The following is a 230,686-nucleotide window of genomic DNA, read 5'->3' as shown; positions in this document are numbered from 1 at the left end:
CCGACCCACCGCGCCGCTACGGGCTGCGGCATTTGGCCGGCAAAGACGGCTTGCCTGCCGAGCTGCAACAGTTCATCCTCGCTGAGCGCGTGGAGCAGCGCACCTACTGGCTGGGTACCGACAAGGCTGGCCGCGACGAGCTAAGCCGCCTGCTGCTGGGCACGCGCATCTCCCTGGGCATTGGCCTGGTTGCCGTCCTAATTTCGCTGGCCCTGGGCATGCTCATCGGAGCCGTGGCGGGCTACGTGGGCGGCTGGGTCGATAGTGTGTTGCTGGGGCTGATGACGGTGGTGTGGAGCATCCCGGGTATTATGCTGGTGATTGCTATATCGCTGGCTCTCAATAGTAAAGGTGTGTGGGTGTCGTTTGTGGCGGTGGGCCTGACGATGTGGGTAGACGTAGCTCGTGTGGTGCGCGGCCAAATGCTGAGTCTGCGCTCTGCAACGTTTGTGGAGGCCGGACGCGTATTAGGCCTACCCCAGCGCCGGCTGATAGCCCGCCACTTGCTTCCTAATATGATTGGCCCGTTGATTGTGCTGGCGACCAGCAACTTCGCCGCAGCTATTCTGCTGGAGGCTGGACTAAGCTTTTTGGGCCTGGGCGTGCAGCCCCCAGCCCCGTCGTGGGGATTGATGGTGAACGAGGGCTTTCAGCTCCTGGGCACCGAGGCCGGCTTGTGGCTCACACTGCTGCCGGGCCTAGCCATCAGCCTACTGGTGCTGAGCTTCAACCTGCTCGGCAACGGCCTCCGCGACGCCTATGACCCTAAAACACCCGTAGCCAATGTCTAACTATATCTCTCCCGAAAAGCGTCTGTTTCTGAAAGAGCGTGAGCTGGGTGCCCTGCTGGAAATCACCCAGGCCATCACGCTCGACTCGCCGGAGGCCGCGCTGTACAAAATATTTCAGTTCACCCTGCTCGGTCAGCTCAACATCCGGCGCATGGTGCTCTATGTGAAAGAGGAAGGCCAGTGGCAGTGCGTGGTAAGCTTTGGCGGTGGCTTGGTCGATTTTCATCGGCTACCCCTGCCTGAGCATATCCTGGCGCACAGTCCTACCCAACCCGTACCCGTGGCCGACCTGGATCTGGGCGAAGAGTGGCACCAGCTGGAACTATTGATTCCGGTGCAGCACCGGGGCGAAACCCTGGCCTACGTGCTCATCGGCAACGTGCACGACGATTACGTGCCCGAGGAGGCCACCAAGTTTCTAGAAACGCTGAGCAACATCCTGATCGGGGCGGTTGAAAATCGCCGCCTGGGCCGGCAACGCGTAGCGGCGGCCGCCATGCGAAAGGAAATCGAGATTGCGCAGGAGGTGCAAACCATGCTGTTTCCACGCAGTCTACCCAACGACGAGGACGTGGCCGTGCACGCCAGCTACGTGCCGCACACCGCCATCGGGGGCGACTACTACGACGTAGTACCAATCAACAAAGAACGGTTCCTGTTCTGTGTGGCCGATGTGTCGGGCAAGGGCGTGCCGGCCTCGTTGTTGATGTCGAACTTCCAGGCGGGCTTGCGGACGCTGCTGCGCCAGCAGGCCGATCTGGCGACCATTGTGGCCGAGCTGAACAACCTGATCTACCGCAATGCCGTGTCTGAGAAGTTCATCACGGCTTTCTTCGGTATCTACAACCGCACCACGCGCGAGCTGGAGTACGTAAATGCGGGCCATAACTCGCCCATTCTACTCTGCGACGACCACCACCACGAGCTGCTGGCCGATGGCACCACCATGCTCGGTATTTTTGAGGAGCTACCCTTTCTAAAAGTGCAGCAAACCAAAGTCCCGCCCCGCTCCCTGCTACTCACCTATACCGACGGCCTTACGGAAGTGTTTGACCATGAGGTAGAAGAGTTTGGCGAAGAAGGTGTCCTCAACTTTCTGCGCCGTTCGCGCTACGTGCCGCTGCCTACTCTGCATCGCGAGCTGCTCCAAGAAATCGAAGTCTACAACAGCGAAGGCAGCCACTTCGCCGACGACATCACCATTCTCACGTGTCGGTTTAAGTAAGCTAGTGAAATAGTAAAAAGCGCGTAATGCCTTCCTATTTTTGAAGGCATTACACTGATAGCTCTACATCAGTAGACTTCTCCAGCCATGTCTGCATCCGAATCAGGATGGCTATATTGATGAAAAAGAAGGAGCCGACTTTATCGGTTTCTACTAATTCGTTCAGCAGTAGGTGGAAAACGATAATTACAAAGGACAAGCTGCTGGCCAGCACAATATAACGTTGCGCGGGTAACTGGCTGCGGTGATAAAGTCGCTCACAGAGTAGCAGCGTAGCACCAACCAGCAGCGTAAAAAGCAGAAATCCCGGCACACCTTGCTCCGCCATCAGCAACAAGAAGTAGTTGTGCGTAGTGGAGCGCTCAGGATTGCGGCTGACGTAGGTATGAAAGCTCCAGACGGTATAGCGCTTGTATTCAGGGTAGAACGTGCTGGGGCCACTACCCATCCATGGGCGGTCAGCGACCATGTGACCGGCTGCCACCCAGCGGTACACGCGCTCCATTCCCGACATATCTTCGAGCTTGTACGTTGCCTCCAAGTGCTTCTCAAAATCCTGTCCGTTGAAGACAGTACGCTCAAAGCTAGGGGCATACCGCAGGTACGTGTTATTATGCACCAAGTAGTAGGTTAGGCCGATGGTACTCACCCCTACCCCTATCAGCATCAGCCGTGTGAGGCGATAGCGGATGACGAAGTAGCACAATGCCGCGATGGGTATTGACAGAAGCGATGCCCGCGTAAAAGACCCTAGCAACCCAAGAAAAAGCAGTAGCGTGGCCACTCCCCAGAGCCAGCGCGTACGGCTGCGACCCGCCGCGCGCATACCATACAAGGCGTACGGTAACAGCAGTGCCAGCACCGTGGCGTAGATAACGTGGTTGAGGTAAAAGGGCTGAATGGCCCAGTTAATTGTATCGAACGAAAAGCCTCGCGTGGCGTGGCGTACCAACGTGTACACAACTGTGAAGCACACGCCGCCCAGATAGAGCGCACCAATGCGCCATACCCGGTTGGGACGGGTAAGCAGCAGCAGAGTACCGAACAAGAACGGCCCCACATACCACAGCTTCGCCAGCAGAAACTTCACTGACTTCACCATGTCAACCGACGAAAGCATCGTCAGGATAGCCCAGCCGTAGCCTAGCGCCAGCAGCAGCAGCAGCGGGTGGCGCCACTCCCGGCGGGGTAGGGCGCCGGGGTGTAGCAGCAGCGTTAGGCATACATTGCCCAGCAGCAGCAGCATAAGAGGCTCGGAGGGCATGTCGAGGCTGAGGCCGCCGGCCAGGCCGCTGATTTCATACGAGAAAGGTAGCGTGCACAGGAAGGCATAGTATAGCAGGCGCCACTCCACAGCAAAAGCCGCGCCCACTAGCGTGGCCAGCGCAGGTAGTAGCCATAGAGGCGAGCCAGCTAGTAGCGCCAATACGCCTCCTGGCAGTAGCAACAGCAAAAACAGCACAAATACGCGCTGAAGTTGGTCGGCGGGGCGCAATAGCTGCAACAGGCGACTCATGCGGGCGAGGCACTTGAAGCGGGTGCTTGATTGGCACGATACAGCTCCAGCAGCATAATCAGCAACAGCGACAACACAAACGTGACCACAACTGACCCGGCCACAATAAGGCCACGTTTAGGAGAGACTTTTTCGCCGGCAGGGTACGCCGGCTGTATGATATACAGTGAGAAGCTACGATCCTTAAGCACTAACGTGGCAGTATCGTACGCTTCTTGTAGCTTATTGAGGCGCTTCTGCACGCTGTCGAGGCGGATATACATACTGCGTAACGTATCGATGCCTTCTACGTAGCCTTCAAGGTTCAGGGTGTTGCCACCATCGATTTTAGTGAGGCCCCGCAGTGCCCGGCGCAGGCCCGCAATTTTAGCTGCTGAAGCACCGCTACCTTCTGCTTGCCGCAACTCGTTTTCAGTGCGGATAATTTCTCGTATCAGGTAGCGTGCCTCGTCCTCCATACCAAAAATGCCATAGTGGTAGCGTGCCTCTATTAGACGGTTGTGTAGCCTTATCTGCGTTTTTTTAAGCGCCGGATAAAGCTTGTATTGCTCTATCGCTTCGTAGTGTGTGTGCAGGGTAATACGTTGATTGGCTGTGTCAATGGCCGCCACCAATGCATTTGCTACCGTGGCCGCTAACTGTTTGTCTGCGTCTTTAAAGGAAGCTTCTATAACGTCGCGCTCGTTGTGCACGAGTGCCATATGCTGCTGAAACTGCTCAACGGCCGCCTCCTTGGCCGTTACGTCGCCGGGCTGTCCTATGCCATAGTGCTCTTGCAGGCGAAACCGCTGCACTAAGGCTTGTGCCACTGGCTGTGACTGTCCAATGGTAAGAATGCGGTCTAAATCTTCGCCGCGCGTACTGGGTTGGTTGTTATCCGGGTTGGCCGGGTAAAACAGTACTGTCGACTTGTAAATGTTTGGTAAGAAGAATGTAGCCAGTAGGCTGACGACAAAAGCCAATCCTACTGCAGCACCTAGCAACGTTTTCCAGCGGTTAATAACAGGCCACACATCGGGCAGTGAGTATGAGCGAACAGCCATAGAGGAGTTTAGGCAGAGAACAGAACGGGCGAGCTAACACGGTACACCGGCAGCAGGGTAAATATACTAGTAAACTTGGTGCCACCTAGTACCCTCATGGTAGGTGGCAGGCCCGATAATAGCACTGCGTAAACGGCTATGGAGTGTTCCTCTTACTTGATTAAAACTACTTTTTAAAGCGGCAGGTAGGATTACGAATAGCGGCTCTTAGGCAGGTAAAACAGGTTATTGTTTGCACTCGTATTAGCTTAGCAGCCATTTTCAGCTTCTGTTCTTCATACGTATCAAACGCTTTCTCGGAAATATCGGCTTTGTAGTGCTGCTCAATGTGCTAGTGAAACCCAGCTGGGTAGTAGTGGAGAATCTGGTGCAAGACCGAATTGGACACGTAGCGTTTGGTACCTACACAGCACTATCATCGCTCGCCATTATTTTAGCTACCTTCTCTGATATTGGCCTCACGCACTACACAGTGAAACGGATAGCTGGGGAGCCTGAGTACCTAGCTACCTACTTTCCGACTATTTTGCCGCTGCGCGGTGCACTGAATGTAGTGGCTCTGCTGGTGCTGCTGGGGGTAGGGTGGGTAGTTGGCTATCGGGGTTTGCAACTGGGAATGCTGGCCGTTATTGGCGGAGCGCTGTTGCTTACACAGTACGGTCAGTTTCTGCGTGGCACGTTGCAAGCGCATCAACGCTTCAATATCGACGCCTTGCTCTCGGTATTAGAGAAGGTGCTGCTGCTGGGGCTAGTGCTGCTGCTGCTGCCAATGGGGTTATCCCTACAAGGCTATATATGGGCACGGTTCGCCACGGCAGCTTTCGCGGCTGTGCTGCTCTATGGGCTGATGGTGCGCTTTTTTGGGCGGGTGCGCTACCGGTGGCAGTGGACGCACGCTCGTCAGACGTTGCTGGAAACGCTGCCTTTCGCCTTGATCACCCTGCTTTACGGAGCCAACGAGCGCGTAGATATGGTGATGCTGGAGCGATTGGCCTCGCCTACCGAAGCCAGCTACTACGCGGGGGCCTACCGTTGGGTGGATGCAGTGATGATGTATGTCTGGACCATCATGCCTCTATTTTTCGCGCGTTTCGCGGCCGCTTCACACAACCGTGCCGAACAGCGCAACCTTCTATGGTTTGGACAACGGGTAGTAACCCTGCCACTGTTGCTAGCATGTGCATTTGTGTTGTTTCGAGGCGAACTGCTGTTTTGGCAATTCACGCATAGTACCAGTGTCGAAATAGATCGTATGACGCTGTGCCTGAAGATTTTATTCTTAAATGTGCTGGTACAGGCGTTTTTTTCTGTCTACAGTTCACTGCTGAATAGTACGCATTACGTTCAGACAGTTAGTTGGCTAGTAGCTCTAAGCCTAGGGCTCAATGTTGTACTAAATGTGTTGTTACTACCTTCTTATGGCGCCGCAGCAGCAGCTTTCAACACTCTGCTGTGCGCTGCCCTAGTATCTGTAGGGTATGTATGGCTGGTGCATTACCGGGCTCAGGTAGCCGTACCCTGGAACCTGCTAGCCCGTTTGCTAACGGCATTTGTGCTCTTGTGCGCTGGTTGGTATGGGTTGCAACACCTATTCGTGCTTCCGTGGCTAGTAGAATGCGTTGCGGCTACCATAGGCTTTTGCGTTCTCAGCGTAGGGTTAGGGCTAATACCATTGGCTGAGGTAAAGCTTTTTTTACAGCGCTCAACAAATCTAAAGTCCTAACTAACATCGATTTCCACTCACCTCTTATTCTAGGCCGATGAATACAGATATGCTTTATTCTTTGCAGCGCGTCGAGCGGCTAGCTGCAGCATCCAAATTAGTGAGGATGGTACAAATGCCCGTGCGTTATGTATACGCTATCGGGTTCCGGATTCTGCGCTATCGATTTGGTAAAAGAGGGGTGGCTAAGCGAACGATGACCTTTTTTGGGGTGCCTATGACAGTTATACTACCTGCTAGTACCGATATCTATTTAACCGGTGGCAAATCGCACAATTCTGAAATTCGGTTAGCTAAGCTTCTAATCCGGCAACTGCAAGCAGGTGCGGTCTTTATTGATGTAGGAGCGCATTTTGGCTATTTTGCCTTGCTAGCCGCCCGTTTAGTTGGGGCCCAGGGGCGAGTCGTGGCGTTCGAGGCATCAGAAACTACACACGCAGTGCTCAGTGCCAACGTGGCGGCCATGCCTGTTGTGCAAGCGCATCATCTGGCTGTATCAAATCAGCAGGAAATGATTTCCTTTTATGAGTTTCCAGTGCTGTATAATGAATATAATTCATTGGATGTGGCACAGTTCATTAAGGAGAAATGGTTTCAAGAATCTAAACCCAAACGAATTGATGTACCTGCAGTGACTCTAGATAACTTTTTTGCCTCGTCTACTCTTGTGCCAGATATTATTAAAATAGATGTAGAAGGAGCAGAATTAAAAGTCATTCAAGGAGCGACAGAACTATTACGTCGTACAAAACCAATAGTAGTACTGGAATATTTGTCACCCGAACGCCATAATCAAGATCATCAGCAGGCGGTGACTCTATTACGTGAATTAGGATATCAGGCCAAGTCTATTGCTACAGATGGAGCTTTGGTTTCCTGCTCCGATCTAAATGCTTATTTGTATGCGCAACACGTTGACTCTGATAATTTTGCTTTTGTAAAAGAATAAATTGCTTTTTGATAACGCTTAAGTATTGCTCATTTGCACATTTCTGTCAACGTCCGCTTTCTGCTACCCGGCGACAAACTGGAAGGCATTGGTCGCTTCACTTACGAAGTGTTGAAGCGGATGGTAGTGGCACACCCCGAGCATACATTCCATTTTCTCTTTGACCGACCATATGATGAGCGGTATGTGTTTGCCAGCAATGTGGTGCCGCACGTATTGCTGCCGCCGGCTCGGCACCCCCTTCTGTTTGTGGCTTGGTTTGAAGGTGCTGTAGCCTTGTGGTTAAAATTGAACCGGCCTGCAGTCTTTCTAAGCCCCGATGGCTTCACTACCTTGGGCACACGCATACCACGCCTCACGGTGATGCACGATCTAGCCTTTGAGCACTTTCCGCAGGATGTAATGGGGCTGGTACGGCGCTATTATCAGTTTTTCTCGCCGCGCTTTGCGCGTGCTTCGGAGCGGCTGGTGGCCGTGTCGGAGGCTACGCGCCAGGATATTGTGCAGACATACGGCATTGCGCCCACCAAAATCAGTGTGGTCTATAATGCTGCCGATGCCTGCTTTCGACCCCAGCCCCAGGCTACGCAGCAGGATACCCGCGACCGATTTAGCGCGGGCAAGCCGTATTTTCTGTTTGTGGGCGCATTGCAGCCGCGCAAAAACCTAGTGAATCTGCTGCGCGCCTTCGACCAGTTTAAAACTGCTACTGGTTCTCCTATGAAGCTGCTCATTGTGGGGCGCACCGCCTGGAAAGCCGGGCTTATCTTCGAGGTGTACCAGCAACTGCAACACCGCCACGACGTGCACCTCACCGGCCGCGTGACCGATGCCGAGCTGGTGCAGCTGTATGCCGCCGCGCTGGCTACCACCTATGTGCCGTATTTTGAAGGCTTTGGTATCCCTATTGTGGAGGCGCAGGCCTGTGGTTGCCCGGTTATCACCTCCAACGTCAGCTCCCTACCCGAGGTGGCTGGCACCGCCGCCCGCCTTGCCGACCCATTTTCCGTGGATAGCCTAGCCACGGCGCTAATCGAGGTGGCAGGCAACGCCAACCTACGCGCTACGCTGGTGGCGCAGGGGCTGCAAAACGCCCGTCGCTTCTCCTGGGATGCTAGCGCCGCCGCGCTGTGGACCGCGCTCAGCGAAATGCTGAACGAATAAGGAGAGGTAAATAAGTTGATTGGCGCAGGAACACAAGATGTTATAGCTCGTCGATGCTGGCGCTGTTTGTTTCATCTTTGCTCAGTCAACGAGGAGACCTAACTATCATGTCTTGAGCGCATACACCGACAACGTACTACCTTTAGAATAACGACTATAGCCTATGCGTATATTCCGAATGCCTGCGTTGGTTCGTCGTCTGGTGCCGCAGGGACAGTGGCAAATGCCAGTAGCTGCCGGGGAAAAGACGCTCTACCTCACTTTCGACGACGGCCCTATCCCCGATGAAACGCCCTTTGTGCTGGAACAATTGGCCGGGGTAGGAGCGCAGGGTACCTTCTTCTGCGTAGGAGACAACGTAGCGCGCTACCCCGACGTGGCCCGGCAGGTGCTGGCTGGCGGCCATCGGCTCGGCAACCACACCTACCACCACCTCAACGGCTGGAAAACGCCTCCGGAAGAGTACCTCGCCAACGTAGCACGCTGCCAGCAAACGCTCGATAGTCTGGCCCCCCCTGTTGTTGCGGAGGGGCGGCCGCTACTGCGGCCGCCCTACGGGCGCATCACCCGGCCATTGGCCCACACCCTGGCTGCCACACATCAACTCATCATGTGGGATGTCTTAACCTACGATTTCGATGCCACTTATGCCCCCGAGCAGTGCCTACGCACTGCCTTGCGCTACTCTCGGACGGGTGCCATCGTCGTATTTCACGACAGCCTGAAAGCCAGCCGCAACCTGCGCTATGTGCTGCCGCGCTACCTGCAACATTTCGCCGAGCGAGGGTATCAGTTTAAAGCGTTGTAGATGAGGGTAGGGGTATGCGCTGGGTAAACATTCGTACCACACCCAATCAGTAAAAATCAGCTTATAGAGGAACTGCGTAGCAACCGACGGCGATACCAACCCAACTACCATCCTGCTACTGCTCCGCAACTTGGACTACAATATGATCTGGCTGATTTCCTATTTTGTCTTCTGGTTTTTGCTGATGGGGGTGTCTACGGGGGCGTTGGCGTGGCGGCGCGGAAGCCAGCCCCAGCCGTTGCCCAATGCGTTGCCTCGCGTAAGCATCCTGATTGCCGCCCGCAACGAGGAAGCATCGCTGGGTCGCTGCCTGCAGGCCATCCGGCAACTCCACTACCCCGCGCACCTAGTAGAAGTGCTGGTAGGTGATGACGGCAGCACCGACCGCACCCATGCTGTGGCCGAGGCTGCTATGCAAGGCTACACGGGCAGCTTCCAGTGCCTTCCTATTGTTGATACGCTGGGCACAGCCCGCGGCAAGGCCAACGTACTGGCCCACCTCACCCGCGCCGCTACCTCTGATTACTTCTTCATCACCGACGCCGACATTGCCGTGCCGCCTACCTGGCTCACAGGCCTGCTGGCCCATACCGCGCCGGGGGTAGGCACCATCACGGGCCTCACGCTGGTGCAAGGGCCGCGCCTGTTCGACCAGTTGCAGGGCTTGGACTGGCTGATGTCCCTGGGGCTGGTGCAGGTAGTGTCCGACTGGGGCGTGCCCGTGACGGCCATGGGCAACAACATGCTGGTGACCCGCGCCGCCTACCAGGCCACTGGCGGCTACGAAGCGCTACCCTTTTCCGTCACCGAAGACTATGCGCTGTTTAAGGCCACATTGCAGCATGACTTCGGGTACCGCATTCTGTTTCGGCCGGAGGTACTGGCCGAGTCGTTGCCGCAGCCCACGCTGCCGGCCTTGCTGCACCAGCGGCGGCGGTGGATGCGCGGAGTAGAGCAATTGCCGTGGTGGCTGCAAGCTAATCTATTGCTGTACAGTGGCTTTTATCCGGCGCTGGCAGTGCTGTTTTGGCTAGCTGGGCCGGCCGCCGGATGTAGCGTATGGGTAGTCAAACTACTGTTGCAGGGAACGTTGGCGCATGTATGCTACCGGCGGGCCGGGCGTCGGGCACCGCTGCTGCTGGTGCCAGCGTTCGAGCTATACACGCTGCTGGTGGCCGGCTGCTTGCTGGTGTTCCGGCTATTGCCCGTACCGTTTGTGTGGAAGGGTAGGAAATATTGAGTGCTGAGTAGATAAGTATTGAGCCTTGATTGGCGTCCAAAATACTCCTTGGCTGCGTTACGGCCAGGGCTACGCGCGCTGGGTTCCCTGTTGCTAAAGGTAAAGGCTGCACCCACCCCAAACTAGTCTCCTCTGGGCAGAACTGCCACTGCCATAATTAGCTCCAATGTGGGCTGCTTACCCAAGTACCCGTAATCGCTGATATTGGATTCTAACGGGCTTAAATTATGCAAACATCTCATTATCAATGTGCTAAATAAAATGCTAAAACACTATTTTTAACATTCCAAGATTATTACCTATCACAAAGCATTGCATTCATAACAATCCTGTTTCCAGCAAAATAAATTTTCGTTGTAGGTAAACGAAGTACTAATTTACTGCGCTTCTATCGTTGACTATGTTTAGTAAATGATTGAATAACAATGTTTTGTCATCAAAAATATACTGTTATGAATACCGTTCTGTACTGTTCTGCATACCGTGGTGGAGGCCTCATTTACAGCACCAGCCACAGGTGCCCGCTAGGTAGCCTCCGGGGATATGCTAAGTGTGCAGGTGAGCACCTAACCGATGCGTTATCGTCACAAAGTAGAGCGCTACCAGCATAGTAATCAGGCACCGGTGCGAGGGCAATGACCTGCATCGCAAACGAGACCACCCACTCCCCAAAAGAACATATCCGTTGCCTGATTCTCCGCAGTGAAATGCAGGTAGGCGCGGGTTGTGCCACGCCTGCCCAAGTCCCCTCTACGTCGTGTGTTTTCACCTGCGGCTGATAAGCACCTGAACCACGCCGCAGACTCCTGCAATCGATTTGAGTATGCCCAGTCGATATACTGTCTCCAAAAGCCTTCCCTATTGTTTGCTTTTTTCCATTCCCACTTCACCCCTTGCGCTTTATGAAAAAGCTACTACCCATTCCATTACCCTTTCGATACCCTATCCGAATGCTCTCCGTGCAAGCGTTGGTTACGTGCTTGCTAGCGGGCTCCGCAACAGCCCATGCCCATGACGCATACGAGACGAAACCTGCGGTAAAAACTTCTTCGGATTTTTACACAATCGATAACGCAAACGATTTCATCGTTTCTGTGCCTTTGCGTGCCGATGTGCCGGTGTCTGGTAAAGTACTTGACAGCAAAGGCGGTGTGCTGCCCGGCGTATCGGTGGTGGTGAAGGGCACCACCACGGGCACCAGCACCGATGGCAATGGGGCCTTTACCCTAGTAGTACCCGAGAACAGCGTACTGGTCTTCAGCTTTGTGGGCTACACACGCCAGGAAGTGCCAGTGAGCGGTGCGACGAGTAGCCTGAGCGTGACACTGAGCGAAAGCGCCCAGGAGATGGAAAACGTGGTCGTAATTGGTTACGGCACAGCACGTAAGAGCGACCTGACGGGTTCTGTGGCTTCGGTGAGCAGCGCGCAGCTGACCCAAGTAGCTACTTCCAACCCCGTGCAGGCCCTGCAAGGCCGCGTGGCGGGTGTGGAGGTAACCTCCAACAGCGGCCAACCCGGCTCAGGCACCCGCATCCGGGTGCGAGGGGTAGGCACCATCAACAACGCCGACCCGCTGTACGTGGTGGACGGCATCCAGACGTCCGACATCGGCTTTCTGCTGCCCGCTGATATTGAATCGACTGAGATTCTGAAGGATGCCTCGGCCACGGCCATCTACGGCTCGCGCGGGGCCAACGGCGTGGTGCTCATCACTACCAAGCATGGCAAGGCCGGGGCCACGCAGTTCAACCTGTCGGGCTACACGGGCTTTCAGGAGATTCGGCGCACCCTACCTCTTACCACTGCTGCCCAGTACGCAACGCTCGTGACGGAGGCCTACGCCAACGGCGGCATACCGCTACCCAACTACGGTCCGCAATTGCAAGAAGCCATTCAGACCAACGCCAAGGGGGTTGATTATCAGGACTTGGTGACGCAAAAAGGCTTGATTACCAACTACAGCCTGTCGGCCTCGGGCGGTTCTGAGCAAAACCGCTACCTGGTGAGCGGCAGCTACTTCCAGCAAAACGGTATTATCAAGAATTCGGGCTTCAAGAAGTACGTGATTCGGGTGAACGACGACGTGGTGCTCACCAAGCACATCAAGGCGGGTGTGGCGGCCACGTTCACCAACAACAACCAGACGGGTAGCGGCGATGGGCAGGGCGGCTCGCAGCCCTACCAAGTGCTGCAATACGCGCTGCAAGTGAACCCGATCATCAACCCATTTGGGCCCAACGGCAGCTACACGGAAGACGTCATCACGCGCAACGCGCTGAACGTGCCGCGCTACCTCGACGAGCAGCAGTTCAACAAGGTGCAGAACAACAACCTGTTTAGCAGCAGCTACTTAGATATTGAGTTATTCAAGGGCCTGTCGTTTCGTTCCACGTTCGGCATCAACTATTTCAACAACCACCCCAAGCAGTACCTGCCGCAATACTACATCGGCCCAGTAGACCAGCGCACCCCAAGCCAGCTCATTGAAACACGCACCGAGAACGTGTCGTGGGTATGGTCGAACTACGCCAACTACAACAAGACCTTCGCCGACAACAGCACCTTCTCGGCTACTTTGGGCCAAGAGGCGCAGCGCGGTTATGGCAATGGTATATCCATCACGGCCTACAACGTGCCGGCCACTGCCAGCCTGCAATACATATCGGCCTCGCGTAGCGCCGATAACGTGGTGCGCAGCACCCAGTACGACGGAAGCCTGTTCTCCTACTTTGGCCGGGCCAACTACAACTTCCGGGACCGGTACTTGGTGACGGGTACGTTGCGCTTCGACCAGACCTCGAAGTTCCTCGGACCAGTGCGCACGGGCATATTCCCGTCGGTAGGCGCCGCCTGGAACATCTCCAACGAGGAGTTTCTGAAGAACGTGAACTACCTATCGGTGCTGAAGCTGCGGGCCAGCTACGGCCAGGTAGGCAACCAGAACGCTGCTCCCAACTACGGCTATGCTTCGGTAGCGAACAACAACCAGACCTACATTTTCAACGGAACGCCCGCTCCTGGCTTGGCCATTACGCAGATCAACAACCCAGATTTGAAGTGGGAAACGGCCATTACAACGGATGTAGGACTTGATGCGGAGCTTTTCAATAGCCAGTTGACCTTGACGGCCGACTACTTTGACCGCCGCACCCGCGACATGATTGCCCTACTGCCGGTGCCCGACTACGTGGGTCAGGCTCCTGCGCCCGCCAACGTAGGCTCGCTGCGCAACCGCGGCCTGGAGTTGGCGCTGAACTATCGCAACGAGATAGGCAAGCTCCAGTACAACGTGGGCGTTAACTTCACCAAAATCAACAATGAAGTAACCAGCCTGGGTGGTGGCAACGCCATTGCCAGCGGCAACGTGCTCCCGCAAATCGGCAACGTAACCCTCACCGACGTGGGCCGCGAAATAGCCTACTTCTACGGCTTACAGGCCCAGGGCGTGTTTCACTCGCAGGGCGAGATTGATGCCTACCGCAATGCAGACGGCGCGTTGGTGCAGCCGGGCGCCAAACCCGGTGACGTGCGCTATGTGGACAAGAACGGCGACGGCACCATCACGGCCGCCGACAACACTTACCTGGGTAGTGGCACGCCCAACTTCACCTACGGTGCCTCGCTCAACCTGAGCTACTCGGGCTTCGATTTCAAAGTGCTGTTCTACGGGGTGCAAGGTGCCGAAGCCATCAATGGCGCGGGCTTTAATCTGAATAAATCGGCGGACTTTGTGGGCGTGTGGAGCAACTTCTACGCGAGCCGTATGGACCGCTGGACGCCCAGCAACCCCAACAGCAACCAGCCCCGCGTCACCTCGGCCGATACTAACGGCAACGACCGGTTCAGCAGCCGCTATGTGGAGGATGCCAGCTACCTGCGCGCCCGCAACATGGAGCTGGGCTACACGCTGCCTCAGTCCTTGCTGAACAAGGTACAGGTGCGGGGCGCCCGGGTGTTTGCCTCGGTTGACAACGTGTTTACCCTCACCAAATATACGGGCTATGACCCCGAGATTTCGACCTCGGCTTTCTATAACAACCCCTTGGCTTATGGTGTGGACTACGGCAACTATCCACAGGCGCGCACCTACCGCCTGGGCTTCAATGTGCAGTTTTAAGCAGTTTACTACCCTTACAATACGATGAAAATTTCCCATATACTCCCCGCCCTGACCATGGCCGCCCTCACGGTGCTGGTGTCAGGTTGCCAAGATTTCTTGGATAAAGAACCCCTGGGCACCACTACCCAGGACAATCTTTTCAAAGACCCAACCAATGCTGTGCAGGCCATCAATGCTGTGTACGATGTGACGGCCTGGGACCAGGGCCCTAAGTGGGGCGACCCAGCCGGCCAGTACGTGGCCCAGACTTACGAGTGGATGTTTGGGGACCTGATGACTGATGATGCCGCGAAAGGCGGTAGCTCGCCCAGCGACTTTCTCCCCCTCATCGAACTCAAAACCTGGAATATTTCGGCCTCCAACCAGACCGTGACCACACTCTGGGTGCATAGCTTCACGGGCATTGCCCGGGCCAACACGGTAATTAACAACGTTGACGCGGGCACCATCGATGACGCCCTAAAAGCGCGGTTGAAGGGCGAAGCGCTGTTTCTACGGGCATACTTCTATTTCAACTTGGTGAAGGGGGTAGGCGGGGTGCCGCTCTTTGAAAAGAGTGTCGCTCCTGCTGAAGCCGCCAACGTGCGCCGGGCTACCATTGCCGAGACGTACGCTTTCATTGAGAAAGACCTGAAAGCCGCCGCCGCCTTGCTGCCCGAAAAGAGTGCCTACCCAGCCGCCGATCTGGGCCGGGCCACCAAAGGTGCTGCCAATGGCTACCTGGCCCGCGCTATCATGTACCAGCTGGGCACTGTGAATGGCAACAACCACACTTGGCAGGAGGTGTACGACATCACCAGTACCATCATCTCATCGAACCAGTACAGCCTGCTGCCCAACTACGCCGCCATCCACCAGGATATTGGCGAGAACAGCAGCGAGTCGCTGTTTGAAATTCAGTTTGGTACCTCCAACTTCGGCTACGGCCCCATTTCGGTGGGCACCACCAGCAATATTTTCCAGAACAACCGCAACACGTTTGGCTATGGGTTCAACAACCCTACCCAAGATCTGGTCAATGAGTTTGAGGACAACGACCCGCGTCTTGAAGTAACCGTTATCAAGGACGGCGACATTGTGCTGGGCATCCTCAACAAGGTCGACCTCACGCAGAATGCCACTGGCTACTTCAACCGCAAGGCCGCCATCATTGCCCCCGCTGCCCCAGAGTCGGGACCCCAGAACATCCGCAAGCTGCGCTATTCCGACATCTTGCTGATGAAGGCGGAGGCTGCTGCCCAGCTCAACAAACCCGCCGAGGCCGTGGCCTTGGTCAACCAGGTGCGGCAGCGCGCCCGCATGTCGACACGCCCGCCGGGTACTACCCTGGGTACCCTCACCTACGCCCCCGCCAACACGCCCCCCGGCACCCTACCCGACCTATCGCCGGGCTTGTCGGGCCAGGCGCTGCTAACGGCTATTTGGCATGAGCGCCGGGTAGAGTTTGGCGAGGAATCGCTACGTTTCTGGGACCTGGTGCGCACGGGTCGCTACCTGGGTGTGCTGCCCGCCGACGTGCGGGCGCGGGCCGCGTCGCACGTCACCACGGAGGCGTCGGTAAACCCCACGCCTTTGTTGCCCATTCCCCTAACGGAAGTGCAGAGCTGGAATGTGCCCCAAAATCCTGGGTACTAAGCCGCCAACTTACGCAGAATGAAGCCGGCCCGCAGATAGCGGGCCGGCTTTTTTTAGTCGGTCCTAGCCTACGGCCAGCGCGGGATATGGTGCCGGTGCAATACGCGGCTGGCTACTACTACAATACTGCGGACTAGTGCCGGCAAATACCACGGCGCCTGCTAGTAAAAGCATCCGGATGGTGCTACGCGAAGATAATGTTTGATTGTATCCGGAAAACAGTTAAAAATCAATCGGATACAAATATCTTGTTACCAGGTAATTATATCATCACTATGCTAGCTATTTCTCCTTTCCTGATTCCGCCAGACGATGCTGCCCGCATTGCCACGCTCCGGCATTATGATATTCTTCATTCTCTGGATGAGAAGGCATTTGACGGATTGGTGGCGCTAACGGCACGTGTGTTCAGCCTCCCTATTTCCCTAATTGCCCTTGTTGATGAAACAGAGGTGCAGTACATCGCCAATTACGGTATGCCGGGCAACGATGTGCAGTCGCGGCAGGAAGCGCTGTGCTCTACAGTTATTTTACACGATAAGGCAGTAGTATACAAAGATTTATCGACTGAGAAAGAGCCGTTCATCACAGAGCAGGCGGCTCAGGCAGCCTATCATAGCCAGGTAGCCTTCTACGCGGCCGCTCCATTGCGAATGCCCGATCAGCGCAACATCGGCACGCTGTGCATCATCGACTCTCAGCCCCGTATGCTCAGCGAGGACGAGCAGCGTATGCTGGAACAACTAGCCGCCGTGGTGAGCCACACGATTGTAGTACGCCACCAATGCCGAACCCACGGCGCTGCGGGTGAGTTGCAGTGGCAGACCATCCAGACACACTTAATAGCAGAAATACAGGGACTTACGGCGCTGGTGCGCTACATGCTGACGCGCTACGGCGTGCAAGTGCCTCTCTCAAACGATATTCTGGCCCAGATAGAGCGGCGGCTGCCCGATTTGCACGAGGTACTGAAGCATGTATGTGAGTGAGTGAGTGAGTGAGTGAGTGAGTGAGTGAGTGAGGAGGGTAGGCAGGATGCCCTACCTTTGCACTTCGTTGCTTCCCATCTCACGCCTTTATTTCCTTCCATCGTGCACCTCACCGATTCTCACGCCCATGTTTACTCCGAGCAGTTCAAGCCCGACCGCGACGAGATGCTGCACCGGGCCTTCGAGGCCGGCGTAACTACCATCGTCATGCCCGCCATCGACCATACTACCCTCGATAGTATGCTTGAAACGGAAGCCCGGTTTCCGCAGCAGTGCTTTGCCATGATGGGGCTGCACCCTACTTCTGTAGATCAGCACTTCGAGCGTGAACTGTACGCCGTGGAAGAGTGGCTGAACAAACGGCCGTTTGCGGCGGTAGGAGAGTGCGGCCTCGATCTGCACTGGGACAAAACCTACTTTGCCCAGCAACAGGAAGCCCTGCGCGTGCAGATCGACTTGGCTAAAAAGCACAACCTGCCCTTGGTGCTGCACACCCGCGACGCCTTTCAGGAAACTGCCGACCTTATCGAAGCTGCTCAGGACGGTACGCTGCGCGGTGTGTTTCACTGCTTTTCGGGAAGCCCTGCTGAGGCCGACCGCGCCATTGCGCTGGGTTTCAAGCTGGGCATAGGTGGCGTAGCTACCTTCAAAAACGGGGGCGCCGACAAGGTGCTGCCCGGCCTGGATCTGGAGCACCTCTTGTTGGAAACTGACTGCCCCTACCTGGCACCAGTGCCGCACCGCGGCAAGCGCAACGAGCCAGCCTACCTACCGCTTATTGCGCGTCGGGTGGCCGAGTTGCTAGGCAAAGAGGTGGCAGAAGTAGCCGAGGCTACTACCCGAAATGCCCAGACACTGTTCAGCTTGTAGCGTCGAGCACTGTGTAAAGGGTATGTTGTTGCAGTTAGGGTAGACCAAAAGAATAGCAGACTAGGGAAAGTGCCGATTGCCTGCTAGCTTGCCGATTCGGCTGCACGATTGTGTGGCTGGTTCCGCGCTACTCTCTCTCGCCTTTGGACTCTTCTTACTTCAACATTGATACGGCTGCGCCGGCCACGCCCGAGGTTTCGGTACTTCTGATTTACACTGGTGGCACCGTGGGCATGGCCTACGACGACGATGGGTCGCTGGTGCCCATGAAGTTTGCCAGCATTATGGGCAATCTTCCGGAACTGCGCCAGTTTCGGATGCGCCTGACGGTGCACAGCCTCCCCACACCCATCGATTCGTCCAACGTGACCCCTACGGTGTGGGCCGATCTGGTACACATCATCACCCACAGCTACGACGAATACGATGGCTTTGTGATTCTGCATGGCACCGATACAATGGCCTACTCGGCCTCGGCGCTGAGCTTTATGCTGGAAAACCTAACCAAACCCGTCATCTTCACCGGGGCACAATTGCCCATCGGCCGCATCCGCACCGATGCCCGCAAAAACCTGCTTACGGCGTTGCAACTGGCCTCGGCCCGTCACAAAACCACTGAGGCGGCCCGTATTCCCGAAGTGTGTATCTATTTCCATAATGTACTGCTGCGCGGCAACCGTGCGAAGAAGGTAGAAAGCGGCCATTTCGATGCGTTTAAAAGCGAAAACCACCCGCCGCTGGTGCGCGCCGGCATCGACCTGGAGTTTAATGATGCCGCCATCCGACCCCTATCAGCGTTGCCTCGTAAGTTTCACCAGCACCTCGACGAGAGGGTGGTAATTCTAAAGCTGTTTCCGGGCATCAGCGAACAGGCCGTGCGCGGCATCTTGGCTATCGACAATCTACGCGGCTGTGTACTCGAAACCTTTGGCTCGGGCAATGCGCCCACCGCTTCGTGGTTTACTACTGCCCTACGCGAAGCTCTAGATCGGGGCCTGCATATTCTCAACGTAAGCCAGTGCGACGAAGGCCGCGTGCAGCAAGGCCGCTACGAAACCAGCGCCCACCTGCGCGACCTAGGCATCATTGGCGGCGATGATATCACCACCGAAGCGGCCGTAGCGAAGCTCATGTTTGTACTGGGCCTGAACCAGGATGCCCCTACCACGCGCCGCCTACTGGCCCGCGACCTGCGCGGCGAAATTTCCAACTGGGAGGAGTAGCCGCATGGCGTTCTACGGTGTGAATGTGGAATGAAAAGCAAGCCTTTTACTCCTTACATCGGGCAGCACGCAAAGCGCAACATGCCGAAAGGTTTGCGTTTCTGGTAAAAGCCGCGTTTCTTTGCGCCACCATTAGCCCTAGAGAGGTGTCCGAGTGGTCGAAGGAGCACGCCTGGAAAGTGTGTATAGCCCAAAAGGTTATCGTGGGTTCGAATCCCATCCTCTCTGCATAAAACCCCGTTTTCAGCTTGAAAACGGGGTTTTGCTTTTCAGGAGCGCCATCTATAAGCACAAGTGCGGATACTCGCTCAAGTTTCTAGCACAGAAACACACAGTACTATCCTGCTGTATTCTTTCTGCATAGGCTCTATAGCCACTATATAAGTCAGGCTATGTATCTGAGAAACCAATCTGAACCAAGTAGTAGCTTACTTTAAATAGATAAAAGGCCCGCACATCTACTGATTGTGCGGGCCTCTGTGCTTACGTTGAAAAAGTTATACGGCAGCGGGTACGCTTAGGCCTTCATAGGTCTGCGTGCGTTTGTGGATTTGCCAAACAATGAGCACGACTAGAAGAACACTTATTAATAAGGCCAGTCCAAATAGAAGATCTGTCCCAAAGATTTCCCGCATCGTTTCTCTCTTGCTGAGTTTGGCGTCTGTCATCGCAAGGAAGGCCAGTAAGTTATTAAACATATGCGCTACAATGCATAGACTTAGTGACCTGGTTCGGTAATACAACCAACCAAATAGCAATCCTATCAGGCCAGCTCCTACTATTTGCGCTGGATTCATATGCATTAGCCCAAACAACAAGGCCGACTGGCTAATAGCTACCCAAGGTCGATAATTACGCAGCAGACCCGTTAGCATAACGCCACGGAAGATAAGTTCCTCTAGTAGAGGCGCTGATACACAAAAAAGAAACAGGGCGAGCAGCGGTTGCTTCACTAAATCACGGAAGGTCGTTTCCATCCAATTAGGCAGATGAAATAGTTCGACCAGCGTCGAAGCCACTATACCATAGGTAATTACTAGGATGGGCAGGGCTGCATAAATCCATGGCTTCGCTTGGCCTTTCCATTGTATTCGTGCCCACTGCCTGCCTGCTTTACGGCGCAAGACAAGCATCAAAGCCACGTTTATTAGCACGGATAGAATTGCAGCGTTGGTCTGCTTGCCCACATGCAGCAGCTTATCTAGTACTAAGTAAGTGGGTATTCCTACAAGCAGGGATAAGAGCAGAAACCAGCCCAATACGCCCCAGCTTTGAGCAATGGTAGGGTAAGCCGAGCGAGTTACGGTCGGTGGGACCTTGGACAGGATAGGAGTAGAAGTAACGATAGTTTCCATTAAATAGAGTAGGAGGAACGATAGATGGTCATAATGATAGCAAAAAGCCTCAATGTCCAGGCCTTTTTTATGTTTAGAGAGAAATAGCTGGTTTTCCAGATGCAGCTAGTAGACCCGCACGATGCGCTTCCGGCTTGCTAAAGCACTGTGGGAAGATGTACTCTTTACTTGCAGCCGCAGTCCTTGCACTCTTGTAGCGTGTTGAAGGGTACTATCCCGCCGCAGCCGCCCCAAGTAAATGCCTTACACTTCTTTTCTCGCGGATCGAAGTAGTAGCGCACGAAGGCAGCATTACAGAGGCCCGCATCCGGCACGAGTAGACACAGAGGAGTGGGTTCAATAGCGGGTTCGGGCTCTGGATCATTGTCCTTTTGGCTGCAAGTAGCAGAAGAGAATAGGGCTGTGGCCGAGAACAATAGTAGCGTCTTTTTCATACCGCTAGGAGCCTACTTTGTAGGCGATAGTTGCAATGGTGTGTCTCGAAAAATGCCGTGTCGTATAATGTTCGAATAGATTGGGTTATTTCCAACCAACAAATAGTGTCACAAAAAAGGCCCTAGCTCTCAAAAGAGCTAGGGCCTTTTTTGTGCGAAATCGTCTTTTTATACAGAGAAGCTTTCGCCGCAGCCGCAGGTACGGCTGGCATTAGGGTTGTCAAAATAGAAGCCTTTGCCGTTTAGCCCATCCGAGAAATCAAGTTCAGTGCCGGCTAGGTAAAGGAAGCTTTTCATGTCTACTACTACCCGGACGCCTTTGTCTTCAAACTCCTGGTCCATGGGCTTCACCTCGTTGTCAAAGTCTAGCTTGTAGGACAGGCCCGAGCAGCCGCCGCCTGCCACCGACGCACGCAACCGGTAGGTAGCATCTAGTTCGGCATCACGCATGAGATGTTCGATTTTATCTTTTGCCTTGTCAGAAACAGTAATCATGGCAGTAAGGGTAGGGGTAAGCGAAGCTAGCCGATGTGGCCATTTCTATTACAAAAGTACACCCTGAAAGGTTTAGTTTATCTGATACGTTTCTAAATAATAAAAGGTAGGAAGCACCAACTATTTCAGCTGCTTCCTACCCTCTACAACGTTATGCACCCGGTAGGACCGGAGCTAACTTAGTGGTGCGACTTCTCCATCTCCAGAGCGGGCAAACCGTTCTTCACGCGGTAGTCCGAAATGGCCATTTTGATAGCGTCTTCTGCCAGTACCGAGCAGTGAATTTTTACGGGCGGCAGGGCCAACTCTTCCACAATCTCCATGTTGTCGATAGCCAAGGCCTCATCCACGGTTTTGCCTTTCAGCCATTCCGTTGCCAGCGACGAAGAAGCAATAGCCGAGCCGCAGCCAAACGTCTTGAATTTGGCGTCGGTGATGGTGTTGGTGGCTTCGTCTACCTCGATTTGCAGGCGCATTACGTCGCCGCACTCAGGAGCGCCTACCAGGCCAGTACCTACAGTTTTTTTGCTTTTGTCCAGCGTGCCCACGTTGCGGGGGTTGCTGTAGTGGTCAATTACTTTATCAGAGTAAGCCATGACGTTGTCAATTAAGAATTAAAAATTAAGAATTAGAAAATTGAGTTTCAAATCAAAAGAGGACTATAATAGCGAACCGTCTTTTAATTTTTAATTCTCAATTTTTAATTGATTCTAGTGTTCTGCCCACTCAATGGAGCTGAGGTCGATGCCTTCTTTGTGCATCTCCCACAGCGGCGACATTTCGCGGAGCTTGGTTACGGCTTCTTTTACGTGGCCGATAGCGTATTCAATTTGCTCGTCGGTGGTGAAGCGCGACAGACCAAAGCGTAGCGAGGAGTGTGCCAGGTCGTCGCTCAGGCCTAGGGCCTTCAGCACGTAGCTGGGCTCCAACGAGGCCGACGTACAAGCCGAACCCGACGATACCGCCAAGTCCTTCACGCCCATCATCAGGCCTTCGCCTTCTACATACTTGAAGCTAATGTTGGCTACGTGAGGTAGACGGCGTTCCACCGAACCGTTTACGTAGCTTTCTTCCAGCGTCAGCAGTTCTTTTTCGAGGTGGTCACGTAGCTTGCTTAAGCGCTCTGCGTCCTGTGCCATTTCGAGGCGGGCCAGTTCACAAGCCTTGCCAAAACCTACGATGCCGGGTACGTTCAACGTGCCGGAGCGCATGCCGCGCTCGTGGCCGCCGCCGTCCATCTGGGCCGTCACCTTCACGCGAGGCGACTTACGCCGCACGTACAATGCGCCTACCCCTTTGGGGCCATACATTTTGTGAGCCGTGAAAGCCATCAGGTCGATGCCATCGGCGATAACGTCTACGGGAATCTTGCCTACTGCCTGCGTACCGTCGGTCATGAACAGCGCGCCGTGCTTGTGGGCAATCTTGGCAATTTCCTGGATGGGCTGGATGGTGCCGGTTTCGTTGTTGCCGTACATGATAGTCACCAGAATCGTTTCAGGTGTCATGGCGGCTTCCAGGTCTTCTAGGCTAATCAGGCCTTGCTCGTTCACGGGCAAGTAGGTAACCCTGCCGCCTAGCTTTTCGATATGCTTGCAGGTGTCGAGCACGGCTTTGTGCTCGGTGGTAGCCGTGATAACGTGGTTGCCCTTCTGAGAATACATCTCGAACACACCCTTAATAGCCAGGTTGTCCGACTCTGTGGCGCCCGAAGTGAAAATAATTTCCTTGGGGTCACAGTGAATCAATTGCGCGATTTGCTCGCGGGCGTAGTCCACGCCTTCTTCCGCGGCCCAACCAAAGGGGTGATTGCGAGACGCCGCATTGCCGTATACTTCTGTGAAGAACGGTATCATGGCATCCAGCACCCGCGGGTCGAGAGGGGTAGTGGCGTTGTTGTCGAGGTAGATAGGTAGCTTGAGCATGGCTCGGAGTCAGTGAGTTCAGCGGAGAATCATTCGCATCTAGAACAGCAAAACTACTAAAGAGGTTTTACTTTGTCAGTAGAAATGTCTCTATAATCCTAATACTATTATAGAGGACTGTTATGGCTTCTTACTTACAACCACACATGTTCACAAATCTCGAACATTTGGGATTGGCCGTCCACGACCTGGAAGCGGCCACGGCCCTTTATACCACACTGCTCGGCGTGGCACCCTACAAGCAAGAGCACGTAGCCAGCGAAGCCGTAGATACCGTGTTTTTTAAAGTAGGCGGGTCCAAAATTGAGCTGCTAGCCGGTACTTCTGCTGATAGTGCCATCACCAAGTACCTGCTTAAAAAGCCCGAAGGCATTCACCATGTGGCGTTTGAAGTAGATGATATTCGGACCGAGATGGCGCGGCTGCGGGCCGAGGGGTTTGTACTACTCAATGAGGAGCCCAAGCGCGGCGCCGATAACAAGCTCGTTTGCTTTGTGCACCCGAAAAGCGCTGCCGGCGTGTTGGTAGAGCTGTGCCAAACGATAGGGAGTAGTGAAATTGCGGAACCGGAACTGTCATCCTGAGCATGTGGCGCATCAAGCAGCGACGAAAGACTTTCTGCCAGTTGAATGAGTCGTTGTTACACTTGTCGTGCCGGCGTGTGAAGGTCCTCTGCAAGCGGACGCCAGATAGAGGATGACAGTTCCGGTTTCACCACTCACAATTTCACAACCTCACCACTTTACTATTCCCATGAATCTATTCCAACAAGAAGTGGAAGCGGCCGTAGACGCGCTGCTGCTGCAACAAGTCATTCTCTACCCCACCGATACAGTGTGGGGCCTGGGCTGCGATGCCGAATCGACAAAGGCCGTGGAGAGGCTCTACAAGCTGAAAGGTAGGCCCGAGGGCAAGCCCAGCATTGTGCTGGTGGCTGATGAGACGATGTTTGCTCGCTACGCAGCTACCGTGCCCGACAATTTAGCCGAGCTGCTGGGGGCTCAAGAGCGACCCACTACCTATATAGTAGCTGCCAGCCGATATGTGGCGCCGCAGCTGGTAGGGCCAGATGGCACGGTGGGCCTGCGCATCCCGCGCGATGAGTTCTGCCACAAGCTGGTGCGTCGGTTGGGGCACGGGCTGGTGTCGACCTCGGCCAACCGCAGTGGGGAGCCGGCGCCGGCCATCTACAGCGAAGTAGACAAGCAAATTGACCGTGCCGTTGACTACGTAGTGAGTTGGCGACAGGACGACGACACGCGGGTAGCTCCTTCGCGAGTGGTACGAGTAAAGGAGGATGGCACGTTGGAAACGATACGTAGCTAACCAGAGCATAAAAAAAGTAAGCACGACAGCGGGTTACATTTGACAGGGTAGCGGTATGAAGTCTAAACAACTCCTTCACCTTTTCACTTTTGACCATGAAATTCTCGTTCAAATCACTGCTCGTTCTGGCTGCTTTCGCTCCTTTCGCTCTGGCCTCTTGCTCGGAGAAAACGCAGGAAAACGCTGAGGCTACCGCCGAAAGCGCTGCTACCGATGCTGCTAATGCAACTGAAAACGCTGGCGATGCCATCGAAAATAGCACCGACAAGGCTGCCGCTGAAATGGCTCCCGAAAATGGCGATACAGCTGTAGTGCGCGATGTACCGGCTGATAAAATGGTAGAAGAGACTCCTGCCAAGCAGTAATTGCCTGGTAGGCTACTGCCTACGAAAAGCGCCTTCGGAAATCCCGAGGGCGCTTTTTTTGTGATAGCACGTTGGTTTGGCGTGTCGGCAAATGCGTCATTCTAGGGGCGTTGCTACCTTTGCGGCATGAACAAGCCGCAGCTCCCCGACCTTCCCCTGTTTCATACCATTGCCGAAGCCGCCGGTGAGTTGGACTACCCCGCCTACGTGATTGGGGGCTACGTGCGCGATTTGGTGTTGGCCCGGCCCAGCAAAGATGTAGACGTGGTGTGCGTGGGCGACGGCATCCAGCTGGCGCAGGCCGTGGGCCGAAAGCTGCCCGGGCGGCCCCGCGTCACGGTATTCAAAAATTTCGGTACGGCCATGCTGCCTACCCCCGAGATTGAGGTGGAGTTTGTGGGCGCCCGCAAGGAAAGCTACCGTGCCGAGAGCCGCAAACCGGAGGTAGAAGCCGGCACGCTGGAAGAGGACCTGGCCCGCCGTGATTTCACCATTAATGCGTTGGGCATCAGTCTGAATCCGGCGGACTTTGGCGCGCTGGTGGACCGCTACGACGGCATGGGCGACATTCAGCGCAAGACCATCCGTACCCCCCTCGACCCGGATATTACCTTCTCCGATGACCCGCTGCGCATGTTGCGCGCCATTCGGTTTGCTACCCAGCTCGATTTCGATATTGAGCCCGATACCTACGATGCCATTGCGCGCAACAAGGACCGCATCAAGATTGTGTCGCAGGAGCGCATCACCACCGAGCTGAACAAGATTATCCTGGCCGAGAAGCCCAGCTATGGCTTCAAGCTACTGTTTCAGTGTGGGTTGCTGCAACTGATTTTTTCGAAGATGGCCCAATTGCAGGGCGTGGAAAGGGTAGGGCAACATGCGCACAAGGATAACTTCTACCACACCCTACAGGTGCTCGACAATGTGGTGGCCACCGGTGCCGACCTATGGCTGCGCTGGGCCGCCATTTTGCACGACATCGCCAAGCCCGCTACTAAGCGCTACGATAAGCGCGTAGGCTGGACTTTCCACGGCCACGAGGACAAAGGCGCCCGTTGGGTACCGCAGATTTTTGCTGATCTGAAACTGCCCTTGGGCGAGGAAATGCGTATGGTGCAGAAGCTGGTGCGCCTGCACCTGCGCCCCATTGCGCTGGTAAAGGAAATCGTAACCGACTCGGCCGTGCGCCGCCTACTGTTCGAGGCCGGCGACGACATCGACCGCCTCATGCAGCTGTGCCGCGCCGATATCACTAGTAAGGACCACCAGCGCGTGGCGCGCTACCTGCGCAACTTCGATGTAGTAGAAGAAAAGCTGAAGGAGGTAGAAGAAAAAGACCACCTGCGCAATTTCAAGCCCGTCATCACCGGCGAAATTATTATGGAAACCTTCGGCCTGAAGCCCAGCCGTGAGGTAGGCGAATTGAAGGAAGCCGTGCTGGAAGCCATCCTCGACGGCCGCGTACGCAACGAGTATGACGAAGCCTTCCCATTGCTGCTGGAGCTAGGAGAGAAGAAGGGGTTGGCAGTGGTGAAATAGTGAAGTTATGAATAGCAAGCCGTCTGTCATCCTGAGCTTGCGAAGGACCTTCTCACGCATGAACGACAAGCGTACTAACGACTCGTTCTACCGTGAGAAGGTCCTTCGCAAGCTCAGGATGACAGACGGCTTGCTATTCATAACTTCACTATTTCACCATTCAAAAAAGAGAAAGCCCTTTGCCCTTCCGTTGCAGCGGGGTAGGGAAAGGACTTTCTCGGGTCACGGGCTCACTCACCACAAACCAGCGACCCACTGACGGATTGTACTAGGGTAGATGGCGGTAGCCGCCAAAGCGTTGCCTGAACGATAGTTATTCGCGGATAGGAACCAGGGAGGAGCCACGGCTTACTTCCTTGGAGATGCGGCTGGGGTTGCCGGCATATTGCACCTCGCTGGCACCGCTGAGGTCTACTTTCAAGCGTTCCTGCACGCGGGTTTTAGCGTTGCTTGCCCCCGATAGGTCAAAGTCGGCAGTGCGCGCGGTCATGCCCAGCGCGTCTATCTCACAGGCGCCGGAGCCATCCACGACCAGGTCGTTGGTTTGGCCGCGCAGGTGGGTTTGGCAAGCGCCACTCAGGTCCAGCGACAGGCGCGTTGCGTTTACATCGAGGGTGGCGGCGCAGGCACCGTTTTGCTCCACGTTCAGATTGCGGGCGTCGCGGAAACCGGCTACATCGGCCTGGCAAGCGCCGTTCAGCTCCAGTTTATCTAGGGTAGGCATTGTCACGCGTACCAGCACGGGGTTGCGGTTGCCTTTCCAATTCGACCAAAACCCGCGCTGTTGGTGCCGAATCAAGAGTTCGTCGCCGCTGGTTGACACCTGCAAATCGCGCAGGTCGCGGTCTTCGCCGGCTGCTTCTATCTTAAACTCGCTACCCTGGCGCACCAATACCCGGTAGGCGCCGTTGGCTTGAATGGTGTGGAAATCGGTGAAGGAATACGTGCGGCGGCCGTCGCCGTAGGAACTGAAATCGGTTGGAAAATCTGCCTTCGGGATGTCAATGTTCACTTTCACATTGCCGTTTTCATCGGTATCAGTATTGATACGAACACCACCTTCGGATTCGTTGACGCGCACGTCTATGCCGTCATTCTCATCGGTGTCCTGCTCGTCATCATTGGTGAAATCAGAATCAGCACACTCAAGGCAGTGCAGTTGGGTGCCAATGAGTTCGTAGGTGTGTGTGTCCGCGTTTTCAGGCTTTTCGTTGTTCACGAAGTTTTCGCTGTCCAGACGGTTCGCAAACTCCTTGCTCAGGCGGTAGCGCTTGTTTTGGGGTAGGCGCAGCGTCACGTCCAGATCCTGGTCGCGGAAGCGGGCATCGGGTTGAAACGTGAAGAAATCATCGAGTACCAGTGTGGCGTTGTCGGTGGCGCGAGCGGTGTAGCGGATAGAGGTGCTGGCCGTACGAATGGCTTCCTGCTCCGTGGCGCCGCGCGCCGAAAGGTACTTCACCAGTTCCACCACTTGCCCGCTGTCGGCTTCTGTCAGGTTTAGATCCACCCATTTGTGGCCATCGTTGTGCGTGGTATGGTTGTCGAGCAGGATGGTGCCGGCCGTGAGGGTAGGGAACCGCTCGGTCTGCGTCACCTCGCCTTCCATCTGGAAGTCGCGGCTGATGCGCACACCGGCTGCGCTGGCCCCTACCACGCTCAGTAACCACAGCCCTAGTAGGGAAAGGCCTGCAATGCGGCTCAGAACAGGCCGGCGCAAAATCAGCCCCAAGCCCAGCAGGAACATGGCCAACACCGGAATGGCCCCGGCGGCATAGAAGGCCAGCAGCGCCCACGAAGGCACGCTATTGGTGAACAGGTAGGGAGGAAATGGACCGGTATGGATGAAGCCTTGCGACTCGGGCAACACGCCCAGACCCACGCCCAGTGCAATGGTGAAGGCCAGCAAAAAGCCAAACCCAGTTATTACTAGCAGTGCCCCAGCTACTACCCGAATCAAGGTGCCCACAAAGCCCACAGCAGGACGCAGATTGCGGCCGGCGCCTTCAATGAACGTACCGATAGGACGGCTACCGGGCGTAACAGCGCCTTCTTCCGAAGCACGCAGGTTGCTGTCTAAGGCAGAGAGCGTCACGGCATCGCCACGCATCCGAAGACGGTCGGAGGCCGTTTTGGCCTCCGGTACCAGAATCCACAGAATGATGTAGAGGATGAACGTGAATCCTCCCACGAAAAGGCCTGCTAGCAACAACACCCGAATCAAGACAACATCGGTACGGAAGTAGGCCGCCAAACCAGCCGACACGCCGCCGATTTTACCGCTGTCAACGTCGCGGTAGAGCTTGCGGAAGTTGGGGTCTTCATCGCTCAGCACATTATCGTAGCGCTTGGGCAGTGCAATCCAGAGCACTATGTAGGCAATTACAGAGAAAGCCGATAGTTTTTCGCCCAACTCATCCAGCCAGCTGATATCGTCGAGAACAGGACCAGCGAGCAACACCCCTACAAACGCCAGCCGGAACCACAGCGGGTTGACGGTGAAGTAGCGGCCCAGGCCGGCGGCTACCCCAGCCACCTTGCGGTTGGCCATGTCGCGGGAGAGGCGGCGGGGTTCGTCGGTAGCGGCGGTGGCATTGCCAGGGTCAGCGGCATTTTTTGTGCTGCCGGTGTAGGCCCGGCCGCTGGCGCTGTTTGTGCTGCTGCCTGTAGTGCCGGTGTAGAAGCCTTCGGCGGTGCCGCTGGCCACGGCCGAGGCCAGAATTTCTTCGTCTTCCTCGGCCTCATCGGCTGCCTGAAAATCGCGTACGCGGCCCATCTTCGCTACCATCTGCTCCACGTCTTCCAGCGAAATAATCTGCTTGCTGGGCGAAAGCCGCGATACAAACAGCTCGGCAATGCGGCTCTCAATGTCGGCCACGATTTCTTCGTGTCCGCGGTAGCCAGAGAAGTGGGCTTTCACCTCGGCCAGGTAGCGGCCAAGGACTTCGTATCCATCTTCCTCGATGTGGAAGATGATGCCCTGAAGGTTGATGCTGATGTTCTTTTTCATCTCAGTGCTGCAACTAGTTCAAGTGAAAGGGAGTGGGGAGAGGGAGGCGGACTAGGCCGCGTCGGAGGAGGGGGTAGGCGAGTGAGAGCGGATAATCCGAATGGACTCCTCTACTTCCTCCCAGGTCAGGCGTAGCTGGTGCAGAAACTCCTGCCCGGCCAGCGTGAGCGTGTAGTACTTGCGGGGCGGCCCGCTCGTCGATTCCTTCCAGGTATAATCCAGAAGGGCGGCATTCTTGAGGCGGGTGAGCAGCGGGTAGAGGGTGCCCTCCACCACAATCATGCGGGCTTGCGTGAGCTCCTCCAACATGTCGGAGGCATACACCTCGCCGCGGGCAATGATTTCCAGGATGCAGAATTCCAGAATGCCCTTCCGCATCTGCACTTGGGTGTTCTCTACTTTCATGGGCTGAGGACAGATATCGGTGAAGAATGAGACAAAGGTAACAGAAGGTACTATGTAACACAAGGTACTGTGTAAATATATTTTTGGTTGTTATTTCAGAAGAATTTTTTGTTTGGAAATGAGAAGCTATACCTAGTGTATTAATTGCCAAACGCTCTGACTATCAGTTAAGAAAGCACAACACTATGCATCGGCCCGATTTGTGCTAAACGCCAGTTGGTCGTTTTTGCCGAAAGCGCATAAGAATGAAGTAACTTGCGTTTCGGTCGTGGTCACGGCTTGCCATTTTACCCTAGTAGGTTACTATGATGCACTTCTCCCGTTTCGCTACTCTCGGGTTGTTATTATCTGGGTTAGCCTTGGGGCAAACTGTTAAGGCTCAGAGCACAACGCCAAAATACAGCAACGAATTTCTGAATCTTGGCGTGGGTGGCCGGGCGCTGGGTATGGGCAATGTGCAGGTGGCTCTAGCCTCCGATGCCACCGCTGGCTACTGGAACCCGGCTGGCCTCACGCAGCAAAAAAATAAGTACGACGCCGTGCTCATGCACTCCGAGCTGTTCTCGGGCATCATCAAAAACGACTACGCAGCTTTCTCCATGCCCCTCGACGAGCAGAGCGCCATCGGCGCTAGCCTCGTGCGGCTGGGGGTAGACGATATTGCCGACACGCGCAATCTGGTGAACGAGTACGGCCAGATCGACTATGGCCGCATCACCTACTTCTCCATCGCTGATTATGCCATGCTGCTGTCCTACGCCCGCAAAATCGGGAGCGTGGAGGGCTTGTCGGTAGGGGCGAATGCCAAGATCATCTACCGCAATGTGGGCGATTATGCCAATGCCTGGGGCTTTGGTATTGACGCAGGCGTGCAGTACAACCACGCCGGCTGGCAACTGGGCCTGATGGCCCGCGACATTACCACTACCTACAACGCCTGGTCCATCAATGCCGACAAGTTTCGGCAGACGCTGGTGCCCGGCGAGGCCATGCCTAAGGGCGGCCCCGAGGTAACGCTGCCCCGTTTCATCCTGGGCGCCGCCCGCCTGATTAAGCTGCCAGGTGAGTTCACAGCCCTACCGGCCCTAGACCTGGAAATGACCACAGATGGCCAGCGCAACACCCTAATTTCGTCCAGCGCCGTGAGCATCGACCCGCGCGCAGGTATTGAAATTGGGTACAGCAACTTGGTGTACCTACGCGGTGGGGTAGGAAATTTTCAGAAGATCAAGTCCTTCAAAAGTACCACGCAGGAAGATTGGCACGCCCAGCCCAGCCTGGGGGTAGGGGTGGCCCTCAGCGGCCTGCGCCTCGATCTGGCCCTCTCGCGCCTGGCCGTGGAAAACACGGGCGGCAGCGCTTCCCAGACCAACTCTGTTATCGTGTCGCTGGGCTACGGCTTCAAATAAACGCGACTTCGACTTTTAGCTACATGATAGATTATTTGGTTTCTATGAAACACGCATACGTTTGGAAGGTACGTGGGCTGTGGCAACGCTTGTTATTGGTGTTGGTGTTTCTGCTGGGCGCTCAGCAGCTGCTAGCCCAGTCCGGAGCCTACGGCAACGAATGGATTGTGCCCGGGCAGCAGTATTACAAGATACAGACCGTGCGCGACGGCCTCTACCGTCTCGACAATGCCTACCTCGCACAAGCTGGCATTAATGGAGTAAATCCCAGTCAGTTTCAGCTGTGGCGGCGCGGTCAGCAAGTGGCTATCTACGTGGGCGGCAACGCCACCACGCAAGATGCCAGCACCTATATTGAGTTCTTTGGGCAGGGCAACGACGCCAAGCTAGACCGCGGTATGTATAAGAGGGCGATTGATCAAGCACAACCCTATTACAGTCTCTTCACTGACACGGCTGCGTATTTTTTGACGTGGTCGGGCGTTACCCAAGGTAAGCGTATGACTCAGCCAACGCCTGCCGTGCCAGGTATGGCCGCACCGTATTGGCTTCGACCCGAGTTGCAGATACACGGCTATGATTATAACAACGTAGATGAGGTAAGCTCTGTATTTCAGCCTTGGGGTGAGCCTTCAGAGGGCTTCTTCTCAGGACAGATCAATACAGGCGGCTACACTTTTTCCGTAGGTACAGAGCAGCGAAAAGGTGGTAATGCACAACTGGAAGTGCGCCTAGCGGGTAGCTCTAGAGTTGGGCACGTTGTTGAAATGGCAATTGAGCAGCCAGGCGGTACTCGGCGTTTGTTAGGCACCGAGCGTTTCAATACGTATGAAAATAGAGTAGTAAAGTATGTCTTACAACCAGCAGATATACAACCCAATGGGACTGTACGTGTACAGATAAAGCCAACCGCAGCAGGGGATGTTGTTCGGATTGCATATATCAAAATTACATATCCACAAACTGCACGCTGGATAGCCAGCCGCGAGAGTCGTTATTTCACAAACGACTCTACGTTGAATGCGCCGGCTTACTATGTACTCGATAGCATTCCAGGCAGCGTATATGGATATGATGTAACGGATCCTTATAGCGTACAGCGCATTACAGGCACGGTCACTACTAGTACAAGACGAGGTTTCTACTTCCCAACTGCCAGTAGCAATAATACTAGGCAGTTGCTATTGGCAGATACTGAAAAACCTTTGAAGCCCACCCTACCGGCTCGACGCGTCAATTTCGTCTCGTTGCAGCCTGCAGCCGCTGATTTTATCATTATTACGAGTCCTGTAATGATGCAGGCGGCGGGAGGGACGCCTAATGCAGCCCAGGCATATGCCGACTACCGGGCCTCCACTATCGGCGGTAAACATGATGTGCTGATGGTAACCAGCCAGCAGTTGTTTGATCAGTTTCATTACGGAGAAAAATCGCCGCTGGCACTACGGCATTTCACTCTGTGGATGCTCACGGATAAAAGTCGGGAGAAATACTTGCTGCTATTAGGAAAAGGATACTCTGTTAGTCAGAGAGAAGGTGATTACGTACGTAACATACCCGGTGTTGATCATGTGCCGACTAGCACGCGCGCGGTGTCGGATTTGTTTTACTCTGCTGATTGGGAAAACAATAACTATGTGGGTGGTTTAGCCACCGGCCGTATTGTGGCTAGAAATGCCCAAGAGGTGATGAACTACCTCAATAAGCTGAAAGACCACGAAGCATTGGGCGTAGAAGGGTGGCGAAAAAATGCTGTGAATATGGTAGGCGGCCAAAATGTTGCCGACTATTCAGAATTCAACAGCTATATGGAGAAATATAAACAGCTAATAGAAGCGCCGTGCTTTGGTGGGAAAGTAATTAAGACCTATCGACGCTCGGAACTTGGCACAGTTGGCTCATTCCCGGTCGGTGTGAGCATTGCTGACGAACTGAACAAGGGCGTGTCGCTACTCACGTATTTTGGACACGGTTCGCCCTCCGTTCTTGATGTTGACTTTGGAAACATCAATGACGCCACGAAAAATTATCGGAACAAAGGGAAGTATCCAGTGATGTTCGTAAACGGTTGCTCTGCGGGCAACGTGTTCGTTTTCTATTATGCTTTTAGCTCAGAATGGGTGTTAGCACCCGACAAAGGTTTTGTGGGCTTCATGTGCGAATCGGGTTTTGGCTTCTCCAACGACTTGGACGAAAGCCAAACGCTGATGTACAAATTACTACTTAATGACCCGGCTTGGTATGGTAAGCCCGTAGCGCGGGTGTGGAACGAGGTGGCGCGGCGCTTGCAGCCTATTGCGCAGTACAGCCCCTCCACGGCATCTGGCCTAATGTGCACCATCTGGCAGGGCGACCCAGCCCTACGGCTATTCTCACCCGCCAAGCCCGATCTGGTCATCACCAATGACAGTCTGCACATCCCGGCTGCGGCCAATGGGCAGCCCGTGCTAGCTTCGGCAGAGTCGTTTAAGCTCGTTATTAATGCGGGCAACCTAGGGAATCTATGCGGTGCCGAGAAAGTGGACGTTTGCGTGACGCGCAAGTACCCCGCTGCCTCTGGCCGCAAAGACGACGCTTACAGCTTCTCCTTCACCTCTACCCAGCGCGACAACACCTACACGGTAGACATTCCGAATACGGGCGATGTATTTGGCGAAAATACATTTGTTGTGAAGCTCGATTGCAACAACCTGACTGATGAGCTGGATGAGACCAATAACGAAGCACAGCTGAAGTACAACTTCCTGCGGGGCGGCGTTACGGCTCTTACGCCCACAGAGTTTGCTGTTGTGCCCTCGGGGGCGGTGCGGCTGGTGGGGCAGAGCAATCTGCTGAGTGCTGAGCCACGGCTGTTTGATATGGAGCTGGATACGGTGCCTACCTTCAACAGCCCCTTGGTACAGCGCAACAACACGGTTTCGGGGCGGCAGCTGGCCAGTTGGGCAGCTACTGTGCCTACCATTGCCGGGCGCGACAGTGTGGTGTGGTACTGGCGCCTGCGCCTGCAAACGCCACAGTCTGAAGAAAGTAATGCCTGGGCTACCAGCTCGTTCCGGGTGATTCCGGGTAGTGCGGGTGGGTGGTCGCAGAGCCATTACGGGCAATTTGAGCGCAACACGCAGCAGCGCGTAACCGTGGCGGCGCCCAATGGCCGTTGGAGCTTCGCGGAGGCCGATGGCGGTAGTGGGGTAGTAACTTCTACCCTCATCGGGCCGGCGCAGCAGTGGACCACTCTGTTTCATACCGTACGCACGCAGGAAAACGACAGCTACACATTGCGTCTGCTGGGCGTAGATGCTACAGGTGCTACCACCGTACTGAATCCTGATGTCACTAGCCGCGCCCACTCGCTGGCCGATGTATCTGCTGCGCGCTATCCCTACCTGCAACTGCAAGTGATACTGCGCGATACCCTTAACCACACTGCACCGCAGCTCAAGCAGTTGTTGGTAACGTACCAGGACGTGCCCGAAGGCGTGATACGCCCTGATTTGGCTGCCACGGATGCCTACACAGCCGCCACGCTCACTAAACAGGCTACTAGCGGCACGCTTAGCTTCCCGGTATACTTCCAGAATATTTCTACCACGGATTTTGGTACACCGCTGAAGGCGGAGGTTACTCTGCGGGATGCTGCCAACCGTACCAGCACTACGCTGGTAGAATACAAAGGAGGCGTACTGAAAGCCGGAGAAACTGCTAAAATTGACGTGACAGCCAACGTAGTGAACCTGGCTACCGGCGTCGTGACGGGCTCCATGAACGTAAACCCCCGCCTGCTGCCCGAGCAGTACTACTTCAACAACCAACTCGTGCTGCCAAACTTCAACGTGAACAATAGCAGCACGCCGCCTACCCTCGATGTGGCCTTTGATGGGCAGCACATCTTGAATGGTGACATCGTATCGCCCTCACCGGTGGTAACGGTGCAGCTGCAAAACAACAACCTGCTACGGCCGGTGAAGGAAGCTAGCAACTTCAGCCTGTTTCTGGTGAAGCCGGGTGAAAGCAATGCCACGGAAATTAATATGAACTCATCGGCGGTGGCCTTTCTGGCCGATTCGGCGAAGGGACTGGCGCGCATTGAGTACCGCCCCAGCACAGCGCTAGCCGATGGTAAATACACGCTCATCGCGCAAGGCCGCGACGCCTCCGGTAGCGCGGCAGGCAGCCAGGAATACCGCGTGACGTTCGAGGTTATCAACGAATCGACCATCACCAACGTGTATCCCTACCCTAACCCCATGACCAGCAAGGCCAAGTTTGTCTTCACGCTGACTGGGGCGCAGGTGCCGCGCAATATGAAGATTCAGATTTTGAGTCTCACGGGCCGAGTAGTACGGGAAATCATGATGGCCGAGCTTGGTCCGTTGCGCATCGGTAACAACATCTCCGATTACGCCTGGGACGGTACCGACGAGTTCGGCGACCGGCTTGCCAACGGCACCTACCTCTACCGCGTGGTACTCGACGACCCCAACAAAGACTTCCAGCACCGCACCACCGCCGGCGACAAAGCTTTCAAGAAAGACTGGGGTAAAATCGTGCTGTTGCGGTAGCGAGTGACTGAATAACAGTAGCCTGTCATCCTGAGCTTGCGAAGGACCTTCTCACGGTAGAACGAGTCGTTAGTACGATAATCGTTCAACTGGCATAAGGTCCTTCGCAAGCTCAGGATGACAGGCTACTGTTATTCATTCAGCCACTCCCTACCTCCTCCGCAACGTCACAAAGCTGTAGGGGAAGGCGTGCTTGAGGTCGGGCTCGTGTCGCTCGCGGGTTTCTTCCTGCCATTCGGTGCGGTTGAGGTCGGGGAAAAGGGCATCGCCCTCTACGGTTTGGTGTACCTCCGTGAGGAAAATAGTGTCGGCGGCGGGTAGAGACTGCCGGTAGATTTCAGCTCCGCCAATGATGAAAATATCCTCGTCGAAAGTCTGGGCTAGTTCCACCGCGGCGGGTACGGAATTGGCCACCTCGCAGCCTGCGGGCTGCCAGTCCGCTTGCCGCGTCACCACGATGTTTTGCCGGTTGGGCAAGGGCTTGCCGATCGACTCAAACGTGCGACGGCCCATTACAATGGGGTGACCTGAAGTGAGTTGCTTGAAATGCTTGAGGTCGTTGGGCAGGTGCCAGGGTAAGGTATTGTCTTGGCCTATAACGCCGTTTTCGGCTACGGCTACGATGAGGGCTATCATGAGGTAAGGTGGTGAAGTGGTGAACAAAATACGCGTGTCATCCTAAGCTTGCGAAGGACCTTGTGCTTGCAGAACGAGGCATTCTTACGCCTGCTGTTCTTTCGTGAGAAGATCCTTCGCAAGCTCAGGATGACAGAACTTCACGACTTCAACAGTTCACTGTTAAACCCACGCAGAAAGTCCTGTATGGGCATGCGTTTTTTACCTTCCAGTTGCACGTCAAGTAGGTCGAGCATGCCAGCCGTAGTGGCAATGCGCAGGTAGGTGCGGCCATCGGTGGCCCAGGAACCGGGTACGGCGGGCTGGGGCGTGATGGCCTCCTCGGGCGTCACCACGCGGGCGCGGAAGATTTTTAGCGTGCGCCTATCGGGCAACTGCGTGAAAGCTGTGGGGAAGGGCGACAGGCCGCGAATGCGGTTCACCAACGCCAGCGCGGGCTGCTGGAAATCTAGTCGGCCGGTTTCCTTGCTGATTTTGGGAGCTGTGCGTAGGGTAGGGCTGTGTGATTGGGGCGTGGTGGGTACGTTGCCGGCTGCTACGGCCTGCACCGTACGTAGGGCCAGCGCCGCCCCGGCTACTTTCAGCTTTTCGTAGAGCGAGCCGAAGTCGTCCTCGGGCTTAATGTCGACCACATCCTGCAAAATCAGGTCGCCGGTGTCAATTTCGTGTTGCAGGAAAAAGGACGTGACGCCGGTTTGGGTTTCGCCCTCAATAAGTGCCCAGTTGATGGGCGCCGCGCCCCGGTACTGAGGTAGGAGCGAAGCATGAATGTTCAAAGAACCCAAACGAGGCATGGCCCACACGGCCTCGGGCAGCATCCGAAACGCTACGACCACCTGCAAATCGGCGGCGTAGCTGCGCAGCTCTTCTTGAAAATCCGGCGATTTCAGGTTAGTAGGTTGTAGCACCGGCACGCCGTGCGCCACCGCTGCCTGCTTCACCGCCGACTCCTGGAGCTGTCGGCCACGTCCGGCGGGTTTGTCGGGCGCCGTTATCACGGCTACCACTTCGCAGCCGGGCCAGGTAAGCAGTGTTTCTAATGTAGGCACCGCAAAATCGGGCGTGCCCATGAAAATAATTCGAAGCATACAGGGTAGGGGCGCGTTGCACGCACCCATCGTTGAACAAAAGGTTTGAAAGGGGCTATGATGCAGCGCGGACGACGGGCGCCTGCAAGGCGCCCCTACGATTCAGGATACAGCAAATACTTTTTGCGCAGTTGCTTGTACTGGCTTAGCCCCGGTTCCCACGACTTACGGATTTCTGCCTCCGACTTACCGGCAATAATTTGCGGACGCAGCTCCTTGGTGCCAGCCAACCGCTCGAAGCCTTTGTTGAAGAATTGGTCTTTGGCGGTGCTTTGCTGGTAGAAATCAAGTAGGTAGCGAAGCGTGAAGCCTTCTACCTTCGCATCGTGCAGGTTCACACCGCGGCAGGTCTGACCTTTTTGCGGTGGATCGGTGGAGCCAGGGTTGGGGGTAGGCACAAACGTGAAGGGTCGCGAGGCCGGTTGTTTGGGGCTACCCAACACCTCGAACGGCGTGCTGGTGCCGCGGCCTACGCTCACATCGGTGCCCTCAAACAGGCACAGCGAAGGGTAGAGGGCCACGCTCTGCGCAGTGGGCAGGTTGGGCGAAGGCCGCACCGGCAACTCGTAGCGCGTGGCGTGGGTGTAGCCGGCTACCGGCACCACCGTGAGCTTGCACTGTACGCCGCCGGCCAGCCACTTCTCGCCGTTCAGCATCTGCGCCAGCTCGCCTACCGTGAGGCCGTGCACGATGGGTAGCGGGTCGAGGCCGACGAAAGACTTGAGGGCCGGGTCCAGCACAGGGCCGTCTACGTACCAGCCGTTGGGGTTGGGGCGGTCCAGCACCACCACTTCCTTACCCTGCTCGGCGGCGGCTTCCATCACGTAGTGCAGCGTGCTGATAAAGGTGTAGAAGCGTGTGCCCACGTCCTGGATGTCGAAAATCAACACATCCAGGTCTTGCAGCATTTCGGGGGTAGGTTTTTTGGTGGCGCCGTAGAGGCTGCGCACCGGCAGGCCGCTGCGGGCATCTTTGCCATCCTTGATGGTGGCGCCGTCGGCCGCCTCGCCCCGGAAGCCGTGCTCAGGCGCGAAAATCGTTTTCACGCCTACCCCCTGTGCCAGCAGCGTATCCACGAGGTAAGCCTGGCCCACGCGCGAAGTTTGGTTGACCACCAAGCCCACGCGTTTACCTTTCAGCTGGGGCACGTAGCGCCCAAACTGCGTAGCGCCTACCTGCAACGCGGGAGCCACAGGGGCTGTGCTAGCAGGCGCCGGCGGGGTAGGCGGAGTGACCGTTGCGGGCGGGGCGGGGCGGCTGCAATCGGTGGCGAGTAGGGCGAGGCTCAGCAGGCCGGGAAGAAAGGAAACTGTCATCACAAGAAAAGGGGCTAGAAAACTGCCCGCAGACGCGTAGCTTTACGGCAGTGAACGTCTCGCAGTACATATCCCACAAGATTGATGGGGCCGACTCAGGTTCTTTTACCTCGTCGGTGACAAAAATAGCCATTATCAGCATTGCCATGGGCTTGGCCGTGATGATTGTGTCATTTGCCATCTTGGAAGGCTTCCGCAACGAAATTCAGAATAAGATTTTCTCGTTCGGGGCGCACCTGCAAATCACCAAGTACGACACCAACAACTCCCTGGAGGTGGCGCCCATCAACGGGCAGCGGCTGACGCAGGAGTTGCGTACGTTTCCGCAGGTGAAAACCGTGCAGCCGTTTGCCATCAAAACGGCCATCATCAAAACCCGCGATGAGGTGCTGGGCGTGGTGCTCAAGGGCATCGACGAGCCGCAGGCCGGCAGCTCGCCCATGCGCCAGAACCTGGTGGCGGGCAAGTTTTTGACCTTTCCCGATACGACGGCCAGCGACGACGTGCTGCTCTCGCGCAAAGTGGCCGACAAGCTGCGCTTGAAGGTAGGCGACGAGGCGCTGTTCTACTTCATCCAGAACCCGCCCCGCATCCGGCGTTTCAAGGTCAGCGGCATCTACCAGACCGGCCTCGACGAGTTCGACGAGGTGTACGTCATTGGCGATATTCGGCAAATCCGTGACCTGCGCGCCTGGCCCGATTCGCTGGTGGGCGGTATGGAAGTGGTGCTGCGCGATTTTCAGCAGCTCAACCCGGTGGCCGACAATATGTACGAGCAGCTGCCCTACGACCTAAAGCTCGACAAAATCACGGAGCAATATCAGCAACTCTTCGACTGGCTGAAGCTGCTCAACCGCAACGTGGTTATCTTTCTGGTACTCATTATTGTAGTGGCAACGTTCAACATGATTGCCACCATCTTCATCATGATTTTGGAGCGTACCAACATGATTGGGGTGCTGAAGGCCATTGGGGCCACCGACAACCAGATTCGGAGCATGTTTTTCTTCCGCGGCCTGAGCCTCACGGTGCGTGGCATGCTGTGGGGCAACGTGATTGGGCTGGGATTCTGCGCGGTGCAGTACTTTTTCCACGTCATCCCCCTCGACCCCGAGAACTACTACATGGACCGTGTGCCGATTCACTGGGACCTGTTCATCATTGTGGTGCTGAACGTGGCCACCTTCTTGGCCTCGCTGCTGGCCGTGCTGGTGCCTACCTACCTTATCTCGCGGATTCGGCCGGTTACAGCCATCAAATTTGATTAGTGTAAGTCTTTATTCTGACACAAAGAGCCAGCCGCTGATTGCATTCAGCGGCTGGCTCTTTGTAATAAAGGCAAAGAGCCAGCTTTAAATGGGTTAGGGGGCCGTCATCAATCCAGGAACTCAATCGACTTTCCTACCCCCTATCCAACCAAACTTACAGCCATTGGCTTTGCAAAACCAGGTTGGGATCGGGGCAAAGCGCAGCCCACTGGTCACGCTCTGCCGGCGCGGCCACGCCGGGAAAGTCGCCCTGGCGGCCTTGCATATCAGCAATAATCTGAAAGTGCAGATGCGGCGGCCAGTCGCCATTTTCGGGCGGAGGGCCTACCTCCGCGAAGGTGTCGCCCTGGGCAACGGTCATGCCGGGGCGCAGCAGGGCCGTTTCGCGGCGGGTGAGGTGACCGTAGAGCGTATAGAAAACGGTGTCTTCGAGCTGGTGTTGCAGAATGATGGTAGGGCCGTAGTCGCCAAAGTTTGCGTTGTCGGCCAGGCTGTGCACTACGGCGTCGAGCGGCGCCAATACGGGCGTACCGGCGCGCAGCCACACATCCACGCCCAGGTGCAGGGAGCGGGCCGGAGCGCTGTCGTCGGCGAAGAGGGTAGGGCTGCGGCGGTAAATCACGCGGTTTTCGAGGTAGCCGCCTACCCCGATATCGGCCTGTTGAGCAGCCAGCAAACGCGCTACCAAGTCCGAAAAGGCATCCGTATCGCGCAGGTCGGCATCAGTTAAAAGCGGATTGGCAGCGGTGAAATCGAGGCGTGCCACATCGGGTGCGCTCAGGTCGACGGGGAGTACCGGCCCAAACTCGTGTTGGTGACGCTCCAATAGCTCGGCAAGGGGAGAAGGCATAGGGTATGAAGTGAATGTTGAAAGCAGGTAAGAAGAAAGAAGCTGAACTTAAAGGACGAATACAGTACCAGCGGTCCGCAAAGCACGTAAATACCAACAGAAGCTACGCCATCCGCCGGGGAATCCCGTACTTTGTGCCCCCCAAACGGTTGGCCCACGCCACCAGTGCTATATCGAATTCCCAGTTTCTAAGTTTACCAGCATGTCTTACCTCACGCTGAACGTCGTTGACCTCACCCAGGAAGCGCCCGACGCCGTTACCATCTACCTCGAAAGCCCCGACCGCCAGCCCATTGCCAGTCAACCCGGCCAGTTCCTGACCCTGATTCTGCCCTGCGGCCCCGGCGGCAAGAAAGAGCGCCGGGCCTACTCGCTCAGCAGCACCCCCGGCGAGGCCCCGCGCCTAGCCGTTACGGTGAAGCGCGTGGCTGGTGGCCTGGTCAGCAACTACCTCCTAGACACGGTGCGAGTAGGGCAGCAAGTAGAGGCCATGGCGCCGCTGGGCAACTTCACTCTGCAACCCAACCCCGGCGTGGCTCGCTCGCTGGTACTCGTTGGGGCCGGCAGTGGCATCACCCCGCTGATGAGCATCCTGAAAGCCGTGCTACGCGAAGAACCCCAGAGCCGCGTGCTGCTCGTGTACGGCAACCGTACCGAAGAATCGGTGATTTTCCGGCAGCAGCTGGCCCAGCTAGAGGCGCAGTCGGGTGGGCGCTTGCAGGTGGAGCACGTGTATAGCCAGCCGCACGCGCCCGCCAGCGGCAAGCCGCACCAGTACACCGGCCGCCTCAACCGTACCATGTTGCTGCGTATTCTGGAGCAGCGCCACACCAGCGCCTCGGTGCAGTCGGCAGAATATTACATGTGCGGCCCGGAGGGCATGATGACCGAAGCTCGCGCCGCCCTGGATCTGCTGGGCGTGCCGGCCGCGCAGATTCACCGCGAGAGTTTCGTGGCGGCTGCCGACTCGGCCGAAACCGCCGCTGCTCAGCCCAACGGCCACGGCGACGTATCGACGGCCGACGATGACGACGCCTCGGCTACCCGCAAAGTGACCGTGCAGTACGAAGGCAGCGAGTACCAGTTCGATGTAGCGCCCGACCAAACCATTCTGGAAGCGGCCCTCGACCTGGATATCGACCTGCCCTACTCTTGCCAAGCGGGCTTGTGTACCGCCTGCCGCGGCAAGTGCCTGAGCGGCAAAGTCCACCTGGATGAGCGCGAAGGGCTATCAGACTCCGAAATGGAAAAAGGCTACGTGTTGGTGTGCGTGGCGCACCCGCTCACCAAGGATGTCGTCATCGAAATAGATTAGCAGTCGAGCTAGCATTTGCCTACCTTCCACTATGGATACAACCACGTGGCTGACCGTTGCCCAGCGCTTGCAGGCGCTGGCGCAAACGGGTCTGGAATATTCAAAAGGTAGCCCTTTCGACTTGGAGCGGTACGCCGAAATCAGGGCGCTGAGCGTGCAGATGGTGGCCGGGCTGACAGAGGAGCCGCTGGAAAAAGTAACCGCCTTTTTCACTTCCGAAACTGGCTACCAAACTCCCAAGGTAGACGTGCGAACAGTCGTATTCCGGGGTACCGACGAGGTGTTGATGGTGCAGGAAAAAATGGACCACAACCGTTGGACCCTACCCGGCGGCTGGGCTGACGTGGGCCTGACGCCCTTCGAAGTAGCCGAAAAAGAAGCCGAAGAGGAAACCGGCCTGCACGTGCGCGCCGTGCGCCTGTTGGCTTTGTTCGACAAGAAGCAGCACTCGCACCCGCCGCAACCTTGGTATGTCTATAAATGTTGTATCCTGTGTGAGGTGGTAGGCGGCGAACTGGGCAACGATAACGTGGAAACCATAGGGGCCCGTTGGGTACGCGAAGCTGAGCTGGACAACCTTGACCTATCTACTGACCGTATTACCAGGTCGCAGCTAGCTACGCTGTTTGAGTTTGCCCGCCAACCCGGTAAGCCCACGCTTTGCGACTAAACCTACAGCCCCTGCCCGCGGTTACGTAGTATTGGCCTCACACAACCTTGCCAGGCCGCTTCCCTCCCTAAAAACGATAGATGCCGAATTATATGAATCTTGCTCCCGTGTCGGCTACTGAGCTGGCTACTGATATGCAGCGTCCTGCGCGCCGCTACTTGCCCGAGTCGTTTGTGGTAACCGACTGGGCCTCTTTGCAGGCCTATTTTGAAGAGTTGCGTGACCGAACTATCGACTCGGCAACTGAGTTGGAAAACTGGCTGCTCGACCGCTCGGAGCTGGAATCGGTGCTGAGTGAGGACCTGGCGTGGCGCTACATCCGCATGACATCGGACACGCAGAGCCAGGAGCGGGCCGAGGCGTTTCAGTTTTTCGTGAATGAGGTGGAGCCGCAGGCCGCGCCCTACGACCACGCCCTCAACGAAAAGCTCATGTCCTCGCCCTACCTGCCGGAGCTGGACCAAGACCGCTACCGTGTATTCATCCGCTCGGTGCGGCAGGCGCTGGAGATCTACCGCGCCGAGAACATTCCGCTGAAAACGGAAATCAGCACCAAGCAGCAGCAGTACGCGGCCACGGTAGGGGCCATGACGGTAACGCTGGACGGCAAGGAAGTGACCCTACCCCGCGCCGCCGATAATCTCAAAAACACCGACCGTTCGGTGCGCGAAACCGCCTACCGCGCCATTCAAGAGCGACGCTTGCAGGATGCCCAGGCCCTCGACCAACTCTTCACGGAGCTGGTGACCCTGCGCGACCAGATGGCCCGCAACGCCGGTTTTGCCAACTTCCGCGATTACATGTTTGCCGCGCTGGGTCGCTTCGACTACACCGCCGAGGATTGCTTCGACTTCCACCGCGCCATCCGCGAAACCGTGGTGCCCTTCATCGACGACCTCGACCTGGAGCGCCGGCAAGACCTGGGCCTACCCGAGTTGAGCCCCTGGGACTTGGACGTGGATACTTCCGGCAAAGCGCCGCTGCGGCCGTTCGAAACGGGCGAAGAGCTGCTGGAAAAAACCATCACCGTGTTTCAGCGCCTCGACCCCTTCTTGGGCGAATGCCTGCGCACCATGCGCCAGATGGGCCACCTCGATTTGGAGTCGCGCAAGGGCAAGGCGCCGGGCGGCTACAACTACCCACTGGACGAAACCGGGGTGCCGTTCATCTTCATGAACGCCACCGCATCCCTGCGCGATGTGGTGACGCTCTTGCACGAGGGCGGCCACGCCGTGCACTCCTTCCTCACGCGCCGCCTACCCCTCTCCGCCGACAAGCACCCACCATCCGAAGTGGCCGAGCTGGCCTCGATGAGCATGGAGCTGATGAGCATGGACTATTGGGACGAGTTTTTCCCGAACCCCGACGAGCTACGGCGCGCCAAGCGCACCCACCTCGAAGGCGTGCTGGAAACCTTCCCCTGGGTAGCCACTATCGACAAGTTTCAACACTGGGTGTACGAGCACCCCCAGCACACCGTGACCGAGCGGCACCAGCGTTGGACGGAGATATTCGACGAGTTCAACCAGCGCACCGTGAGCTGGAAGGGCCTGGATGACTACAAGCCCTACCTCTGGCAGAAGCAGCTACACCTCTACGAAGTGCCGTTCTACTACATCGAGTACGCTATGGCCCAGTTGGGCGCCATTGCCGTATGGCGTAACTACCGCCAGGACGCGCAGCAGGGACTAGACGCGTATAAGCGCGCTCTGGCGCTCGGCTACACCGCGCCCATTGGAGAAATCTACGAGGCTGCCGGTATTCGTTTCGATTTCAGCACGGAATATCTGCGTAGTCTGGCTGACTTCGTGCGCGAGGAAATGGCGAAGCTGTAACCACTTACAAACTGCTGTTTGTGCCAACGCCCACCTTTCGCAGGTGGGCGTTGCGTGTTTTTAGGCGACTTGCTGGCCACTCTGCAAACCGGCGCAGCATCTGGCAGGTATTCCTGGGTAGATAAAGAGGTAGAAGGTAATAGTCGTGGAAGCCTTCGCCAAGCAACTGATAAACAACTGAAGAGTAACCCACGCCAACCGAAGCAGGTATAGCTAGTCAACTCTCACCTGTTCTCCTCCTGTATGCTGCCCCTACCTCACCCCACCAAATACCGTTTCCTGCTAGCTGGCCTGGGCCTGCTTCTACTTCTGCATTTCACTGGTTGTGGCATCTCCGAACAGGTGCAGCAAGCCAAAGCATTCGAGAATGCCCAGATTCGCCTAGCATCGGTGCAGCAAGCCACCGTGGCCGGCATCGACATCATGCAGATCCGGCAGCTCAGTGACCTGAGCACCGTGGACAAGGCCCGTCTGGCCGCTGCCTATGCCGCCGGCAACCTGCCCTTGCGCATGCTAGTGAATCTGGAAATCCGCAATCCGAATGCTGAGATGGCTGCCCTGAATGAGCTGGATTACATTGCCCTCATCGACGGTAAGCAGGTAGCCAAAGGCCGCTCTACGCAACGGATTGAGGTAGCGCCCAACGGTGGCACTACCCTGGCACCCATCACGGTGGAAAGTAATTTGCGCGAGGCCCTGAGGGAGGAGTCGGGTGAAGCTCTGGCCGACCTAGTGTTGGGCTTTGCAGACCGTGACCGTCAGCCCGTACGTCTGACCATGCGCGTGCGCCCTACTTTCGTTACCAACAATGGCCGCCGTATTACACCTGCAGGCTACATCAATCTGAGTAAGGAATTTACTGCCAGTCAATTGATTGACGCCATAGAAGAGCGTGATTCGTTAAACACACGCCCGTAGCCGTAGCACTCTTGTAGGCTACGCTGCACTACCTAGCCGGCTCGATCTTTCGGGCCGGCTTTTGTATGTGCTAGATACTTGTTTATTTAAATAAAATCTAAATAAGGCTTGCATGTGAAATTTTGAAGCATACTTTTGCACCACTGTTTAGAATATTTCTAAACAGTGGTTTGGTGACCATCGGGGCTATTCGCCGAAATAGTCCCGAGAATCCAACCCGCATTCGCAACTGCTTCTTTCTTTATGCCCTGCACTCGTCTCTGCCTGTTTTTGCTGATTACCCCGCTGGCCACGTTGGCCCAGCGGCCGGTAGCACCAACAGACACGGTCCGGCTCCGGGGGCGCACCTTGGATGAGGTAGTGGTGACAGCCACCCGCACCGAAAAGTCCCTGACCGAAGTGCCGATTCCGGTGACAGTGGTAGGCAAGGCCCAGATTCAGGCTATGGGCTCGTTGCGCCTCAACGATGTGCTGGGCGAGCAAACCGGCCTTACCCTAGTGGCCGACCACGGCCGGGGCGTGCAGCTGCAAGGCCTGAACCCCGAGTACACGCTGATTCTGGTAGACGGTGAGCCCTTGATTGGTCGCACGGCCGGCACGCTGGAGTTGTCGCGGCTGGCCGTGGGCAACATCGAGCGGATAGAGGTAGTGAAAGGGCCGGCCTCGGCGCTGTGGGGCTCGGAGGCGCTGGCGGGTGTGGTCAACATCATCACCCAAAAGCCCCAGCCCGGCACCCGCGGCGACGTGCGCCTACGCTACGGCTCCAACCAGACCGCCGATTTGAGCGGTACGTTCAATACCAAAGGCGAGCGGCTGGGCCTTACGGTTTTCGGCAACCGATACAGCTCCCAAGGCTATACCCTGCAACCTGCAAGCGGCACGGCCACGGTGCCGCCCTTTGCCAGCTACACAGGCCAGTCGCGCCTCACCTACAAGGTAGGGGATTGCACGAACCTGAGTGTGTCGGGAAGGTATTTTCTTGAAAATCAGCGAAGCACCATGCCCGTGACGGGCGAAGACGGTGCTACGGCCGACGTGCGTAGTGCGGGCCGGCAAACGGATTACAGCGTGAATCCGGTGCTAACCCACACATTCTCCGACAAGCTCTTTGGCACGGCGCGCTTCTACTACGCCGGCTACCGAACCCGCGAAGACTACACCTACACGGCCACCGGTGCGCCCTACGACGCCAGCTATTTCCACCAGACCTTCACCCGTCCCGAGGTGCAGCTCGACTGGCAATTGCACCCGCGCCACCTGCTTACGGTAGGCGGCGGCTTTCTCACAGAAACCGTGGAAGCCACCCGCTACGACCAGCGCCAACGGATGCGCTCGGGCTACGGCTTCGTGCAGGACGACTGGTCGCCGGTGCCGGGCCTGAACCTGGTGGCCGGTGCCCGCTACGATGGGCACAGCCAATACCAGGGGCAGCTCAGTCCCAAGCTTTCGGGACGCTACCAGGTGCGGCCGTGGCTGGCGGTACGCGGCTCGGCGGGTAGGGGCTTTCGGGCGCCGGATTTTCGGCAGCTCTACCTCAACTTTTCCAATCCGGTGGTAGGGTATAGCGTGTTTGGCACGCACCAGGTAGGGGAGAAGGTGGCGCAGCTGGCGCAGCAAAACCAGATTGCCCGCGACGCGGCTACAGGCGAACTGCTCATTAACCAAACGCTGCTCGACCAAGCCAGCGGCCTCACGGCCGAAAGCTCCCGCGCATACAATGTGGGCGTGCAGCTCACGCCGGGTAAGAAGCTGAACCTAACGGTAAACTTCTTTCACAACGACCTTGAAAACCTGATTGAAACGGCGGCCGTGGCGCAAAAAACCAACGGACAATCGGTGTTTTCTTACCGCAACGTGAGCCGGGCCTATACCCAGGGCGCGGAGGCGGAAGCCAGCTACCCACTGCTGCCGGGCCTCACGTTGAGCGGTGGTTATCAGTACCTGATTGCCAAGGACAAGGACGTGGTAGAACGTCTGAAAGCCGGCGAAGTCTACCGCCGCGACCCGGCTACCCTCGCCACCGAGCGGGTGCCTGTGGGCGACTACGGCGGCCTGTATAACCGCTCGCGCCACTCCGGCAACGTGAAGCTATTTTATCAGGACATGCGGCGCGGCTACTCGGCCAGCTTGCGCGGCATCTACCGGGGGCGCTACGGCTTGCAGGACCGCAACGGCAACCAACTACTGGACGCCGCCAACGAGTATGTGACCGGCTATTGGGTCTGGAACGTGGCTGCCAGCAAAACCCTGCGCCAGCGCTACACCGTGCAGGCCGGCCTCGACAACGTCCTCAACTTCACCGATCCGGCCAACATCAGCACGCTACCGGGCCGCCAGTACTATGCCAGCCTGGTGGTGGCTATCGGGGCGAAGTAACGGTATCTCAACGATTTCTCTTTCCTAATCACTATACCCTGCTTTCTGATGAATGCTCTGTTCTCCCGTTTTGCCCTGTTGACACTGACTACGGCCACCCTGAGCCTGGCCGCCTGCTCCGACGACTCAGACGATACCAATGCCGTGGCGCCTGCGCTGGAAGTGAAAACCGCCAGCAACCTAATGCCTGCCGCTGGTGGTACCACCAGCACCGGCCAGCCCGCCACGCCCAAGCACTACGCCTTCTACAGTCTGGCTACTGGCAAAGAAGTGTCCTACACCGACTCGGCTTCCACGAAGTGGGACATTGCCGTGCGCAGTACCACTATTCTGGTAAACGGCGGCACCAGTGGCCCTGGCAAGGGTAGCGCTCAGGTGGTGGATGGGCTGTTTACGGAAATCACCGAAGCGCCCGCCACGGGGTACAAGCAGGATACCAACACCGGCAAGGCCATTCCGACGGGCTCGGGCAATGGCTGGTACAGCTACAACTCTACCACGCACCTTATTACGCCCATTGCTGGCAAAGTCATCATGCTGCAAACTGCCGATGGCAAATATGCTAAGATGGAAGTGGTGAGCTACTACAAAGACGCGCCCGCCACGCCTACCGCTGCCAGCCCCAGCGGCTGCTACACCTTCCGCTATATGTACCAGCCCGACGGCTCGCGCAACCTGAAATAAAGTCCGGTCTGGGTGGGTAGGCGCGGCGATATGGAGCGCTAACCCTACCTGCCTGGTGCCGGCACAACTTAATCATCAACCAATCAGCCCTACCCTTTATGCCCAAGCAAATCTTGAAGCTGCTCTTCTTACTTCTGCTGCTGGCCGCTACCAAACCGGGGCAGGCCGCCGCGCCCGCCCGTATCGTGTCGCTGAGCGGCACCATCAGCGAAATGGTGTGCGACCTGGGCCACCAAGCCGATTTGGTGGGCGTGGACGTGACCAGCACCTACCCCGCCACGCTGGCTACATTGCCCAAGGTAGGGCACACGCGCAGCATCTCGGCCGAAGGTGTGCTGGCCTTGCGCCCTACCCTGGTACTGGGTACTACGGAGTCGATAAAGCCGGAAGTAGCCGCGCAATTGCGCTCGGCGGGGGTGTCGGTGCAGCTATTCAAGCAGGAGTATTCGGTGGCCGGCACGAAGAAGCTGGTGCAAGAGGTCGCCTCTCTATTAGGCGCCACGGCCCAAGTGCCGGCTCTCACCAAGAAGCTCGACGCCGACCTCACGAAGGTGCAAAAGCCCACGAAAGCGCCCAAAGTGCTGTTTGTGTACGCCCGCGGCACAGGCACCATGATGGTGGCCGGGCAGGGCACCTCGGTGGAAAAGGTGATTCAGTTGGCCGGTGGGCAAAATGCGGCCGTTGGCTTCTCTGACTTCAAGCCCCTCACTGCCGAAGCCCTGGTGGCCGCCAATCCCGACTACCTGCTGCTGTTCGATAGTGGCCTGGAGAGCCTGGGCGGCAAAGCGGGCCTGCTGCAAGTGCCCGGCGTGGCCCAAACCACCGCCGGCCGCACCGGTCACATCATCGAGATGGACGGCCAATTGCTCACGGGCTTCGGGCCGCGCCTGGGCCAGGCTGCCGCCGAACTGGCTCGTTTGACGAAATAGATGCCATTGTTCTGGTGTGGGCCTCACCCCCCGGCTCCTCTCCGAAAAGGGGGCCGGGGTGAGGCCCATACCAGAACAACTCCACTTACTACCCTTTCTTATGCCTACCCTCACTGCTCCGTCTGTATCTACCGTGCCTACCCGCACCAGCACGGCTACCCGCCGCCGATTGATGCTGCTAGCCGCGGCGGTGCTACTGGTAGCGGCTGTGGTAATAAGTGTAGGAGCCGGAGCCATGCGCATTGCCCCAACGGCGCTGCTCGGTATCTTCCTGGCGAAGCTGGGCATGTCGACAACGCTTGGTTTTGAGCCGCAACAAGAGGCTGTGCTGTGGGCTATCCGGCTGCCGCGAGCTTGTTTGGGTGTGCTGGTAGGCGCTAGCCTGGGATTGGCAGGAGCGGCTATGCAAGGCCTGTTCCGCAACCCCCTGGCCGATCCGGGGCTAATTGGCGTATCGGCGGGGGCGTCGTTGGCAGCGGTGGCTACCATTGTGCTGCAAGCCACACTGTTTCAGACAGCAGGCGAGTGGCTGGGGCTATATCTGCTGCCGGTAGCGGCGTTTGTGGGCGCGTGTGGCACCACGCTGGTTGTGTATCAGCTCTCGAAGGAAGGGGGTAGGGCCGTGGTCAGTACCATGCTGCTGGCGGGCATTGCCATCAACGCGTTGGCGGGCGCCGTCACCGGCCTGCTCACCTACGTGGCCACCGATGCTCAACTGCGCAGCATCACGTTTTGGGGGCTAGGCAGCTTGGGCGGCGCCTCGTGGCCGATTATCCTGAGTATCCTACCTTTTCTGGTGGTGCCGTTGCTGTGGCTGCCCCGCTTAGGCAAACAGCTGAACCTGCTGGCATTGGGCGAAGGCCCGGCCGCCCACTTGGGCCTGCCAGTAGCTTCGCTCAAGCGTCAGCTCATCGTGCTCAGCACCCTGGCCGTGGGTACGTCGGTGGCGGTGGCGGGTGCCATTGGTTTTCTGGGACTGGTGGTGCCGCACTTGGTCCGCTTGGTGGCCGGCCCCGACCACCGGGGCGTGCTGCTGGGCTCGGCGCTGGGCGGCGCGGCGGTACTCACGCTGGCCGATACGCTGGCGCGCACCGTAGCGGCTCCCACCGAGCTGCCCATCGGTATCCTAACGGCCCTGCTGGGCACGCCGGCTTTCATTGTGATTCTGCTTCGCGAAAAGCGCCGGCTGTTTTAGCATTGGTTGTTGCACGATGTAGAGACGCATACTTGCGTCTCGTCGTTGAACGATTTCGGCCATGCGGCGCGGACGACGAGACGCAAATATGCGTCTCTACATCGTGCACTAGTTAGTAAAAATAACGTCCTGTTACTGGTTGATAATCATTATAATATACAAGTGTTATAGACTTAGTTAACGTCAATTTTTGAAATTCCTACCCATGTTCGACGTACAACATATAAGCTATCAAATCGGGAGGAAGATCCTGCTGCAACAGGTTTCCTTCCGCGCCCGCCCCGGCGAATTGATGGTGATACTAGGAGCCAATGGGGCGGGCAAATCTACCCTGCTGCGCCTACTCAGCGGCGACTTGCTACCCAGCGGCGGCAGTGTCTCGTTTCGGGGACAGCCCTTGGCAAGTCAGCTGCCGGGCGAGCTGGCGCGGCACCGTGCGGTACTCACGCAGCAGCACACGCTGGCGCTGGCTTTCTCGGTGGAGGAACTGGTGATGATGGGCCGCTACCCACGTTTCCGGGGGCAGCCTAGCGCCCACGACCACTTTGTGGTGCGGGCGGCGCTGGCGATGGTAGGCCTAACCGACATGGCCCAGCGCAGCTACCCCACGCTCTCAGGTGGGGAGCAGCAGCGGGTGCAGTTGGCGCGGGTGCTGGCCCAGGTGTGGGAGGCCGACCCCGGCTACTTGCTCCTCGACGAGCCTCTCACCGGCCTCGACCTGCACCACCAGCACCGCACCCTGGCCGTTGCCCGCGAGCTGGTAGGCAAGGGCTTCGGGGTAGTAGCTGTGCTACACGACCTGAACCTAGCCGCGCAATTTGCCGACCAGGTATTGCTATTGCACCAAGGGCAGCCGCTAGCCTACGGTCCGCCTGCCGAAGTGCTAACGGCCGCCAACATCCTCGCCGGCTTCGACTTACCTGTGCAGCTCGTGCCGCACCCGCATCATAATTGCCCACTTATTGTGCCGTGCCCTACGGTGAATTGGTAAGGTAGGGATGAGCCCTGTCTTAGTCTGTCATCCTGCGCTTGCGAAGGAGCTTTTCATGTATGAACGAATCGTTAGTTCGCTTAGTCGTGCTGCCGTGAGAAGGTCCTTCGCTCCGCTCAGGATGACACACGAATCAGGAAAGGCCGATACTTCACAACTTCACAAACTCACAACTTCACCATTCCTTATGTCAACCGCCACTATACCAACCCAAACCCTCGCCCAACGCTGGGCCGAGTACCGCCATCAGAATCCCAAAAGCCGCATTCGCAATGCTGCCGACGACCTGGGCGTGAGCGAAATGGAGCTGCTGGCGACCCAGTGCACCGGCCAGCCCGACGCGCCCGTAACGCGCCTGCGCGCCGAGTTTTCGAACATTCTCCAGCAAGTGCCTACCCTAGGCCGCGTGATGGCCCTCACCCGCAACAACAGCGTGGTACACGAGCGCAAAGGTCCCTACCTCGACGTATCGATAAATGGCCCCATGGGTCTGGTGCTGGGCGAAGACATCGATCTGCGCCTGTTTCTGATGCACTGGCAGCATGGTTTCGCGGTGAGCGAGGACGGCCGCCGCAGCCTTCAGTTTTTTGCCAACGACGGCGAGGCCGTGCACAAAATCTACCTCCTCGAAGACAGTAATGGTGCTGCCTACGACGAGCTAGTGACCCAGTTTACAGCCGAAAACCAGTCGCCAGACGTGACGGTAGAGCCCGCGCCTACCCCCGCCGCCGAGGCCGCCGACGAGACCATCGACGTGGAAGGCTTTCGGGCGGCGTGGCGGGCGCTGCCCGATACGCACGCGTTTTTTGGGCTGCTGCGCAAATTCGGCGTGACGCGCACGCAGGCCCTGCGCCTGGGGCCGCCCGAGTTGGTGCGCCAGGTAGGCAACGATGCGGTGGATAAGGCCCTACGAACTGCTGCCGATCAACAACTGCCCATCATGCTATTCGTGGGTAGCCGCGGCTGCATTCAGATTCATACCGGCCCGGTGCACCGCATTGTGCCCATGGGGCCGTGGCTGAACGTGCTCGACCCCGATTTCAACCTGCACCTCAAAGCCGAGGATGTGGCCGAAAGCTGGGTGGTGCAAAAGCCTACCACCGACGGCATTGTGACCTCACTGGAGCTGTTTGATGCGCAGGGCAACAACCTGCTGCTGTTTTTCGGGAAGCGCAAGCCGGGTATTCCGGAGCAGGACGCGTGGCGCGAGTTGGTGGCCGGATTAGAATAGGGTAGGGCACGGGGCGCCACCGGTGCCGGCCATTGCGTAGAAGGAAACACACTGGCCAGGCCGCGTGTTGTGGCTACCTTTGCCGGCGCGCTGGCCGGTCGGGTAATAACTTGCCCGGCCGGCCGCGCCCTACCTTCCTAAGCCCCTGCTTCCTATGAGTTCTGTTACCCCCTTGAATGCCCTCGGCGAGTTCGGCCTGATCAACCGCCTCCAGCAAACCATTACCCTACGTCAGTCCAGCACTACGCTCGGCATCGGCGATGATGCGGCCATTCTGAGCCCTGCCGCCGGGCAGGATACTGTTATCAGCACCGATCTGCTGGTAGAAGGCGTGCATTTCGACCTCACGTTTTGCCCCTTGAAGCACGTGGGTTATAAGGCTGTGGCCGTGAACGTGTCGGACGTGGCAGCCATGAATGCCACGCCTACCCAGATTGTAGTAGGTATTGCCGTGGGCGCGCGCTACTCCGTGGAGGCCATTGAAGAACTGTACGAAGGTATGCGCCTAGCCTGCGAGGCCTACAACGTAGACCTAGTGGGCGGCGACACCACCGCCAGCCGCGGCGGCCTCACCATCAGCGTAACAGTGTTGGGCCAGGTAGCCCAGGGCCAGGCCGTGCGCCGCAGCGGTGCCCAGTCCAACGACCTGCTCTGCGTAACTGGCGACCTGGGCGGCGCCCTGCTAGGCCTGCAAGTACTAGAACGCGAAAAGCAAGCCTGGCAAGCCGACCCGGACTTCCAGCCGGAGCTGGAAAAATATAGCTACGTGGTGCAGCGCCAGCTCCGGCCCGAGGCCCGTATGGACGTCATCTACGAGCTGCGCGAGCTGGGCATCACGCCTACCAGCATGATTGATATTTCGGACGGGCTGGCCTCCGAAACGCTGCACCTGTGTCAGGCCAGCGGGGTAGGGGCGCGCATCTTCACCGAAAACTTACCCATTGCCAACCCTACCCTGGAAGTGGCTGAGGAGTTCAACCTCGACCCTATTATGTGCATGCTCAACGGCGGCGAAGACTACGAGCTACTCTTCACGGTGCCCCTCGCCGACCACGACAAAATCAAAAACCACCCCGATATCACCATCATCGGCCACATGGTGCCCCAGAGCGAAGGTGCAAACCTCATCACCAAAGCTGGCCAGGCAGTGCCCCTGCAAGCGCAAGGCTTCAAGCATTTCTAGCGGGTAGGGAAAGCGCCTGTCACCAGAACGGCGAAAAAAAAGAACGTCATGCTGAGCGTAGGCGCAGCCGTAGTCGAAGCATCTCTATCGCAATGGTAATCCTAATCGGCAGGAATTACTCACGGTAGAGATGCTTCGGCTACGGCTGCGCCCGCGCTCAGCATGACGTTCTGGTTATTAGCCCCTTTGCTACTGTTGTTGCTGTTGCTGTTGCTGTTGCTGTTGCTGTTGCTGCAAATCCAGATACTTGCGGTAGGAGTTGACGGGGGATATAGGCGCAGCTACCTCCTGCATGTAGATAGGCTCAACGGGGGTAGGGGCAGCCAGAGGCGTGCCGTTTTCGATGTGCACAGACACCTCCAGGCGGTGGGCGCTGGTGCCTTTGTAGGTGCCCTTCACAGGGGTGCAGTCCATGAAATTGCGGCCGATGGCCATGCGCACGTGGCCATCATTCACGATGCAGTTGTTGGTAGGGTCGAGGCCGAGCCAGCCGTAGAACGGAATGTAGGCCTCCACCCAGGCGTGGGTGGCGCCGGTGCCGCGCACGCCCTCGTCTTTGGGGCAGATGTAGCCGCTCACGTAGCGCGCCGGAATGTCGTAGAGGCGCAGCATAAACAACAAAATATGCGCAAAATCCTGACAGACACCAGCTTGTAGCCGCCAGATTTCTTCGGTGGGCGTTTCCACGTTGGTCACGCCCTGCTGATAGGCAAAGTGGTCGTAGACGTATTCCGACAGCACCAAGGCATTTTTCAGCGGCTTCTCCGTGCGGTTCACCACGGCGTCGAGGGTAGCGCGAATGGCTTCGGTAGCGGCTGAGGGCTCCCGGGTGAGGAAGTCGAAGAACTCGGCGTCGCCGCGTAGGGCGCGCAGGTGCTGCCACTGCTCAGCGGCCGGCTGCTCGTCCATCGGAAACTGGATGGGGTGCGTCACCACTTCCGCCAGCGAGTCAATCAGCAGCTCCGAGTGCGGGGCAATCACCGAAAACACACCGACCTGGTTGCCGAAGTAATCGGTGAACACCTCCACTTCCGGGGCGTGTGAGATAACCAACTCGTGCTTCTTTACCTCCAGCCGGTCGTCGGGTAGGGGGTACACCATCACTTGGTTGGCGCAGTCAATAACCGGTGCAGCGTAGGCGTAGCGGGTGCGGTGCTTGATGGTATAGGCGGGCATTGGGGTAGGGATAGGAGGGTAGGAAGTAGAAAGTCTGTCATCCTGAGTGGAGCGAAGGACCTTCTCACGTTGAACGGCAATCGAAACAACGACTCGTTCTCACGTGAGAAGGTCCTTCGCTCCGCTCAGGATGACAGACTTTTTCGAGTGGCTTAAGTAGATTTAGTTATACCCAAAGTACGACGTGTTCAGCGCGCTGGCTACGTCCAGCAGTTGCTGGCGGGTTTGCAGCAGGAAGCTGGTGAGCTGCTCGGGCTCTTGGGCCGAGAGGCGGCTGTAGCGCACGGCCGTGCGCACTTTGCCAATCAGAAACGCAACGTGCGCGTGGCTTTCGGGGAGGCTCTCGGGTTGCAGGCGGCCGAAGTAATACGCCAACTGATCGAGGCTGTAGAGCAGCGCGTGCGGAAACTGCGTGTTGTAGACAATGAATTGCAGCACGTTATCGGTATTAAACGTGCCCTTATACGTTTTGATATACTGCTCGTAGCCCACCAGCGAGTACAGCAGATAGCGCAGGGCCGGCGCATCGAGTGGGTGCACGGCGTGCTCCTTCACGGTGGCCCACCGCACGCGCAGAATATCGGTGGTCTGGATGGCACGTTCCAGGCACTTGCCGATGCCCAGGTAGGCATAGCCCTCGTCGCGGGGCATGGTGTGCTGCACGGTGCCGGCATAGAGCAGCGCCTGCCGCAGCAGCGTATCCAGGCCCGAAATGGGGTCTTCGTGGGTGATTTGCTGCCCTACCTCCGGGTCGCGGATAACGTGGTAAAAGTCGTTGAGCGACTGCCACACTTCCTTGGTGATGTGGTCCTGCACGGCGCGGGCATTCTCGCGGCCCTGCAAAATGTTGCGGTAAGCCGAGGCGCCGTTGTTGCGGTCCAACACCAGGTGCGTCAGAATGGGGGTAGAGTGGCCATCCAGCTGCGCCAGCTCGTCGGGCGTAAGGTCACCGTAGAGCTGCAAAAACGGCCGCCAATTGAAATCATAGATTTCGTTTTGAGAGGCAATGTAATTCGTGCGAATCACCTGAAGCATCGACTGCGTGCGCTCCATGTAGCGCGCCAGCCAGTAAATCGTATCCGCAACGCGACTAAGCATAATATTGTAAGCTGTTAGCTGCTAGCTCGTATTTGAAAAAGTAGTGTGGCAGGAGTTGAAGGAAAGCTAACAGCCAAATCCTACTCACCAAGCACCCACGTGTCTTTGCTGCCGCCGCCCTGGGAGGAGTTCACGACGAGAGAGCCTTCCTGCAACGCTACCCTAGTAAGGCCGCCGGGCACGATGTCGATGCCGGAAGGGCCGTAGAGGGCGAAGGGGCGCAGGTCGACGCGGCGGGGCTGGAGCACGCCGTTGAGGTAGCACGGCGTAGACGACAGGCTGATGATGGGCTGAGCGATGAAGCTGCGCGGGTCTTCCAGAATAGCCTTGCGGAAATCGTCCATCTGCTCCTGGGTGGCCGCGCTGCCAATCAGCATGCCGTACCCACCCGACTCGTTGGTACGCTTAATTACCATGCGGTCCATCTGGCTGAACACCAGCTGGCGCAGGTCGGGGTCGGCCATTTGGTAGGTAGGCACGGTCTTCAGAATCGGCTCCTCGTTGAGGTAGTACCGAATCATCTCAGGTACGTAGCTGTACACAGCCTTATCATCAGCCACGCCGTTGCCCATGGCATTCACGATGGCCACGTTGCCCTTGCGATACGCCCAGTACAGCCCCGACACGCCCAGGGCGCTATCGGGCCGGAACGCCAGCGGGTCCAGAAACTCGTCGTCTACGCGGCGGTAAATCACGTCCACGCGTTGCAGACCTTTGGTGGTTTTCATGTACACAAAGTGGTTGTGCACAATCAGGTCGCGGCCCTCTACCAGCCGGATGCCCATGAGGCGGGCCAGCGTGCTGTGCTCGAAGTAGGCCGAGTTGTAAATGCCCGGCGAGAGCAGCACCACCGTGGCGTCGCTGTCCTGGCGGCCGGCGAGGGCCAGCAGGTTGCGGTAGAGTAGGTCGGGGTAGTCCTTCACCGGCTGCACGTTGTTTTTGGGCAGCAGATCGGGGAAAATGCGGTAGGTGATGCTGCGGTTTTCCAACATATACGACACCCCCGAGGGCGTGCGCAGGTTGTCTTCCAACACGTAAAACTGCCCGTCGTTGTCCCGAATCAAATCCACGCCCGCAATGTGCGTGTAGATGTCGTGGGGCACGTCTACGTGCATCATCTCGCGCAAAAACTGCGGACACGAGTACACCAGCGAAGCCGGAATTAGCCCGTCTTTCAGGATAAACTGCTGGTGATAAATGTCCTTTAGGAAGATGTTAAGCGTCCGCAAGCGCTGCTTGATGCCGGCCTCAATATGCAGCCACTCCCGATGCTGAATGATGCGCGGGATAATATCAAACGGAAAAATCTTCTCGATGCCCTCGCCGCTGCTGTACACCGTGAAGGTGATGCCCTGGCTCATAAACAGCTTCTTGGCCAGCTCGTCCTTGCGGGTCATCTCGGAAGCGGGTAGGTTCTCGATGGCCGTCACAAAGTGGGTGTATTCTGGCCGGATGCCGTCGGCGCCGAACATTTCGTCCCACACCTGCGGCTGTTCCTGGTAGGCTTTGAGTAGCGAGTCTTCCTTCATACACAGAATAGGTAGGCGGTAGGAGCGGGGCGTCGCCAATCAGCTGAAAGGGCACCCACAGTTCAGGTAGTACGGCAAACTACTGAAAAACCGCTAACGAAGCGTACTAAAGGAAGATAGATTTATAAGAAAGAGTCAATAATTTCATGAATTTAGCAAATAGGAAGGCGCCTTAACTTATCGGATGATTCTCCGTTTGATAGGGCCAACCTGGTCCGCTGGTACCCGCAACCAACTCGCTTTAAGCTGCCTACCCTCCTCATGCGCCTCTTCCATTGTACCCACTGCGGGCACCTGCTGTACTTCGAAAATAACCACTGTGAAAAGTGTGGCTACGTGCTGGGTTTCGATGCGGCCCAGCTCCAACTGTTCCCACTGGTGGAGCAGCAGCCCGGCATTTTCGAGCTGTACGGCCAGCCTACCCTCGGCACCTTCCGCTACTGCGCCAACCACGTGCACGACGTGTGCAACTGGCTGGTGCCCACCACCAGCGACAATACGTTTTGCCAAGCCTGCGACCTGAACCACACCATTCCCAACCTCAGCAAGCCCGAGTACCTCACACGCTGGCGCACCATTGAAACAGCCAAGCACCGCCTGGTGTACACGTTGCTGCGCCTGGGCCTGCCCGTGGTCAGTAAGCGAGTAGAGCCAGAAACCGGCCTGCAATTCGACTTTAAAGCCGACGAAAACCCCGACGGCCAGCAGGGCGAAAAAGTAATGACCGGCCACGCCAACGGCCTTATCACCTTAAATATAGCCGAGGCCGACGACGTGGAGCGCGAAATGGCCCGGCAGTCGATGGGGGAGCTGTACCGCACCATGCTGGGCCACTTCCGCCACGAGGTAGGCCATTATTACTGGGACCGGCTGATTGCCAACTCATCCTACCTGCCCGAGTACCGCCGCCTGTTCGGCGACGAGCGCCAGGACTATGGCGAGGCCCTGCAACGCCACTACGACCAGGGTGCCCCCACCGACTGGCCCCAGCACTACATCAGCGCCTACGCCACCATGCACCCCTGGGAGGACTGGGCCGAAACCTGGGCGCACTACCTGCACATCACCGACACGCTGCAAACCGCCCACGCTTTCGGCCTGCGCATCAACCCGCAAGAAGCCGAAACCGAGGCCAACCTGCGCGCCACCATTCGAGACCCCTACCAGCTACAGAATTTCGACGAAATTCTGCGCCAGTGGCTACCCCTCACCTTCGCCATGAACAGCCTCAACCGCAGCATGGGCCAGCACGACCCCTACCCGTTTGTGATTGTGCCGGAAGTGGCTGAAAAGCTGAGCTTTATTCATAAAATGGTGAGGTTATGAAGTTGTGAAATTGTGAGTTTTCGTTCTGTCATCTTGAGCGCAGCGAAGGACCTTCTCACGCTGGAACGAGTCGTTGTTACGCCTGTTGTTCTATCGTGAGAAGGTCCTTCGCTGCGCTCAGGATGACAGCCGTTTTGCATTCACACCTTCACAATTCACTTCCCTGCCAGATACACCCGGAACGTAGTGCCCTCGCCTACTGTGCTTTCCACTACAATGCGGCCGCCGGCTTGTTCTACCAGTCGGTTTACCAGGTAGAGGCCCACGCCGGTGCCGTGCACGTGGTCGTGGAAGCGGCGGAACATCTGGAACAGGTCGGCGCCGTAGCGGGCCAGGTCCATGCCCAGGCCGTTGTCTTGCACCACCAATATGGGCATGCCTTCCGGCGTACGTTCCGTCGCTACCCGAATGAGAGGCGGCCGGTCGGGGTGGGCATATTTCAGGGCGTTGCTGAGCAGGTTATAGAGGATGCTTTGCAGGCTGAGCTGGGCAAAATCGAGGGTAGGTACCTCGTCGAACTCAAGGGCAAACACGGCGCCGGAGGCAGCTACCTGGTGGTGCATGCTCTGGATAATGGCCTGCGTGAGCGGTAGCAGCTGCACCGTGTCGGTGGAGAGCTGGCCGTGATAGCGCTCTACCTGCACAATTTCGGCCAAGCCTCCCACAGTATTATGAATCTGAGTGAGGGCACTCTCAAACATACCCAGCAGCAGCGGGGCATCGGGGTCGTGGAAGGTGGCCGTGCGCTTCAGCTCCTCAAAGATGCCCGCCATGTTATTAACCGGCTGCTTGAGGTCGTGCGAGGCCGTGTATACAAAGTTGTCGAGGTCTTGGTTGATGCGGGTGAGTTGCTGGTTGGTGGTGCTCAACTCGCGGTTAGCCTCGTCAATGTGGTTGCGGGCTACCACCTGTTCGGTTACCTCGTAGGCAAATGTCATAATGCCATCAATTGTCCCGTCGGCTCCGTAACGCGCCTGATACACGAAGTTGAAATAGATATCTTCCATTGGCCCATCATCCGTGCGCGCCGCCCGAATCAGCCATTCATTGCCTTCATACGGCTCCCCCGTCTGATACACGCGCTGCAAGATTTGCCAAACAGACTGCTGGGTCAACTCCGGAATGGCCTCCGAAATGGGTAGGCCCAACAGGCGGCGTCCCGGAAAAAACCGCTGATAGGCCGGGTTTACCAGCTCGTATACCAATTCGGGACCATTCAGGATACAGATGGCTCCGGGGGCCTGCATAAACAGCCGCTCCAGACGGGCGCGCTGCCGCTCGGCCTCGGCCTGGGCTGCCTGTAGTTCGCGGGTGCGGTGCTGCACCCGGCTTTCCAGCTCCTGGTTGAGGCGGCGCAATGCCAGCTGCGCGCTGAATAGTGCGTCGTTGTTGGATCTGATTTCTTCGTTGGCGGCCTGCAATTCTTCGTTGGCGGCCGCCAGTTCTTCGTTTAGAACGCGTTGCTGCTGCTCGCTGGCTTCGATGCGGAGGCGGGCCACTACCTGTGCCGTTACCTCGTAGGCAAATACCTGAATACCATCAATATCGCCCTTGTGGTTGTGCGTGGGCTGGTAGATGAAGTTGTAGTAGTTGTGCCCCAGCGTGCCGGAGTTGCCGTGGTCGAGCTGCACTAGCATCTCAGTGGCGTGAAACGGCTCACCGGTCTGGTACACTTTGTCGAGCAGATCAAAGATCGGCTGCCCCTGCAACTCCGGCATGGCATGGGCAATGGGCTTGCCCAGTAGGGCACGCGGTCCTACCAGTTGCTGGTATAAGGGGTTCACCAGTTTGAAAATATGGTTGGGGCCCTCCAAAATGGTAATCATGGCCGGGGCTTCCATAAACAGCCGCTCCAGGTGGCTGCGCTGGGTTTCAGCATCGGCCAGGGCGGCCCGCTCGCGGGCCTGGCTTGCACGCAGCGCCTCCTCAATGCTGGTGCTGCTATAGGCTACGCTATTGCTAAAGCTCACCAGTAGTCCCTCGCCGGCCCGGCGCGCCGAGAGGTAGAAGGGAGTAGTAGTATTAATTTGATAATCAAGGTGATGCTTTCCAGGTTGCTGCGTAAGAAAGGTACGGCAGTAAAAGTCGAACACGCCATTGAGGCGACTCTGTGGGTAGAGGCCTAGCTGCGTGCCCGTGGGCTGCGCCGGGAGCTGGAGCATCTGCTGGGCCATGGTATTGAGCAGCACAAACTCGAAGTCAACAAGGGTAGCATTTTCGGCCCACACTGGCTTCAACAGCAGAATGCAGGTATGCGAAACTTCCAGCAGGCCCACCAGCAAATCGTCGGCAGAGAAGGTCGGCTGCAGGTTGGCAGTAGAGAAGGCAGCGGAGTCAGGTGTCGGCATAGCAAGCAAATAAGAATCGATAGCAGCGGACAACCAAAGAGGATACGACTGGGTAGAAAGTAGAGGTGCTGCCAGCTATTGAACAAGCAAAATAACGCAAATCCGGCGCGTTGGTCGGTCCAAGACTTTATAAAAAGTCTAGTGGTGAGGCATCTCGCCACTCCTTATCTACATCCTACGCTATGAAAATCACAAAATACATCCACTCCTGTTTGCTGTTGGAGCAAGATGGCGAGCAGTTGCTCTTTGACCCTGGCACGTTCACGTTTGCCGACGGGGCAGTAACGCCCGATACGTTTAAGAATGTGTCTACCGTCGTCATCACCCACCAACACCCCGACCACCTCGACGTAAAAGCGCTCCAGGAAATCGTGCGCCTAAGTGGTGCCGCAGTGCTATCGACGCCGGAAGTAGCCGATCAGTTGAAGCCCTACGGCCTGAAGGTGCAAGTGGTGGTGGAAGGTTCTTTGCAGGTAGGCGCCTTTCAGCTGGAAGCCGTGAGTGTGCCCCACGAGCCTATTCTGGACAGCGAGTTGCCTCAGATGCTGGCCTTTTTCATCAACGGCAAAGTGCTGAACCCCGCCGATTCTTTCTCTCCTATTCTGCAAAAGTTCAAGCGGGTAGAGCTGCTGATCTTGCCTGTGATGGCGCCCTTCCTCACCGAGCTACGGGTAGCCGAGTTTGCCCGGCAGCTAGAGCCGCAGCAAATCCTACCCGTGCACGACGGCTACGCGAAAGACTTTTTTGTGGAGCAGCGCTACGACACCTACGAGCCGCATTTTGCGGAGCAAGGCATTCAGTTTCACCGCCTGAGCCAGCCAGGACAGTCGGTTACGGTGTAGTTTTTCAAGGAATATTGGGCGCCGTTGGAAACCTGCGTGCCGGCTGGGTGTTGAAGGTGTTTCAGTACCTATAGCCTGTTGCGCGTCATCTGGCATCCGTTTGTCGAAACCTGACAGGTCACTGATAACACCTCCTAACTGGTTCGCGCCTCTTTCTATATGTCTTATTCCACTGTTTCCGTCGATCAGGCTTCGTTTCGCAACTCTTTTGCCGAGGAGCTGCGCGGCGATACAGCCGGCGACCTGGGCCCGCGCCAGGTGCCCGGCTACCACTACTCGCATGCGGCGCCTACCCCCGTGCACGACCCGCACCTGCTGGCCTGGTCCGATGAATTGGCTGATTTTCTGGGCCTGACGCGCCCGACTGAGCGTGGCCCTGCCGTGGAAGCACTAGCCGGCAACTTGGTTACGCCCAGCATGCAACCGGTGGCCGCGCGCTACGGTGGGCATCAGTTTGGCAGCTGGGCCGGGCAGCTCGGCGACGGTCGCGCCATCTCCCTGGGCGAGCTGATGGCCCTGGACGGTACCAGCTGGGAAGTGCAATTGAAAGGGGCCGGCCCCACGCCCTACTCGCGCCGCGCCGATGGTCGGGCCGTGCTGCGTTCCTCGGTGCGGGAGTTTCTGTGCAGCGAAGCCATGTACCACCTGGGTGTGCCTACTACGCGGGCGCTCAGCCTGGTAGGTACCGGCGACGAGGTGGTGCGCGACATGTTCTACTCCGGCAACCCGCTGCCCGAGCCGGGCGCCATTGTGGCGCGGGTGGCGCCGTCGTTTGTGCGGTTCGGGAGCTTCCAGCTGCTCACGGCCACCGGCGAAATCGACAACCTGCGGGAGTTGGCCGACTACGTGATTCGGCACCACTACCCCGAGCTAGGCGCGCCCTCGCCTGAAGTGTACCTGAGCTGGTTTGCGGAAATATGCCGTCGCACGGCCGTGATGGTGGCGCACTGGCAAACCGTGGGCTTCGTGCACGGCGTGATGAACACCGATAATATGTCTATTCTGGGCCTCACCATCGACTATGGCCCCTACGGCTGGCTGGAACCCTACGACCCCGACTGGACCCCCAACACCACCGATTTCGGGCAACGTCGTTATGCCTTCGGGCAGCAGCCCCGCGTGGCCCTCTGGAACCTGATGATGCTGGCCCAGGCCCTGGTGCCCCTGGTAGGCAGCGCCGATGACCTAACGCCGGCGCTCAATAGCTACGCCGGCACATTCACCAAAACCTACCGGACCCTGCTGTTCCGCAAGCTCGGTCTCACGCCCCAGCCTACCGACTTAGAGCTCTTGTCGGCCCTACCCGACGCCCTAACCGCCGCTGAGGCCGATATGACGTTGTTTTTTCGTGGGCTCTCATACGTAGCCCCCATGCTGTTGGAAAACAGCGCCGCAGAGGAACAAGCCGTGCAGGATTTGCTGGAAGCTGCCACCTACACCGCCCCCGGTAGCCCCGCCCACGAGTCGCTACAACAATGGCTAGGTCAGTACCTGACGCGCCTACGCCAGGAAACGGCAGCACCCGCGGCCATCCGCGAGCAAATGCTGCAAGCCAACCCCAAGTACGTGCTGCGCAACTACCTCGCCCAGCAAGCCATCGAAGCCGCCGAAACCGGCGACCTGTCGTTGCTGAACACCTTGCAGCACGTCCTGCGCACGCCCTACGATGAACACCCCGAGCACGAGGCCCTAGCCGCCAAGCGCCCCGAGTGGGCCAGCACCAAACCCGGCAGTGCCACGCTCTCGTGCAGCTCGTAAGGGTAGGAGGGTAGCAGTCTTATGCTATATCCTGCTTGCGGGTTACCAAAGCGGTGTAGAGACGCATACTTGCGTCTCGTCGCTGAACGATTTCGAGCGGCCGGCTGCACCATCAAACATCAGTAAATGATGGCGCAGGGCTGTGCCCCGTGCCGATTATTGGCAGGTCTCTGGCCTGCTAGTAGTTCGCGCCGTTGGAGATGTTTAGGTAAGTCGTTCTAACGACGCAGGCCAGAGGCCTGCCAATAATTGACACGGGGCAAAGCCCCGCGCCATCGGTGCGCCCATAGCCTAGCAAAAAGCCCTGCGCTTGCGGGCATTGCCCAATAAATCCCGAACTATGCACCCATAATGGAAAGCAAACTCGAACTGCGCACCGTGGAGGTGACGCGCTACGTGACGCCGCTGCGCGAGGGCGGCTCCCTACCCGCGCTGGTAGAGGCCGACGACGGCTTCCTGTACGTGCTCAAGTTTAGGGGTGCGGGGCAGGGGCTAAAGGCCCTGATTGCTGAATTGATCGTAGGCGAGTTGGCCCGCACCCTGGGCCTGCGCGTGCCCGAGCTGGTGTTTTGCCAGCTTGATGAGGCCTTTGGCCGCACCGAGCCCGACGAGGAAATCCAGGACCTGCTGCGCTTCAGTACGGGCCAGAACCTAGGCCTGCACTATCTGTCCGGCGCCGTCACCTTCGACCCGTTGGTAAACCAGGTAGCGCCGCTGCTGGCCTCGCAAATCGTGTGGCTGGATGCCCTCACGCTGAACGTGGACCGCACCGCCCGCAACACTAATATGCTGATGTGGCACCAGGAACTGTGGCTAATCGACCACGGCGCGGCCCTCTACGTGCACCACACCGGCCCCGATTGGGCGCAGCCCGGCCGCCAGCGCACCTTTGCACAGGTGAAAGACCACGTGCTCCTACCCCAGGCCAGCGAGCTAGCCGCCGTGGATGCCGAGTACCGCGCCCGCCTCACACCCGAGCGCATCCGCCAGGTCGTAGACCTGGTGCCCGAAGAGTGGCTCCTAGCTGATGCCTCCACCACCGCCCCGCCCGCCGAGCAGCGCGAGAATTACGTCCGGTTCCTGACTGCCCGTCTGGCCGCATCCGAAACCTTTGTGCAGGAAGCCAACCATGCCCGACAAGCACTTATTTGAGTACGCCGTGCTGCGCGTGGTGCCCCGCGTGGAGCGCGAAGAGTTTCTGAACGTGGGCGTTATCCTGTATTGCGCCTCCCAAGGCTTCCTGCAAGTGCGCTTCACCGTACCCGAAACGCGCCTGCAAGCCTTTGCCGGCCCGAGTCTTGACTTGGCCGACCTGCACGCCCGGCTGCACGCCTTCGAGCGCATCTGCGCCGGCCGCCGCACGAGTGGCCCCATCGGGCAGCTGCCGGTGGCCTCGCGCTTCCGCTGGCTCACGGCCATGCGCAGCACCATCGTGCAAACCTCCGCCGTGCACCCCGGCCTCTGCACCGACCCCAATGCGACGCTGGATCGATTGTTTGGGGAACTGGTAGCTTGACAGTGCTTTCTTTCCAGTTTCCTACCCATGCACACCCTCGACCAACTCCGCGCCGGGCAGCTCGCCGGCATCCAACGCCTCGACCTCTCCTGCGGCCTCACCGAGTTTCCCCGCGAAATCTTCGACCTGGCTGACTCGTTGGAAATTCTGAATCTGTCGGGCAACCGGCTGTCGTCCCTACCCGATGATTTGGGTAGGCTGCACAAGTTGCGCGTGCTTTTTTGCTCCGACAACCAGTTTACCACCGTGCCGGAGGTGCTGGGCCAGCTGCCGCACCTGAGCATGATTGGCTTCAAAGCCAACCAGATCCAGACCTTACCCGCCGCTGCCCTGCCGCCCCGGCTGCGCTGGCTGATATTGACGGACAATCAGTTGCAAGAAGTGCCGCCAGAGCTAGGCAATTGCCGGGAGTTGCAGAAGCTGATGTTAGCCGGTAACCAGCTCACCGAGCTACCCGAAACCATGGCTGCCTGCACCAACCTGGAGCTGTTGCGCATTGCCGCCAACCGCTTCTCAGCCCTACCCACGTGGCTGCTGAGGCTACCCCGACTGAGCTGGCTGGCCTACGCCGGCAACCCCTTCTGTGACGAGATAGAAGCCCGCGTGGTGGCCCAACACCCCATCCGCAGCATTGAGTGGCAGGCGCTGACCATACAGCAACAGCTGGGCGAGGGTGCGTCGGGTGTGATTTACCGCGGCGAGTGGCAACAGGAGTTGGGCGCAGCGCAGCCAGTGGCCGTAAAGCTGTTCAAAGGCGCCGTCACCAGCGACGGGTTGCCGCACAGCGAAATGTCGGCGTGCATCAGCGCCGGCCGGCATCCCAATCTGATTGCCGTGGAAGGCAAGATCAGCCACCACCCCGCCCAGGTCGAGGGGCTGGTGCTGGAGCTGATTGACCCCGCGTTTGGTAACCTAGCTGGCCCGCCCAGCCTCGCTTCCTGCACCCGCGACGTGTACGCCCCCGGCACCACGTTCAGCCTACCCGCCGCCCTGCGCCTAGCTCACGGCATCGCCTCGGCCACCGCCCACTTGCACGCCCAGGGCATCCTGCATGGCGACCTGTACGCGCACAACATCCTGAATACCACTGCTGGCGAATGCCTGCTAGGCGACTTCGGCGCGGCTTGTTTCTTCAATTTGGGTACGGCCATGGCGCCTGCCTTGCAACGGCTGGAGGTACGGGCCTTCGGCTGCCTGCTGGAAGAACTACTAACCCACGCCGAGGCCACCGCCAAAACGGCGGCGACGGTAGAAGCCCTTACAATCTTGCAGCAGCGCTGCGTGCAGCCAGCGGTTTCGGCTCGACCGTTGTTCGTGGAGATAGAGCAGGTGCTGGCTGGGTTACAGGTATAGTTCGCTGACCAATGGTAGCTTGCTGAATTTTTGATAAAATGCTTATTAAAGGCATTCTGCTGAAGGTATTAAAGCAAGATGGATTTACTATTTGCTGAATCACCGCGCAGGTAGCCCATTACTATGGCACAGCCAGCACCTATTCCTACCTCCGATTCTCCTGAATTTTTGCGGCGGCACATGCCGCACAATCCGCCTCTGGAATACCTGCTGACGACCGGCTCGGAAGCATTTTTTGTGGTGCCAGTGGAGCAGATGTACCAGCACATTCCGCGGGCTGTGCCTCCTACGCGGGCCATAGCGCATTCCTGTTTGTTTCTCACCTCTGGTACGGCCACGATGCGTGTCGGCACCGATTCTTACACTATCCAGGCAGGTGAGCTGTTGATTGTGCGGGCTGAGCAGGTATTTTCTTTTTCGCCAGGCGACATCAATACTGGTTTTCTTTGCCACTTCCATCCCGATTTTCTGCTTGGGACTGCCGCTAGTGGCGTAGCCTATGACTTCCTGCAATTCTGGGGCAAGCCCTATCTGTCGCTCGATACTGCTACAGCTGGTTTTGTGCATCAGTTGCTGCACCGGTTGCTGATTGAGTATCAAGAACATCAGCTAGCGTACCCCGATGTGCTGCGCGCCTACCTCTTGGCCCTGCTCAGTGAGCTGAACCGTGCCTACGCGGCTAGCTCATCAGGTACCCCCACGGCGGCTACCCAGCTCACCAACCGCTTCAAGCAATTGCTGGCCACTTCGTTGCGCGAGCTGCACCAGGTAGGGGAGTACGCCGAGCGCTTGCACGTGACGCCCAATCACTTGGCCAAAGCAGTGCGAACAACCACAGGAAAGTCGCCCGCTCGCTGGATTGAGCAGACCATTGTGCTGGAGGCCAAGGTACTGCTGTATCAAAGCCAGCTAACCATCAGCGAGGTAGCGCAGGAGGTAGGCGTAGCCGATCCTTCGTATTTCAGCCGCTTATTCAGAAAGCACGAGGGCGTGACGCCGCTGGGCTTTCGCAAAAGGATGGCAACGTCCTAGTTTCGGCGTGGTTTGTCCTACTCTGTGGGCACCCTGGCGCCGACCTTTGCGGTCGTACGCAATGCAAGAAGATGTACTTGTTTTTTCTAACGCTGCACTCCTGGTTTCGCTGGGTGGTGCTGCTGAGTTTGGGGCTGGGCCTGTACCGGTCGTACCGGGGATGGCTGGGGCAGCACGCTTTCACGCCGCTCGATAATACAATCCGCCATACCACAGCAACAATAGCCCACGTGCAGCTGATGCTGGGCTACGTGCTCTATTTTCAAAGCCCAACGGTCAGTCAGTTTCTGGCCCACCGCCACGATGCTACCTACGAGCAGCAACCCTTGTTCTTCGGGCTGCTGCACGTGGTGCTGATGACGGTAGCTATTGTGGTCCTGACCATTGGCTCGTCGCTGGCCAAGCGTCGCCCTACCAGCCCAGCGAAGTTCCGCACCATGGCGCTGTGGTTTACGGCGGCGCTGCTACTGCTTTTTCTGGCTATTCCATGGCCTTTCTCGCCCCTGGCGAGCCGGCCCTATTTCCGCTTTTAAGTTTTTCTGCACATGAGTATTTCATTGAAAAGCCCTGTGGGCCGGTTGCGCTTGTTGGGCCTGTTAGAGGGTATTTCGCTGCTCGTGTTGGTAGGCGTGGCCGTACCGCTCAAGCATCTCTACAACAACCCGGCACTGGTGCGCACGCTGGGCCCCATACACGGCCTATTGTTTCTGCTCTTTGTGTTGAACACCTTGCGCGTAGGGGTGGAGTACCGCTGGAAGTTCAGCGAGACTACCTGGAAAGTATTGCTGGCCTGTGTCATTCCGTTCGGCACGTTTTATATCGACCGAACCATTCTGGCCGCGCTGCCACAGCACAGTCCAGAGTAGCGCTACTTGCTTTTTTGCTTTAGCGCTTTGGCCACGGCCTGGTTCAGCAGCGGTTCCATCACGCGGTAGCCGGCCAGGATAGGGTGCACGCCGTCGTTGGCATATTTAGCAGGCAGGCCCTGACGCTCGTCGGCAAGGGCCTTGTGGTAGTCGAGGTACACGAAGTTGTGCTGCTGAGCATAGGCTTTGATCTGCTCATTCAGGGCAATGATCTTAGGAGCGGGCGTGAGGCCTTTGCGCCACGGAAAATCATAGGCGGGTAGCACCGAGCACAAAATCACCCGCACCCCGTTGGCCTGCGCCAGTTCCGCCATCGACTTGATGTTGTTTAGAGTGGCCTGTTGGTCGTAGGGCCCAGTGTTTTCGGCCACGTCGTTGGCACCTGCGAGAATAGCTACCACAGTGGGGCGCAGATTTAGCACATCCTGCCGGAAACGTAGCAGCATTTGCGGGGAGGTCTGCCCACCAATGCCGCGCCCAACGTATTCGTAGGGCCGGCCGGCAAAAAAGGCTGAGTCGGTGCGGGGCCAGGCGTCGGTAATGGAGTTGCCCATCAGCACCACACGGGGCGTGCCCGTGCTGGGTGCCTTCAGCTGCTGGTTGGCGGGCGCATAGCGTTTCAGGTTGGCCCAGTCAGGGTTTTGCTGCGCGAGCAGGGGCGTAGTGAGTAGGCTAAACGCCAGCGCAAGCAAGGGTAGGGTTTTCATGAGGGGAGGGAAAAGAGTAGGATGAGGCCTGAAGGTAGCAAATGTGTAAAGGACGTGCCGCACGCGACTACCGTTGCCTGCACTTCGCACCAGCGCTTGCCCCACAACGCGAATAAGAGTCAGCGGCACCTAACCTGTGCCGAAGTCCGGTATAAGTGAGTACTTCGGCCCGAAAAGCACCTAACTCGCAAACCACTCCATAGCCCAGGGGCGCAACACTGGGCCGGCAGAATAACTACAAATGAGCTTACTGACTGTATCAGACATCCGACTGGAGGAGCAGGGCAACCTCGCGTTGCAAGACATCAGCTTCACGCAACAACGCTTCCAGAAGCTGGCCGTGGCCGGCGAAACGGGCTCTGGCAAAAGCACGCTGCTGCAAACCATTGCCGGGCTGGTGCAGCCCTCCGCGGGTACCGTGCTGTTTGAGGGAAGCCGAGTGCGCGGTCCGGCTGAAAAGTTGATTCCCGGCCAGGCCGGCATTGCCTACCTCTCGCAGCAGTTCGAGCTGCCGCAGTTTTTGCGGGTAGAGCAAGTGCTGCGCTACGCCAACAAGCTCCGGGGCAACGCCGCGGCCGATCTGTACGACGTCTGCCGCATCAACCACCTCATGCAGCGCCGCACCGACCACCTCTCCGGCGGCGAGCGGCAGCGCATTGCCCTGGCCCGTCTGCTGCTGGCCGCGCCGCGCTTGCTCCTCCTCGACGAGTCCTACTCCAACCTCGACCGCGTGCACAAGCAGATTCTGAAGGACGTAGTACGCGATCTGGGCGAGCAACTAAGCATCACCTGCACCCTCGTCTCGCACGACCCCTTGGACACGCTTTCTTGGGCCGATGAGCTGCTGGTGCTGCGAGCAGGGCAGCTGGTGCAGCAAGGCCCACCCGTGCAAGTGTATCAGCAACCCATCGACGAATACACCGCCTCCCTGTTCGGCGATTATCACCTACTGACTGGCCCGGCGGCCCGCGCCCTCACCAAAGCCGCCGGCCGCCGCCTACCGAAAGGCAAACAGCTACTGCTACGCCCCGAACAGGTGGAGCTGACCACCGCGGCTACCGAAGGAGCTACCGTGGCCACCGTGCAGGCCGTACGGTTTTTCGGTAGCTACTACGAAACGGAAGTGGAGTTGCTAGGCAGCCGCTTCACGGTCAAAAGTAGCACGCCCCCCGCTGCGCCGGGCGATGCGGTAGCGGTTTCCTATCCTGGCCCGCAGATGTGGTTTCTGTAGTTGATAGCGCCGCGCTGCACCTACCCCGGCAAATCGAACTATCTGCCGGGGTAGCTACGTATGGGAAGAATAGCTTGCCATCTTCCTTCTTCTTCTCGCATCGCGCATGAACCTTCCCGGCCTAAAGATGCGGCGCCGCACCGGCGGTGCCCCCCAAGAACCCGACAATTACAACAAATGGGGCTGGTATGCCATGGCTATCCTGGCACTAGCGTGGATTGTCTACAACCTGTTTTTTGACAAATAGCTACCGCCGAGCTTATGCTGCGCTGGCTTGATGTGGTCACCTTTGCCCGGTACGGCAACCCCGAGCCACCCCGCCGGGTAGAGAAATCGGCGGCGGAGTGGGCGCAGTTGCTGCCACCCGAGCAGTTTCGGGTGTTGCGGGAGCAGGCCACCGAGCCGCCCTACCGCAACGCCTATTGCCGAGCCTACGAGCCGGGTGAGTATGTGTGCGCCGGGTGCGGTAGTCTGCTGTTCAGCGCTGCCACCAAGTACCACGCTATTTCGGGTTGGCCCAGCTTCACCCAGCCCGCCCACAAAAACGCCATCTGGTACCGCTTCGACCACAGCCACCATATGCAGCGGGTAGAGGTGCGCTGCAACGTGTGCCAGGGGCACCTGGGCCATGTGTTTGCAGATGGCCCCGCGCCCGGCGGGCTGCGCTACTGCATCAACTCGGCCAGCCTGCGGCTCGTGGCGCCGGAGCAGGAAGATGCTAAGTCAGCGGTTTCTCTGGGGGTGGATTCTGTTCCTCCTCAAAGCGAATGATGCTGATACGCCCCGAAGGCTCCATGTAGGCTTCTTTGATGCTGGATATGTCTGTCAAGCCGTTGGTGCGCAGTTCGCTCATTAGCTCGCTGCGGGTTATCAGCTCCTTGCGCATGTTGTCTTTTTGCATTTGCCCGTTTCGAATCAGCAGGAGCTTGTCGGGCTTTATCAGTCGCTGAAAGACAGGGTAATGAAAACCCAGCCAGTTCAAGCAATAGCTCCAAAGAATAATAACGCCCACTAGGAGAATGCCTTCCGTAACGGAGCGGTACTCGCCGGCCATGCCATTCTGGGAGGCATCTGCAATCATCACCACAAACAGCATGTCGGTGATACCCAGCGTGCCGGACTCGCGCTTCAGCACCACGCGCAGCAACAAAAACAGCCCTAGGTAGATAAGCGTACCCCGCACGACAATTTCGAGCAAAGGTGTGTTGGGCACAAAGATGGCATGCCAGTCTACTTGGTCAAACATGGTGCGTTGGGTTGAAGTTTACCTACCCCATACGTGCGGTGCGTGCCAGCGGCTGTGCCTGTGCTTCAAGAAGAGTAGGGTAGTGTCAGGCCGTCTCTACTTCAGCAATTCCTGCTCGTACACCCAGCGCGCCTCTTCGTCGTAGGCCACAAATACCACGCTAGCCGGCAGCTCATTTTCTTTCAGGAAGGCCTGCACCTCGCGCACGGCAATGCGGGCCGCATCGGCCTTAGGGTAACCGTAGATGCCGGTGCTGATGCCCGGAAACGCCACGCTGGTAAGCTGGTTCTCGGCCGCCAGGCGCAGACTGTTGCGGTAGCAATTGGCCAATAGCTCGGCTTCGCCCTTGGTGCCGCCATTCCACACCGGCCCTACCGTGTGAATCACGTAGCTGGCCGGCAGCGCGCCACCCGTTGTAAGCACGGCCTCGCCGGTAGGGCAGCCACCCTGCCGCGCCCTAATCTGGCGGCACTCCTCCAGAATGGCCGGCCCGCCGGCCCGATGGATGGCTCCATCTACGCCGCCCCCACCCAGCAGGGAAGAGTTGGCGGCATTCACAATGGCGTCGGTATCCACCCGCGTGATGTCGCCCTGGTAGAGCAGGATGCGGCCGAAGGTTTGGGCGTCGGGGCGCCAGTTAGAAGCAGTAATAGCCATAGCAGGAAGCGTAAGTAGGATAGGATGGCAGCGCCATTCATCCCTGTTGTAAGACGGTTCGGCCCAAAAAGTTACTGGTTCGGTAGGAAAGAATTGTGCTCGGGTAGGTAATGGGCTACTTTTCATGCACTGTTTCACCCCGTTATCCTCTTTACTATAGAGCCCATCAACCGCGACCCCCAACTCTGGCGCCAGGCCAAAGTCCGCGCCCGCTTCAAGGCCAGCCTGTTTACTTATTTCTGGGTGAATGCCCTGCTCTGGACCATCTGGGCCCTCACAGGGCGCGGCTCCTATCCTGTTCCGTGGCCGCTTTGGGCTACCTTCTTCTGGGGTATTGGACTGGTAGCGCAGGGGGTAGGCGTGTATGGCTTGTGGGGTAGGGGCCAGCTAGTGGAGCGTGAATACGAGCGGCTACTACGGCAACAGAAGGAATTATGAAGTAAAAAGTGCGTCTGTCATCCTGAGCGGAGCGAAGGACCTTTTTACGTGTAAACGACGGGCGTACCGACGACTCGTTTAGCCGTGAGAAGGTCCTTCGCTCCGCTCAGGATGACAGACGCCTTTTTACTTCATAATCTCACAACTTCCCCTTCCACCCCTTACCTTCGCTTCAATGAAAAAGATGCGAATTCCGAAGCGGGTTATAGGGCGGCGGGAGCTGGTCGATTTTCCGGCGTTTGGGCTGCAAGGCATAGAGGCCAAGGTAGATACCGGCGCCTACACGGGCGCCATCCACTGCTCCGACATCCACGAGGAGCGCCGCGCCGATGGGCAAATTGTGCTGCGCGTGCTGCTTCTTGATCCGTCGCACCTTAACTTTGATGGCCGGCCGCTGGAATTTACCACGTTCTCGCGGCGCGACATCCGAAGCTCGAATGGCGATGTGCAGGAGCGTTACGTGGTAGCCATGGTAATCCGCCTGTTCGGGGAGGATTTTGCCACCGAATTTTCGCTTTCCGACCGTTCCGATATGAAGTATCCTGTTCTCATTGGCCGTGCGCTGCTGCGGCAGGGGCGCTTTGTGGTGGACGTAGGCCGGCGCAACGTTTCCTACAAAGCGGCTGCAACGCAAAACCCCTCCTGATACATTAGCTGAATTCGCACACCCGCCCCATTCGCTTTTTACAACCACCCGTCGACTGCCCCATCCTCTGTGTCATCAATGAAGTTAGCGATTCTATCGCGCGAGCCGAAACTATACTCTACCCAGCGTTTGGTAGAGGCCGCCCAGCAGCGTGGCCACGAGGTGCTGGTGCTAGACCATTTGCAGTGCAATCTGGTGCTGGAAAAGGGGACGCCGGGTATTATTTACAAGGGCGAGCGACTGCATGATATTCAGGCCATTATTCCGCGTATCGGAGCTTCTGTCACCTTCTACGGCACGGCCGTAGTGCGGCAATTCGAGATGATGAAAGTGGCTACCGCCGTGAGCAGCCAGGCCATTGTGCGCTCGCGCGACAAGCTGCGCTCAGTGCAAATCCTGAGCCGGGCGGGGGTAGGAATGCCCAAAACGGCCTTCACCAACTTCTCCGCCGACGTGCCTACCATGATTGAGCACGTGGGCGGTGCCCCCGTCATTATCAAGCTGTTGGAAGGCACGCAGGGGCTGGGCGTGGTACTGGCCGAGTCTGCCAAGGCGGCGCAGTCGGTGATTGAGGCGTTTCACAACCTGAAAGCGCGCATCATTGTGCAGGAGTTTATTGCTGAGAGCAAGGGCGCCGACCTGCGCGCCTTTGTGGTGAACGGCGAGGTAGTAGGCGCTATGAAGCGCCAAGGCAAGGAAGGCGAATTCCGCTCGAACCTGCACCGCGGCGGCACCGGCAAGCTGGTGAAGCTGAGCCGGGCCGAAAAGGCCGCTGCTCTGGCCGCTGCCAAAGCGCTGGGCCTGGGCATTGCGGGCGTGGATATGCTGCAAAGCAAGCGTGGCCCGCTGGTGCTGGAAGTCAACTCCTCGCCCGGTTTGGAAGGCATCGAAAAAGCCACTGGCCTCGACATCGCCGGTAAAATCATTGCCTACACCGAAGACCTGGTGAAAAAGCGCAAGAGGGCCGAAACCACCAAAAAGCGCAAAGCCACCGAAACCGACGAAGGGTAGGGGGTAGCGAAAGCTAAAATCAGGCTAGAGCTAAAAAGCTAGTTCCCCTCCTTTTCAAGGAGGGGAACTAGCTTTTTAGCTCTAGCCTGCTTCCAGTCATATAACAACTAGGTACCACGCATCATTTCAATTACTTGCAGCTAAACGGCCTCACTATCCAACCCGGCGAGCGGGTGATGACTCGTCTGGTTATCTCCCGCCTACCCTCGGGCACCATCATCGACGTGCCGGTGCACGTGTTCCGGTCGCGGGAGCCGGGGCCGACGGTGCTGCTGATGGCTGGTATGCACGGCGACGAGGTGAACGGCGTGGAAACCGTTCGTCGCCTGATTCAGCAGGATTTGCTGTGGCCGTTGCGGGGCACCATCATTGCCATTCCGCTGCTCAACATCTACGGGTTCCTGAACTTCTCGCGCGAAGTGCCCGATGGCAAGGACGTAAACCGTTCGTTTCCGGGCAACCCACGCGGCTCATTGGCCAGCCGGGTAGCGCACCGCTTCATGCGCGAAATTATGCCGCTGGTCGACTACGGTATTGATTTTCATACTGGTGGCGCCTCTCGCAGCAACCACCCGCAAGTGCGCTGCCTGCTCGACCACGAGCCCAGCGCCACGCTGGCCCGCACGTTTGCGGCTCCCTTCACGCTGCATGCCAAGCTGCGCCGCGGTTCCCTGCGCGAAGCGGCGTTTGGATTGGGCAAATCCATTATCGTGTACGAAACCGGCGAGTCGCTACGCTTCGATGAGGCGGGAATTGAACTGGCTGTGGCCGGTACCTACCGCGTGCTGCACCACCTGGGCATGGTAGCGGAGGCCACGCCGGCCACCCAGCCCAGCATCGTATGCTGGCGCGGGCGCTGGCTGCGGGCACGCTTTGCGGGCCTATTCCGCAGCCAAGTGCGCAAGGGCGACTACATCGAGCAGGGCCAAGTCTACGGCATCATCACCGACCCCTACGGCGAAATGGCCGTGCGCTTGGAGTCGCCGGTGAGCGGCTACGTGGTAGGGCTCAACCATATGCCCGTGGTCAACCAGGGCGACGCGCTCCTGCACATCGGCCTGACGGAGCCAGCACCCGGTCCCACCGAGGACGCAGGTGCCCCCGCCCCGGCTGTGTGAATGATGTTTAGTTGTTAACATCTGTTATCCTGAGCGCAGCGAAGGACCTTATCACGTGAGAACGACCATCATAACAACGACTCGTTTAACTGGCAGAAGGTCCTTCGCAAGCTCAGGATGACAGTCTTCTGCGACTGACAATTACCAACTACCAACTCACAGCTAAGATAACCCGAGGTTTTTCTGTTTCTTTGTTCCGCCCGTAACGGGCTGATCTACCTATTCTCTTTTTCTGCGAATGAATAAGTCCACTCAACTCATTGTCAACGCCGTTTTGGTTCTGGCCGTCGCCGTTCTGTTTTTCCTGCACTTCTCCTCCCGTCCCGCTGCTGCCCCGGCAGCCGCTACCCCTAAGGTGACCATGGCGGCTGATTCTACTGCTGATGTGGCCGTAGACGAGGTAGCCACCGTGGCTAGTGCTGATACCAACAAAGTGGCTTACGTGGAATCGAACAAGCTGCTGGAAGGCTACAAGGGAATGCAGGTAGCCCGCAAGAACTTCGAAGGCAAGGCCAAAGGCTGGCAGGCCCAAAACGATGCCTTAATACGCAACTTCCAGGCAGCCGTGCAGAAGTATCAGCAAACCGCCCAGACGCTCACCAACGAGCAGCGCGCCGCCACCGAGCAGAGCCTGCAACAGCAGGAAGCCCAGGCGGGTCAGAAGCAGCAGCAGTTGCAGCAACAGGCGGCCCAGGAAGAAGCCAAGATGACCAAAACCGTACTTGACCGCGTGGATAAGCAAATTGAGAAATACGGCAAGGAGAACGGCTACCGCATGATCCTGATTTCCTCGCCTGGTGGGGCCATTGCCTACGCCCGCAAGGAACTGGACATTACCGCGCCCGTGCTGAAGTACCTCAACGACGAGTACAGCGCCAAAAAGTAATCCTTGCTTCAGCAAGACCCCGAAAGCCCGGCAGACAGCCGGGCTTTTTTTGTGGTCGTCAGGATGTTTTAGGGACTATTCGTAAGGGCTGATTAAACCTTTGGCGGTGGCAGGCGTCTAATAAGTATACTATCAACTTAAACGCGGTAAGTCCCTGACGAGCTGCACTATTATACCATGAAAAAATTCCTGAAAATACCCGTTTTACTTTTCCTGTTCGCCGCTGGCACTTTGCTTAGCGGCTGCACCACCTCAGCCGGTGTTGGTTATGGCTACGGCGATGTAGGCCCGTACTACGGTGCCGGTCCCTACTACGGTCGCGCCTACCCATACTACGGCCGGGCCTACGGCTACCGCCCTTACGCACGACCCTACTACCGCAACCGTACGGTAATTGTAACGCCCGCACCGCGCCGGGCGCCACGTGGGGTAGTACGGGGCAGCCGCAGCCAGGTGCGACCCAATACCACGTACCGCCGTGCTCCCCAGGCCTCGCCTCGCAGCAATAGCATGCAGGGCCGCAGCCAAGGTAGCGTGCAAGGCGGCAGCCGTGGCCGGGTACGCTAAGCACCCGATAAGCAGTAAAAAGCCCCGGGCAACTGATGTTGCCCGGGGCTTTTTCGTGTTGCGTAGTCACGTAGTTATGTGGTTGCCGTCGATTTGCGTTGTATCAGAGTTGACTTCAGCTCCTGACTTTGGGTAGGAAGAATGGGGCGGTTCTTGAGAATGGATTTGAACAGGATACGTGCTGCTTCCCTACCCATTTCGTAGGCCGGCTGGGCAATGGTGGTGAGGGGCGGGTCGAGCAGATCGGCAATTTCCAGGTTGGAAAAGCTGATGATCTTCACGTCTTCCGGAATGCGGCGGCCCAGGTGCCGGCATGCCAGGTAGCTGCTCATGGCCAGCGTTTCTACGGAAGCAAAGATACCGTCGATAGCCGGGTTTTGCTGTAGCAATTCCTGAATCAGGGTTTGGTTACGGTCTTTGTTGGAGGTGCCGCGCAAGAGCAGGGCCGGGTCGGGCGTGAGGCCGTGGGCCTGTAGGGCGTCGAGGTAGCCTTGCAGCCGCTTCTGCCCGATGGATAAGTGGTCGGAAATAAGCAAGTGGGCGATGTGGCGGCAGCCCGCATCCAGCAGGTGCTGGGTGGCTTGGTAGCCGCTGCGGTAGTCGTCGGTCGTGATTTTAGCGGTAGCAAACTCCTCGCATACTCGGTCGAAAAACACCATTGGGATATGACGCTCCTGTAGCTTGCTGAAGTGGGAGAAATCCTGCGTTTCGCCTGCCAAAGAGGCCAGAATACCATCTACCCGGCCGCTCGCGAAATGCTGCACAATGGTGGCTTCCTGCTGAGCATCATCGTGCGTGAGGTAGATGAGCACGTGGTAGTTATTCTCGCGGGCTACTTCCTCAATGCCATTGATAGCCAGAGAAAAGAAGTTGTTGGCCACTTCCGGAATAACCACGCCAATGGTCTTGCTTTTCTGACGGCGCAGGCTACTAGCGTAGGGGTTGGGCTCGTACCCGAGCTGTCGGGCCAGCTGCTGTACCTTGGCTTTGGTGGTCGCGCTTATCTCGTAGCTGTCGCTCAGCGCCCGCGAAACTGTTGAGACGGACAGATTTAATTCCTGAGCAAGCTGTTTAAGATTAACGGGATTCATCCCGAAAAATAGCCATTATTCACATCTCTCCCCGAAACTGGGTTATGGGGAGGAATAAGGTCTAGTCTGCTTAGTAAGAACCTCTCTACGTCAACGGCCTACCCAATTGGGTAGGCCGTTGACGTAACAAGTGATGGAAAGGGTAGGGAGCATACAAGAAAGATGCTTCTACGCGGCAGCTTTGTATCCTAGGTTATTTATGCATCGCCACGCGCTTCTTGGCAAAGCTGGTAGCTACCTCGTCTAATTGCGCTGAAGCCAACACTTTAGCCCCGCTGTTGATGACAACGCGGTAGCGGAAACTCACCGACTCACCCTTTTTGAGCTGTAAGTTTTTAGCCGATTTTCCATTCGTGAAAGCCTTCTCCCCTAGTGGGTTGGCGGCAAACAAGCCGTAGCCGCGAGCGTGCCAGAAGGTAGGGTAGTTGGGGTTAGCCGGGTGGTCGATGATGGCGACGCTGACCGAATCGTTACCCATTTTGCCGTAGGCCATGCACCAGGCGGCGCGCGTGCTCCAGGCGTCGTTGCCGCGTTTGCCGGCGCTGGTGAGGTAGTTGCCGGTAGCTACCTTGTCGGTGCCGCCCTTCACGATGGTTACGTTGGCTTTGTCGTCGGTGAACTTCTGGTCTTTCGTTTCTGGAATTTGCAGGGCGTGGGCCAGGCGCAGCCCCAGCATGCCGTCTTTGGCATCGGTGAAGGTGACGGTGGTGTTGGCCTTCAGCGTGGTATAGCGGTCGATGATGCGCTGCTGGGCCGTGCCGCTGAACTCTAGCCGGGTGGTTTCCTCTAGGAGCACGTCGCGTTGCTGGTTGGTCCAGTTGGCGTGGTAGGCGAGGGTGCCGGTCGGACCGTTGGTGGTTTCTAGGATTTTATCCGTCCGAATCCAGCCGTAGCCCGCCTTTTTTTCCGCCGGAATAGCGTAGGAGTTGTTCCAGAAATCCAGCCCATTCACGTTCTCAAAGTTGAACCACAGGCCCAGGTGATGCGGGTGGTCGGTGGGGTCGCCGGGCTGGGACGCTACCGGAAAGCCGCGGGTAACCACTGTGCCGTTGGCCGCACGCAAGGGGTAAAGCACGGGCTTTTCCAGTGTATCAGGGTAGAGAAAGCTAGTGAACAGCTGCTTGCCTACAAATACATCCACCTTTTGGGCGTTACCGCTTCGGACAAAGCGCACCGCCTGCTGTTGGGCTTGCGCCGTGAAGCCAGCCAGAAGGAGTAAGTAAAAGAGCTTTTTCATGCGCGTAAAAGTCAAGCAGGCCGCAGGGAACACCCAATAGGATGTTCCCTGCGGCCTGTGTGTTTACTACTAATACTTGAACGGCTTGCCACCTACCATCACCTCCTGCGTTTTCTCATCGAAGGTGGCTTTCAGACCGGTGTGACTGGCCGCAGTGGTCATGATATTGGCAATGGAGTGGCTGTAGCCGGCCTCCACGGGCGCATTGGTTTCCTTGCGGCTGCGGATGCACTCCATCCAGTTGCGCACGTGATTGGAGGTCAGCACGTCGCCGCCGGTATTGGCCGAGGCTACGGCCGCTTCGGTGTTCGATAGGCTAAACTCTTGCAGCAGGTTAGGCTGCATGTGCATGGCCTCGGCGTGGCGCTTGGTGAGGCCGCCGGTAGGCGACACCTTATTGGTAATCAGGTTCAACTCGCCGCCATTGGAGTAGTAAATCTCGGCCGGACGCTCGTCGCCGTTATGCATGCGCGAGGCAAACACCACCTGGAACCCCTGCGACGGGTCGTTTTCGGGGCCATAGTCGAACACCGACGTGATGGTATCCCAGTTACGGCGGCCGTCTTTCCACATGTATATACCACCGTTGGCTGTCACGCTGCGCGGATGCTTCAGGCCCGTAAACCAGTGCACGGTATCAATCTGATGGCTCATCCACTGGCCGGGCAGGCCCGAGGAGTAGGGCCAGAACAAGCGGTATTCCAGGTACTTGCGCGGGTCGTAGGCCTCGTTGGGGCGGTTCATGAGGTAGCGCTTCCAGTCGATGTCTTCCTGGCGCAGCTCGCTCACCAGCTCCGGCCGACGCCACCGGCCCGGCTGGTTCACGTTCCAGCTCAGCTCTACCATCGTGATGGGGCCAAATTTGCCCGACTTGATGTACTGCTCAGCGGCCTTGTAGTTGTCGCCGCTACGGCGCTGCGAGCCAATCTGGATTATCTGCTTGGAGGCCTTCACCGCCTTCAGGGCCGCGCGGTTGTCTTCCATCGTCTCGGCGAAGGGTTTCTCCACGTAGGCGTCGCAGCCGGCTTTCACCGCCTCAATGGTGTGCAGGGCGTGCTGAAAATCGGCGGTGCCGATGAACACCGCGTCGATGCCCTTGCTGGCGTACATTTCTTCGTTGTTGCGGTAGGCCGTCACGTTGTGACCGATTTTCTCTTTCCACATGGCAGCTCCTTCCTCGCGGCGGCGCTTCCAGATATCGGATACGCCTACCAAGTCGAAATTCAGCTCTTTGTAGTGGTTCAGAAAGCAGGGCATGTGGGTATTGCGGTGGCGGTCGGAAAAGCCGACGACGCCTACCCGCACCCGGTCGTTGGCACCGATGATGCGCTTGTAGCTGCTGGCCGACCATGCCACCTGCGGCAGCATGGCGCCAGCACCGGCAACGGCTAATTGTTGGAGAAAAACACGGCGGGGAGTAGACATGATTTTAGCTGTTAGCTTATCGCTGGAAGCTGTTGGCTTTTTTGTGGGAAGCTGCTGCCAGCTGAAAATGTATAAATAATAGATTTTTAGGTCGTTGGATTTTGCTTTTATTAAGCTATCAGCTAATAGCCAAAAGCCAACAGCTCAAAAAATCTACTTCAATTCCTTGATCTTAATGCTGCGGAAGGAAACCCGGTTGCCGTGGTCTTGCAGCAGCAGGTGGCCCTTGGGCGCCTCCCCGAAGTTCGGCCACACCTTGTACTTGCTGATGGCTACCAAATCGCGGAATTCCTTGGAGCCGCGCTCGTATTCCAGCACCTTCGAGCCGTTGAGGTAGTGCTCCACGTGGTTGTTGGGGTAGACCACCACGCGGCCCACGTTCCACTCGCCAATGGGGTGGATAAAGCGCGGCGACTTATCTGCCTTTTTCAGGTCGTAGAGCGAGGCTAGGGTGCGGTTGCCGTCGCGGCCGAGCTTGGCATCGGGGTGCAGCTCGTCGTCGAGGACTTGGTATTCCAGGCCGATGGCCGAGCCCTGCGTTTTCTCATCCAGCGTCACGAAATACTTCACGCCGCTGTTGGCGCCGGGCGTCAACTTGAACTCAAACGACAGGTCGAAGGCGCTGTATTGGTCGTCGCTCACGATGTCGCCGCCGTTGGCGGCCTCCTTGCCTTCCGACGATAGCACCGTCATGGTGCCGTCCGTTACCTGCCAGCCCTGGACCGGGAAGGCGCCGCCTTTGGCGCTGTGCCAGCCCTTGTTGGTTTTACCGTCGAACAGCAGCTTCCATCCGCCTTTTTTCTCGGTGGCGGTGAGCGTATTTGGCTCAAAATTCACCACATACACATCGGCCGGGAACGGGGTAGGCTGCAAGTTGGTGGTCTTGATTTTGATGTCCTTGAAGTAGATTTTCTTGCCTTCCTGCGCTTTGTCGGAGATGCCGTGCACTTGCAGGCCAATGAAGCCCTTGGGGTCGATGGGGTCTACCACGTAGGCCACGGGCACGTTGTTGAGCCACGTTTTCGTCTCATTGCCGATGCACTCGATCTTTAGGTGGTTGTACTGCCCGGCTTTATAGGCCGTTTTGGCCTCGGGGTGCAGATCCAGCGGGTAGAGCCACTGCCGGCGCGCCTCGTCGTAAATGCCACCCGACCAGCTCCGCGCCGATGGGTCGATTTCCACCTGGCGGCCGTACACCTTGCCCTTTTGCTGGGGCGAATCAAAGTGGCTGCGCGTTTGCACGCCGGAATTGCCGTCGGTGCTTTCCATCTTGATGTCCAGCTCCAGCACAAAGTCGCCGTATTCTTTCTCGGTCACCAAAAAAGTGTTGCCGGAGTTCATCACGGTAGTGCCCACGATGACACCGTTTTCCACCTTATAATCGGCGGTGCCGGCCAGCTTTTTCCAGCCTTTCAGCGTTTTGCCGTCGAACAGGTTTTGCCAGGTATCGGCGACTTTAGGCGTAGCGGGGGGATTATGGAAGGCAGTTAGCAGAAAAGTAGCGGCGCAGGTAGTAAGAAAGGTCGTCGGTTTCAAGGGGTAGGGGGTAAGGTGGTACGGGAGGGTTGTTAGGGTAAGCTACTCTTTTTCGTAGAATAGTCAGGCAGATAGTCTTCCATATAGAAGCGCTGATTGCCAAATGGTTGCTTAATAGCCAGGATTTTGAGGGAAAGCGCTGGCGCCGCCCGCCGTGCGGTCAATCTGGTTTTGCGGAATAGGCCGCAGCACGTGGTAGTCTTTGATATTGGGGGCACCGTCGGGATTGTAGAGCTTCACGCGTTCTACCAGCTTGCCCCAGCGCTTCAAGTCAAACCACCGGAACATCTCGCCCAGCAGCTCTCGCCCCCGTTCCTCCATAATAAACTCCATCGTCAGCTGGTCGGCCGTGATTTGCATGGCAGCTTCCTTGCCCGGAAACGCAGCCCGGCGACGTACCGCGTTGATGTAAGGTAGGGCCTCGTTCACCTTGCCTTGTTTCAGCAAGGCTTCGGCCGCAATCAGGTGGGTTTCGGCCAGCCGGAACATCAGGAAGTCGCGGCTGCCGTTCAGGTAGGATAAGTCGGGCCGCAGGGCATCCAGAAACTTGGTGAGGGTAGGGAAAAGGCGCGCACTATACAGGCTGGGTACCAGCACCTGGTAGGGCTTGCTGGCGCGCTTGGCCCGCGACCATTCTTCGCCGGGCAGGTAAATGGCCGTGTCGCCGAGCTGGTAAGTAACGCGCGTTTTGGTGTTGTCGAAGAGGTTGGTGTAGGTGCCGGGCTTGTTGCTGAGGTACGTGGTGCGGAAGCTTTTCTGGTAGCGTGCGTCGTTGGTGCGGTCCTTAAATATGGTGTTCAGCGTGTAGGTGGTTGGCCGGAAGCGCTTGTAGGGGCGGCCGTAAAAAACGTCGCGCTGCATGCCGGCCACCACGTCGTACTCCATCAGAAAGTGAATGTGCGTTTCGTTGCCGGGGCCGTTGGTGGTAGGGTCGGAGGTGTACTGGGTCGCAAAAATCACCTCGTCGTTCACCTCGCCCGCACCTTGCGCAAATACGTTGGCAAAGTCGGGGAGCAACTTATAGGAGTAGTTCTTGATGACGTTTTGGGCGTAGGTAGCGGCCTGGGCGTAGTCATCGGCGGCGGCGGCTTCGGAAGTGGCTTTGGTGAGGTACACGCGGGCCAGCAGATGCTCGCAGGCGCCCTTGGTCACGCGGCCGTAGTCGGTGGTGGAATTTAGGTCGGGTAGGGCTTCCTGCAAATCGCGCACAATGGCGGCGTATACTTCGGGTACCGGTGTGCGCGATGCCTCTTTGGTGGCCGTAGTGTTTTGCTCCAGCACCAGCGGCACCGCCCCAAACATCTGTACAAGAACGAAGTAGTGGTGCGCCCGCAGAAACTTCACCTCCGCCACGCGGCGCTTTTTCACAGCCTCTTCCAGGCCTGTCACGTTCGGGGCCTGGGCCACTACCGCGTTGGCCGTGTTGATGCCCAGGTAGAAGGCGTTCCAGATGTCGTTGAGGTAGCCCGTGCGGGCGTCGAGCTGGGCCGTGTACTGGTTCACAAACTTGTAGCCCCCGTCCGACCCCATGGTGTAAGTATCAGTGCCGAACACGGTCATGGTCATGCCACTTTCGCGGCCATAGTAGTCGCGTAGGGAAGCGTACACAGCCTGGGTAGCCGCGTTGAAGCCGGCCGGGCTGGTAATGTACTCGGAGCCTACCTGCGAAATGACTTCCTCTTCCAGCAAATCATTGCACGAGGAACTAGCTGCCAGAATCATAGCGGCTGCAAGCAACCTGCTGTATGTCAAGAATTTCATAAGAATACGTCGGAGTAGTTGAACAACAGACTACCGCATGGCACCGCGGCCGGCAGGGTAGGGGTAGGAAGTACTAGAACTTGGCGTTCAGGCCGAAGGTGATTTGCCGCACCGACGGAACCTGGCCAGCATTCACCTGATCGTCCACTTCGGGGTCGATGCCCTTGTATTTGGAGCGGTAGGGGGCAAAAATGAAGGGCTGTTGAATGCTGGTGTACAGGCGCAGCCCACTCAAATGCAGGCGCTGCACCACGGCCGGCGTGAAGTTGTAGCCAAGGTTGATGTTGCGCACCTTCACAAACGTGCCGTCGAAATACTGGAGGGTAGAGCCGTAAATGGGTTCTTCCTGGTTCACATTGGGCCGCGGGAAGTCGTTGGTGGGATTGTTGGGCGTCCAGTAATCGATATCCAGGTTGTTGTAGCGGCCCGCTAGCCGGTTGTACGCCGTGTGGAACTCGCTGCGTATCATGCTGCCTACCCGCGCATAGACGAAAAACGAAAAGTCGAAACCCTTGAATTCGAAGCGGTTGGTGATGCCGCCCGACCACTTCGGCACCTGGGAGCCCAGCACCACGCGGTCGTTGGCATCGATGCGGCCGTCGCCGTTCTGGTCTTTTACCTTAATCTGGCCCGGCGCCTGCCCAAAGGATTTGGCCTGGTCTGCTTCATCGGTCTGCCAAATGCCAATCTTCTCGTAGTCGAAATACGCCGTAATAGGCTGCCCGATAAAGCGCCCGCTGCCCACATCGTCTACCTTGCCGTTGAACAGCTCCAGAATGGCTTCGCGGTTGCGGGTGAACTGCACGTCCGTCGACCAGCGGAAACCACCAGCAGTGTTCAGGTTGACGGTAGACACCGTGGCTTCTAGGCCGCGGTTGCGGGTGCGGCCCACGTTGCGGAGCACCTGCGTAAAACCGTTGGAGATAGGCAGCTGGTCGTAGAGCAGCAGGTCACTGGTATTGGCCTGGTAGGCTTCCAGGGAGCCCGACAGGCGTCCTTTCCACAGGCTGAAATCCAGGCCGATGTTGCCGGTGGCGGTGGTTTCCCAGCGCAGGTCGGAGTTGCCGAGGCTGCCTACCCGGTAGCCGTAGGCGGGGTTGTTGCCGAAGGCATACGTGGTGCGCGACAACAGGCTCTGGGTCTGATAGGGGTCGATGCCCGTGTTGCCGATAACGCCGTAGCTGGCGCGCACCTTCAGTTGATCCAGCCACGACACGTTCTTCAGAAAGGCCTCGTCGCTGGCATTCCAGCCCAGTGCCACCGATGGGAAGAAACCGTATTTGTTGTTGGCCCCGAAGCGGGAGGAACCATCGTAGCGGCCCGTGAGCGTAAGCAGGTAGCGGCCCTTAAAGTCGTAGTTCACGCGGCCCATGAAGGACTGCAACGTCCAGGTACGCAGGTCGGTACCGGGCGTGTTGAAGGTGCTGGCCTGGCCCAGGTTGTAGAACTCCTGCGTTTCGGCCGCCACCCCGTTCACGTCAATAAAAGCCCGCTCGTACCGGTCGCGCTGGATAGAGTGCAGGGCCGTGACGCCCAGCGTGTGCACGTCCTTGAACGTCTTGTTGTAGGTCAGAATGTTCTCTAGCGTGTAGTTGAAGCGTTGGCCGTACTCGGTGCGGGCGGTGGCTGGTGCCAGTCGGCGGGCGTTGGTTTTGCTCCCCGTGAAGCTGCCAAACCGCTCGTTGGTCAGGTCGGGGCCGAAGTTGAGGCGGTATTGAAGCCCATCCGTAATCTTCCAGTTCGCATAGATGCTGTTGAACAGGCGCATCGTGCGGGTTTCTACAATATTGGCGCCCGGCACTACCTCGGCTGCGGGGTTGGAGCGCAGGCCGTCGGGGGTAGGTAGGAAAATGAGGTTGCCGTTCTCGTCGTAGGGCTTGCCCAGCGGGTTTTCGTTGAGTGCCCCGCCGAAGGGACTAAAGCGTCCCCCTCCGTACACGGGGCTGTCGTTGCCGTTGTTGAGGCTGTATACTCCCAAGGTAGAAGTGCCTACCTGAAAGTGGTCGTTGATCTGGTGGTCGAGGTTGATGCGGAACGTAAAACGCGTGAAATCAGTGGTTTTTAGAATGCCATTTTCCTTGAAGAAGTTGCCCGAAATAGCAAATTGCGTTTTCTCGCTGCCGCCCCGCACTCCTACCTGGTGGCTCTGAATGCCCGCCGTGCGCAGCAGCATGGAAGGATAGTCGATGCTGCGGCCTTGCTCAATTCCTTCCAGCTCCACGGCCGAGAACAGGCGGCGGTCCGCCGCGGCCGGGTCGGAATCGTCGTAGTTGCCCACGGCCCGGCGCGACTCCCGCTTCATTTCCGCAAACTCTGCTCCGTTCATAATATCCACCCGGCCTAGGGCCTGCGAGAAGCCGCCGTAGGCGTCGTAGCTCACCACGGTTTTGCCAGCCGTGCCCCGGCGCGTCGTCACAAGCACCACGCCGTTGGCCCCGCGCGAGCCGTAAATAGCCGTGGCCGAGGCATCTTTCAGCACCTCCATAGAGGCAATGTCGTTGGGGTTGATGTCGTCGATGCCCGCGGCCAGCGGAATGCCGTCTACCACGTACAGCGGCTCGTTGCTGGCATTGATGGAGCGGCGCCCCCGAATGCGCACCGTTACGCCCTGACCGGGGCGGCTGCCCGCTTGCGTTACATCCACGCCGGCGGCCCGCCCTTGCAGTGCGCGGCGCGGGTCAGCTATGGGCAACTCACTGATTTCCCGAGAAGTAACCGAGGAAATAGCACCTGTGGTCTGGCTTTTCTTCTGGGTGCCGTAGCCTACCACCACCACGTCGTCCAGGGACTTCACATCTTCCTGCAACGTTACGCTGAACTGCCGGCGGCTGCCGATGGTCACGGTTTGCGGTGTGTACCCAATCGAGCTGATAACCAACTCGGTAGCGGTAGGCGGGGCCTGTAGCGTAAAGGTACCGTCGGGGCCAGTGCTAGTGCCAGTGGTTGTGCCTTTCACCTGCACCGTAACGCCAGGCAGTGCAGACCCTTTCGCGTCCACGATCTTGCCGCTGATGGCGTTGCCTGGCTGTTGGGCTACCAGCCTAGTAACCGTTGCTGCCAGGAGCAGCAACAATAACAGGATAGCCTTGGGTAGGCAATTAGTATAAGGTGTTGTCATATAGGTAGGGAATAGGGTGTGGGACAGAGGGAAGCCAAGCGAAAGCCTGAAGTATGCAGACGTGTGTGCCCTAGAACTGCTAGCGTTGTAATTGAATAGGTATTGCTAAATCGTTTGCGCTAACGTTTGCGAAATTGACGCGCAAATTCAACCCTTTATACAACTAATTATCGTATGCCTGAGGTACTTAGTGGTGCTGGTAAACCTATAAAAAGGGATTAGTACTTCAAAAAAATAGCAGATTAATCTATGCAAACGTTTTCGTAATTACTGAACATAAAAGGCTGGAATTATGCTAAAGGGCTGTAGCTTGTCGGCTGCTTCTTTTTAGCATATGATTATTCAACTTCTACTTGCTGTTATAGTATCTCTATGGACGCCGGCGCCGGTCCCAGTGCAAGCGTTTCACTTGCACGGCTATGCGCAGGGCACTACGTACACCCTCACGTACTACGCCGCTGATAGCGTGGTGAAGCAGGCTGAAGTAACCCAACAGCTAGAAGAAATCGACGCCTCGCTGTCGCTCTACCGGGCGGGTTCCCTCATCAACCAGTTCAATGCAGCCCCGCGGGGCGTGCGCGCCGATCAGCACCTGCAACGCGTGGTGGGCAAGGCGCTGGAAGTGTACCGCGCCACCAATGGTCTGTTTGATGCCACCGTAGAGCCGCTGGTGCAGGCCTGGGGCTTCGGCCACCAGCCCGCGGCCGGTGCGCCTACCCCGGCCGCCATTCAGGCTCTCTTGCGCAGCGTAGGGTCCGACAAGCTGACGCTACGCGGCGACTCCCTCCTGAAGCAAGTTCCTACCCTGCACCTCGACCTCAACGGCATTGCTCAGGGTTATACCGTGGATGTGCTGGCGGCCCTGCTGGAGCGCCACGGCATCCGCGACTACGTGGTGGAGCTAGGCGGTGAGTTGCGGGTGCGCGGGCACCGGCAGCCGGGCGGCGAGCTGCTGCGCATCGGCATTGAGCGGCCCGATACCAGTGCTTTCGCGCTGCCTGCGTTGCAGCAGGTGATTGGCCTCACGGCGGGCGGCGTGACCACCTCCGGCAACTACCGCAAGTTTCGGCGGGTAGGGGGCCAGCAGGCGGCGCACCTCATCAACCCTAAAACGGGATACCCCTTTCGTAATGAGTTGATTAGCGTGACTGTAGTGGCCCCCGATGCCCTCACGGCCGATGCCTACGACAACGCCCTGATGGGCATGGGCCTGGACCGCGCCCTCTCGTTTCTGCGACAAAATCCTGATCTTCAGGCTTATTTTATTTATCAGCGCTCCGATGGCGCCGTGGCTGATACGGCTACTGTAGGCTTTACCAAACTCCTGCTTCACCCATGACGACTAACTTTCTCCGCCGAGATTTTATCAAGAAAACGGGCTTGCTTACCAGCGGCCTGCTGCTGCACAACCAAATGCTGAGCGCCTTTGCCGCACCCGCGGCGGCGGGCAAGCTCAAAGTGGGCGTAATTGGTTGCGGCGACCGGGGCACGGGCCTGCTCAAGATCATCAACGACCTGCCCGACAAATACGAGGTAACGGCCGTGTGCGACGAATTGCCCTTTCGCCTCACCAACGCCCTGAAGGTGAAATCGGCCAGCAAGGCCAAAACCTACCTCGACTACCGCGCTCTGCTGGACGCCCGCAACGTGGAGGCCGTGATTATTGCCGTGCCGCTCTACCTGCATTTCGAGGTAGCCAAAGCGGCGTTGCTGGCCGGCAAGCAGGTGTACCTCGAAAAAACCATGACCTACGACATTCCGCAGGCTCTGGAGCTGGTGCAACTGGCCCGGCAGCGGCCCAACCAAACGGTGCAGGTAGGGCACCAGTATCGCTACTCGCCGCTCTACTATAAGGTGAAGGAAATGATTGACAAGGGCTACCTGGGCAAGGTGACGCAGATTGACTGCCGCTGGGACCGGAACGGCAGCTGGCGCCGCCATGTGCCCGAGCCGGGTTTGGAGCGTAAAATCAACTGGCGTATGTACCGCGAGTATTCCGGCGGACTGGCTGCCGAGCTGCTTTCCCACCAGATCGATTTCATTAACTGGGCCTTCAACACCCACGCCGACGAGCTATTCGGCACCGGCGGCATCGACTACTACAAAGACGGCCGCGAAACCTACGACAACGTGCAGGTGATGGCCCGCTACGCCCGCGAGGGCATGGTAGGCAACTTCGGCGCCACCTGCGGCAACGCCTACGACGGCTACCTGTTCAAGCTGAAAGGCACCCGCGGCACCATTTCCCTGCTTATTGATGAGGGCGTGTACTACCCCGAAAAAGACACGCTGAAGGAGTACGGTACCGTAGATGGCGTGACCGGCGCCACGAAAATCACCTGGGACAAAAACGGCGGCATTCCCATCCAAACCGGCCCGCTGAAAGACGGCTCCTGGTACGCGCTCAACGATTTTCATCGCACCGTGCACGAAAAGAAGCTACCCGATTCCAACGTCTTCACCGGCGCTAAAGTGGCCTGCACGGTGCATATGGCCAATCAGGCCATCTACAACCGCACCATCGAGCGGTGGCAGCCCGAGTATAACGTGTAGGGTAGGGCGCGGTGTAGAGACGCATACTTGCGTCTCGTCGTTGCTGATGTTGTTCGCTATAACGATGCTGACACGTGTTGTTCGATGACAAGACGCAAATATGCGTCTCTACACTGTTCTAATGACTCTTTTAGTTAACGTAAACAGTTAATAGAGCATCATCATTTTAGCAGTTCTTGCATGACCGATTCATTTTCCCTGCGGGACAAAGTAATTGTAGTGACCGGCGGTACCGGTATTTTGGGCGAGGCCTTTATCAAAGGCATTGTGGCGGCGGGTGGCGCTGTAGGCATTTTGGGGCGCAACGCCGAGGTGGCCCAGGCCCGCGCCGAAGCCATTCAGCAGCAGGGGGGGAGGGCCGTGGCCCTGGTGGCCGATGTGCTGGAAGAAACCGAGCTGCAAGCCGCCTGCCAGCAGGTGATGGATACGTTTGGCCGAATTGATGGCCTGGTGAACGGCGCCGGCGGCAATGCCCCCGATGGTGTGCTGGACCCCGCCGAGGACGTATTCAAGATGAACCTGACCGGCATGAAGCGCGTGATGGACCTGAACGTGTGGGGCACCGTGCTGCCTACCCAAGTGTTTGGGCCGGCGCTGGCCGAGTCGGGCGCGGGCAGCATCGTCAACATTTCGTCCATGAACTCCAAGCGGGCCATCACTAAAGTGCTAGGCTACAACATGGGTAAAGCGGCCGTGGACTGCTACAACCAGTGGTTTGCGGTGGAAATGGCCAACCGCTACGGCGACCGGCTGCGCATGAACGCCTTGGCCCCCGGCTTTTTCCTTACCGAGCAAAACCGCAGTCTGCTCACCAACCCCGACGGCAGCTTCACCGCCCGCGGCGAAAAAGTCATCCGCCAAACGCCATTCCAGCGCTTCGGCCACCCCGACGAGCTGCAAGGCGCGCTAGTGTGGCTGCTCAGCGACGCGTCCAAGTTCGTGACCGGCTCCATGATTTGCGTGGACGGCGGCTTCTCTATTTTTGGCGGCGTGTAGGGGCTGTTTGCACGGTGTAGAGACGCAACTATGCGTCTCTACACCGTGCAAACAGCTTCTTAGAAAAGAACTCGTCACTTCTCTTGCAGGGACGAATGACGGGCTTCACTTATAAAAATCCATACATTCAGTAATGCCCCAACAACCCTATTTCTTGGAGCAAACCATGCGCTGGTTTGGTCCTTCTGACCCCGTTTCTTTGGCTGATATCCGGCAGGCAGGCTGCACGGGCGTCGTCACGGCGCTGCATCACCTACCCAACGGCGTGGTGTGGCCGGTGGCTGAAATTCAGGAGCGGCAGGCCGAAATCGAGGCCGCCGGCCTGGTGTGGAGCGTGGTGGAGAGCGTGCCAGTGCATGAAGCTATTAAGACCCAGGTCGCAGGATATCAGCAGTATATCGAAAATTACAAGGAGTCGCTGCGCAACCTGGGGGCGTGCGGGATTCGCACCGTCACCTACAACTTTATGCCAGTGCTGGACTGGACGCGCACCGACTTGAGCTACCCCATGTCCGACGGCTCGCGGGCGCTGCGCTTCGAGCGGGCCGCCTTTGTGGCATTCGACACGCTGCTGCTGAAGCGCAAAGGCGCCGAGCAGGACTATACGGCCGCGGAGCTGGAGGCCGCCCGCCAGCGCCTGGCAGGCATGAGCGAGGCCGAGCAACTGCAAGTACAGCGCAACATCATTGCGGGCCTACCTGGCAGCGAGGAAAGCTTCACCTTGGCGCAGTTTCAGGAGGCACTAGACGCCTACCAGGGCATTGATGCGGCGCGGCTGCGGCAGCACCTCATCCATTTTCTGAGCGAAGTAGCGCCGGTGGCCGAGGCAGCGGGCGTGCGCCTCGTCATTCACCCCGACGACCCGCCCTACGCTATCTTGGGCCTACCGCGGGTAGTAAGCACCGCCGCCGATGTGGCGGCACTGTTTGCCGCCGTGCCCTCACTCAGCAATGGCCTGTGCTTCTGCACCGGCTCGTTCGGCGTCATCCCCGAAAACGACCTGCCTGCCATGGTGCGCCAGTTCGCCGACCGCATCCACTTCATCCACCTGCGCAGCACCCGCCGCAACGCCGCCGGCGACTTCTACGAGGACAACCACCTGGAAGGCGACGTGGATATGTATCAGGTAATGAAGGAGCTAATAGAGGTGATGCAGCAGCGTGGGGTTACGCTCCCCATGCGCCCCGACCACGGCCACCAAATGCTCGACGACCTCGCCAAAAAAACCAACCCCGGCTACTCTGCCATCGGCCGCCTCCGCGGCCTTGCTGAGCTACGCGGGTTGGAATTGGGGATACAGCGGGGAAGGATAGGGTAGGAGGGTAGGGGGGTGTGAGGGCAGGAAGTCTGTCATCCTGAGCGCAGTGAAGGACCTTATCACGTCAGAACGAGTCGTTGTTACACTTGTCGTTCTAGCGTGATAAGGTCCTTCGCTGCACTCAGGATGACATACTTCCTACCCTTACACTCTCTTGCCCTCCTATTCTTATTCCTCTCCCACCAGCCGCGTTTCCAGCGGCGCGAGCGTCACCAAGCCTTGCTTATACAAGCTGCCTAAGGCCTTCTTGAATATCTTTTTGCTCATGCCCAGGCGGCGGTAGATGTCGTCTGGTTCGCTTTTGTCACCGAGGGGAATAGAGCCGGTTTTGCGTAGGGCGGCCAGTAGGTCGTCGGCGGCGGCTAGGGCTTCGTCGTAGCCGGGGCGCTGAATGGTGAGGTCGAGTTTGCCGTCGGGGCGCACTTGGCGCACATAGCCTGTGTGCACGTCGCCGAGGCGCAGGGGCTTGAAGACCTCGTTGTGGTAGAGTAGGCCCTGGTGGGTGCCATCCACAATGGCTTTGTAGCCCAGGTCGGTTTCGTCGGCAATGAGCAGCTCGGCGGTGTCGCCGGCTTTGCCGGGGTAGGGCTGGTCGCTGAGGAACCACTCCCACTTGGCCGAAGCCACGATGCGGTCGGTGGTTTCATCGAGGTAGACGAACACTGTGGTACGGTCGCCGGGGCGCAGGGTGCGGCGCAGGTTGCTGTGCGGAATCAGCAGATCTTTCTCCAAGCCCCAATCCAGGAAAGCGCCCACTGCCGACACGTCACGGACGGTGAGGGTAGCAAACTGCCCGACCAGCGCGTAGGGTTCTAAGTTGGTGGCAATCAGGCGGTCCTCGGAGTCGCGGTACACAAATACGCGCACCGTGTCGCCTACCCTGGTGCCGGTTGGTATGTACTTGGCGGGTAGCAGAATGTCGCCATCGTCAGAAATCAGGTACATGCCGAAATCAACTTCGCGGGCTACTTCGAGTTCGTTATAATCACCTAAAAGCATGTAGTCAAGTAAGAATTAGAAATGAAGAATTAAAAAGGCAGAAGGCCTTTTTGAGGGCAGACTTACGCTGGTTGAACAGGTACAAGCGTGTGGTGTCCTACCGTGTTTTGAGCATCGGTGTCAGACTTTGGGAAGCAGGCCATCCTAGAGCGTTCTATTCCAAATAGCCCCGACGCTAGCAGACAAAGGTCAATTCTTAATTCTTAATTCTCAATTTTAATTAAAAGCCTACTGATACGTAGTGATGCTGGGCTGGCCGATGCTGAAATCGTTGAAGCCGTAGTAGGAGCGCGAGGATTGGAAAATCCGGAATCCGTCGCCGCTGGCTTGGCCGCGGGGGTAGTAGCCCAAGAAGAACTGGAACGTGCGCAGGACCGTGTATTCGTTTCGGAAGCGCAGACCCAGGCCGAACCCCATGTAGGGTTTATCGGCAAACGGGATGGTCTGGCCCCCGCCGGAAAGCCAGGCGGCATCTGCAAAGGCCACCGCCGCTACCCGGAAGCCCAGGAATGAAAGGGGCGTAAACACGTTGGCTTCGTAGTTTAGAATAAAGCGGCTTTGCCCACGCAGGGTTTGGTTGGAGTTGAAACCCCGCAGGCCCCGGCTACCATCAATAACCAAGGGGGCTTCTTCGGCTAACCGATTGAATCCTAAAGTGGAGCGGTTCCAGAAAAAGTGGCGCCACTGGAAGTTGCCGGTGCGGTAGAGCGGCGTGAAATATAGCAACTCGGTGTTGAGCTGGCCTTGCTGCCAGTTGTTTTGGGGGCGGAGCAGGTAGCTGCTGAACTCGGCATTGAGGTAGAGGTAGCCCCGCAGCGGACTATAGCCCGCATATGCCGCCCGAATGCCGTAATAGTGCCGGTTTTGCTTGGCGTTCAGCTCATAGCCCGTCGTGAAGCTGTAGATAGAACCCGTGGGAATGTCCTCGGTGCGGCCAAAGCCAAACAGGTATTTGTCTTTGTAATAACGGCGCACGGTGTAGCCCAGTGTGCCGTAGAGCAGGGTGTTGGTGCGGTACTCGGGGTAGGGCGACTTGATGATGCGGGTGTTGATGGCCCGCGCCGCCACTACCAGGCGGCCGGGGTTGTCGTAGCCCAAATCGTAGCTGGGCAGGTGCAGGGAGCGGCCTACCCAGATATCCTGCCGGTAGAAGCGCAGCGCCCGGTACAGCGTATCGGGGTAGCGGGTGGCGTCTACGTTGTAGTGGTCGAGGTTGAGGGCGTAGGCGTAGCGCGTGTTCACGGAGTAGAAGCTCCGGTTCAGGCTGAAACTCTGCTCTTTGTTGCGGTACTCGTCGCGCACGCGCACCTGGCCGTACAGGAAGTCGCGGAACGGCACCAGGTAACTGCCCTTGTACGACCAGCTCTGGGGCGTGCTGCGGCCGTACTGGTAGGAGTTGCGAAACTGGTGGCCCATGCCCAGAAAGTTGATGTCGCGCAGGTCGACAACCGCCGCGTCCACGTCGCGCAGCTGAAAGCCCCCGCTGATGCTGAATACGTCTTTGGTAACGACCTCAATATCCACGCTGTCGGCCGAAGTGGTGGCCTCATTCACGAACACGCGAGCGTCCAGAATCTCCGAGGTCTGGCGCAGCAGACGTTCCGATTCGGCCAGATCCAGCGGGTCTAGCTCCTGGCCGGGCCGAAACAGCAGTACCTGCCGTACCCGCGAGCGGGCCGTTTTGATGTGGAAGCTGTTGCCGGCCTTCTCCAGAAAGTTGCGCGGCGTGCGGTTTACGTCGTTGATGTTATAGCCAAAGGCATCCAGCGACGTGATGTTGATGTTGCGCACAATCTTGAAGTTGTGCCTGGCAAACTGCCGGTCTACCAGTTGGGCATCGAGACCCGCCTTGTCTTCGCGGGGCGGTGTGAAGCGAAATAGCAGAGCTGCCGCCTTGCCGGCAATGGTTTTGCGCTTGGTATATGCCTTTAGGCCATTGAGCAGGCGCTCCTCATCAAAACCCCGCCGCAACGAGTCGGGCTGCGCTATTTCGGTGGTGTCGGGCGGGAGCACCCGCACCGGCTGTTGCGCCTGCGCGGGCATTGCCCACCACAGCCAGCATCCTACCACCAGCGCAAAGCGCCAGGGCAATGACAAGCTGAAAAAGGCAACGCAGAAACGCATAGAAGAAGAGAGCAGCCGGGTGGCAACTGGCAAGTTACGAGGATTGCGCACGGTGTGGATTAGCACAGCGGCCGCGTAACGGCGGTCCGCCCCCACTAATTGCGCGCTACGTGCAACGGCCCGCCCACATTTTAAATTCAGACCGTCATGCTTCGACCAGCGGACGCCAGATGGAGCACGACGGTCAACGATGCACGCGGATTCCTCTACCAGCTCGGAATGACGGTCTACTTAGCACAAAATAGAAGTCTGCGTTACGAAACTATTTCTAAAAAAATTAGCTTAGCTATTATCTGGTTTATTGCAAATGAATCAATACTTTTGAGCCGAAAGGCAGACTTTTACATGAACGAGCGAATCCAGGAAAAACTAAGCATCTTGGCAGATGCGGCGAAGTACGATGTATCGTGCTCTAGCAGCGGTGGCAAGCGCAAAAACGTGGACAAAGGCCTGGGCAATGCCGAGGGCATGGGCATCTGCCACTCGTTCACGGAGGACGGCCGCTGCGTGTCGCTGCTCAAGATTCTACTTACCAACCACTGCATTTTCGATTGCGCCTACTGCGTGTCGCGCAAGAGCAACGACGTGAAGCGTGCCGCTTTTACGGTGGACGAGGTGGTAGACCTGACCATGAACTTCTACCGCCGCAACTACATCGAAGGCCTGTTTCTGAGTAGCGGCATTTTCTTCTCGCCCGACTATACTATGGAGCGCCTGGTGCGCATCATCAAGAAGCTGCGCACCGAGCATAAATTCAACGGGTATATTCACGTGAAGGCCATTCCGGGGGCTTCGGAGGAGCTGATTCAGGAGGCTGGCCTGTATGCCGACCGCCTCAGCGTGAATATTGAGCTGCCCTCGGAGATGAGCTTGCAAAACCTGGCGCCGGAGAAAAATTACCAGGAAATCCTGACGCCGATGGCCCAGATTCGGGATGGTATCGTGCAGAATAAGGAGGAGAAGGCCCTGTTCAAGAAAGTGCCGCAGTTTGCCTCGGCCGGCCAGAGCACCCAGCTCATTGTGGGTGCCTCGGCGGAAAACGACCACCAGATCATTCAGCTCACCGACTCGCTCTACAAGGGCTACGGGCTGAAGCGCGTGTACTACTCCGGCTACATCCCCATCACCGACGACGCCCGCCTGCCCCAGCTCACGCAGCCGCCCGTCATTCGGGAGCACCGCCTCTACCAAACCGACTGGCTGCTACGCTTCTACGGTTTCCAGGCCGACGAAATCCTGGACCCCGAACATCCCTACCTCGACCTTGAAATAGACCCCAAGCTGGCCTGGGCGCTGCGCAACCGCCACATGTTCCCGGTGGACGTGAATACGGCTGACTACCAATTGATTCTGCGCGTGCCCGGCATTGGGGCCAAGTCGGCCAAGCGCATTGTGGCGGCGCGGCGCTTCACCTCCCTTTCCCTCGACAACCTACACAAGTTTGGGGTAGTGTTGAAGCGGGCCAAGTACTTCATCACCTGCAAAGGCATGGCCCTGGAAAAGCGTGAGTACGACGAGCAAAGCATCCGTCGGCAAATCCTGTTCGGCGCGGGCTCCGTCCGTTCGGCCCTTGTCACCCAGCAACTCGACTTGTTCGCGCAGGCTGGTTAATGAGGTGATGTGCTGATAATTGAAAATCAACACATCAATTATCAGCACATCACCTCATTAGTCATCAGCACTTTACCTCATCAATAATCAGCACATCCATCACCAGCACATCAAAAACATGACCGTGTCACACCGTGCCCAAGTCCGACAGATGAAAGTAGCGCGCATGGCGTGCTGCTGCAAGTTGAGCGAGCTGCTGCCCCTGGTGCGCCAACTACACGAGCAAAGCCGGGCGGCATATTTGGCTAGCCAGACGCAGACTGGAAACCAGGAGCGTCCGGAGGCTGCTTAGGGTAGGGGCAGTGCAACCTGTCGCGGCCATTGTGGTATAGGGTCGTATGACCTACTTGCTGGAACACTACACCGTGCCTACCAACGGGCAGCAGCTGCACGTGGTGCAGTGCGGCCCCGCCGACGGGCCGCTCGTCGTGCTGCTGCACGGATTCCCCGATTTCTGGTACGGCTGGCAGCAGCAACTACAGGCGCTGGCCGAGGCGGGCTACCGCGTGTGGGCACCCGATCAGCGTGGCTATAACCGCAGCAGCAAGCCGCCCCGCATTCGCGACTACCGCATAGAAGAACTGGCCGCCGATGTACTGGGTCTGCTGGCGGCAGCGGGTAAGGAGAAAGCCACCATCGTGGGCCACGACTGGGGCGCGGCCGTAGCCTGGTGGCTGGCTACCCACCGGCCTACCTTCGTGGAGCGAGTAGCAGTGCTGAATGTGCCCCACCCGGCCGTGCTGGCGCGGGCATTGCGGCACAACGGCCGGCAGCGCCGCAGAAGCTGGTATGTGTTTTTCTTTCAACTGCCCAGGCTGCCCGAGTGGTGGCTACGCCGTCGGCACTACAAAGCCTTGCGCCGGGCGCTGCAAGGCACCAGTCGGCCGGGCACTTTCGGGCACGACGATATGGCCGCGTATCAGGCTGCCTGGGCGCAGTTGCACGCGTTGCGCGGCATGGTGAACTGGTATCGGGCCGTGCGTTACCAGCGACGCGGTGCAGCTTCCGCTACCCCGATTACGGTGCCGGTGCGCATTATCTGGGGTAGTAAAGATGCTTTTTTGCTACCCGAGCTTGCGCAGCAGAGCTTGGCGTATTGCGAGCAAGGGGAGCTGTTCTATTTGCCCGAAGCCAGCCACTGGGTGCAGCACGAAGAGCCCGCACGGGTAAACCAACTCCTACTAGAATTTTTAGAGCAGCCGAGCCGTACGTAAAGCTCGGTTAGGCATTGGGCGTACTAGCCACGGGTAACGTGTAATGAAAATGCGTTTGGAGTACGGTGTCTATCTTCTCGCGGGTCAGCGGCTTACTCAGAAAATCGGCTACGTGTAGCTGCTGGGCGCGGGCAATCTCCTGGGGCTGCAACGAGTTGGTGAGCATCACAATCACAAGGGCTTGCTGCTGGGCCGGTGGCAGTTGCCGGTATGCCTGCAAAAATTCCAAGCCGTTCATGACGGGCATATTCACATCCAAGAGCACCAGGGCAGGGTAGGCCTCATGGTCTTCCGGCTGATGATGCTGTTGCAAAAGCGTAAAAGCTTCCTGTCCGTTCTGAGCGACCAGCAATTGGTCGGCTACTGCCAGATTTTCCAACAGATGCTGGTTCAGAAAGTTGTTTACCGGATCGTCGTCGACCAGTAGAATACACGGTAGTTTTTCCACAAATACAAAAGTAGCGTGCTGGAAGAAAATCTTTTGCTAAGCTGAACGGTAAAAGGAAGCCCGCCAGCCGTGCAGGATACGTAATAAAGTCGATAAGTAGCGCCTGTGAGTTTCTTATTCCTTCTGGTTCAGGCAGCTGAATAGTTGCTCATCAGATAGAATAGGGTGCTTTATGGTATTGTTATGAATGTTAAACAACGGATTATGAGCTTGGATTACGTGTATGACGGTTCATTTGACGGCCTGCTGACGGTGGTGCTGGAAATGTATGAGCGCCAGGCGGTGCCCAACAGCGTGCAGCCCGCAGGGAGCGTGCAGGGTGGCCTGTTTACGTCTGCCATACCCATTGATACCAGCGAGGAAAAAGCCACGCGGGTGTGGAACGGTCTGCTAAAGTATATGAACGAAGAGGCCCGGCGCCGGCTCTACCACACGTTCTTGTCCGAGCGGCCCGACCGGGAGTTGCTGATCTGCCGCTTCGTGCAGCAAGCCGTGGCGGCGCGGGGTAGGGTAGACATGTCCGAGAACCTGGCCGATGATACCGTGCGCCTCATTGCCCACATCAGTCAGCAATTGGGTAGGGAAAAACACCGCATGGAAGCCTTCGTGCGCTTCGAGAAAACCCAAGACGAGCTGTTTCATGCCACCATTGAGCCGGATTTTGACGTGTTGCCGCTCATTGCGCCCCACTTCACCAAGCGCTACGCCGATCAGCGCTGGCTAATCTTCGACCGGCGCCGCGGCTACGGCCTTTACTACGACCTGCACCGCACCGACATCGTGCAGTTTGAAGCGCCTACCCCCCAGCGCCGCACCGACGTGTCGGCCACGGTGCTCGACGAGCGGGAGCCGCTGTTTCGGCTGCTCTGGCAAACCTATTTCGACCACGCCAACATCCCGGAGCGCCGCAACCTGAAGCTGCACCGTCGCCACGTACCGCTGCGCTATTGGCGCTACCTCAGCGAAAAGCAACCCCGCGAAACCCGCTTCACGCCCATCGACAACAAGCGCCCCGTGCAGAAACCGTAGTGCCCACCTGCCGCGAAAGTTCTAATTTGCGGGCCACTCCGCCGCTGGTGGCGACAGAACGTACACAGGTCTATTGATTTTTATGGGAACTACCCTTGTTTTTGGTGCCTCCGGTCAGTTGGGGCAATGCTTGCAGCACGTAGCGCAGGAGCGCGGTCTTACCGGCATCGTTTTCTTACCCGAAGAACAAGCCGACATTTTGGATGTAGCTGGTTTGCAGGCTGTTTTTGCCGAGCATAAGCCGGCCTACTGCATCAACTGCGCCGCCTACACGGCCGTGGACAAGGCCGAGGATGAGGTAGACCTAGCCCGCCGCGTCAACCGCGACGGCGCCGAAAACCTGGCCCGCCTGTGCGCGCAGCACGGCACCACGCTGCTGCACGTTTCTACCGATTTCGTGTTTGCTGGCACCGGCAACGAGCCCCTAACCGAAACCGACCCAGCCGAGCCCATCAGCGTGTATGGCCTCACCAAGTTGGAAGGCGAGCAGGCCATTGCCGCCCACACCCAGCAATTTTTCATTCTGCGCACTAGCTGGTTGTATTCTGAATACGCCAACAACTTCGTGAAAACCATGCTGCGCCTGGGTAGCGAGCGGGACGAGTTGCGCGTAATCTGGGACCAGGCCGGCACTCCTACCTACGCCATCGACCTGGCGGGCTGCCTGCTCACCATCATCGAGCAGCAAAACCAGCAGTACGGCATCTACCACTACAGCAACGAGGGCCTCACCTCGTGGTACGATTTCGCCGTGGCTATTTTCGAGCTGGGCAAGGTAGACGTGCGCACGGTGCCCATCCGCACCGCCGAATATCCCACCAAAGCCACCCGCCCCGCCTACTCCGTGATGGACAAAAGCAGCGTGAAAAAGGCCTTGAACATCAGCATTCCGCACTGGCGCGAGAGCCTACAAACGTGCATGGAGCGGTTGTAGGGTAGAGCCCCTTCTTTGCCGAGCAGCGCAGGGTTTCCGCGGCTGCAACTTCATTCTATAGATTACTTGCTGCGCAGTATAGCACGGAACAAATTTCCGCGCTATACTGCGCAGGTCGTTTCCTGTACCTCCAACTTTCCGCCCATGAAATTCCTTGTGCTCTTATCTTCTGCCGCTACGTTACTGTTACCCTCTACTTCGTTTGACCAGCCGCAGAAAGGTTGGGAGCCGCTGCTCGATAAAAACCTGAGCAAGTGGCGCACCTACGAAAGCTACCGGCACCAAAACGGTTACAAAGGGCAGCAGCCCGTCGATGCCGAAGGGAAGCCCCTAACGCCCATTGGCTACGATAAGAACGAAGCGAACGTGTTTTCGGTGGTGATGGAGCAGGGGCAGCCGGTGCTGCGTATCAGCGGCGAAATTTATGGCTGCGTGTTCACCAAGCAGGATTTCAAGAATTACGACTTGAAGCTGAAAGTGCGCTGGGGCAAGAAGAAGTGGACGCCCCGCCTGAACGAGCCCCTCGACAGCGGCATCCTCTACAACAGCCAGGGCGAATGCGGGGTAGACTACTGGCGGAGTTGGATGCTGGCCCAGGAATTTCAGGTGTCGGAGTACCGGGATGGTAATGCCATGGGTGACTTCTGGTGCATTGCCAACTCCTCGGCCGACATCCACGCAACTCACAATACCACCGAAAATACGCTGAAGTTCACGCCTGCCGCGCCGTTGCTCACCATGGGCAAAGAGGGCCGCAACTTCTGCCAGGCGTCTGCCAATTACGAGTCGCCCAACGGCGAGTGGACGGAGCTGGAATTGCTGAACGTGAACGGTCAGAGCGTACACCTCGTGAACGGGCACGTGGTACTGGCCGCCGAAAACTCCGGCTACCTCGCCAACGGTCAGCGCAACCCCTTAACGCACGGTAAAATACAGCTACAGAGCGAAGCCGCCGAGGTCTTCTATAAAGACATTATGATTAAGCCGCTGGCTGCCATGCCGGCCGCTTATAGCAAGTATTTCAAGTAGGGTATTCGGCCGGGCCAAAAGCAGAAGCCCTTTCTCTAATAAAGATCAAAGCACGTCCTTCCGACCAGCGAGGTTTCTCCCGCTGGTCGGAAGGACGTTCTTGCGTTCTATTGTCTCAAAACCGGTCGTCGTTCACTTCCACCCAAAAGCCGTCGGGGTCTTTGAGGTAGACTTGCTTGATACCGTCGGGGCGGGGCGTGGTTTGGTTCGCCTCGCCGGTCCAGCTGCCGTAGGGGATGTGCAGCTGCGTGAGACGGGCGGCAAACGCATCCAGGTCCTTCACATGGAAGGCCAGGTGAGCATTTTTGTCGTGGTCGATGACGCTGGTGGCACCTTGTATCAGGTGGAGCTGGGCGTGCGGACCAAGGCGGAGCCACACGTGCTTGCCATCGTGAAACGGCTCTGGAATTTCGGGTAGTTGCAGCACGTCTTTGTAGAACGCCACGCTCTTGGAGAGGTCGTATACATAGACGGCGATGTGGTTGATAGTAGGCGTGTTACGACTGGCGGTGCAGCCGCTGCCGAAGGCGGCTGCTACGAGGCTCAAGCCGCAACCGAGGCGCGTGAGGGTAGGGAGGGGCATACCAGAGAGAGGTAGGGTGGGAGAAAGAAATGAGTGCCGTGGATATGGTACGCAGTAAAGACACAAGATTTTGTGTCTCGTTGTCGAACGACTCACAATAGTCTCGTTCGGATAAATCATATCAGCAACAACAAGACACAAGATCTTGTGTCTCTACTACAAAACCTTTCTAAACATACGCATTTGCCGTTTGCCCGAGGCCGCATGAATACAAGGTCTGCGGTGCAACCATCAGCCCGGCCGGCGGTTCTTTAGCCGATCATTGGGCGGCGGCGCCCGAGTAACCCTGCGTGCGGTATGTGGATAGTTCGGTTGGCGCTGGCGCGCCCTTACACCTTTGTGGTCATGGCCCTGCTGATTTTGCTGGGCGGCATCATGACCATCCGCAGCATGGCGGTGGATATTTTCCCGGAGGTGAACATTCCGGTGGTGGGCGTGGTGTGGACCTACGCGGGCATGAGCCCCGAGGAAATGAACCGCCGCGTGGTGGTGATCAACCAGCGCGCCTACACCACCACCGTCAACAACATTGAGCACATGGAATCTCAATCCCTGAAGGGGGTAGGGATTATCAAGGTGTTTTTCCAGCCGGGTTCTGACCCGGCGGCCGGCGTGGCTCAGCTCACCGCCATTTGCCAAACGCTGCTGCGCATCATGCCGCCCGGCATCACGCCGCCCAACATCATCCGCTACTCGGCCTCCAACGTGCCCATTGCCCAGGCCAGCTTGTCGTCGGAAACGCTGGGCGAGTCGGACCTGTACGATGCCAACAACTCTTTTATCCGGCCGGGGCTGGCCATTGTGAAGGGGGCCTCGCTGCTCCTACCCAACGGCGGCAAGCCCAAGCAAGTGATGGTGGACCTCGACCCCGTGGCGCTGGCCGGTAAAGGACTGTCGGCCAACGATGTAGTGGCGGCCATTACCTCCCAGAATATCATCTTACCCGCCGGCACGGCCAAAATGGGCACCCGCGAGTACGACGTGCGCCTGAACAGCAGCCCCGAGGCCGTGGCCTCCCTCAACGACCTCCCTATCCGGCAGGTGAACGGTGCCACGGTGTACGTGCGCGACGTGGCGTTTGTGCACGAGGGCGCGGCCGTGCAGCAGAACATTGTGCGCCAGAACGGCCGCCGTACGGCCTTCGTGCCCATCATGAAAAGCGGCGGCGCCAGCACCCTCGACGTAATCGAAGGCATCAAGGAAGCCCTACCCAAAGTCCTAGCTAATGCCCCCGAGGGCCTCGATCTGAAACTGCTGTTCGACCAATCGTTTTTCGTGCGCGCCAGCATCAAGGGCGTGGTGGTGGAGGCGTGCATTGCGGCGGCCCTCACCGGCCTCATGATTCTGCTGTTCCTGGGTTCCTGGCGCTCTACCCTCATCATCGCGCTCAGCATTCCATTGTCGATTTTGGTGAGCATCATAGTGCTGAAGCTGCTGGGACAGACGCTGAACATCATGACGCTGAGCGGCTTGTCGCTGGCCGTGGGGATGCTGGTGGACGATGCCACGGTGGAAATTGAGAATATCCACCGCAACATGGGCCTGCGCAAGGGCCTGAAACGCTCTATTCTGGACGGCGCCCAGCAGATTGCTACCCCCGCGCTAGTGGCTACCCTCTCGATCTGCATTGTGTTTGTGCCGGTGTTTTTCCTGGCGGGCGTGGCGTCCTACATCTTCACGCCGCTGGCGCTGGCCGTGATATTCGCCATGCTGGCCTCGTATATTCTCTCGCGCACGCTGGTCCCTACCATGGTGCAGTTTCTGCTGCGCAAAGAACTCCCCATTTACCACGCCGAGGGCGGTGCCCACCTGCCCACCGAATCGGTGCGCAACCACCAGTCCGTGAGTGAGGCCGAGGTTCGCCTAGACCAGCTTCGCCGCGAGCAGGCCGAGCGCGAACATCCCAGCGGTACGGCCGAGGAAGAAGCAGAAGAACCCATCACCGAAGCCGAGCGCAAAGCTGCTAAGAGCATTGAGGAAAGCTGGGTGTGGCGCCTGCACAAGGCCTTCGACCACCGCTTCGAGGCGTTTCGGGCACACTACCGCGACGCCCTGGACTGGTCTCTGGACAACCGGCGGGCGGTGGTGCTGTGCTTTGTGGTGCTGTTTGTGGGCTCGGGGTGCCTGTATCCGCTCATTGGCGAAAACTTCTTCCCGAAGGTAGACGCCGGCGAGCTGCGCTTGCACGTGCGCGCCCCCACTGGCACGCGCCTGGAGGAAACCGAGCGCCGCTTTGCGCAAGTGGAGCAGATCATCCGGTCGGTGATTCCGAAAGACGAGCTGGAGCTGATTCTGGATAACATCGGCCTACCCGTGGTGTCGCTGAATTTGCTGATGAGCGACAACCCCGTGATTGGGGCCGGCGACGGCGAAATTCTGGTGTCGATGAAGGAGGAGCACGGCCCCACGGCCGAGTACATCCGCGAAATCCGGCGCCGCATCAACAAGGAGCAACCCGATTTGACGGTGTTTTTCCAGCCAGCCGACATCGTGAACCAGACGCTCAACTTCGGCCTACCCGCGCCCATCGACATTCAGGTGACGGGCAAAAACGTGGAGGCCAACCAGAAGATTGCTGCCAAGATTAAGGCCGACATGAGCCGCGTGCCGGGTGTGGTGGATGCTTTCATCTACCAGGCCTTCGACCTACCCCAGATGCGCCTCGACGTGGACCGGGTGCGCGCCCAGCAGGCCGGCCTGGCTCAGCGCGATATTGCCAACAACGTATTGGTGAACCTGTCGTCGAGCACCCAAACTACGCCCAACCAGTGGCTGAACCCTCAAAATGGCGTGAACTACACGGTGGCCGTACAAACCCCGCCACGCAATTTATCGTCGCTGGATGCGCTGAATACCATTGGGGTAACTGGCGCCGGGCAAGCGAATCCGCAATTGCTGAGCAGCTTTACTACGAGCCGTCGCACCGCTACCTCGGCCCTCGCTTCGGATTACAACATCCAGCGGGTGGTAGACGTGTATGCCAGCGTGGAAGGTCGCGACCTGGGTAGTGTGAATACCGACATGACCAAAATCCTCGACAAATACCGCCAAGACCTACCCAAAGGCACCACCATCACGGTGCGCGGGCAGATCGACAGCATGCGCACCTCGTTTATCGGGCTGGGCATTGGGCTGATTGGCGCTATTCTGCTGGTGTATCTGCTGATGGTCGTAAATTTTCAGTCGTGGCTCGACCCGTTCATCATCATTATGGCGCTGCCGGGGGCGTTGTCGGGCATTCTGTGGATGCTATTTGTGACACAAACCACCTTCTCGGTGCCCTCGCTGATGGGCGCTATTATGTGCATCGGGGTAGCCACGGCCAACAGTATCCTGCTGGTGACGTTTGCCAACGAGCGGCGCGAGGAAGACCCCGACCTCTCGCCCCGCGACGCCGCCCTGGATGCCGGCTTTACCCGCCTGCGGCCGGTGCTGATGACGGCTCTGGCCATGATTATCGGCCTGCTACCCATGTCGTTGGGTATGGGCGAGGGCGGCGAACAAAACGCCCCGCTGGGCCGCGCCGTGATTGGCGGCCTGCTGCTGGCCACGGTCACTACCCTGTTTTTCGTCCCGATTATGTTTAGCTACCTCAAGAAAAAAGAGCTGAATGCGGAGGCGGAAGCCGAAGTTGAACAGCAACAGGTAATCGCTTAATCTCGTCGTCCTTCCCAACTATTTCACCACGCGCCCTACCTTCTTGCGCTTCAGCCTACCCTATGGCTACTCCTCCCGAAGAACAAACGGATTTCATTACCGACGACGCCAACGCCCACCTCTCCAGCGAGGAGCGGGCGCGGCGTAAGCACGCGCACTTTGGCGAAAACCAGGTGGACCACCGTCCCGCCGATACGCCACCAGCAGAGGCTGCCCCGGCCCGGCCGCGGAGCCGGCGCACGTTTTGGATTGTGGTGCTGGTAGCCGTGGCCGTGTTTGCACTACTGCTGCTGATCGGGTTGCTACCCCGCCTCAAACAAAATAACGAGCGCAAAGAAGAAGCCCAAGGCGGAGCCAACGCCACGCCTACTGTGAGCGTACTGCCCGCCGAGCAAGCCCCCGATACCATCCGCCTGGACCTGCCCGCCGACACCCGTTCCAACCGCGAAACCTACCTGTTTGCCCGCACCAACGGCTTTGTGCAAGCCTGGTACACCGATATTGGTACCGAAGTGAAGCGCGGCCAGTTGCTGGCTCTCATTGCCACGCCCGAACTGGACCAGCAGATTGCTCAGGCCCGCGCCAACCTCACGCTGGCCCAGAGCAACTACCGCCGCCTCACGGGCATCAGCATGCCCGGCGCCATTTCCAAGCAGGAGCTAGACCAGGCCAAGGCCCAGTTTTCGGCTGAACAGGCCGTGGTGAATGGTCTGCTAGCCCAGCAGGGCTTTCGGCGGGTGGTGGCGCCGTTCAGCGGTTTGGTCACGCAGCGCAACGTGGAGGTAGGGTCGTTGGTGTCGCCGAGCAATGCGGCGGGTAGTCAGCTGTTTAAGGTAGAGCAAACCGATACGCTACGCGCCTTCGTGAATGTGCCGCAGAACTACGCCACCGCTATCCGGCCGGGCCTTATCACCCAGCTCATCGTGCCCGAATTTCCCAACCGCACCTTTGCCGGCCGCGTCGCTCGCGACGCCGGTGCCCTGAGCGAGGGCACACGCACGCTGGAAACCATCGTGAAAATCTCGAACCGTGAGCAGCAGCTGCGGCCGGGCATCTTTGCCCAGGTGCGCTTCGAGCTGCCGCGCACCGCGCCCAGCGTCCTTATCTCCGCCAATACGCTGGTGCCGGGCGGCACCCAGCCCCGTGTGGTGGTCATTCAGGACGAGAAAGTGCACTACCAAGACATCACACCCGGCCGCGACTTTGGCGCGCAGGTGGAGGTAATTGGTGGCCTAAAAGGCGGCGAACTGTTGGTGGTAAACCCCGCCGAAACGCTAACGGAGGGCGAAACCGTGGCCGCCCGCCGCGCCAAGGTGGAGAAGAAAGCCGCCGCGCCTACCCAGCCCGCCGCCCCCGAGCGCCTCTACGACCCTAACCGCCCCATCGTGTCTTCGCCGGCTGGGAAGTAGGGTAGGGGGGTAGCAGCTATATAAAAAGTGTGTCATCCTGAGCAGAGCGAAGGACCTTCTGCCCACAGAACGACAAGCGTAACAACGACTCGTTCACTTGGCATAAGGTCCTTCGCTCTGCTCAGGATGACAGATGAAAAAAGACATACAGAGCAGCAGCTTCTGAAACAGCTCAGAGCTGACCGTCAACCAGTAGTATCCACCTGCATGAGCTTTTCGTTGCGATATTATTCTCTCTCGATACTGCTGCTGAGCACGCTGCTAACCAGTTGCGCGCGCGCACCGCGCTACCAGCCGCCCAGCGTAACGGCCCCCACAACCTGGAAAAACAGCACCGATACCACCTTTGCCGCGCCCCAAACCAACCCGGCACCCGCTAGTGCCGCCGCGGCCGAGCTACCCCGGCAGCCAACTGTGCCAGCGTGGTGGAGCATTTTTCAGGATGACGAGCTGGCACGGCTGGAGCAGCAAGTGCTGGCCGCCAACTACAGCCTGAAAGCTGCGGTGGCCCGCGTGGAGCAGGCCCGCGCCAACGTGACGGTGGTGAACTCCTACCGCTCGCCCACAGTGGCCCTCAACCCGCAGGCCTACCGGCAGCGGCTGTCAGCCTACCGGCCGCTGCCCATTGCCAGCACCAATGGCCCGCAGGCTATCAACCAAACGCAATTTTACCTGCCCTTGAATGTGAGCTACGAGGTGGATGTATGGGGCCGCTTGCGCCGCAACGTACAAGCCGCCGAGGCCGACGAGCAAGCCTCCGAGGAAGATCTGCGCACTGTGCAGCTCTCGCTCACCGCCGATGCCGCCGGCTACTACTTCGACCTGCGCGGCCTCGATGCTGAGTTGCTGGTGCTGGACAGCGCCCGCCAGGCCCGGGTAGAAAGCCTGCAACTCACCCAAGCTCGCAACCAGGCCGGCGTCGACAACGAAATTGCCGTACGCCGCGCCGAAACGGAACTGGCCAACGTAGACGCGGGCATCGTGGAAGTGCGCCGCCAGCGCGCCGGCTTAGAAGCAGCCCTGGCCACCCTCATGGGCCAGCCAGCCAGCCAGTTTGCGCTAGTGCCGCGTCCCGGTCAGCTTCTGATTCCGCGGGTACCAGCCGCCGTGCCCGCCTCTCTACTCGCCCGCCGCCCCGATTTGCGCCGCACCGAGCGCCAGCTAGCCGCCCTCAACGCCCGCGCCGATGCTGCCCGCCTAGCCCGCCTACCCACCGTGCAACTCAATGGTTTTGTAGGACCCTTGTCGAGTGCGTTGGGTGACCTGCCCAAGGTAGCCGACAGCTACGCCTACTACGTGGGCGGCGGCATCTCCATCCCGATTTTCAACGGCGGCCGCTTGCGGGCTAACCAGCAGATTGTAGAACGCCAGTACGACGAGCAAGCCGCGCAGTACCGCCAAACAGCGTTGGTGGCATTTCAGGAAGTGGAAACCTCGCTGGCGAATGTGCAGCAGAGTGCCGCCCAGCTCACGGTGCAGCAGCGCGCCCTGCGCTCGGCCCGAATGGCCGGCCTGCTTACCAAGGAGCGCTACCGCGCCGGCCTCACCAGCTACTTTGAGGTAGTAGACGCCGACCGCCAAACTCTGGACGCCGCCCGCCTGGTGGTGCAAAACCAGGCCAACGAGTTGAGCTACACCGTACAGCTGATTCGGGCGCTGGGCGGCGGTTGGGAGTAGGTAAGTAAAACGGATGGCGCGGGGCTGTGGCCCGTGTCTATTACTTAGCAGGCCTCTGGCCTGCGCTGCCAGAACGAGCTTTGGCCTGAGCTACCTAAGCAACCTGCCGAAACTTCTCGAATGGCGCGAACGGTGGCAGGCCAGAGACCTGCCAATACATGACACGGGGCATAGCCCCGCGCCATCCCTATCTACTACATAACCCCAGGCCTGCGGAAACAGTAAGGGTAGGGCATCACCTATCCCTCCGCTCATGCCTACCCCCAAGCAGCCTGCCCTCCCTAATTCTTCCGGTTTCGTGCGGGTGCGTGGGGCGCGGGAGCACAACCTGCGCCATGTAGACGTGGATATTCCGCGCGATGCGTTGGTGGTGTTTACGGGCGTGTCGGGGTCGGGGAAGTCGTCGCTGGCGTTTGGGACGCTGTATGCCGAGGCGCAACGCCGCTACCTGGAATCGGTGTCGCCGTATGCGCGGCGGCTGTTTCACCAAATGGCCGTGCCCGCCGTTGATTCTATTGACGGGCTGCCGCCGGCAGTGGCCTTGCAACAGCAGCGCGGCACGCCTACCACGCGTTCCTCGGTAGGCTCCGTCACCACGCTTTCCAACCTGGTGCGGATGCTCTACTCGCGGGCCGGCGACTACCCGGCGGGGCAGGGCGTTGTGTACGCCGAGGGCTTTTCGGCCAACACGCCCGAGGGCGCGTGCCCTACCTGCCACGGCCTGGGACGCATTTACGAAGCCACCGAAGAAACCATGGTGCCCGACCCCTCCCTCACCATTCGGGAGCGGGCCATTGCGGCTTGGCCCACGGCCTGGGGCGGTCAGAATCAGCGGGATATCTTGGTGTCGTTGGGCTACGACGTGGACCGGCCCTGGCGCGAGCTGCCTCAGAAAGACCGCGACTGGATTCTGTTCACCGACGAGCAGCCGGTGGTGCCCGTGTATCCTGGCTACACGCCCGAGCAAACGCAGCGGGCCATCCGACGCAAGGAAGAGCCCAACTACATGGGCACCTTCACCAGCGCCCGACGGCACGTGTTTCACTCCTTCGCTAACACCCAAAGCGCCCAGATGAAGAAGCGTGCCTTGCAGTTTATGCGCGGTACCGAGTGCCCTACCTGCCACGGCAAGCGCCTGCGGCAAGAGGCCTTGGCCGTCACGTTTGCCGGGCTCGATATTGCCGATTTCTCGGCCCTCCCTCTGCAACGCGTAGCCGCCCAGCTGCAACCCTACGCCGAGGGCACCGCTCCCGGCCGCGCTGCCCAGGACGCCGCCTACCCCGAGCAGGCAGTAGTAGCCCAGCGCATCACGCAGGATCTGGTGGCGCGCCTGCGCGTACTGCTTGATCTGGGGTTGGGCTACCTGTCGCTGGAGCGCAGCACGCCTACCCTGTCGCCGGGGGAGCTGCAACGGCTGCGGTTGGCTACGCAGCTGTATTCCAATCTGTTTGGGGTGGTGTATGTGCTCGATGAACCGTCTGCTGGCCTACACCCCGCCGATACGGAAGCGCTGCTGGAGGCGCTGGCCAGCCTGAAAAGTGCCGGTAATTCGTTATTCGTTGTAGAGCATAATCTCGATGTAATCCGACAGGCCGATTGGCTGGTGGATGTGGGGCCGGCTGCCGGGGAGCAGGGCGGGCAGGTGCTCTACAGCGGTCCGCCTGCTGGTCTGGCCGACGTGGCGGCGTCCCAAACGCGCCACTTTCTATTTGCCGATGAGGCTGCCGCGCCTACCCCTGCGCCGCGACCGGCCCAGGGCTGGCTTCGGCTGGCGGGCGTCACGCGCAACAACCTGCGCGGGCTGGACGTGGCGTTTCCGCTGGGCGTATTTACGACCGTCACGGGCGTGTCGGGATCGGGCAAATCGAGCTTGGTGAGCCAGGCGCTGGTGGAACTGGTGGGGGCGGCACTGGGCCAGGCCCTACCCGCCGCCGAGGAAGAAGGCGACACGTTGGAGACTGAGCCTTCGCCTGTGAGCGGCGGGCACATCACCGAAGGTATGGAGCACATCAACCGCTTGGTGCGCGTCGATCAGAAGCCCATCGGCCGCACGCCGCGCTCCAACATGGCTACCTACACCGGCCTGTTCGACCACGTGCGGAAGCTGTTTGCCGCTACGCCCGCCGCCCGCAAGCGCCGCTACGACGCCGGCCGTTTTTCCTTCAATGTGCCCAAAGGTCGCTGCGAGAACTGCCACGGCGAGGGCTTTGTGATGGTAGAACTGCTGTTTTTGCCCAGCGTATACTCGCCCTGCCCCGTGTGCCACGGCACCCGCTACAATGCCCAAACGCTGGAAATTCAGTACAAAGACAAGAACATTGCGGAGGTACTGAACCTGACTGTGGACGACGCCTGGGCCTTTTTTGACGAAGAACCCGCCGTGCAGCGAGCCCTCACGGTGCTGCGCGAGGTAGGGCTGGGCTACCTGCGCCTCGGCCAGCCTGCCACCGAGTTATCGGGCGGCGAAGCCCAGCGCATCAAGCTCGCCACCGAGTTGCAACGCCCGCCCCGCGGTCACTCTCTGTACGTGCTGGATGAGCCCACCACCGGTCTGCACCCCGCCGACGTGGAGCGCCTGCTGGTGCAACTGCACGCGCTGGTAACCGCCGGCAACACGGTAGTAGTAGTGGAGCACACCATGCGCGTGGCCGCTGCCAGCGACTGGGTACTCGACATCGGTCCTGGTGCCGGCGACGAGGGTGGCCAGCTGGTAGCTGCTGGGGTGCCCGCCGAGGTAGCGAAAGCACGGGCCAGCAAGACCGCGCCCTACCTGCGACGGGCGTTGGAGCGAGCGTAGAGACGCATATTTGCGTCTCGTCGTCCGCGCCGCGTGGCCGATGTCGTTCAACGACGAGACGCGAATATGCGTCTCTACATCGTTCGAGCAGCTTAGGCTAACCTTGTAACCGATGGCGTGTTTAGTAGCTATGGAAACCACTCACCCCGACCTGCAATATCCCATCGGCCGCGCCCCCGCCCGGCCCGAAACGCCCCTGACGCCCGCCGAGCGCGCCGCCTATATCGAGCAGATTGCCGCGCTGCCGGCTCAGCTCACGGCCGCCGCCCGGCAAGCAGGGGGCGTGCGCCTGGAGCAACCCTACCGCCCCGGCGGCTGGACGGGCCGGCAAGTGATTCATCACGTAGCCGACGTGCATCTGAACTTCTACCTGCGCTACCGCCTGGCTCTCACCGAGGACAACCCCACTATCAAGCCCTTCGACCTGAACGCCTGGGCCGAGCTGCCCGACGTGGCGGCCACACCCGTTACGGTGTCGTTGGCGCTGCTGGAGGCATTGCATACGCGTTGGGTTACGCTGCTGTGGCATCTCACGGAGGAGCAATGGCAGCGCACATTCTACCATCCCGCCTACGACATCACTTACACCCTCGACCAAGCTTTGGTGCAGTATAGCTGGCACGGCCGGCACCACTTGGCCCACGTGGAGCTGCTGAGCCGGGAGGGGTAGGGCAGCCCGCAAGGCGGGGTATTCCCGTGGTGCAGCAAATTGGCAATGTGGGCGTTGTGTAACACAATGGTCCACGGCACGCGTATGCATAGGGTATATGACCGATACTACTGCCTCTTCCTTCACCAAGAAATGCCCCCACTGCCAGCAATGGTCGGCGTGGAACCAGCGCCCCAACGACCGGTGCGAGCACTGCGGCGGATTCCTGGACCCGCGGGCGCAACGCCGCGTTGCGGAAGAAAACCGAAAAGCCAACGAACCAAAGGAGCCATCCCTGTTGGAAATTCAGTCGGACGACAACGTGATAGTGCGATTTTTCAAGCGCATTGGTCGCGTAGGGCAGGTAGTATTTGGGGCTATTCTGGCCTTCTTTATTGCGGTTATCACCTTTGTAGCGGGCTAGGGTGGGCGCGTGGCCTGACCTACGCCGGCCTTTGCTGGTAGGGAGCATGTTGCTTTACGCGGCGCTGTATCTCAACCGCCACGTGTGGCACTACCCGTTGCCTTCCTGGCTCTCGTCGCATGGCGCCGACCTGCTGGCTATGCCCATCCTGCTCAGCCTCACGCTGGCCGTACAGCGCTACCTGTTCCCGCAGTTCCGCCGGCTGGTGCTCCCCGATTCGTGGCTGCTGGGTGCCTGGCTGGCTGTGTCGGTGTGGTTTGAGGGCATATTACCATACTTCTCGGCAGTAGCCGTAGCCGATGCCCTGGACGTGGCAGCATACGGAGTAGGCACGCTGGCCTTCCGGCGCTGGCTCAACCGGCCCGACTAATGCCCTACCAGTTGCCCGGCAATATCGGATAGGGTAGGACCAGTGTAGGTGGGCGCGGGCGCCAGCGGGTACGTAGCCTGACCCAGCCGCGCAACGAAAGCCGCCTGCAAACCCGCCCGCAAGGCTCCGCCCGTGTCCCAGCCGTGGGCTGCCACCAGGAGTGCATCGGCGGGGGCAACCCCTAGCTGCTGGCACGCAGTGAGGTAGGTATCAGGATGAGGCTTGTAGCGCTTCACGTCATCAATGCTCAAGAGCTGCTCGAAGAAGGACGTTAGGCCAGCATACGCTATCTGCTTGCGCAGGGTAGAGCCGGGTGAGTTGGTGAGCGTCACCATCTGAAAGCCTGCTTGTTGGAGCAGGGTCAGACCTTCCACTACATCGGGGTGAGGTGGCAACTCGGCAATGAGCGTGAGTAGCTCCTGCTTGCGAGTAGCCGGGCGAGCAGGCTGCCCCAGGCTTTGGGCCAGCATATCCAGAGCGGCATCGCCAATCTGCTTGAAATCGTGGTAGGCTTGCGTCACAGTGTCTACCAGCGAGTATTGAAGCAGCAGCGAAAACCACTGTTTGAACGCAAATTCAGAGTTGAATTCCTGATTGACGGCCTGTTGTAGCTTGCTCATATCGAGCAAGGTTTCGTTGACGTCGAACAACAGCAGCTTAGGGCGGGCAGGAGGGGTAGGCATGGAAAGAAGTTGGTAGTTGTCAGTTAGGAGTCGTCAATAACGTACGTGTGGAGCCGCAGAGCGGCCATAGGTTTGTAGCAGGTATAGCGTAAAACCGACTGCGCCGCGTAGCGGTGCAAGGATGTATAAGATACTCTTGCACTGCTACGCGGCACTTGGTTCTGACCACATCAGACAATATTACAAACCTGTAGCCGCTCCGCGGCCCCACACGTACCGTTACTGACAACTACCAGAGCCCCGCCTGCCGAATCTGCTGTGCCAGCGCCGCAGTGCGGGGCGCCGGGCTGGCCAGCAAATCGGCGTAGACCACCAGCGGCGGGGCGCACTGCTCCGGATCAGGCAAGAGCGGGGAAAAATACGGATTCAGCAATTCCACGGGTCCCCGCTGGCAGGGTACCAGTTGTAGGTGATGCGCCAGTTGAGCACGGGGTAGCGTGCTGTAAATTGTGAGCAAAGGCGGTGGATCGGCGGAGATGCCCAGCAGCCGTTGAGCGGCGGCCTCGCCGCTCCAGACGCACCCTGGGGGTAGGGGGTAGGGCCAGTCGGGCGGGGCGGCCGTCAGCCACCGGTAGCGTTGCGGGTTCAGACGGTTGCGCAGGGTAGAGGCGTAGTACCCTACCCAGTGCTCTACCACCGCCGGCCGCAGGGCTACCCACCCGGCAGGATCGGCCGACCACAGGGCATGCTCCTCCAAGTAGGCCAGCGTGCGCACCACCACCGAGGGCGAAAAGCGGGTGGTTTTGGCAATTTCCCGCACCGGACAAGCCACCAGTGCCGGCGTGCGCAACAGGTGAAACACCAGGCGCATACCGGCCACGTTCAGCCGGGCCGGGGGCGCGGTGGTAGGTGCTGTTGTCATGGGGGCTGCTGCCGGCGCTGGGGCTGCCTGCTGGTAGCCGCGCAGGGCCACGAGTAGGCCCGCCGCGTGCCGCAGCCAGGCATTGCCGGCCGCATCGGCGTAGCAGATGCCCCGCGCCCGCAGATGCGTACGGGCCTGTTGCGATATGCGCTCGGCCACTACCAACAAGGGCGGGCCAGACTGTGTGAGGCGGTCGAGGGCGCCGGTCCAGGTGGTGTCGGCTACCAGGGGTAGGGCCACTACGCTAAAGCAGGCGCTAGCGCCCAACTGCCAGGTTTGCTGGGCTGCGCCGGCAGCCGGCCCCGCGCTGATACGGGTAGCCAATGCCTGCTGCAACCCCAACCGAACCTGCTCCAGCAGCACGGAGGCAGAGAATAGGGATGACAAAATACGGTACCGACCCTACGTAGCCGGAATAATCAGTGGTAGAGGAAAGGAGAGAAAGCAGGTGCGGGAGTGGCCCTAAACAGCAAGACCGGCGCTGGTAGCCAGCCCCGGTCTTGCGTGTGCGTCGGCGCGGCAAAAGCCGTGCTTGCAGTAGGCTAGTAATCCGTGTTTTGCGGATCGAAGTTGGTCCAGCCCTGTAGCCAGTTGTCGGAGCCGTTGAAGGCGCCGCGATACGTCACCTTATCGAAGAAGCCATCAGCAGCTTTGCCCGTAAATACGGCGCCCGTCAGTAGGGGAGAAGAGCTGGAGAGTAGGAAGTTTGGCGCCGTCAGGTTGAAGTTGTTGGCGTTCAGTCCGAGTGTACCCAGGTTGGCCTGCGTTACCACGGCGTTGTTCTTACCGGTGCCGTTAAACCAAGTTTGCACGTCAGCGTCGGTGAAGGCGCCACTGCTCGTGTTGCCTGCGGCGCGCAGGGGGGTGTTGTTGTTAGCCAGGGTCACACCAGCCATCTGCATAGTATTGGCCTGTACGTTAGCCCAAGTAGAAGTGCCATCTAGGCGCAGTCCTTCAGGGTGACCAACAAATACAGAGTTGAACACGCTGGTAGAAGTATTGCGGCGTAGGTGCATAGCCGACTGATAGGCACCACTACCCGACTGCGTGCCGACAGGCGGTGCGCCTGCCGTTACGAAAATGCTGACGTTGCTGAACACAGGTGCCGTGAGTGGCAGGCCAGCATTGTCGCCCGTAGCAGGCGTGCCGGGGTTAAAGTTATCTGACTCAAAGCCGTTGGAGCCTGATTGGTCAGCGTACTGCGGGTCGCGCAGGGACAAGGCATACTGGATCTTACCCGTGTAACCATAGTCGGTATCAAAGTCATCATCCCAACCACGGTGTGCTACCAAGTGCTTGGCGTTTACAGTGCCGCCAAACCACTCATAAGAGTCGTCGCCGGAGTAGGAAACTTGGATGTAGTCGAGCGTCGTGCCCGAGCCTACACCGTACAGCGTCAGACCGTTGATTTCACTGTTGTCTTTTGTTGACAGCGGTACCCCAGCAAACTCAATGCGCACATATTTCAACACGCCAGAGTTATCGGTGGCGTTTGTGCCTCCGAATCCTGTCCCAATACCCCCTTCCATCTCCGTGTTCAGCGATTGGTTGATAGGTGCCCGACCAACCAGTACCACACCGCCCCAGTCGCCAAAGCTACGACTGCCAGGGGCCTTGGCTGAGGTAAAGACGATAGGATTGGTTTGCGTGCCTTGAGCCATCAGCATCCCGCCACGCTCTACTACCAATGCTCCTTTTGTAGCCGCATCGCCAAATATTTTTGTGCCTGGCTCAATTGTTAGTGTCACGCCATCTTTTACGCGTACGAATCCTTGTAGCAGATACTTTTCATTAGCGCGAAGGGTGCGATTAGCAGTGATGTCGCCTAAAAGAATTACCCGACCGGCGTTATCAGTAGGCCCGCTGGGCTCCTGAGTAGTAGGCGCGTTGTCATTGTTGTCCTCGCAGCTGCTTAGCGTAGTGGAAGTAGCGGTAGCCAGCATCGCTAGCAGCAGCAATTTCGGAAAGCGTTTCATGAAAAAGGGTTTGGGTAAATGAAACAAAGTGCGTTAGCTTATAAGCCGTTGATTACCAACTGAAAGTTAAACCTAGGGTAGTGTAGGAACCGCGACGGAAATTGCGCACTGTCTGGTCTCCATTGGAGAGCTTGTTGTTTCGGTCTGTATCCTGTGACAGCCGTACGGGTTGGTTGAAGATATCCTGCCAAGCGGCACGCAGTTCCCAGTGCTTAGCTAAGCGCTTAGTTGCTACCAAGTCCAACACATTGCGGGGAGCCTCAAATACTGTGGGGTTGACTATATTGCCGACTGCGAAAATGCGGGGTCCTGCTACGTTATAAAGTAGGCTTACCTGGGTACTGTTGTCATCGTTGGCGTAGTAGACACCTAAATTAACTAGGTAGGGGGACTGGCTTTGCAGTGGACGACGCTGCGTTTGGATGTCGCGCACGTCCAGTGCGTTTACTTGGCCACTGCCATCGGGCACTTCTACAGAACTACCCAAATCAACGCGGCTAACGATGTAGGAAGCGTTGCCTACCAGTGAGAAGCATCGTAGCCAAGGAGAATCGGAGAGAGTACTCAGCGACTTGCGCACTTCTGCTTCTAACCCATAGTTGTAGGCCGATTTGGTGTTGACGAAAGCATAGCTTAGGCTGTTAGCTCCGGAAGCCGTGACTTGCAAGTAGCTTTCAATGGGATTGGTAAAGGACTTGTAGAACGCGCCTAAGGTGAGTAACTCCCCAGTCGAAGGGTAGATTTCCCAGCGCAAATCCACGTTTTGTACGTTGGCTGTGCGCAAGTTGTAATTACCTTGGATATCTGCGTTCAAGTTGAAATCATAGAAGCGGAAGGGAGCCAACTCGCGAAACTCGGGACGGTTAATGGTAGAGGCATAGGCGGCCCTTACCAGCATGTTATCCGTCAAATTATAGGTGAGGTTTAGCGAAGGCAATGGGCTCAAAATTTTGCGCCCTCCACCGGCTACGCGCCCATCCAGAAGGCGGCTGCTTACTTGCTGATCATTGTACTCAGCTCGGAATCCGGCTGTGCCCGTAAGCCTACCCAACGGCACTGTCAGGCTAGCGTAGCCGGCCAGCAACGTGTTATTGGCTGTGTAAGAGTCATTGGGGTTGGTGCCCTCTTCCAGCGAAAGGCCACCCGGCTGACCCGTTAGATTTTCGGGTGCAAACACCTCGCCTACCGGCTTCGTGCGTATGGCGCTAGTATTGCCTACGCTGTTGTAGCCGAAGAAACGGGCGGAAAAGTCGCGGTCCTTGCGTTCAGCATATAGGCCAGCTTTCACCTTCATGCCGCCCTCGCGGTTGGTTGAGTCTTTCGTGATTTGGTGTACCACATTTAGGGCCACGGTTTCCAATCGCTCGTTCAGTTTAGAGAAGTAGCGGCCAGCATCCGTGAGGCTGGGGTCAGCCGGCGTCACTACACTAAATGGAACCGGTGTGCCGTCGCCGTTGGTAGCATCAATGGGGCGGATGTATCGCACACGGCGCCAGTCGGGCTCGGTGCGGTGCGTATAGGCAAAGCCGCCTACCCAGTTTACAGTGGTCTTATCATTAGGCAGCTCGTGGTTGCCTACCAACTGGCCCGAATAAATGCTGCGGCTCTCAAATCGTTCGGAAAAGGCCCGTACGTCGTTGCTGCTCTGAGTGATGTCCTGTCCCGTGCGCACAACCGTTTCGGCGGTGCCCAGTTGGTTAAACAGGTTTTTAAACTCCAACGTGCTACGGCTATTCAGGCGTAACCAGAAATTCTGGACCAAGCCTAAGCGTATCTCGTTGTTATATACTTGGTCATTATAATAAGAAGCCACTTGGTTGCGGTCCTGACCATTTTCGTAGAAGGTCAGGTTTGGATTGGTTGCCAAGCGGTAGTTGCCGTAGTTGAGGCTCGTGAGCGTACCCACCTGCTTGTCGCCAATCTCGAAGCGGCGACCCATGTTGAACGATAAGCGCAGATCGGGAGCCGCGTTGATTTGTTTTATGCCCCAACGGTTGGGCAGTTGACGGCCATAAGCGGCGCGCAATTGACTGCTGATATTATCGTTCAGCGGGTTTGGCCAATTGTCTGGAATGGTGCGCTTGCCGCTGTCAAATCCCAACCAGTCGTATTTGCCGCCTTCATACTTCATAACGTCCTGAAAAGTAGTGCTGGGACGATAGCCGCCCAGCACGCTCAGGTTGGTGAAGTTTTCTTCAGGAGCGCGCTTGGTGTATACTTTAATTACGCCGCCGGCAAAGTCGCCTGGTAGTTCAGCTGCGCCTGACTTGAAAATCAGCATGCGGTCAATTACGCTGCTTGGAATCATGTCGAAGGCAAAAGCGCGGGTGTCTACCTCAGAGCTGGGCGTAAGCACATCATTGAGCATCACTGCGTTGTAACGCTGTGTGAGGCCGCGAACCAGCACAAAGCGGTTGTCCTGGATGGATACTCCCGGCACGCGACGCGCAATCTGGGCCGCATCACGGTCCTGCGACTTTACGATTTGCTCAGCCGAGATACCCACCGCTACTAATTGAGAGTTGCGCACTTCCGAAATCACGGCTACTTCGGTGTTGGTGCGGCGCTGTGCCGTCACCACTACTTCGCCTAGCGTAGAAGAGGAGCTAGCCAGGGCCGTGTTCACCACCACCACTTTACCTACCGTCACAGTAAGGCTAGGTATAGTTTTCTTTTCGTAGGAGACAGAGCTAATTGCTAGTGAATAGGTACCTTCCGGTACGTTGCTCACAGTAAATGCACCATCGAGGTCGGTAGATGCACCTAAGCTAGTACCTACTACGCCCACGCTGGCTCCAATCAAGGGCTCCTGGGTTGTGGCGTCTTTCACGGTGCCCCGAATAGTGCCCGTTTGAGCTAGGGCTGCGAGGCTGCTCAGGCTGAACAGCAGAAAAAATAGTAGAGGAGTAAGGCGGTGCCGCATAAGGTTGAATTATGCTGCAAAGCTCCCCCGGCTAAATTGCCCTAGTTTGTCCCGATTGTTAAGTGATTGTTATGGAATGCGCAGGTATATGACGCCTGTATTATCTACTGAATAAGTCAGATGAATAAGTCAGATTAATCGAAGATGATGGTTTTGTTGCGGTGCACGAACACATGCTCGTTGAAGACCAGTTGCAGGGAGCGGGCCAGCACGATTTTCTCCACGTCGCGGCCGGCTTGGGCCATGTCCTGGGCGCTGCGGGTGTGGTCGATGGGGATGACGCTTTGGGCAATGATGGGCCCTTGGTCGAGCTGCTCGTTGACGAAGTGCGCCGTGGCCCCAATGATTTTCACACCCCGCTCGTAGGCCTGCGCATAGGGACTGGCCCCCACGAAAGCGGGCAGGAACGAATGGTGAATGTTGATGAGACGGTTGGGGAAGGCCGCCACAAAGTCCGACGACAAAATCCGCATGTACTTGGCCAGCACCACAAAATCGGGTTGGTAGCCGGCCAGCACGGCCAGCACTTCGGCCTCGTGGGCCTCGCGGGTGCGGTCGGTGTGGGGCAGGTGATGGAAGGGAATGCCGAACTGCTGCGTGAGGGTGCCCAATACCTCGTGGTTGCTCACCACGGCCAGAATCTCGGCATTCAGCTCCCCAAAGGCGTGACGCACTAGCAGCTCGCCCAGGCAGTGGTACTCGCGGGTAGCCAGCAGCACTATGCGCTTGGGGCGATTATCGGAGAGGCGCAACACCGCCGTGGGCGGCAGCACGGCCCGCAGCTCCTGTTGCAGCGCCTCGGCTTCGAAAGGCCCGGCAAACTCTGTGCGCATGAAGAAGTGGTTGTCGTGGCGCTCCACAAACTCGCCGTTGCGCAGGATGTTGAGGCCGTGCTTAAACAGCACGCCGGTAATCTTATAGACGAGGCCCGGCGCGTCCGGGCAATGAATCAGCAGGGTATTAGCCATAGAAGGGTAGGGTAGCGCCACAAGAATACAGAATGACGGCCACAAAAAAGCCACAGTAGAAGCTAGGGCTACAGAGCTGCCTACCTGTTACCGAACAATCAGCCAACGCAGCCTACCAGTACGCCCCTCTCATGCTGAGCAAGCCGTATTGTTCGGCCAAAGCGCTCAGCAACACACTCAGTAGGGTGAAAAAGGCCGAAAGTTACACTCGTCGTGGCCTAACCCAAAGGTGCTGGTGCCCGTTTGAAGGGCTATGAACGAAGAAAATAAACTGAGTCGTCGTCAGATAATCAGTGGGTTAGGCGCCAGCCTGGCCGTAGCTGCCGCGGCGCCGATGCTGTCGGCCGAAGCCGCTACCGCTACTGATAAGGCTGCTCCCGTTGTCCTCAAAGATCCTACTACCGCCTACCCCAAACCGCCTTTCAAGGCGCAAGAGCAACCCTGGCCAGCCTTGGCTAGCAAAATGGAGCCGCGCCCTGACCACGGCGAAACCAGCTATAAAGGTTCGGGCCGCCTGAAAGGCCTCAAAGCCCTCATCACGGGCGGCGACTCTGGCATGGGCCGCGCCGCCGCCATTGCCTACGCTCGCGAAGGGGCCGATGTGGCCATCAACTACCTACCCGCCGAGGAAGCCGACGCCAAGGAAGTTATCGACCTGATCAAGAAAGCGGGCCAGAAAGGCGTAGCTATTCCCGGCGACCTGCGCGACGAGGCCTTTTGCAAGAAACTGGTAGACGATGCCGTGCGCCAGCTCGGCGGCCTGGATATCCTGGTCAGCAACGCGGCCCGGCAACAGTCGCACGAGTCGATTGCCGACATCAGCACCGAGCAGTTCGACTGGACCATCAAGACCAACATCTACGCGCCGTTTTGGCTGATGAAGGCGGCTCTACCTCACCTCAAGCCCGGCGCCAGCATCATCGGCACTACCTCCGTGCAGGCCACCGACCCCTCGGCCAACCTGTTCGACTACGCCCTGACCAAGGCGGCCACCACCAACTTTGTCCGCTCGCTGGCCAAGCAGCTTGGGCCGAAGGGCATCCGCGTGAACGGCGTAGCGCCTGGCCCCATCTGGACGCCCTTGCAGGTAGCCAAAGGTGGCTCTACGCCCGAGAAACAGAAAACCTTCGGCGAAGATACGCCCCTGGGCCGCCCCGGCCAGCCGGCGGAGCTGGGCTCTATCTACGTGCAGCTCGCCGACCCATTGGCCAGCTATTCTACAGGCCAGATCTTCGGTGCGGCCGGCGGCAACGGGTTGCCATAGCCGTATAGCATATAGTTGTAAAGAAAACGCCCCAGCATCCGCTGGGGCGTTTTCTTTACAACGGGTTGTTCACTTTTAGTGCCTGAAATAGTCGCCCTGCTCCAGGTCGGCCAGAAGGGATTTGTGAGTAGGCTGCCAGCCCAGGCGCTGCTGCGTGAGGGCGCTGGAAGCAGCCAAGTCGAGGCCCGCGAAGCCCGCCATCCAGCCGAAATGTGCGCCAGCTTCTTCCGACGACTTACTCACAACGGGCACGCTCAAGTGGCGGCCGATTACTTCGGCAATGGTCCGTATCGGAATACCTTCGTCGGCTACGCCGTGGTAGCGGGCGCCTGCCACGCCTTTTTCCAGCGCCAGCCGGTAGAGCCGGGCCGCATCGAGGCGGTGCACAGCGGGCCAGCGATTATGGCCGTCGCCCACATAGGCCGCCTCGCCCTTTTCGCGGGCAATGTTGATGAGGGTAGGTACGAAGCCGTGGTCGCCGGCATCGTGCACCGAGGCGGCCAGGCGTACCACCATGGCCCGCACGCCCTGGGGCACCAGCGCTAGCGCCGCGTCTTCTGAGTGGCGCATGGCGGGCACCTTGGCGTCACGGGCATCCTCTTCGGTCAGCAACTCACCGTTCTGTGTGAGGCCAGCGAAGCCAGACGTAGCAATAAAGGGCCGGTTTGAGCCCGCCAAGGCAGCGCCCATGGCTTCAATGGCACGGCGGTCTGCTTCGGCCGCGGCGGCGTACTGCGTAAAGTCATGAATAAACGCGCAGTGAATGACCCCATCGGTTTCGGCGACGGCGCGTTGCAGGCTGTCGAGGTCGTTGAGAGAGCCGCGGTGTGCCTGAGCACCGGCAGCAGTTAAGGCTTGAACGGCTTCTTCGGAGCGGGCGAGGCCGAGCACCTGGTGGCCCGCGCCGAGTAGTTCCTGTACAACGGCCGAGCCTACGAAGCCCGTAGCGCCGGTAACGAAAATGCGCATATGTGTGGTTGTGTGAAGTGTGATGCTGATGACTCCACAAAAGTCCGGCAAGCAGAGCGTAACACGTCTGCGCGGATCAAACCATCTACTGAAGAATTCAAAGGAGAACGCCTTTCTTCCTACCCTTCTACCCCCGAAAGGCCCCTGGCACTAGCCCGGTCTGGCGCTTGAAGAAGTTGCAGAAGTGCGCCACATCGGCGAAGCCCAGGCTGTCGGCAATTTCCGAGACGGTCCAGGTGGTTTGTTTTAGCAGCATCCGGGCTTCTTGGGCTACCCGGTTGCTGATGAGGGTGGTCGTGGTGTGGCCGGTGGTATCCTTAAGTGCCCGGTTGAGGTGGTTGACGTGCACGGCTAGCGCGTCGGCGTAGTCTTTGGCTGTGCGCAGGGGTAGCTGCTGCTGCGGGGTAGCCAGCGGAAACTGCCGCTCCAGCAGGTCAGTGAACAGCGCTGCTACTCGCGCCGAGGCGTTGTGCGCAGGCGTTTGGATAGAAACCGGCTGAAGTTTCTGCCCCGCATGAATCAGCTCCAATAAGTAAGCACGCAGCAGGTCATACTTGTAGGTATACGTGGAAGCCATCTCACACTCCATTTTCTCGAAAATAGGAGCCAATGCAACATGTTCGTCGGGGCTGAGGGGTAGCAACGGGCAACCGCCCGGTTGAAAAACGGGCAGTTCCTCCACAGCCAGCGCACCTTTCACGGGAAGTAGAAATTCTTCGGTGAAGATGCAGAAATGCCCCGTTTGGTCCTGGTCGTGGGGAAGCCAGCGGTAGGGCACTCGCGAGGTAGCAAACCACAGAGCCGGCCCCGCCACCTCCACGGCTTGATCGGCGTATTCGATGCGGCTGCGGCCCTGAATCAGGCTGATTTTGTAGAAGGCACGCCGGTCAAAGGTCATCGGCGGCCGCTCGTGACGCCGCCGCATCAGTACGGCCACGTTGAACACATTGAAATGGCCGATTTCCCGTTGCAAATCCGCTGGCGGCATCACGCCTGTGGCCCCATTATCCTGCTCCGCAATCTTGGTATAAAAGGCTTCGAGAGAGTTGGGATCCATAACCAATGATTGTAAAAATCAAAGGTAATGGTTTAGGCTGTACGAGTGGGTAGTAGCGACGAAGCGATAGATGTAGTAGCAGGACGGATAGGTTCCCTAGGTTTTATCAGGCGGCGTAGTATCGGTTTGTCACTGGCGCAGCAGCAGAGACTCTGAGAAGCTGTTTGCGTTAGTTGTTGCACGATGTAGAGACGCATAGTTGTGTCTCGTCGTTGAACGGTTTCGGCCACGAGGCGCAGACAACGAGACGCACATATGCGTCTCTACATCCTTTAAACGATTATTCAAACGCAACTAACGTCTTAAATATCTTCAATAGGTAAGTGTTGATTATCTGATACTTACTTGAAATAAGGGCACTTACAGCGCTAGTAGCGCCAGCTTACCATCGGCGCTGCTAACGAGCACGCCGCGGCCCAGCACGAGGCGGGGCGTGTTCACCATATCTTCGCCCAGAGCATACCGCCAGCGCACCTGCCGCGTGGTCTTGTCTACGGCAACCACCTGCCCAAACGTGGTACCGAATACCACCAACTCGCCGCCCACCACCGGCATGGAAGCTGAAAAGTCCTGCCCGAAGCCTGCATTCAGGCTCCAGGCCGGCTGGGGTGCCGCGCCGGGGCGGGTGTGCCAAGCTACCACACTGTCCTGCATGGTCTTGGCAACGAGTAGGCCGCCTTGCGCATCACCGCCGAGCGACTCACGCACGCGCCAGCGGCCATCAGCGGCTACCGGTTGGCCGGTGTGCAGGTCGAAGCCGTGTAGCTGCTCGTCGGGGGCCACGGTGTAGACGACGCCTTGCTGGATAACGGGCGTGCACATGGCCGGCGAGTAGTAGTGGCTGCGCTGCTCGTTGCGCCACTGCCAGGCCAGGGTGCCATCGGTGGTGTTCAGAGCGTAAAGCGTTTTATTCCAGGTGCCAAATACGATTTTGCCATCGGCCAGCGCCGGGGTGGCGGGTGGAAAGCCCGCCAGCTGGGTGTGCGTCCAGCGCACCTTACCGGTAGCCAGATCAAGGGCACGGAAGGTCAAGTCGCTACTGCCGATATAGACTGTGTTGTGGTCGATGAGGGGCGAAGCCAGCACGGCCCCGCCGGTTTTCACCCGCCACAGCACCCGGCCGGTGCGGGCGTGCAAGCAGTAGATCGTGCTATCGGCCGAGCCGAATACTACGCGCTGACCCGCTACGGCTGGTGAAGAGTAGATGGATTGCCGGCTTTTAAACGTCCAGTTGGGGGTAGCATCGCGCAAGGAAAGCGACTTGAATTCACCCAATAAGTTGCCGATCAACACCGAGTTCTTCCACACGGCGGGCTTGGCCACCAGGTTGCCGCGGTCCTGGTATTGCCACACGGCTTTGCCCGAAGGGTAGGCTGGGGTAGGCAGTACGGGCGCTGCCGCTTGAGTTGCTACTCTGGGCGGCCGGCCCGCGGCAAACCGTGCCCACGGGGCCAGCGCCGGCTGCCCCGGCTGCACCATGCGCAGATGCACCGAGTCGGGCGTGACGGTTACCATGTTATAGGCCACGTTGCCTTCGCGCTGCTGCGCCGTACGGGTCATGGCGCCGGGTAGGCCGCCAAAGTCAAATACTTGATTGACATGTCCGTGGCCGCAGAAAATAGCCTGGGTGCGGAACCGGTGGAGCTGCGCCAGCACGGCGGGCGCATTACTCAGTTGGTCGTTGAGGGGGTAGTGCGCGAAAAACAGCACCGGTTGGGTAGGCGGCGTGGCGCGGGCCAGACTGTCGAGCCAGCGTAGCTGGTCCTGGGGCACGTAGCCGCGGCTCATGCGGCCATACGGGCCGGTGCTCACGCCCACCAGGCGCACGCCTTGCACGTCGGCCACAAACTTCTGATCGTGCCACAGCTGGTTGAAGGCCAGTCCGCCACTGGCCGACCAGCCGGTATCGTGGTTGCCGGGTAGGCAGTAGTAGGGCTTGTTGAGCTGATCGAGCAAGGCTTTGGCTTGTTGGAGTTGATCGGTGAGGCCGAAGTCGCTCACATCGCCCGTCACCACCACAAAGCGGATGCGCGGGTTGCGGTTGATGTCGGCCACAATGCGCGCCAGGCTCTTGTCGTTGCCGGCCTTGCCAATGTGGGTATCGGTAATCAGGGCAAAGCGGAGGGTGTCAGCCGGGGTGGATTGCGCCAGCGCGCCGGCGCTCGGCCAAAGCAGGTAGATGGTCAGCAGGCAAAACAGGAAACGAATAGACATAGTAGGAGCGAGTCGTAAACAGAAGGGCTGCCGAACCGTGGCAGCCCTTTGTCAGCGTGAGTGGTTGAAGAGCAGGTATTTCAGTAGCTGATACCTACTTCGAATAGCGCAGCTCGGCTACCACCGGGCGGTGGTCCGACGCGTAGGTTTCGGCCACTACCTGGTGGCTCACCACCTGAAAGCGGGCCTGCGGGGCGAACGTGATGAAGTCGATGGCCTTGGTGGGCGTCACTACTGGAATGGTAGGCGCGCACGACTGGCAGGTAGGTTTGAGAGCAGTAACCACCTGCTGCATTACCGGCGAACTGGCCTCTGCGTTGAAGTCGCCGGCTACCACGAACGGCAGCTTTTCCGCCTGCGCCAACCGCACCAGTTCCGCCGCTTGCAGCTGGCGGTTCTGGTCGGTGCGCTGGGCGTCGAAGTGAGTGCAGCCGACGCGGATTTTCTGGCCCGAGGGTAGGGAAATGGTGGCCGCAGCCAACACGCGCGGCTCGCCGTTGGTGCCGTCCTGGGTAGGCAGGCGGTGCACAATGGTGTCCTGCAAGGGGTAGCGCGAAAGCAGCGCCACGCCATAGGCGCCGCCGTCGTGCGGAATGGCCCTGCCGAAGTAGGCGTGCATGTGCAGCTGCTCGGCCAACTCGCGGGCCTGGTGGCTGCCGGTGCCCGAGCGGCCGGTGTGCACGTCTATTTCCTGGAGCATCACCACATCGGGGTGTTGGGCCTCAATGGTGCGCGCAATGGCGGGTAGGTCGATGACGCCGGGGCGGCTGGGCGGGCTGCAATGGTGCACGTTGTAGCTCATCACGCGCAGGGTAGGGGCCGGCGCCACGGGTGCAGGGGCCAGTGGGGTAGGTGTTGGGTCGGCCGATTTGGTGGCGCTGCACGCCAGCAGTAGCGGCAGGAGGCAGGAAAATAGGTTCTTCATACTACCAGCCAGGATTCTGGCCCAGGTTTGGGTTGCGCTCCAGCTGCACCAGCGGCATAGGCCACAGATAGTTGCGCGAAGCTGTGAAGGTGCGGTTGCGGTTGACGATGATGAAGCCGTTGGCATCGGTGGGCTGGTTGGCAACGTCAGCGGCCGAGCGTGCCCAGGCTTTCTTCATGCCCTTCACGTCCTCGGCCAATAGGTTGCCCTGCTGCCAGCGCAGGATATCGAAGTAGCGCTGGCCTTCCAGCGCCAGCTCCACGCGCCGCTCGCGGCGTAGCTCGGTGCGCACGTCCAGGCCGTTGGTGGTCAGCTCCGCGAGGTCCATGGCGCGCATGCCCACGCGCTGGCGCAGCTTGTTGATGGTCAGGTCCACGTCGGCCTGCGTGAGCTTGTTTTGCTCCAGGCGGGCTTCGGCGTAGATCAGCAGCACCTCGGCCAGGCGAATCAGGTGGATGTCGTTGGCGTCGCGGCTAACCTGCCCTACCGTGCTCAGCTCCACGTACTTGGTGAAGTAGTAGCCGGTGATGGTGACCGAGCCGCGGCGGTCGGAGCGGAACTTGGGCGTGGTATACACGGCCGGGTTGGTGTTCTGCGGATTGCCGTCGAAGCGGCCGCCCCAGGCCGCGCCGGGCTGCAAGATGGTTTGCACCATGCGCGGGTCGCGGTTCTTGAACACGTCGGCATACGTGGTATCCTTATATAGCGGCGACTTCTCGATGGGTAGGCCATCACTGCACAAATAGCTATCCACCAACGATTTCGTGGGGTTCCAGCGGGCGTTCTGGTCGGGCACCTGAATCTCGCGGCTCAGATTGTGCATGGAAATATCGGCCAGGTGGGTGCGGGCCAGGATGGTTTCCTTGTTGGCGCCGGCCGCCAGCTTGCCAGCGTAGGTGAACAAGTTGCGGTAGGCATTGGCGGTGCCGCCAGCGGTGTAGAGCTGGTACACATTCAGGTCCATCACGGCTTTGGCAGCCTGCTCGGCCGCGGCGTAGCGCTGGTTTTGCAGGGCCACGCGGGCCTTCAGGGCCAATGCCGCGCCCCGGCTAATGCGGCCCAGGTTGGCCCCAGTAGGAATGGCGGCGGGTAGGGCTGCCGCGGCTTCGTCCAGCTCTTTCAGCATGAAGTCAACCACCTCGGCGCGGGGCGTGCGGGTGCCGTACACCAGCGGATCATCGATTTCCAGCGGGGTCGTCACCAGCTGCACGTCGCCGTAGAAGGTCGTGAGGTAGCTGTAGAGGTAGGCCCGAATCACGCGCACCTCGGCGGCCAGGGCTTCCTTGCGGGCGGGGTCGGTCACCTCGGCGCGCTGGTAATTGGCCAGAAAGGCGTTGCAGCGGCGAATACCGTCGTAGCTACCCGTCCACTCGTTGTTGAGGGCGCCTATGTCGTTGGTGAAGTTGCCGCTGGCAATGCGCTGGTAGTCCGTGACAGAAGGCCAGATGGTGTTATCGCCCAGATTCTCCATGTCTACCGTGTTCTTGGCTTTCAGGTAGGCGTAGCAGGCGTCGGTGGCTAGGCGTAGCTGTTCTTCGTTTTCCCAGTAGGTTTCGTCCACCAGCTCATCCAGCGGCACGCGGTCCAGAAAATCATCCTGGCAGGCGCTGGTCAATAAGCTCAGGCCCAGTAGGCTGTATACTACAAAACGTTTCATATCAAGAAGAAGGAAAAGACTATTGAAGCGTGACGTTGAGGCCGAACACCACCGTTTTTACCTGGGGGTAGAAGCCGCCCTGGCTCACCGGCGACTCGGGGTCGTAGCCGTAAAAGAAATCCGAGCGCGTGAAGAGGTTGTCGGCCGAGGCGTAGAGGCGCAGGCGGCTGACGCGCACCCGCTGGGTGAGGGAGGCGGGTAGGGTGTAGCCCACCTGCACGTTTTTCAGGCGCAGGTAGCTGGCGTCTTCCAGCCAGTAAGTAGACAAGCGCTGGTTGTGCGACTGTTGGTAGGTGAGGCGCGGGTAGGAGCCGCCGGTGTTCTCGGGCGTCCAGCGGTCCAGGTGAATCTCCTGGGGTAAACTGCCCTCGCTGATGTAGGCGTGGCGGGCAGGCCCGTAGATGTACCCATCGGCCTGGCCTACCCCCTGAAAGAAGATGGTGGCGTCTATCCCGTGCCAGGCGGCGTTGGCCCGCACGCCGTAGGTGTAGCGCGGAATGGCGCTGCCAATCACCTTCCGGTCCTGGTCAAGGGAAATTACGCCGTCGCCGTTCAAGTCCTTGTAAATCAAGTCGCCGGGTTGGGCCGGGTCGCCGGCAAGTACTGGGAAGCGGGGCGTGTAGCGGTTGGTGCCGGCGTCGAGGTCGAAGTCGGAGGTCTGCGCAATGCGGTCAGCCACCAGACCGTAGAAGGCGTCGATGGGCTCGCCCAGGAAGCGCACCCGGTCGCCGAAGGTAGGCGGCGTGCCGCCCAGGCTCACTACTTTGTTGCGCACGTCGGAGAGGTTGCCCGACAGACCATAGGTGAATTGGCCTACTTGGTCGCGCCAAGAGGCCTGCACTTCCCAGCCTTTGTTCTCTACCTTGCCGGCGTTCTGCGACGGCTCGGTGGCGCCCAGCACGTCGGGCAGCGCCACGCGCAAGAGAATATCGTTGGTGCGATTGATGAAATAGTCCCCGCTCACTGTCAAACGGTTGCGCAGCAGGCCCAGGTCAATACCTACATCGGTTTTCTGCACCGATTCCCAGGTGAGAAGCGTATTAGGGATGTCGGTTTGGGCGTAGCCCAGCGTTTGCTGGTTGCCGATGGGCATGGTGCTCACCGGCCCAATGGTAGCCAGGTAGGGATAGTCGCTTCCTACCAGGTCGTTGCCCTGGGTGCCGTACGACGCCCGGATTTTAGCCAGCGGCACCACGTCCCGCAGCCCCGCGAAGAAGGCCTCCTCCGAGAAAATCCAGCCCACAGAGCCCGAACCGAACAGGTTCCAGCGCACATCGGGCGAAAAGCGTGAGGAGCCGTCGTAGCGGAAGTTGCCTTCCAGCAGGTAGCGGTCCTTGAAAATGTAGTTGGCCCGGCCAAACACCGAGCGCAGCGCGTTCTGGTAGGCCTGCCCGTTATTCAGTTGATTTTCGGTGCCCAGGTTGATGGCCCCCACGCTTTGGGTAGGCAGCGACTGGCGGCTGGCCGTTAGGTCTTCCCCTACCGTCGATTCCTGGGAGGCGGCCAGCAATAGCTTCACGTCGTGCTGATCGGCAAAGCTCTTCTCGTACTCCGCCATCCCGATAAAGGTCTGGTAGGTACGCATGTAGTTGGCCGAGCTGATGGTGTTTTTGGCGTTGGTCTGGTAGATCAGCGAGTTATCGAGGGGGCTGTAGTAGTTGATGGTCTTGGAAAAAATGTTGCGCTTGGAGCTGTACGTCACCAGCCCGTATTGCCCACGCAGCCGAAAACCATCGAACAAACGCAGGGTGCCGCGCATGTTGGCCGTTAGCTCCTGGGAGCGGAAGTTGTTGGTTCCGCCGTCGGTGGTGACAGCCACGGGGTTGCGCTGCCCACCAATGTAGCCCCAGCCCCCGGTGGTGAAGCGCACCGGCACCAGTGGCAGAATCTGCAACGTGGCATATAGCGGCCCCGAGTTCGACCCTACACCCTCCGACGAGCCCTGCACTTCGCGGTTGATATAGCCCAGGTTGGCGTCCAGGTCTAGGCGGTCGGCTAGGGTGGTGCTCAGGCGCACGCGCACGTTGTTGCGCCGGGCCTGGTAGTTGTCGCCGGTGATGAGGCCGCCCTCTTTGAGGTTGCCGTAGGACAGGTAGTAAGTCAGGTTTTTGGCCCCGCCGTTCAGGCTCACGTTGTGGTTTTGCTGGGGGGCGCTTTTCTTATATATCTCCTTGATCCAGTTGGTATTGGCGAAGTAGTTGGGGTCGGAGCCATTGCGGGCCGTTTCTATTTCGGCGTCGGTGTAGGTAGGCACCCGGCCCACGTTGCGCTGGGCCTCGTTCAGCAGGGTCATGTAGTCCACCGAGCCCAGGGTCTTGGGAAGGGCGGTGGGCGTCTGAAAGCCGATGTAGTTGGTGTAGGTGAGGGCCGGGGCCGCGCCTTCTTTGCCGCGCTTGGTGGTCACCAAAATTACCCCGTTGGCCCCGCGCACCCCATAGATAGACGACGAAGCCGCATCCTTCAGCACCGAAATCGACTCGATGTCATTGGGATTCAGAATGTCCAGGTCGCCGCCCGGCACGCCGTCAATCACCACCAGCGGGTTGGCATTGCCCAGCGTGCCTATCCCCCGAATACGAATGGAGTTGCCGTTACTACCCGGTAGGGCCGAGGAGTTGACCACCGTCACGCCCGGCATCAGGCCTTGCAGGGCCGAGGTAGGGTTGGTGATGGGGCGGTCGGCAATGTCAGTGGCGCTGATGTTGCTCACGGCCCCGGTCAGGTTCACCTTTTTCTGGGTGCCGTAGCCCACCACCACTACCTCCTCCAAGGACTTGGTATCGGGCGCCAGCCGGATGTTGACGGTGGCGCGGTTGTCCAGCGCCACTTCCTGCGTCAGATAGCCAATGAAGGAGTACACCAGCGTGGTCGCGCCGTCGGGCACCGTCAGCTGGTAGCGGCCCTGGGCGTCCGTCACGGTGCCGGTGGTGGTACCCTTCACCAGCACGTTCACGCCGGGCAGGCCGCCGCCCGCCTGGGCATCCAGCACGGTACCTTCTACCACGCTGGCCGGGGCGGCGCTGGTGGGTTTGGTGATGGGTAGGGGCTCCACCAAGATGCGCTCGGCCACCACGCGGTAGCGCAGCTGCAAGGGCTGGAGCACCCGGTTCAGCACGTCGTCGAGCTGCTCGTTGGTGGCTTGCACCGTCACTTTGCGGTCCAGGGGTAGGGTGTTGGCGTAGGCAATGGGCACGTGGGCCACGGTGCTGAGCTTCTGCAAGGTCTGGCGCAGCGTCTTGCCTTGTAGTTGCACGCTAACCCGCTGATGAATATTGAGTTGTGCCTGCTCGGGCGAGGTCCACGCCACCAGCGACAGACTCAGCAGGCCCAGGCAAACCGGTCGCGTCAGGACGCACCGAGCAGCCCCCATGCGGGAGTAGAAATTTTTCAGCATACTTTTGAAAGGTTTGTTTTTAGATGATTCCGCGGCGGCTATGTCCAGTAGCTGCCGGGGCAGGCCAGGGGCCGGGCGTGTTTGCCGCACGTCCGGCTCTTTTTTTAGGGGTAGGGAAAAGGTTGAAGCGCGTAAGCAGGTGAGAAAAACAAATCAACAGCCCGTACCCTGTAGGATAACGTGCTGTTCTTGAAGTGTATAAGTGCTGCCCGTAAGGGCGGAGAGAATTTCCAACGCATCGGTCAACGGCTCCTGGCCAAACTCCACCGTGAGCCGGCACCGCAGCAGCTGCTCCGAGTTCAGCGTGATGCGGACGCCGTAGCGCTGCCCCAGCTTGTCCACGATTTCGGGCAGCGTCGTTTGGTCGAACACCAGACGGCCTTGCTGCCAGGCGATGCTTTGGGCGGGGGTAGGCGCCGGCTCCACCGTCAGCGCCGACGCGGCCAGCACCGCCTTTTGCGCGGGGCGCAGCGTCACGGCCCGTGTACTGGCTGAGTCCTGTACTACCACTTTGCCTGTCAGCACCGTCACTTCCTGCTGCCGGGCGTGGGGGTAGGCATACACGTTGAAGCTGGTACCCACCACACGGGTGCGCAGCCGGCCACTGTGAATAATGAAGGGATGGGCAGGGTCTTTGGCCACTTCGAAATACGCCTCGCCGCGCAGCTGCACCTCCCGGGTGTTTCCCTCGAAAGTGGTGGGGTAGGACAAAGTGCTATTGCCGTTGAGGTGCACCACGCTGCCATCAGCCAGCACCAGGCGGGCTCTCTGGCCGGCGGCCGTGTGCTGCTGCCGGTAGGCCACAGCAGGCGTTGGGCGGGCGCTCTGCAGCCAGTATGCCGCGCCGGCCACCAGCAGTAGGGCCACCATAGCCGCCACGGATAGCCACCGCATCGGGCGGCGCGCTACGGCAGGTGCCGGGGTAGGGGCCAGCGCATTCAGGCGGGCCTCCAGGGCGGCTACGGCCGCCGGCGCCGGATGCTGGGGTAGGTGGTGGCGCTGCAACGCTTCGTAGCAGTCCAGCACCTCTTCCAGCTGCGCCGGGGTGGCATGCAGTAGCCACTGCCGAAAGGCCAGGTGCTCGGCCTCCGTGTGCCGGCCCGCCGCGTATTTTTCCAGGAAAGCGTGATAGTGGTGCGCGTCCATACAGCTGATTTCGCCCTTAAGACGAACAACTGCGGCCCGCGGCCCCCTGGTCACAAAAAGGTAATATGCCGTGTGGGCTGGTTTAAAGCGTATACAGCGCCCACCAGAACGACAACGACTGCCAGGAGACTTGTTTGCCTTAGCTAAAAGGCCGCTGGAACGGTGTAGAGACGCATAGCGTCTCATCGTTGAACTACACGGCGCGGACGGCAAGACGCGAATACGCGTCTCTACACCGTGCAATCACTAACGCAAACAGCTTCTTAAAAAACGCTCGGCAGTAGCCCGCAGATAGCCAGCTGCACCACGGCATCGCTGTGCAGCAGTAGGTTTTTCTTCACGTAGTCGATGGCGGCGTACAGCTGCTTCTTCACCACCGACTTAGAGATATCCAGCCGCTGCGCAATTTCGTCCAGCGACAGTTCTTCCTGGGTACGCAACAGGAAAATCTGCCGGCGCTTGGTGGGCAATTGCCGGATCAGGGCCTGAGCCTGCTCGTGGTATTGCTGGTTGATGAGTGCCTGATCGGCGGGCTGCCCGCAGGGGGTAGCGGCCGCGTGCACCTCGGCGTAGGCGTTGAGCTGCCGCTGCTGCTGTCGCACCTCGTCGTACACCAAATTCTTGGCGGCGCGGTACAGATACTGCCGAAAGCTGGCAATGGCCGGCAGCTGCGCCCGCCGCTCCCAGATGGCAATAAATACTTGCTGCGCCAACTCCTGCGCCGTTTCCTCGGAGCGCGTGAAGAGAAAAATATAGCGCTGCAACCCATGCAGATACGTGCTGTAGAGCTGCGTAAAGGCCCGTCGGTCACCGGTGGCTACGGCCGCGAGCAGCCTACTCTCTTCGTGTGGAAAGTTCATGCCCGTAGTTTTTACGAAGATACTCGACAGGGTAGGATAGGAGTGGTTACTGAATCGTTACCAGATTGTTATTCCTTATCGGGGTGGTCGTTGCCCGGCGGGATAGCACTATGCAGCTTGCGCCCGCGAGGTAGGGAGGAAATCCTACCGTATTGGCTGCTTAACTGTCCTGCCGCTCTCTCCTTGGCGCGGCGGGCTGGTGCGCGTCTTCTGGTCGGAGCTGCCTCGGCACAGCCGCACGAGTGCGTGCGTTCTATCGCTGTAAGAAATTCTATAATACTCTACTAATCATTTGATAATACGCTGCTTCTACTTTTGGCTTTCCGTGCTAATTCTTCAGCTGCTATGGCCAAAAAAACTACTTCTACAACGATTACCCGCCGGGAGTTTATCAAACATACCGCTGTGGTTTCGGGCGGGGTGGCGCTGTTGCCAACCCTACTCAGCAGCTGCAACGACGACAACGAGGACCTGCTAAACTACACCGGCGACTTTGGTTTCCGGGAAGGCGTGGCCAGCTTCGACCCCAGCCAGAGCAACGTCATCATCTGGACCCGCTACACCCCGGCCGACAACGAAACCGGCGACGCGACCATCCGCTGGGAAGTGGCCGAAGACGGCGGCTTTGCCACGGTGAAAGCCTCGGGCAACCTCACCGCCACGGCCGCCAACGACTACACCGTGTGGACCGATGTACCGGCGCTGACGGCGTATAAGAAGTATTACTACCGCTTCCGCAACGACCAAACCCGCGCCGAATCGGTGGTGGGTGAGACCCGCACGCTACCCGGCAACGGGCAGGCCAGCAGCGTGAAGCTGGCGGTGGTGTCGTGCGCCAACTACCAGGCTGGGCTATTTAACGTGTATGGCGCAGTGGCCGAGTCGGATGCCGATGCGGTAGTGCACCTGGGCGACTACATATACGAGTATGGCGCGGGCGGCTACGGCACCAACGGGAGCACGGCTACGCTCAACCGCGCCCACCTGCCGGCCACCGAAATCCTGTCGCTCAGCGACTACCGCACGCGCTACCGGCAGTACCGTTCCGACAAGCAGTTGCAGCGCGTGCATCAGCTCAAGCCTTTTATTGCGGTGTGGGACGACCACGAGGTAACCAACGATGCCTACACCGACGGGGCCGAAAACCACCAGGCCAACGAGGGCAGCTTTGCGCAGCGCAAGCAGTTTGCCCAGCAAGTGTGGCACGAGTACCTGCCGGCCCGCGTGAGCGACAAAACCAAAATCTACCGCCGTTTCGACCTGGGCGGCTTGGCCAACCTGCTGATGCTCGACACCCGCCTGGTAGGCCGCAACCAGCAGCTGAACCTGGGTAGCTACTTTAGCAGCACCGGCGCCTTCAACGCGGCAGCCTTCGGGTCGGCGTGGCTGAACCCGACCCGCACGATGTTGGGTACGGAACAACGCAGCTGGCTGACGGCAGCCCTAGCCGGCAGCACAGCCAAATGGCAGGTGCTAGGCTCACAGGTGCTGATGGGTAAGATGTACATTCCGGCCGAGCTGCTGCCGCTGGTGGCCCAGCTCACGAGCGGTGCTACCCCCGCCCTGCTGACGCAATACGCCACCGTAGCGGCCCAGCTGCTCGCCATCAAAAGGCGCATCGCGGCCAGCGACCCTACCGTAACGGCCGCCGAGCGGGCCCGCGTGGAAACGGTGCTGCCCTACAACCTTGATGCCTGGGACGGCTACCCCGCCGAGCGGGAAGCCATTCTGGGGGCCGTGGGCAGCGGCAAGAAGCTGGTATCGCTGGCCGGCGACACGCACAACGCCTGGCACAGCGACCTGCGCACTAGCAGCGGCACGGTGGTAGGGATGGAGTTTGCTTGCTCGTCGGTATCGTCGCCGGGGTTTGAGGCATTCCTGGGCTCCGATCCGACTACCATTGGCGCCTTCGAGCAGCTGAACACGGCCCTCATCAACGACTTGCACTATCTCGACGCCTCGCACCGGGGCTTCGTGGAAGTAAGCTTCACGGCTACCAACGCCACCTCTACCTGGAAATACGTGGGCGGGCTAGCCACCGAAAGCACCGCGACTACCGTGGGACGAACCGTTACGGTATCGTAGCGGCGTGCTCTCGCTAGGGTAGGTTGCTAGGCGGCGGCTGCCCGGTGCTACCAAGTGAGTGCATTCTTGTGGCGCTCAGCAGCCTTCCCGCGCCCGCATGGTACGGCGGTGCTACACGTCCGCGCCATTAGCCTGCACACCCGCCCGGCTACGAGCATCTGGCTCTACACCAGGCAGCACGGCTACGACTTGTTAACTAAAGACGACGGCTTCCTACAACTGGCCCTTGCCGAGGGCTTCTCGCCCGCGTGGTAGCCGTGCAAAATGCACAGGTACCAGTAGCCAAGCTAGCTGAGATCCTGGTAGTTCGGCTGACGCAGTTGCAGGCCAGCATGGTGCAAATACTAATTAAAGTTGGACAGTAGATAGTTGGCTTCAGATTCTAGTGCCTTGGTATAAATAGCAGCTACTTTAATTTCAGGGGTTTCTTTTTGATAAATTCGTCTTGTTATAATTAGAATAGTGTCCCTACATACCTTATTATATACATTTTTAAGCATTTCTTCATCGAAAGATGTTTCAGTTTGGAATAAATCTAATTCCAGTCCAGGAAAAATTTCTGTATCTATAAATATTATTTTATGTTTATAGATAGAGTTTTTATGTTGTTTCTTCTTTTCTTTAAGTATATTTTCTAGTTTTTTATATAATGCAGTTTGTGTAACTTCAAATACTCCTTGTGTTCCGCCGACTAGATGGACCATATTTCCTTTATTACCTGTTGGTGATAAATAGAATAATACATCATATTTCTTTAAACCCTTTGCTTCTATCAAAGAAGCTTCATCGTAATTAATGGCATTGAAAAGGCCTGTTTCATCTTCAATTACATAGTTAATTTTGTTGAATCCATCAGATTTATTGAAATTTTCAAAAAAAGTGCTAATCTTTTCTTCAAACGATTGTCGGTAGCTGCTGATAATGGGCCTTGTCATTCTAATACCGCAAATTATTCCAATTCCCTTGTTCATGGTCTTAGATTTGAGATAAAAAACTTCCATTAGCCTCTTTTTTATATCTAAATCTTCTATTCGTGGCATAAAGACTTTGCGGCACTCGAATAAAAATTGCTTTCCATTAATGGTGCATATTCCTTCTATTTCCTGATCCCCAATAACTATCTTCTTTTGATTAGGTATGTTGCTTCTATCTAGAATGTTAAATATAAATAGTTCGTAAAAGAAGGTTCTTAGATTTCTAGGGTTGTTTTTCAGTCTTTTTATGTCATTGATAATATTGGCTTCTAATGTATTAGCATATTGTATCAGTAGTGCTATGTGGTATAATGCGCCAATGCTTCCTAAATGATTCTTGTTAGCTAAAAGTTGGTTGATCCATATGGTTTTATCAAGCGGAGTATCAATGCCTATTTTTAAACGAAAGAACTTTTCTCCAAATCCATTTTTTAATTCATTATATATAAAGGATATTTTTTCTCTAGATACAATGGCTTTAATGAGGTAGGGAGAAGATATAGACAGGGCGTTCTTGTGCCATTCCTCAAGCGTATTAATCGAAGTCATATAGTGATGATTAAATGATTTGATTGCAGATGTGGTGTAGCTTTAAGAATTCAGCGTTAATCAGTGGTGACGAATTGAATGGTGCTAAAAAGTCTGGTCGCTGAAAAGCTTAAGCCAGAAATCATCGATAACTCTCGTAACAATACCTTTAGTTGTCTTGCCATGCTGAGCTAAATGTTGATGCTTATTACGCATAAGTGTCAACTGGCAGTAAGTAAACGGCATCTACAGCAAACTACAGGAATATTTGTAATCCAGAGTTTATACCGAAAATTACTCCCGTTTTAACACCTCCCGAATCCCGCTCAACCCACCGGCAATGCTTTCTAGCTTATCAAGCATCTGTAGGAGCTGGCCGGCGCCGGAGTTGCGGAGGTTGTCGCGGAAGGTGGCTTTGATTTCCTGCCAGCGGGCTTCCTCGGCGGGGGTGAGCCAGCCCAGCAGCTCGCGCAGCTTGAGCAGGTTGGCTTCGGTGGCGCTGGTCAGGGTTTGGGCTTCGCTGGCGTAGTGGGCGGCTAGTAGGTCTGTTATTTCCCGGTCGTTCATCACGGGGCGCACTTTCTCGGCCAGCTTGTTCATATTGCGGTAGGAGCCTTGCAGCTTGAAGGGCGGCTCGGTGCGGTAGGCGTCGGCCTGGGCGGCGCTGGCAATGTAGGCGGCATTCACCTGAGCCACCACGTCGCGCAGGCGCAGCAGCTTTTGCAGCACGGCCACGTACTCGTTCAGCTCCTCGGGCGAGTGGTTGCCCTCCAGGCTCAGGCCGTCTTGCTGTCCGGTTTCGGCGAGGCGGATGAGGGCGGGCACGTCCTGGGGGCTTTGGGTGGCGAGGCGGCTGAGGGCGGCGTTGCTGGTGAGGGCGTTTTCGAGGTAGGAGAGGCGGAAGGCTTCCTCGGAGCCGGCCGTGAGGATGTCGCCGAGGTTGTAGATGTCAGCGCGGTTGGCCAGCATGTCGGGCAGTTGGAACACGTCGCCGCTTTCGGTGTAGGGGTTGCCGGCCATCACCACCGCCACCTTGCGGCCGCGGAAGTCGTAGGTGCGGGCGCGGCCCTCGTACACGCCCTCAATCTTGCGCTGGGCGTCGCAGAGCGAGATAAACTTCTGCAAAAACTCGGGGTGGCAGTGCTGAATGTCGTCCACGTAAATCATCACGTTGTCGCCCATCTCGAAGGCCAGGTTTAGCTTTTCCAGCTCCTGCCGCGCTCCGGCGTTGGGCGCCTGGGCGGGGTCTACGCTGGTCACGGCGTGCCCAATGGCTGGCCCGTTGATCTTCATGAAAATGAGGCCCAGCCGATTCGCCACGTACTCCATGAGGGTAGTCTTGCCGTAGCCGGGCGGCGAAATCAGCAGCAGCAGGCCCATGAGGTCGGTACGCTTGCCCTCGCCCGCCGTCCCGATCTGCTTGGCCAGGTTGGCCCCGATGAGGGGTAGGTATACTTTATCAATCAGCTGATTACGCACAAACGACGTGAGCACACGCGGGCGGAAATCTTCCAGGCGCATGTCCTGGGCAGCCCGCACCAGGAGCTGCTTCTTCAACTCCTGAAACTGCTCGAACTGCGGCACCAGCACCCGGTCGTAGTGCAGCAGCCGGCGACGGAAGTTGGGGAAGTTGAGGAGGTAGGTACGGTCGTCGGAGAGGCGCGGGTGCGTGCCCTGGAAGCCTTCGAGGGTTTCGAGGGTAGGCGTGTGGATGACGCGAGTGGGGTCGTAGGTGCCGGTGAGTAGGAGGACGGCTACCTCACCCCCCGACCCCCTCTCCTCGGGGAGAGGGGGAGCCAGACGATTGTTGTTCGAGGGTTGTTGATTTTCTCCTTGAACTTGGGTTTGTGATACACCAGTGCCGTTTGCTGACGTCTGACTCCCCCCTCTCCCCGAGGAGAGGGGGGCTGGGGGGGTGAGGTCCACCGCCTGTACCCACTGCCGCACCAGCTGGAACTGCGCTACCGGCTGGTCCTGGAGCTGGTCGATGGACTGCTGAAACAGCTCCGTGGCCTGGCGCTCCTGTAGCTGCTTCTGAAACTGCTGGTACAGCTCGGCGGCTTCCTGGGAGATGATGAAGTGGTTTTTGGTTGTTGGTTCTTGGTTTTTGGTCAGTTCTGACATTGAAGAAGCACTACTTACCTGCGTCAGCGAAGCAAACAGGTAGTCGCCGGCTTCGGCTACCTGGTCTGGCGTAAACAGGCCGGTTTCGCGGGCGAAGGTTTCCACGGCGGCTTGCAGCTCGGCTTTCAACTGATCGAACTCCTGCGAATCGGGGAAGACTTGCAGCAGCACGCCGATGCCCTGTAGCTGCCGCTCCCAGTGGGCGCGTTGGTCGGGGTCGGCGAAGCGCAGCCAGTAGAGAGCCGCAGCGGCGCGGGTGTCGGAGGGGTAGCGGAGTAGGCCGGCTGTGCGGGCGAGGCGCACCAGGGTCGTGAGCAGCAGGGCCGCGTCGTGGTCGTGCACGCCTTTGAGGTAGCCTTCCTGGTAGCGCGCGGCCATAAACTGCTGCACGTAGGCCAATAGCTCCGCGTTGCTGAGGCGGCCTAGCTCAGTTACCGACAGCACGGCCGGGCGACCGGCTTCGGGGTTGGCGGGGGTAGGGCGCTGAGCCGCTTGCAGAATGCGCCAGGCCAGAAACTCGGCCCGGTACACGTCCTGATTTTCCGATACCACCGTTTGCTCCCACACGGGCTTGGCCGCCAGCAGGGTAGGGTCGGTTATTTTCTGGAAGAAATTGGTGCCCGTGAGGTGGTAGTGCAGGGCGTCGTCGCGCAGCACCACGGTCAGCTCCAGGGGCTGAGTGTTCACGGTGAAAGCGTGGGGACCAAATTTGAGGGTCTGGCCGCCGTCGGCGAACAAGTCAGCCCGGTCGCGGAGCTGGCGTACGGCGTCTTCGCGCAGGGTTTTCAGCCGGCTCTGCACGTCGTCGGCCTTCACCGAGTCGCCGAGGTTCAGCAGCTCCTGGGCGGTCTGGCGCACCTTCTCCACCATCACATCGGCGGCAAAGTACCCATTGATGTCCGCCACCGATTCCAGGCGGGCGAGGCGGCTTTGCACCGCTTTCAGCAGCCGCTCCGCCGATTGCAGCAAGGCAGTGGCGCGCTGGTTGCGGGCTGCCACCAGGGCCGTTTTCTTCGCCTCGAAGGCTTCCACTACCTGCTCGCGCCGGGTGGTGAGCTGCTCGATAAACTGGTCGAAGTCGGGGAAACGACCTTCCAATTCTTCTAGCTGCACCATGAGCTTGGTCAGGTACTCGTCGCATTTGGCGGGCGTGTCGGCCAGGTCGAGGTAGTTGGTGAGGGCCTGTTCCAACAGCTTGAGCTGGGCCGTAAACTCCGCCTGAGCCTCGGTACCGGCCAGGGCCTGCCGCCTTCTTTTCAGGGCAGCCCGAATCTGATTGAAGCGGGCGTACACCGTCGAGATGTTGTCGATGATGGCCGTGGTCTGGGTAGGGTCGGGAATGGGCAGGTTACTCACTACCTCAATCAGCAGTTCCAACTCCTGGGCCACGGCGGTGGCTTCCTGCTCGCGCTGGTCGGCCTCCACGGTTTTCTGCACCAGCTCCACGCCGTCGGCAATGGCCTGCACGCGCTGGGCGTAGGGTAGGAGGGCATCGGGCCGAAGCAGAAAGTCCACGGTTTGGGTGGCCACTTCCTTGCTCAACTCTTCCAGCTCGGCGGCGTGTTGTTCCACGGCCGGCAGCTCCACGTAGCGCAGCTCTTTCAACGAAATCACCTCGCCCCGCACCCCGCGCAGTTCACCCAGCAGCTGCACGAATTCCGTGACGGTATTGGGCGCCGAGCGGCGGATGCGGCTGGTTAGCTCGTCGGCCTTCTGGAAGACGGTTTGGGTTTGCTGGGCGGTGTTCTTGCGGATGCTCTGCACCTTCTCAAACTCCTCCACCGCCGCCGTGGCCGTCTGGCGAATGTCGCCCAACGGTTCGGCGAGGGCTTGGGCCGCGGGTTCGCGCAGCCAGTGGTAGGCGTCGGTGAGGGCAGTGGTCTGGCGAATCAGGTCGAGGTAGAGGCCGGCGTAGCTGTCGTCTTTGCTGGTCAGCGTCAGGACCTCCTGCACCTCGCTCATGGCCCGTACTATCTCCTTGTTGCCCAACTTGTAGAGGTAGGAATTGGAGGTGACGGGTAGCTCGAAATCCGGGCCCGTGTAGGGCGTCTGCCAGATCTGTACCGCGTGGTGCTTCTTGGGCTCGTCGTCGGCCCGGAAGTAGCACAGTTCCCCGTTCTCGAACAGGGCGTAGCCGTGGCACACAATGGGGTTGTCCACGCGCTGGGCAATGCGGTTGTAGCTCAGCAGCAGGTAGGTACCGTGGTCTTTGTTGTAGAACACATACAGGAAATCCTCCCCGTTCGGCGACACCACGCGCTTCTCAAACAGCATCTCCCGCAAGCCGTTGTCGAATAGTTTGTTGTCGCCGGTTTGCAGGTAGAAGCCGTGCGGAAAAATCAGGCCCTGCCCGTCGGGCAGCAGCACGCAGGCATCGGCCAGGGCGTCGAGACGCTGGGCGGTTTTGAGCCGGTGGTTGAAGATGAAGTAGCGGTACTGCTGCTCCTGGTAGGGCCTGATTTTCAGCAGAATCAGGTTGCCTACCACGGCAAAGTAGATTTCCGAGTCGTCCAGCGTTTGGTCTTTGTCGTCTACTGGCTCGCTCAAGATGCCCTGTCCAGTAGCGGTATTGTCCTCTACCTTGATGGTCAGGTCGCCGCCGATGGTTTCCACGAACACCTTGTCTTCAATGCTCACGTGCGGGTGCTTGCCCGTGCGCTGCATATCGCGGGTAGCGCGCTGCCACTGAAACTCGTGCTGGGGCGGAAAGGTGTACTCATGGTCGGAGCGGTTGTCGAGGTAGGCGAGCGTGTCGCCCTGCATCAGCCACTTAAACGTCTTCACGTCGGAGGCGCTTTTCCCTACCCGAAACACCATGAACAGGTGCACGCCCATGACGGCGAACTTCACGAACTGGGTGTTCTTGTAGTAGCGGTACAGATTGCGGAACTCCTCCACAAACTGCGGGTTCTGCAAGAGCTCCAAGCCCAACGGCCGGAAATCGTGCTCGGCGTATTCGTACACGCCAAACACGTCGGCCAAGTCAGGCTCTGCTTTCAGGCCCAGCACCACGTTATAGCCAAAAATGAACTGCTGCCCCACCGGCACCATGTCCCAGGCCAGACAGTTGTTTTCCGTGGTGATGCGGCCGGTGCCCAGCAGGCGCGTATCCACCGCCCCGAATACCTGCTTGCGCTCGGTGTTGAGCGCGTCGAGGCGCTGGCGGAGGTCGGCGCTGCTTTTTTGCAGGCGGTTGCGCAGAATTTCGTAGGTGCCGGTTTCGAGTTGGTTCATGGCGGGACCCCACCCCCCAGCCCCCTCCCCTCCGGGAGAGGGGGAGCCTGACGTTAGGTGGATGATTTTTATGTTAGGGGCGCTTGGGCTACCCTTGGTAAGGTAGGAGTAGCAGTTTTAGGTGCTCGGTAATAGTTTGCAGAACTTGTGGCGTGTTGTGTAGCACATCTTCGTTGGTGAAGCGCAGCACTAAAAAGCCCGCCTCCTGCAAATTATGCGTGCGGCCGCCATCATATTCGGCTTGTTCGGTCTCATTATGAATGCTACCATCCACTTCGATGATCAGCCAAGCTTCCAAGCAGACGAAATCGACGATAAACTGCTGAATGGCGTGCTGACGGCGAAACTGCACGCCCAACTTGTGGGCGCGTAGTTCTTGCCATAAATGATCTTCAGCGGGAGTAGGGTTCTTGCGGTTGGCACGAGCATACTCTTTCAGGCTTCTAGTCCACCGCTTCGCATCAGTGGTGTACATGCGGTAAGGCTCGTTCAACTCTGGGACCCCACCCCCCGACCCCCTCCCCTCCGGGAGAGGGGGAGCCTGAGGAGTCTCGTTCAGGTTTTCAGGATTATAATAGGTATCCATAAAGCAGATATCATCTAAAAGAATATTATTCGCGCCGCCAGGCTCCCCCTCTCCCGGAGGGGAGGGGGCTGGGGGGTGGGGTTACTTCAACTCCAGCATCTTCGCCGGCTTATCACTAATCCCCAGCGCGGTAGCCGTGCCCGCCAGCTGCGTAATCGTGGCCCGCGTGGCGTCGTCGCCTGCCTGGTTCATCATCTTCAAGAGCAGCGCCGACACGCTCAGGTTCTTCACGTCCTCACTGCTCAGGCCGAACTGATCCACGAAGCGGCGCAGGTTGGTTTTGAAGTCGCCACCGCCGTTACCGTCGATGGAGAAGAAAGCGTCCTTCACGGTGCCCAGCACCTCGGAGTTGTGCACGGCGCGGTCTACCATTTTACCCTTCGTGATGGAACCGATGATCTGGTCGAAGAACATCGTTTCCCCACCCACGATGTCGATTTTGGCGGCTTTGAGGGCCTCGCCAATTACATCGGCTTGCGAAGCGGCAATATCCTTCTGGATGCTGATCTGGGCCAGCTCCACCGACTTCTCTTTGTCGAGGCGCAGCTTGAATTCCTCGTGGTCTTTGCCTACCCCGTCGAGCTTCTTCATGGCGTCGGCCTTGGCCTCGATGCCCTTGGCTTCCACCGCAAATTTTTGCTCCGATACGGCCGCTTCGGCCAGTCCTTTCTTCTGGTCGGCGTCGGCGCGGGCCTGGATGATGTCGGCGTCGGCGAGGCCTTTTTCGCGGTTGATTTTGGCGGCTACCAGACCCAGCTTTTCGTCAGCCTCGGCCTGCGCACCGGCTTTGGCCTGAATGGCCTGCGCTTCGGCGGTAGCAGTCAGTTGCAGCACGTTGGCTTCCGATTCGCCTTCTTTCTGGCGGGCGGTGGCTTTGGCCTGCATCACCTGGGCTTCGGCTAGGCCCACGGCAGCGGCTTTGCTGGCTTCGGCTTCGGCCAGCGTGCGGATAGCCTGGGCTTTGAACTCGGCTGAGGCTTTCTCGGCTTCGGCGTCAATCAGGGCTTGCTTGGCGCGGAACTCGGCGGCTTGGCGCTCCATGTCGGCGTTGCCGACCATAGCTACCGTAGCGGCTTCGGTTTCCTGCTTGGCGGCCGTGAGGGCTACTAGCTTGTCGCGCTCGGCCAGGGCCTGGGCGCGGGTGTCCTTGATCTTTTCTTCTTCCTGAACGGTGGCTTTTTCTACCACAATTCGCTCCCGGATAATCGTCTGGATGTTCTTTTTTTCTTCTTCCAGCGCCTTTTCCTTTTCAATCTGGGCCAGGGCCACAATCCGCTCCCGCTCGTTGGCTTCCAGGGCTTTGGCCTGGGCTACGCGCTCGGTTTCCACGGCGTCGGTGCGCTGCTTGTTGCGCTCGGCTACCAGCACCTGCCGGTCGCGGTTCTGCTGGGCAATGCCTACCTCTTCCTCGGTGGCGATGCGGGCGCGCTCCGATTTCAGTTTTTCTTCCTGCTGCACCTTCTCGGTTTCGGCCAGCTCTCGGGCCTTGATGTTGGCAATTTCACGCTTCTGCTTTTCCTGGTTCTCAACGAGTTGTTTATCAAGTTGCAGAATGGTTTCCTGGGCTTCCACGTCCTGCTTCTTGATGGTTTTTTGCATCTCGCGGGCAATGGAGTTGGCTTGGATTTTCTGCTCCGAAGTCAAAGCCACAATCTTCTTGATACCCTCGGCATCCAGAATATTATCCTGGTTGAGCGAGGCCAGCGGCGTTTGCTCGAGGTAGTCGATGGCGCAGTCGTCGAGCACGTAACCGTTCAAGTCAGTGCCGATAATGCGCAGGATTTCCAGCTTGAACTGCTCACGGGAGTTATATAATTCGATGAAATCGAACTGCTTGCCTACCGTCTTCAATGCCTCTGAGAACTTGGCATCGAACAGGTTTTCCAGCGCGGCTGGGTCCGAGGCGCGGCGCGTGCCGATGCTCTGCGCCACCTGTACCACGTCGTCGTGCGTCTTGTTGACACGCACGTAGAAATTGACCTTTAAATCAGCCCGTAGGTTGTCTTTGCACACCAATCCTTCGGAACCAGCTCGCTGAATGACGATGGTCTTCAAGGTGATGTCCATCACCTCCAGCTTGTGCAATACGGGCACCACAAAGATGCCGGAGAAGGATACCTTCGTGTCGCCGAGGCCGGTGCGCACAAGGGCTTCGCCCTGCACGGCCTTCTGATACATTTTGACGAGCAGCGCGAACAAGCCCAGCAGCAAAAAGCCGATAATGAGCAGCACTGCCCACGATAATTGAGCAACCATAGAAGTAGGGAGTAAGAGTAGGGAAATAAATTCGGGGAAAAGATTAATCAAAGAGGGTATCCAACAGGCCCTCTACCAAAGATTCGGCCATGGACTCGCTGAGCCATTGCCAAGAGTGTTTCAACCGATGAAACATGGTGCTAGCCCACCTGAATCTGTGGGTTCACTTGCCGCAACGCTTCAATGAAATTCGCCTTATCGCGGGGCGACACTAGAATTTCGTCGTAGCGATTGTAATAGATCTTCAAGCGGTCAAGTGAAAGCGCGGGCGAGGAAAGCACGTTGTGCGAGGGCTTGATGCGGGTGATGCTGGTAACCGGTATCTGCCATGTGAGTGGCCCAGATACAATGCGTAGCAACTGCGCTTGCGGCTGCACTTCATAATAGGTAGACCGTAACAGCCATATCATGAACGCTAAAGAAGGTAGCATGAAAACCGGAACGACGTATGCCCCGTCGGCTATAGCTATCATACTGATTACCAATTGTACTAGCAAGATGGACCCAAACAACCACCAGCTGATTTTGGAAACGAACATGTGGGGTAGGGTAGGAGACATGGCGATGGTGGTCAGATAGTTTCGTACGGTTCAATGAGGTAGCAGCGCCGTTGCGCGTCGAAGTCGATGACCAGGGCCGAGTCGCCCTTGCGTAGCTCGGTGACCGAGGCGGCGCGCACGTTGAGTACCAATGGCGCGCCGCTGGTTTGCGGTACCGCTGCTTGGCCCATGCGCTCGTGCGTGGTGGAGAGGAGCACGGTGCATATCTTGCCCAGCGGTTGCCCATCGGCATCGTGGTCTTTTTCCAGTGCCGCGAAGAGTTTAACGAAGGGCATGGTAAGCACCTTCGCCAGAAAAAGGCTTCCTACGAACAATGGAAGCAGGAAAACTATACCTAATAACCAAAAAGTATTCTGCGTATAGTAATTGAGCAGGATGCTGCCAGCCCACAAGGGTAGGGCCACAAAGCTTAGAAACAACATCAGCGGCACGCGGCCCAGGTTGAAAAAGGCCAAGGCATTGTTCAACCAATCTACCCCTACCTCGCCGTGGTGCAGGTGCGGCCCGGTGTGTGCGTCGAGGTCAACATCTGCGTCGGTGGCTACGTCCACGTCCAGCGCATCAATATGCACCAGCCCTACCACAACCGTGAGCCAGTAGAGCAGCACGAACACCAGCAGCCCGGTAGGGACCAAGTTGGGCGGCGAAACGGCGGCTTGTAGTAGCTCAGTCATGATGAAGGAAGAAAAAAGCCAAAGGGTACTTGCGCAGAAGCTGCGTTCTGTACTCAGACGTTAGATTGGGGTAGTAGAGAGTTGCCGCTTTAACTCGTTATTCTCAGCACGAAGGCGACGCGTGTAGCGACCAAAGGCTATGGTATATAATATGAGGCCCGCTGGAAATAGTCGAACCGCAGCAGTGGAATCGAGCCAACCAAACCAGTGTGAAAGAATAACAGCACTCAGTATAGTGGCACCGCTCCAATGAAATAGCTTCTCTTTGGTAGCCATCGATAGAAAGCGTAAAAAACTATAGCTGTTGATGCTGAGTTAGCTGCTCCTCCAACTCTATGTTGCGCTGGGCCAGCCGGCCCGCATACTGGGCGTACACCCTATTCGTCAGAATGCTACAGAGTAGTATCGCAATCATGCCCCAACCGGGGTCGAGCAGGTGAAACAGGCGCAATCCAACCACCACAATAACGATCAGCGAAGCGGCGTAGTAAAGAAACTTTTCGGTGGTAGTCATGAGAAGGAAATGGTTTGCTAGCTGTTAAGACAGATTACGTCGCCCTTTTTTCTACTCCGTGAGGCCCAGTTTCGCCTTCAGCGCCTGCACATCGGCGGCGGCTTGGCTGGTGCTGCTGCCAGCCAGGGCTTTGTCAATCTCGCCGTCGATGCTTTTGCTTTCATTGGCGATTTGCCCGTATGATTCGGCCAGGGCTTCTTCCACGGCTACCTTTTCCTTCATGCGCTCCAGCAGCGCCACCGTGCCCGACGAATCGAGTTGAGCCAACTGTTTGTTGATGGTTTTGGTGGCGGTGCTCACCGTCTGACGGGCCTTTAGGGTCTTCAGTTCGTTTTCCCACTGCGAAATGGTCTGCTTGAGCTGCTGCACGTTCTCGCTCAGTTGCGCCGCCGACTTCTCAAACTGCTCCTGATCCTGAGTGGCGCGGGTGGTTTGGGCTTCGTTTTCTCCTTTTTTGAGCAATGCTTCGCCAGCTAGTCGGTCGGCTTCGGCACTGTCCAAATCGCCTTTGTGGGCACGTTGTAGTAGGAGTACAGCCTTGTTTTCGTAGTCGAGCGCCTTGGAGCGGAAGTTTTCGCCCTCGTTGCGCGCCCGAATGGCCATGGCTTTCACCTCGGCCAGCGCTTGCAGGCTCTTGTCGAGGTCCTGGCGCAGGTCGCGCAGGCCTTGCTCGGTGAGGTGAATGGGGTTTTCGAGCTGGTCGACAGCGGCGTGGGCTTCCGATTGCCCAATTTTGAAGAGGCGGGATAAAATGTTCATGTTGTTGATTTTTAATAGGTTAACTATTGATTTATTCTCTATGTCTCTGTCATCCTGAGCAGAGCGAAGGACCTTCTCACATCTGCCCGACAGGCGTACCAACGACTCGTTCTCTCATGAGAAGGTCCTTCGCTCTGCTCAGGATGACAGAGACTCTTACAGGACGACAGAAATTCTTAACCCTTCGCGAAGCCAATCAGCTCCTCCGAATATTCGCTCAGCAGCAAACCCAGCGAGTTGAGCACGGCTTCCAGCTCCTGCCGGTCAAGGGTTTCGATTTGCAGCGTATCGCGGAAAATCACCTTGCGGCCCGATTCATCCAGGGCAAAAGCGCCGTGAATGATGTCGCGGTTTTTCTGGAGCAATTGCTGGTACACCTCGCACGAGGGCGCGGGCAGCTCCAGCAGGTATTGCTCCAGCAGCAGCAGCGGATCGGCGCAGCCAATCACCAGATTGCGAATGCCTAGCTCCGGCTTATCGACCACTAGGATGCCATCGGCTTCCACGGCCCGGCGAATGTCGAAGCCCAGCTCTAGCAGGTAGTTTTGGATGGTAGGGAAGTAGCAATTTTTCATAGCAAGAGAAGGAAAAGCATCCATAACGTTGGCAACTTAACCAGATAGAGCCACCGCCGGAAACCGGAACATTTTTCTGGTGGTAGCCCAGGCTCAAAAAAATAGCAGTTGTAAAAATGCTTCTGGTTGTATTGTAGTAGCTTTACGCTACAAGAATACTAAAAGTTGAAGATAAGCTCAAAGTTTGAGCATAAATATTTTTTCGCGCATGACTTACATCGGAAAGAACATCCGCAAAATAAGAACTGTTAAGAAGCTGAGTCAGGCGGCTTTCGCTGATTTATTTGGTCTAGCTCGGCCCAGTGTTGGGGCTTACGAAGAAGGAAGATCGGAGCCGAAAATGGAGACGCTGATCCAGATTGCTCAGCATTTTGGCTTATCGGTAGACTTGCTACTAACGAAAGAGCTAACCGTAAATGAGCTCTACAATTTTGATATTTTTCAGGAAGCATTGAAGGAAGCTCCTGTGGAAGAAGCCGCTTCCGAAGCCGACCGCCAAGCTCTGCTGACGCCGCTGGTGCCTGCCCGGCGCATACTGGAATATATTGTAAACTACCACGATAAGAGTTTTATCGATGGGTTGCAGCCGCTCACGTTTCCGCACACGCTGGGGCTGGTAACGCGGGCTTTTGAAATCAGCGGGGCCGATATGCAGCCTACCTTGCGCCACCAGGATGTGGTGCTGTGCTGCCGCGTAGACAAGGCTGTGCCGGTGCTGCACGTGGGGCGGCTCTATGCGTTTGTCACACAGAGCCGGCTGCTGGTGCGCCGCCTTGCCGAGCGCCTACCCAACGATGTGCTCAAACTACGAGCCGACAACCGTGACTATCCTGCGCAGGATTTTGCGCTCAGTCAAGCGTTGGAAATCTGGGAAATCAAAGCGCAGTTTACAACGCACTTGCACACGCCTACCTTGCTAGAAGATCGGGTGCAGGTATTGGAGCGTCAAGTGGAAGAATTGCTGGCCCGCACTGAGGGCTCGTGAGAACGTTGTTTCGCACAGAGTTAAAGGAGTAAAAAAGGGAGTTAACAGGAGTTTGTTCATATAACTGAACTTCCCTGTTAACTCCCTTTTTTACTTCTCTAACTCTGTGTGGAATGGAATTACTCGGCGTTGTGCGTCTGGCCCTGGTGGTGAGGAAAGCCAAACAGCCAAGACGTGAGGATGGGTACCAAGAAGATAGCGACCGTTAGGACCGTGAGGCCTACCTCGGCGGCAGTACTGGCCAGAAACTCGCTGACGGGATGTTGGGGTAGGAAGTGCTCAAACAAAGAGAACAATAGCTTCAGACCCAAAATGACGATGATGAGGAACGCGGCCGTTTCAAGAAAAGGGTATTTGCCCATGAGCACCACGAACGACTGCGCCACCAGTCGCATGGCCAGAATGCCGATAAACACGCCCGCACAAATCAGAATCAGATTGTTGGTGAAGGCCACGACGGCGAATACGTTGTCGATAGAGAAAGCCAGGTCCATCAGCTCGATAAGGGCCACGGTGGCCCAAAAGCCTCCCAGCAAGCGCTTGGTGGTGCGGTATATCCAACTCTTTTCCTTTTCGACGGTTTCGGCCTCGTCCTCTTCCGCGGTGGGTTTTTTGCGGAAATGGTCGTAGGCAAGATACAGCAGGTAGACGCCCCCAATGGGCTTTAGAAACCAGAATTGAATCAGGAACGAGGCAAAAACAATGCACAGCGCCCGGAACACGTAGGCGCCAAAAATGCCGTAGCGTAGCGCCTTCACACGCTGGTCGCGGGGCAGGTCGCTGACCATAGTAGCCAACACAGCAGCATTATCGATGGACAGTAAGCTCTCGATAATCACCAAGTTGCCTACGATAGCCAGCGAGGGTAGGGGGTGCGCGAGGATGTCTTGTAGGTGCGGAAGAAACATAGAGAAAAAGCAGTGCGAAGCGCCAAGGTAAGGAAGCTAGCGCAATGGTTAGAAGGTAGCGTGCGTGGCGGCCAGCTCGCGTAATAACGCACGCAGGTCGGTGGGCGTGTGCAGTTGCCGGGCTACCTGGGCCAGATAATCCGCTTCGGTGCGCAACTGGCGCTTGAGCTGGCGCAGGCCGGCCTCTTGCTTTTTAGGCGTACTTCCCAGGAAGCTCCACGGGCCAAATTTCACTTCGTTGAGCTGCTGGCGCAGGTCGTGGAGCTGGCGGCGCAGGGCTTCGGTGTAGCGGATAAGTAGGGAGTCGTCGGTGGGTTCGGTTTCGTCTTCGGCCAGCAAATGCAGCAGGGTGTAGAGGTCGTGGGCCTCGTAGGCTTGCGTGATGCGCTGCATGCGGGTGGTTTTTTCGGCGGCCCGGGCGGGGTCGCGCTCCAGGTCGGGGTGGTTGGCGCGGGCCAGGCGGCGATACACGGTTTTGGCATTCACCAGCAGGCTTTGCTGGTCTTGCTCTGCTTGTAGGGCCTCGGCGGCAGCGGCGCGCTCGGCTTTGGTCTGCCGCCGCCGGGGGCGTTCGGGCTCAGCGGCTGGCGTAGCAGCCTCCACCGTTTCGGATTGCTGGGGAGGTGCGTATTTCAGCAAAATATCCAGGGTTTCTACCCCAAAGCGCTCCTGTAAATCCTGGGCGTTGGCTACTAGCAGCTCCGTAATTTGGCGCTCCTCGTCCCGGCTGAACGCGTTCCACAGCAAGGCATCTTCCAACGGCGCAAACAACGCCTGGCGGGCCGTCACCACGGCGTCGGCCAGGGGGCCTACCTGCTGCCAGTACCGACGCCGGGCTTCTGCCTGCGTCGTTTCGGCCCGGCGCAGCTGCTCGCGCAGATTTTCTACCTCCACCAACGCCCGCTGGAAGGCTTGCTGGGTGAACATATTGGCCGTGAACGGACCACTGGAAGGCGTAAAAGAAAGCGGAGCCGACATGCGGAGGTACTAAATCAATGAATTCAACGAGACTACTCTATAAAGCCGCAACCCGGCCGGATGGTTCGGGGAAATACGGAGTAGGCGGGCCTTTGAACGAGGTAAAGTGGTTTTCATAGCTGTTCTTAAATAGATATGCCGATTACCCCACCCCCAGCCCACACTCGCTTGATGCGCGACATCCTCCGGGAGAGGGGTGCGTTCTAGTGGTGAGGTTGTAAATGGTGAACGGTAAATCATTTACTCTTCACAAGTTCACCTTTCGTCTGGCACCCCTCTCCCGGAGGATGTCGCGCATCAAGCGAGTGTGGGCCGGGGGTGGGGTCACGGGGATGAACCTCCTTACCCCCACAGCGTGTACGCCACCCGAAAGGTGTTGCAATGCGCGTCTACAATATCGGCGAGGCGCTCGGAGTAGCCGCCGCCCATGCTCACGGCCACGGGTAGGCCGCGTTGTTGACACAGACCCAATACCAGTTCGTCGCGGCGCTGGCAGCCGGCTTTGGTGAGGGCCAGCTTGCCCAGCTTATCAGTGGCCAGCACATCTACGCCGGCCTGGTAAAACACGAAGTCTGGCTGCACCTCGTCGAGTAGACGGGGTAGGGTTTGGCCGAGCAAGTCGAGGTAGGCGGCATCGGTGGTGCCTAGGGGCAGCGGTAGGTCTAGGTCTGATTGCTCTTTGCGCAGGGGGTAGTTGGCCCCGGCGTGCATGGAAAAGGTGAACACGTGGGGCTCGTGCCGGAAAATGCTGGCCGTGCCGTCGCCCTGGTGCACGTCCAGATCCACGATGAGCACCTGCCGGGCCAGTTGGTGGTGCAGCAGGTAGGCGGCGGCAATGGCCTGGTCGTTGAGCACGCAAAACCCCTCGCCTCGGTCGGCAAACGCGTGGTGGGTGCCGCCGGCCAGGTTCAGGGCCACCCCTTCGCGCAGGGCGTGCCGCGCCGATTGCAGTGTGCCCGCCGAGCTACTGAGGGAGCGAAGCACCAACTGCGGCGTTTGGGGTAGGCCCAGCCGCCGCACCTCCGCGGGGGAAAGCTGTTGGTCGCGCACTTTGCCCCAGTAGTCTGGTGTGTGCACCCGCAGCACGTCCTCTTCGGCGCACAGGCCGGGGTCATAAAAATCCTCGGGCGGCGCGATGCCTTGCCATAACAACTGCTCCCGAATGAGGGCGTACTTCGCAATGGGAAAGCGATGGGTAGGGGGTAGGGCAAGCGTGTAGCGGTCGGAGGTAGCGAGGCGGGGCATGGCTACCTACAGACGTAGCGACGCGCAGCGGTGTTTCGTTATGGAGCTATTGGCGTTACTGTAGATTCCTACACAATGTATATTGGGCGTGTGCAGGTGCATGCTTGCGTCTCGTCGCCTGCGTTGTGTAGGGTTTGTTGTTCAACAACGAGACGATGCGTCGCTACACCACAATAATGTAAGCGCGATAAATAAAAAGTGGTTCCAATTAAAAGACACTCTTTTAATACGATATTCAGGATAAATAAGCGTGGGTAAAACTGGAATTACTAAGCATGGAGTAGTCGAATATAAAATTTATAAAATATTTTTTATTCGACTATTGACTTATAAAATAACCTTCTTACCTTTGACACGTTCAAAGCACAAAATACAAACAATTACAACGACTTCACTCGTCATGCAGCGCCATTTTAATCAATACCCCATGCCATTAAGCTCGCTGGATAGCAAGATCCAGCCGGGGTTCGGCGCGCATACCACAACGTGAGGTTTCACCGATAGAAACTACACAGTGCGAAACGCCCGAATCCCACCAGATTCGGGCGTTTTGTTTTATCTCTACCTAATAGTTTACTCCTAACTACCTTACTGTTATGTTACCGATCCAACTCCTTTCGCCCTCTTTCCCGGCAGCTGTTCGCTCTTGTTACATTGATAGCAACTCGTGGAAATCAGTCGATAGCTGCCCGCGCAAACGCGGGTAATTACTACCTCTAGATTTATTACTAGAGGTAGTAATAAATAAAAAAATATTTCCTGTGAGTGAACAGCTAAAAAAATAGCTGATAGGTAACCTATTGTCTTTTTTTAAATAAATCTGTAACGGTAATTAATTAAAAATTGCCGAATGATTTTGTGCACCCTTTTTACGCAAATTATTATGTACGACGCTTTTCGACTTCTGCTTTATCCGGTGGCTTCTATGCCTGCCGCATCACCTACTTCTTTATTCGGTAATCGTCCCCGCGAGGGCACCCCCGACCGATGGCTAACCGCTACAAACCCTTATCCCACGAAGCCTGGCAAGCTGAACAAGCAGTAATTATTCTAGCAGCCTCGCGGCGTCTCGACTGGCGTCGCTGGTCGGCTACCCAGCAGGTAGAGTACCTGTGCTCCTTCAATGGGTCGTTGCCCGTGGTGGAGGCCCACTTGGGCGCTGGCTCGGTGCTAGTCGAATTCTACCGCAGTTGCCTGCACAACCGTTCCAAGGCGGAGCAGCAGCAGTGCAGGAAAGTACTCTTAGCCCTAGCTTATAAGCGCAGCGAACTACTGTGGCGCCCCGAGCTAAGCGTTGCGCTGGCCGCGCTGGTTCGGTTTTACCCCCAGCGCTGCCGCGAACTGGCCGAGTGGCAACCCCGCAGCCGCAATCCGTTTCGGCAGTTGGAAAGCCTGGTGCGGCACTTGTTCGACCAATACGGCGACCTACCCACCTGGGTGCTGAATGCCTGGACAGCCAATCGGCTGCACGATGGTATCAACATCGCCGACCTGACGACGCATTTGGGGCGGGGTGGCGCCCTCCGGACGTTTCACAAGCTGCCGGTACCCCTCACTCGAAAGCTGGAACACCACCTGCGCCAAGCCCCAGCTAACTACACTTTTCTAGAAGCGTTGCGCTATGCTCAACTGGTCGCTCGCAACCAGTTGGCGTGGCTAGGACCAGTGCTTGACTCGCGCCTTGGTCGTGGAATCAGCCGCGACGACGAGTTTTATCTACGCGTAGTCGATTTTTTTGCGGCTGCTCCGATGGTTGACCCGCATCAGTTTGGGCCGGTGTGCGACTGGATTCACCAGAAGCGCCGGGTAGGCATCGGCGACGAGCCCGCTCAACCCGGCTTCTCGCTGAAAGGTAGGCCGATGGCGAGGGTGCTGGCCCACACGGCTAAGTGGCACCGCCAGTTGGCCCGAGCGCGCAACAGCCCCGATTCTCGTCACCCTCAGGAGACATTTGCCTCCACCTGGGAGCCGCTACCCGTGCCCAACTTCACGGGTGGTGACAGGGGGCAGGTGCGCATCACGCAACTAAGCAGCTACTGGGAACTGATGGATGAAGGAAGTACTCTGCACCATTGCGTGTCGTCCTACCTAAACTCCTGCCGGCGCGGACGGTGTGGTATTTTCTCGCTCACCCTCAATGGCGTACGCACGCTTACCCTGGAGGTGCTGGCCAATCGCACCATCATACAAGCCCGCGGCAAATACAACCGCCGCATCACCGACACCGAGTATGTGTGGGTGACCCGCTGGGCCGCCGAAGCCCGCCTGCTGATACCAAAGCATCTGTTTGACGCCGGTAGATAATACCGACCGTCGTGCCGTGTCGAGTACCAGGAGACATCCTGCGTGCCGACGGCGATGCGATAACCTTTTGATTATTTGCTTTCTATGCGATTCAACACCCACTCTAGCAACCCCTCGGCGCCTACTGCCGTGAACCACGAAGGCGCGCCTGCTTACCAACTCACACCGCAGCTGGAGCTGTACGCTGCCGTGGCTACTGCGGCCCTCAGCAACCAGTTCTATGAATCGGCCGGCACGCGCTTGCAGCGGTTGCGCCAGCTAATTGCCCAGAACGACCCGCAGTTTGTGGCTCGGTTGGCGGTGTACGCCCGCGAGCAGCTGCACCTGCGCTCGGTACCCTTGGTGCTGGCCGTAGAGCTGGCCCAGGTGCACCGCGGCAACGACCTCGTGAGCCGCCTGGTGGCCCGCGTGGTGCAGCGCGCCGACGAAATTACGGAGGTGCTGGCCTATTATGCTGCCGCCAACCAGCGCCAGGGCACCAAAACCCTGAACCGCCTCTCCAAACAGGTGCAAAAAGGTCTGGCCTTAAGCTTCAACCGTTTCGACGGCTACCAACTGGCCAAATATGACCGCGCCGGCCAGGTACGCCTCCGCGACGCCCTGTTTCTGGTGCACCCCACCGCCAAAAGTCTCGAGCAGCAAGCCCTGTTCGACCAACTGGTACGCGGCGAGCTGCCTACTCCCTACACGTGGGAAACCGAGTTGTCGGCGCTGGGGCAGCAGGCGTTTGCTACGGATGAGGAACGGCAAGCGGCCTTTCGGCAGAAGTGGCAGGAACTCATTGGAAGCAGCAAGCTGGGCTATATGGCTCTGCTGCGCAACCTGCGCAACATCCTGGAGGCCAACGTATCGGGCGCGGCGGTAGCGCAAGTGTGCGCTACCCTCGCCGACCGCACAGCGGTGGCGCGCAGCAAGCAGTTGCCCTTCCGGTTCCTGGCCGCCTACCGCGAGGTAGTAGGCCTGGATGCAGGTTTGCTCCGGCGGGCGACCGCGGCCATCGGCATCGGCAGCAGCAACGGCCACGTGCCCGCGGTGCTGGCAGCGCTGGAAACGGCCATCAGCCACTCGGCCCAAAACCTGTGCGGTTTCGATTCCAACACGCGCGTGGTGGTAGCCTGTGATGTGTCGGGTTCTATGCAGCAGCCGGTATCAGCGCGGAGCAAAGTGCTGCTCTACGACGTGGGCCTGGTGCTAGGCATGTTGCTGCAAAGCCGCTGCCAGCATGTGGTGGCGGGTATGTTCGGAGATATCTGGAAGCGAATCAGCCTGCCCAAAGGCTCGGTGCTGCGCAACGTGCAGGAGCTCTACCGCCGCGAAGGTGAGGTAGGTTACAGCACCAACGGGCACCTGGTAGTGCAAGACCTGCGCCAGCGCCAAGAGGTGGTCGAGAAGGTAATGATCTTCACGGACTGCCAGCTCTGGAACAGCCAGCACAACGGCGATACCCTGACCGCCGAGTGGCGCGCCTACCGCCGTGCGGTGGCTCCGCAGGCCCGCCTCTACCTCTTCGACCTGACCGGCCACGGCACGGCGCCGCTGGCAGTGCGCGAGCAGGATGGGGTAGCCCTCATCGCCGGCTGGTCCGATAAAGTATTCGACGTGCTGGCGGCGCTGGAAAATGGCGGCTCGGCACTGACCGAAATCGAGAAAATCGACTTGTAATCTTACAAACGCGGCCCAGGGAGCGGCAGACAAGCAAGCGGCTGCCGCTCCCTCCCGAAATACATCTACTTTTATGAAACGCTAAACGAACACTTTTCTACCCCATAGGCCAGGTGCCGTAGGTGGGCGCTACTTCGTGGTTATTTCTTCGGCATAGCAGGGGCAACCCCGCAACCGCCTGCGGGTTCGAGTCCCGGCTCTGCTATCCAGCGGAGTAAAGAAAATGTCGCCCGTCGCCTGTTGCCCTTGCCGACGGGGAGAAAAAAATACTGTGTTGGGTGCCGTAGCGGAGCGTTACTTCGGGTCGCGGGTTCGAGTCCCGCCTACCCTACGGGGGTAGTAGCTCAGCGGGTAGAGCAGAACGGTGTTTTACGCTGTGACTTTCGCTTCGCGCCTTATTGCCCCAACATTCTTCTTGCATCGGGTGCCGTAGGGTAGCCATACTTCGCACTCTTAATGCCCAGGTTGCGGGTTCGAATCCCGCCGGTTGGTACTAGCCAATCGTAGCTCAACTGGCAGAGCAGGACTGGAGGCTGCGCGCTTGTTGCCCCGGTGCTTTTGTTTATATCTGACAGGTGCCGTAGCATAGCCTTCCTTCGCTTGGGGCGCTGAGGTCGTGGGTTCGAGTCCCACCTGCTTCTTGAGGCAGTAGCTCAGTTGGTTAGAGCACAGTTTAACGGTGGCTATGCGTTTGTTGCCCTGTCAGTTTTAATAGGAGAAAGGAAGGTGTCGTAGAGTAGTCATACTTCGTACTGAAAATACCAAACGACTATTCGTTTTCACCCTTCCTACCTCTTACTGCCTACTACCAGATGCCGTAGGTCCGCGCTACTTCGACCTATCACGTCGGCTATCAGCCACGCGCGAACCGCCCGTTGCTCTGGTAGCAGTAAGCAACCAGTTAACCATTCAACAATCAACCATTTAGAATAATGGCACAACAACTACGCGGCAACGACCTTCGCCAACTGGGATTCCCGGAAGGTCGGGCCATTGGGCTGGCGCTGGCACAATTGCAGCGCAAGCACCTCAAAAAACTTTCGCACACCGAGCAGCTGGCGTTGCTCCAAAACTTACTTGCCAACCCTAACGACTACCTCACCCACCTCGACTGGAGCCACACGGCGGCGGCCTTGCTGCCGCCCCCATCGCGCCACATTGCCCTGGCCGAGCGCAAGCCCTACGCCTTGTTCGGGGCCGAGCACATCGACCAAGGCGCCATCCATCAGATGGAAACGGCCATGAAGCTGCCCGTGACGGTGGCCGGCGCCCTCATGCCCGACGCCCACCACGGCTACGGCCTACCCATTGGGGGCGTGCTGGCCACCGATAACGCTGTGATTCCCTACGCCGTGGGCGTGGACATTGGCTGCCGGATGGCGCTGTCGGTGTTTGCGCTGCCGCCTAAGCACCTGGAGCAGCGCGTGCAGGAGCTGCGCAAACTGCTGATCGACAACACCCGCTTCGGCAACCGCGACGTGTTCCGCCACGGCCAGAAGCTGGACCACGCCGTGCTCGACCGCGCCGAATTCCAGGAAATCAGTTTTCTGCGGAATAAATTGGACACGGCGGCTACCCAAATTGGCTCGTCGGGCGGCGGCAACCACTTCGTGGAGTGGGGTGTGGTAGATATCCTCGACCCCGCCAACGAACTGGGCGTACCGGTGGGGCAGTATCTGGGGCTGTTGTCGCACTCCGGCTCGCGGGGGCTGGGCGCCAGCATCGCCAACCACTACACCAAGCTCGCCAAAGACGTGTGTCAGCTGCCCACCGAGGCGCAGCACCTGGCTTGGCTCTCGCTGGAAAGTGAAGCCGGCCAGGAGTACTGGGCTGCCATGAACCTGGCCGGCGACTACGCCTCGGCGTGCCATCACCAGATTCATCAGCGCCTGGCTAAGGCCCTAGGCGAGCGGCCCCTGGCAAAAGTGGAAAACCACCACAACTTTGCCTGGAAGGAACGTCTGGCCACTGGGCAGGAGGTAGTGGTGCACCGCAAAGGCGCCACGCCGGCCGGCGCGGGTGTGCTGGGCGTCATCCCCGGCTCCATGACGGCCCCCGGCTTCATTGTGCGGGGTAGGGGTGAGGCAACGTCGCTGGCATCGGCCTCCCACGGGGCCGGGCGGGCCATGTCGCGCACCCGCGCCAAGCAGGAACTAGGCGAAGCAGACGTGCGCCGCTACCTGCAACAGCACCACATCGAGCTGATTGGGGGCGGGGTAGACGAGGCCCCTCAGGCCTACAAAGACATCCACGCCGTGATGGCCAGCCAGCACGATCTGGTGGATGTGTTGGGTACCTTCACGCCGCGCATCGTGCGGATGGAAGGCGGCGTGTAACCCTTGCTAGTAAAAGCTTGAAAAAGGCACGGATACCTAGGTATTCGTGCCTTTTGTGTGTGTTCTACATGAAAACGTACGATAATGCTGCGTAATTATCGTGTTTCGGAACCTACCTGTGCTACACCGCACGCTGACTGCGGCGCCGACAGTGTAGTAGGCGCTTAGCACAGGGGTAGGAGCGGGAAGATGATCGGGTGGTGGTGTTACAGACGGAAGAGGTAAGAATGACCCCACTGGAAAGCAGCAGCAGCGCTAAGGCTGTAAGCGTAAGGGGCGAAGAAGTGTTTGAATTCATAGGGTAGGAGGTAAAGAGCGGAAGCTTATCAAGTAGGTATCAATAAGGCAGAAAGCAGTGTGCCATAGAACACGCAAATAGTTGTTGCGTAACCGCCAAGGAGTAGCAAAAATTATAAAAAACCTAGTTCATTGTAAAATACGAACTTATGCGCTTCCTGGTTTAGCTATAGCGCAAACTGACTACGGCTCGACCGGCAAGCCAACTTCACGCCATTTTAGTCACAGATTAGAAAGATGCTGTTTTACCTTTCTTTTGACCATGGCAACTGATTTGACCACGGCAGCTGAGCTGTACTCTGTTTACAGAGTACAGCTCAGCTGCCGGAATAGATAAGCATAAAAAGCTTCTTTTCGCACGTTTACGGCCATTTTCACCCATTGCCCCGAGCCGGGGGCGCGGTGGGTATTGCCGGCGCTGGCGCCCATGGGCGTCGCTTCCAGCTCTACCATTTCAAAGTCAAAGGCCTCTGGAATAGCGAGGTAGCTCGTCGTCAATACGTCCCACATAAAGTAGGTGTACTCGTAGGCCGGAATAGTATCAATGGTAGTGGCCCAAAACTGTCCGGCTAGATTGGAGAAAAAGTAGTCCGACTGCCGGGCCAGCTGTTGCAGAAAATCGAAGCTGACGGGCACGTGGTTGGTGGCATCTAGCGGCACGATGGTAACGGGCAGCCCCGCCCGGAACAGCTTGTGCGCCGAAATCGGGTCCCAGAACACATTCCACTCGGCGGTGCCGTTGTGGTTGTACGTCTTCACGTTGCCGATAACGTCCACCGCGCCACCCATCTAGACCACCTCGCCCACCTTGGCTGCCAGGGTAGGGTCCTGTTCCAGCGCGTGCACCAGGTTGGAGCACGGCCCCGTGAGCAGCACCGTAACCGGGCCAGGCGCGGTGGCCAGCTTGCGCCGGATAAAGTTTACGCTGTCGTCGTAGTGGGCCGCGCCTGGGGTGTCTACGTTAATCATATCCGGCAGCGCGTTTAGAATCTTGGGCTTGGCCCGCCAGTCGGAGGGGAAGGCATTTATGCCGTGGTAGTTGCCGCCGCTTACCTCAATATCCGTGCGCTGGGCCAGCGCCAGCAGCTTGTGCGTGGTCAGCAGGGCGGTTTCCAGGTAGCAGTCGGCGGGCGTTACGGAAATGCCCAGCAGCTCAATGTGGGGCATGTGCAAGAGCAGGAGCAGCGACAGAAAATCGTCTACCCCGCCATCATGGTCAAACAAAACATACTGCTTGGGTAGGTGTATATCAGGCATATGAAGAGAATGGGTAAGGGAAGCAACCTATGCAGTAAAGGTGGAGTGCTTTCATTAGAATACAGCTGGGCGCGAGCTAGGCAGGCATAAAAGTAGGCGCGGTAACCAGACGCGGGCAGCTTCAGCCTCTGCCACCAGAAGACGCACTACACTACTACCTGCACGGCATCGCCTACCCGAATGGTACCGCCGTGCAGAATGCGGGCCGTGAGGCCGCCGTGGCCGCGCATGGCGTTGTAGCCGCCCGGCCCCAGCTCTTCTTCCATTCGTGAGCAGGGGTGGCACTCGCCCGTAATTTCCAGCACTACCTCGTCGCCAATGCGTACCTGTCGGTTTTTCAGCGCCAGCAGGTTCAGGCCGCTCACTACTAAGTTGCGGCGCAGCCGGACCGGGTCCACGGCTTCCGTCAGTCCCAGGTAGCCAGCCACAGCGGGTAGGTGCTCGGCCTGAATAAGCGTAATCTGCCGCTTGCCGCCGGGCTTGGGGCGGGCATGGTCGCCGGAGAGGTGGCGGTCGGTTTCCACGGTAGCTTCCTGCATGGCTACCATCGGCGCACGGCGCACCGGCCGAATGCCAATCCACTCCAACTGGCCCACCTGGGGTAGGGTGTTCAGCAAACGGGCAATTGTTGATTTATCGTCTCCGACGAAAGGAAAAGGCATGGGCGAAAAGCTGTAGAAGATGTAGGAAAACGGCGTCGGCGGCAAGATACGGGACCTATTGCCAGCGTGCGTGTCTCTGTATGTGTAAAATAGGGGCAAGACGGTTTTGCCCAATGAAATTAGGTTAACCCCGGCCGTAATTGTGCGTACATAGAGGCAGGTCGGCCACAGGATGCGTAGGTAGATTACCACGCATTGGTCTACCCTTCCAAACTGTTTACTGTCTTATCATGGCCCTTCCAAGCACCAATAAAAAGGCTCCCGTAGCCGCCAAAGCCGCTCCTGCAAAAGCAAAAGAGAGCAAAAACGCCGTTGCAGCTCCTAACCCGGCCGTCAACGTACAGCCTATCCTGAATCAACAACAAAATGCGCCGGCTCCTATCCAGAAGTACGGCACCGTATCGCAGCGCCTACCCATTGGGCTGAGCGAGGATGTTCGCCGCGAAAGCGTGGAACTGCTCAATCAGCTGCTAGCTGACACGTGCAGCCTGCGCGACATGTACAAGAAACACCATTGGCAGGTAGTAGGTCCTACCTTCTACCAACTGCACTTGCTGTTCGATAAGCACTACGAAGAGCAAAGCGAACTGGTAGACACCATTGCCGAGCGCATCCAGATTTTGGGTGGCGTGGCCGTAGCAATGGCTGCCGACATTGCCGAACTGACCAGCATCCCGCGCCCACCCCGCGACCGGGAAGAAGTGCCCGTGCAGATTTCACGCCTACTGGAAGCTCACCAGATCATCCTAGGACAATGCCACGACATTGCCAAGAAAGCCGATGATTCCGGTGACGACGGCACCAACGATATGGTAATCAGCGACGTACTGCGCGCCAACGAACTGCAAGTATGGTTCGTATCGGAGCATTTGGTAGAAGCGCCGCTCACCCAGTCGGAATAGTCTACCCTACTTATAAAAAGGCCCCTGACCGGTAGTATTGGTCAGGGGCCTTTTTATAAGTATGTGCGAGCCATGCTGCTTAGCCGGCTATACATTGCGTTTGAAAACGCTTTATAATGAAAGAAACAGGTAGTGCGAAAAAAATATTAATCTGTTGCAGGCTGATAATGAGCCGAAAACTACTGTTTAACCAATACGGCAAGAGAAAAATACGCCTCAGGACTTGCATGACCGATGTCATCCTCCTACTTTTGTGCCCACTTCGCCGCCTCAGCGAAGCCAGAAGATTGCTTTTGGACCCAGAAATTGTGTTTTTCTAGCCTACTGCGCACGTGGTGAAACTGGTAGACACGCCATCTTGAGGGGGTGGTGCCTTCGGGTGTGGGAGTTCGAATCTCCCCGCGCGCACTTCAACAAAGTCCGACCTACATAGGTCGGACTTTTTGTTTGTAGGTAGTATGCAGCCAGCCGCTTGCATCTGTAACTACGCGAAAGGGCGCTTCACCTACTTACTGGTTACGCGCCTACGCGCTCAAACGGATTACCGGGCACTACCAGTACCACCCGCTCGCGTTCTACCACTACGGCGCCCGGTGCGGCGCCTTTGGGCTTGCGTACAAACTTCTTGGGTGTCACGGTAACGGGACACAGCGAGTCGTGCTGGCGGCGCGAGTACCACGCGGCCAGTTGGGCAGCACGCTCTACCACAGGCTCGGGAACCGGCTGACCCGACCGATGCCGAATCACCACGTGCGAGCCGCTCACGTCTTTGGCGTGCAACCACAAGTCGTCTTTGTGCGCATATTTCTGCGTGAGTAGGTCGTTGTTCTGGGCGTTGCGGCCCACCAGAATCGTAAAGCCGCTATCCGTAAACACCTTAAACGGCAACTCGTTGCTTGTGGCTTTGGCTTGGGTAGCCGGGTCGAGGCCGTGCTGCTTGCGCCAGGTACGGAGCGTGCGCAAGTCAGCCAGATCAGCTAATTCCTCCAGCCGCTCCAGGCACCAGAAAGCCTCGGTTTCGCGCTGCTCGATGCGTTGACTGAGCTGTTGCAGCTCGATTTGCTGGTTTTTGGCTTTGCGGTAGAGGTTTTGAGCCGTGCGCTGGGGCGTTTCGGTGGGCTTCAGCTTGATAATGCGCGGCTGATTATCCTGGTAAAAATCAACGACTTCTACCTGTGCCGCCCCAACCGGAATCTGGCTTAAGTGGGCCATAATCAGGTCGGCAGTTTGGCGGTAGCCGGCGGTATGCTCCAGTGCATGGCGACGCGTGCGCGCCATCTGGGCGCTGGTGCTGGCTTCCTCGGCGCGCTTCTCCAGCGTCTGGCGCACCTGGCGCATCTCCGTCTCATACGCCCGCCGACTCAGGAAAAGCGGTACAAACTCGCGTAAGGTGGCAATAGGGTCGGCGGCGGGTAGGGCTTGCAGTACCTCCCCGAGGGGCAGCAGGCTCAGGCGCGTACGGCCATCCAGCAGCACAATGTAGAAGTGCGCAGGCTGTTCCAACTGCCGGATAACAGCCTGTACTAACTCCTCCCGCTGGGGTAGGGGCACGGCGTCGTAGCCGTGGGCGCGCAAGTAGCGGGCAGGTAGGTCGCTAAGGGCGGAGTAGCGACGGAGTGGGTCGGCCTCGTGGGAGCGGGTGCCGGTGTCCGGCGCCGCGGTAGGGAGTAGGGGCAGAATGTCGGCGTCGGCGGTATAGCGCTGGTGAAACAGCTCGGCGGGCGCATCCAGGGTAGGGCGGAAGATGGCGTTGGGCCTGGGGCCGAATAGCTTTAGCAGCAGGGTAGCGCCGTCGGTGAATGTGAATTGCAGAATCCGGTCCTGCGGCAGTGCATCCACCTGGCCTACCTCGCGTCCCAACAAATCGGGTAGTAAATCCACGGAGTTTTGCCGGGCGCGGTGGAACGTCTCGGGCAGAGCCAGCGCCGGAAACGCCGCCGATAGTTGGGCTTTCAGCCAGAACTCAGCCGCGCCGTTGGTTAGACCAAGTACCAATTCATCTTTCTCCTGCGAGAAGCACGTGGCTACCCGATAGCCCGCTAGCGCTTGGGTTAGGGCAGGAGCAAGTAGGCGCAGGAAGTAGTAATTGGTATGCAATAGAATTGCCGTTAGATCTGCTCTAGGGTATGGCGAGTCCGCTCACTTTCTATATCACCAGTATTCACCGTTGACTGTGGCTCAATCATCATAATCCAAGTTTCCCCTTCACTATGCGGACGATGATCTGTGCCACGAGGCACTACCAGTAACTCACCGGGGTTGATTTCGGCGGTTTGACCATCGCGGAAATCAATGTACAATCGGCCTTTCACAACCATGAACAGCTCGTCCTCCTGAGCATGATTATGCCAGATAAATTCGCCCTGCACACGTGCGATTTTAATATGCTGGTCGTTCAACTCTCCAATAATGCGCGGATTCCATTGATCGGTGAATTGCGCAAACTTATCCTCTAGCTTAATGACCTTCATACAATGGTGGCGTTGTGCTGCTACAGTAAATAAATGTATTTGTGAGAATGATCTGCTGATGCTTTAGTCTATACCCTAAAGCAGTCCTAGTCCAGCATTATCTGCAACCCATCATACGCCAGCCGCACAAAGTCTGGGAGCGTTGCTTCTACCTCGTGGTGCAGGCCTAACTGGTGACTGATGTGGGTAAGGTAGGCTTGTTCAGGAGCCAGGTCTTCCAATAGCTCCAGAGCCTCGGGCAATGAAAAATGCGAAATGTGCTTTTCGTGACGCAGGGCGTTGAGTACAATCACCCGCGAGCCGCGCACCTGGGCCAGTGCCTCTTCCGTCAGATAGTTGGCGTCGGTGATGTAAGTGAAGTCGCCGATGCGGTAACCGAGCACGGGCAGCCGGTAGTGCAGGGCTCGAATGGGCTGAAACGGCACGCCTTCCACCAAAAACACTTCTGTGTCACTGGTAATCGGGATAGTTTTCACGCGGGGCACGCCGGGGTACTTATTCTCCGCGAAGATGTAGGCAAACTCCTGCCGCAGCTGGTTGAGCACGCGTGGCTCGGCGTAGAGCGGCATGTCGCGCTGCTGAAGGAAGTTGTAGGAGCGAATGTCATCGAGGCCAGCGGTGTGGTCTTTATGCTCGTGGGTGAATACGAGGGCATCCAACTGCTCAATCCGCTCGCGCAGCATCTGTTGCCGAAAATCCGGTCCCGAGTCAATCACAATGCTTTTGCCCGCTACCTGCACGTGCACGGCCACCCGCAGGCGCTTATCGCGGTAGTCCACCGAACGGCACACGGGGCAGTGGCACCCAATCACGGGCACCCCCTGCGACGTGCCCGTGCCGAGAAAGGTAATCTGCATTATCAATTAAGAATTAAGAATTAAAAATTAAGAAGTGAGCGTAAAATCAACAGGCATTGATACACTCCCAATGCCTCAGATTTCTAATTCTTAATTCTTAATTCCCTACCCCACATGCTGCTTCACCACGCGCACCAGCGCGTCGAAGTCAAGGGGTTTAGGAAGGTAGTCGGTTACGCCAGCCTCGCGGAACTGCTCCATCGAGTAGTTGTTGGCGTTGCCAGTGATGGCAATAACCGGGATTTGCGCAATGCGCGGATCGGGGTTGCGGCGGATTTCGCGGGTGCACTCCATACCGTCCTTAACCGGAATATTAATGTCCATCAGAATGCAGTCAATCGGCTGGCTCTCAACCTGCTTAATGACTTCACCCCCATTTTTTGCCGATATGATGCGGTACTTTTGCAGCTCGAGTATTTTCTTGGTGAGGTTTAGAATAACGGAGCTGTCTTCCGCAATCAAAATAGTTTTCGAATCAGCCATGCGGGTAGTTGTGTTGAAGATGTAGGTTGGGAAAACGTGATGGATAAGATCAGATTTGCCGGTTACGGCACTTGCGTGACCTGCTGATATACGGCCTTAAACTGCGCAAAGTAACGCAGTAGGCGTTGAAAATCCTGAACAACGTTGGTCGTTTCTCCTTTCTTGAGGTCGTGCTCCAGCTCTTTAGCACCTTCGGCCAGCCGGTTTATGCCCAGCGTGAAGCCTGTGCCCTTTAACTGGTGCAAGTGCGGCAGAATAGCTTCGAAGCGCCCGGCACTCACCAGGTTACCGGCTTCGGTAAGTAGCTGCTCGGCCTCAGTCTCAAAATCGGAGTAGAGGCTGGCCGCGAAATCGTCGCCGCCTAACTGCCGCAGCTGGTTAATTACCTCGGTATCGATGCAGCCTTCCAACTCTTCGGGCGCCAGTTCCTCAGCAGTTATGGGGGTAGGCGCGGGCGCGGCGTCCACTGTAGTGGGGGCGGGCTCGGCGGGGGGTAGGGCCGTGCCCATATCACGCGTGGGCAGCACGGCTCGCTCGGTGGTGCTAGTCCAGCGGCGCAGCACGGTGTAGAGGTCCTGCGTTTTCACAGGTTTCGACACGTAGTCGTCCATGCCTTCCTGCACGAACCGCTCGGCATCCTCCTTCATGGAGTAGGCCGTCATGGCGACCACCGGTGGGCACTGTTTGCCCAGGCGACGCCGGATTTCGTGCATAGCCGTCACGCCATCCATCTCCGGCATCTGAATGTCCATGAAGATGATGTCGTAGCGGTTCTTGGGCGAGTCGGCCTTGCTGATGGCCTCGAAGCCATCGGAAGCCATTTCTACGTGGCAACCCAGCTTATCGAGCAGGCGCGAGGCTACCTTCTGGTTGATAGGGTTGTCGTCGACGAGTAGCACCCGCGGCACCGACTCGAAGCGGACTACCTCCTGGGTCCGCTCGCGGGCCATCGTGCGCTGGTGCAGAATTTCCTCCTCGTTGTGGGCAACGTCGCACTGAATGGTGAACCAGAACGTGCTGCCTTCCCGCACGTGTGAATCGACCCCAATCTCGCCGCCCAGTAGATCGGCTAGCTGCTTGCTGATGGCCAAGCCCAAGCCCGTGCCACCAAAAGCTTTGGTAGGGGTAGTATCCAGTTGGGTGAAGTTGGTGAACAGCAGCTTGGCGTCTTGCTCCGAAATGCCAATGCCCGAGTCTTGCACCGCAAAGCGCAGCGTGTGCCGCTCTCCATCGGTGGCAATAGACGACACCTCAATGCTCACTGTGCCTTGGTTGGTGAACTTGATGGCGTTGGACGTGAGGTTAGACAGGATTTGCAGCAACCGCGTTTCGTCGGTGAGGATGAAGCGTGGCGTGTGGGGCGTCACATGATACGTGAACTGCAAGTCCTTCTGGCTGGCACGGTTGGCAAACAGCGAGTGAATCTTGTCCAGCGTGTAGTACAGGTCCAGACCGTGGGCGTGCAGCTGTAGCTTGCCGGCTTGGATCTTGGACAAGTCCAGAATATCGTTTAGAATGGCCAACAGCGCTTCCGACGATTTGCGCAACGTGTCCACGTAGTCTTCCTGCTCCTCCGACGTCACCGTCTGATGCAGCAGGTCAATCATGCCAATGATACCGTTCATAGGCGTGCGCAGCTCGTGACTCATGTTAGCCAGGAACTGCGTTTTGGCTTCCAGCGCGGTTTCGGCTTCGTCCTTGGCGCGGCGCAAATCGTCCTGAATCTGCTTCAACTCCGTAATGTCGCGCCCGATGCCCTCTGTTCCGCCTGTCTGCCCCGGCGCAGGACGAGCATTGATGAGCATACTCACATAATGCCCATCTTTGTGACGGATGGCCGTTTCGAAGTTACGCAGCACGCCCTTTTCCTTGATTTCTTGCTGTAAACGGTCGTAATCGGCCGGGTCGGCGTAGTGCGAGGGTAGGTGCTTGCCAATGGCCTCTTCTGGCTGGTAGCCCAAGGCTTCATATACCGATGGGCTCACCAGCGTGACGTGGCCGTTCTCGTCGGTGCGGTAGTAAATATCCTGGAACGACTCGAAGATGGCGCGGAATTTTTCTTCCTGCGCCGCCAATTCCAGCTGCGAGGCCTTGGTCTCGGTGATGTCGTGGGCCATGCCCGATATTTCCTCAAACGAGCCGTCGTCGAGGTAAATCGGGTTGAGGTAGATTTCACGCCAGGTATCGTGGCCGCGGGCGTCGCGCAGGCGCACCTCAAAGCGCTGCGGATGCCCCTCAAAGGCCAGCTTGTAGTTCTCTACAAACAAGTCGCGGGCCTCTTCGGCTACCATGGCAAGGTCGGCCTGCCACAGGTTCACGTTGAGGGTAGGGTACACCCCGTTGTTGCGCAGGAAGTAGGCAGCGTAGTTGCGGTTGAAGGACGTCAGGCGCGAGTGCGTATCCACGGACCACATCAGGTGGGAGCCACTCTCGAAAATAGCGTTTAGGCGCGCATTCTGCTTATTGATCTGGACCTCATTGCGCTTGCGCTCAATAGCCAGGGCTACCTGGTTGGAGATAAAGTGCAGAATCTCAATGTCGCCCACCGCGTAAGCATCGGCCTTGTGGTAATCCTGCACGGCAATTACGCCGATGATTCGCTCCCCGATGCTCAGGGGAGAACACAGCATTACCTCCGGCATCACACCGTAGGCGGTAACGGACCCGTTGCCGATCAGCTCCTCCAGCTCGGCCCGCAGCAAAAATTGCGGCCGCCCCGTGCGAATAATATACTCCGACACCCCCGACGAAAACGGCCGCGCCTTGGTAGGCTGTTCGTTAGAAGAGCTTTGGTCTACATAATACACAAACTGCAACTGCGTGCGGGCGTCGTCGCAGAGGGCAATGTAGAAGTTGTTGGTTTCAATAATCTTGCTCAGCTCCCGGTGAATGGCCCCGTACAGCGCATGCAAGTCTTTGGAGCTAATAGCCAGGTTGGCAATGCTATAGTACACCTTCTGCAAACGCTCCGCCTTAATGCGGTCGGTGATGTCGTGCAGAATGGCGCGGGTGCTCACGGGCTCGTCTTCCTGCCAGGCGCAGGAAATGGAACCAATGAGATGCACTGGTTTACCGCTTTTCGTCAGGAAAACGGTTTCCAACTTATTGACTTTCTCGCCCTTATACAGATTGCGCAGCTGATAGAGCAGCTTGGCTTTATAATAGGGGTGCACCACGTCGTTGAGCGTGAGCTGGGGTAGGTCCTCCTCCGAGTAGCCCAGCTTTTCGCGCCAGGCCTTGTTCACGGACAAAAACCGGTTGTCGACGCTCAGATTCTGAATTAGGTCGTGGGCATTGTCGAAGAAGTCCTGGAGGCGGTTGCGGTTATCGTTGAGGGCGCGGGCCGTCACGTGGCGGTCCGTGCGGTCGCGCCCGATAAAGAACATACCCGTCACGTTGCCGCTCAGGTCGCGGGCCAACTCAGCGTGCCAGAACACCTGCCGGGACTTGCCGGAGCGGGTCAGAATCACCCGCTCCATATCGTCTGCCTCCTTTTCGCCCCGTACAACCACCTCAAAGTGCCGTCGCCGGGCGTCGCGCTCGGCCGCTGGCACAAAGAGAGCATGGTAATTTTTACCTAGAATCTCGTCGCGGGTGTACTCCGTGAAGTTGAGGAAAAACTCGTTGACGTCCAGGATTTTACCTTCCGGATCAATGAGTACATAAGCTTGGTCGGTGCGGCTGAGCACATCGCGCAGCTCGCGGCGAGTACGGTCGAGCAGGCCCGCTTGGTCAGGAAGGCGCTGGGCCGGTCGGGGTGCACGCGTAATATCGCGCAGGGTAAGCTGCACATGGGCACCCATTGGGGTAGGTATACGGTGCAGGGTCACCCACCCATCGAGGCGAGATTGGTTGGTGCCCAGGCCATGCCAGGTTTTAGCGTAGGTTTGGCCGGTGCGGGCCGTATCGAGCACGGCTTCACGCAGCATGATATCCGACTGCCAGAAATCTTCACCGCTGGTGCCGCCGTGGGGACGAGTAAAGCTCATCAGACCGGCCATGAGCAAGTGGTTGCGGGTAGTGCCCAGCAAGTGGACTGCCGTCCGGTTGCAGTCGATTAGCTTGCCTCGCTCGTCGTAGAGCAGCAGTGCATCGTACGCATCTTCAAATAAAGCCCGATACAAAGCATCGGCGGCAGTGGCACCTGGAGTAGCGGGCAGAGAGCGAGTAGGCATTAGAAAAGTAAAATCCGAGCGACAGGTAATGCGGCCGTAAGCTAGTAGGCGTATTTATTAAAACAGGCTAATTTCCTAAATTTGTCAAAAATAACTCAATTTTCAGGCTTCTTCCTCAGGAATTTATCCAACAAGCGCAACTAGCGTCTTTTCGAGTATGCGCTCTTTGCTCTTCGCCGTTACGACCGATCTGAATTATGACCAACGGATGCAACGGATCTGTGGTAGTTTGGCCCGGCAGGGCTACCATGTAACGCTGGTAGGCCGCGCCTGGCAACAGTCGGAACCGCTGCAACCACAGCCGTATCAACAACACCGGCTGCGGTGCTGGTTCACGAAGGGCAAGCTGTTCTATCTGGAGTTCACCGTACGCCTGCTGCTCTACCTGCTGCGGCAGCGGGCCAGCGCCTGGTGCGCCATCGACCTAGATACGGCTTTGCCCGTATGGCTGCGCGCCCGGCTGGGAGGGCAGCCCTTTGTGTACGACGCGCACGAACTATTTACGGAAGTGCCCGAGGTGGTGAGTCGCCCCGCGGTGCAGCGCGCCTGGCGGTGGGTAGAGGGTTTTATTGTGCTGCGCACGACGTTGGCTTACACAGTAGGTCCAGCGTTGGCAGGAGTATTTGAGGCCCGCTACGGCCGGCCTTTTGCTGTAATTCGCAATATCAGCCAACTTACGGTGGCAGAGATAAAGGCACATTTGCCGGCTCCCGAGAGCTATATTCTCTACCAGGGCACGCTAAACGTAGGGCGCGGCCTGGAGGTGCTGTTAGACGCCATGCCGCACGTGCAGGGGCGGTTGGTGCTTTGTGGCGAGGGCGACTTATCGGCGGAGCTACGGGCGCGGGCCGAGCGGCTGGGGCTGCTGGCCTCGGGCAAGGTAGAATTTCGAGGCTACGTGCTGCCCAACGAGCTACGAGCCGTGACGAAGAGGGCGGCCGTGGGTATTATGCTGCTCGAAAAGCAAGGCTTGAGCTACTATTATTCGCTGGCCAACAAGTTCTTCGACTATCTGCATGCGGGCGTGCCACAGCTGATAGTAGACTTCCCCGAGTACCGAGCGCTAAACGATGTGTATGATGTAGCCGAAGTGGTGGCCCTCACGCCTGCGGCTATTGCGCACGCGCTCAACCAGCTGCTACACCACGCGCCCGGCCGCTACCAGCAGTTGGTGCAAAACTGCTTGCAGGCGCGACAGGTACTTAACTGGCAGCACGAAGAGCAGCACCTACTACAGCTGTATGCTGGTTTGTGGCCAGCCCACGAAGCACAGCCTACCCGTGGGTAGGCTGAAACCGTCGTATTTTTGCGAGACACTGTATTGTCCTTGCTGCGGTGGTCAGATTTTTACTTCTCTATGCTTGATCTTGCTTCGCTGGCTGCGGCCACTCGCCCTACCTTGTTGGTTATTGCCGGACCCACGGCCGTGGGCAAAACGGCGCTGTGCGTAGCACTGGCTCAGCAGCTAGGCACCGAAATCGTGTCGGCCGACTCGCGGCAGTTTTTTCGGGAGATGAGCATCGGCACGGCCAAGCCTACCCCGGCCGAGATGCAGGGCGTACCGCACCACTTCATCAACTCGCATAGCATCACGGAAAGCTACAATGCTGGCCGGTATGAAGTTGATTGCTTGGCGCTGCTCGATCAGCTGTTTCAGCGGCACCGCGTGGTGATTCTGACGGGCGGCTCGGGCCTGTATTTGCAGGCCGTAACGGATGGCTTTGATGCCCTACCTACTATCGACCCGGCCGTGCGGGTTGGCATTCAGCAGGAGCTGGCGGCGCATGGCCTACCCGCCCTGGTAGCAGAACTGGCCCGCCTCGACCCAGTAGCGCATGCCCGCATCGACCCGCAAAACCCGCAGCGCGTAGTGCGGGCTTTGGAGGTGACGCGGGGCACTGGGCAGCCTTTTTCCAGCTTCCACGGCCAGCAAATCAAGGTGGCACGACCCTTCGACGTGGTGAAGATTGCGCTGAGCCGCGAGCGGGAGGAGCTCTACCAGCGCATCGACCAACGCGTGGATGAGATGCTGGCCGCGGGCCTGCTGGCCGAGGTAGAAAGCGTGCTGCCCTACCGCCAGCACAATGCCCTGCAAACGGTGGGCTACCAGGAAATCTTCGGCTACCTTGATGGCGCCTACGACTGGGCGGAGGCTGTGCGTCTGCTCAAGCGCAACACCCGCCACTATGCTAAGCGCCAACTCACATGGCTCCGCCGCGATGCGCAGTACCAATGGCTGCACCCAGCCGAGGTAGGGTAGGGTTAAAACCGCCTCCCTACCTTCAACTGCAACGTAGCCAGCGTGTTGCCGAATGTGTCATTCTGGAAAGAGGCCTTGCCGCCAGCCAACCATTGGCGGTCGATGCCAAGGGCTACATCCAGGTTCAAGGAGAGCATGTAGCCAGCATGTACGCCCTGTTCATGTTCTAGATAGTTAACGGCGCCTCCCAAACCTGCATCCCAACGAGTTTGGGGTGCTCCGTAGCGGTTGGAATAGCCTACGTAGCCACCGCCACCTACGGCAAACAGCACCTGCCTATTATTGCCAAAAGGATATAGGTAAAATTCGTGTTCCAGATTGGCAGCCTGGTAGGTCATGGCATAGGGCACGTTCACACCGGTACTGCCAGGCCGTGGAATTGGGTCGTACACCGTTGAAACAGACTCTCGGCTGCCACCAATAAATGCCAGGCGCGTACCTGTGCCTAGGTGGCGCCCGAAGAGCGGGGCATATTCCACATGAGCTTTCAGGGCCTTGTAGTCGCCGGTGCCTACCAGCGCAGAGCCTACCCCTAGCTGAACGCTGGCAGGCCGTTGGGCAAGGGCGGTAAAGGACGAGAAACTCAGGATGGCCGCAAGGCTAGCTATTTTACTGTAATTCAACATAAATTCAGACAAAAAGATAAATAGTAAATGTGTAGGCTCTAATATAGATATTATCTAATATAATCCTTCAGATAGCAAAAAACAGCGCCCCATGTGGAGGCGCTGTTTGCAGTGAGAAGCCGTATGAGTGAACCGTAAGCTACGAGTTCAAAATCTCTACCATCCGCATAAAGCTCTGGTTGATAAGCTTCTTCTTGCTAATGGTGTCAGCGAAGGGAGTGTAAACTAGCTTCTTATCCACAATGCCGGCCATCACGTTGCGCATGCCGTTGACTAAGCCCTCTACGGCTGCAATACCGATCTGAGAGCTGAGCAAACGGTCGGCGGCGGTGGGCGAGCCCCCGCGCTGAATGTGCCCCACGATGGTGACGCGAGTATCGAGCTGCGGAATAGCCGCCTTCACGCGCTTGGCTACCTCGTGCACGTTGCCCTCTACCTCTCCCTCGGCCACAATCACGATGAAGGACGTTTTGGAACGCTTCCACCCCTCGCGCAGCGTGTCAATCACGGCTTCCGTAGACATTTGCGTTTCCGGGACCATCACGATTTCGGCGCCGCCGCCAATGGCGCACGGAATGGCAATGTAGCCCGAGTCGCGACCCATCACCTCAATAAAGAAGCACCGGTCGTGCGAGTCGGCCGTGTCGCGGATTTTGTCGATGGCCTCTAGGGCCGTGTTCACGGCCGTATCGTAGCCGATGGTGTAATCCGTGCCGAACAGGTCGTTATCAATCGTACCGGGCGCGCCTACCGTGGGAATGCCAAACTCTTGCTCGAAGAGGGTAGCGCCCGTGAAGGTACCGTTGCCACCAATGGCAATCAGGCCTTCAATACCGTTGTTCATGAGTTGATCGTAGGCCTGCTGACGGCCTTCTTTGGTCATGAATTTCTGGCTGCGAGCCGATTTGAGGATGGTGCCGCCTCGCTGCACTGTGTTGGAGACGGAAGCCGAGTCGAGCTTCACGAACTCGCCTTTGATCATGCCCGAGTAGCCGCGCATGATTCCATAGACTTCGATGCCGTGGTAAACGGCCGTGCGCACCACGGCCCGAATGCAGGCGTTCATACCGGGCGCGTCACCGCCGCTGGTGAAAACTGCAATACGTTTCATCATTATGTTCCTTCTGTGCTACCCGTAGGGGTGGCAGTGAGGCAGCAAAGTTGGTGAATCTGCACGGAAAGTACAGCGTCTGGGCAAGGAAAGACAAAATCAGGGTGTGTAAGCCAGCTTTTTTTTCTGAATTGCGTAAGCGGAGCTATTGGAAGAATCTTAGCTTTCTTTTAACTTTCACAACTTACTGACATTGTAAGCTGGCCTTACAGCGTCATGTACGCTTGTTGCCGTGCCCGCCCTTTTGTCATTTCTAAACCCCGCCCAGTATGTTTGGTTTTTTTGAAAACGAGCAGACCAAGAAAGTGAAAAGCCATCTGCTGAACCTAGCCGCACTGGCTAAAGCAGACGGACACATCGACGAACGGGAAATGAATTTTATCGTGTCGGTGGGCCGTAAAAACGGCATGCGGGCCGGGGAAGTGCGCGATATCGTGGCAAATTCCAATACCGGCGCACTCATCATTCCTGACAACGACTCCGAGCGTTTCGACCAGATTTTTGACCTCGTGGACATGATGCTGGCCGACGGGATAGTGGACGAAAACGAAATGGACTTCTGCGTAGGCATGGCCGGAAAGTTGGGCTTCCGGCAAGCCATTGTGGGCGTATTGGTGCGCAAAATCTCCATGGGCGTGCGCGACGGCCTACCCCGCGAGCAAATCAAAGAAGACACCCAAAGCTTTCTGAGCCAGAACAGCCAGGCAAACTGATTGCATCTGGGAAGCGGAAGTAATTCTCTGTCATCCTGAACGCAGTGAAGGACCTTCTCACGTGGGAACGAGTCGTTGTTACGATAGTCGTTCTCGCGTGAGAAGGTCCTTCACCGCGTTCAGGATGACATTTTTATTACCCTACCACAAACTCCACCGCCCGCAGTAGCGCGGCGCAGGCCTCGTCAATCTGGTTGTTGGTGATGATGAGGGGCGGGGCGATGCGCAGAGAGTTGTCGCAGAATAGGAACCAGTCAGTGAGGATGCCTTCGTGAAACAGGGCGCGGTCGATGATGGGCTTGAGCACGTCGAACGACTCGAACTCCACCGCCATTAGCAGGCCGCAGTTGCGCACCTCCCGGATGGCCGGGTGCTGGAGCTGCGCCCGAAAGCGCGCCGCTTTCTCGGCCACGCCCGCCAGTAGATTTTCTTCCTGAATAGCGCGCAGGGTAGCCAGCGAGGCTGCGCACGATACCGGGTGCCCGCCAAACGTGGTGCAATGACCCAGAATTGGGTTGGTCTTGAAGCCCGCCATAATCTCCTGCGTGGAAATGAAGGCGCCGATAGGCATACCGCCGCCCATGCCCTTGGCGCAGAGCAGAATATCAGGCTCGATGCCGAACTGCTCGAAGGCCCAGAAGGTGCCGGTGCGCCCAAAGCCGCATTGGATTTCATCCAGAATCAGCAGAGCGCCTACCTCCGTGCAGCGCTGGCGCAGGGCGGGTAGGTACTCTGGGGCCGGCACGCGCACACCCGCTTCGCCCGCCACCGTTTCGATGATAACCGCCGCCGTACGCTCCGTAATTAGGGCTAGATCGGGTAGGTGGTTGGGCTCGATGTGGCGCACGTCAGGTAGGAGGGGGCGGTAGCTGCGCTTGAATTCCTCAGACCCCGTGACCGACAAAGCCCCTTGCGTAGAGCCGTGGTAGGCGCGGTGGCAGCTCACCAGTTCGGTGCGGCCGGTGTGGCGCTTGGCTAATTTGAGGGCGCCTTCCACGGCCTCGGCGCCTGAGTTGGTGAAATAAACGGTATCGAGCTGTTGGGGTAGAGTCTGGTGCAGGGCCTCGGCCAGCAGTGCCGGCGGCGCCGACACCAGCTCACCGTACACCATCAAGTGCAAGAACTTATCAGCTTGGTCCTTAATGGCCTGCACTACGCGCGGGTGGCGGTGCCCCACGTTGCTGACGCCAATACCCGCAATCAGATCAAGGTAGCGGCGGCCATCGGGGGCGTACATATACACGCCTTCGGCCCGTTCAATTTCCAACAGCAGCGGAAAATCGGAGGTTTGCGCTTGGTGGCGCAAGAAAAGCTGGCGAGGGGTAAGCATCCCGCAAAGATACCGAATGGTGAAGTTGTGAATGTTAAAGCGTCTGTCATCCTGAGTGCAGCGAAGGACCTTATCACGTGAGAACGATAATCGTATTAACGACCTCGTTCAACTGGCATAAGGTCCTTCGCTGCGCTCAGGATGACAGACGCTTTAACATTCACAACTTCACAAATTCACCTTTTTCACCTTCTCCGGCTGCGGGTTACGCGCTGTAATACTTCGCGGGTGAACTGGCGCTCGGCGGTGTAGAGCTGGCTTACTTGCCGGATGCTCAGGACTTTCTGGAACTGACGGAGATAGTCTTTGTCGAGGTCTACTTCCTGCTGGCGCAGGGCCAATACCTGATTGAGATTGTCTTTGAGCTGCTGGTCGCTGAGGGTTTCGGGGCGGGTGGTGCGGAGCTGGCGCGAGCGTTGGTTCAAGTCGCGGCGCTTGGTGGCGTACTCGTTGTAGATGGGCCAGAACTGCTGCGCCTGCTCCTGCGTGAGGGACACCTTCTCGGTAAGGTAGGCAATGCGGGCATTTTCAAGCTGGTTGAGACGGCCGCTGGGGGCAGTTTGCGCTACGCCGTGCAGGCTCAAGGCCAGCAAGGGTAGTAGGAGCAGCAATGGGCGAATGGTACGGTGAAAAAAGGCAGACAACGGGTGCATGGCGGAGAAATCAGGCTTTATAAGTACGAATCATCGGTGGGCTGGGCATCGAGGGCACTTTGCAGCTCCTCGGGCGAAGCATGCAAATAGCTGGCGGTGGTAGGCGCGGTGGCCGACAAATCAGCCAAATCGGCCAGGGTCACGCGGGAGTCGTTAGCCAGCAGGTACTGCACCAGCTCCTCCTGGGGCACGGCGGCCAGGGTAGCCGACGCCGAGGTAGGCGTAACGCTGAGCACTAGCGACGCCGCAAAACCACCCAGCAGCAGCGTAGAGGCCAGCGCGGTGCGCAGGGGTAGGGGCAGGCGACTTAGCCAGCCGAGGGCTGGTGCTTCGGTAGGCTGCACGCGGTCCATCACGCGGCGCGGCAGCTGCTCGAAGTACCCGGCCGGGGGCGGCGCCAGCGGATACGGCCGGCGCGGGTGGTCATCCAGACGAAAAGGCGTGTTCATATGCATTAGAAGCGGCGCAAGCCGCAGGGTTTAATCGTTGATAGACTGAGTGGTAACATACTGCTCAATTTTCTTCACAGCGTGGTGGTAGGAGGCCTTCAACGCTCCCACCGACGTGCCCGTGACGTCGGCCATCTGCTCGTAGGTCATGTCCTCGTAGTATTTCAGGTTGAATACCAGGCGCTGTTTGTCGGGCAGGCGCAGAATGGCTTTTTGCAGCTTTTGTTCTACCTCGTCGCCGGAGAGCAAGCCGGGGTCGGCTTCCACTTTGGCTAGCAACTCGGCCCCCACATCATTAAGAGGTAGGAAAAACTTGCGCCGCTTGCTCGACAAGAAATTCAGGCACTCGTTGGTGGCGATGCGGTAAATCCAGGTGAAGAGGCTGGCGTCTTGGCGGAAGTTATCCAGGTTCTTCCACACTTTCACAAAGGTGTCCTGCGTGAGGTCGTCGGCGTCCTGATGGTCTACCACCATTTTGCGCACGTGCCAATACACCCGCTGCTGGTACTTGCGCACCAACTGGTTGAAGGCCAGATTTCGGGAGGCCGAATCAGCAAACTTGGCGAGTATCTCCTGGTCTTCCAATCAGAAGCGGGGTTAGGGCGAAATAGAATGTGTTCTGGTTAGACGCAGGGAGTGGGGTAGGGTTTAATTGACCTATGAAAAACAAATTCGGGAGAGCTATGTGCCTCAGGGCTGAAATCCTAGTGGAAATAGGGAAGGACGTTCGTAATGGCGTTGTGGGCAGCCAAAAGCCAGCGCCTGTCGTACTACCGGAGGTCGGCTGGCGTTTCATCCATACGTCTCCCATTTCCGTCATCAACCCGCCCCTGCATGGACCTCACGCATTCAAACTATGGCCTATCGGCTAGCAAAGAAGAAGAAGAGTATACAGCCGTTGCTGGCGAAAAAGCCCCCATTGTCAACCCCGACGACGACCCCGGTAACCCCTTGCCCCGCGCCGTGCTGCGCCTCAACAACCACCAGCTGCTCGACGGCGAGTGGGGGTTTGCCGTGGATACCAACGATGATGGTCTGCACGGTGGTTGGCACCTGGGTCACGACTACCAGCACACGGCGCAGTGGCCGGGCTCGGTGGAAATGCACATGGCCGCCGCCAAAGGAGAGCCCAGCCCCATTGCCTGGAAAGACAAAGTAGTGGTGTGGTACGAACGCGAATTTGCGCTGCCCGAGCGCGATGAAGTGGAGGCCCGTTCTATGTTGCAGCTCACCTTTGGCGCCTGCGGCTACGAAACCCGCGTATGGCTGAACGGCCACCCGTTGCAAACTATTGAGGGCGAAGAAATTCACTACGGCGAGTACACGTCTTTCTCTTACGAGCTGCCCGAGGAAATCCTACACCTCCGCAACCGCCTCACCGTGCGCATCGCCGACACCATGGACGCCGAAACGCCTCGCGGCAAACAGGAGTCGCACGTATACAAGCGGGGCGGTATCTGGTACCAGACCTACACGGGTGCCGTGCGCTCGGTGTGGCTGGAAATGGTGGAGCGCAACCGCCTCCGCTCCCGCGTGGGGGTTGTGAGCGTAGTAGAAGACCAACTGGTGCGCTTCAACCTGGCACTGCGCATCCACGACCCAGGACAGTATGTGATTCGCTTGCAGGTGTTCGGGAAAGATTCGGACGCGACGGAACCACTGGCCACCTCCGATTTTCCGATGCTCTTGGAAGCGGGCCAGCGCGAGCAGCGCGTGGTGATGGAGCTACCCGGCGCCGAGCTATGGTCGCCGGCCACGCCCCATCTCTATCGGCTGGTAGCCCAGCTCATTGATGCCAATGGCTACGCGGCCCAGATAGAGGCCTATTTCGGCCTGCGCAAGATTGAGGCGCGGGGCTGCTATGTGTATCTGAACAATGAGCGCATCTACCTAGACGGCATTCTCTACCAGCCCGGCACGGCCACTTACGCCGAGATGCAGCGCCATTTCTACGCCATGAAGGAGCTGGGCTGCAACCTGGTGCGCGTGCACATTGCCGGCGTCGACCCGCGCATTTACAACCTGGCCGACGAACTGGGGCTGCTGCTGTGGGTGGAAGTGCCTAGTCCGCACAGCTCCACCACGCGCAGTCGGCACAACCACCGCGCCGAGCTGCTACGCATGGTGGCGCTCATGGAAACGCACCCGTCCATCATCATCTGGAGCTTATACAACGAGGATTGGGGCGCGCAGGACATTGCAACCAACAATAAAACCCGGCAGTACATCGTGGATACGTACCACTACATGCAACTGGCGCACCCGCAGTTTTTGGTGGTAGACAACGACGGCTGGCACCATATTTCCTACCTAGGTAGGCTGAAGTCGGACCTGCTGACGGCCCATCTCTACACGCCCGACGCCAACCGCTGGCGCGAGCTGCTCGACCGATTGGTGCGCGGCGAACTGGAAGGCACGGCCGCTTTCCCCCTAGTGGTAGGCGACCCATTTTTCTACCGCCGCCAGGTGCCGTTGCTGGTAAGCGAATGGGGCGGCTTCGGCTTTCCCGACTACGGCGGCCCCCAGGACGATGCCGAGCGCGCCGAGCGCATTCGGCTGTTCAAGGACGAGCTGCGCGCCCGCCCTATTGCCGGCGACGTGTACACCCAGGCAACCAATATCGAGGATGAGCGCAATGGCCTGATCGACCCGCACACTGGCGAGCTGAGCGTGCCGGCAGGGCTGCTGGCCTCGGGGCCACCCGCGCCGCTGGGGTAGGGGTATCGTGGCACCGTGCGTACCTTCGTTAGCATATTGCAATCAGGGTTTCCACTTTTATGAAACATACGCTCAAGCCGGCAGGCATACTGCTGGCGTGTTCCTTCTTATCGGCTTGCCATATGCAGAAACCCGTTGCGCCTACCACCACGGCTACTGCCGAAGCAACTGCTGCACCGGCTGTATGGCAGTCGGAGGCCTACTCGCTCTACCGCGACAGCGTGGTGCAAGGCGCATACGTAGCTAGGGCATTGTCGCGCACCGAGCTGATATCCAACTACCAAAGCCCGGCTAACGCGTTCGTTGATCCGCGCATTGAGTTCAAGTTTAGCATCAACGGCAAAGACAACGAGCTGCCGGTTGGGCAGAACCACGTAATAATAGCGGTGCCGAAAGTGGGGCAAAACGGAACACTGGAAACGCCGGTCATTCCCTTCGGCCAGCACTTTGCAGACCCTACCCCGGTGCCGGCTAACACCTACCTGGCACCCAACACTGTGCTGAAGATTCGGTTGGATATGCGGCCGGTGCTGGCGGCGTTCAAGCAGCAGGGCTACTACACCACCGCCAAAGGCGATAAGCTCTACCAAGCCGACTTCAAGCACGTGTTTGTGGCGGGTAGCGTGGCGCCGCTGAGTTGGGATTTTGATAATCTGGTGAACAAGCCGGAGCTGGAGTTGAAGGACCCCGACGGCGACGGCATTTACGAAGTAACGCTCACGCTGAACGCGCCCGCCAACGCCAAAACCACGGCCGGCCGCTGGCAGCAAACCATCAACACCGACGACTTTCCGCAGTACCACTCCGACTACCCACTTAGCGACGCGCTCTATAACCTGGCCCTGGAGGAAGCCCGTCGCGCCGTAGAGCCCGACAGCACCTTCCGCACCGGCAAGGAGTGGGCCGGCGTTTGGACCCGCGACATCAGCTATTCCATTATACTAGCACAGGCCACGTTGCAGCCCAAAGTGGCCATGAACAGCCTCCTGCGCAAAGTCACGCCCGAGGGCCGCATCATTCAGGACACGGGCACGGGCGGCGCCTACCCCTGCTCCACCGACCGCATGGTGTGGGCCGTGGCCGCCTGGGAAATCTATAAGGTGACCCGCGACGAAGCCTGGCTGCGTAAGGTCTACCCCATCATCACGAAGTCCATTGAAGACGACGTGCAGAATGCCTACGACCCGGCCACCGGGCTGGTGCGCGGCGAGTCGTCGTTTCTGGACTGGCGCGAGCAGACTTACCCGCGCTGGATGCAGCCCGTGGACATCTACCAGAGTGAAAACCTGGGCACCAACGCCGTGCACTACCAAGCTAATGTGGTAGCCGCCCACATGGCCCAACAATTGGGCGATGCCGCCGCCGCTACCCGTCACCAACAACTAGCCGCCCGCATCAAGCAGGGCCTCAACCAGCACCTATGGCAGCCCGACAAAGGCTACTACGGCCAGTTTCTGTACGGGCGCAATTTCCTCACGCTTTCCCCCAAAGCCGAGGCGCTAGGCGAGGCGTTGAGCGTATTGTTCGGCGTGGCCGAAGGCGAGCAGGCGCAGCAGGTGGTGAGCAAAACCCCTACCGTTCCTTTCGGCGTTCCGTGCATCTACCCGCAGATTTCGGGCATCCCGCCCTACCACAACAATGCCGTGTGGCCCTTTGTGCAGAGCTACTGGGCGCTGGCCGCCGCCAAGGCCGGCAACGAGGCGTCCGTAATGGAAAGCATTGCCGCCATCTACCGCCCCGCGGCGCTGTTCCTGACCAACAAGGAAAACTTTGTGGCCGAAAATGGCGACTTCGCCGGTACGCAGATCAACAGCAGCAACATGCTTTGGAGCCTCTCCGGTAGCCTAAGCCTGGTATATAAGGTGCTGTTTGGAATGCAGTTTGAGGCTGATCGGCTGGTGTTTAAGCCCTTCGTGCCGCAGGCGTTGCAAGGTACGCGCACGCTCATGGGCTTTCGGTACCGCCAGGCGCTGCTGGACGTGGAGATGAGTGGTTTCGGCAACCAGGTGCAACGCATTACCCTTGATGGTCAGCCGCTGGCCGGTGCCGCCGTGCCGGCTACCCTCACCGGTCGCCACCAGCTCCGTATCGTGCTCACCAGCCAAGCGCCCGTAGCCGCGGCCGTGGCGCGGGTAGCCAACCGCTTCTCGCCCGAAACGCCCGTGGTTGCCTACGCTAACAACCAACTGACGTGGCCGTCCGTGCCGGGCGCCACGGCCTACCAACTCCTGAAAAACGGGCAGTTGGCCGGCCGCACCACCGAGCCGCATTTTGCTGTGTCGGCTGGTGAGTATGCAGAGTACCAAGTGGTAGCGGTAGGCGCGGCGGGGCTGGAGTCGTTTGCCAGCGAGCCGCTGCCGGTGGGTAGCCAGTCCCAGCAGGTGCAGCTAGAAATGGTGGCTGCCAAGTCGGCCCTACCTTACAAAGGGTTCTCGGGCAAGGGTTTTGTGGAAATCAGCCAGACGGAGAATCGTACGCTCACCATTCCCGTAACCGTGGTCGAAGCTGGGCTGTACGCTGTGGATTTTCGGTATGCCAACGGCAATGGCCCTGTCAACACCCAAAACAAATGCGCCATTCGCACGCTGCGGCGCGGCGCCGAGCTACTGGGCACGGTAGTGCTACCCCAGCGCGGCACCGGCGAGTGGTCGAACTGGGGCTACACCAACCCGCTGCCGGTGCGCCTACCCAAAGGCAAGACCCAACTGACCCTGACCTTCGAGCCCGCCAATGAGAACATGAACGGCGAAGTCAATCAAGCTATGCTGGATTGTATGCGGGTGGTGAAGTTGCAGTAGTAAATAGAACTGTCATCTCTTCCCATCTGCCATCCTGAATGCAGCGAAGGACCTTATATGCCTGAACGAGTCGTTGTTGCGAGCATCGTTCTAGCGCGATAAGGTCCTTTGCTGCACTCAGGATGACAGATGCTTTTCAATGCTCACCTCTTTGTAGAGTAAGAAAAACCAACGGTAATATTCGTGTTATCAGGGACTTTGCCTTCGCTGTATTGGCTTTCGTGGGTGTAGTTGTAGCTGAAGTTGAAGGCCAGATGATTGGTGAGCTTGAGGGCGGCTGTGGAGACGTTGCTGAAGCGGTAGTTATTGAAATTAGCCAAAGACGGCTGATAGAAGGTGGTAGAGCTAACCGTCAGAATTTTAATGGAGTACGCCACTTTCAGGCGCACCGAGTTGCGGGCCGTGAGCTTGGAGGTACTGTCCTGAAAATTGGTTTTCTCCCGAATAATCAAATTGCTGATCGACACTTCCCGCCCCAACGTATCGGAGTAGAAGGCCCAGCCCGGCCCGGCGCCCAGCTGCACGCGGTCGGTGATGCCGCGCAGGTTGCTGCGCTCGAAGCCCCCAATGGCATAGGCCCGGAAGCGGCCCTTGTAGTAGTAGGGGGTAGCATTGAGCAGCAGTTCGCGTTCCCGCAGCAAGCCATCCTGCTTACCATAGATAAAGCTGCCATTCAGCGGCAGGCCATAGTGCTGACCCCTAGTGAAGGTGAGGGCCTGAGTGGTCGACAACAGCGCTCGGTTGACGCCACCTTTGCTGAAAGCACCCGTCAACTGACTGTTGTAAACAATGAGCGTGGTATCGCGCTGTTGTTGATTTTGGGCGCGGGCCGCTGGGGCCACGAGCAGCAGAGCCGCCAGGAACAACAGGTAAAAGCAGTACAGTTTTGGCATAGAAATCGAGCTGAGCGAGCCGCAACAAGTAGCCGTCGGCAACAGCAATAGGGCAAGGGAGCAAGTGCTCCCGTCTGGGTATGGAGAGCCGCAAAGGTAAGGCCGCCACCCCGACTTGCTGGTGCGTGGTATTGAGAGCTACCAAAGTATATTGCACGATAAGCCTCCGTATTGCAGCTTATTCCTCACGTTTTATGAGTTTGTTTTAGAAAGATGAGTATTCGCTTTTGGCGCTATTTCCTGTTGATAATAAGTGTGTTGTGCGTAGGAGAGCAGGCTGTGGCTCAAGCGCCCGCGCCTACCCGCCGCGACTCCGTGCGTACCCAGGCCCTCAGCACCGACACGCGCCAGCTACGGCAGCTCGACTCGCTGCGGCGCCAAAACACCGACCGCCTCGCGCAATTGCAGCAAGAGCTGCTCTCGCTGAAAGGCCAAGGCCAGGACCGCACCCGCGAGCGGGAGCTGGTGCAGGAGCTACGCACCCTGCAATGGACCGACTCGCTGCGCCACCTGCGCGCCCGCCAGCACATCGACTCGCTGAAGCGCCACGCCCGCGGCTACCCCGTAGTGCCGCATGATGATACACTGTTCTACGTGTACACCAAGCTGGGGCCGTTTTCGCCCCAGGAGCGCGCCAATCTCATTGCCGAAAAAGTGCAGCGCCTGGAATCCGACGTGTTCTTCCGGCCCGATTCGCTGCGCCTCTACCCTTCGGAGCAAACCATCGACCTGATGTATGGTGCCCTGGTGATACAGAGCATTTCCGACAACGACGCCCTCTGGCTCGACACCTCCCGCGACTCGCTGGCCGTGCGCTACCGGGCACGTATTGTGGAGATGGTAGCGGCCTACAAGCAAGAGCACAGCTTGTATAATATACTGAAAGAGATTGGGTTGGCGCTGCTGGTGCTGGTGGTGTTCTACTTCGCCGTGCGCTTCGTCAATCAGTTCTTCCGCTGGGTACAGCTCAAGCTCATCGACCACGAAACCACGTGGTTCCGGGGTATTAAGCTGGGCACCTACGAGTTATTTACGCCCCGCCGCGAGCTGGATGCGGCTCTGCTGCTGGTGAACGTGTTGCGCTGGGTGGTCATCTTCCTGGTAATCTACCTAGTGCTGCCCGTGCTGTTCAGCATCTTCCCCGGCACCCAGGATGTGGCCGATACGCTGCTGGGCTACGTCATCACGCCCCTGCGCAAAATGCTGCTGGCGCTCTGGAACTACCTGCCCAACCTCATCACGATTGTGGTGGTCGTCACGGTGTTTCGGTATATTTTGAAGGGCGTGTACTTCCTGAAAGAAGAAATCCGCCAGGGGCACCTCACCATTCAGGGCTTCTACCCCGATTGGGCCAACCCTACCTACCAGATTGTACGGGTACTCATCTTCGCCTTTCTGCTGGTTGTCATCTTTCCCTACCTACCGGGTTCCGATTCGCCTATCTTTAAAGGTGTTTCGGTGTTTCTGGGCTTCCTATTCACGTTTGGTTCGGCGGGGTCGTTGTCGAACATTGTGGCCGGGCTGGTGCTCACCTACATGCGCGCTTACAAACTGGGCGACCGGGTGAAAATTGGGGACGTAACGGGCGACATCATCGAGAAAAACCTGCTCGTCACGCGCATTCGCACCATCAAAAACGAGGAAATCACCATCCCGAATTCCTCTATTATGAGCAGCTACACCACCAACTACACCAGCGCCGCGCCTACCCTGGGGCTGGTGCTGCACACCACCGTCACCATCGGCTACGACGTGCCGTGGCAGCAGGTGCACCAGTTGCTCATCACGGCCGCGCTGCAAGTCGAAGGCGTCCTGCCCGAGCCCAAGCCCTTTGTGCTGCAAACCAGCCTCGACGACTATTACGTGAGCTATCAATTGAACGCCTACACCCGCGAGGCCAGTAAGCAGGCCGTGCTCTACTCGCGTATTCACCAGAACATTCAGGACCAGTTCAACGCGGCCGGGGTGGAGATTATGTCGCCCCACTACCGCGCCGTGCGCGACGGCCACCAAACCACCATCCCCACCGACTACCTCCCGAAAGACTACGAGGCCCCGAAGTTTCGGGTAGAGGGATTGGACGAAAAGTAATAAGAACACGATTAGGCCGTACGCAGCAGGCACCCATGTAAAAGCTTTTGAAAATAGCTTGGTGCAGAAGAAGATAGTGTAGTTCTTGCGGATTACCCCGCCGTCCTACCTATCTCCTATATGCACCACGTCTTTCTAAAAGCCACCCTAGCATCTTGCCTACTTCTGTTGCTGTGCGCCACCAGCCATGCGGGTTCACCAGCAACAATTGCAGGCTTGCAGTGCGAGTACCTGGAGCGCCCACTTGGCCTTGATGCGCCGCAGCCGCGCTTTACGTGGCGTTTGCTGGATACCCGGCCGGGCGCCCGGCAAACCGCCTACCGCGTGTTGGTCGCTACCGATTCGGTGTCGCTGGCGCAGGGTAGGGGCGCAGTGTGGAACTCGGGCCTGGTGAAATCGGGGGCTACGTTAGTGACGTACGCGGGGGCGACGTTGCAGCCGTTTACGCGGTATTATTGGCGCGTAGAGGTGAAGGACCAACAGAAGCAGGCGGTTGTCAGCCCCATCACCAGCTTCGAAACCGGGATGCTGAACCAACGCAACTGGAAAGGCGCCTGGATAGCCGATGCCCACGACCAGCACACCAGGCCCGCACCCTACTTCCGCAAGGTGTTTGAGGCAAAAAACAGTATTAAATCGGCGCGGGCGTATGTGGCGGCGGCGGGGTTGTATGAGTTGTCGGTGAACGGCAAACGGGTAGGCGACCATGTGCTGGACCCGCTGTACACGCGCTTCGACCGGCGCACGCTCTACGTCACCTACGACATCACTCGGCTGCTGCAAACTGGCCAAAATGCCCTGGGCGTGCTGCTCGGCAACGGGTGGTACAACCTGCAATCTACGGCCGTGTGGGACTTTGACAAAGCTCCCTGGCGCGCCCGCCCTACCTTCTGCATGGACGTGCGCATCACCTACACCGACGGCCGCGTAGAAACCATCACGACCGGCAAGGATTGGAAAACGGCCTTGAGCCCTGTCATCTTCAACAGCATCTACACCGCTGAGCACTACGACGCCCGCCAGGAGCAGCCCGGCTGGAATACGGTGGCGTTCAACGATAAAGCCTGGAAAGAGGTCATCTACCGCTCCGCGCCTTCGGGAAATATCGTGGCGCAGGCCGTGCGGCCCATCCGCAGCACTGAGGAACTACCGGCCCAAAGCGTGCGTCGCCTCAACGACACTACCTACGTGTTTGACCTGGGTAGAAATATTGCGGGCGTAAGTCGTCTCACGACGCAGGGGGCGGCGGGTACTGTAATTCACCTGAAACACGGCGAGCGGCTCTACCCCAACGGCCACGTCGATATATCAAACATCGACGAGCACTACCGCCCTACGGATAAATCGGATCCTTTTCAGACCGATATTTTCATTTTGAGTGGGAAGGGTAGGGAAAGCTTTATGCCGCGATTCAACTACAAGGGCTTTCAATATGTGGAGGTGACGAGCAGCCGCCCGCTGACGCTCACCAAGGAAAGCCTGACGGGCTACTTCCTGCACAGCGACGTGCCCGCCGTCGGCCACATTGCCAGCGCCAATCCTACCCTGGATAAGCTCTGGCAGGCCACCAACGCCTCCTACCTCTCCAACCTGTTTGGCTACCCCACCGACTGCCCTCAGCGCGAGAAAAACGGCTGGACCGGCGACTCGCACATTGCCCTGGAAACCGGTCTCTACAGCTTTGATGGCATTACGGTGTACGAAAAATGGCTGGCCGACTACCGCGACGAACAGCAGCCCAACGGCGTGCTACCCTCCATAGTGCCTACCAACGGCTGGGGCTACGAGTGGGGCAACGGCCCCGACTGGACCAGCAGCGTGGTGCTGATTCCGTGGAACATCTACCTGTTCTATGGCGACAGCAAGCTGCTCTCCGACTGCTACGAGAACATGCGTCGCTATGTGGACCACATCACCGAAATCAGCCCTACCCACCTCACCACCTGGGGCTTGGGCGACTGGGTGCCCGTCACGGACAAGCCGCCCGTGGAGTTCACCTCCACCTGCTACTACTACGCCGATGTGGTGATTATGGCGAAGGCGGCGCGGCTGTTTGGCAAAACAGCCGATGCGGCCCGGTACGAGGCGTTGGCCGCCGCTATCCAGCAAGCCTTCAACGCGAAATACCTCAACCCGCAAACGGGCCTCTACGGCAAAGGCACTCAAACCGAGATGAGCATGCCGCTCTATTGGCACTTGGTGCCCGAAGCCGCCAAAGGGCAGGTGGCCGCCAACCTAGCCAAACAAGTTGCCACCGACAACTACCACCTGAACGTGGGCTTGTTGGGCCAAAAAGCCATCCTAAATGCGCTCAGCGAAAATGGCTACGCCGACGTGGCTTACCGTATAGCGGCCCAGGAGACCTACCCCTCCTGGGGCTGGTGGATCAAGAACGGCGCCACGACGCTCTATGAAAATTGGAACATCCAGGCCAAGCACGACATTTCCCTGAATCACATCATGTTCGGTGAAATTGGAGCTTGGCTCTATAAAGGCCTCGGCGGCATCCACCCCGACCCGGCCCAACCTGGCTTCCGCAACGTGCTGCTCACTCCGCATTTCGTGCCCAACCTCGCACACTTCGAAGCCAGCCACGAGGCGCCCCAGGGCACCATCCGCTCCGCCTGGACCCGTACCGGCCATGCCGTACAGTACACCGTGACCGTTCCGCCCAATGCTACGGCTACGTTGCGCCTACCAGTAGTAGAGGGCTTGCAGCCGTACCGGGAGGGTAGGGCAGTGAAGAGCGAAGAGGTGGAGTTGGTAGCTGGGAGTTATGTATTCGAGTGGAAGTGAGCTTGTAGAACTACAAAAAGTTGGGCGCGTACTGCACTTCGTTGTGCAAGTATTCATGCACCTTCTCGTTGCGCTACTTTACTTGTTTCACAAATCGTGTGGTCAGGCGCTGTTCGCCCTTGAGCCAGCAGAGGGTATATACACCTGGTGCCAGCGCGGAAACATCCAGTCGCTTTGCATAGGAATCAACGAGCATCACCGTTTGCCCCAGCGAGTTAACAACCGTAATTTTTCCTCCTGCTAGGTTGTGGGTGCCTTGTAGCGTGAGGTAGTCCGTTGCTGGGTTAGGGTAGACCCGTAGCTCGTCGGTGCTGGTCTCACGGCGGGCGGTAGCAAGCGGCGTAGTGGTGGCTTGCGCTACCCGCAAGATGGCCGCCGCCGCGCAGGCCTGTCCCATCATTTGGATGGAAGCGGGGGTGATGTAGCGGCGGTCCAGATTCCAGGTGCCATCCGCATCGCTGTAGGAGCCCGGATAGTAGCCCAACTGGTCGCGGCCGTACTCTATAAGGTAATCCACAATGTTTTGTGCCGCAGCAAGCCACTTCGGATTGTGGTCAACATCGTAGAAGTCCACCAGCATTTCTACGATGTCGCTGCCGCCCCAAAAGGAGATTTCGCTTACCCCCTTGCCCGGCGTGTACCATTGCTTCAAGCAGGCATCGGCCATAACTCTCGCGTCGTCGAGGTAGCGGATGTTGCCCGTCAGTTGGTAGAGTTTGAGGGCTAACTGAATGTTGGGCGTGGTTTGATAGGCACGGTAGCCCGCCCCGTTTTCGCCGTGTCCTACTAGGCTCCAGCTGCCATTGGAGTAAAAGGAGTACTGATTAAGTAGGTTTGTGCTACCATCACGCAGCTTCCGGTTCACATCATTGATGAGGTCGTAGTAGCGTTTGGCTATGGTCAGGTAGGTAGGGTCGGAGCTGTTTTTGGCGATTAGCGCGCAGTGGAGTGCCGGCAAAATGGTAGCCTGCGAGTAGAACTTACCCCACCCCAGCTCTGCTTCTTTTTGCGGAACACCCCAGTTCGCATCGCGCGCGTTCAAGCAGTAATTGAGGCCAATCAGGGAGCGGTCATAGAGGCCGCTTTCGGTGGGCAGCACCTGCTGATAGGCATCCATCAGCGCCAGCCCTATAATAGCGTTGTCATCATACAGCGGATCGGCGCCGGGCACAATGTCGGAGGCGTACTTACCATGTTGCTGATACTGGTCGAGGGCGTAGGCGTAGGACTTGAGCCGCGCCGTATACTTCGCCGGATTCACCAAGGAGCCATACCGCAGCGCCCGCAGCATATGCGAAGCAGGCCACACGTAGCTCGCGCCGCCGCGCTCCACAAGTATGTTTTCGTTGGCATCAATCTGCTCCACGTACAACTGCTTGCTGGCGTTGTAGAACTTGGCATTGAGCTTATCCAGAATAGCCTCGCCCTCCACTTGGTATTTGTTTTGGCCAAAGGCGGTAGGGGCGAGCAACAGGTAGCAGGCTGTTAAAAGCAAACCAATGCGCTGCTTCCCGGAAAGCACAGCAGAAAAGTTCAGCATAATCCGTTGGAGATAAGTAGGATAGTTAGCAGTCTTTAATCTGCTTGTGATTGTAATATATATAATTGAAATTTATTTTGATTGTTTTAAATACAAACGAGCGTTTTTAGTATAGTGTTTTCTATATGAATTCTCGAATCAAGGGTTATTTGCATTCATAGCTACTTATATCAGGTTTATGAATTATGAGACCCAAGGCTAAATATCTCGGCTGATGGGTAGGACGTTACACGAAACTGCCCCGTAGCCCGGAGCTTTAGCCATAGGACGTGTGGTTCACAGAACTACTATGAAAGAAGAAGCCCCAGCAGCTACATGCTACTGAGGCTTTTTCTGTTTAATTATCTCAACAATTCTACTTCCGGCGGGCCATTACCTTTTCCACAGCTGCCACAATAGCGGCTTCGTTGAGGCCGTATTTTTCCATCAGTTGGTCGGGAGTGCCGCTTTCGCCGAAGGAGTCGTTTACGCCGACCATCTCCAGGGGTAGGGGCTCTTCGCGGGCCAGTAGCTGGGCCACGCTGTCGCCGAGGCCGCCGTTGAGCTGGTGCTCCTCGGCCGTTACGACGCAGCGCGTTTTGCGCACCGAGTTCAGGATGGCTTCCGCATCCAGGGGCTTGATGGTGTGGATGTTGATGATTTCGGCATTGATGCCTTTCTCCGCTAGCAGCTTACCGGCCAGAATGGCCTTCCATACCAAGTGGCCCGTGGCGAAGATGCTCACGTCGGTGCCTTCGTTCAGCAGTACGGCTTTGCCAATGATAAACTCCTGGTCGGCGGGGGTGAATACCGGCACCACGGGGCGACCAAAGCGCAGGTACACCGGACCTTCGTGGTCGGCAATAGCGATGGTGGCGGCTTTGGTCTGGTTGTAGTCGCAGGGGTTGATAACGGTCATGTGCGGCAGCATCTTCATCATGCCGATGTCCTCCAAGATCTGATGGGTAGCACCATCTTCGCCCAGCGTCAGGCCCGCGTGCGACGCGCAGATTTTTACGTTTTTCTGCGAATACGCAATGCTCTGGCGGATCTGGTCGTACACGCGTCCCGTGGAGAAGTTGGCAAATGTGCCCGTGAAAGGAATCTTGCCGCCGATGGTGAGACCAGCAGCCAAGCCCATCATGTTAGCCTCCGCAATGCCTACCTGGAAGAAACGCTCGGGGTTGTCCTTGATGAAGGCATCCATTTTCAGCGAGCCTACCAAGTCGGCGCATAGGGCCACTACGTTGGGGTTGGTTTTACCGAGTTCTTGTAGGCCGGCGCCAAAGCCCGAGCGAGTATCTTTTGATTCGGAGTAAGGAAAGTCTTTCATGTATTGTGTAGGAGAAGTGTAGAGAGTAAAAGCAGTGGTCCTCTTCGTCTGTCATCCTGAGCGCAGCGAAGGACCTTCTCACGTTAGAATTACTACAGAACGATTTCGTTCAGACGTGAGAAGGTCCTTCGCTGCGCTCAGGATGACAGACGAAGAGGAAAGATTTAGGTATGTCATTTCCCAAAAATGCTAACCGAGGTGACCTGCCCCGAGCGAATGGAAAAATTGCGCGTGTCGGTAAACTTGCTACCCAGCGCGTTGGCCGAGCGGAACACCAAGCGGTAGTTGCCCGGCTGCATGGGTAGGTTGAGCCTGCTGCTGCCACCGTTAGGGAGGGTGTATACCCACGTTTGCGAGTCGTCCTGGTTTACCTGGTAGATGCTGCCGTAGCCTTTCAGATCCGACACGATGTTGAGCGTACCGGGCGCCTCATACGTCACGGCCGTTTCTTGGCCCTGCTTCACCGTGATGCGACGCACTAAGCGGGGTAGGGTAAGTAGCTCCACCTCGTAGTTGCCGGCCAGTAGCTTTTGCTTTGCGCCGAAGGGTAGGGCCACTACCGTGGCCGCGTTGCCCTGCGCCCGCACCACGGCCTGCATAGTGCCGTAGGGATTGGGCGTGAGCGACGGGTTACGAAGCGCTAGCGTGCCCTGGGGCGTTTTGTAGGTCAGCACGTTGGCCTTGCCGGGCCGGATGGGTAGGTTGCGCTGCACCACCGGCGGCACGGTGTTTATCACCAGGTCGTAGCTCTGCAAGGCGTCCACGTCCAGCACATCGGGCTTGCCTTGGGCGTTGCGGTAGTGCACGTAGTTGTACTCCGGTTGCTCCGTCACATTGTTGATGAACGTGAGATTGACGTTGCTTTCCACCGGCCTACTCTGCTCATCGGTGAGGTTTACGGCCACGGTGGTTTTGCTCAGGGTCTGGGCAATCACATCGTTGAGCACCGTGCGAAAGGTGCCCACATCGGCCGCGTTGTAGTATTGGCCCAGGCATTCCAGCTGCCGGCCAAACTCCTTTTCAGCCCCAATGCCAATCACAAACGGCTTCAGAAACACCCGCTTGCGCTGCAACGCCAGCGCCGTAGCGCAGGGGTCGCCCTTGCAGGATTCGAGGCCGTCGGTGATGAGAATAAGCACGTTGCGGGAGTTGGGGTCGGTGGGAAAGTCCTGGGCTGACTGTTGCAGAGAGTAGGTAATGGGCGTGTTGCCCTTGCCTTCGATGGTCTTGAGCTTCTCGCGAATGGCGCGGGCATTTTTGCTGGCAAACGGCACTTCCAGCCGCGAGTCCTCGCAGTTGTTCTCCTTTGCCAGGTGCTGATGGCCGTACACACGCAACGCCAGCTGCAAGTTGGGGTAGGTATCCAGCGAATCGGCCATACGGGCGAGCAGGCGCTTGGCTACTTCCATACGCGGGCCGCCTTCCCACGGCGCATTCATCGAGCCCGAGGCATCGAGCAGGAACAGAATGCGCGTGGTGCGGGGCTTTGTGTCCTGGGCACGCAGGGGGGCTGCGAGTAGTAGGAAACTACCCAACAAAACCCCACATACGCGTCCTAGTGTCAGCATACGGCAAACCTCAACCCCGGCCCCCTCTCCTCGGGGATAGGGGGAGCCAGACGTTTTTGTTGATGATGAGCTACTGCCATATCATCTGTGCAGCAACCACAATGGGCTATAAAATCCGATGAATCCGGCTAATCCGAAAAATCCGTGATTAGTAGTCGCTAGCTTCTTCTACTAGCAACTGCTGCAAGGCTTTCTCTAACTGCTCGTCGTTGGGTGCGGTGCCGTGCCACTTGTGCGTGCCCATCATATAGTCTACGCCGAAGCCCATTTGGGTGTCCATTAGGAACATTACGGGCTTGCCATTGCCTAGCAGCGACTTCGCTTCTTCCAGGGCCGGCAGCAAAGTTTCAAACTGGTTGCCGTCGGCTTCCAGCACTTGCCAGCCAAAGGCTTCAAACTTGGCGCGTAGGTCACCCAGGCCGCCAATTTTCTCGGTAGGGCCGTCGATTTGCTGGCCGTTGCGGTCTACAATGGCAATGAGGTTGTCTACTTTGTGGTGTGGAGCGTAGAGAGCAGCTTCCCACACTTGGCCTTCTTCCAGCTCGCCGTCGCCCATGAGCACGTACACAGTGCGGTCGTCGTTGTTCAGCTTCTTGGCTTGGGCTGCGCCCGTAGCCACACTCAGGCCCTGGCCCAGCGAGCCGCTGGCAATCCGAATGCCGGGCAGGTGCTCAGCGGTGGTAGGGTGGCCCTGCAAGCGCGAATCGAGTTTGCGGAAGGTGTTCAGCTCACTTACCGGAAAGTAGCCCGAGCGGGCCAGCACCGAGTAGAGGGTAGCCGAAATATGGCCGTTCGACAGGAAAAACAGGTCTTCGCCGATGCCGTCCATCGAGAATTCGGGGTTGTGCTTCATCACTTTGAAGTACAGGGCCACCAGCAAATCGGTGCAGCCCAGCGAGCCGCCGGGGTGACCTGAGCTAACGGCGTGCACCATGCGCACGATGTCGCGCCGCACCTGCGCGGCAATCTGCTTGAGTTGGGGAACGGATTTGGGTTCCAGAGAAATCGGGGGAGCGGGGGCAATCGGCTGCGTCATTATTACGTGAGAGTAGGTATGACGGTAAAGGTAGCAAGGATTGCCACACTCCCAAATTTTCAGGTTGCTTTGCTACAAATACGGTTAAATAATGCCGATTTTAGGTCGCTAATGCGGTTTTTGATAACACAATCGTTTGTGATAGCAACTCAGCAATCTTTGGATGCTATAGGACGTGAGAAGTTTGCCCCTGTGAGTTCAGCTTACAGCTTTAATGTGTTAAAAGAGGCGAAGTCTCCTTTAACCGTTTCCTGATTCTGTAATACAGGCTGCGCAGGACTTAAAACTCGTTTGCCATCAATGTAAAAGCAATACTTCACTTCTTCTCGATTTGATTTCAGCCGTAACCGCCAACCAGTAGGCGTCTTTTGCATGAATCGGAAAAAATTATAGTCCCCTTTAACCTCTACAACAACGGACTTCGCTTCTGCATATCCACTTAGTTCAATTATGGCGTTGGCCTCTTCTGTATCCCGAAGATTCGCCAGCAACGCACTGGTTTTCCAACTAGGTTTTCTAAGCGCCTCCAACACCTGAATGGCTTCTTTATTTCTGCCATTGACGGCTAATACCTCTGCTTTCGTAAACTGTACTTCCGTACTGTCCAAGCGCTTATTGGTATACATATACTGCTCCCACAGAGGAAAAAGGACGTTTGCTTTAGCAAACTCCTTGTCAACATAGAAATCATTTAAAAACGCTAGGCGCAACTGCGATTCTTCTTGGCTCGCACTGAATTGGCTGTCTTGCAAAAAGCGACCAACTGCTTGCGGCGTACCCTTCGTTTTCAAAAGAGCAGCAAGGCGTCGGCTAGCATTTTGCGGAAATCTACTAGCCAGCAGGATGTGTTGTTTGCCTTGCTTCAGCAAAGTGGCTACACTCGTATGCCAGGGCGTTTGGTATTCTTCGGCTAGATAGAACCAGATTTCTCCGGTCGATAAGTTGTGAATGTTCGTGTAAACTGAAGTTGTAAACTCACGTTGGGACGTAGCAGCCGCAATCTTGACGAGGCTTGCCTGACTGACACCTTCTTCCGCCAGCAATTTTTGTGCAATAGGGTAGCGCCAGCAATTCTGCTTTTGCGGACCAGTATCACACACGTTGAAATTCGTGGAAGTGAGTTGCTTGGTTGCCCGAAGGATAGTATCAGGAGCAATAACAGCCAGATTGCCATATTTATCGGCAATATGGATTTGGTCTCCCAAGTCGGGTAAATAGTACGTGTCCCACAAAGCCAGAAATTCTGGTACCGATTTACAATGCTGAAGCATGTATTCCAGCATGTTGCCGTGAGGAAATGGCTTTCTGCCGACGCTTAGCTTGTACTGCTGCGGTGGCGGCAACGCGTTGATATCAAAGAAGAGACCTGCTTCGTTCACGCCCCCTTGCACGCTACTCTCCGGCGAGCCGTACGTGAGGGTGATGTAGCCCAATGTGTACTTGTCTTTGGCCGGAAAGACGTTCACATAATTGGAAGACGTATGGAAAAAGTCTTCATTATTCATGGCCCACGTCTGGCCCTTCCGGTCTGTACCCGAAACGATGGTACAAGCAGACACCCAGCTTTTCGGCAGGAGTAAAAGAAGCAGGAGTAGAGCGGTTCGCATAGGTAGTGATTACGTTAATGAGTAAGCGGTAACCCGACTACTATCCAAACCAACTTCTACTCAGGGTATCTGCAAAAAGCGTAGCCTAAGCCAGCTGCTCGGTGTGATTCTTGGTATCTACCTTCGTGATAACCTTCTCAATCACACCTTCTTCATCAATAAGGAAGGTAGTGCGCACGATACCCATGTAGGCGCGGCCGTAATTTCTCTTTTCCTGCCACACGCCGTAGGCTTCCACCAACTGCTTGTCGGTATCGGCAAGTAGGGGAAAGGGTAGGTCGTATTTCAGGGCGAATTTTTTGTGGGAGGCTTCGCTGTCGGTGCTTACGCCGAGCACCTGCACGTTTTTGGCGGTTAGCTCCTCCTGGTGGTCACGTAGGTTGCAGGCCTGGGCCGTGCAGCCAGGAGTATCGTCTTTGGGGTAGAAGTAGAGCGCCACTTTTTTCCCCCGGAAATCGGAGAGACTAACGGTATTGCCATCTTGGTCAGTAGCGGTGAAGGCAGGGGCGGTATCGCCGGCTTGTAAGGCCATAATGGTAAGTGGTAAGTTTGTGAAGCTGTGAAATTGCGAAGAAAAACATCTGTCATCCTAAGCGCGGCGAAGGACCTTCTCACGTGAAAAGGTCCTTCGCTGCGCCCAGGATGATAGATTAATTGAACAACTGCCTACTCTAAAACGCAGGTGGGGCCTGCTGCGTGAAAATCAGCTTTTCGACGGGAAATCCCAGCTCCTGCCCACGCTGTACCAGCTCGTTCTGCACGATGACGGGCAGCTGCGGGGTGCGGCTCAGCAGCCACAGGTTCTCGCGGCTGGGCTCGCCTACCATGGCGTAGCGATAATCGGAGTCGAGGGCCAGAATCCAGTAGTCGCCTTTGAAGGGCCAGAAAAACTGCACTTTCAGCTTGGCGTTGGTGGTAGGGTCGGCTACGGTGGCAAGGCCTTCGGCCTTTTTTACTTTGCCCGTGGGCGTGTGTTTGTGGCAGGTGTTCACTACTGTCACGTCGCCGTCGGGGCGGATGGTGTACTGGGCCGTCACGCTGGTGCAGTCTTTCTCGAAGGAAGCAGGCAGGCGGGCAATTTCATGCCACTTACCCGCGTAGCGCGGCAAATCGACGTAGGGGACGGTAGGCAGCGGCGCGTGGCGGCGCGATTTGGCGTACAAAGCAGCCACAGCGGCCACGGTGGTGGCCACGGCTCCTACAATAATCGGACGGCGTGCAGACATAGCAGGGGTTGGTTGAGGTCAAAAGAAGCTCTTTCTACGGGCGATGCTGCGAAAGAGTCGGTCGAAGGTCTTATTTCAGCTTCACCGGAATCACTTTTTTGTTGCCGGCCTGGTCTTCCAAGTGCAGCTCAGCGGTGCCGTGCAACGGTGGGCCTAGCGTATCTTCCTTCACCGTAAACAGGGTAGCGTTTTTATACTCGTAGCGCAACAGGCGCCATTGCCCGTTCACCAGCAAGCGGTAGCTGCTCAGGCCCGAGAGGTTGTCGCCTACCACAAAGGTGAGGCCGGCCGGTGTGTTGCGTATTACCCGCGCCGAGGGGGCAATGGTATCCGTGAGCACCCGAAACATGCCGAAAGTCTTGATGGGCGTGGTGATTTGGTTGCCAGCCCACTTGCCGCCCTGGTAGATTTTGCCACCTTTGGAGTTGATCATGTATACCGCCGAGCGGGCTTTGTCAGTTACTTCCTGCTCCGGTTTCAAGGTTAGGCGCAGGGCTTGCAGCAGGGGCGTGCGCAGGTTTTGCACGGTGTAGGTGCCGCCGGCCAGTGGCTGGTAGCTGGTTTGCAGATACAGCGTGTCGAACAGCGTGCGTGGGGCAAAGGACAAATTCAGGTGAGCGTCGGCAAAGGTCCAGTCGCGGCCGCTGGGCACCAGAGCTTGCCGGTTGAAGGCACGGTGCACCTTCCCAAATAGTAGGGAATCGGGCAGGCCGGCGCGCAGGTCGTAGAGGTACACGTTTTGGCTTTGCTGCACGTAGCTGGGGCGCAGTTGCAAGCGCCGGGCACCGCGCGTGAGCGTGAGGTTGCCTACCTGAGTGGCCGTGTCGGGGTCGGCTACCAGTACTTTCAGGATATTCCGGGTGATATCGTAGCGCAGGCTGGGCTGTTTCACGGCCGCCGAGCGGGTTTTGAAGTAAGCCGGCTGCTGCCCGCGCAGCACAAACGACACGGGCGTGGTGTTGCCGTAGGAGTCGCGCATGCGGATTTCCACGGTGTAAAGCTGCCCGTCTTCCACCCGCAGCGTGCCCTTGCCGGGGCCAGTGGTATAGAGCGGAATGGTATTGCCGTCGTCCACAAATAGCTTTTCCAGCGTGCGGCCGGTCATTTTTTGCCAATCGTAGTCGATGTGGTCGGAAATCTGGCGCGACTCCGTGAAGGGCACGCCGTCGATGCGGTGCTCGTACAGGGGCTGGCCGTTCACGGTCACGGCCACGTGTTGCAGGCCGTACTTGTTCCACACCCCATCAAACCGATCCACGGCTTGCAGCAGCAGTCCTACCGTACCGTAGGCCTGAATGGTATCGGGGTGGGTGTAAGGGGCGTTGGGGGTAGGCGTTTTCGGTAAGAACACGCGCTTTTCAAACAGTCCTTGCACGCGGGCATCAATAGTGAGCGGCTCCACGGCGAAGGAAAGCAGGCTCGGCGGCACGTGGTCCTGAATCTCGGGGAAGCCGCCCCACTGCAAGGGGTTCAGCTGCTCGTCTTTGGTCGTGCGCACCTCCCAATGCACGTGCGGCCCACCCGAGCCGCCCGTATTGCCCGATAGCGCCACTATTTGCCCCCGCTTCACCGGAATCTGGTCTTTATCGAAAAACAGCTCCAGCTCGTAGGTCTGCTTCTGGTACTGACGCCGCAGCAGCGTGTCGGCTACGGGGCCGAGGAAACGGTTGAGGTGACCGTACACCGTTGTCAGCCCGTTGGGGTGGGTGATGTAGAGCACATTACCATAGCCAAAACTACTCTGCTTCAGGCGCGAAATGTAGCCATCGGCGGAGGAATATACTGGCAAATCCACCCGGCCATCGGTCTTGATATCGAGGCCGCCGTGAAAGTGGTTGGGGCGAATTTCGCCCATGCTGGCCGCCAGAAAGTTGGGCTTGCCGGGTTTAATCGGAAACAAAAAGTACCCTTTGGGCACTTCTACAGGCGTAAACATTCGGCTGGGTACCACCACCGAGGAAGAATCGGGTGCGGCCGAGGTAGGCGCGTCTGCGGCAGGCGCTGGCACCTCGCCGGCAAAAGGGACCGGTCGCAGGCCCAGCGTCGTCAGCAGCAGAGTAGCCACCGTTGCGCCCAGCCGCCAGCCGGAAAAAGAAGTAGGCATTCGGAAAGGAAATCTAGAAGACGGGAGTTGGGAGCTAAGTTTAGGCTAGTTCCCCTTGTGTAAGGAGCCAGGGTGAGAGAGCATTAGTTATGTTGTCATCCTGAGTGCAACGAAGGACCTTATACCCGCAGAACGAGTCGTTGTTACATAATAAGGTCCTTCGCTGCACTCAGGATGACAGATAGCCTTTCAGCCTTCATTGTTCAACTACTACCACCCCACCTTAAAAAAGGAGGGGAATTCGTTCCAGCCTTAGCGTTTAAACTCCCAACCGCACAAAAAATTATTTAACCGCTACATCCAGCACGCGTTCCTGCTCGATGAAGCCCGCCAGCCGGTCGCCGATTTTCACGGGACCCACGCCGCTGGGCGTGCCGGTGAAAATCAAATCGCCGATTTTCAGGGTGATGAAGCGGGAGATGTAGCTGATGATGGCGTCGAAGGGGTGCAACATCAGGCTGGAGTTGCCCCGTTGGCGCACTTCGCCGTTCACTTCCAGCCGGAAGTTGATGTTTTTCAAATCGGCAAAGTCGCCTACTGGTTTGAACACCGTGCCCAGCGGCGCGGAGCCATCGAAACCCTTGGCCAGCTCCCAGGGTAGGCCCTTGGCTTTGAGCTTGCTTTGCAGGTCGCGGGCCGTGAAATCGATGCCCAGGCCGATGGCATCGTAATACGTATGCGCAAATTTCTCCTCGATGTTCTTGCCATTTTTGCTGATGCGCAGCACCAGTTCCAGTTCGTGGTGCACGTCCTGCGAAAAGTCGGGGTAGAAGAAGGGCATCCCGCGCTGGAGCAAGGCCGTGTCGGGCTTGGCGAAGATGACGGGTTCGGAAGGTGTTTCGTTTTGCAGCTCGGCAATATGGTCGGCGTAATTGCGGCCGATGCACAGTATTTTCATGCGAGTAGAAAAGTCTGGTAGGTAGGGCGTCGGGTGGCTGCGGCGGTAGTACCAGCGCTGCCAGCAAACCACAACGGAAAGCATCAAAATTAGCCCTTATTTCGCGGGGCGCAACCCAAAAAGGGCTCGTTACCCCGGAAAGAGAACATTTTACCCAATGCCTGTCGTATAGCACACCACAGGTTGATACGTACTAGTCGCTCCGATGTTAACTGGGGTCGGTTGGGTAGGTACTTCTGCTTGTCCCTTTTTCTCTTTCCCTCCAAAACCACTCGCGAGATGCTCAAGAAGTTTATAACGGTTGCCAGCCTCTGTGTGCTGAGCGCCTGCTCAACGGTTCCTATTACGGGTCGTCGTCAGCTCAGTCTAGTTCCTGAAAGTGAGATAATTAACCTGGCTCAGCAACAGTACAGACAAGTGCTGGATACCAGCAAAGTAGTCAATAGCGGTGCGCAGGCTGCTATGGTGAAGCGGGTAGGCCAGCGTATACAGCAGGCTGTAGAACAGTATTTTCGCCAGCAAAACCAGTCGGAACAGCTAGCAGGCTATCAGTGGGAATTCAACCTGATTCAGGACGATTCTCAGCAGAACGCCTGGTGTATGCCCGGTGGCAAGGTGGTGGTGTATACTGGTATCCTACCCATCACGCAGGACGAAAACGGCTTGGCCGTAGTAATGGGCCACGAAATTGCCCACGCCGTAGCCCGGCACGGTTCTGAGCGCATGAGCCAGCAGCAGGCCCAACAAGTGGGGGGTAGCCTAGTTAGCGCGGCACTCACAGGCCGTTCGCCTGCGGCCCAGCAGTTGGCAGCACAGGCCTTTGGCCTCTCAACCAGCTTGGGCATTCTGCGCTACGGGCGCAATCAAGAATCAGAAGCTGACCATCTGGGTCTTATCTTTATGGCGATGGCTGGTTATAACCCACAAGGTGCCATCACGTTCTGGCAGCGCATGGATGCCCGCGAGAACCAAGCTGCGCCGCCGGAGTTTCTGTCCACTCACCCCTCCAATGGCACGCGCATCGCGGCTATTCAGCGGGAATTGCCAGAAGCGCAGAAGTACTACACTGCCCGCTAATTAGCTACCTGATATTTATGCCCCATTTCCTCCGTTTGCCGCTACGTCTGGTCAGTGTTGCACTGCTGAGCTTGCTTCTGCTGCCGGCTTGCGAAACCTCTAAGCGTAGCTTCCCGGAATTTGGCACGCCTCCTTCCGATAATCCAGAGGAGGATATTGCCCGTCGCCGCCGGACGGAGGCCAAAAGCAAGCTGGTGGCCTGGGCCAGCACCAAGGACGATAACGTGGAGTACGTGGTGCCTCGCGCCCAGCTAGCCACCGAGTTCATCCGGCAGTTCGGCGACGGCACGGTGGTAGACCGCGTCACGATCCGAAAGGTGCAGGACACGCCCAAGGATAAGGCCGTGTACTACGTGGTAGGGTTAGGGCTGCGCAACGGTATGTTCCAGGCTATGGCCATTCCGCTGCAAACATCCTCCGACAACTCCTTGTATATGACCTCCAATGCGGCCCGCTACATCATCACCAGCGTGGGCTGTAGTACCTGCTATTTCGACTTTGAAAACAGTCAGATTACGGGTACCAGCTGCGCCGAGAATAACGGTGGCGGCCGCTGCGACTTACGTGTGGAGAACGGCAACTCCTTCTTCGTACGCCAATGATTAGTCGGAAATGGATTTTGCGCCTTTCGCTCACGGCCTTGGCCCTACTTATTACAACAGATAGGGGTAGGAAGGTGAAGACAGAAGAGTAAAACAAGGGTCATCCTATTCGCAGTGAAGGATGACCCTTGTTATTTTTAACCTGCTTGCTCCGCACTTTCTAATAGGAGAATGCAACGCTAGGAGCAGTACCTCGATAAGAGGTGACTCGTTTTTGGCTTTCTGAGCAGACTCTGTCCACAATCATTACTACCGACTTGCCGAGCGGGTAGGCTAAACGTTGAGGTGGTCTAAAAATGACGGACAGAAGTTAACAAGACCTGCGGCCTTCGGTTGACTTAGTCAAGTTCAGACAATAGTGCCTAGATATCTTCTAGCCCCGGCAAGCTGAGCAGACTGGCAGCACGGCGCGCCACAGTTTTAACACTGGCGACATCTGGGCCGGTGATGGTCAGGTGGCCCATCTTGCGGCCTACACGCGCTTCCGACTTGCCGTACAGGTGCAGGTGCGTACCCGGCAAACTCAGCACGGATTGCCAATCTGGCTCTCGCAGTTGACCACTGGCATCAAACCACACGTCGCCCAACAGGTTAAGCATAATGGCCGGAGAATGCTGACGCGGCTGCGGCAAGGGCAAGCCCGCCATGGCATGCACTTGCAAGTCAAACTGCGACGCGTCGCAGGCGTCTATGGTATAGTGGCCGCTGTTGTGTGGACGCGGGGCCATTTCGTTGACCACCAAGCCACCGTGCGCGCTGCCGTCTTCCACCACAAAAAACTCGACGCACAGCACCCCGACATAACCGAGATGATGCGCGATGGAAACGGCCGCCTCGCAGGCCTTATCGGCCAGGGCAGGTGGCATGTTGCCTTCGTAGGCATGGGTCACGGCCAAAATGCCGTCGACGTGCACGTTGCGCTGCGGGGCGAAGCTAACGACCTGCCCATCCCAGCCGCGCGCCACCAGCACCGAACACTCGGCGGTGAGCGGCAGCATCTTTTCCAGCACGCAGGCCACGCTGCCCAGCTCCGCCCAGGCAGCAGCCAATTCAGCGGCAGTCTTGACGCGGACCTGGCCTTTGCCGTCGTAGCCCATGCGCGCCGTTTTCAGGATGCCGGGCAGCAAATCTGCCCGGTCGTTCTGGACGGCTTGTAGCTGGGCTGGCGTTTCAATTACTGCATAGGGCGCACAGGTCACCCCCGAAAGGTCAGCGCAGGCCGCGAAGTGGGCCTTTTCCTCAATGCGGTTTTGGGCAATGGCCACCACGGCCGCACCCGGCGCCACGGGGCGGGTCTGCGCCAGCGTTTGCAGGGCCTGGGCCGGCACGTTTTCAAACTCGGTGGTGATGGCCTGGCACAGCTGCGCCAACTGCGCCAGCCCGGCCGGGTCGTCATAGCCAGTCTGGATGTGGTGGTGACTCACCAGCCCGGCCGGGCTTTGCGCGTCGGGCTCCAGCACGGCGGTGAAGTAGCCCAGGCGCTGGGCGGCGTGCACAAACATCCGGCCCAGTTGGCCACCTCCCAGCACACCTAGGGTAGCCCGCTGGCCCGTAGCGTCTACGCTGCCTGGAAAAACAGGAGGCATGGTTGTCATATCAGTTCCCTCGCTCATACTGGCAACGTCATAGCGCGAGCGGCTTCGGTTTGGTCGGCGCGAAACGCCTGTAGCTTGGTCGCCAGGTCCGGATCGTGCAGGGCCAGCAGGCTAACCGCGAATAGCGCGGCATTGGCCGCCCCGGCAGTACCAATGGCAAACGTGGCCACGGGTATGCCTTTGGGCATTTGCACGATGCTGTGCAGCGAGTCGACCCCCTGCAAATGCCGACTGGCCACCGGCACCCCCAGCACAGGCACTGTAGTTTTAGCGGCTAGCATGCCTGGCAGGTGGGCAGCTCCCCCTGCGCCGGCAATAATGGCCTGCAAGCCGCGCGGGCCAGCTTGTTCGGCATAGGCAAACAGGTCGTCGGGCATGCGGTGGGCCGATACTACACGCGCTTCGTGGGCCACGCCAAACTGCGCGAGAATCTGTACGGCGTGCTGCATGGTGTCCCAGTCGCTGCTGGAACCCATCACCACACCAATTAGGGGCTTGGGTGTATTAGGGGAGGAAGGTGTATTCATCGAAATTATTTGGTCGTCGTGCTAAGCGAAACGGAGGGGATTCGAAGCATCTCTACCGCTTCTCTGCTGTAAGGGTCATCCCCTCGTGCAACTGAAACAGATGGTGGCCGCAATGTTCGGTAAAAACGGCTATTTCTTTGAACTCAGGCGCTTCAATGGCGAAGGCATATCTGAACTCAACTTTGGAGTCGTCTTCAAACTCAATGCGCACTATGCTGCTAACCGGGAAGTTAGAAACACTGAGTGTTTCAGGGCTGCTCCCTTTTGCAGTCAGGTAATTTCGCAGCTTGTTTTCCAACGCTCAGGTAAATCTGAGCGGCGCATCTAGGTAGTGATTTTGAGGATGCAACTGCGTCATCTAAATGTGAGTAACGAAGCGGTAGAGATGCTTCGCCAAGCGGACGCCAGATCAAGCATGACGTTCTACTTATCAGCGCTCCAGCAGAATTTCCGTCCCCAAAATCACCAGGTCTACTCGGCCTTTCAACGTCTGGTCGATGAAGGGCGTGTTTTGAGATTTGGACTTCATGAATTCCTGCGTGAAGGTCGTTTCTGCTTCGGTATCGAACAGGACGCAGTTGGCTTCCTGGCCGACTTCGATGGCGGGTACCGACAGGCCCATCAGACGGCGCGGCTCCGCCGAATAGCGCTTCACTACCAGGTCCCACCCAAATTTTTCGGGCCGCACGAAGAAGTGATACAGCGACACCAGTGCCGTTTCCAGGCCGGTGATGCCGTTGGGCGCGCTGATGAAATCCTGGGCTTTTTCGAACGGGGTGTGCGGCGCGTGGTCTGTGGCAATCAGATCGAAGACGCCCTCGATGAGCCCTTCGAGTAGGGCATCGCAATCCGCCTGCGTGCGTAGCGGCGGGTTCATCTTGTAGTTGGTGTCGTAGTCGCCGATGTGCTCATCGGTGAACAGCAGGTGGTGCGGGGCCACTTCGGCCGTCACCTTTACATCGCCACGCGATTTCCACCAGCGGATGGTTTCCATACCCAGTTTGCTCGACACGTGCTGGATGTGCACGTGCGCGCCCGCCGCCCGGGCCAGGCGAATGTCGCGGTCGATGATGATTTCCTCTGCGCACGCCGGCGAGCCCTTGATGCCGAGCCGGTAGCTCATCACGCCTTCGTTGAGGGCACGCGGCCCGGCTAGTTCGGGTACTTCGCAGTGGCTGGCGAAAAACATCCCAAACTCGGTGGCGTACTGCATGGCCCGCAGCAGCACTGCCGGGTCGTTGGTGGTGTCCCCGTCGTCGGTGAGCATGGTTACCCCGAGTCTGTGCATACCTTCAATTTCAGCCAGTTCCTTACCCTCGCGGTTCTTGGTGACGCAGCCGGAGGTGTACACCGGAATGCGCGACCGGTGCTTGGCATTTTCCAGCACAGTGGCTACTACTGTCGCTGAGTCGATGGCCGGGCGGGTGTTCGGCATCATTACCACGCCGGTAATACCGCCATTGATGGCCGCCTCGCTCCCCGTAGTAATGGTTTCCTTGTTCTCAAACCCTGGGGCACGAAAATGAACGTGCGCATCAAACATACCTGGCATAAGCACCCGGCCGCGTGCGTCGATGACACGCACGCCCTCGGGAATGGCTAGGTTGCTGCCGATGTCCTGAATTTTTCCTTCGACAATCAGGACATCGCCCTCGAGCAGCACAGGTGAATTTTCGGAGGCGATGCGGGCGTTTTGAAGGAGAAGCATGAAGTGATAATTTCTGTAAACCGGCTAGGGTTGTTGAAGATGTAAGTTAAAAAGTGGCGTCAGCTGTTGCGTCTGGCGGTTAGGGCATAACTAGCTTCGAGCTAGCTCGCTGCTGCGCAGCATACGACTCCTGCCGCGGAAATTCTCCGCCCGGCGTGAGCCAGTCGAGCACAGCCATGCGGATGGAGATGCCGTTTTCGACCTGGTTGGTGATGAGGCTGCGCTCGTAATCCATCACGGCGTCGCACAGCTCGACCCCCCGGTTCACGGGGCCGGGGTGCATGATGTAGAGGCCCCGGTCGCGGATTTCGGCCAGCCGGGCAGTGGTGATGCCGTAAACCCGGTGGTATTCGCGGACGCTGGGGAAGAATTGCACGTCCTGGCGCTCCATCTGCACGCGAAGCAGGTACACCACATCGGGCGCCCAGGCCATGGCCGTTTCATAGTCGGTGAAGCGGGGGATGGTTGCCGGGCCGTATTTGGGTACCAGCGAGCCTGGGCCCAGGTAAGCGACTTCGACGCCCAGCTTTTGCAGCAGGGTGCTGGTAGAGCGCGCAACGCGGGAGTGGAGGATATCGCCGATAATGAGGACTTTTTTGCCCCGAGGGTCGGAGAATTTTTCCCGAATGGTGAAGGCGTCCAGCAGGGCCTGGGTGGGGTGCTCGTGCGCCCCGTCGCCGGCGTTGATAACTGAGGCCGTGGTTTGGCGGGCAATCATGCCGGGTAGGCCGGGGTGACTGTGGCGGACGACGATGTAGTCGGTGCGCATGGCCTGGAGCGTCTCGATTGTCTCGCGCACCGACTCGCCTTTGGTGATAGAGGAGTGGTCGACGTTGAAATTCGTTACCTCCGCCGAGAGGCGTTTGGCGGCCACCTCGAAGGAGGAGTGCGTCCGGGTGCTGGCCTCATAGAATAGCATGAGCACGGACTTGCCATCGAGGGCAGGAATTTTCTTCACCGATTGGGTGAACAATTTTTTAAAGGACGTGGATTGGTCGAGCAAAAACTCGATTTCCTCACGGTGAAGGGATGCGATGTCGAGCAGGTCTTTACGTGCCATACCGGAGTTGAGGAAAAGTGAGGTTGTCTAACTAAAAAGGAACAAGGTGAAGTCTTATCTGCTACTACCCATGATGGAGCAGCCACCTACTCGCGTGTGGGCTGAGGCATTAGCGGCAGCAACCACGGTTGGGGGCGAGCGTGTTGGTGTTCAGGGGGGTAGGGTAGGGGGTAGGAGCGTTTAAGGTATGCCCTACAAATTGGTGGCGGGGCGACAGCCGACGAACGCACTGGGCATAAAAAAACCGTTTCGAAATCCGAAACGGTGGCGGCGCAACACCCAGAAAAAACAACGGAAATACCAGAAGCAAAATCGGGAAAACCAACGGTGGCGAAGACCTTGCGGCCTACTCGCGGCTCCCCGCCGAGCAGGGCCCCGCGCTTCATCATCAAGTTTTTTGGTTGAAGCACGATGCAAAGCTACGGTATTGTTACGTATTCTTTAAGCATGTTAAGCAAGAATTTCTGTTGAGGCAAACGTACGCATTGAGGAAAAACGAGCAAAAAACCTCCGGCTTACTAGGCTACGCGGAAGCGTTTCGGGCTGATTTGGTGCCTCTATTCCTTCAGCTGTAAGTTGGGTCTTGGGGGTAGACGTATGGCTTAGGGTAGAGCTCCTGTCGAAAAGCAAAAAGCGCATCCAAATCAAGGCTCAGGGCATCTTGTAAATCCTCGTTGGAGAAGTCAATTCTTAGTGCGGAGGCGGTGGTCTGATGGTATTTTTAGTAGGCCTACCCTGCTGGTGCCACAAACTGCAAACCTCTCCTTTGCGGACTTGATAGATTGTAAAATAAACATATAATCTTCTTGATTTCAGATGGTTATTTGTTTAAAACACGGCCAAGGCTTACCCCAGCAACCCAAAGCGCTCTAAAAAAAAGCGTGCTATAATCAACTATGTTGAGCGAAAGTCGGTAGATACTCGTTGCCACACACGAACCTTTTCGTAACGCTCCTGTTGTCCTGATATGTCTGACTCCACTAAACGCGCCCGGGTACGCAAGCCCGTTGAATCGCCAAGCACACCTCTTTCTTCGGCAGAACACCTGGCAGCACTCCACGCCCGTGAAGCGGGTAAAACCGTCATGTATCAGGTAGACGCCTGGGGTCATGTGGAAACGCGCTTTGTTCGGTCGCAGAACGTTGAGGCGTGGCTTGCCAAAGGCTTCTTTGTTCGCTAGCCCCGCGCAACCATAGTGCATTCCTGAAGCTCCGTTGATAAACGGAGCTTTTTGTTTTTCCACCTGGTGCCTCAAGCCGCCAGAATGTGGCTACCGGGGGTAGGGCGCGCGTAGAACTAGAGAATTCCACCAAGGGATTGAAAACTGCTAATTCATCGTCCTTTTACAGTATCGAAGCCTTGGCTACGGCATTCGCTTAGTAACCACTAGTTGCAATAGCACTTGCTGGCGGTGCTCTTATCTTAGAGGAGCGACGTACGTACTACAATCAATTATTTCGGTTGGAGGAATGCGCGTACCGCCATTAGTTTCAGAGCAAAGATTGATTTGCGAAAAAATTGCATCCATCCTCTGCTAACAGCTTACGTAGAAAGTGTGTAGCAGCTAGTGAGGCCAACTGCAGCCTACCCTACCCGCCGAGCCCAAACGGCCACTACCCACGCACCGCTGTGCGTATCCAGAATGTATCGCAGACATTAACCTTCGAAAACTGTACGATTTTATGAGTGACTTAGCTAACCTACAGACTTTGCTTGGCCAAACCCTTCGCATACAGTACCAGCTCCAAGGCTCGGAGCAGGGTAACGCCACGCTCACCGTGCAGCCCGACGACCAAATAGTAGTAGGGCCCGCGGGCAGCCAACTCGTGTATTCGTTTCAGGATGGGCGCTTCGTGAGCCTGGAGATTCTGGTGGCCGCGGGATGATGCAGCGGGTGCTTTAGGGAACGGCACCGGCTTTGGCATCCTGCTCGGCAGAAATGCGCGTCAGACTCTGAGAAGTGAGCAAGCAGGCCAGCAACCCTGTCCAGCCGGTTTGGTGGCTGGCACCCAGGCCGCGGCCGTCGTCGCCATGGAAGTATTCGTAGAAAAGGGGGTAGTCGCGGAAGTGTGGGTCGTATTGCAGCCGCTCGTTGGCCCCAAAAGATGGCCGACGCCCTGTAGCATCCTGCAAAAACAGTTTGTTCAGGCGTTCTGTGAGGGCGTTGGCAATTTCTTGCAGGGTGCAGTGGTGGCCGGAGCCCGTTGGGTATTCCACCTGGAAAGCATCGCCGTAGTATGCGTAGAAGCGTTGCAGTGACTCAATAAGGAGATAATTAATCGGAAACCAGATGGGGCCGCGCCAGTTGGAGTTGCCGCCAAACATATCCGAATCCGACTCGCCGGGTAAATAGGCTACAGTGAAGTTGGCCTCGGCCGTGGGAAAGTAGTAGGGCTGCTCCTGGTGGTAACGCGACAACGCCCGAATGCCAAACTCCGACAGGAACTCCTGCTCGTCGAGCATGCGGGTGAGCAAACACCGGAGGCGGTGGCTGCGCAGCAACGACAGCCGATGCCGCGCGCCCTGGCCCGGCACCTGCCAGTGCGACACTAGCTCGGCCAGGTGCGGACGGTTGTGGAGCAGCCAGCGCAAACGCTGCGCAAATTCGGGTAGGGCGCTGAGCAACGTATCATCGAGTACTTCCACGGCAAACAGCGGAATCAGCCCTACAATGGAGCGCACTTTGAGCTTGGTACGCACGCCGTCGGGGGTGTGCAGCACATCGTAATAAAAGCTGTCTTCCTCGTCCCAGAGGTTGAACTGCCCGTCGCCCCCTTTGGTCATGGCTTCCACGATGTAGAGGAAATGCTCGAAAAACTTGCTGGCCATTTCCTGATACACGGGGTTGGTGAGGGCCAGCTCCAGGGCAATGCGCATCAGATTCAGTGCGTACATCGCCATCCAGCTGGTGCCGTCGCTCTGCTCGATGTGGCCGCCAGTGGGTAGGGGCGCCGAGCGGTCGAACACGCCAATGTTATCCAGTCCCAAAAAGCCGCCCTCGAAGATGTTGCGGCCGTTGCGGTCTTTCCGGTTCACCCACCACGAGAAATTCAGGTTGAGCTTATGAAACATAGCCTCCAGAAAGACGGTGTCGCCGTGGCCGTTCCGCTGCAACTGATCCATCTGGTACACGCGCCAGGTAGCCCAGGCGTGCACGGGTGGGTTGGCATCGGAGAGGTTCCACTCGTAGGCGGGCAGCTGGCCGTTGGGGTGCATGTACCAGTCGCGGGTGAGCAGGCGCAGCTGTTGCTTGGCAAACTCGGCATCGACCATGGCCAGCGGGATGCAATGGAAAGCCAAATCCCAGGCCGCGTACCAGGGGTACTCCCACTTGTCGGGCATGGAGATGATGTCGGCGTTGTAGAGGTGGCGCCAGTTATTATTGCGGCCCGTGCGCCGCTCGCTCGGGGGCGCCACAAACTTGGGGTCACCGTCGAGCCACTGGTTCAGGTCGTAGTAGTAGAATTGCTTGCTCCAGAGCATGCCGGCAAAGGCCTGTCGCTGCACGTTGCGGGCATCGGAGTCGGCCATGCCCTGTTGTAGGGTGGCGTAGAACGCATCGGCCTCCTGCCGGCGCTGGGCGACTACCTGATCGAAATCAGCAAACGGAGCTGGTAGGAGCGTTTTACGCAGGCGTACCCGCACGGTCTGCGCCTGGCCAGCGGCTACAGTCAGCTGGTAGTGGGCCGCTACTTTGGTGCCGTATTGCGCCGTGTTGATGGCCTCCTGCCTACCCTCTACAATGTAATCGTTGATGCCGTCCTTGTAGAATTTTCCTTCCTCGGGCCTGTTGTAGAGACGGACGCCATTGGTGTCGTTATCGCAAAAAAGCAGCGCCGGGGTCTGGTCACAGTAGAGCTGATACTCCCCTAGCTCCGGGTGCGTTAGGTGCACGGTACCCGGCCCTGTACTGCGTAGCTGCGGGCGGGGACGGTAGTGCTCAAAGGCCCAGGTGTTGCGAAACCACGCCTGAGGCAACACGTGCAAATTAGCCGTTTCGGGGCCTCGGTTATGCACCGTTAGTTGCAGCAGCAGGTCTTCTGGCCCCGCCTTGGCGTATTCAATGAACACATCGAAGTAGCGACTTTCGTCGAAGATGCCCGTGTCGAGCAGTTCATATTCGGGCTCCTGCCGCGTGCGTTGCGCGTTGTGCGCACGCAACTGTGCATACGGAAACGCCTGCTGTGGATACTTATACAGCATCCGCATGTAGGAGTGGGTAGGAGTGCTGTCGAGGTAATAGTACAGCTCCTTCACATCCTCGCCGTGGTTGCCCTCGCCGTTGGTGAGGCCAAACAGGCGCTCCTTCAGCATCTCATCCTGACCGTTCCAGAGGCCCACGCCCAGGCACAGTAGCTGCCGCGCGTCGCTAACGCCGCCAATGCCTTCCTCGCCCCAACGGTAGGCGTAGCGGCGGGCCATATCGTGAGTGATGTAGTTCCAGGCATTGCCGTCAGACGAGTAGTCTTCGCGCACAGTGCCCCATTGTCGCTCCGTTAGGTAGGGCCCAAATTTCTTCCAGGCGGCTGTTTCGGCGTGATCTTCCGCTAATCGTAGGTGTTCTGGGCTCATAGAATAAGAAGGCGCAACGGGTGCGCGTAGTCAGCATACCAACTTGGCACCCGACAGGCAGTACCGAATTCACGACTTTGACCAGTGATAGTTCACTGGCCAGGCAGTCGCATCAATACAAGAAAGAAGGAAAGTAGTACGCCGTAGCACGTGTCAGACCTCAGGTGAAGAGAGGTATAGCAGGCATGAATATACAGCGGGCGCCCTGGTCATACGCGGGCTCTAAAAGCTGAGTTTTCGGCGAGCTGAGCCGTATAAGTACTTTTTCTACCCTCGTCGAGGCTGGCCGACGCCGCGCTACGGGCGGGAAGGGCTACGGCATGCTGCGTTGCACGGCCGGCAACCCATGAGGCTGGGGCCAACGAGAAAAACACCTAGTGTAAAATCCCTATTTAGCCAGATCGAATTACGTATTTTCTGGATGGTGGCCTACAAAGGCCAGGGCGTATAAACAGTAGGTGCAAGGCCCGGCAACTACAAGAGGCCTTCTCCATCGCTCGCCATCGATTGATCGGGCCTACTGTCGCGTTTCCGTATCCCTTTCTTTTCCTATGGCCACCTCTTCTGCTGCCCGTCGTCACCCGGTGCTCACCGGCCTCCTTGTGCTGGTTGGGGTGCTGTTGGTAGGCGGCGTTGTTGCCTACTTCGCCACTGATAAAGGCAAGGACTTGCTGCCTACCCTAGAGCAGCCGACGCTCAACATCAGCAACGTCACCCGCGAAAAAATCAAGGGCCAAATGGTGGTGCAGCTGCATAACCATGCGCCCCTCACGCTTCGCATCGACAGCTTGCGCTACGTGACCCGCGTAGATGGGAAGCAACTGGCGCAGGGCCACAAAAGCCAACCGCTTGTGGTCCAAAAAAATGCCACCAACCGCCTGGAGCTTCCGCTGGAGTTGAATTTGTCTGAACTAACCCGCAAAGCCAAAGAAGCGCAGCGCGACTGCGTAACGGTGCACATGCACACCGTGCTCTACGCCGATTTGCCTGGCGTGGGTCCTCAGCAGATTCCGGTAGATGTGCGCAAGCGCGTATACATTCCTAAACTGCCTAGGATTGAGGTAGCCGATGTAGACGTGACCAAGCTAGGCCTAAAAAACGGCGAAGCAGTGGTAAACCTGCGCGTGACGAATTACGAATCCCTCCCATTTACAGTCAAGCAGGTAAATTATCGTTTCCAGATAGAAGACGAACTCGACGTGAAGGGCCAGGAAACCAAGAGCGTTACGTTTCGCAAAAAGGGCATCGAGCTACTGCCCATTCACGTTCGGTTCGACACCAAGTCGATGCCGAAGGTGCTGTTCAAGTCTCTATTCAAGGCCAAGAAAACCAACTACAAACTCACGGGCACCGCCACTGTGGCGGCCGGCGAGGCCAGCGCCCGCGACGCTACCATGCGCTTCAACAGCACCGGCACCGTGAAGGACCTGAAGGAGCTGGCCAAAGCCAATAAGGAAAAGTGAAAGCCGAACGGCACCTGCATGAAGTCGGTCTAACATAATGCCGCCGCCCGCAGCAGAGCTGCTGGGGCGCCTTCCTCACCTGGCACAGCCGAGCGAGTGCAGAAAGGGCAGAAGTTCTACCCGAATACAAAAAGCACAGCACTAGACCTTGACAGCCGTTTGCATGTCTACTACCTCTGGTTGCAGCAGGCTACCTAGCAGCTGGCGCACGGTAGCCACGTTGGCCACGGCGTAGCGGGCCAGCGAGCGAGGCGTGGGGCCTACCTTCAGGGTATACGCTTCCGGGGGTAGGGCCGCAAAGGTATCCTCGTCGGTGCGGTCGTCGCCCAGGGCCAGCACAAAAGGCGGGGGTTTGGGTCCGAGCCACTGAGCAGCGGCCGTGCCTTTGTGGATGCCAGCGTTCTTGATTTCAAGTACCTTCTTGCCTTCCAGTACGTGCAAATCGGTGTTAGACGTCATAAAAGCGAGGTGGTTTAGCAGGTCGCGGGCACGCAGGGCGCCCAGGCCAGCATCGGCGCGGCGGTAGTGCCACACCAAGGAGTAGTCTTTTTCTTCGATGAAGGCGCCCGGCGTACGGCCCACATACTGCTCCAGAATAGGCCGAATATCGCGCTTCCACTCGGCGCGCAGACCTTCCTGAAACAAGTGCCACCTGCTGCCAGCTCGGCGCAGCCACACGCCGTGCTCGGCAATAAAATCGATGGGCAAGTGCCCCAGCCAGTCGTCCAGCGTCGCCCGGTCGCGCCCGCTGATAACGACTACCTGATTACGCGCATCGGCTGCCAGGTTGCCCAGCAGCTCCAGTAGTTCTTGGTCGGGGCGGGCCTGCTGCGGATTGTGTTGGAAGCGCACCAGCGTACCATCGTAGTCCAGCAGCAACAGGCGCCGTTCGGCCACTTGGTAGTCGTGGCGCAGCTGGCGTTGGGCATGGGCATCGAGCACATCGGTGGCTAGGGTGTGCTGTTTGATTTTGCTATAGGTCAGTCGGTCCATAAATAGCCGCGTCCAAGCAAATACATCGTACTGCCGCACTAGCTGCTGCATGGCCGCCATGCGGGTCTGTTGCTCCTCGTCGGGGAGGTGCAGGGCTTCGCGCAGGGCTTCCACCACTTGGTTGGTGTTGGTCGGGTTGATGAGCAACGCCTCGGCCAGCTCCTGCGCCGCCCCGGCCCGCTCGCTCAGAACAAGCACCCCGCGCTGATCGGCTTTGCTGGCAATGAACTCCTTGGCAACCAGGTTCATGCCGTCGCGCACAGGTGTCACCAGGGCCACATCGGCCAAACGGTATAAGGCCGATAGCTCCCCAAAGGGAAACGAGCGGTAGAAGTAGTGAATCGGGTTCCAGCTGATGGTGCGGTACTGCGCATTGATGCGCCCCACCAACTCGTCGATTTCTTCCTTGAGGGCAGCGTATTGCGGCACTTGGTCGCGGGAGGGCACCACCACCATCAGCAAATTCACCCGCTCACGCCACTCGGGGTAGCGCACCAGCAGCGCCTCGAAGGCGTGCAGGCGCTGCGCAATGCCCTTGGAGTAGTCGAGCCGGTCGATGGACAGCACCACTTTCGCGTTGCCCAGTGCCTGCCGGTACGCCTGCTCGTGCTGCTGCGCGGCCTCCGAAACGGCCGCGTCGGCGTAGCGTTGGTAGTCAATGCCCATCGGAAAGGCATCGACCAGCACCGGACGGTCGGGCATTTCCACCTGCCCATTGTGGTTGGGCAGCCCCAGCAGGTGCGACACCGCGCTCAGGAAGTGGTGCATGTAGTCGAAGGTGTGGAAACCGATGAGGTCGGCGCCCAACATGCCGCGCACTAGCTCGGTGCCCCAGGGTAGGGCCCGCAGCAGCTCGTAGGAGGGAAACGGAATGTGCAGGAAGAAGCCAATAGTAGCCTCCGGTCGCTCGCGGCGCAGCATTTCGGGTAGGAGCAGTAGCTGGTAGTCGTGCACCCAGATGGTGTCGTCGGGGCCGGCCAGCGCCAGTACGGCCTGACAGAATTTCTCGTTCACGGCCACGTAGGCGTCCCAGTGCGCTTGCTCGTAGGTGGCATACTGCGGGAAGTAGTGAAAGGTAGGCCAGAGCGTGGAGTTGCTGAAACCCTCGTAGAAATCCCGGATTTCGGCTTCGGTCAGAAACACCGGGGCCATGCTGTCGGCGCTCAGCTGCTCACGTACGTGGTCCTGCTCGGCGGGGTCGTCTACGGAGAGCCCGGGCCAGCCTACCCACACGTTGCCCTTGGCCCGGTAGATGGAGCCCAGGCCCGTGGCCAGCCCGCCTTCGCTGGGCTGAAACGTGAGGCCTGTGGCCGCGCGCTGTACTTTGGTGGGTAGGCGGTTGGAAATAATAATAGTTCTAGACATCGGTCGAAAGCGATAGGCAGGGTAGGAGAGAAGACCTTATTCTGCCTCGTTGAAATCCGGCAGCGTGAAGCGCTGGCCCTTGGAAAGCAAGTGCAGGCGCAGGTCGCGGATGGAGAAGACCTCGCCGGGCGCAATGTCAGGGATGGTGTTACCGGTGCAGTGGTGCCCATCGAGCACCACCACCACCATGCCATTGCCGATAACCTCCACCTCGCGGCCTTTGCTTATCAGCACCGCCGTATCTTCTTCCAGCCCCAGCCCAATGCAGCCGGGATTGGTAGCAATAATCTGGGCCATACGCACCATGCGGCCACGGGCAATAAAATGGGTATCGATGGCCACATCGCGCAGTAGTTGCAAACCCGTGGTGACATGAATTTCGTCCTTGACAAACCCGGCATCGTTGCGTCCCTGGTAAATCATGGGCGTGCTCATGGCCGTGGCCCCGGCGCTGGTGCCGGCAATGAGAAGAGGCTCGTGGAGGTAGCGCTCGGTGAGGCAGTGCAGCAGCTTGGTGCCACCAAGCAGGGCCGTGAGGCGCAATTGGTCGCCGCCGGTGAACAGCACGCCGTCGGCCCGATTGATAATCTCCAGCGACTCGGGGCTGTTGGCCTGCTCGCGGCTCTGGATGTCGAGCACTTCCACTTGCTCAATTCCCAGCGAGGAAAACACCTCCACGTAGTCCTGGGCAGCGGCGGCAGCGTCCTCGGCCGCCGTGGGGATAACCACGATGGTGCGGGAGCCGTGCAGCTCATCCACAAAGCGCTGCAAAATAAAATCGGCCGAAGCATCGTGGTCCGGTGCCTGCTCATCGGCCTTGTGGCGCTGTTCGTGGCCGCCAATAGCCAGTAGGCGGCCCTTTGGTCGTGGGGTATGGGTAGACATGAATGGAAAGCAAGGAAAAGGTAGGCAGCAAACACGCTCCTACCCGCTGTAGCGGGTAGGAGCGTGCACACTAATCAGTTGGGGACGACAACAGCGGCGTGGTAGCCAGCCACATCCCAGCCCTTCGATACGGGGTGCCGTAAGGACGGACTCAGCTTGTTGTACGGTGCGAAAAGCCAGCAGGAGACGTCAAAAACACGGATTTGGAACAGGGAAAACGCGTATTTTCTTCAACGAATACCAGTGCTTTCGGTCGGTGGGCCTACCCCAGAAGGAAGCACGCCACCCGCAGACTCAGTTTACCTGCATGCCTGCGTGCCCCACGGGCGTAAGCTGCCATAGCTGCCCGCCGCCGGTAGGCAAACAGTGCAGGCGGTAGTAGCCACGGAGCTGCTGCCCGCCAAAGGTGAGGTGGAGCATGCCGCGTGCCAGCTGGGTGCGCAGACTAGTGCTCTTGCCAGTGGTAGCCAATACCACTTGGACTGAACCTGTTTCCAGACATCGTAAAGAAGGAGTAGAATCCTCAGTAGCTAACCGCCAGAGTAAGACAGGGTGTTTGGCTACCTGCTGTAGTGGTTGAGACACCACCCAGTTGGCCACCACGCCCGTGCCGTCCTCCAGTACCAGCTCAGGGTAGGTAGGAATACTTGGCGAGCAGCGAATAGCAAAGCGGAGAGCCGGGTGGGGTGGTACTACCACTACATCGGCAAACATGAGTTCGGGATTCATAGCGAGGGTAGGACGGGATAGTAGCATGCTCTGTATAACGGCGCCTACCCAGATACAGCGGTACAGAAAATACGGATTCTTCCAAGGTTCATTCTCTGGTATACTCCGAATTTGTACCTAGTGCGCACAGCGGAAATTGTCTTAAAATATTGGTAAAAAGAGGATTGCTTAGTAAGTGTTTTCTGCGAAATACTCCTTTAGGCAAACGCTTGACTATAACTATTAGACGCGCCAAGCAGTAAAGCGTTGGTGGTTAAAGTATAGTTATTGGGGACTGCACTAGTACCTGAGCCAGTACGCTGATGCAGCGGCGGTAGCGCCCTTGCCGGCTGGCGATGGAAGAGCAGAGCCTCACGCAGAATATGAAGAAAGAGGAGATACAGATAACGGATTGGCAACGAATTCTGCTGGGACAGGCCCCATTTGAGTTTCTGTTGGAAGTGGTCGTGCGCACGCTTATCATCTACGTGGTGCTGGTGCTGGCCATGCGCGTGCTGGGTAAGCGCATGAACGCGCAGCTCTCCGTGGCCGAGCTGTCGGTGATGATTATGCTGGGCGGCATCGTGTCGGTGCCCATGCAGGTGCCTAACCGGGGCCTGCTGCACGGTATACTGGTGCTATCGTGCATGGTGGGCATGTACCGGGGCATCAACTGGCTGGCCTACCGGTTTCGGCGCGTCGAGCAGCTGACCCAGGGCAACCTGCACATCATCGTAGCCGATGGGGTGCTGAACCTGCAAGCCATGCACCGTGTCCGGCTCTCGCGGCAGCAGTTGTTTTCTTACCTGCGCGCCGCCCATATGCAGCAGCTTGGGCAGGTGAAGCGGGTGTACCTGGAGGCCAATGGCAAGTTCAGCATCTACCCGCAGGAACCTCCCCGCCCTGGGCTGTCGCTCCTACCCGAGAAAGACCCGGCCATTCGGGAGGCCGAACCCGCAGACCACACCGTGAAGGTGTGCCAGCAGTGCGGCCACCCCGAGGCAGCCGACCACAAACCATGGCAGTGCCCCCACTGTGGGCATCAGCACTGGGCAAATGGTGTATGTAAGCTCTGATCTACTATGAAGCCAGAAGACATTCACCTCACCGATTGGCTCCGCATCCTGGTGGGCGAAGTGCCAATCAGCTTCTACCTTGAGGCCGTTCTGCGTGTGGTATTCATCTACCTGCTCCTGTTGGCCTGTATGCGCTTGATGGGTACCCGCATGGGCTCGGTGCTCACCCGCAACGAGATGGTGGCCATGGTGTCGTTGGCGGCTGCCAATGGCGTTGCCCTCATGGCGCCCGACCGGGGACTGGTGCCGGTGGTAGTAGTGGCGGCCATCATCGTAGGCTACCAACGTCTGATTGCGTGGTGGGCGCTCCGCAGCAAGAAGTTTGAGAGTGTCGTGCTAGACGATGTGCGGATTCTGGTACAGGATGGCCGTTTGCAACTAAACGGGCTACAGGCTAGCGTGTTGTCACGGGAGCAAATGCTGGCCAAGCTGCGGCAGGGAAGTGTTCGTAACCTGGGTATGGTGCAGCGGGCCTACCAGGAGGCCAGCGGAGATTTCTCTGTTCTAATGTTCACGGAGCCGCAGCCCGGCCTGTCCATTCTGCCAACAGAAGACACGGCTTTCCGGGACGAGCAGCGGAAAGCCGAGGGCCAGTTTGCCTGCGGCAGCTGCGGCCACCTGGAGTCCGATGCACAGGTGCCTACCCACCAGTGCACACGCTGCGGCGAGCAGGAGTGGCAGCCCGCCGTGCTGGGGTAGGAGGCGACCAGGCACGGCGGGCTCTAGATTCCCCTTAGTTCCGCCGTTTAAGGTGCTGGCACGAGGGGTGGTAGCAAATAGAAAAACGGGAGCAGTAGTGTGTACTACTACAGCGGTTTTTGCAGACTGTGTACCCGCTGGCGTGACCCCACCCCCAGCCCCTCCCCTCCGGGAGAGGGGTGCGTTCTAATGGAGCTATTCGCTAACAGCTATTGTACTCGTCAGGAAGTGAGTTGCGAATCGAGGATATGATATTGAGGTGGTCCGATTACACTGGACAGTTTAGGGGGTTAGGTTGAAGAAGCTGTTGGTGAGCATGATACGGTGTCTGGTAGGCGATACTGGAGTGCAGGCGCTGGTGATTATAATAGTCAAAATAATCAGCGACACTGCGCTGGGCATCCAAGAAGTCGGCAAAAACGGGCCGCTCTCGGACTTCGAGCACCTCCGTTTTGAGGCGCGACCACAGACTTTCAGCTTGGGCATTATCGTAGCAGTCGCCGCGCCGGCTCTGCGAGCGCAGGACGTGATGGTCGCGCAGCAGTTTACGGTAGGCATTACCGCAATACTGCCCACCCCGGTCCGAGTGCACGCGCAAGCCGGGTGTGGGTGGCTGCGCCCAAAAAGCCCGCTGCAAGGCGGTGGTCATCAGTTCCTCGGGCATCGTGGCTCCGACTTGCCAGCCCACTACTTGCTTGCTGGCCATATCCTGAAAAGCATACAGGTAGGCCCAGTCACCATTGGCTAGCGACAGATAGGTAATGTCACTGACCCAGACCCGGTTAGCCTGGCTTGGCTTGGGCTGGTCGAGCAGTCGGTTGGGGGCGCAGCGCAGCCCGTGCGTGGAGTCGGTCGTGCGCGGCGTGTAGGCCTTGGGTTGCAGCGCATGTAGGCCCCGGCGGCGCATGGCCGCCCGTAGGCGCTGTCGCCCCACCTGATGGCCTTTTTGGCGCAAGGCGACCTGCAGCCGATGGGTACCGTAGCGGCGTTTATGCATGCCAAACACCTTGACCAGTGCCATTTCCCAAACGGGCACACCCTGTTCTACCGTTTGTTGTTGCGCGTGTTGCCAGGCGTAGTAGCCGCTGACCACCACGCCCAATATGTGGCACAGTAGGCGCACCGGGTAGTGCTCGCGGTGCACCTGGATAAAGCGGTAGCGGCTCATGGGTCCGGGGTCTTGGAAAAGATGGCAATGGCTTTTTTTAAAATGTCCAGTTCCTGCGCCTGTCGGCGGGCTAAGGCCCGCAACTGGCGCAATTCAGCCGCCGTGACCGGGTCCAGCTCGGCCCCGCGGGCTGCTGCAACCGGCGTGAGGGCCTCTTTCTGCCATTTATAAAGCAGCTTGGGACTGATGTTCAGCGCGCGAGCGGCGGCCTGCGTCGAGCGGCTTTCACTGGCTAGGCGCAGGGCCTGGGCGCGGAAGGCCGCATCGTAGCGGCGGCGTTTGACGGGTTGAGGGCTGTCTTTCATGACGTTCGAAAGAGTAGACCCTATTCTGTCCACATTTACCCGACCACCTCATTCTGGCCCCTCACGAAGGAGCAAGGGCCGCGCACGTTCGCTCAGCCGGCCGACCAGAAACCCGATTCCCTCGCCCCAGCTTGGGGTGGCGTGCCTGCTCGCAGTTAGAGCTTCTCGAGCCGTTGATGCCACACATGCTATTGGGCTGTTAGCAGAGAGGCTGAAAAGAAATATGGCGGGTCCCATAAGGGCATACCCCCCGCCTAGGGCGGGTTTTTCCCTACTAGCAGGCCCTACCCTCTACGGGTGCTAAGCTGCACGTTAGCAACGGCAAGGTCCATTCTGCGTGTAAGGAGGGTATCCACCTCCATCCTAGTGTTATGAAAAAAGATGCCCAGCTGAGCCGCCGGCAAGTGATTAGTGGCCTGAGCGCCAGCCTCGCCGTGGCCGCGGCGGGCTCCGTGCTCGGCGCCGAAGCCGCTACTCGTCCTGGGGACGCCATGGCTGCTCCCTTGTCAGACCCGACCACTGCCTACCCGAAGCCACCCTATAAAAGCCAAAAGCAGCCCTGGCCGGGCCTGACCAGTCAGATGGACCCTGTGCCCGACCACGGTGAGAAAAGCTATAAAGGGTCGGGCCGTCTGAAAGGCCGCAAAGCCTTGATTACGGGCGGCGACTCAGGCATGGGCCGTGCCGCCGCCATCGCCTACGCCCGCGAAGGCGCCGACGTAGCCATCAACTACTTGCCCGCTGAGGAAGCCGACGCCAAAGAAGTAATTGCGCTCATCAAAGCCGCCGGCCAGAAAGGCGTGGCCCTGCCCGGTGACTTGCGCGACGAAGCATTCTGCCAAAAGCTAGTAGCTGACGCCGTCCGCCAGCTCGGCGGCCTTGACATCCTGGTTAGCAACGCGGCTCGGCAGCAGACGCACGAGTCCATTCTGGACCTGACCACGGAGCAGTTCGACTGGACGATGAAGACCAATATCTACGCGCCGTTCTGGCTGATTAAGGCGGCGCTACCCCACCTCAAGCCTGGTTCGGCCATCATCGGCACCTCTTCTGTGCAGGCCACCGAGCCCTCGGCCAACCTCTACGACTACGCCCAGACCAAGGCGGCGACCACCAGCTTTGTCCGCTCGTTGGCCAAGCAGCTCGGGCCAAAGGGTATCCGCGTCAATGGTGTGGCCCCCGGCCCCATCTGGACGCCTCTGCAAGTGAGCGGCGGGGCTACCCAGGAAAGCCTGGTGAAATTTGGCGGCGACACGCCCCTGGGTCGCGCCGGCCAACCGGCCGAGCTGGCGGGAATCTATGTGCTGCTGGCCGACCCACTGGCTAGCTACGCCAACGGCCAGATCTATGGCTCGGCCGGCGGCGACGGGTTGCCGTAGCAACCATTAACGCAACGCTTGCTTGTTCGCTAGCGGCGGGGCGTAAGACCGACCTAGAGAACGTGCTTAGCAGAGGCTCCAGCATTTGTTGGGGCCTTTTCTTTTGTAAGATTCTCTCCGGACCGTCAGAATCGGTTAATCACGAACCTGGCAACGTAGACAGCCCGGCACGATTCGCTCCGCTCAAGCGTCATCTCTGATCCGATCAGGTCGGCTAGGCTACGCAGCATACGGGTGGAATTTCTTTGGCAATCGGGTTCTTGGTTCGGAGGGACTGGTTCCGGTGGGAACACACTTCGTCCCCATTTCCGGTTTTACGTAGCAGTAGTTCTTTTCCTCTCTCATGCACACCGAAGCTTCTCTTGCCGGCTTACAGTACACCCTATATACGCCGGATACCCAACCCGTAACGGCCACGCTGCTGCTGCTGCATGGCATGGCGGAACACCACCAGCGCTATGCCGCCTTTGCCCAGTACCTCACCACGCACGGGGTGGCCGTGCTGGCCTATGACCAGCTCGGGCATGGCCGGACTGCTCCAACCAACGCAGAACGGGGCTTCTTTCAACTCGACCACCCCGTCGAGCGCCTCATCCAAGACGCGGCGCACATGGCCACTACACTGGCCCGCTTGTTTCCCGCCGTGCCGCACTTCGTACTGGGCCATTCCATGGGCTCCTTCGTCGTCCGCTGTCTGCTCCAACAGGCGGGCAGTTGTTTCCAGGGAGCCATCCTGATGGGAACCGCGGCTGCGGTGCCGGGAGCTAGCCTGGCGCGCGCGCTCCTAAGCGTGTTGAACCAGTTCGTTCCCCGGCACCGCACAAAGCTGCTCAATGCTTTTTTTGGGTGGGTAAACAACCGCGCATTTAAAGAACCAGCACCCAATGATTCGCTCAAGTGGCTGAGTGCCAACCAGCAGAATCAGGTAGCGTATCTACAAGACCCCTTGTGTGGCATACCGTTCACCAACAATGGCTTTTACACCTTGCTCAGCTTGATGAAGCAAGCCACGGAAGGACCGTGGACAAGCGGCATTCCCGCTGCGCTGCCCGTGTTACTCGTGAGTGGCGAAGACGACCCGGTCGGCCAGTTTGGTCAGGGCATTCGCCGCGTGGCGCAGCAGTTAAGGCAAGCTAGCTTTGCGCAGGTGCAGCAGGTACTCTACCCGGGCCTGCGGCACGAGATTCTGCAAGAAGCGAGCAAGCAACAGGTGTACGACGATGTAGCCACCTGGCTTAGTGCCCGGGTGGTGCAAGTACCTCCTAAGCATTGAGGGGGAGCGCACTAACAATTGGTGTCACCCTCGTCCATAATGTGGCCAAGCGCAGAAGCTGCCTGGCTGCATCTCCAGTAGAGCATTCCCGACGAACAGTCACGTCAGATTGTTTTTCTACTTTCAACGGAATTCTACAACAGCCTCCATACTTCCTGTAGCGTCTGATGACACGGCAGTGTGCTTATATAATTGTAATGTCGGGAAAAAGAAATATCATTGTTATTGGTGCCTCCGCAGGAGGTTTTGAGGCCATTAAACAACTTGTTGCCGCCTTACCGGCCGATCTGGATGCCGCTATTTTTGTCGTATGGCATATGTCTGCGGATGTAACGGGCATGTTGCCGCAGGTACTGAATCGGCAAAACACGCTATTGGCCACCAACGCTATTGATAACGAACCAATTAGTTGCAACCGTATTTATGTGGCTCCACCCGACAAGCACCTGCTGCTGGAGAAGGGCATCGTACGGATCAGCAGAGGGCCGAAGGAAAACCGGTTTCGTCCCGCCGTTGACCCTTTATTTCGGTCAGCTGCCGAGAGCTATGGCGACCGGGTCATCGGCATTATCTTATCCGGCGCCTTAGATGATGGCACTGCCGGCTTATGGACGATAAAAAGCCGAGGCGGCATCGCCATCGTGCAGGAGCCGGCTGAAGCAGCCTTCCCCTCCATGCCCGAAAGTGCCCTGGCCGCCGTAGAGGTAGATTACCGGGTGCCGATTGCCAAAATGGCTACGCTGCTGGTAAGGCTAACGGCTGAGACGGTAACCGAGGCTAGCGAAATTACGATGGAAGAGCAACGAAAAACGGCTATCGAGACGCGCATCGCCGCGCAAAACCCAGCTCTTCAGCAGGGCATCCTCACGTTGGGAACGCCAACCCCATATGCTTGCCCCGACTGCCACGGGGTGTTGGTGGCCATTACCGATGGCGACATTATTCGCTACCGGTGCCATACCGGGCACGCGCATTCGGCCGACAGCCTGCTCGCTACCATTACCGAACAGATTGAAGACACGTTGTGGAGTGCCATTCGGGGTGTAGAGGAAAGTATTCTGCTGCTCAACAACCTGGGTGACCATTATGCCGACAAAAATCAGCCTAAGTTGGCGGCTATGTACTTTAAAAAGGCACAGGAAGCCGAATGCCGAGCCGTAATAGTTCGCCAGACTGTTTTCAGTCATGAGCAGCTAAGCACAGCCAGCATTAGTACGCAGGCTGAAGAGGACGAGGGGTAGCGCACTCCTGAGCAGCATAATTCTTTCAAACCTGTTTCATAGGTTGAAACCCCATTGGGGTTTGACGTAAATAAAAAAGCATAATGGAATCTACTGGTTTGATGGCCGAAAAGCCACATGGCTTTCTTATTGTGGGTCTAGGGGCCTCGGCCGGTGGCATTCATGCGCTACGAGAGTTCTTCCAGCGCGTGCCCGCAGATTCTGATATTGCATACGTCGTTATTCTGCACCTATCACCCGACCACGACAGCCAGTTGGCGCAAGTGCTGCAAACGGCAGCCCACATTCCCGTGATGCGGGTAACGGAAAAGGTGCAAATAGAACCTAATCAGGTCTACGTGGTGTCCCCCAATCAGCATTTGCTGATGGAAGAAGACTTTCTGGTGCCTACCCTCAACTTGCACATAGAAGAGAGGCGGGCGCCCGTCGATATCTTTTTTCGCACTTTGGCTGATGCCCACCGGTCCCGGGCCGTGTGTGTAGTGCTATCCGGCACGGGCGCTAACGGCTCGATGGGGTTGAAGCGAGTGAAAGAAATGGGCGGTATTGCGTATGCGCAGAATCCACGGGAAGCGGAATTCAATGAAATGCCCCGCAACGCCATAGCAACCGATCTGGTGGATGAGGTACTACCGGTGGCAGAAATTCCCGGCCGAATACTAGCCTACCGCAATAGCCTGGGCACGGTGGAGATTCCGGTGGAAGCCGAAAACCGGGCGGAGCAGCAACAGCAGGCACTGCGCGAAATATTTACGCACCTACGCGTGCGCACCGGACATGACTTCTCCAACTACAAGCAAGCCACACTGCTGCGCCGCATTGAACGCCGCATCAACGTGCGTAGCCTAACCGATCTGCCGAGCTACGCTACCTTTTTGAACCAAAACCCGGAGGAAAGTCAGGCACTACTCAAAGACCTGCTGATTTCAGTGACTAATTTCTTCCGAGATAGGAAGCCTTTCCAGGCCTTGGAGCACGACGTGTTGCCGGCTCTTTTTCATAATAAGAAATCGGATAGTGCCATACGCATCTGGGTGGCGGGCTGCGCTACCGGGGAAGAGGCCTACTCCCTGGCGATGCTGGTGGCCGAAAGAACTGCGGGAGTACTGGATGCACCCCATGTACAGATATTCGCTACCGATATCGACGAAGCCGCCATTATGGCCGCCCGCGAGGGGCTCTACACACTCAATGATGCCGCCGATGTGTCGCCTGAGCGGCTGTTACGTTTCTTCACCAAAGAAGGCGACAGCTACCGCGTTCAGCGGGAACTGCGCGAAATGGTGCTGTTTGCCAATCACAACTTCTTAAAAGACCCGCCTTTTTCGCGTCTCGACCTGATAACCTGTCGCAATGTGTTGATCTACCTCAACACTACGGCGCAAGAGCGAGTTATGGAAACGTTTCATTTCGCGCTACGCCCGGGCGGCTTCTTATTTTTGGGCTCTTCTGAATCCGTGGATGGGGCCAGCGACTTGTACGCCACCGTTAGCCGGGAGGACCATCTCTACCGGGCTCGGGAAGTAACCCTACCCCATTACCCGGTGCCCGAATCGGTACCTAGCTTACAGCCTAAACAACCAGTCTCACTGACGCTGCACGAGGCAGAAAGCCGGCAACTAAATCGCTTGTCATTGGGGGAGCTGCACCAGAAGCTACTGGAGCAATATGCGCCGCCCTCGCTGGTCGTAAACGAGGAGTACGACATCTTGCACATGTCGGAGAAGGTAGGCGGCTTTCTGGAGTTCTCGGGCGGCGAGCCCACCAAGAACCTGCTCAAGCTCATTCGGCCCGAGCTGCGCTTGGAACTGCGCTCGGCCCTCCACCAGGCCGTGCAACTGCAAACCGCTATTGAAGCGCGCAATATCCTATGGAATAAAAATGGGGAACGCCAGTCTCTGACCATCCGGGTCAAGCCAGTTACCAAAGAAGGCGACACGACGAAGGGCTTTATCCTGATCTTGTTTGAGTCCAACGAACAAGATCAGGAGGAGGAAAAAGTAGTGCTGACGTCGGATGCGCCCCTCGCCCGGCAATTGGAGGAAGAGCTACTCCAGGTGAAGGCCCAACTGCGCTATTCGGCCGAGCAATACGAGTACCAGGCCGAGGAGCTAAAGGCGTCGAATGAGGAATTCCAGGCCGTGAATGAAGAGTTGCGCTCAGCGGCCGAAGAGTTGGAAACCAGCAAGGAAGAGCTACAATCCATAAACGAAGAACTACGCACGGTCAACCAGGAGTTGAAAGTCAAGATTGAGGAAATCAGCGTGACCAGCAATAACCTGCAAAACCTGATCAACTCGGCCGGAGTAGCCACCATTTTCCTTGACCGCGCTTTCTGCATTCGGCTCTATACCCCGGCGGCCCAGCAGCTGTTCAACCTGATACCGTCGGATTATGGTCGCCCTATTGCCCACATCACCCATCGGCTGCAATACGACGACCTGCTGCTCGATGCTGAAACCGTGCTAAAAAAGCTCACGCTATTGGAGCGGGAAGTGGAAACCACCGACCAGCGGACCTTTCTGATGCGAGTCCTACCTTACCGCACGACTGAAGACCGGATTCAGGGCGTGGTCATCACGCTGTTCGACATCACCGATCGTAAGCGAGCCGAAGAAACCCTGCAAGCCAGCGAGCAGCGGTTGCAACGCATGGTGAACGTGCCCAGCGTAGGTATGCTGACGTTTGACTATACCAATACGGTGCTTCAGGCCAACGATGCCTTCTTGAAGATAATAGGGTACACCCGCTCGGAGTTTGAGGCCCGCACTTTCACCTGGCTCGACTTCACTCCGGCAGAGCATATAGAAGCCAGCCAGCAAGTAATGGAGCAACTGCGGCAGACAGGCCGCGGCGGCCCGTATGAGAAAGAGTATTTTCACAAAGACGGCTCCCGTATCTGGCTAATGTTTGCCGCCGCCGACCTCGGCGACGGCACCATTGCCGAATATGCCATCGACATGAGTGCCCGCAAGCAAGCCGAAGAAGGAGTGGCCACTGACCTGGCCGGCATGCAGCGGCTGCACGAGTTGCACGCCAAGCTGGCCACCGAAACCAACCTGCAAGCGGCCCTGGAAGAGCTGGTGGCTCTCGCCTGCGACTTCACCCACACTGACCGTGGCTGCGTGCAGTTGGTCAGCGAGGATGGCCAGCGGCTGGAAATGTATGCCTACCAAGGCTACACCGAAACCAACCCTTTTATTCAGCACTTCCTACGTACCAACTCCGAAGCCGCCTGTGATGTGGTGCGCCGTGACCGTACCCGCCTGCTCATCGAAGATGTCGAAACCTTTGCCCCTTTGCTGGGTACGCAAGACCGCGAAATTACTTTAGCAGAAGGAATTCGGGCTACGCAGTCTACTCCCCTTATCACACGTAGCAATGGCGTGATAGGTGTATTGAGCAACCAATTTCGCCAGCCCCACCGCCCGACCGAGCACCAGTTGCAACTACTTGATTTGCTCGCCTGGACCGCGGCCGATTTCATAGAGCGTCACCGAGCTATCCAAGCGCTGGAACAAGTATCCATTGGCCTGGAACAACAGGTACAGGACCGCACTGCGCAGCTAAACCAAAGCACGGAAATTCTGCAACGCAACCTCACCATCTTGCAGCAGGCGGAGGAAGTGGCACAGATGGGCAGCTGGGAGTACGATATTGTCAGCGGCAACACAACCTGGAGTACCGGGATGTATCGGCTATTTGGCTTACCTAACGACCAACCAATAGGTCCGGAAATCTACCTAGACTATGTTATAGAAGCAGATAAGCTCCTTGCGCAGAAGCTGGTAAAACAGTTTCGTGAACGCCACGAACCGTTGGACGAAACGCTACGCCTGCAAGTAGACAACCAGGTTCATACCTTCCGGATTAAATCGGTGGTGCTACGCAATGAGCAAGGAGAACCACTGAAAATGCTTGGCCTCGATTTAGATGTTTCCGAAGTGAAACGCTTGGAAGAGGAAAATTTGCAGATGCGACTAGACCAGCAGAAAGCGTTGTTGCTGGGTATTTTGGATGCGCAAGAAGAAGAGCGCCGACGTATATCTGAGTCGTTACACAATGGAGTGGGTCAACTGCTGTTCGCCACGAAACTTAACTTCAATCGAATAGCTGCTCTGGTACCTCGAGATGTATTTAAGGATGCAAATCAGTTACTGGATGAAGCTATTCAGGAAATCAGGAAGGTCTCACACGAGTTGGTGCCCGCTATGTTGAGTGATTTCGGTTTAGCTAAATCCTTGCAGGACTTATGTCAGCAGTATAGCCGAACGGCTCTCCGAGTAAAATGCGAAGTGACAGGGCTGGAAAACCGGCTGGAGACCTATTTGGAAGTTGCAGTTTACCGCATCTGCCAGGAATTGTTGACGAACGTGATGAAACACGCAGCGGCAACCAAGGCTGATATATTACTGGTACAGGAGGATAGTGCGATAACCTTGAAAGTGCGTGACAACGGTAAAGGCATCAGCCCACAACCTAGCAAATCAGTAGGCATTGGACTTCGCACGATTAAGGATCGAGTAAAACTATTGAACGGTACCTTTTTCCTACATATTCCTATTACTGGTGTAGGAACCCAAGTAACCATTCAGATTCCCGTAACAAGCATGAAGTAGAGCACAGGACTTGCGCTGGTGGATACATGCTTATTTCAGCTAGCGCATATCTGTTTCACCTAACATGCGGTAGAACAGCCTAGTCACGCTCGCAAAGTGAGCGAACGAGACTATCTAGCTTATGGCTCACTTGTACTGTTTTCACTACCCCATTAGCTTGCTCCAAAGCGTATGGGCCTCCTTTGTGACGCTAGTTTGGCTGCGCTGCTAGCAAGCGCACAGATCAGGCTAAGTAGGGCGGCTGCCCAAGGAAGATGGTTGCGATTTTACTTATGTTGTTACTCCTAGGGGGTAGATTTACGTATACCCTATGATATCGTCCACTTGCTAGGCAGCATTGATACAGTTGGTCTGCTTTGCGCTATGGCAAATAATTCGCCTGTGGATACATCCTTTGTGCTCTTATTATGATTCGCCTTTTTCTTGTTGACGACCATGCGGTGGTACGCCGCGGCCTACGGGCAATGCTAACGGCGGAGCACAACATCGTAGAGGTGGTAGGTGAAGCCGCCAACGGGCAAGAATTGCTCACGCAGTTGCCTGATGTACCGACTGATGTCGTGTTGATGGATTTGAATATGCCTGTCTTGGATGGGCTCGCTACCACCGTTGAATTGCAAAAGCAGTATCCCCACCTGCGCATCCTGATACTTTCCATGATGACGCACGAACGTACGGTTGGCCAATTATTAGCAGCTGGTGCACACGGCTACGTGCTTAAAAACGCGGATCAGGCTGAAATCGTGACAGCAATTCAGGCGGTAGCGGCTGGCAAGCGCTTTCTATGCTCAGAGATTAGTTTAGCTATCCTCGACAAAGTGCTGAACAATGCGGATGAAAGCGTAGCAACCACAGGAAAAGACGCTTCTTACTTGACATCTCGTGAACGCGAAATTCTTCAGTTAGTGGCCGATGGACTGACTAATCAGCAGATTGCAGACACGATTTTTACGAGTAGGCGTACCGTTGAAACCCACCGCCAAAGCTTGCTCGAAAAAACCGGCGTCAAGAATACGCCGGCGCTAGTTAAGTATGCGATGGAGCAAGGATGGCTTCAGTAGTAGATCATGCGCCACTTGACCACCTTTCTCGGGTCGATGCTGTAGTGCGTGGCTAGGCTTGGTAGGCTTTTCTGACAGTGTTGGATAGTGCGCGCTTAGGCGGACACTGCCGTAGAGCACTGGTCCCATAAGTGCACGCGAAAGTGCAGCCCGGAAACTACCCCATCACGCTCTGGGGCTATACCCAATTAAGTCCCCGTATTTATACGGGGACTTAATTGGGTATTCATCCTTGATGAATCGGGTATGTATGCGGAGAAAAGCTGGGGCAGAAAAGCAGTTCCTTTGTGTAAGTGCTTGAAAGCCTTGATTCCACAAAGCAGCGTTACTGCTGTCTCTTATACACAT

The 230,686-nt window shown here is 57.9% G+C and carries 180 protein-coding genes, 2 tRNA genes and 1 pseudogene (1 of these 183 cut by a window edge); 94 read left to right on the top strand and 89 right to left on the bottom strand.

The genetic code is table 11. From position 1 onward, the window contains the following. Nucleotides 1–791, top strand: partial view of an ABC transporter permease gene (locus J4D97_RS07920; protein WP_347879331.1) — the 3' portion only. 403 nt of this gene lie to the left of the window's left edge; 791 of the gene's 1,194 nt are visible here — the last part of the coding sequence; its start codon lies beyond the left edge, outside the window; it ends in the stop codon at nt 789–791. Then, nucleotides 784–2,016, top strand: a complete 1,233-nt coding sequence (locus J4D97_RS07915) for a PP2C family protein-serine/threonine phosphatase (protein WP_208307105.1) — start codon at nt 784–786, stop codon at nt 2,014–2,016. Before J4D97_RS07920 ends, J4D97_RS07915 begins: the two co-directional genes overlap by 8 nt. 49 nt (nt 2,017–2,065) lie before the next feature. On the opposite strand, the gene J4D97_RS07910 is transcribed toward J4D97_RS07915, so the two are convergent. After that, nucleotides 2,066–3,532, bottom strand: coding sequence for an O-antigen ligase family protein (locus J4D97_RS07910; protein WP_208307104.1), 1,467 nt, complete (start codon nt 3,530–3,532; stop codon nt 2,066–2,068). After that, entirely contained in the window at nt 3,529–4,575 is a 1,047-nt protein-coding gene (locus J4D97_RS07905) for a hypothetical protein (protein WP_208307103.1), read from the bottom strand. The genes J4D97_RS07910 and J4D97_RS07905 overlap by 4 nt, the downstream gene beginning before the upstream one ends. A gap of 268 nt (nt 4,576–4,843) precedes the next feature. On the opposite strand from J4D97_RS07905, the gene J4D97_RS07900 reads away from it, so the two are divergent. The 11 genes from J4D97_RS07900 (at nt 4,844) to J4D97_RS07850 (ending at nt 19,525) form a co-directional block, all read left to right on the top strand. Further along, entirely contained in the window at nt 4,844–6,298 is a 1,455-nt protein-coding gene (locus J4D97_RS07900) for an oligosaccharide flippase family protein (protein ID WP_279592429.1), read from the top strand. A gap of 37 nt (nt 6,299–6,335) precedes the next feature. Beyond that, complete coding sequence (locus J4D97_RS07895; RefSeq protein ID WP_208307101.1) at nt 6,336–7,247, top strand: FkbM family methyltransferase; 912 nt, start codon at nt 6,336–6,338, stop codon at nt 7,245–7,247. Nucleotides 7,248–7,280: 33 nt separating this feature from the next. After that, nucleotides 7,281–8,411: a glycosyltransferase family 4 protein gene (locus J4D97_RS07890; protein WP_208307100.1), complete on the top strand. Its 1,131-nt coding sequence runs from the start codon at nt 7,281–7,283 to the stop codon at nt 8,409–8,411. Nucleotides 8,412–8,574: 163 nt separating this feature from the next. Continuing rightward, nucleotides 8,575–9,219: a polysaccharide deacetylase family protein gene (locus J4D97_RS07885; RefSeq protein WP_243900202.1), complete on the top strand. Its 645-nt coding sequence runs from the start codon at nt 8,575–8,577 to the stop codon at nt 9,217–9,219. Between the two features lie 130 nt (nt 9,220–9,349). Further along, nucleotides 9,350–10,459: a glycosyltransferase gene (locus tag J4D97_RS07880; protein WP_208307099.1), complete on the top strand. Its 1,110-nt coding sequence runs from the start codon at nt 9,350–9,352 to the stop codon at nt 10,457–10,459. A gap of 1,094 nt (nt 10,460–11,553) precedes the next feature. After that, a complete protein-coding gene (locus J4D97_RS07875; protein WP_208307098.1) occupies nt 11,554–14,577 on the top strand; it encodes a SusC/RagA family TonB-linked outer membrane protein in 3,024 nt (1,007 codons plus the stop codon). A 24-nt stretch (nt 14,578–14,601) separates the two neighbouring features. Beyond that, a complete protein-coding gene (locus J4D97_RS07870; protein WP_208307097.1) occupies nt 14,602–16,215 on the top strand; it encodes a RagB/SusD family nutrient uptake outer membrane protein in 1,614 nt (537 codons plus the stop codon). 275 nt (nt 16,216–16,490) lie between these two features. Then, the gene (locus J4D97_RS07865; RefSeq protein ID WP_208307096.1) at nt 16,491–17,204 is read left to right on the top strand and encodes a GAF domain-containing protein; all 714 of its coding nucleotides are present in this window, start codon (nt 16,491–16,493) and stop codon (nt 17,202–17,204) included. A 102-nt stretch (nt 17,205–17,306) separates the two neighbouring features. Then, nucleotides 17,307–18,074 (top strand): TatD family hydrolase, encoded by a 768-nt coding sequence (locus tag J4D97_RS07860; RefSeq protein ID WP_208307095.1) that lies wholly within the window; start codon nt 17,307–17,309, stop codon nt 18,072–18,074. A 143-nt stretch (nt 18,075–18,217) separates the two neighbouring features. Then, complete coding sequence (locus tag J4D97_RS07855) at nt 18,218–19,297, top strand: asparaginase (protein ID WP_243900201.1); 1,080 nt, start codon at nt 18,218–18,220, stop codon at nt 19,295–19,297. Nucleotides 19,298–19,437: 140 nt separating this feature from the next. After that, nucleotides 19,438–19,525, top strand: a tRNA-Ser gene (locus J4D97_RS07850). Between the two features lie 269 nt (nt 19,526–19,794). Here J4D97_RS07850 and J4D97_RS07845 read toward each other — a convergent pair. The 5 genes from J4D97_RS07845 to J4D97_RS07825 form a co-directional block, all read right to left on the bottom strand. Continuing rightward, nucleotides 19,795–20,652 carry a CPBP family intramembrane glutamic endopeptidase gene (locus J4D97_RS07845; protein ID WP_208307094.1) on the bottom strand — a complete coding sequence of 286 codons (858 nt, stop codon included), beginning with the start codon at nt 20,650–20,652 and terminating at the stop codon, nt 19,795–19,797. 164 nt (nt 20,653–20,816) lie between these two features. Continuing rightward, entirely contained in the window at nt 20,817–21,086 is a 270-nt protein-coding gene (locus J4D97_RS07840) for a BPTI/Kunitz domain-containing protein (protein WP_208307093.1), read from the bottom strand. 168 nt (nt 21,087–21,254) lie between these two features. Next, complete coding sequence (locus tag J4D97_RS07835; RefSeq protein WP_185280586.1) at nt 21,255–21,581, bottom strand: HesB/IscA family protein; 327 nt, start codon at nt 21,579–21,581, stop codon at nt 21,255–21,257. A gap of 179 nt (nt 21,582–21,760) precedes the next feature. After that, nucleotides 21,761–22,177: a Fe-S cluster assembly scaffold IscU gene (gene iscU, locus J4D97_RS07830; RefSeq protein ID WP_185280585.1), complete on the bottom strand. Its 417-nt coding sequence runs from the start codon at nt 22,175–22,177 to the stop codon at nt 21,761–21,763. Between the two features lie 114 nt (nt 22,178–22,291). Next, complete coding sequence (locus tag J4D97_RS07825; protein WP_185280584.1) at nt 22,292–23,506, bottom strand: IscS subfamily cysteine desulfurase; 1,215 nt, start codon at nt 23,504–23,506, stop codon at nt 22,292–22,294. A gap of 146 nt (nt 23,507–23,652) precedes the next feature. Between J4D97_RS07825 and mce the strand changes: the two genes are divergently transcribed. From mce to J4D97_RS07805, 4 genes are all read left to right on the top strand, one after another. Then, nucleotides 23,653–24,090, top strand: a complete 438-nt coding sequence (mce, locus tag J4D97_RS07820) for a methylmalonyl-CoA epimerase (RefSeq protein WP_208307092.1) — start codon at nt 23,653–23,655, stop codon at nt 24,088–24,090. Between the two features lie 169 nt (nt 24,091–24,259). Beyond that, complete coding sequence (locus J4D97_RS07815; protein ID WP_208307091.1) at nt 24,260–24,832, top strand: L-threonylcarbamoyladenylate synthase; 573 nt, start codon at nt 24,260–24,262, stop codon at nt 24,830–24,832. A gap of 95 nt (nt 24,833–24,927) precedes the next feature. Then, nucleotides 24,928–25,197 carry a hypothetical protein gene (locus J4D97_RS07810; protein ID WP_185280581.1) on the top strand — a complete coding sequence of 90 codons (270 nt, stop codon included), beginning with the start codon at nt 24,928–24,930 and terminating at the stop codon, nt 25,195–25,197. A 126-nt stretch (nt 25,198–25,323) separates the two neighbouring features. Then, nucleotides 25,324–26,739, top strand: a complete 1,416-nt coding sequence (locus J4D97_RS07805) for a CCA tRNA nucleotidyltransferase (RefSeq protein WP_208307090.1) — start codon at nt 25,324–25,326, stop codon at nt 26,737–26,739. Between the two features lie 313 nt (nt 26,740–27,052). Here the strand turns inward: J4D97_RS07805 and J4D97_RS07800 are convergent, their stop codons facing one another. Both J4D97_RS07800 and J4D97_RS07795 read right to left on the bottom strand, forming a co-directional pair. Next, nucleotides 27,053–29,746, bottom strand: coding sequence for a GIN domain-containing protein (locus J4D97_RS07800; protein WP_208307089.1), 2,694 nt, complete (start codon nt 29,744–29,746; stop codon nt 27,053–27,055). 51 nt (nt 29,747–29,797) lie between these two features. Beyond that, the gene (locus J4D97_RS07795) at nt 29,798–30,151 is read right to left on the bottom strand and encodes a PadR family transcriptional regulator (RefSeq protein ID WP_185280578.1); all 354 of its coding nucleotides are present in this window, start codon (nt 30,149–30,151) and stop codon (nt 29,798–29,800) included. 305 nt (nt 30,152–30,456) lie between these two features. On the opposite strand from J4D97_RS07795, the gene J4D97_RS07790 reads away from it, so the two are divergent. Further along, nucleotides 30,457–31,560 (top strand): PorV/PorQ family protein, encoded by a 1,104-nt coding sequence (locus tag J4D97_RS07790; protein WP_208307088.1) that lies wholly within the window; start codon nt 30,457–30,459, stop codon nt 31,558–31,560. Nucleotides 31,561–31,604: 44 nt separating this feature from the next. Then, entirely contained in the window at nt 31,605–36,119 is a 4,515-nt protein-coding gene (locus tag J4D97_RS07785; protein ID WP_208307087.1) for a C25 family cysteine peptidase, read from the top strand. Between the two features lie 150 nt (nt 36,120–36,269). Here J4D97_RS07785 and J4D97_RS07780 read toward each other — a convergent pair whose 3' ends face one another. The 3 genes from J4D97_RS07780 to J4D97_RS07770 all read right to left on the bottom strand — a co-directional run bounded on the left by J4D97_RS07780 (nt 36,270) and on the right by J4D97_RS07770 (nt 39,159). Beyond that, nucleotides 36,270–36,755 (bottom strand): dihydrofolate reductase, encoded by a 486-nt coding sequence (locus tag J4D97_RS07780; protein ID WP_208307086.1) that lies wholly within the window; start codon nt 36,753–36,755, stop codon nt 36,270–36,272. Between the two features lie 140 nt (nt 36,756–36,895). Beyond that, nucleotides 36,896–37,843, bottom strand: a complete 948-nt coding sequence (gene fmt, locus J4D97_RS07775; RefSeq protein ID WP_208307085.1) for a methionyl-tRNA formyltransferase — start codon at nt 37,841–37,843, stop codon at nt 36,896–36,898. Nucleotides 37,844–37,938: 95 nt separating this feature from the next. Further along, the gene (locus J4D97_RS07770; protein ID WP_208307084.1) at nt 37,939–39,159 is read right to left on the bottom strand and encodes an exo-beta-N-acetylmuramidase NamZ family protein; all 1,221 of its coding nucleotides are present in this window, start codon (nt 39,157–39,159) and stop codon (nt 37,939–37,941) included. A gap of 50 nt (nt 39,160–39,209) precedes the next feature. On the opposite strand from J4D97_RS07770, the gene J4D97_RS07765 reads away from it, so the two are divergent. After that, nucleotides 39,210–40,427: an ABC transporter permease gene (locus J4D97_RS07765; protein WP_208307083.1), complete on the top strand. Its 1,218-nt coding sequence runs from the start codon at nt 39,210–39,212 to the stop codon at nt 40,425–40,427. A 154-nt stretch (nt 40,428–40,581) separates the two neighbouring features. On the opposite strand, the gene J4D97_RS07760 is transcribed toward J4D97_RS07765, so the two are convergent. Next, complete coding sequence (locus J4D97_RS07760) at nt 40,582–41,277, bottom strand: peptidoglycan DD-metalloendopeptidase family protein (RefSeq protein ID WP_208307082.1); 696 nt, start codon at nt 41,275–41,277, stop codon at nt 40,582–40,584. Nucleotides 41,278–41,479: 202 nt separating this feature from the next. Between J4D97_RS07760 and J4D97_RS07755 the strand changes: the two genes are divergently transcribed. The 11 genes from J4D97_RS07755 (at nt 41,480) to thiL (ending at nt 54,604) form a co-directional block, all read left to right on the top strand. Then, nucleotides 41,480–42,592, top strand: coding sequence for a ferredoxin--NADP reductase (locus J4D97_RS07755; RefSeq protein WP_208307081.1), 1,113 nt, complete (start codon nt 41,480–41,482; stop codon nt 42,590–42,592). A 31-nt stretch (nt 42,593–42,623) separates the two neighbouring features. Further along, nucleotides 42,624–43,262, top strand: a complete 639-nt coding sequence (locus tag J4D97_RS07750) for an NUDIX hydrolase (RefSeq protein ID WP_208307080.1) — start codon at nt 42,624–42,626, stop codon at nt 43,260–43,262. A gap of 92 nt (nt 43,263–43,354) precedes the next feature. Next, the gene (locus J4D97_RS07745) at nt 43,355–45,097 is read left to right on the top strand and encodes a M3 family oligoendopeptidase (RefSeq protein WP_208307079.1); all 1,743 of its coding nucleotides are present in this window, start codon (nt 43,355–43,357) and stop codon (nt 45,095–45,097) included. Nucleotides 45,098–45,340: 243 nt separating this feature from the next. Then, complete coding sequence (locus tag J4D97_RS07740) at nt 45,341–46,015, top strand: LEA type 2 family protein (RefSeq protein ID WP_208307078.1); 675 nt, start codon at nt 45,341–45,343, stop codon at nt 46,013–46,015. A 243-nt stretch (nt 46,016–46,258) separates the two neighbouring features. Next, entirely contained in the window at nt 46,259–48,391 is a 2,133-nt protein-coding gene (locus J4D97_RS07735) for a TonB-dependent receptor plug domain-containing protein (RefSeq protein WP_208307077.1), read from the top strand. Nucleotides 48,392–48,439: 48 nt separating this feature from the next. Next, nucleotides 48,440–49,075 (top strand): HmuY family protein, encoded by a 636-nt coding sequence (locus J4D97_RS07730; RefSeq protein WP_208307076.1) that lies wholly within the window; start codon nt 48,440–48,442, stop codon nt 49,073–49,075. Nucleotides 49,076–49,173: 98 nt separating this feature from the next. Beyond that, a complete protein-coding gene (locus J4D97_RS07725; RefSeq protein ID WP_208307075.1) occupies nt 49,174–50,004 on the top strand; it encodes a heme/hemin ABC transporter substrate-binding protein in 831 nt (276 codons plus the stop codon). Nucleotides 50,005–50,104: 100 nt separating this feature from the next. Next, nucleotides 50,105–51,199: a FecCD family ABC transporter permease gene (locus J4D97_RS07720; RefSeq protein WP_208307074.1), complete on the top strand. Its 1,095-nt coding sequence runs from the start codon at nt 50,105–50,107 to the stop codon at nt 51,197–51,199. A gap of 205 nt (nt 51,200–51,404) precedes the next feature. After that, entirely contained in the window at nt 51,405–52,190 is a 786-nt protein-coding gene (locus J4D97_RS07715; RefSeq protein WP_208307073.1) for a heme ABC transporter ATP-binding protein, read from the top strand. A gap of 187 nt (nt 52,191–52,377) precedes the next feature. Continuing rightward, nucleotides 52,378–53,421 (top strand): hemin-degrading factor, encoded by a 1,044-nt coding sequence (locus tag J4D97_RS07710; protein WP_208307072.1) that lies wholly within the window; start codon nt 52,378–52,380, stop codon nt 53,419–53,421. A 154-nt stretch (nt 53,422–53,575) separates the two neighbouring features. Next, entirely contained in the window at nt 53,576–54,604 is a 1,029-nt protein-coding gene (gene thiL / locus J4D97_RS07705; protein WP_208307071.1) for a thiamine-phosphate kinase, read from the top strand. Between the two features lie 189 nt (nt 54,605–54,793). On the opposite strand, the gene J4D97_RS07700 is transcribed toward thiL, so the two are convergent. From J4D97_RS07700 to J4D97_RS07690, 3 genes are all read right to left on the bottom strand, one after another. After that, entirely contained in the window at nt 54,794–55,780 is a 987-nt protein-coding gene (locus J4D97_RS07700; protein ID WP_208307070.1) for a transglutaminase family protein, read from the bottom strand. Nucleotides 55,781–55,942: 162 nt separating this feature from the next. Continuing rightward, a complete protein-coding gene (locus tag J4D97_RS07695) occupies nt 55,943–56,878 on the bottom strand; it encodes an alpha-E domain-containing protein (protein ID WP_208307069.1) in 936 nt (311 codons plus the stop codon). Between the two features lie 80 nt (nt 56,879–56,958). After that, nucleotides 56,959–58,407 (bottom strand): circularly permuted type 2 ATP-grasp protein, encoded by a 1,449-nt coding sequence (locus tag J4D97_RS07690; protein ID WP_208307068.1) that lies wholly within the window; start codon nt 58,405–58,407, stop codon nt 56,959–56,961. Between the two features lie 261 nt (nt 58,408–58,668). Here J4D97_RS07690 and J4D97_RS07685 point away from each other — a divergent pair, with 261 nt between their 5' ends. Continuing rightward, complete coding sequence (locus tag J4D97_RS07685) at nt 58,669–59,733, top strand: zinc-binding metallopeptidase family protein (RefSeq protein WP_208307067.1); 1,065 nt, start codon at nt 58,669–58,671, stop codon at nt 59,731–59,733. 155 nt (nt 59,734–59,888) lie between these two features. Here J4D97_RS07685 and J4D97_RS07680 read toward each other — a convergent pair whose 3' ends face one another. Then, complete coding sequence (locus J4D97_RS07680) at nt 59,889–62,081, bottom strand: PAS domain-containing sensor histidine kinase (protein WP_208307066.1); 2,193 nt, start codon at nt 62,079–62,081, stop codon at nt 59,889–59,891. A gap of 182 nt (nt 62,082–62,263) precedes the next feature. Here J4D97_RS07680 and J4D97_RS07675 point away from each other — a divergent pair, with 182 nt between their 5' ends. The 8 genes from J4D97_RS07675 to J4D97_RS07640 all read left to right on the top strand — a co-directional run bounded on the left by J4D97_RS07675 (nt 62,264) and on the right by J4D97_RS07640 (nt 69,448). After that, complete coding sequence (locus J4D97_RS07675) at nt 62,264–62,923, top strand: MBL fold metallo-hydrolase (protein ID WP_208307065.1); 660 nt, start codon at nt 62,264–62,266, stop codon at nt 62,921–62,923. A gap of 159 nt (nt 62,924–63,082) precedes the next feature. Beyond that, on the top strand, nt 63,083–64,681 hold the full coding sequence (locus J4D97_RS07670; RefSeq protein ID WP_208307064.1) for a protein adenylyltransferase SelO: 1,599 nt from the start codon (nt 63,083–63,085) through the stop codon (nt 64,679–64,681). 351 nt (nt 64,682–65,032) lie between these two features. Continuing rightward, nucleotides 65,033–65,833, top strand: a complete 801-nt coding sequence (locus tag J4D97_RS07665; RefSeq protein WP_208307063.1) for a HipA family kinase — start codon at nt 65,033–65,035, stop codon at nt 65,831–65,833. Next, nucleotides 65,811–66,197, top strand: coding sequence for a DUF3037 domain-containing protein (locus J4D97_RS07660; RefSeq protein ID WP_208307062.1), 387 nt, complete (start codon nt 65,811–65,813; stop codon nt 66,195–66,197). Before J4D97_RS07665 ends, J4D97_RS07660 begins: the two co-directional genes overlap by 23 nt. Nucleotides 66,198–66,224: 27 nt before the next feature. Next, the gene (locus J4D97_RS07655) at nt 66,225–67,550 is read left to right on the top strand and encodes a leucine-rich repeat-containing protein kinase family protein (RefSeq protein ID WP_208307061.1); all 1,326 of its coding nucleotides are present in this window, start codon (nt 66,225–66,227) and stop codon (nt 67,548–67,550) included. 123 nt (nt 67,551–67,673) lie between these two features. After that, on the top strand, nt 67,674–68,582 hold the full coding sequence (locus J4D97_RS07650; RefSeq protein WP_208307060.1) for a helix-turn-helix domain-containing protein: 909 nt from the start codon (nt 67,674–67,676) through the stop codon (nt 68,580–68,582). A 71-nt stretch (nt 68,583–68,653) separates the two neighbouring features. Continuing rightward, nucleotides 68,654–69,115, top strand: coding sequence for a hypothetical protein (locus J4D97_RS07645; protein ID WP_208307059.1), 462 nt, complete (start codon nt 68,654–68,656; stop codon nt 69,113–69,115). A gap of 12 nt (nt 69,116–69,127) precedes the next feature. Then, nucleotides 69,128–69,448 carry a DUF3817 domain-containing protein gene (locus tag J4D97_RS07640; protein WP_208307058.1) on the top strand — a complete coding sequence of 107 codons (321 nt, stop codon included), beginning with the start codon at nt 69,128–69,130 and terminating at the stop codon, nt 69,446–69,448. A 2-nt stretch (nt 69,449–69,450) separates the two neighbouring features. Here the strand turns inward: J4D97_RS07640 and J4D97_RS07635 are convergent, their stop codons facing one another. Continuing rightward, complete coding sequence (locus J4D97_RS07635) at nt 69,451–70,155, bottom strand: SGNH/GDSL hydrolase family protein (RefSeq protein WP_208307057.1); 705 nt, start codon at nt 70,153–70,155, stop codon at nt 69,451–69,453. Nucleotides 70,156–70,396: 241 nt separating this feature from the next. Here J4D97_RS07635 and J4D97_RS07630 point away from each other — a divergent pair, with 241 nt between their 5' ends. The 3 genes from J4D97_RS07630 to msrB all read left to right on the top strand — a co-directional run bounded on the left by J4D97_RS07630 (nt 70,397) and on the right by msrB (nt 72,157). Beyond that, nucleotides 70,397–71,386, top strand: coding sequence for an ATP-binding cassette domain-containing protein (locus J4D97_RS07630; protein WP_208307056.1), 990 nt, complete (start codon nt 70,397–70,399; stop codon nt 71,384–71,386). Between the two features lie 106 nt (nt 71,387–71,492). Next, nucleotides 71,493–71,633 carry a hypothetical protein gene (locus J4D97_RS07625; protein ID WP_208307055.1) on the top strand — a complete coding sequence of 47 codons (141 nt, stop codon included), beginning with the start codon at nt 71,493–71,495 and terminating at the stop codon, nt 71,631–71,633. Between the two features lie 14 nt (nt 71,634–71,647). After that, nucleotides 71,648–72,157, top strand: a complete 510-nt coding sequence (msrB, locus tag J4D97_RS07620) for a peptide-methionine (R)-S-oxide reductase MsrB (RefSeq protein WP_208307054.1) — start codon at nt 71,648–71,650, stop codon at nt 72,155–72,157. Here the strand turns inward: msrB and J4D97_RS07615 are convergent. Then, nucleotides 72,105–72,632 carry a DUF421 domain-containing protein gene (locus J4D97_RS07615; protein WP_185280544.1) on the bottom strand — a complete coding sequence of 176 codons (528 nt, stop codon included), beginning with the start codon at nt 72,630–72,632 and terminating at the stop codon, nt 72,105–72,107. The two genes, msrB and J4D97_RS07615, sit on opposite strands and share 53 nt — an antisense overlap. A gap of 96 nt (nt 72,633–72,728) precedes the next feature. Continuing rightward, on the bottom strand, nt 72,729–73,289 hold the full coding sequence (locus J4D97_RS07610; protein WP_208307053.1) for an O-acetyl-ADP-ribose deacetylase: 561 nt from the start codon (nt 73,287–73,289) through the stop codon (nt 72,729–72,731). 129 nt (nt 73,290–73,418) lie between these two features. Here J4D97_RS07610 and J4D97_RS07605 point away from each other — a divergent pair, with 129 nt between their 5' ends. The 6 genes from J4D97_RS07605 (at nt 73,419) to J4D97_RS07580 (ending at nt 77,955) form a co-directional block, all read left to right on the top strand. Then, the gene (locus J4D97_RS07605) at nt 73,419–73,727 is read left to right on the top strand and encodes a 2TM domain-containing protein (protein WP_208307235.1); all 309 of its coding nucleotides are present in this window, start codon (nt 73,419–73,421) and stop codon (nt 73,725–73,727) included. 175 nt (nt 73,728–73,902) lie between these two features. Next, complete coding sequence (locus J4D97_RS07600) at nt 73,903–74,373, top strand: ATP-dependent zinc protease family protein (protein WP_185280541.1); 471 nt, start codon at nt 73,903–73,905, stop codon at nt 74,371–74,373. 78 nt (nt 74,374–74,451) lie between these two features. Next, nucleotides 74,452–75,384 (top strand): 30S ribosomal protein S6--L-glutamate ligase, encoded by a 933-nt coding sequence (gene rimK, locus J4D97_RS07595; protein ID WP_185280540.1) that lies wholly within the window; start codon nt 74,452–74,454, stop codon nt 75,382–75,384. A 134-nt stretch (nt 75,385–75,518) separates the two neighbouring features. Further along, the gene (locus J4D97_RS07590; protein ID WP_243900200.1) at nt 75,519–76,502 is read left to right on the top strand and encodes a succinylglutamate desuccinylase/aspartoacylase family protein; all 984 of its coding nucleotides are present in this window, start codon (nt 75,519–75,521) and stop codon (nt 76,500–76,502) included. Between the two features lie 238 nt (nt 76,503–76,740). After that, entirely contained in the window at nt 76,741–77,388 is a 648-nt protein-coding gene (locus tag J4D97_RS07585) for an OmpH family outer membrane protein (protein ID WP_208307052.1), read from the top strand. A 177-nt stretch (nt 77,389–77,565) separates the two neighbouring features. Further along, complete coding sequence (locus tag J4D97_RS07580) at nt 77,566–77,955, top strand: hypothetical protein (protein WP_185280538.1); 390 nt, start codon at nt 77,566–77,568, stop codon at nt 77,953–77,955. A gap of 74 nt (nt 77,956–78,029) precedes the next feature. On the opposite strand, the gene J4D97_RS07575 is transcribed toward J4D97_RS07580, so the two are convergent. From J4D97_RS07575 to J4D97_RS07550, 6 genes are all read right to left on the bottom strand, one after another. Continuing rightward, the gene (locus tag J4D97_RS07575) at nt 78,030–79,046 is read right to left on the bottom strand and encodes a LacI family DNA-binding transcriptional regulator (RefSeq protein WP_208307051.1); all 1,017 of its coding nucleotides are present in this window, start codon (nt 79,044–79,046) and stop codon (nt 78,030–78,032) included. Nucleotides 79,047–79,239: 193 nt separating this feature from the next. Then, on the bottom strand, nt 79,240–80,283 hold the full coding sequence (locus J4D97_RS07570) for a PmoA family protein (RefSeq protein ID WP_208307050.1): 1,044 nt from the start codon (nt 80,281–80,283) through the stop codon (nt 79,240–79,242). A gap of 69 nt (nt 80,284–80,352) precedes the next feature. Further along, nucleotides 80,353–81,708: a Gfo/Idh/MocA family protein gene (locus J4D97_RS07565; RefSeq protein WP_208307049.1), complete on the bottom strand. Its 1,356-nt coding sequence runs from the start codon at nt 81,706–81,708 to the stop codon at nt 80,353–80,355. Between the two features lie 153 nt (nt 81,709–81,861). Continuing rightward, nucleotides 81,862–83,244 carry a 3-keto-disaccharide hydrolase gene (locus tag J4D97_RS07560; protein WP_347879330.1) on the bottom strand — a complete coding sequence of 461 codons (1,383 nt, stop codon included), beginning with the start codon at nt 83,242–83,244 and terminating at the stop codon, nt 81,862–81,864. Between the two features lie 111 nt (nt 83,245–83,355). Beyond that, nucleotides 83,356–85,005: a RagB/SusD family nutrient uptake outer membrane protein gene (locus J4D97_RS07555; RefSeq protein ID WP_208307048.1), complete on the bottom strand. Its 1,650-nt coding sequence runs from the start codon at nt 85,003–85,005 to the stop codon at nt 83,356–83,358. Nucleotides 85,006–85,078: 73 nt separating this feature from the next. After that, entirely contained in the window at nt 85,079–88,123 is a 3,045-nt protein-coding gene (locus J4D97_RS07550) for a SusC/RagA family TonB-linked outer membrane protein (RefSeq protein ID WP_208307047.1), read from the bottom strand. Nucleotides 88,124–88,457: 334 nt separating this feature from the next. On the opposite strand from J4D97_RS07550, the gene J4D97_RS07545 reads away from it, so the two are divergent. The 4 genes from J4D97_RS07545 to uxuA all read left to right on the top strand — a co-directional run bounded on the left by J4D97_RS07545 (nt 88,458) and on the right by uxuA (nt 92,990). Continuing rightward, nucleotides 88,458–89,462 (top strand): FAD:protein FMN transferase, encoded by a 1,005-nt coding sequence (locus tag J4D97_RS07545; protein ID WP_208307046.1) that lies wholly within the window; start codon nt 88,458–88,460, stop codon nt 89,460–89,462. After that, nucleotides 89,459–90,676, top strand: coding sequence for a Gfo/Idh/MocA family protein (locus J4D97_RS07540; RefSeq protein ID WP_208307045.1), 1,218 nt, complete (start codon nt 89,459–89,461; stop codon nt 90,674–90,676). Before J4D97_RS07545 ends, J4D97_RS07540 begins: the two co-directional genes overlap by 4 nt. A gap of 180 nt (nt 90,677–90,856) precedes the next feature. Next, nucleotides 90,857–91,672 (top strand): SDR family oxidoreductase, encoded by an 816-nt coding sequence (locus J4D97_RS07535; RefSeq protein WP_208307044.1) that lies wholly within the window; start codon nt 90,857–90,859, stop codon nt 91,670–91,672. A 133-nt stretch (nt 91,673–91,805) separates the two neighbouring features. Next, complete coding sequence (gene uxuA / locus J4D97_RS07530; RefSeq protein ID WP_208307043.1) at nt 91,806–92,990, top strand: mannonate dehydratase; 1,185 nt, start codon at nt 91,806–91,808, stop codon at nt 92,988–92,990. A gap of 168 nt (nt 92,991–93,158) precedes the next feature. On the opposite strand, the gene J4D97_RS07525 is transcribed toward uxuA, so the two are convergent. Beyond that, nucleotides 93,159–93,989 carry a CvfB family protein gene (locus J4D97_RS07525; RefSeq protein WP_185280529.1) on the bottom strand — a complete coding sequence of 277 codons (831 nt, stop codon included), beginning with the start codon at nt 93,987–93,989 and terminating at the stop codon, nt 93,159–93,161. A gap of 228 nt (nt 93,990–94,217) precedes the next feature. Then, nucleotides 94,218–96,113 (bottom strand): hypothetical protein, encoded by a 1,896-nt coding sequence (locus J4D97_RS07520; RefSeq protein WP_208307042.1) that lies wholly within the window; start codon nt 96,111–96,113, stop codon nt 94,218–94,220. A 345-nt stretch (nt 96,114–96,458) separates the two neighbouring features. On the opposite strand from J4D97_RS07520, the gene J4D97_RS07515 reads away from it, so the two are divergent. From J4D97_RS07515 to J4D97_RS07505, 3 genes are all read left to right on the top strand, one after another. Next, on the top strand, nt 96,459–97,724 hold the full coding sequence (locus J4D97_RS07515) for a putative DNA modification/repair radical SAM protein (RefSeq protein ID WP_208307041.1): 1,266 nt from the start codon (nt 96,459–96,461) through the stop codon (nt 97,722–97,724). A 118-nt stretch (nt 97,725–97,842) separates the two neighbouring features. Continuing rightward, on the top strand, nt 97,843–98,016 hold the full coding sequence (locus J4D97_RS07510) for a hypothetical protein (protein ID WP_185280526.1): 174 nt from the start codon (nt 97,843–97,845) through the stop codon (nt 98,014–98,016). A 46-nt stretch (nt 98,017–98,062) separates the two neighbouring features. Further along, the gene (locus J4D97_RS07505; protein WP_208307040.1) at nt 98,063–98,938 is read left to right on the top strand and encodes an alpha/beta fold hydrolase; all 876 of its coding nucleotides are present in this window, start codon (nt 98,063–98,065) and stop codon (nt 98,936–98,938) included. Between the two features lie 7 nt (nt 98,939–98,945). On the opposite strand, the gene J4D97_RS07500 is transcribed toward J4D97_RS07505, so the two are convergent. Further along, entirely contained in the window at nt 98,946–99,386 is a 441-nt protein-coding gene (locus J4D97_RS07500; protein WP_185280524.1) for a response regulator, read from the bottom strand. 183 nt (nt 99,387–99,569) lie between these two features. Here J4D97_RS07500 and J4D97_RS07495 point away from each other — a divergent pair, with 183 nt between their 5' ends. From J4D97_RS07495 to J4D97_RS07485, 3 genes are all read left to right on the top strand, one after another. After that, entirely contained in the window at nt 99,570–100,415 is an 846-nt protein-coding gene (locus tag J4D97_RS07495; RefSeq protein ID WP_243900199.1) for a TIGR03915 family putative DNA repair protein, read from the top strand. A gap of 82 nt (nt 100,416–100,497) precedes the next feature. Beyond that, nucleotides 100,498–101,349: a dTDP-4-dehydrorhamnose reductase gene (gene rfbD / locus J4D97_RS07490; RefSeq protein ID WP_208307039.1), complete on the top strand. Its 852-nt coding sequence runs from the start codon at nt 100,498–100,500 to the stop codon at nt 101,347–101,349. Nucleotides 101,350–101,493: 144 nt separating this feature from the next. Continuing rightward, nucleotides 101,494–102,378: a 3-keto-disaccharide hydrolase gene (locus J4D97_RS07485; protein ID WP_208307038.1), complete on the top strand. Its 885-nt coding sequence runs from the start codon at nt 101,494–101,496 to the stop codon at nt 102,376–102,378. Between the two features lie 115 nt (nt 102,379–102,493). On the opposite strand, the gene J4D97_RS07480 is transcribed toward J4D97_RS07485, so the two are convergent. Beyond that, nucleotides 102,494–102,961, bottom strand: coding sequence for a VOC family protein (locus J4D97_RS07480; protein ID WP_185280520.1), 468 nt, complete (start codon nt 102,959–102,961; stop codon nt 102,494–102,496). A gap of 297 nt (nt 102,962–103,258) precedes the next feature. On the opposite strand from J4D97_RS07480, the gene J4D97_RS07475 reads away from it, so the two are divergent. The 7 genes from J4D97_RS07475 to J4D97_RS07445 all read left to right on the top strand — a co-directional run bounded on the left by J4D97_RS07475 (nt 103,259) and on the right by J4D97_RS07445 (nt 113,944). Beyond that, entirely contained in the window at nt 103,259–106,618 is a 3,360-nt protein-coding gene (locus J4D97_RS07475; RefSeq protein WP_208307037.1) for an efflux RND transporter permease subunit, read from the top strand. Between the two features lie 62 nt (nt 106,619–106,680). Then, the gene (locus J4D97_RS07470; protein WP_208307036.1) at nt 106,681–108,027 is read left to right on the top strand and encodes an efflux RND transporter periplasmic adaptor subunit; all 1,347 of its coding nucleotides are present in this window, start codon (nt 106,681–106,683) and stop codon (nt 108,025–108,027) included. Between the two features lie 207 nt (nt 108,028–108,234). Then, complete coding sequence (locus J4D97_RS07465) at nt 108,235–109,704, top strand: efflux transporter outer membrane subunit (protein ID WP_208307035.1); 1,470 nt, start codon at nt 108,235–108,237, stop codon at nt 109,702–109,704. A 253-nt stretch (nt 109,705–109,957) separates the two neighbouring features. Beyond that, a complete protein-coding gene (uvrA, locus tag J4D97_RS07460) occupies nt 109,958–112,501 on the top strand; it encodes an excinuclease ABC subunit UvrA (protein ID WP_208307034.1) in 2,544 nt (847 codons plus the stop codon). Nucleotides 112,502–112,631: 130 nt separating this feature from the next. Next, entirely contained in the window at nt 112,632–113,171 is a 540-nt protein-coding gene (locus tag J4D97_RS07455; protein ID WP_208307033.1) for a YfiT family bacillithiol transferase, read from the top strand. Nucleotides 113,172–113,268: 97 nt separating this feature from the next. Then, nucleotides 113,269–113,574: a hypothetical protein gene (locus J4D97_RS07450; RefSeq protein WP_208307032.1), complete on the top strand. Its 306-nt coding sequence runs from the start codon at nt 113,269–113,271 to the stop codon at nt 113,572–113,574. Between the two features lie 46 nt (nt 113,575–113,620). Continuing rightward, complete coding sequence (locus tag J4D97_RS07445; protein WP_208307031.1) at nt 113,621–113,944, top strand: hypothetical protein; 324 nt, start codon at nt 113,621–113,623, stop codon at nt 113,942–113,944. Here J4D97_RS07445 and J4D97_RS07440 read toward each other — a convergent pair. From J4D97_RS07440 to purU, 5 genes are all read right to left on the bottom strand, one after another. Further along, complete coding sequence (locus J4D97_RS07440) at nt 113,941–114,627, bottom strand: haloacid dehalogenase type II (protein ID WP_208307030.1); 687 nt, start codon at nt 114,625–114,627, stop codon at nt 113,941–113,943. The genes J4D97_RS07445 and J4D97_RS07440 overlap by 4 nt on opposite strands. Nucleotides 114,628–114,856: 229 nt before the next feature. Beyond that, nucleotides 114,857–115,852 carry a type IV toxin-antitoxin system AbiEi family antitoxin gene (locus J4D97_RS07435; protein WP_208307029.1) on the bottom strand — a complete coding sequence of 332 codons (996 nt, stop codon included), beginning with the start codon at nt 115,850–115,852 and terminating at the stop codon, nt 114,857–114,859. Between the two features lie 179 nt (nt 115,853–116,031). Then, entirely contained in the window at nt 116,032–117,465 is a 1,434-nt protein-coding gene (locus tag J4D97_RS07430; protein WP_208307028.1) for a cell shape-determining protein MreB, read from the bottom strand. A gap of 52 nt (nt 117,466–117,517) precedes the next feature. Beyond that, nucleotides 117,518–120,388, bottom strand: coding sequence for a TonB-dependent receptor (locus tag J4D97_RS07425; RefSeq protein WP_208307027.1), 2,871 nt, complete (start codon nt 120,386–120,388; stop codon nt 117,518–117,520). Nucleotides 120,389–120,522: 134 nt separating this feature from the next. Further along, nucleotides 120,523–121,356 carry a formyltetrahydrofolate deformylase gene (gene purU, locus J4D97_RS07420; RefSeq protein WP_208307026.1) on the bottom strand — a complete coding sequence of 278 codons (834 nt, stop codon included), beginning with the start codon at nt 121,354–121,356 and terminating at the stop codon, nt 120,523–120,525. 253 nt (nt 121,357–121,609) lie between these two features. Between purU and J4D97_RS07415 the strand changes: the two genes are divergently transcribed. After that, nucleotides 121,610–122,620, top strand: coding sequence for an SDR family oxidoreductase (locus tag J4D97_RS07415; RefSeq protein WP_185284157.1), 1,011 nt, complete (start codon nt 121,610–121,612; stop codon nt 122,618–122,620). 75 nt (nt 122,621–122,695) lie between these two features. Here J4D97_RS07415 and J4D97_RS07410 read toward each other — a convergent pair whose 3' ends face one another. The 8 genes from J4D97_RS07410 to J4D97_RS07375 form a co-directional block, all read right to left on the bottom strand. Then, a complete protein-coding gene (locus J4D97_RS07410) occupies nt 122,696–123,589 on the bottom strand; it encodes an SDR family oxidoreductase (protein WP_208307025.1) in 894 nt (297 codons plus the stop codon). Nucleotides 123,590–123,716: 127 nt separating this feature from the next. Further along, on the bottom strand, nt 123,717–124,646 hold the full coding sequence (locus tag J4D97_RS07405; RefSeq protein ID WP_208307024.1) for a helix-turn-helix domain-containing protein: 930 nt from the start codon (nt 124,644–124,646) through the stop codon (nt 123,717–123,719). A gap of 360 nt (nt 124,647–125,006) precedes the next feature. Then, nucleotides 125,007–126,860, bottom strand: coding sequence for a PQQ-binding-like beta-propeller repeat protein (locus J4D97_RS07400; protein WP_208307023.1), 1,854 nt, complete (start codon nt 126,858–126,860; stop codon nt 125,007–125,009). A 94-nt stretch (nt 126,861–126,954) separates the two neighbouring features. After that, nucleotides 126,955–127,785 carry an endonuclease/exonuclease/phosphatase family protein gene (locus J4D97_RS07395; RefSeq protein WP_208307022.1) on the bottom strand — a complete coding sequence of 277 codons (831 nt, stop codon included), beginning with the start codon at nt 127,783–127,785 and terminating at the stop codon, nt 126,955–126,957. Between the two features lies 1 nt (nt 127,786). Next, a complete protein-coding gene (locus tag J4D97_RS07390; protein WP_208307021.1) occupies nt 127,787–129,442 on the bottom strand; it encodes a RagB/SusD family nutrient uptake outer membrane protein in 1,656 nt (551 codons plus the stop codon). Nucleotides 129,443–129,461: 19 nt separating this feature from the next. Next, nucleotides 129,462–132,836, bottom strand: coding sequence for a SusC/RagA family TonB-linked outer membrane protein (locus tag J4D97_RS07385; RefSeq protein ID WP_208307020.1), 3,375 nt, complete (start codon nt 132,834–132,836; stop codon nt 129,462–129,464). Between the two features lie 153 nt (nt 132,837–132,989). Next, the gene (locus tag J4D97_RS07380; RefSeq protein WP_208307019.1) at nt 132,990–133,982 is read right to left on the bottom strand and encodes a FecR family protein; all 993 of its coding nucleotides are present in this window, start codon (nt 133,980–133,982) and stop codon (nt 132,990–132,992) included. A gap of 263 nt (nt 133,983–134,245) precedes the next feature. After that, nucleotides 134,246–134,842 carry an RNA polymerase sigma factor gene (locus J4D97_RS07375; RefSeq protein ID WP_208307018.1) on the bottom strand — a complete coding sequence of 199 codons (597 nt, stop codon included), beginning with the start codon at nt 134,840–134,842 and terminating at the stop codon, nt 134,246–134,248. 345 nt (nt 134,843–135,187) lie between these two features. On the opposite strand from J4D97_RS07375, the gene J4D97_RS07370 reads away from it, so the two are divergent. Beyond that, nucleotides 135,188–136,927: an alkaline phosphatase D family protein gene (locus tag J4D97_RS07370; protein WP_208307017.1), complete on the top strand. Its 1,740-nt coding sequence runs from the start codon at nt 135,188–135,190 to the stop codon at nt 136,925–136,927. Nucleotides 136,928–136,981: 54 nt separating this feature from the next. Further along, complete coding sequence (locus tag J4D97_RS07365; RefSeq protein ID WP_208307016.1) at nt 136,982–137,182, top strand: DUF5615 family PIN-like protein; 201 nt, start codon at nt 136,982–136,984, stop codon at nt 137,180–137,182. An 89-nt stretch (nt 137,183–137,271) separates the two neighbouring features. On the opposite strand, the gene J4D97_RS07360 is transcribed toward J4D97_RS07365, so the two are convergent. The 9 genes from J4D97_RS07360 to J4D97_RS07320 form a co-directional block, all read right to left on the bottom strand. Further along, a complete protein-coding gene (locus J4D97_RS07360) occupies nt 137,272–138,450 on the bottom strand; it encodes a hypothetical protein (protein ID WP_208307015.1) in 1,179 nt (392 codons plus the stop codon). A gap of 273 nt (nt 138,451–138,723) precedes the next feature. Then, the gene (locus tag J4D97_RS07355; protein WP_208307014.1) at nt 138,724–143,787 is read right to left on the bottom strand and encodes a DNA repair ATPase; all 5,064 of its coding nucleotides are present in this window, start codon (nt 143,785–143,787) and stop codon (nt 138,724–138,726) included. Nucleotides 143,788–143,875: 88 nt separating this feature from the next. Next, a complete protein-coding gene (locus J4D97_RS07350; RefSeq protein ID WP_208307013.1) occupies nt 143,876–144,262 on the bottom strand; it encodes an endonuclease domain-containing protein in 387 nt (128 codons plus the stop codon). Nucleotides 144,263–144,454: 192 nt separating this feature from the next. Next, complete coding sequence (locus tag J4D97_RS07345; protein WP_208307012.1) at nt 144,455–146,629, bottom strand: flotillin family protein; 2,175 nt, start codon at nt 146,627–146,629, stop codon at nt 144,455–144,457. 140 nt (nt 146,630–146,769) lie between these two features. Continuing rightward, nucleotides 146,770–147,189, bottom strand: a complete 420-nt coding sequence (locus J4D97_RS07340; RefSeq protein ID WP_208307011.1) for a PH domain-containing protein — start codon at nt 147,187–147,189, stop codon at nt 146,770–146,772. Nucleotides 147,190–147,200: 11 nt separating this feature from the next. Continuing rightward, complete coding sequence (locus tag J4D97_RS07335) at nt 147,201–147,863, bottom strand: hypothetical protein (protein ID WP_208307010.1); 663 nt, start codon at nt 147,861–147,863, stop codon at nt 147,201–147,203. A gap of 295 nt (nt 147,864–148,158) precedes the next feature. Next, nucleotides 148,159–148,377 carry a hypothetical protein gene (locus J4D97_RS07330; RefSeq protein WP_185284140.1) on the bottom strand — a complete coding sequence of 73 codons (219 nt, stop codon included), beginning with the start codon at nt 148,375–148,377 and terminating at the stop codon, nt 148,159–148,161. Nucleotides 148,378–148,428: 51 nt separating this feature from the next. After that, entirely contained in the window at nt 148,429–149,136 is a 708-nt protein-coding gene (locus J4D97_RS07325; RefSeq protein ID WP_208307009.1) for a PspA/IM30 family protein, read from the bottom strand. 176 nt (nt 149,137–149,312) lie between these two features. Further along, the gene (locus J4D97_RS07320; protein WP_208307008.1) at nt 149,313–149,711 is read right to left on the bottom strand and encodes a YbjN domain-containing protein; all 399 of its coding nucleotides are present in this window, start codon (nt 149,709–149,711) and stop codon (nt 149,313–149,315) included. A 208-nt stretch (nt 149,712–149,919) separates the two neighbouring features. On the opposite strand from J4D97_RS07320, the gene J4D97_RS07315 reads away from it, so the two are divergent. Further along, entirely contained in the window at nt 149,920–150,696 is a 777-nt protein-coding gene (locus J4D97_RS07315) for an XRE family transcriptional regulator (protein ID WP_208307007.1), read from the top strand. Nucleotides 150,697–150,815: 119 nt separating this feature from the next. Here J4D97_RS07315 and J4D97_RS07310 read toward each other — a convergent pair whose 3' ends face one another. The 3 genes from J4D97_RS07310 to J4D97_RS07300 form a co-directional block, all read right to left on the bottom strand. Beyond that, entirely contained in the window at nt 150,816–151,604 is a 789-nt protein-coding gene (locus J4D97_RS07310) for a TerC family protein (protein WP_208307006.1), read from the bottom strand. Nucleotides 151,605–151,652: 48 nt separating this feature from the next. Continuing rightward, nucleotides 151,653–152,582, bottom strand: a complete 930-nt coding sequence (locus J4D97_RS07305; RefSeq protein WP_208307005.1) for a J domain-containing protein — start codon at nt 152,580–152,582, stop codon at nt 151,653–151,655. A gap of 342 nt (nt 152,583–152,924) precedes the next feature. Continuing rightward, a complete protein-coding gene (locus J4D97_RS07300; RefSeq protein WP_208307004.1) occupies nt 152,925–153,827 on the bottom strand; it encodes a histone deacetylase family protein in 903 nt (300 codons plus the stop codon). Between the two features lie 987 nt (nt 153,828–154,814). On the opposite strand from J4D97_RS07300, the gene J4D97_RS07295 reads away from it, so the two are divergent. The 3 genes from J4D97_RS07295 (at nt 154,815) to J4D97_RS07285 (ending at nt 160,129) form a co-directional block, all read left to right on the top strand. After that, nucleotides 154,815–156,131: a PcfJ domain-containing protein gene (locus J4D97_RS07295; RefSeq protein WP_208307003.1), complete on the top strand. Its 1,317-nt coding sequence runs from the start codon at nt 154,815–154,817 to the stop codon at nt 156,129–156,131. Between the two features lie 84 nt (nt 156,132–156,215). After that, nucleotides 156,216–157,793, top strand: coding sequence for a TROVE domain-containing protein (locus tag J4D97_RS07290; protein WP_208307002.1), 1,578 nt, complete (start codon nt 156,216–156,218; stop codon nt 157,791–157,793). Between the two features lie 932 nt (nt 157,794–158,725). After that, the gene (locus J4D97_RS07285) at nt 158,726–160,129 is read left to right on the top strand and encodes an RtcB family protein (RefSeq protein ID WP_208307001.1); all 1,404 of its coding nucleotides are present in this window, start codon (nt 158,726–158,728) and stop codon (nt 160,127–160,129) included. 600 nt (nt 160,130–160,729) lie between these two features. On the opposite strand, the pseudogene J4D97_RS23490 reads toward J4D97_RS07285, so the two are convergent. Beyond that, nucleotides 160,730–161,683, bottom strand: a pseudogene (locus J4D97_RS23490) (nucleoside hydrolase). Nucleotides 161,684–161,829: 146 nt separating this feature from the next. Beyond that, nucleotides 161,830–162,345 (bottom strand): MOSC domain-containing protein, encoded by a 516-nt coding sequence (locus tag J4D97_RS07270; protein ID WP_208306998.1) that lies wholly within the window; start codon nt 162,343–162,345, stop codon nt 161,830–161,832. Nucleotides 162,346–162,575: 230 nt separating this feature from the next. On the opposite strand from J4D97_RS07270, the gene J4D97_RS07265 reads away from it, so the two are divergent. Continuing rightward, nucleotides 162,576–163,247, top strand: a complete 672-nt coding sequence (locus J4D97_RS07265) for a Dps family protein (RefSeq protein WP_208306997.1) — start codon at nt 162,576–162,578, stop codon at nt 163,245–163,247. Between the two features lie 326 nt (nt 163,248–163,573). Further along, nucleotides 163,574–163,655: transfer RNA gene (locus J4D97_RS07260), tRNA-Leu, on the top strand. Nucleotides 163,656–163,763: 108 nt separating this feature from the next. Here the strand turns inward: J4D97_RS07260 and J4D97_RS07255 are convergent. The 5 genes from J4D97_RS07255 to J4D97_RS07235 form a co-directional block, all read right to left on the bottom strand. Further along, the gene (locus J4D97_RS07255) at nt 163,764–165,344 is read right to left on the bottom strand and encodes an NFACT RNA binding domain-containing protein (RefSeq protein WP_208306996.1); all 1,581 of its coding nucleotides are present in this window, start codon (nt 165,342–165,344) and stop codon (nt 163,764–163,766) included. An 11-nt stretch (nt 165,345–165,355) separates the two neighbouring features. Beyond that, nucleotides 165,356–165,718, bottom strand: coding sequence for a cupin domain-containing protein (locus tag J4D97_RS07250; protein WP_185284129.1), 363 nt, complete (start codon nt 165,716–165,718; stop codon nt 165,356–165,358). An 86-nt stretch (nt 165,719–165,804) separates the two neighbouring features. Then, the gene (locus J4D97_RS07245; protein ID WP_208306995.1) at nt 165,805–166,575 is read right to left on the bottom strand and encodes an MBL fold metallo-hydrolase; all 771 of its coding nucleotides are present in this window, start codon (nt 166,573–166,575) and stop codon (nt 165,805–165,807) included. A 105-nt stretch (nt 166,576–166,680) separates the two neighbouring features. Further along, nucleotides 166,681–167,058 (bottom strand): response regulator, encoded by a 378-nt coding sequence (locus tag J4D97_RS07240; protein WP_187318155.1) that lies wholly within the window; start codon nt 167,056–167,058, stop codon nt 166,681–166,683. Nucleotides 167,059–167,120: 62 nt separating this feature from the next. Further along, on the bottom strand, nt 167,121–171,233 hold the full coding sequence (locus J4D97_RS07235) for a PAS domain S-box protein (RefSeq protein ID WP_208306994.1): 4,113 nt from the start codon (nt 171,231–171,233) through the stop codon (nt 167,121–167,123). 157 nt (nt 171,234–171,390) lie between these two features. Between J4D97_RS07235 and J4D97_RS07230 the strand changes: the two genes are divergently transcribed. Together J4D97_RS07230 and miaA are read left to right on the top strand one after the other, a co-directional pair. Then, nucleotides 171,391–172,521, top strand: coding sequence for a glycosyltransferase (locus J4D97_RS07230; protein WP_208306993.1), 1,131 nt, complete (start codon nt 171,391–171,393; stop codon nt 172,519–172,521). 69 nt (nt 172,522–172,590) lie between these two features. Further along, complete coding sequence (miaA, locus tag J4D97_RS07225; protein WP_208306992.1) at nt 172,591–173,493, top strand: tRNA (adenosine(37)-N6)-dimethylallyltransferase MiaA; 903 nt, start codon at nt 172,591–172,593, stop codon at nt 173,491–173,493. Nucleotides 173,494–173,495: 2 nt separating this feature from the next. Here miaA and J4D97_RS07220 read toward each other — a convergent pair whose 3' ends face one another. Both J4D97_RS07220 and pfkA read right to left on the bottom strand, forming a co-directional pair. Further along, on the bottom strand, nt 173,496–174,131 hold the full coding sequence (locus tag J4D97_RS07220) for a hypothetical protein (protein WP_208306991.1): 636 nt from the start codon (nt 174,129–174,131) through the stop codon (nt 173,496–173,498). Between the two features lie 127 nt (nt 174,132–174,258). After that, nucleotides 174,259–175,230, bottom strand: coding sequence for a 6-phosphofructokinase (gene pfkA / locus J4D97_RS07215; RefSeq protein ID WP_185284282.1), 972 nt, complete (start codon nt 175,228–175,230; stop codon nt 174,259–174,261). A gap of 269 nt (nt 175,231–175,499) precedes the next feature. Between pfkA and J4D97_RS07210 the strand changes: the two genes are divergently transcribed. Beyond that, complete coding sequence (locus tag J4D97_RS07210; RefSeq protein WP_208306990.1) at nt 175,500–175,943, top strand: TerB family tellurite resistance protein; 444 nt, start codon at nt 175,500–175,502, stop codon at nt 175,941–175,943. A 136-nt stretch (nt 175,944–176,079) separates the two neighbouring features. Here J4D97_RS07210 and J4D97_RS07205 read toward each other — a convergent pair whose 3' ends face one another. The 4 genes from J4D97_RS07205 to J4D97_RS07190 all read right to left on the bottom strand — a co-directional run bounded on the left by J4D97_RS07205 (nt 176,080) and on the right by J4D97_RS07190 (nt 178,960). After that, nucleotides 176,080–177,273, bottom strand: coding sequence for an aspartate aminotransferase family protein (locus J4D97_RS07205; RefSeq protein ID WP_208306989.1), 1,194 nt, complete (start codon nt 177,271–177,273; stop codon nt 176,080–176,082). Between the two features lie 185 nt (nt 177,274–177,458). Continuing rightward, nucleotides 177,459–177,917, bottom strand: a complete 459-nt coding sequence (locus J4D97_RS07200) for a Spy/CpxP family protein refolding chaperone (protein ID WP_208306988.1) — start codon at nt 177,915–177,917, stop codon at nt 177,459–177,461. 26 nt (nt 177,918–177,943) lie between these two features. Continuing rightward, nucleotides 177,944–178,375, bottom strand: a complete 432-nt coding sequence (locus J4D97_RS07195; protein ID WP_208306987.1) for a hypothetical protein — start codon at nt 178,373–178,375, stop codon at nt 177,944–177,946. A 30-nt stretch (nt 178,376–178,405) separates the two neighbouring features. Beyond that, entirely contained in the window at nt 178,406–178,960 is a 555-nt protein-coding gene (locus tag J4D97_RS07190) for an RNA polymerase sigma factor (RefSeq protein ID WP_208306986.1), read from the bottom strand. 249 nt (nt 178,961–179,209) lie between these two features. Between J4D97_RS07190 and J4D97_RS07185 the strand changes: the two genes are divergently transcribed. Both J4D97_RS07185 and J4D97_RS07180 read left to right on the top strand, forming a co-directional pair. Beyond that, nucleotides 179,210–181,093, top strand: coding sequence for a sugar-binding domain-containing protein (locus J4D97_RS07185; RefSeq protein WP_208306985.1), 1,884 nt, complete (start codon nt 179,210–179,212; stop codon nt 181,091–181,093). A 122-nt stretch (nt 181,094–181,215) separates the two neighbouring features. Beyond that, complete coding sequence (locus J4D97_RS07180; protein ID WP_243900198.1) at nt 181,216–183,891, top strand: MGH1-like glycoside hydrolase domain-containing protein; 2,676 nt, start codon at nt 181,216–181,218, stop codon at nt 183,889–183,891. 143 nt (nt 183,892–184,034) lie between these two features. Here J4D97_RS07180 and J4D97_RS07175 read toward each other — a convergent pair whose 3' ends face one another. Beyond that, nucleotides 184,035–184,784 (bottom strand): DUF481 domain-containing protein, encoded by a 750-nt coding sequence (locus J4D97_RS07175; RefSeq protein WP_208306983.1) that lies wholly within the window; start codon nt 184,782–184,784, stop codon nt 184,035–184,037. A gap of 213 nt (nt 184,785–184,997) precedes the next feature. Between J4D97_RS07175 and J4D97_RS07170 the strand changes: the two genes are divergently transcribed. Next, nucleotides 184,998–186,875: a mechanosensitive ion channel domain-containing protein gene (locus J4D97_RS07170; protein ID WP_208306982.1), complete on the top strand. Its 1,878-nt coding sequence runs from the start codon at nt 184,998–185,000 to the stop codon at nt 186,873–186,875. 120 nt (nt 186,876–186,995) lie between these two features. Beyond that, on the top strand, nt 186,996–189,671 hold the full coding sequence (locus tag J4D97_RS07165; protein ID WP_208306981.1) for an alpha-L-rhamnosidase: 2,676 nt from the start codon (nt 186,996–186,998) through the stop codon (nt 189,669–189,671). Nucleotides 189,672–189,744: 73 nt separating this feature from the next. On the opposite strand, the gene J4D97_RS07160 is transcribed toward J4D97_RS07165, so the two are convergent. The 9 genes from J4D97_RS07160 to J4D97_RS07120 form a co-directional block, all read right to left on the bottom strand. Then, on the bottom strand, nt 189,745–191,211 hold the full coding sequence (locus tag J4D97_RS07160; RefSeq protein ID WP_208306980.1) for a T9SS type A sorting domain-containing protein: 1,467 nt from the start codon (nt 191,209–191,211) through the stop codon (nt 189,745–189,747). Nucleotides 191,212–191,566: 355 nt separating this feature from the next. Next, nucleotides 191,567–192,523: a transketolase family protein gene (locus tag J4D97_RS07155; RefSeq protein WP_208306979.1), complete on the bottom strand. Its 957-nt coding sequence runs from the start codon at nt 192,521–192,523 to the stop codon at nt 191,567–191,569. Between the two features lie 173 nt (nt 192,524–192,696). Next, the gene (locus J4D97_RS07150) at nt 192,697–194,091 is read right to left on the bottom strand and encodes a vWA domain-containing protein (protein WP_208306978.1); all 1,395 of its coding nucleotides are present in this window, start codon (nt 194,089–194,091) and stop codon (nt 192,697–192,699) included. A 148-nt stretch (nt 194,092–194,239) separates the two neighbouring features. Next, complete coding sequence (locus J4D97_RS07145) at nt 194,240–195,127, bottom strand: transketolase (protein ID WP_185284108.1); 888 nt, start codon at nt 195,125–195,127, stop codon at nt 194,240–194,242. A gap of 203 nt (nt 195,128–195,330) precedes the next feature. Continuing rightward, on the bottom strand, nt 195,331–196,734 hold the full coding sequence (locus J4D97_RS07140; protein WP_208306977.1) for a hypothetical protein: 1,404 nt from the start codon (nt 196,732–196,734) through the stop codon (nt 195,331–195,333). 85 nt (nt 196,735–196,819) lie between these two features. Then, the gene (bcp, locus tag J4D97_RS07135; protein ID WP_208306976.1) at nt 196,820–197,266 is read right to left on the bottom strand and encodes a thioredoxin-dependent thiol peroxidase; all 447 of its coding nucleotides are present in this window, start codon (nt 197,264–197,266) and stop codon (nt 196,820–196,822) included. 139 nt (nt 197,267–197,405) lie between these two features. After that, nucleotides 197,406–197,960, bottom strand: a complete 555-nt coding sequence (locus J4D97_RS07130; RefSeq protein ID WP_208306975.1) for a lipocalin family protein — start codon at nt 197,958–197,960, stop codon at nt 197,406–197,408. Nucleotides 197,961–198,030: 70 nt separating this feature from the next. Beyond that, nucleotides 198,031–200,064, bottom strand: a complete 2,034-nt coding sequence (locus J4D97_RS07125) for a M23 family metallopeptidase (RefSeq protein WP_208306974.1) — start codon at nt 200,062–200,064, stop codon at nt 198,031–198,033. A 283-nt stretch (nt 200,065–200,347) separates the two neighbouring features. Next, nucleotides 200,348–200,962: a fumarylacetoacetate hydrolase family protein gene (locus tag J4D97_RS07120; RefSeq protein ID WP_185284103.1), complete on the bottom strand. Its 615-nt coding sequence runs from the start codon at nt 200,960–200,962 to the stop codon at nt 200,348–200,350. Between the two features lie 240 nt (nt 200,963–201,202). On the opposite strand from J4D97_RS07120, the gene J4D97_RS07115 reads away from it, so the two are divergent. Both J4D97_RS07115 and J4D97_RS07110 read left to right on the top strand, forming a co-directional pair. Beyond that, complete coding sequence (locus J4D97_RS07115) at nt 201,203–202,039, top strand: M48 family metallopeptidase (protein ID WP_347879329.1); 837 nt, start codon at nt 201,203–201,205, stop codon at nt 202,037–202,039. Nucleotides 202,040–202,056: 17 nt separating this feature from the next. Beyond that, nucleotides 202,057–202,641, top strand: a complete 585-nt coding sequence (locus tag J4D97_RS07110; RefSeq protein WP_185284102.1) for a hypothetical protein — start codon at nt 202,057–202,059, stop codon at nt 202,639–202,641. Nucleotides 202,642–203,003: 362 nt separating this feature from the next. Here the strand turns inward: J4D97_RS07110 and J4D97_RS07105 are convergent, their stop codons facing one another. The 5 genes from J4D97_RS07105 to J4D97_RS07085 form a co-directional block, all read right to left on the bottom strand. After that, nucleotides 203,004–204,227, bottom strand: a complete 1,224-nt coding sequence (locus J4D97_RS07105; RefSeq protein WP_208306973.1) for a 5-(carboxyamino)imidazole ribonucleotide synthase — start codon at nt 204,225–204,227, stop codon at nt 203,004–203,006. A gap of 23 nt (nt 204,228–204,250) precedes the next feature. Then, nucleotides 204,251–204,763, bottom strand: a complete 513-nt coding sequence (gene purE, locus J4D97_RS07100; RefSeq protein WP_208306972.1) for a 5-(carboxyamino)imidazole ribonucleotide mutase — start codon at nt 204,761–204,763, stop codon at nt 204,251–204,253. Between the two features lie 52 nt (nt 204,764–204,815). Next, entirely contained in the window at nt 204,816–205,061 is a 246-nt protein-coding gene (locus tag J4D97_RS07095; RefSeq protein ID WP_208306971.1) for a hypothetical protein, read from the bottom strand. A gap of 132 nt (nt 205,062–205,193) precedes the next feature. Then, nucleotides 205,194–206,471 carry a dihydroorotase gene (locus J4D97_RS07090; RefSeq protein ID WP_185284099.1) on the bottom strand — a complete coding sequence of 426 codons (1,278 nt, stop codon included), beginning with the start codon at nt 206,469–206,471 and terminating at the stop codon, nt 205,194–205,196. A 79-nt stretch (nt 206,472–206,550) separates the two neighbouring features. Continuing rightward, nucleotides 206,551–207,531: an aspartate carbamoyltransferase catalytic subunit gene (locus J4D97_RS07085; protein WP_185284098.1), complete on the bottom strand. Its 981-nt coding sequence runs from the start codon at nt 207,529–207,531 to the stop codon at nt 206,551–206,553. A gap of 967 nt (nt 207,532–208,498) precedes the next feature. Here J4D97_RS07085 and J4D97_RS07080 point away from each other — a divergent pair. After that, the gene (locus J4D97_RS07080) at nt 208,499–208,711 is read left to right on the top strand and encodes a hypothetical protein (protein WP_185284096.1); all 213 of its coding nucleotides are present in this window, start codon (nt 208,499–208,501) and stop codon (nt 208,709–208,711) included. A gap of 502 nt (nt 208,712–209,213) precedes the next feature. Next, nucleotides 209,214–209,417: a hypothetical protein gene (locus J4D97_RS07075; RefSeq protein WP_208306970.1), complete on the top strand. Its 204-nt coding sequence runs from the start codon at nt 209,214–209,216 to the stop codon at nt 209,415–209,417. 13 nt (nt 209,418–209,430) lie between these two features. Here J4D97_RS07075 and J4D97_RS07070 read toward each other — a convergent pair whose 3' ends face one another. Beyond that, entirely contained in the window at nt 209,431–212,103 is a 2,673-nt protein-coding gene (locus J4D97_RS07070; RefSeq protein WP_208306969.1) for an MGH1-like glycoside hydrolase domain-containing protein, read from the bottom strand. Nucleotides 212,104–212,654: 551 nt separating this feature from the next. On the opposite strand from J4D97_RS07070, the gene J4D97_RS07065 reads away from it, so the two are divergent. After that, complete coding sequence (locus J4D97_RS07065) at nt 212,655–213,566, top strand: LEA type 2 family protein (RefSeq protein WP_208306968.1); 912 nt, start codon at nt 212,655–212,657, stop codon at nt 213,564–213,566. A 141-nt stretch (nt 213,567–213,707) separates the two neighbouring features. Here the strand turns inward: J4D97_RS07065 and J4D97_RS07060 are convergent, their stop codons facing one another. The 3 genes from J4D97_RS07060 to J4D97_RS07050 form a co-directional block, all read right to left on the bottom strand. Then, the gene (locus tag J4D97_RS07060; protein WP_208306967.1) at nt 213,708–215,924 is read right to left on the bottom strand and encodes a bifunctional alpha,alpha-trehalose-phosphate synthase (UDP-forming)/trehalose-phosphatase; all 2,217 of its coding nucleotides are present in this window, start codon (nt 215,922–215,924) and stop codon (nt 213,708–213,710) included. Between the two features lie 36 nt (nt 215,925–215,960). Further along, a complete protein-coding gene (locus J4D97_RS07055; RefSeq protein WP_208306966.1) occupies nt 215,961–216,809 on the bottom strand; it encodes a cyanophycinase in 849 nt (282 codons plus the stop codon). 294 nt (nt 216,810–217,103) lie between these two features. Continuing rightward, the gene (locus J4D97_RS07050; RefSeq protein ID WP_208306965.1) at nt 217,104–217,538 is read right to left on the bottom strand and encodes a hypothetical protein; all 435 of its coding nucleotides are present in this window, start codon (nt 217,536–217,538) and stop codon (nt 217,104–217,106) included. 335 nt (nt 217,539–217,873) lie between these two features. On the opposite strand from J4D97_RS07050, the gene J4D97_RS07045 reads away from it, so the two are divergent. Together J4D97_RS07045 and J4D97_RS07040 are read left to right on the top strand one after the other, a co-directional pair. After that, on the top strand, nt 217,874–218,593 hold the full coding sequence (locus tag J4D97_RS07045) for a YetF domain-containing protein (protein ID WP_208306964.1): 720 nt from the start codon (nt 217,874–217,876) through the stop codon (nt 218,591–218,593). A 6-nt stretch (nt 218,594–218,599) separates the two neighbouring features. Then, a complete protein-coding gene (locus J4D97_RS07040; RefSeq protein ID WP_208306963.1) occupies nt 218,600–219,292 on the top strand; it encodes a DUF421 domain-containing protein in 693 nt (230 codons plus the stop codon). A 268-nt stretch (nt 219,293–219,560) separates the two neighbouring features. On the opposite strand, the gene J4D97_RS07035 is transcribed toward J4D97_RS07040, so the two are convergent. Further along, entirely contained in the window at nt 219,561–220,460 is a 900-nt protein-coding gene (locus tag J4D97_RS07035) for an IS3 family transposase (RefSeq protein ID WP_208306962.1), read from the bottom strand. Further along, nucleotides 220,457–220,765 (bottom strand): transposase, encoded by a 309-nt coding sequence (locus J4D97_RS07030; protein ID WP_208306961.1) that lies wholly within the window; start codon nt 220,763–220,765, stop codon nt 220,457–220,459. Before J4D97_RS07030 ends, J4D97_RS07035 begins: the two co-directional genes overlap by 4 nt. 371 nt (nt 220,766–221,136) lie before the next feature. Between J4D97_RS07030 and J4D97_RS07025 the strand changes: the two genes are divergently transcribed. The 5 genes from J4D97_RS07025 to J4D97_RS07005 all read left to right on the top strand — a co-directional run bounded on the left by J4D97_RS07025 (nt 221,137) and on the right by J4D97_RS07005 (nt 230,338). Next, entirely contained in the window at nt 221,137–222,144 is a 1,008-nt protein-coding gene (locus J4D97_RS07025) for an SDR family oxidoreductase (protein WP_208306960.1), read from the top strand. A 343-nt stretch (nt 222,145–222,487) separates the two neighbouring features. Beyond that, entirely contained in the window at nt 222,488–223,417 is a 930-nt protein-coding gene (locus J4D97_RS07020) for an alpha/beta fold hydrolase (protein WP_208306959.1), read from the top strand. 167 nt (nt 223,418–223,584) lie between these two features. Continuing rightward, on the top strand, nt 223,585–224,658 hold the full coding sequence (locus tag J4D97_RS07015; protein WP_347879328.1) for a chemotaxis protein CheB: 1,074 nt from the start codon (nt 223,585–223,587) through the stop codon (nt 224,656–224,658). A gap of 83 nt (nt 224,659–224,741) precedes the next feature. After that, nucleotides 224,742–229,277: a CheR family methyltransferase gene (locus tag J4D97_RS07010; RefSeq protein WP_208306957.1), complete on the top strand. Its 4,536-nt coding sequence runs from the start codon at nt 224,742–224,744 to the stop codon at nt 229,275–229,277. 407 nt (nt 229,278–229,684) lie between these two features. Continuing rightward, the gene (locus J4D97_RS07005; protein ID WP_208306956.1) at nt 229,685–230,338 is read left to right on the top strand and encodes a response regulator; all 654 of its coding nucleotides are present in this window, start codon (nt 229,685–229,687) and stop codon (nt 230,336–230,338) included. The last annotated feature ends 348 nt before the right edge of the window (nt 230,339–230,686 follow it).

The sequence above is a fragment of the Hymenobacter defluvii genome (assembly GCF_017589435.1).
GTDB classification, from domain to species: Bacteria; Bacteroidota; Bacteroidia; order Cytophagales; family Hymenobacteraceae; genus Hymenobacter; species Hymenobacter profundi.
Note: the sequence above shows the minus strand (reverse complement) of the source record. Positions and strands in the feature narration are given on the sequence as shown.

Coding starts and splice junctions, on each gene's coding strand:
- J4D97_RS07915 (WP_208307105.1), top strand. CDS start 784: ATGTCTAACTATATCTCTCCCGAAAAGCGTCTGTTTCTGAAAGAGCGT.
- J4D97_RS07910 (WP_208307104.1), bottom strand. CDS start 3,532: ATGAGTCGCCTGTTGCAGCTATTGCGCCCCGCCGACCAACTTCAGCGC.
- J4D97_RS07905 (WP_208307103.1), bottom strand. CDS start 4,575: ATGGCTGTTCGCTCATACTCACTGCCCGATGTGTGGCCTGTTATTAAC.
- J4D97_RS07895 (WP_208307101.1), top strand. CDS start 6,336: ATGAATACAGATATGCTTTATTCTTTGCAGCGCGTCGAGCGGCTAGCT.
- J4D97_RS07885 (WP_243900202.1), top strand. CDS start 8,575: ATGCGTATATTCCGAATGCCTGCGTTGGTTCGTCGTCTGGTGCCGCAG.
- J4D97_RS07870 (WP_208307097.1), top strand. CDS start 14,602: ATGAAAATTTCCCATATACTCCCCGCCCTGACCATGGCCGCCCTCACG.
- J4D97_RS07865 (WP_208307096.1), top strand. CDS start 16,491: ATGCTAGCTATTTCTCCTTTCCTGATTCCGCCAGACGATGCTGCCCGC.
- J4D97_RS07845 (WP_208307094.1), bottom strand. CDS start 20,652: ATGGAAACTATCGTTACTTCTACTCCTATCCTGTCCAAGGTCCCACCG.
- J4D97_RS07840 (WP_208307093.1), bottom strand. CDS start 21,086: ATGAAAAAGACGCTACTATTGTTCTCGGCCACAGCCCTATTCTCTTCT.
- J4D97_RS07835 (WP_185280586.1), bottom strand. CDS start 21,581: ATGATTACTGTTTCTGACAAGGCAAAAGATAAAATCGAACATCTCATG.
- iscU (WP_185280585.1), bottom strand. CDS start 22,177: ATGGCTTACTCTGATAAAGTAATTGACCACTACAGCAACCCCCGCAAC.
- J4D97_RS07825 (WP_185280584.1), bottom strand. CDS start 23,506: ATGCTCAAGCTACCTATCTACCTCGACAACAACGCCACTACCCCTCTC.
- mce (WP_208307092.1), top strand. CDS start 23,653: ATGTTCACAAATCTCGAACATTTGGGATTGGCCGTCCACGACCTGGAA.
- J4D97_RS07815 (WP_208307091.1), top strand. CDS start 24,260: ATGAATCTATTCCAACAAGAAGTGGAAGCGGCCGTAGACGCGCTGCTG.
- J4D97_RS07810 (WP_185280581.1), top strand. CDS start 24,928: ATGAAATTCTCGTTCAAATCACTGCTCGTTCTGGCTGCTTTCGCTCCT.
- J4D97_RS07805 (WP_208307090.1), top strand. CDS start 25,324: ATGAACAAGCCGCAGCTCCCCGACCTTCCCCTGTTTCATACCATTGCC.
- J4D97_RS07800 (WP_208307089.1), bottom strand. CDS start 29,746: ATGAAAAAGAACATCAGCATCAACCTTCAGGGCATCATCTTCCACATC.
- J4D97_RS07795 (WP_185280578.1), bottom strand. CDS start 30,151: ATGAAAGTAGAGAACACCCAAGTGCAGATGCGGAAGGGCATTCTGGAA.
- J4D97_RS07790 (WP_208307088.1), top strand. CDS start 30,457: ATGATGCACTTCTCCCGTTTCGCTACTCTCGGGTTGTTATTATCTGGG.
- J4D97_RS07785 (WP_208307087.1), top strand. CDS start 31,605: ATGAAACACGCATACGTTTGGAAGGTACGTGGGCTGTGGCAACGCTTG.
- J4D97_RS07780 (WP_208307086.1), bottom strand. CDS start 36,755: ATGATAGCCCTCATCGTAGCCGTAGCCGAAAACGGCGTTATAGGCCAA.
- fmt (WP_208307085.1), bottom strand. CDS start 37,843: ATGCTTCGAATTATTTTCATGGGCACGCCCGATTTTGCGGTGCCTACA.
- J4D97_RS07770 (WP_208307084.1), bottom strand. CDS start 39,159: ATGACAGTTTCCTTTCTTCCCGGCCTGCTGAGCCTCGCCCTACTCGCC.
- J4D97_RS07760 (WP_208307082.1), bottom strand. CDS start 41,277: ATGCCTTCTCCCCTTGCCGAGCTATTGGAGCGTCACCAACACGAGTTT.
- J4D97_RS07755 (WP_208307081.1), top strand. CDS start 41,480: ATGTCTTACCTCACGCTGAACGTCGTTGACCTCACCCAGGAAGCGCCC.
- J4D97_RS07750 (WP_208307080.1), top strand. CDS start 42,624: ATGGATACAACCACGTGGCTGACCGTTGCCCAGCGCTTGCAGGCGCTG.
- J4D97_RS07745 (WP_208307079.1), top strand. CDS start 43,355: ATGAATCTTGCTCCCGTGTCGGCTACTGAGCTGGCTACTGATATGCAG.
- J4D97_RS07740 (WP_208307078.1), top strand. CDS start 45,341: ATGCTGCCCCTACCTCACCCCACCAAATACCGTTTCCTGCTAGCTGGC.
- J4D97_RS07735 (WP_208307077.1), top strand. CDS start 46,259: ATGCCCTGCACTCGTCTCTGCCTGTTTTTGCTGATTACCCCGCTGGCC.
- J4D97_RS07730 (WP_208307076.1), top strand. CDS start 48,440: ATGAATGCTCTGTTCTCCCGTTTTGCCCTGTTGACACTGACTACGGCC.
- J4D97_RS07725 (WP_208307075.1), top strand. CDS start 49,174: ATGCCCAAGCAAATCTTGAAGCTGCTCTTCTTACTTCTGCTGCTGGCC.
- J4D97_RS07720 (WP_208307074.1), top strand. CDS start 50,105: ATGCCTACCCTCACTGCTCCGTCTGTATCTACCGTGCCTACCCGCACC.
- J4D97_RS07715 (WP_208307073.1), top strand. CDS start 51,405: ATGTTCGACGTACAACATATAAGCTATCAAATCGGGAGGAAGATCCTG.
- J4D97_RS07710 (WP_208307072.1), top strand. CDS start 52,378: ATGTCAACCGCCACTATACCAACCCAAACCCTCGCCCAACGCTGGGCC.
- thiL (WP_208307071.1), top strand. CDS start 53,576: ATGAGTTCTGTTACCCCCTTGAATGCCCTCGGCGAGTTCGGCCTGATC.
- J4D97_RS07700 (WP_208307070.1), bottom strand. CDS start 55,780: ATGCCCGCCTATACCATCAAGCACCGCACCCGCTACGCCTACGCTGCA.
- J4D97_RS07695 (WP_208307069.1), bottom strand. CDS start 56,878: ATGCTTAGTCGCGTTGCGGATACGATTTACTGGCTGGCGCGCTACATG.
- J4D97_RS07690 (WP_208307068.1), bottom strand. CDS start 58,407: ATGAAGGAAGACTCGCTACTCAAAGCCTACCAGGAACAGCCGCAGGTG.
- J4D97_RS07685 (WP_208307067.1), top strand. CDS start 58,669: ATGCGCCTCTTCCATTGTACCCACTGCGGGCACCTGCTGTACTTCGAA.
- J4D97_RS07680 (WP_208307066.1), bottom strand. CDS start 62,081: ATGCCGACACCTGACTCCGCTGCCTTCTCTACTGCCAACCTGCAGCCG.
- J4D97_RS07675 (WP_208307065.1), top strand. CDS start 62,264: ATGAAAATCACAAAATACATCCACTCCTGTTTGCTGTTGGAGCAAGAT.
- J4D97_RS07670 (WP_208307064.1), top strand. CDS start 63,083: ATGTCTTATTCCACTGTTTCCGTCGATCAGGCTTCGTTTCGCAACTCT.
- J4D97_RS07665 (WP_208307063.1), top strand. CDS start 65,033: ATGGAAAGCAAACTCGAACTGCGCACCGTGGAGGTGACGCGCTACGTG.
- J4D97_RS07660 (WP_208307062.1), top strand. CDS start 65,811: ATGCCCGACAAGCACTTATTTGAGTACGCCGTGCTGCGCGTGGTGCCC.
- J4D97_RS07655 (WP_208307061.1), top strand. CDS start 66,225: ATGCACACCCTCGACCAACTCCGCGCCGGGCAGCTCGCCGGCATCCAA.
- J4D97_RS07650 (WP_208307060.1), top strand. CDS start 67,674: ATGGCACAGCCAGCACCTATTCCTACCTCCGATTCTCCTGAATTTTTG.
- J4D97_RS07645 (WP_208307059.1), top strand. CDS start 68,654: ATGTACTTGTTTTTTCTAACGCTGCACTCCTGGTTTCGCTGGGTGGTG.
- J4D97_RS07640 (WP_208307058.1), top strand. CDS start 69,128: ATGAGTATTTCATTGAAAAGCCCTGTGGGCCGGTTGCGCTTGTTGGGC.
- J4D97_RS07635 (WP_208307057.1), bottom strand. CDS start 70,155: ATGAAAACCCTACCCTTGCTTGCGCTGGCGTTTAGCCTACTCACTACG.
- J4D97_RS07630 (WP_208307056.1), top strand. CDS start 70,397: ATGAGCTTACTGACTGTATCAGACATCCGACTGGAGGAGCAGGGCAAC.
- J4D97_RS07625 (WP_208307055.1), top strand. CDS start 71,493: ATGAACCTTCCCGGCCTAAAGATGCGGCGCCGCACCGGCGGTGCCCCC.
- msrB (WP_208307054.1), top strand. CDS start 71,648: ATGCTGCGCTGGCTTGATGTGGTCACCTTTGCCCGGTACGGCAACCCC.
- J4D97_RS07615 (WP_185280544.1), bottom strand. CDS start 72,632: ATGTTTGACCAAGTAGACTGGCATGCCATCTTTGTGCCCAACACACCT.
- J4D97_RS07610 (WP_208307053.1), bottom strand. CDS start 73,289: ATGGCTATTACTGCTTCTAACTGGCGCCCCGACGCCCAAACCTTCGGC.
- J4D97_RS07600 (WP_185280541.1), top strand. CDS start 73,903: ATGAAAAAGATGCGAATTCCGAAGCGGGTTATAGGGCGGCGGGAGCTG.
- rimK (WP_185280540.1), top strand. CDS start 74,452: ATGAAGTTAGCGATTCTATCGCGCGAGCCGAAACTATACTCTACCCAG.
- J4D97_RS07585 (WP_208307052.1), top strand. CDS start 76,741: ATGAATAAGTCCACTCAACTCATTGTCAACGCCGTTTTGGTTCTGGCC.
- J4D97_RS07580 (WP_185280538.1), top strand. CDS start 77,566: ATGAAAAAATTCCTGAAAATACCCGTTTTACTTTTCCTGTTCGCCGCT.
- J4D97_RS07575 (WP_208307051.1), bottom strand. CDS start 79,046: ATGAATCCCGTTAATCTTAAACAGCTTGCTCAGGAATTAAATCTGTCC.
- J4D97_RS07570 (WP_208307050.1), bottom strand. CDS start 80,283: ATGAAAAAGCTCTTTTACTTACTCCTTCTGGCTGGCTTCACGGCGCAA.
- J4D97_RS07565 (WP_208307049.1), bottom strand. CDS start 81,708: ATGTCTACTCCCCGCCGTGTTTTTCTCCAACAATTAGCCGTTGCCGGT.
- J4D97_RS07555 (WP_208307048.1), bottom strand. CDS start 85,005: ATGAAATTCTTGACATACAGCAGGTTGCTTGCAGCCGCTATGATTCTG.
- J4D97_RS07550 (WP_208307047.1), bottom strand. CDS start 88,123: ATGACAACACCTTATACTAATTGCCTACCCAAGGCTATCCTGTTATTG.
- J4D97_RS07545 (WP_208307046.1), top strand. CDS start 88,458: ATGATTATTCAACTTCTACTTGCTGTTATAGTATCTCTATGGACGCCG.
- J4D97_RS07540 (WP_208307045.1), top strand. CDS start 89,459: ATGACGACTAACTTTCTCCGCCGAGATTTTATCAAGAAAACGGGCTTG.
- J4D97_RS07535 (WP_208307044.1), top strand. CDS start 90,857: ATGACCGATTCATTTTCCCTGCGGGACAAAGTAATTGTAGTGACCGGC.
- uxuA (WP_208307043.1), top strand. CDS start 91,806: ATGCCCCAACAACCCTATTTCTTGGAGCAAACCATGCGCTGGTTTGGT.
- J4D97_RS07525 (WP_185280529.1), bottom strand. CDS start 93,989: ATGCTTTTAGGTGATTATAACGAACTCGAAGTAGCCCGCGAAGTTGAT.
- J4D97_RS07520 (WP_208307042.1), bottom strand. CDS start 96,113: ATGCGTTTCTGCGTTGCCTTTTTCAGCTTGTCATTGCCCTGGCGCTTT.
- J4D97_RS07515 (WP_208307041.1), top strand. CDS start 96,459: ATGAACGAGCGAATCCAGGAAAAACTAAGCATCTTGGCAGATGCGGCG.
- J4D97_RS07510 (WP_185280526.1), top strand. CDS start 97,843: ATGACCGTGTCACACCGTGCCCAAGTCCGACAGATGAAAGTAGCGCGC.
- J4D97_RS07505 (WP_208307040.1), top strand. CDS start 98,063: ATGACCTACTTGCTGGAACACTACACCGTGCCTACCAACGGGCAGCAG.
- J4D97_RS07495 (WP_243900199.1), top strand. CDS start 99,570: ATGAATGTTAAACAACGGATTATGAGCTTGGATTACGTGTATGACGGT.
- rfbD (WP_208307039.1), top strand. CDS start 100,498: ATGGGAACTACCCTTGTTTTTGGTGCCTCCGGTCAGTTGGGGCAATGC.
- J4D97_RS07485 (WP_208307038.1), top strand. CDS start 101,494: ATGAAATTCCTTGTGCTCTTATCTTCTGCCGCTACGTTACTGTTACCC.
- J4D97_RS07480 (WP_185280520.1), bottom strand. CDS start 102,961: ATGCCCCTCCCTACCCTCACGCGCCTCGGTTGCGGCTTGAGCCTCGTA.
- J4D97_RS07475 (WP_208307037.1), top strand. CDS start 103,259: ATGTGGATAGTTCGGTTGGCGCTGGCGCGCCCTTACACCTTTGTGGTC.
- J4D97_RS07470 (WP_208307036.1), top strand. CDS start 106,681: ATGGCTACTCCTCCCGAAGAACAAACGGATTTCATTACCGACGACGCC.
- J4D97_RS07465 (WP_208307035.1), top strand. CDS start 108,235: ATGAGCTTTTCGTTGCGATATTATTCTCTCTCGATACTGCTGCTGAGC.
- uvrA (WP_208307034.1), top strand. CDS start 109,958: ATGCCTACCCCCAAGCAGCCTGCCCTCCCTAATTCTTCCGGTTTCGTG.
- J4D97_RS07455 (WP_208307033.1), top strand. CDS start 112,632: ATGGAAACCACTCACCCCGACCTGCAATATCCCATCGGCCGCGCCCCC.
- J4D97_RS07450 (WP_208307032.1), top strand. CDS start 113,269: ATGACCGATACTACTGCCTCTTCCTTCACCAAGAAATGCCCCCACTGC.
- J4D97_RS07445 (WP_208307031.1), top strand. CDS start 113,621: ATGTTGCTTTACGCGGCGCTGTATCTCAACCGCCACGTGTGGCACTAC.
- J4D97_RS07440 (WP_208307030.1), bottom strand. CDS start 114,627: ATGCCTACCCCTCCTGCCCGCCCTAAGCTGCTGTTGTTCGACGTCAAC.
- J4D97_RS07430 (WP_208307028.1), bottom strand. CDS start 117,465: ATGAAACGCTTTCCGAAATTGCTGCTGCTAGCGATGCTGGCTACCGCT.
- J4D97_RS07425 (WP_208307027.1), bottom strand. CDS start 120,388: ATGCGGCACCGCCTTACTCCTCTACTATTTTTTCTGCTGTTCAGCCTG.
- purU (WP_208307026.1), bottom strand. CDS start 121,356: ATGGCTAATACCCTGCTGATTCATTGCCCGGACGCGCCGGGCCTCGTC.
- J4D97_RS07415 (WP_185284157.1), top strand. CDS start 121,610: ATGAACGAAGAAAATAAACTGAGTCGTCGTCAGATAATCAGTGGGTTA.
- J4D97_RS07410 (WP_208307025.1), bottom strand. CDS start 123,589: ATGCGCATTTTCGTTACCGGCGCTACGGGCTTCGTAGGCTCGGCCGTT.
- J4D97_RS07405 (WP_208307024.1), bottom strand. CDS start 124,646: ATGGATCCCAACTCTCTCGAAGCCTTTTATACCAAGATTGCGGAGCAG.
- J4D97_RS07400 (WP_208307023.1), bottom strand. CDS start 126,860: ATGTCTATTCGTTTCCTGTTTTGCCTGCTGACCATCTACCTGCTTTGG.
- J4D97_RS07395 (WP_208307022.1), bottom strand. CDS start 127,785: ATGAAGAACCTATTTTCCTGCCTCCTGCCGCTACTGCTGGCGTGCAGC.
- J4D97_RS07390 (WP_208307021.1), bottom strand. CDS start 129,442: ATGAAACGTTTTGTAGTATACAGCCTACTGGGCCTGAGCTTATTGACC.
- J4D97_RS07385 (WP_208307020.1), bottom strand. CDS start 132,836: ATGCTGAAAAATTTCTACTCCCGCATGGGGGCTGCTCGGTGCGTCCTG.
- J4D97_RS07380 (WP_208307019.1), bottom strand. CDS start 133,982: ATGGACGCGCACCACTATCACGCTTTCCTGGAAAAATACGCGGCGGGC.
- J4D97_RS07375 (WP_208307018.1), bottom strand. CDS start 134,842: ATGAACTTTCCACACGAAGAGAGTAGGCTGCTCGCGGCCGTAGCCACC.
- J4D97_RS07370 (WP_208307017.1), top strand. CDS start 135,188: ATGGCCAAAAAAACTACTTCTACAACGATTACCCGCCGGGAGTTTATC.
- J4D97_RS07360 (WP_208307015.1), bottom strand. CDS start 138,450: ATGACTTCGATTAATACGCTTGAGGAATGGCACAAGAACGCCCTGTCT.
- J4D97_RS07355 (WP_208307014.1), bottom strand. CDS start 143,787: ATGAACCAACTCGAAACCGGCACCTACGAAATTCTGCGCAACCGCCTG.
- J4D97_RS07350 (WP_208307013.1), bottom strand. CDS start 144,262: ATGTACACCACTGATGCGAAGCGGTGGACTAGAAGCCTGAAAGAGTAT.
- J4D97_RS07345 (WP_208307012.1), bottom strand. CDS start 146,629: ATGGTTGCTCAATTATCGTGGGCAGTGCTGCTCATTATCGGCTTTTTG.
- J4D97_RS07340 (WP_208307011.1), bottom strand. CDS start 147,189: ATGTCTCCTACCCTACCCCACATGTTCGTTTCCAAAATCAGCTGGTGG.
- J4D97_RS07335 (WP_208307010.1), bottom strand. CDS start 147,863: ATGACTGAGCTACTACAAGCCGCCGTTTCGCCGCCCAACTTGGTCCCT.
- J4D97_RS07330 (WP_185284140.1), bottom strand. CDS start 148,377: ATGACTACCACCGAAAAGTTTCTTTACTACGCCGCTTCGCTGATCGTT.
- J4D97_RS07325 (WP_208307009.1), bottom strand. CDS start 149,136: ATGAACATTTTATCCCGCCTCTTCAAAATTGGGCAATCGGAAGCCCAC.
- J4D97_RS07320 (WP_208307008.1), bottom strand. CDS start 149,711: ATGAAAAATTGCTACTTCCCTACCATCCAAAACTACCTGCTAGAGCTG.
- J4D97_RS07315 (WP_208307007.1), top strand. CDS start 149,920: ATGACTTACATCGGAAAGAACATCCGCAAAATAAGAACTGTTAAGAAG.
- J4D97_RS07310 (WP_208307006.1), bottom strand. CDS start 151,604: ATGTTTCTTCCGCACCTACAAGACATCCTCGCGCACCCCCTACCCTCG.
- J4D97_RS07305 (WP_208307005.1), bottom strand. CDS start 152,582: ATGTCGGCTCCGCTTTCTTTTACGCCTTCCAGTGGTCCGTTCACGGCC.
- J4D97_RS07300 (WP_208307004.1), bottom strand. CDS start 153,827: ATGCCCCGCCTCGCTACCTCCGACCGCTACACGCTTGCCCTACCCCCT.
- J4D97_RS07295 (WP_208307003.1), top strand. CDS start 154,815: ATGGCTAACCGCTACAAACCCTTATCCCACGAAGCCTGGCAAGCTGAA.
- J4D97_RS07290 (WP_208307002.1), top strand. CDS start 156,216: ATGCGATTCAACACCCACTCTAGCAACCCCTCGGCGCCTACTGCCGTG.
- J4D97_RS07285 (WP_208307001.1), top strand. CDS start 158,726: ATGGCACAACAACTACGCGGCAACGACCTTCGCCAACTGGGATTCCCG.
- J4D97_RS07270 (WP_208306998.1), bottom strand. CDS start 162,345: ATGCCTTTTCCTTTCGTCGGAGACGATAAATCAACAATTGCCCGTTTG.
- J4D97_RS07265 (WP_208306997.1), top strand. CDS start 162,576: ATGGCCCTTCCAAGCACCAATAAAAAGGCTCCCGTAGCCGCCAAAGCC.
- J4D97_RS07250 (WP_185284129.1), bottom strand. CDS start 165,718: ATGAAGGTCATTAAGCTAGAGGATAAGTTTGCGCAATTCACCGATCAA.
- J4D97_RS07245 (WP_208306995.1), bottom strand. CDS start 166,575: ATGCAGATTACCTTTCTCGGCACGGGCACGTCGCAGGGGGTGCCCGTG.
- J4D97_RS07240 (WP_187318155.1), bottom strand. CDS start 167,058: ATGGCTGATTCGAAAACTATTTTGATTGCGGAAGACAGCTCCGTTATT.
- J4D97_RS07235 (WP_208306994.1), bottom strand. CDS start 171,233: ATGCCTACTCGCTCTCTGCCCGCTACTCCAGGTGCCACTGCCGCCGAT.
- J4D97_RS07230 (WP_208306993.1), top strand. CDS start 171,391: ATGCGCTCTTTGCTCTTCGCCGTTACGACCGATCTGAATTATGACCAA.
- miaA (WP_208306992.1), top strand. CDS start 172,591: ATGCTTGATCTTGCTTCGCTGGCTGCGGCCACTCGCCCTACCTTGTTG.
- pfkA (WP_185284282.1), bottom strand. CDS start 175,230: ATGAAACGTATTGCAGTTTTCACCAGCGGCGGTGACGCGCCCGGTATG.
- J4D97_RS07210 (WP_208306990.1), top strand. CDS start 175,500: ATGTTTGGTTTTTTTGAAAACGAGCAGACCAAGAAAGTGAAAAGCCAT.
- J4D97_RS07205 (WP_208306989.1), bottom strand. CDS start 177,273: ATGCTTACCCCTCGCCAGCTTTTCTTGCGCCACCAAGCGCAAACCTCC.
- J4D97_RS07195 (WP_208306987.1), bottom strand. CDS start 178,375: ATGAACACGCCTTTTCGTCTGGATGACCACCCGCGCCGGCCGTATCCG.
- J4D97_RS07185 (WP_208306985.1), top strand. CDS start 179,210: ATGGACCTCACGCATTCAAACTATGGCCTATCGGCTAGCAAAGAAGAA.
- J4D97_RS07180 (WP_243900198.1), top strand. CDS start 181,216: ATGCAGAAACCCGTTGCGCCTACCACCACGGCTACTGCCGAAGCAACT.
- J4D97_RS07175 (WP_208306983.1), bottom strand. CDS start 184,784: ATGCCAAAACTGTACTGCTTTTACCTGTTGTTCCTGGCGGCTCTGCTG.
- J4D97_RS07170 (WP_208306982.1), top strand. CDS start 184,998: ATGAGTATTCGCTTTTGGCGCTATTTCCTGTTGATAATAAGTGTGTTG.
- J4D97_RS07165 (WP_208306981.1), top strand. CDS start 186,996: ATGCACCACGTCTTTCTAAAAGCCACCCTAGCATCTTGCCTACTTCTG.
- J4D97_RS07160 (WP_208306980.1), bottom strand. CDS start 191,211: ATGCTGAACTTTTCTGCTGTGCTTTCCGGGAAGCAGCGCATTGGTTTG.
- J4D97_RS07155 (WP_208306979.1), bottom strand. CDS start 192,523: ATGAAAGACTTTCCTTACTCCGAATCAAAAGATACTCGCTCGGGCTTT.
- J4D97_RS07150 (WP_208306978.1), bottom strand. CDS start 194,091: ATGCTGACACTAGGACGCGTATGTGGGGTTTTGTTGGGTAGTTTCCTA.
- J4D97_RS07145 (WP_185284108.1), bottom strand. CDS start 195,127: ATGACGCAGCCGATTGCCCCCGCTCCCCCGATTTCTCTGGAACCCAAA.
- J4D97_RS07140 (WP_208306977.1), bottom strand. CDS start 196,734: ATGCGAACCGCTCTACTCCTGCTTCTTTTACTCCTGCCGAAAAGCTGG.
- bcp (WP_208306976.1), bottom strand. CDS start 197,266: ATGGCCTTACAAGCCGGCGATACCGCCCCTGCCTTCACCGCTACTGAC.
- J4D97_RS07130 (WP_208306975.1), bottom strand. CDS start 197,960: ATGTCTGCACGCCGTCCGATTATTGTAGGAGCCGTGGCCACCACCGTG.
- J4D97_RS07125 (WP_208306974.1), bottom strand. CDS start 200,064: ATGCCTACTTCTTTTTCCGGCTGGCGGCTGGGCGCAACGGTGGCTACT.
- J4D97_RS07120 (WP_185284103.1), bottom strand. CDS start 200,962: ATGAAAATACTGTGCATCGGCCGCAATTACGCCGACCATATTGCCGAG.
- J4D97_RS07110 (WP_185284102.1), top strand. CDS start 202,057: ATGCCCCATTTCCTCCGTTTGCCGCTACGTCTGGTCAGTGTTGCACTG.
- J4D97_RS07105 (WP_208306973.1), bottom strand. CDS start 204,227: ATGCCTCCTGTTTTTCCAGGCAGCGTAGACGCTACGGGCCAGCGGGCT.
- purE (WP_208306972.1), bottom strand. CDS start 204,763: ATGAATACACCTTCCTCCCCTAATACACCCAAGCCCCTAATTGGTGTG.
- J4D97_RS07090 (WP_185284099.1), bottom strand. CDS start 206,471: ATGCTTCTCCTTCAAAACGCCCGCATCGCCTCCGAAAATTCACCTGTG.
- J4D97_RS07085 (WP_185284098.1), bottom strand. CDS start 207,531: ATGGCACGTAAAGACCTGCTCGACATCGCATCCCTTCACCGTGAGGAA.
- J4D97_RS07080 (WP_185284096.1), top strand. CDS start 208,499: ATGTCTGACTCCACTAAACGCGCCCGGGTACGCAAGCCCGTTGAATCG.
- J4D97_RS07075 (WP_208306970.1), top strand. CDS start 209,214: ATGAGTGACTTAGCTAACCTACAGACTTTGCTTGGCCAAACCCTTCGC.
- J4D97_RS07070 (WP_208306969.1), bottom strand. CDS start 212,103: ATGAGCCCAGAACACCTACGATTAGCGGAAGATCACGCCGAAACAGCC.
- J4D97_RS07065 (WP_208306968.1), top strand. CDS start 212,655: ATGGCCACCTCTTCTGCTGCCCGTCGTCACCCGGTGCTCACCGGCCTC.
- J4D97_RS07060 (WP_208306967.1), bottom strand. CDS start 215,924: ATGTCTAGAACTATTATTATTTCCAACCGCCTACCCACCAAAGTACAG.
- J4D97_RS07055 (WP_208306966.1), bottom strand. CDS start 216,809: ATGTCTACCCATACCCCACGACCAAAGGGCCGCCTACTGGCTATTGGC.
- J4D97_RS07050 (WP_208306965.1), bottom strand. CDS start 217,538: ATGAATCCCGAACTCATGTTTGCCGATGTAGTGGTAGTACCACCCCAC.
- J4D97_RS07045 (WP_208306964.1), top strand. CDS start 217,874: ATGGAAGAGCAGAGCCTCACGCAGAATATGAAGAAAGAGGAGATACAG.
- J4D97_RS07040 (WP_208306963.1), top strand. CDS start 218,600: ATGAAGCCAGAAGACATTCACCTCACCGATTGGCTCCGCATCCTGGTG.
- J4D97_RS07035 (WP_208306962.1), bottom strand. CDS start 220,460: ATGAGCCGCTACCGCTTTATCCAGGTGCACCGCGAGCACTACCCGGTG.
- J4D97_RS07030 (WP_208306961.1), bottom strand. CDS start 220,765: ATGAAAGACAGCCCTCAACCCGTCAAACGCCGCCGCTACGATGCGGCC.
- J4D97_RS07025 (WP_208306960.1), top strand. CDS start 221,137: ATGAAAAAAGATGCCCAGCTGAGCCGCCGGCAAGTGATTAGTGGCCTG.
- J4D97_RS07020 (WP_208306959.1), top strand. CDS start 222,488: ATGCACACCGAAGCTTCTCTTGCCGGCTTACAGTACACCCTATATACG.
- J4D97_RS07015 (WP_347879328.1), top strand. CDS start 223,585: ATGACACGGCAGTGTGCTTATATAATTGTAATGTCGGGAAAAAGAAAT.
- J4D97_RS07010 (WP_208306957.1), top strand. CDS start 224,742: ATGGAATCTACTGGTTTGATGGCCGAAAAGCCACATGGCTTTCTTATT.
- J4D97_RS07005 (WP_208306956.1), top strand. CDS start 229,685: ATGATTCGCCTTTTTCTTGTTGACGACCATGCGGTGGTACGCCGCGGC.